Annotated in this window: 166 protein-coding genes and 7 pseudogenes; 104 read left to right on the top strand and 69 right to left on the bottom strand. The window is 65.2% G+C overall.

The window, feature by feature from the left end:
• A partial coding sequence (locus AC1DNE_RS17225) for an integrase core domain-containing protein (RefSeq protein WP_476841131.1) occupies positions 1–224 on the top strand: 224 nt, incomplete at its 5' end.
• 552 nt (positions 225–776) lie between these two features.
• Here AC1DNE_RS17225 and pdxR read toward each other — a convergent pair.
• Positions 777–2,264 (bottom strand): MocR-like pyridoxine biosynthesis transcription factor PdxR, encoded by a 1,488-nt coding sequence (gene pdxR / locus AC1DNE_RS17230; RefSeq protein ID WP_441471812.1) that lies wholly within the window; start codon positions 2,262–2,264, stop codon positions 777–779.
• 110 nt (positions 2,265–2,374) lie between these two features.
• On the opposite strand from pdxR, the gene AC1DNE_RS17235 reads away from it, so the two are divergent.
• The 6 genes and pseudogenes from AC1DNE_RS17235 to AC1DNE_RS17260 all read left to right on the top strand — a co-directional run.
• Complete coding sequence (locus AC1DNE_RS17235; RefSeq protein ID WP_441471813.1) at positions 2,375–3,166, top strand: creatininase family protein; 792 nt, start codon at positions 2,375–2,377, stop codon at positions 3,164–3,166.
• Entirely contained in the window at positions 3,166–3,630 is a 465-nt protein-coding gene (locus AC1DNE_RS17240; protein WP_441471814.1) for a GNAT family N-acetyltransferase, read from the top strand. Before AC1DNE_RS17235 ends, AC1DNE_RS17240 begins: the two co-directional genes overlap by 1 nt.
• Before the next feature lie 170 nt (positions 3,631–3,800).
• Complete coding sequence (folB, locus tag AC1DNE_RS17245) at positions 3,801–4,133, top strand: dihydroneopterin aldolase (protein WP_476767380.1); 333 nt, start codon at positions 3,801–3,803, stop codon at positions 4,131–4,133.
• 444 nt (positions 4,134–4,577) lie between these two features.
• A pseudogene (locus AC1DNE_RS17250) lies at positions 4,578–5,591 on the top strand (IS110 family RNA-guided transposase).
• Between the two features lie 375 nt (positions 5,592–5,966).
• The gene (locus AC1DNE_RS17255) at positions 5,967–7,181 is read left to right on the top strand and encodes an MFS transporter (protein ID WP_441471816.1); all 1,215 of its coding nucleotides are present in this window, start codon (positions 5,967–5,969) and stop codon (positions 7,179–7,181) included.
• Between the two features lie 74 nt (positions 7,182–7,255).
• A pseudogene (locus AC1DNE_RS17260) lies at positions 7,256–7,919 on the top strand (glycosyltransferase); the annotation flags it as partial.
• 97 nt (positions 7,920–8,016) lie between these two features.
• Here AC1DNE_RS17260 and AC1DNE_RS17265 read toward each other — a convergent pair.
• Together AC1DNE_RS17265 and AC1DNE_RS17270 are read right to left on the bottom strand one after the other, a co-directional pair.
• Positions 8,017–8,799 (bottom strand): SDR family oxidoreductase, encoded by a 783-nt coding sequence (locus AC1DNE_RS17265; protein ID WP_441471817.1) that lies wholly within the window; start codon positions 8,797–8,799, stop codon positions 8,017–8,019.
• Positions 8,796–9,128, bottom strand: coding sequence for a nuclear transport factor 2 family protein (locus tag AC1DNE_RS17270; protein ID WP_476804037.1), 333 nt, complete (start codon positions 9,126–9,128; stop codon positions 8,796–8,798). The genes AC1DNE_RS17265 and AC1DNE_RS17270 overlap by 4 nt, the downstream gene beginning before the upstream one ends.
• 45 nt (positions 9,129–9,173) lie before the next feature.
• Here AC1DNE_RS17270 and AC1DNE_RS17275 point away from each other — a divergent pair, with 45 nt between their 5' ends.
• Positions 9,174–9,593 (top strand): winged helix-turn-helix transcriptional regulator, encoded by a 420-nt coding sequence (locus tag AC1DNE_RS17275; protein WP_441471819.1) that lies wholly within the window; start codon positions 9,174–9,176, stop codon positions 9,591–9,593.
• A gap of 717 nt (positions 9,594–10,310) precedes the next feature.
• Positions 10,311–12,584 carry an FdhF/YdeP family oxidoreductase gene (locus tag AC1DNE_RS17280; protein WP_476765535.1) on the top strand — a complete coding sequence of 758 codons (2,274 nt, stop codon included), beginning with the start codon at positions 10,311–10,313 and terminating at the stop codon, positions 12,582–12,584.
• 256 nt (positions 12,585–12,840) lie between these two features.
• Here AC1DNE_RS17280 and AC1DNE_RS17285 read toward each other — a convergent pair whose 3' ends face one another.
• The 3 genes from AC1DNE_RS17285 to AC1DNE_RS17295 are packed head-to-tail and all read right to left on the bottom strand — an operon-like array spanning position 12,841 to position 16,882.
• Entirely contained in the window at positions 12,841–14,445 is a 1,605-nt protein-coding gene (locus AC1DNE_RS17285; protein WP_476841132.1) for an MFS transporter, read from the bottom strand.
• Entirely contained in the window at positions 14,442–15,611 is a 1,170-nt protein-coding gene (locus AC1DNE_RS17290) for an HlyD family secretion protein (RefSeq protein ID WP_476841133.1), read from the bottom strand. The genes AC1DNE_RS17285 and AC1DNE_RS17290 overlap by 4 nt, the downstream gene beginning before the upstream one ends.
• Positions 15,612–15,652: 41 nt before the next feature.
• On the bottom strand, positions 15,653–16,882 hold the full coding sequence (locus AC1DNE_RS17295) for an MFS transporter (protein WP_476765538.1): 1,230 nt from the start codon (positions 16,880–16,882) through the stop codon (positions 15,653–15,655).
• Between the two features lie 224 nt (positions 16,883–17,106).
• On the opposite strand from AC1DNE_RS17295, the gene AC1DNE_RS17300 reads away from it, so the two are divergent.
• From AC1DNE_RS17300 to cydB, 4 genes are all read left to right on the top strand, one after another.
• Positions 17,107–18,225, top strand: a complete 1,119-nt coding sequence (locus tag AC1DNE_RS17300) for an FAD binding domain-containing protein (protein WP_476841134.1) — start codon at positions 17,107–17,109, stop codon at positions 18,223–18,225.
• 66 nt (positions 18,226–18,291) lie between these two features.
• Positions 18,292–20,028 (top strand): ubiquinone-dependent pyruvate dehydrogenase, encoded by a 1,737-nt coding sequence (poxB, locus tag AC1DNE_RS17305; protein ID WP_476841135.1) that lies wholly within the window; start codon positions 18,292–18,294, stop codon positions 20,026–20,028.
• Positions 20,029–20,108: 80 nt separating this feature from the next.
• On the top strand, positions 20,109–21,536 hold the full coding sequence (locus AC1DNE_RS17310) for a cytochrome ubiquinol oxidase subunit I (protein WP_441471826.1): 1,428 nt from the start codon (positions 20,109–20,111) through the stop codon (positions 21,534–21,536).
• 2 nt (positions 21,537–21,538) lie between these two features.
• On the top strand, positions 21,539–22,525 hold the full coding sequence (gene cydB / locus AC1DNE_RS17315) for a cytochrome d ubiquinol oxidase subunit II (protein WP_476765540.1): 987 nt from the start codon (positions 21,539–21,541) through the stop codon (positions 22,523–22,525).
• Between the two features lie 546 nt (positions 22,526–23,071).
• On the opposite strand, the gene AC1DNE_RS17320 is transcribed toward cydB, so the two are convergent.
• The 4 genes from AC1DNE_RS17320 to AC1DNE_RS17335 all read right to left on the bottom strand — a co-directional run bounded on the left by AC1DNE_RS17320 (position 23,072) and on the right by AC1DNE_RS17335 (position 27,293).
• Positions 23,072–23,914 carry an alpha/beta fold hydrolase gene (locus AC1DNE_RS17320; RefSeq protein ID WP_441471828.1) on the bottom strand — a complete coding sequence of 281 codons (843 nt, stop codon included), beginning with the start codon at positions 23,912–23,914 and terminating at the stop codon, positions 23,072–23,074.
• 248 nt (positions 23,915–24,162) lie between these two features.
• On the bottom strand, positions 24,163–24,540 hold the full coding sequence (locus AC1DNE_RS17325; RefSeq protein ID WP_441471829.1) for a response regulator transcription factor: 378 nt from the start codon (positions 24,538–24,540) through the stop codon (positions 24,163–24,165).
• Positions 24,541–24,657: 117 nt separating this feature from the next.
• Positions 24,658–25,311, bottom strand: a complete 654-nt coding sequence (locus AC1DNE_RS17330; protein ID WP_441471830.1) for a response regulator transcription factor — start codon at positions 25,309–25,311, stop codon at positions 24,658–24,660.
• Entirely contained in the window at positions 25,308–27,293 is a 1,986-nt protein-coding gene (locus tag AC1DNE_RS17335) for a PAS domain-containing sensor histidine kinase (protein WP_441471831.1), read from the bottom strand. The genes AC1DNE_RS17330 and AC1DNE_RS17335 overlap by 4 nt, the downstream gene beginning before the upstream one ends.
• Positions 27,294–27,580: 287 nt before the next feature.
• On the opposite strand from AC1DNE_RS17335, the gene AC1DNE_RS17340 reads away from it, so the two are divergent.
• Genes AC1DNE_RS17340 through AC1DNE_RS17355 form a run of 4 tightly spaced genes read left to right on the top strand, consistent with a single transcriptional unit; the run spans position 27,581 to position 30,274 of the window.
• Positions 27,581–28,099: a Dps family protein gene (locus AC1DNE_RS17340; protein WP_441471832.1), complete on the top strand. Its 519-nt coding sequence runs from the start codon at positions 27,581–27,583 to the stop codon at positions 28,097–28,099.
• A gap of 31 nt (positions 28,100–28,130) precedes the next feature.
• Complete coding sequence (locus AC1DNE_RS17345) at positions 28,131–28,640, top strand: peroxiredoxin (RefSeq protein ID WP_441471833.1); 510 nt, start codon at positions 28,131–28,133, stop codon at positions 28,638–28,640.
• Complete coding sequence (locus tag AC1DNE_RS17350) at positions 28,637–29,191, top strand: DsbA family protein (protein WP_441471834.1); 555 nt, start codon at positions 28,637–28,639, stop codon at positions 29,189–29,191. The genes AC1DNE_RS17345 and AC1DNE_RS17350 overlap by 4 nt, the downstream gene beginning before the upstream one ends.
• 30 nt (positions 29,192–29,221) lie before the next feature.
• Positions 29,222–30,274: a cupin domain-containing protein gene (locus tag AC1DNE_RS17355; RefSeq protein WP_476841136.1), complete on the top strand. Its 1,053-nt coding sequence runs from the start codon at positions 29,222–29,224 to the stop codon at positions 30,272–30,274.
• A 360-nt stretch (positions 30,275–30,634) separates the two neighbouring features.
• Here AC1DNE_RS17355 and AC1DNE_RS17360 read toward each other — a convergent pair whose 3' ends face one another.
• From AC1DNE_RS17360 to AC1DNE_RS17375, 4 genes and pseudogenes are all read right to left on the bottom strand, one after another.
• The gene (locus AC1DNE_RS17360) at positions 30,635–31,243 is read right to left on the bottom strand and encodes a threonine/serine exporter family protein (protein ID WP_441471836.1); all 609 of its coding nucleotides are present in this window, start codon (positions 31,241–31,243) and stop codon (positions 30,635–30,637) included.
• Positions 31,243–32,636: pseudogene (gene fumC / locus AC1DNE_RS17365) on the bottom strand (class II fumarate hydratase). Before fumC ends, AC1DNE_RS17360 begins: the two are co-directional and overlap by 1 nt.
• A 145-nt stretch (positions 32,637–32,781) precedes the next feature.
• Positions 32,782–33,768, bottom strand: coding sequence for an NAD(P)H-quinone oxidoreductase (locus AC1DNE_RS17370; protein ID WP_441471837.1), 987 nt, complete (start codon positions 33,766–33,768; stop codon positions 32,782–32,784).
• A complete protein-coding gene (locus AC1DNE_RS17375; protein ID WP_441471838.1) occupies positions 33,765–34,313 on the bottom strand; it encodes a hypothetical protein in 549 nt (182 codons plus the stop codon). The genes AC1DNE_RS17370 and AC1DNE_RS17375 overlap by 4 nt, the downstream gene beginning before the upstream one ends.
• 395 nt (positions 34,314–34,708) lie before the next feature.
• Between AC1DNE_RS17375 and AC1DNE_RS17380 the strand changes: the two genes are divergently transcribed.
• The gene (locus AC1DNE_RS17380) at positions 34,709–35,623 is read left to right on the top strand and encodes a LysR family transcriptional regulator (protein ID WP_441471839.1); all 915 of its coding nucleotides are present in this window, start codon (positions 34,709–34,711) and stop codon (positions 35,621–35,623) included.
• 434 nt (positions 35,624–36,057) lie between these two features.
• Here AC1DNE_RS17380 and AC1DNE_RS17385 read toward each other — a convergent pair whose 3' ends face one another.
• The 6 genes from AC1DNE_RS17385 to AC1DNE_RS17410 are packed head-to-tail and all read right to left on the bottom strand — an operon-like array spanning position 36,058 to position 42,780.
• The gene (locus AC1DNE_RS17385) at positions 36,058–36,924 is read right to left on the bottom strand and encodes an ABC transporter permease (RefSeq protein WP_441471840.1); all 867 of its coding nucleotides are present in this window, start codon (positions 36,922–36,924) and stop codon (positions 36,058–36,060) included.
• Positions 36,921–37,862: an ABC transporter permease gene (locus AC1DNE_RS17390; RefSeq protein ID WP_441471841.1), complete on the bottom strand. Its 942-nt coding sequence runs from the start codon at positions 37,860–37,862 to the stop codon at positions 36,921–36,923. Before AC1DNE_RS17390 ends, AC1DNE_RS17385 begins: the two co-directional genes overlap by 4 nt.
• A 27-nt stretch (positions 37,863–37,889) precedes the next feature.
• Positions 37,890–38,570 carry a DUF1028 domain-containing protein gene (locus tag AC1DNE_RS17395; RefSeq protein WP_441471842.1) on the bottom strand — a complete coding sequence of 227 codons (681 nt, stop codon included), beginning with the start codon at positions 38,568–38,570 and terminating at the stop codon, positions 37,890–37,892.
• Between the two features lie 33 nt (positions 38,571–38,603).
• Positions 38,604–39,911: an NAD(P)/FAD-dependent oxidoreductase gene (locus AC1DNE_RS17400; RefSeq protein WP_441471843.1), complete on the bottom strand. Its 1,308-nt coding sequence runs from the start codon at positions 39,909–39,911 to the stop codon at positions 38,604–38,606.
• Positions 39,908–41,497 carry an ABC transporter substrate-binding protein gene (locus AC1DNE_RS17405; protein WP_441471844.1) on the bottom strand — a complete coding sequence of 530 codons (1,590 nt, stop codon included), beginning with the start codon at positions 41,495–41,497 and terminating at the stop codon, positions 39,908–39,910. Before AC1DNE_RS17405 ends, AC1DNE_RS17400 begins: the two co-directional genes overlap by 4 nt.
• Positions 41,497–42,780, bottom strand: a complete 1,284-nt coding sequence (locus AC1DNE_RS17410; protein ID WP_476765543.1) for a M20/M25/M40 family metallo-hydrolase — start codon at positions 42,778–42,780, stop codon at positions 41,497–41,499. Before AC1DNE_RS17410 ends, AC1DNE_RS17405 begins: the two co-directional genes overlap by 1 nt.
• A 126-nt stretch (positions 42,781–42,906) precedes the next feature.
• On the opposite strand from AC1DNE_RS17410, the gene AC1DNE_RS17415 reads away from it, so the two are divergent.
• Positions 42,907–43,947, top strand: coding sequence for a LacI family DNA-binding transcriptional regulator (locus AC1DNE_RS17415; protein ID WP_441471846.1), 1,041 nt, complete (start codon positions 42,907–42,909; stop codon positions 43,945–43,947).
• A gap of 441 nt (positions 43,948–44,388) precedes the next feature.
• Here AC1DNE_RS17415 and AC1DNE_RS17420 read toward each other — a convergent pair whose 3' ends face one another.
• The 5 genes from AC1DNE_RS17420 to AC1DNE_RS17440 form a co-directional block, all read right to left on the bottom strand.
• Entirely contained in the window at positions 44,389–45,528 is a 1,140-nt protein-coding gene (locus tag AC1DNE_RS17420; RefSeq protein ID WP_441471847.1) for an ABC transporter ATP-binding protein, read from the bottom strand.
• A 47-nt stretch (positions 45,529–45,575) separates the two neighbouring features.
• Entirely contained in the window at positions 45,576–45,911 is a 336-nt protein-coding gene (locus AC1DNE_RS17425) for an EthD family reductase (RefSeq protein ID WP_441471848.1), read from the bottom strand.
• Positions 45,912–46,021: 110 nt separating this feature from the next.
• The gene (locus AC1DNE_RS17430; RefSeq protein WP_441471849.1) at positions 46,022–47,134 is read right to left on the bottom strand and encodes an ABC transporter substrate-binding protein; all 1,113 of its coding nucleotides are present in this window, start codon (positions 47,132–47,134) and stop codon (positions 46,022–46,024) included.
• Between the two features lie 60 nt (positions 47,135–47,194).
• The gene (locus tag AC1DNE_RS17435; protein ID WP_441471850.1) at positions 47,195–48,031 is read right to left on the bottom strand and encodes an ABC transporter permease; all 837 of its coding nucleotides are present in this window, start codon (positions 48,029–48,031) and stop codon (positions 47,195–47,197) included.
• Positions 48,031–48,903, bottom strand: coding sequence for an ABC transporter permease (locus AC1DNE_RS17440; RefSeq protein ID WP_441471851.1), 873 nt, complete (start codon positions 48,901–48,903; stop codon positions 48,031–48,033). Before AC1DNE_RS17440 ends, AC1DNE_RS17435 begins: the two co-directional genes overlap by 1 nt.
• A 260-nt stretch (positions 48,904–49,163) precedes the next feature.
• Here AC1DNE_RS17440 and AC1DNE_RS17445 point away from each other — a divergent pair, with 260 nt between their 5' ends.
• The 4 genes from AC1DNE_RS17445 (at position 49,164) to AC1DNE_RS17460 (ending at position 54,358) form a co-directional block, all read left to right on the top strand.
• Positions 49,164–50,117, top strand: coding sequence for a LysR family transcriptional regulator (locus AC1DNE_RS17445; protein WP_441471852.1), 954 nt, complete (start codon positions 49,164–49,166; stop codon positions 50,115–50,117).
• Between the two features lie 104 nt (positions 50,118–50,221).
• Positions 50,222–51,076, top strand: coding sequence for a hypothetical protein (locus AC1DNE_RS17450; protein ID WP_476765546.1), 855 nt, complete (start codon positions 50,222–50,224; stop codon positions 51,074–51,076).
• A gap of 75 nt (positions 51,077–51,151) precedes the next feature.
• Positions 51,152–52,825 carry a thiamine pyrophosphate-binding protein gene (locus tag AC1DNE_RS17455; protein ID WP_441471854.1) on the top strand — a complete coding sequence of 558 codons (1,674 nt, stop codon included), beginning with the start codon at positions 51,152–51,154 and terminating at the stop codon, positions 52,823–52,825.
• 183 nt (positions 52,826–53,008) lie between these two features.
• Positions 53,009–54,358: an amidase gene (locus AC1DNE_RS17460; protein ID WP_441471855.1), complete on the top strand. Its 1,350-nt coding sequence runs from the start codon at positions 53,009–53,011 to the stop codon at positions 54,356–54,358.
• A gap of 398 nt (positions 54,359–54,756) precedes the next feature.
• On the opposite strand, the gene AC1DNE_RS17465 is transcribed toward AC1DNE_RS17460, so the two are convergent.
• The gene (locus AC1DNE_RS17465; protein ID WP_441471856.1) at positions 54,757–55,545 is read right to left on the bottom strand and encodes an IclR family transcriptional regulator; all 789 of its coding nucleotides are present in this window, start codon (positions 55,543–55,545) and stop codon (positions 54,757–54,759) included.
• Positions 55,546–55,640: 95 nt separating this feature from the next.
• On the opposite strand from AC1DNE_RS17465, the gene AC1DNE_RS17470 reads away from it, so the two are divergent.
• The 12 genes from AC1DNE_RS17470 (at position 55,641) to AC1DNE_RS17525 (ending at position 70,284) form a co-directional block, all read left to right on the top strand.
• Positions 55,641–56,402, top strand: coding sequence for an SDR family NAD(P)-dependent oxidoreductase (locus tag AC1DNE_RS17470; RefSeq protein ID WP_441471857.1), 762 nt, complete (start codon positions 55,641–55,643; stop codon positions 56,400–56,402).
• A 9-nt stretch (positions 56,403–56,411) separates the two neighbouring features.
• Positions 56,412–57,356 (top strand): polysaccharide deacetylase family protein, encoded by a 945-nt coding sequence (locus AC1DNE_RS17475; protein WP_441471858.1) that lies wholly within the window; start codon positions 56,412–56,414, stop codon positions 57,354–57,356.
• A gap of 3 nt (positions 57,357–57,359) precedes the next feature.
• Positions 57,360–59,405, top strand: coding sequence for a hydantoinase/oxoprolinase family protein (locus AC1DNE_RS17480; protein ID WP_476841137.1), 2,046 nt, complete (start codon positions 57,360–57,362; stop codon positions 59,403–59,405).
• Positions 59,405–61,393, top strand: coding sequence for a hydantoinase B/oxoprolinase family protein (locus AC1DNE_RS17485; protein ID WP_476765547.1), 1,989 nt, complete (start codon positions 59,405–59,407; stop codon positions 61,391–61,393). Before AC1DNE_RS17480 ends, AC1DNE_RS17485 begins: the two co-directional genes overlap by 1 nt.
• Positions 61,390–62,133, top strand: coding sequence for an SDR family NAD(P)-dependent oxidoreductase (locus AC1DNE_RS17490; protein WP_441471861.1), 744 nt, complete (start codon positions 61,390–61,392; stop codon positions 62,131–62,133). The genes AC1DNE_RS17485 and AC1DNE_RS17490 overlap by 4 nt, the downstream gene beginning before the upstream one ends.
• A 23-nt stretch (positions 62,134–62,156) precedes the next feature.
• Positions 62,157–63,725, top strand: coding sequence for an ABC transporter substrate-binding protein (locus AC1DNE_RS17495; protein ID WP_441471862.1), 1,569 nt, complete (start codon positions 62,157–62,159; stop codon positions 63,723–63,725).
• Positions 63,726–63,759: 34 nt separating this feature from the next.
• Complete coding sequence (locus AC1DNE_RS17500; protein ID WP_441471863.1) at positions 63,760–64,764, top strand: ABC transporter permease; 1,005 nt, start codon at positions 63,760–63,762, stop codon at positions 64,762–64,764.
• Complete coding sequence (locus AC1DNE_RS17505; RefSeq protein WP_441471864.1) at positions 64,764–65,603, top strand: ABC transporter permease; 840 nt, start codon at positions 64,764–64,766, stop codon at positions 65,601–65,603. The genes AC1DNE_RS17500 and AC1DNE_RS17505 overlap by 1 nt, the downstream gene beginning before the upstream one ends.
• Positions 65,604–65,605: 2 nt before the next feature.
• A complete protein-coding gene (locus AC1DNE_RS17510; RefSeq protein WP_441471865.1) occupies positions 65,606–66,610 on the top strand; it encodes an ABC transporter ATP-binding protein in 1,005 nt (334 codons plus the stop codon).
• The gene (locus tag AC1DNE_RS17515; RefSeq protein WP_441471866.1) at positions 66,603–67,589 is read left to right on the top strand and encodes an ABC transporter ATP-binding protein; all 987 of its coding nucleotides are present in this window, start codon (positions 66,603–66,605) and stop codon (positions 67,587–67,589) included. The genes AC1DNE_RS17510 and AC1DNE_RS17515 overlap by 8 nt, the downstream gene beginning before the upstream one ends.
• Before the next feature lie 71 nt (positions 67,590–67,660).
• Positions 67,661–68,803 carry an MFS transporter gene (locus tag AC1DNE_RS17520; protein ID WP_441471867.1) on the top strand — a complete coding sequence of 381 codons (1,143 nt, stop codon included), beginning with the start codon at positions 67,661–67,663 and terminating at the stop codon, positions 68,801–68,803.
• 266 nt (positions 68,804–69,069) lie between these two features.
• Entirely contained in the window at positions 69,070–70,284 is a 1,215-nt protein-coding gene (locus tag AC1DNE_RS17525) for a GGDEF domain-containing protein (protein ID WP_476765548.1), read from the top strand.
• A gap of 74 nt (positions 70,285–70,358) precedes the next feature.
• On the opposite strand, the gene AC1DNE_RS17530 is transcribed toward AC1DNE_RS17525, so the two are convergent.
• A complete protein-coding gene (locus tag AC1DNE_RS17530; protein WP_476765549.1) occupies positions 70,359–70,592 on the bottom strand; it encodes a glycine betaine ABC transporter substrate-binding protein in 234 nt (77 codons plus the stop codon).
• Between the two features lie 191 nt (positions 70,593–70,783).
• On the opposite strand from AC1DNE_RS17530, the gene AC1DNE_RS17535 reads away from it, so the two are divergent.
• Together AC1DNE_RS17535 and AC1DNE_RS17540 are read left to right on the top strand one after the other, a co-directional pair.
• A complete protein-coding gene (locus AC1DNE_RS17535) occupies positions 70,784–72,052 on the top strand; it encodes a metallophosphoesterase family protein (protein ID WP_476765550.1) in 1,269 nt (422 codons plus the stop codon).
• A 2-nt stretch (positions 72,053–72,054) separates the two neighbouring features.
• A complete protein-coding gene (locus tag AC1DNE_RS17540; RefSeq protein WP_476765551.1) occupies positions 72,055–75,555 on the top strand; it encodes an ATP-binding protein in 3,501 nt (1,166 codons plus the stop codon).
• Between the two features lie 755 nt (positions 75,556–76,310).
• Here the strand turns inward: AC1DNE_RS17540 and AC1DNE_RS17545 are convergent.
• Complete coding sequence (locus tag AC1DNE_RS17545; RefSeq protein WP_441471872.1) at positions 76,311–77,165, bottom strand: LysR family transcriptional regulator; 855 nt, start codon at positions 77,163–77,165, stop codon at positions 76,311–76,313.
• Positions 77,166–77,329: 164 nt separating this feature from the next.
• Here AC1DNE_RS17545 and AC1DNE_RS17550 point away from each other — a divergent pair, with 164 nt between their 5' ends.
• The gene (locus AC1DNE_RS17550) at positions 77,330–78,859 is read left to right on the top strand and encodes an MFS transporter (protein WP_441471873.1); all 1,530 of its coding nucleotides are present in this window, start codon (positions 77,330–77,332) and stop codon (positions 78,857–78,859) included.
• 165 nt (positions 78,860–79,024) lie between these two features.
• Here the strand turns inward: AC1DNE_RS17550 and AC1DNE_RS17555 are convergent, their stop codons facing one another.
• Positions 79,025–79,315 (bottom strand): ArsR/SmtB family transcription factor, encoded by a 291-nt coding sequence (locus tag AC1DNE_RS17555; RefSeq protein ID WP_441471874.1) that lies wholly within the window; start codon positions 79,313–79,315, stop codon positions 79,025–79,027.
• A gap of 111 nt (positions 79,316–79,426) precedes the next feature.
• Here AC1DNE_RS17555 and AC1DNE_RS17560 point away from each other — a divergent pair, with 111 nt between their 5' ends.
• The 6 genes from AC1DNE_RS17560 (at position 79,427) to AC1DNE_RS17585 (ending at position 83,929) form a co-directional block, all read left to right on the top strand.
• Positions 79,427–79,783 (top strand): putative quinol monooxygenase, encoded by a 357-nt coding sequence (locus tag AC1DNE_RS17560; RefSeq protein WP_441471875.1) that lies wholly within the window; start codon positions 79,427–79,429, stop codon positions 79,781–79,783.
• A 282-nt stretch (positions 79,784–80,065) separates the two neighbouring features.
• A complete protein-coding gene (locus tag AC1DNE_RS17565) occupies positions 80,066–80,386 on the top strand; it encodes a hypothetical protein (protein WP_441471876.1) in 321 nt (106 codons plus the stop codon).
• 60 nt (positions 80,387–80,446) lie between these two features.
• On the top strand, positions 80,447–81,163 hold the full coding sequence (locus tag AC1DNE_RS17570) for a response regulator (RefSeq protein ID WP_476765554.1): 717 nt from the start codon (positions 80,447–80,449) through the stop codon (positions 81,161–81,163).
• Entirely contained in the window at positions 81,160–82,503 is a 1,344-nt protein-coding gene (locus AC1DNE_RS17575) for an ATP-binding protein (RefSeq protein WP_476765555.1), read from the top strand. The genes AC1DNE_RS17570 and AC1DNE_RS17575 overlap by 4 nt, the downstream gene beginning before the upstream one ends.
• Before the next feature lie 101 nt (positions 82,504–82,604).
• Positions 82,605–83,165: a hypothetical protein gene (locus AC1DNE_RS17580; protein WP_476841138.1), complete on the top strand. Its 561-nt coding sequence runs from the start codon at positions 82,605–82,607 to the stop codon at positions 83,163–83,165.
• Positions 83,162–83,929 carry an SGNH/GDSL hydrolase family protein gene (locus AC1DNE_RS17585; protein ID WP_476765557.1) on the top strand — a complete coding sequence of 256 codons (768 nt, stop codon included), beginning with the start codon at positions 83,162–83,164 and terminating at the stop codon, positions 83,927–83,929. Before AC1DNE_RS17580 ends, AC1DNE_RS17585 begins: the two co-directional genes overlap by 4 nt.
• Positions 83,930–84,072: 143 nt before the next feature.
• Here the strand turns inward: AC1DNE_RS17585 and AC1DNE_RS17590 are convergent, their stop codons facing one another.
• Entirely contained in the window at positions 84,073–84,942 is an 870-nt protein-coding gene (locus tag AC1DNE_RS17590; RefSeq protein WP_476765558.1) for a helix-turn-helix domain-containing protein, read from the bottom strand.
• A 187-nt stretch (positions 84,943–85,129) separates the two neighbouring features.
• Here AC1DNE_RS17590 and AC1DNE_RS17595 point away from each other — a divergent pair, with 187 nt between their 5' ends.
• From AC1DNE_RS17595 to AC1DNE_RS17605, 3 genes are read left to right on the top strand one after another with little or no spacing between them, the layout of a single operon-like run.
• Positions 85,130–86,830: an FAD-dependent oxidoreductase gene (locus tag AC1DNE_RS17595; protein WP_441471882.1), complete on the top strand. Its 1,701-nt coding sequence runs from the start codon at positions 85,130–85,132 to the stop codon at positions 86,828–86,830.
• A complete protein-coding gene (locus AC1DNE_RS17600) occupies positions 86,827–87,672 on the top strand; it encodes an SDR family NAD(P)-dependent oxidoreductase (RefSeq protein WP_441471883.1) in 846 nt (281 codons plus the stop codon). The genes AC1DNE_RS17595 and AC1DNE_RS17600 overlap by 4 nt, the downstream gene beginning before the upstream one ends.
• Before the next feature lie 12 nt (positions 87,673–87,684).
• Positions 87,685–88,452 (top strand): SDR family oxidoreductase, encoded by a 768-nt coding sequence (locus AC1DNE_RS17605; RefSeq protein WP_441471884.1) that lies wholly within the window; start codon positions 87,685–87,687, stop codon positions 88,450–88,452.
• Positions 88,453–88,467: 15 nt separating this feature from the next.
• On the opposite strand, the gene AC1DNE_RS17610 is transcribed toward AC1DNE_RS17605, so the two are convergent.
• The 4 genes from AC1DNE_RS17610 to AC1DNE_RS17625 all read right to left on the bottom strand — a co-directional run bounded on the left by AC1DNE_RS17610 (position 88,468) and on the right by AC1DNE_RS17625 (position 92,172).
• Positions 88,468–89,298, bottom strand: a complete 831-nt coding sequence (locus tag AC1DNE_RS17610; protein WP_441471885.1) for a sugar phosphate isomerase/epimerase family protein — start codon at positions 89,296–89,298, stop codon at positions 88,468–88,470.
• A 3-nt stretch (positions 89,299–89,301) separates the two neighbouring features.
• The gene (locus AC1DNE_RS17615) at positions 89,302–90,201 is read right to left on the bottom strand and encodes an NAD-dependent epimerase/dehydratase family protein (RefSeq protein ID WP_441471886.1); all 900 of its coding nucleotides are present in this window, start codon (positions 90,199–90,201) and stop codon (positions 89,302–89,304) included.
• Positions 90,202–90,263: 62 nt separating this feature from the next.
• Complete coding sequence (locus AC1DNE_RS17620; protein WP_199087761.1) at positions 90,264–91,121, bottom strand: IclR family transcriptional regulator; 858 nt, start codon at positions 91,119–91,121, stop codon at positions 90,264–90,266.
• A gap of 4 nt (positions 91,122–91,125) precedes the next feature.
• Positions 91,126–92,172 (bottom strand): Gfo/Idh/MocA family protein, encoded by a 1,047-nt coding sequence (locus AC1DNE_RS17625; RefSeq protein ID WP_441471887.1) that lies wholly within the window; start codon positions 92,170–92,172, stop codon positions 91,126–91,128.
• Positions 92,173–92,368: 196 nt separating this feature from the next.
• Here AC1DNE_RS17625 and AC1DNE_RS17630 point away from each other — a divergent pair, with 196 nt between their 5' ends.
• From AC1DNE_RS17630 to AC1DNE_RS17675, 10 genes and pseudogenes are all read left to right on the top strand, one after another.
• Positions 92,369–93,640 (top strand): ABC transporter substrate-binding protein, encoded by a 1,272-nt coding sequence (locus tag AC1DNE_RS17630; RefSeq protein ID WP_441471888.1) that lies wholly within the window; start codon positions 92,369–92,371, stop codon positions 93,638–93,640.
• 93 nt (positions 93,641–93,733) lie between these two features.
• Positions 93,734–94,603 carry a branched-chain amino acid ABC transporter permease gene (locus AC1DNE_RS17635; protein WP_441471889.1) on the top strand — a complete coding sequence of 290 codons (870 nt, stop codon included), beginning with the start codon at positions 93,734–93,736 and terminating at the stop codon, positions 94,601–94,603.
• Entirely contained in the window at positions 94,600–97,122 is a 2,523-nt protein-coding gene (locus AC1DNE_RS17640) for a branched-chain amino acid ABC transporter ATP-binding protein/permease (RefSeq protein ID WP_441471890.1), read from the top strand. The genes AC1DNE_RS17635 and AC1DNE_RS17640 overlap by 4 nt, the downstream gene beginning before the upstream one ends.
• A gap of 23 nt (positions 97,123–97,145) precedes the next feature.
• Positions 97,146–97,952, top strand: a complete 807-nt coding sequence (locus AC1DNE_RS17645) for a shikimate dehydrogenase family protein (RefSeq protein ID WP_441471891.1) — start codon at positions 97,146–97,148, stop codon at positions 97,950–97,952.
• A 7-nt stretch (positions 97,953–97,959) separates the two neighbouring features.
• Complete coding sequence (locus tag AC1DNE_RS17650) at positions 97,960–99,711, top strand: FAD-dependent oxidoreductase (RefSeq protein WP_441471892.1); 1,752 nt, start codon at positions 97,960–97,962, stop codon at positions 99,709–99,711.
• Positions 99,711–101,429 carry an FAD-dependent oxidoreductase gene (locus tag AC1DNE_RS17655; protein WP_441471893.1) on the top strand — a complete coding sequence of 573 codons (1,719 nt, stop codon included), beginning with the start codon at positions 99,711–99,713 and terminating at the stop codon, positions 101,427–101,429. Before AC1DNE_RS17650 ends, AC1DNE_RS17655 begins: the two co-directional genes overlap by 1 nt.
• Before the next feature lie 14 nt (positions 101,430–101,443).
• Entirely contained in the window at positions 101,444–102,058 is a 615-nt protein-coding gene (locus tag AC1DNE_RS17660; RefSeq protein WP_441471894.1) for an NIPSNAP family protein, read from the top strand.
• Between the two features lie 15 nt (positions 102,059–102,073).
• The gene (locus tag AC1DNE_RS17665) at positions 102,074–102,928 is read left to right on the top strand and encodes a sugar phosphate isomerase/epimerase family protein (RefSeq protein ID WP_441471895.1); all 855 of its coding nucleotides are present in this window, start codon (positions 102,074–102,076) and stop codon (positions 102,926–102,928) included.
• The gene (locus AC1DNE_RS17670) at positions 102,925–103,632 is read left to right on the top strand and encodes an SDR family oxidoreductase (RefSeq protein WP_441471896.1); all 708 of its coding nucleotides are present in this window, start codon (positions 102,925–102,927) and stop codon (positions 103,630–103,632) included. The genes AC1DNE_RS17665 and AC1DNE_RS17670 overlap by 4 nt, the downstream gene beginning before the upstream one ends.
• A gap of 314 nt (positions 103,633–103,946) precedes the next feature.
• Positions 103,947–104,222 (top strand): annotated as a pseudogene (locus AC1DNE_RS17675) (3'-5' exonuclease); the annotation flags it as partial.
• A gap of 74 nt (positions 104,223–104,296) precedes the next feature.
• On the opposite strand, the gene AC1DNE_RS17680 reads toward AC1DNE_RS17675, so the two are convergent.
• Positions 104,297–104,995: a hypothetical protein gene (locus tag AC1DNE_RS17680; RefSeq protein WP_441471897.1), complete on the bottom strand. Its 699-nt coding sequence runs from the start codon at positions 104,993–104,995 to the stop codon at positions 104,297–104,299.
• A 320-nt stretch (positions 104,996–105,315) separates the two neighbouring features.
• Between AC1DNE_RS17680 and AC1DNE_RS17685 the strand changes: the two genes are divergently transcribed.
• Positions 105,316–105,552, top strand: coding sequence for a hypothetical protein (locus AC1DNE_RS17685; RefSeq protein WP_476804041.1), 237 nt, complete (start codon positions 105,316–105,318; stop codon positions 105,550–105,552).
• A gap of 101 nt (positions 105,553–105,653) precedes the next feature.
• Here AC1DNE_RS17685 and AC1DNE_RS17690 read toward each other — a convergent pair whose 3' ends face one another.
• The 3 genes from AC1DNE_RS17690 to AC1DNE_RS17700 form a co-directional block, all read right to left on the bottom strand.
• Entirely contained in the window at positions 105,654–105,926 is a 273-nt protein-coding gene (locus AC1DNE_RS17690) for an NrsF family protein (protein WP_441471898.1), read from the bottom strand.
• A complete protein-coding gene (locus AC1DNE_RS17695; RefSeq protein WP_441471899.1) occupies positions 105,902–106,123 on the bottom strand; it encodes a hypothetical protein in 222 nt (73 codons plus the stop codon). Before AC1DNE_RS17695 ends, AC1DNE_RS17690 begins: the two co-directional genes overlap by 25 nt.
• Positions 106,124–106,432: 309 nt before the next feature.
• Positions 106,433–107,491, bottom strand: a complete 1,059-nt coding sequence (locus tag AC1DNE_RS17700) for a GNAT family N-acetyltransferase (RefSeq protein WP_476765559.1) — start codon at positions 107,489–107,491, stop codon at positions 106,433–106,435.
• A 51-nt stretch (positions 107,492–107,542) separates the two neighbouring features.
• Here AC1DNE_RS17700 and argE point away from each other — a divergent pair, with 51 nt between their 5' ends.
• The 6 genes from argE to AC1DNE_RS17730 all read left to right on the top strand — a co-directional run bounded on the left by argE (position 107,543) and on the right by AC1DNE_RS17730 (position 114,133).
• On the top strand, positions 107,543–108,676 hold the full coding sequence (argE, locus tag AC1DNE_RS17705; protein WP_441471901.1) for an acetylornithine deacetylase: 1,134 nt from the start codon (positions 107,543–107,545) through the stop codon (positions 108,674–108,676).
• Positions 108,677–108,700: 24 nt separating this feature from the next.
• The gene (locus tag AC1DNE_RS17710) at positions 108,701–109,624 is read left to right on the top strand and encodes a 2-hydroxyacid dehydrogenase (RefSeq protein WP_441471902.1); all 924 of its coding nucleotides are present in this window, start codon (positions 108,701–108,703) and stop codon (positions 109,622–109,624) included.
• 31 nt (positions 109,625–109,655) lie between these two features.
• Positions 109,656–110,009 (top strand): cupin domain-containing protein, encoded by a 354-nt coding sequence (locus tag AC1DNE_RS17715; protein ID WP_441471903.1) that lies wholly within the window; start codon positions 109,656–109,658, stop codon positions 110,007–110,009.
• A 132-nt stretch (positions 110,010–110,141) separates the two neighbouring features.
• Complete coding sequence (locus tag AC1DNE_RS17720) at positions 110,142–111,605, top strand: aldehyde dehydrogenase family protein (protein ID WP_441471904.1); 1,464 nt, start codon at positions 110,142–110,144, stop codon at positions 111,603–111,605.
• 10 nt (positions 111,606–111,615) lie between these two features.
• A complete protein-coding gene (locus tag AC1DNE_RS17725; protein ID WP_441471905.1) occupies positions 111,616–112,659 on the top strand; it encodes a tartrate dehydrogenase in 1,044 nt (347 codons plus the stop codon).
• A 19-nt stretch (positions 112,660–112,678) separates the two neighbouring features.
• On the top strand, positions 112,679–114,133 hold the full coding sequence (locus tag AC1DNE_RS17730) for an NAD-dependent succinate-semialdehyde dehydrogenase (protein WP_441471970.1): 1,455 nt from the start codon (positions 112,679–112,681) through the stop codon (positions 114,131–114,133).
• Between the two features lie 64 nt (positions 114,134–114,197).
• Here the strand turns inward: AC1DNE_RS17730 and AC1DNE_RS17735 are convergent, their stop codons facing one another.
• Both AC1DNE_RS17735 and AC1DNE_RS17740 read right to left on the bottom strand, forming a co-directional pair.
• Positions 114,198–115,475: an NAD(P)/FAD-dependent oxidoreductase gene (locus AC1DNE_RS17735; protein ID WP_441471906.1), complete on the bottom strand. Its 1,278-nt coding sequence runs from the start codon at positions 115,473–115,475 to the stop codon at positions 114,198–114,200.
• Positions 115,476–115,486: 11 nt separating this feature from the next.
• On the bottom strand, positions 115,487–116,155 hold the full coding sequence (locus AC1DNE_RS17740) for a haloacid dehalogenase type II (RefSeq protein ID WP_441471907.1): 669 nt from the start codon (positions 116,153–116,155) through the stop codon (positions 115,487–115,489).
• Between the two features lie 321 nt (positions 116,156–116,476).
• On the opposite strand from AC1DNE_RS17740, the gene AC1DNE_RS17745 reads away from it, so the two are divergent.
• From AC1DNE_RS17745 to AC1DNE_RS17775, 7 genes are all read left to right on the top strand, one after another.
• Positions 116,477–117,328, top strand: a complete 852-nt coding sequence (locus AC1DNE_RS17745) for a GNAT family N-acetyltransferase (RefSeq protein ID WP_441471908.1) — start codon at positions 116,477–116,479, stop codon at positions 117,326–117,328.
• Positions 117,329–117,342: 14 nt separating this feature from the next.
• Positions 117,343–118,719 (top strand): aminotransferase class III-fold pyridoxal phosphate-dependent enzyme, encoded by a 1,377-nt coding sequence (locus AC1DNE_RS17750; RefSeq protein WP_476765560.1) that lies wholly within the window; start codon positions 117,343–117,345, stop codon positions 118,717–118,719.
• A gap of 287 nt (positions 118,720–119,006) precedes the next feature.
• The gene (locus tag AC1DNE_RS17755; RefSeq protein ID WP_441471910.1) at positions 119,007–119,723 is read left to right on the top strand and encodes an HAD-IA family hydrolase; all 717 of its coding nucleotides are present in this window, start codon (positions 119,007–119,009) and stop codon (positions 119,721–119,723) included.
• A gap of 64 nt (positions 119,724–119,787) precedes the next feature.
• The gene (locus tag AC1DNE_RS17760; RefSeq protein ID WP_441471911.1) at positions 119,788–121,401 is read left to right on the top strand and encodes an ABC transporter substrate-binding protein; all 1,614 of its coding nucleotides are present in this window, start codon (positions 119,788–119,790) and stop codon (positions 121,399–121,401) included.
• An 88-nt stretch (positions 121,402–121,489) separates the two neighbouring features.
• Complete coding sequence (locus tag AC1DNE_RS17765) at positions 121,490–122,440, top strand: ABC transporter permease (protein WP_441471912.1); 951 nt, start codon at positions 121,490–121,492, stop codon at positions 122,438–122,440.
• Between the two features lie 2 nt (positions 122,441–122,442).
• The gene (locus AC1DNE_RS17770) at positions 122,443–123,300 is read left to right on the top strand and encodes an ABC transporter permease (protein ID WP_199086288.1); all 858 of its coding nucleotides are present in this window, start codon (positions 122,443–122,445) and stop codon (positions 123,298–123,300) included.
• The gene (locus AC1DNE_RS17775) at positions 123,300–124,967 is read left to right on the top strand and encodes an ABC transporter ATP-binding protein (protein WP_441471913.1); all 1,668 of its coding nucleotides are present in this window, start codon (positions 123,300–123,302) and stop codon (positions 124,965–124,967) included. The genes AC1DNE_RS17770 and AC1DNE_RS17775 overlap by 1 nt, the downstream gene beginning before the upstream one ends.
• 140 nt (positions 124,968–125,107) lie before the next feature.
• Here the strand turns inward: AC1DNE_RS17775 and AC1DNE_RS17780 are convergent, their stop codons facing one another.
• Positions 125,108–125,596, bottom strand: coding sequence for an Lrp/AsnC family transcriptional regulator (locus tag AC1DNE_RS17780; protein ID WP_199086284.1), 489 nt, complete (start codon positions 125,594–125,596; stop codon positions 125,108–125,110).
• Between the two features lie 219 nt (positions 125,597–125,815).
• Here AC1DNE_RS17780 and AC1DNE_RS17785 point away from each other — a divergent pair, with 219 nt between their 5' ends.
• From AC1DNE_RS17785 to AC1DNE_RS17810, 6 genes are all read left to right on the top strand, one after another.
• On the top strand, positions 125,816–127,141 hold the full coding sequence (locus AC1DNE_RS17785) for an NAD(P)/FAD-dependent oxidoreductase (RefSeq protein WP_441471914.1): 1,326 nt from the start codon (positions 125,816–125,818) through the stop codon (positions 127,139–127,141).
• Between the two features lie 143 nt (positions 127,142–127,284).
• Positions 127,285–128,028 carry an ABC transporter substrate-binding protein gene (locus AC1DNE_RS17790; RefSeq protein WP_441471915.1) on the top strand — a complete coding sequence of 248 codons (744 nt, stop codon included), beginning with the start codon at positions 127,285–127,287 and terminating at the stop codon, positions 128,026–128,028.
• 22 nt (positions 128,029–128,050) lie between these two features.
• Positions 128,051–128,707 carry an amino acid ABC transporter permease gene (locus tag AC1DNE_RS17795; RefSeq protein ID WP_441471916.1) on the top strand — a complete coding sequence of 219 codons (657 nt, stop codon included), beginning with the start codon at positions 128,051–128,053 and terminating at the stop codon, positions 128,705–128,707.
• A 2-nt stretch (positions 128,708–128,709) separates the two neighbouring features.
• On the top strand, positions 128,710–129,438 hold the full coding sequence (locus tag AC1DNE_RS17800) for an amino acid ABC transporter ATP-binding protein (protein WP_441471971.1): 729 nt from the start codon (positions 128,710–128,712) through the stop codon (positions 129,436–129,438).
• Positions 129,439–129,449: 11 nt separating this feature from the next.
• Entirely contained in the window at positions 129,450–130,760 is a 1,311-nt protein-coding gene (locus tag AC1DNE_RS17805; protein ID WP_441471917.1) for an NAD(P)/FAD-dependent oxidoreductase, read from the top strand.
• Between the two features lie 87 nt (positions 130,761–130,847).
• Positions 130,848–131,747 carry a LysR family transcriptional regulator gene (locus AC1DNE_RS17810; RefSeq protein ID WP_441471918.1) on the top strand — a complete coding sequence of 300 codons (900 nt, stop codon included), beginning with the start codon at positions 130,848–130,850 and terminating at the stop codon, positions 131,745–131,747.
• Between the two features lie 10 nt (positions 131,748–131,757).
• On the opposite strand, the gene AC1DNE_RS17815 is transcribed toward AC1DNE_RS17810, so the two are convergent.
• From AC1DNE_RS17815 to AC1DNE_RS17830, 4 genes are read right to left on the bottom strand one after another with little or no spacing between them, the layout of a single operon-like run.
• Positions 131,758–133,140, bottom strand: coding sequence for an FAD/NAD(P)-dependent oxidoreductase (locus tag AC1DNE_RS17815; RefSeq protein WP_441471919.1), 1,383 nt, complete (start codon positions 133,138–133,140; stop codon positions 131,758–131,760).
• Positions 133,137–133,454: a (2Fe-2S)-binding protein gene (locus AC1DNE_RS17820; protein WP_441471920.1), complete on the bottom strand. Its 318-nt coding sequence runs from the start codon at positions 133,452–133,454 to the stop codon at positions 133,137–133,139. Before AC1DNE_RS17820 ends, AC1DNE_RS17815 begins: the two co-directional genes overlap by 4 nt.
• Positions 133,451–135,439 carry a hydantoinase B/oxoprolinase family protein gene (locus AC1DNE_RS17825; protein WP_476765562.1) on the bottom strand — a complete coding sequence of 663 codons (1,989 nt, stop codon included), beginning with the start codon at positions 135,437–135,439 and terminating at the stop codon, positions 133,451–133,453. Before AC1DNE_RS17825 ends, AC1DNE_RS17820 begins: the two co-directional genes overlap by 4 nt.
• 5 nt (positions 135,440–135,444) lie before the next feature.
• Positions 135,445–137,508: a hydantoinase/oxoprolinase family protein gene (locus AC1DNE_RS17830; protein WP_441471922.1), complete on the bottom strand. Its 2,064-nt coding sequence runs from the start codon at positions 137,506–137,508 to the stop codon at positions 135,445–135,447.
• A gap of 184 nt (positions 137,509–137,692) precedes the next feature.
• Here AC1DNE_RS17830 and AC1DNE_RS17835 point away from each other — a divergent pair, with 184 nt between their 5' ends.
• Entirely contained in the window at positions 137,693–138,835 is a 1,143-nt protein-coding gene (locus tag AC1DNE_RS17835) for an NAD(P)/FAD-dependent oxidoreductase (protein WP_476765563.1), read from the top strand.
• A gap of 13 nt (positions 138,836–138,848) precedes the next feature.
• Here the strand turns inward: AC1DNE_RS17835 and AC1DNE_RS17840 are convergent, their stop codons facing one another.
• The 4 genes and pseudogenes from AC1DNE_RS17840 to AC1DNE_RS17855 form a co-directional block, all read right to left on the bottom strand.
• A complete protein-coding gene (locus AC1DNE_RS17840; RefSeq protein ID WP_476765580.1) occupies positions 138,849–140,501 on the bottom strand; it encodes an oxidoreductase in 1,653 nt (550 codons plus the stop codon).
• Between the two features lie 567 nt (positions 140,502–141,068).
• Positions 141,069–142,301, bottom strand: a complete 1,233-nt coding sequence (locus AC1DNE_RS17845; RefSeq protein WP_441471926.1) for an anion transporter — start codon at positions 142,299–142,301, stop codon at positions 141,069–141,071.
• Between the two features lie 5 nt (positions 142,302–142,306).
• A pseudogene (locus AC1DNE_RS17850) lies at positions 142,307–142,741 on the bottom strand (MFS transporter); the annotation flags it as partial.
• Between the two features lie 246 nt (positions 142,742–142,987).
• Positions 142,988–144,115: a trans-sulfuration enzyme family protein gene (locus tag AC1DNE_RS17855; protein WP_441471927.1), complete on the bottom strand. Its 1,128-nt coding sequence runs from the start codon at positions 144,113–144,115 to the stop codon at positions 142,988–142,990.
• 127 nt (positions 144,116–144,242) lie between these two features.
• Between AC1DNE_RS17855 and AC1DNE_RS17860 the strand changes: the two genes are divergently transcribed.
• The 7 genes from AC1DNE_RS17860 to AC1DNE_RS17890 are packed head-to-tail and all read left to right on the top strand — an operon-like array spanning position 144,243 to position 150,193.
• Positions 144,243–145,433 (top strand): M20 metallopeptidase family protein, encoded by a 1,191-nt coding sequence (locus AC1DNE_RS17860; protein ID WP_441471928.1) that lies wholly within the window; start codon positions 144,243–144,245, stop codon positions 145,431–145,433.
• A gap of 36 nt (positions 145,434–145,469) precedes the next feature.
• Positions 145,470–146,333, top strand: a complete 864-nt coding sequence (locus AC1DNE_RS17865; RefSeq protein WP_441471929.1) for a transporter substrate-binding domain-containing protein — start codon at positions 145,470–145,472, stop codon at positions 146,331–146,333.
• 19 nt (positions 146,334–146,352) lie between these two features.
• Positions 146,353–147,078: an ABC transporter permease gene (locus AC1DNE_RS17870; RefSeq protein ID WP_441471930.1), complete on the top strand. Its 726-nt coding sequence runs from the start codon at positions 146,353–146,355 to the stop codon at positions 147,076–147,078.
• A 2-nt stretch (positions 147,079–147,080) separates the two neighbouring features.
• Positions 147,081–147,782, top strand: a complete 702-nt coding sequence (locus AC1DNE_RS17875; protein ID WP_441471931.1) for an ABC transporter permease — start codon at positions 147,081–147,083, stop codon at positions 147,780–147,782.
• Positions 147,779–148,552: an ABC transporter ATP-binding protein gene (locus tag AC1DNE_RS17880; protein WP_441471932.1), complete on the top strand. Its 774-nt coding sequence runs from the start codon at positions 147,779–147,781 to the stop codon at positions 148,550–148,552. The genes AC1DNE_RS17875 and AC1DNE_RS17880 overlap by 4 nt, the downstream gene beginning before the upstream one ends.
• 10 nt (positions 148,553–148,562) lie before the next feature.
• Positions 148,563–149,285, top strand: coding sequence for a GntR family transcriptional regulator (locus AC1DNE_RS17885; protein ID WP_441471933.1), 723 nt, complete (start codon positions 148,563–148,565; stop codon positions 149,283–149,285).
• Complete coding sequence (locus tag AC1DNE_RS17890; protein ID WP_476841139.1) at positions 149,282–150,193, top strand: homocysteine S-methyltransferase family protein; 912 nt, start codon at positions 149,282–149,284, stop codon at positions 150,191–150,193. The genes AC1DNE_RS17885 and AC1DNE_RS17890 overlap by 4 nt, the downstream gene beginning before the upstream one ends.
• Positions 150,194–150,824: 631 nt before the next feature.
• Here AC1DNE_RS17890 and AC1DNE_RS17895 read toward each other — a convergent pair.
• From AC1DNE_RS17895 to AC1DNE_RS17905, 3 genes are all read right to left on the bottom strand, one after another.
• The gene (locus tag AC1DNE_RS17895) at positions 150,825–151,079 is read right to left on the bottom strand and encodes a DUF2171 domain-containing protein (protein WP_441471972.1); all 255 of its coding nucleotides are present in this window, start codon (positions 151,077–151,079) and stop codon (positions 150,825–150,827) included.
• Positions 151,080–151,206: 127 nt separating this feature from the next.
• Positions 151,207–151,488: a chaperone modulator CbpM gene (locus tag AC1DNE_RS17900; protein WP_441471935.1), complete on the bottom strand. Its 282-nt coding sequence runs from the start codon at positions 151,486–151,488 to the stop codon at positions 151,207–151,209.
• Positions 151,485–152,387, bottom strand: coding sequence for a DnaJ C-terminal domain-containing protein (locus tag AC1DNE_RS17905; RefSeq protein ID WP_441471936.1), 903 nt, complete (start codon positions 152,385–152,387; stop codon positions 151,485–151,487). The genes AC1DNE_RS17900 and AC1DNE_RS17905 overlap by 4 nt, the downstream gene beginning before the upstream one ends.
• A 134-nt stretch (positions 152,388–152,521) precedes the next feature.
• On the opposite strand from AC1DNE_RS17905, the pseudogene AC1DNE_RS17910 reads away from it, so the two are divergent.
• A pseudogene (locus AC1DNE_RS17910) lies at positions 152,522–152,641 on the top strand (IS3-like element ISMxa1 family transposase); the annotation flags it as partial.
• A 13-nt stretch (positions 152,642–152,654) separates the two neighbouring features.
• Here the strand turns inward: AC1DNE_RS17910 and AC1DNE_RS17915 are convergent.
• The 14 genes from AC1DNE_RS17915 to AC1DNE_RS17980 all read right to left on the bottom strand — a co-directional run bounded on the left by AC1DNE_RS17915 (position 152,655) and on the right by AC1DNE_RS17980 (position 165,794).
• On the bottom strand, positions 152,655–152,804 hold the full coding sequence (locus AC1DNE_RS17915; protein ID WP_441471937.1) for an enoyl-CoA hydratase-related protein: 150 nt from the start codon (positions 152,802–152,804) through the stop codon (positions 152,655–152,657).
• A 75-nt stretch (positions 152,805–152,879) separates the two neighbouring features.
• On the bottom strand, positions 152,880–153,077 hold the full coding sequence (locus AC1DNE_RS17920; RefSeq protein ID WP_441471938.1) for a Clp protease/crotonase-like domain-containing protein: 198 nt from the start codon (positions 153,075–153,077) through the stop codon (positions 152,880–152,882).
• Between the two features lie 138 nt (positions 153,078–153,215).
• Positions 153,216–154,508, bottom strand: coding sequence for a TRAP transporter large permease (locus AC1DNE_RS17925; RefSeq protein ID WP_441471939.1), 1,293 nt, complete (start codon positions 154,506–154,508; stop codon positions 153,216–153,218).
• Complete coding sequence (locus AC1DNE_RS17930) at positions 154,505–155,050, bottom strand: TRAP transporter small permease (protein WP_476765565.1); 546 nt, start codon at positions 155,048–155,050, stop codon at positions 154,505–154,507. Before AC1DNE_RS17930 ends, AC1DNE_RS17925 begins: the two co-directional genes overlap by 4 nt.
• Before the next feature lie 61 nt (positions 155,051–155,111).
• Positions 155,112–156,143, bottom strand: coding sequence for a TRAP transporter substrate-binding protein (locus AC1DNE_RS17935; RefSeq protein WP_476841140.1), 1,032 nt, complete (start codon positions 156,141–156,143; stop codon positions 155,112–155,114).
• 59 nt (positions 156,144–156,202) lie between these two features.
• A complete protein-coding gene (locus AC1DNE_RS17940; RefSeq protein WP_441471942.1) occupies positions 156,203–157,729 on the bottom strand; it encodes an AMP-binding protein in 1,527 nt (508 codons plus the stop codon).
• 4 nt (positions 157,730–157,733) lie between these two features.
• Entirely contained in the window at positions 157,734–158,444 is a 711-nt protein-coding gene (locus tag AC1DNE_RS17945) for an ABC transporter ATP-binding protein (protein ID WP_476765567.1), read from the bottom strand.
• Complete coding sequence (locus AC1DNE_RS17950; protein WP_476765568.1) at positions 158,441–159,172, bottom strand: ABC transporter ATP-binding protein; 732 nt, start codon at positions 159,170–159,172, stop codon at positions 158,441–158,443. The genes AC1DNE_RS17945 and AC1DNE_RS17950 overlap by 4 nt, the downstream gene beginning before the upstream one ends.
• Entirely contained in the window at positions 159,169–160,179 is a 1,011-nt protein-coding gene (locus tag AC1DNE_RS17955) for a branched-chain amino acid ABC transporter permease (protein ID WP_476765569.1), read from the bottom strand. Before AC1DNE_RS17955 ends, AC1DNE_RS17950 begins: the two co-directional genes overlap by 4 nt.
• Entirely contained in the window at positions 160,179–161,054 is an 876-nt protein-coding gene (locus tag AC1DNE_RS17960) for a branched-chain amino acid ABC transporter permease (RefSeq protein ID WP_476765570.1), read from the bottom strand. The genes AC1DNE_RS17955 and AC1DNE_RS17960 overlap by 1 nt, the downstream gene beginning before the upstream one ends.
• A 67-nt stretch (positions 161,055–161,121) precedes the next feature.
• Complete coding sequence (locus AC1DNE_RS17965) at positions 161,122–162,342, bottom strand: ABC transporter substrate-binding protein (protein WP_441471947.1); 1,221 nt, start codon at positions 162,340–162,342, stop codon at positions 161,122–161,124.
• 67 nt (positions 162,343–162,409) lie between these two features.
• Positions 162,410–163,462, bottom strand: coding sequence for an alcohol dehydrogenase (locus AC1DNE_RS17970; protein WP_476765571.1), 1,053 nt, complete (start codon positions 163,460–163,462; stop codon positions 162,410–162,412).
• A gap of 17 nt (positions 163,463–163,479) precedes the next feature.
• The gene (locus tag AC1DNE_RS17975) at positions 163,480–164,250 is read right to left on the bottom strand and encodes an SDR family NAD(P)-dependent oxidoreductase (RefSeq protein WP_476765572.1); all 771 of its coding nucleotides are present in this window, start codon (positions 164,248–164,250) and stop codon (positions 163,480–163,482) included.
• A gap of 20 nt (positions 164,251–164,270) precedes the next feature.
• Positions 164,271–165,794: an aldehyde dehydrogenase gene (locus tag AC1DNE_RS17980; protein ID WP_476841141.1), complete on the bottom strand. Its 1,524-nt coding sequence runs from the start codon at positions 165,792–165,794 to the stop codon at positions 164,271–164,273.
• Between the two features lie 262 nt (positions 165,795–166,056).
• Between AC1DNE_RS17980 and AC1DNE_RS17985 the strand changes: the two genes are divergently transcribed.
• The 8 genes and pseudogenes from AC1DNE_RS17985 to AC1DNE_RS18020 form a co-directional block, all read left to right on the top strand.
• Complete coding sequence (locus AC1DNE_RS17985; protein WP_476765574.1) at positions 166,057–167,280, top strand: CaiB/BaiF CoA transferase family protein; 1,224 nt, start codon at positions 166,057–166,059, stop codon at positions 167,278–167,280.
• Positions 167,281–167,291: 11 nt separating this feature from the next.
• Positions 167,292–168,458, top strand: a complete 1,167-nt coding sequence (locus tag AC1DNE_RS17990; RefSeq protein WP_441471952.1) for an acyl-CoA dehydrogenase family protein — start codon at positions 167,292–167,294, stop codon at positions 168,456–168,458.
• Positions 168,459–168,463: 5 nt separating this feature from the next.
• The gene (locus AC1DNE_RS17995; RefSeq protein WP_441471953.1) at positions 168,464–169,717 is read left to right on the top strand and encodes an acetyl-CoA hydrolase/transferase family protein; all 1,254 of its coding nucleotides are present in this window, start codon (positions 168,464–168,466) and stop codon (positions 169,715–169,717) included.
• Complete coding sequence (locus AC1DNE_RS18000) at positions 169,714–170,916, top strand: CaiB/BaiF CoA transferase family protein (RefSeq protein WP_476841142.1); 1,203 nt, start codon at positions 169,714–169,716, stop codon at positions 170,914–170,916. Before AC1DNE_RS17995 ends, AC1DNE_RS18000 begins: the two co-directional genes overlap by 4 nt.
• On the top strand, positions 170,916–171,374 hold the full coding sequence (locus tag AC1DNE_RS18005) for a MaoC family dehydratase (RefSeq protein WP_441471955.1): 459 nt from the start codon (positions 170,916–170,918) through the stop codon (positions 171,372–171,374). Before AC1DNE_RS18000 ends, AC1DNE_RS18005 begins: the two co-directional genes overlap by 1 nt.
• On the top strand, positions 171,374–172,234 hold the full coding sequence (locus tag AC1DNE_RS18010) for an HpcH/HpaI aldolase/citrate lyase family protein (protein WP_441471956.1): 861 nt from the start codon (positions 171,374–171,376) through the stop codon (positions 172,232–172,234). Before AC1DNE_RS18005 ends, AC1DNE_RS18010 begins: the two co-directional genes overlap by 1 nt.
• A gap of 28 nt (positions 172,235–172,262) precedes the next feature.
• Positions 172,263–173,021 (top strand): IclR family transcriptional regulator, encoded by a 759-nt coding sequence (locus AC1DNE_RS18015; protein ID WP_476765576.1) that lies wholly within the window; start codon positions 172,263–172,265, stop codon positions 173,019–173,021.
• A 227-nt stretch (positions 173,022–173,248) separates the two neighbouring features.
• Positions 173,249–174,103, top strand: a pseudogene (locus AC1DNE_RS18020) (IS110 family RNA-guided transposase); the annotation flags it as partial.
• Positions 174,104–174,505: 402 nt separating this feature from the next.
• Here AC1DNE_RS18020 and AC1DNE_RS18025 read toward each other — a convergent pair.
• Entirely contained in the window at positions 174,506–175,279 is a 774-nt protein-coding gene (locus AC1DNE_RS18025; RefSeq protein WP_441471958.1) for an SDR family NAD(P)-dependent oxidoreductase, read from the bottom strand.
• The gene (locus AC1DNE_RS18030) at positions 175,279–175,977 is read right to left on the bottom strand and encodes a hypothetical protein (protein ID WP_441471959.1); all 699 of its coding nucleotides are present in this window, start codon (positions 175,975–175,977) and stop codon (positions 175,279–175,281) included. The genes AC1DNE_RS18025 and AC1DNE_RS18030 overlap by 1 nt, the downstream gene beginning before the upstream one ends.
• A gap of 116 nt (positions 175,978–176,093) precedes the next feature.
• Here AC1DNE_RS18030 and AC1DNE_RS18035 point away from each other — a divergent pair, with 116 nt between their 5' ends.
• The 4 genes from AC1DNE_RS18035 to AC1DNE_RS18050 all read left to right on the top strand — a co-directional run bounded on the left by AC1DNE_RS18035 (position 176,094) and on the right by AC1DNE_RS18050 (position 179,653).
• Positions 176,094–176,942 carry an IclR family transcriptional regulator gene (locus AC1DNE_RS18035; protein ID WP_441471960.1) on the top strand — a complete coding sequence of 283 codons (849 nt, stop codon included), beginning with the start codon at positions 176,094–176,096 and terminating at the stop codon, positions 176,940–176,942.
• Entirely contained in the window at positions 176,939–177,751 is an 813-nt protein-coding gene (locus AC1DNE_RS18040) for an ABC transporter permease (protein WP_441471961.1), read from the top strand. Before AC1DNE_RS18035 ends, AC1DNE_RS18040 begins: the two co-directional genes overlap by 4 nt.
• A 49-nt stretch (positions 177,752–177,800) precedes the next feature.
• Complete coding sequence (locus AC1DNE_RS18045) at positions 177,801–178,796, top strand: ABC transporter substrate-binding protein (protein ID WP_441471962.1); 996 nt, start codon at positions 177,801–177,803, stop codon at positions 178,794–178,796.
• 74 nt (positions 178,797–178,870) lie between these two features.
• Positions 178,871–179,653 (top strand): ABC transporter ATP-binding protein, encoded by a 783-nt coding sequence (locus tag AC1DNE_RS18050; RefSeq protein WP_441471963.1) that lies wholly within the window; start codon positions 178,871–178,873, stop codon positions 179,651–179,653.
• A gap of 260 nt (positions 179,654–179,913) precedes the next feature.
• On the opposite strand, the gene AC1DNE_RS18055 is transcribed toward AC1DNE_RS18050, so the two are convergent.
• Entirely contained in the window at positions 179,914–180,666 is a 753-nt protein-coding gene (locus tag AC1DNE_RS18055; protein ID WP_441471964.1) for a GntR family transcriptional regulator, read from the bottom strand.
• Between the two features lie 111 nt (positions 180,667–180,777).
• Between AC1DNE_RS18055 and AC1DNE_RS18060 the strand changes: the two genes are divergently transcribed.
• The 6 genes from AC1DNE_RS18060 to AC1DNE_RS18085 form a co-directional block, all read left to right on the top strand.
• Positions 180,778–182,124, top strand: coding sequence for an NAD(P)/FAD-dependent oxidoreductase (locus tag AC1DNE_RS18060; RefSeq protein ID WP_441471965.1), 1,347 nt, complete (start codon positions 180,778–180,780; stop codon positions 182,122–182,124).
• Between the two features lie 49 nt (positions 182,125–182,173).
• Positions 182,174–182,944, top strand: a complete 771-nt coding sequence (locus AC1DNE_RS18065; protein ID WP_441471966.1) for a transporter substrate-binding domain-containing protein — start codon at positions 182,174–182,176, stop codon at positions 182,942–182,944.
• 51 nt (positions 182,945–182,995) lie between these two features.
• Positions 182,996–183,715, top strand: coding sequence for an ABC transporter permease (locus AC1DNE_RS18070; protein WP_441471967.1), 720 nt, complete (start codon positions 182,996–182,998; stop codon positions 183,713–183,715).
• A gap of 1 nt (position 183,716) precedes the next feature.
• Positions 183,717–184,409: an ABC transporter permease gene (locus AC1DNE_RS18075; RefSeq protein WP_441471968.1), complete on the top strand. Its 693-nt coding sequence runs from the start codon at positions 183,717–183,719 to the stop codon at positions 184,407–184,409.
• Between the two features lie 107 nt (positions 184,410–184,516).
• On the top strand, positions 184,517–185,641 hold the full coding sequence (locus AC1DNE_RS18080) for an NAD(P)/FAD-dependent oxidoreductase (protein ID WP_441471969.1): 1,125 nt from the start codon (positions 184,517–184,519) through the stop codon (positions 185,639–185,641).
• Between the two features lie 71 nt (positions 185,642–185,712).
• Positions 185,713–185,996: ATP-binding cassette domain-containing protein (locus AC1DNE_RS18085; RefSeq protein WP_476841143.1), on the top strand; the 284-nt coding region annotated here is incomplete at its 3' end.

A 185,996-nucleotide genomic window follows, 5' to 3' on the forward strand; every position in this document is an offset into this window, starting at 1 on the left:
GCCGCCCGGGAAAGCCGACCGACAATGCCTTCATCGAAGCCTTCAACGGCCGTTTCCGCAGCGAGTGCCTGAACACGCACTGGTTCCTGACGCTTGCAGATGCGGCCGAAAAGATGGAGGCTTGGGTCAGATACTATAACGAGGATCGGCCGCACGGGGCCATCGGCAACAAGCCACTGATCCTGCTGCAAAATCCCGGCGGGACACCCAGCTCACCGCCGTGATCGAAGGCCGGAAACTCCAGCCTCCGGCGGTCCAGCAAACGGTCTCGGATCAACCGCCTTGAAGCATTCGATCATTCTCAAGTTGAGGTCCATGAGACGATGGCTCTCATATCCGGTGCGTATGGATTGCGGTCCGAATTTCATTCGTCGAGCACAGTCTTGCAATGTCAAATGCGGCGATTGCGTTCGCCATAGCGGCGCTCCGCGTCGCCTTCAGTTGCTCGACGGCCTACGGACAGTCGACAACCCTCGATCGGGTCAAGGCTTGCGGCAAACTGAGCTGTGGTGTCAGCCAGGTGGTGGGCGGCTTCTCGATGCCGGATGGAATCGGCGTCTGAAAGGGTTTCGACACGACGTTCGGAAATGCAGTCCGGCATGCACGCCGAGCGCGATGAGTTCAGCCTTGTTGCTCACCCTGCCCTCATCGTGGACCTCGCGTCCTCGCGATCGGCGACCGAATGCACGTCATAGCAATCGGGGCCATGAGCCGATTCCGGCCTCCACGAATCCGGATTCCCGTGGCTATAGGCCCCTGCGAATCCCTCCGGGACTTCAAACAGACAGCCGCAGGGCGTTCGCGAAGTGCATCATTGCATCTTCCATGTCCTGTGGGGGCCGGGAGGCGAAACCCATGAGCCAGCCTCCGGTCGGCGCGGAGCCGAGCGCCAGCCGACCGAGACCGCGCAGAGCAATGCCCGAGCGCTCCGCGACGGCGAGCGTCGCCGCCTCGTCCAGCGCGCTCTTCAGCATCGCGGTGACGTGGAGTCCCGCCCGCGGCACATTGCAAGCGGCAAAGGCGCCCAGATGCCGGTTGAATGCTGCGACGAACCGATCCCGGCGCGCCTGGTATATCTGCCGCATCCGTCGGGTATGCGCGGTGAAATGTCCTTCCCGCATGAAATCGGCCAGCACCACCTGATTGAGCTTGGCGGCGGAACCGTCGATCAGCGAGCGCCCGGTAACGAAGGCCGCAGCCAGGTGCTCCGGCACGACGAGGTACGCGATCCGAAGCCCCGGAAATAGCACCTTGGTCATGGTGCCGACGTAGAGGACATTGGCCCGCGCATTCAAACTCTGGAGCGCGGCGATAGGCCTACCATCGTAGCGGAATTCGCTGTCGTAGTCGTCTTCGACGATCCAGGAGCCGTTCCTCTCCGACCAATCGAGCAGCGCCAGCCTTCTGTCGAGCGACATGGTGACGCCGAGGGGATATTGGTTCGACGGCGTGACGTAGGCGGCGCGGACCCGTGCCTCCGCCTTCGCGAGTTGCTCGACCGAGAGTCCCTCCTGGTCGACAGATATCGGGAGCAGCATGGTGCCCGCGCCTCGGAACGCCATCTGCGCACCGTGGTAGCCGGGATCTTCGATGGCGATTAGGTCCCCGGCCGAGGCCACCAGCTTCGCGATCAGGCTGAGGGCCTGCTGCGAACTGCTGAGAACGAGAATCTGCCCGGGACTGGCGACGATTCCGCGGCAGGCCGCGAGGTAGTGCGCGATTTCTTCGCGCAGAGGCAAATAGCCCTGCGCCTCTGCGTAGAGCAGGTCCGTGCGTGATCGTGCGCGGACGGCGCGGGCAGCGATGCGCTGCCAGGTTTGCAGCGGGAAGATCTCGACATCTGGGAGCAAGGTGAAAGGCACCGGCCTGCCGTGGTCGATGATGCCGCCGCCGGCCGTCAGGAGCTGCCCGCGCTCGGATAATCCCGCGATCCCGCGGCCCTTCGCGCGCGCTCGGCCATTGGGCCCGGCGGGTGCGGCATCGCGCGGCGCGACAAAGGTGCCGCTTCCCTGCCGCCGCACGACAAACCCCTCGAGTTCGAGCTGATGATAGGCGGCATCAACGGTTTCACGGGCAAGGCGGGCCTGCTTTGCCAGCATCCGGCTCGACGGCAGGCGCGCTCCCCCAGGAGCGTGGCCTTCCAGCACGAGGCGCCGCACGGCTTGTTGCAACCGCGCTGCCAAAGACGCTGGCGGAGTGGCTGTCTCCAGCAGCGTCAGCAGGATCTCGGCCGTCGATCGTGTCCGTGAAAGTGGCCTGGTCATACTGTCCGAATTGGCTGAATTTGCCGGGTCAATTCGCCCGTATAAGGGCGCCTTTGGTGCACGGCAATGCCGGAGGGCGGCACGCCAACCACCCCTGCAACGAGGCTGCTATGCTATCCGACCTCCATTGGGCCGCGCGGACGGCCGAGGATCTCAACGATCTCGCGCAGAGCGATGCGATCGTGCTGCTGCCCGTGAGCTCCACCGAGCAGCACGGTCCGCATTTGCCGACGGGCTGCGATACAATCCTGACCGAAGCGGTCGCCGGGTGGGTGGCTCGTCTTGTCGCGCCTCATCGCCCGATCCTCATCGCTCCGACGGTCTGGATCGGGCTCGCTCAGCACCACATCGCATTTGGCGGGAGTTTCAGCGTTTCCATGGCGACCTATCACGCCTTGCTCCGCGACATCGTCACGTCGATCAAGGTCGCCGGTTTCCGCAAGGTTCTGCTCGTGAACGGACATGGCGGTAACATCTCGGCCCTGCATGTGCTGACTGATGTTCTCACGCAGGAAACAGGACTGGCCGTGGCGAGCACGACTTATACGCTCCTCCCCAATCAGCAGCGCGCACTGGAGGCGATCCTCGAAGACCAGTTGGTTCTGCAGCATGCCTGCGAGGCTGAAACCTCTATGATGATGGCCGTACAGCCCGATCTGGTCCGGACCGAGCGGCTTGGTGAGGCATTTCAGCCCGGATACCGCAAGGGCGACGCGTCGCCGCTGAGCGATCCATTGCTGCTCTGGACCTCTTTCAAGGACTTCTGCCCGAGCGGCGTTCGCGGCGACGCCCGGCGCGCTTCGACAGAAAAGGGCGAGCGTATCCTTGAGGTTGCGGCGGAACTTCTGGCCGCGAAGCTCATCGCCGGCGAACCGTGGAACAGGCAGGGAGGTTCTGCGTGATGGGGTGGGGCATCGCGGTCAGAGACGTCGAGCGATGCGATTTCGAGCAATGGCGGACGCTCTGGGACGGCTACCACAGCTTCTATGGGCGCACAGGCGAAGCGGCTTTCGCCGACGACGTCACATTGACCACCTGGGGGCGGTTCTTCGACTCCTACGAGCCGGTCCACGGCCTCGTCGCGGAGCATGCCGGCACGCTCCTCGGCCTCACGCACTACATCTTCCACCGCAACACCACCATGATCGGGCCGACCTGCTACCTGCAGGACCTGTTCACGAGCGAAGCCACGCGGGGCAAAGGCGTCGGCCGGAAGCTGATCACGGAGGTCTATGAGCGCGCGAGCCGAGCCGGGGCTAAACGCGTCTATTGGCAGACTCATGAAAGCAACGCACCAGCACGCAAGCTCTATGACAACGTTGCCCGTTGCTCAGGCTTCATTGTCTATCGCAAGGAGCTGGCCTGATCTCGAGCGACCTCACCGTCACCGTTCTTCCGAGGCGAATGTTCACCCGAGCAGTGCCTTCCCGATCGCATGACTTTTGACCACACGCCCTGGCAATCAAGCCTTTGGCGAACACCGGAGCTGAAAGATGAGTCGGACTGGGCAAATCCTGATCCAGGAACTCGATCTCTATGTCCTATCACGGGCAGTTTGCCGAGGAAGAGCGGCTGGGCCAGCGCTTCGTCATCGATCTCGTGCTCGATTGTGACCTGAGAGCGTCCTCTACTAGCGACAATCTGGCCGACACGGTGAATTATGGGGACGTGGTCGCATTGGTGACCAAGACCTTCTCCATCAGACGTTTCAAGTTGCTCGAAGCCGCCGCTCGCTCCTTAGCCGACGCCATTTTCGTCGCCTATCCACCGATCAATGCCATTGCTTTAACGTTGCGCAAGCCCTCTCCACCAATCCCGGGCAGAATGACTGCGGTGGGCATCAAACTGGATTTTGCCCGTGAAAGCTGACGCAGCGATCGCCAAATGCGGTCGCAACGCTCAAGTCCGCGTGCTCGCGATGCGTTCCGCGCCGAAGCCAACGGGCATTTGGCCAGCAAGATCAACGACACCGCATCCGAGGTCGGTCAGATTTGGCCCTCTTATGGTGCCTTGGACGATTGCCGAAAAGCAGACGTTTGCAACGCCAGAAAAGGTTCGATTGTGTTGAAAAAAGTCCGGCTAGCGCCAAATTCGTTCGAGGTCGGCGCTAGACGGAGAGGAATTTTCTTCACGATTCAGGAAAATGCCCTCGCGTCCGAACATCGCGTCAGCGTAGAGATGAAATTTCTACTCTTCGGCCGAGTAAACCGGCGCGAAGTATTGCAGCGAACTTTTTCAACATGGGGTAACGGTCTGGCTGCTCTTCTTTGGAGACCGATAGGGTTGTCTCCGCTGCAGAAGAGGAGATCGATCATGGAGTATTTTGCTGGACTGGACGTCTCGATGGAGGAGACGCACATCTGCGTCGTCGATCGCGACGGCGCGGTTATGCACGAGGTCAAAGCCATCTCGTCCTCGGTGGCGATAGCGGCAGCCCTGGAGCAAGCGCCCCGCTGCACGCGGGTGGTGTTCGAGACGGGCCGGATGGCGCCGATGCTCTATCACGGTTTGGCCGAACTTGGCGTTCCGGTCATCTGCATCGAGAGCCGACAGGCCTATCAGGCGCTCAAGATGCTGGCGACGCACAAGACCGACCGCAACGATGCGCGCGGGCTGGCGCAGCTGGCGAGGACCGGCTTCTACAAGGCCGTGCATGTGAAGTCGCTACCGGCCCATGCGATCCGCGCGCTGATCGCCGCCCGCAAGAAGCTCGTCGGGCAACGCGTCACGCTGGAGAACCAGATCCGGGGGCTGGCGGTGGTGTTCGGCGTCCGCTTGCCGCGCGGGCTCAGCCCGGCCTTCCGTCGACGAGGTCGTGCGGATGAGCGACGGAATCACCGGCTTGGCCGGCGCCATGCGCGGCCTCGTCGCGGCCCGGGACGCGGTTCTTGGCGCGGTCGCCGCCATCGACGCGGATATGAAGCGCCTCGTTCGCGCCTCCGACACCTGCCGTCGGTTGATGACCATCCCCGGCGTGGGCCAGCTCACCGCGCTGGCCTTCACCGCCGCCGTCGATGATCCGTCGCGCTTCCGGCGCTCGCGCGACCTTGGTGCCTATCTCGGTCTTGTTCCCGTCGCTATCAGTCCGGCGAGATCGACTATGTCGGCAGCATCTCCAAGGTGGGCGACCAACGCATGCGAATCCTGCTCTATGAAGCGGCCAACGTCACGCTCACCCGCTATAAGGGCAAACTGAAGCTGAAGGACTGGGCGCTCGCCATTGCCAGGCGCTCGACAATGCGTAAGGCGCGGATCGCGCTCGCCCGCCGTCTCGCGATCATCACGCACACCATGCTTCGGCATGCCACCGAGTTCCGGCCCGCCTGACAATCAGAGCCAGGCAGAGGCAGACGAGACAGGAGGCCGCAACGAGCTCCCGAGCGGGAGCGACGCCCAAGGGAGGGAGCAGATCATGGCGCCGATTCCGTAGCATGCTGCCGATCAGGTCGGCCGACTGCGCTTTCAACCAAGCCACCTTGCACCCAGCTGACCCCATCAAGTGCCAATGAGCACGCAGAGAACGCAGGCACCCAACGGCATCAACCGCTCAGGACCAAACTGCCAGACCTTGACCCGTTAGAGAACACAATCGGTCGGGAGCGGAAGTCGCTTGAACGGTATCCAACTTGTTGCGAACCTGTCGCTCGCGGCGAAAGAGGTTCATGTATCAGGCTTAAGATCAGCTTCTTCGAAGTAGAGCGAGTGTCGTATCGGTCAAGCCTAGATTGGCTGAACTTCCTGCTGGCGGATCTGCGCGGCGGGCTCGGCCCCTACGTCAATGTCTTCCTGCTCACGGAGGTCGGATGGGACCAGGCGAAGATCGGGGCGCTGCTCACCGTCAGCGGTCTGATCGGCATTGCCTTTCACGCGCCGATCGGCGCCCTGATCGACGCCACGCGCGCCAAGCGCGGCCTGATGGTGGGCGGGGCCTGGCTTCTCGCGCTCCTGGGGGCGGGCATCGCGACCTATCCGACGATTGCGGTCGTGTTCGTCGCGGATGTCAGCATGGCGCTCCTCGGCGCCGTCTTTGCACCCACGATCGCGGCGATCACGCTCGGGCTCTACGGCTCCCGCGACGTTGCCGCGCAGCTCGGGCGCAATGCCGCATTCGACCGGTTCGGCAACCTGTTCATAGCCGCGCTGGCTGCGGTGGTCGGCACAAATTTCGGGCAACGTGGTGTCTTCTATATGCTTCCGCTATTCGCCGGGCTGTCGATGATCGCGGTCCTTTCGATCCCGGCCGGTGCCATCGATCATGAGCGCGCTCGCGGCCTCGATGACGTCGCCCCCGAAGCCGGCTGGCCCTATCCCTGGCGGCAGTTGTTCGCCGAGCGCCCCTTTTCCGTGCTGGCGATCGGCACGGCGCTGTTCCACTTCGCCAATGCGCCGATGCTGGCCCTCGCAAGCCAGAAGCTGGCACTTGAGGCAAAGGGCTTCGAGTCCGCCGTGACGTCGGCGGCGATCATCATCGCCCAGCTCGCGACGATCCCGATGGCCTTCCTCGTGATGCGCGCCAACCGGATCGGCGGCAAGCCGCTGCTCATCCTGGCGTTCGCCGCTCTCCCGCTGCGCGGCATCCTCTTCGCCACGGTCGACGACCCCTACTGGATGATCGCCTTCCAACTTCTCGACGGGGTCGGGGCCGGGTTGTTCGACGTGTTGCTGCCGCTCGTTCTCTACGGCGCCGTCCTGGGCAGCGGTCGCTACAACATGGCGCGCGGAATGCTCGGTACCATTCAAGGTATAGGAGGCGCATCAAGCTACGCATTCGCTGGCAGCTTGGTCGTTTGGGGCGGATACAATGTCGCCTTTGCCGTGCTCGCCGGAGTGGGGGTAATCGCCCTTCTTCTTATTCTGACGGCTATGCCGGAGACTGTCTCGCAGGCCCGACCAAAAACCCGCATCGGCGAGCTCTGACCCTGAACTTCCGGCCGCGATCGGCGTTGAAAGCGCGCCCGCGTTCGCAGGGCAGGTTGGCCGGAGAGCAAGGGATGCGGATCGCGCAAGCTGCGGCGCTGGCGGAACCGGTTCCTCCACGGCTGTATGGGGGCACGGAACGGGTGGCGTCATGGCTGACCTAGGAGCTCGTGCGGCAGGGGCATCAGATCACCTTGTTCGCCTCGGGCGATTCCGAGACCTCGGCCGAGTTGGTCGCCTGCGCACCCGGAGGCTTGCGGCTGTCAGGAATTCGAGATCACACCGCCAGCCACCTCGCGATGCTCGCGTGAGTCCGGGAACGGCAGGCGTCATTCGACGTCATCCATTTCCATCTCGATCTGCTCCAGCACGCTATGTTCTCGGACCTGACCCATAAATGCGTGACGAGGCTGCATGGTCGCCTGGACCTGCCCGATTTCCTGCCGGTCTATCATGCATTCCCGCGGATGCCGCCGATCTCAATCTCCGACGGCCAGCGGAAGCCGATGCCCAGCACCCGTGAACTGGCTGGCGACCGTCCATCACGGACTGGGGCAGGGACTATGTCCGTTCAATGAGCGGGGAGGGGATTACCTCTGCTTCCTGGGTCGGATCGCTCCGGAGAAGCCACCCGACCGCGCGATCAAGATCGCCAAGCGTGCCGGGATGCGCATTCGGATCACTGTGAAGGTCGACCCCGTCGATGAGGATTATTTCCGAAACATGATCCAGCCGCTTGGCCTCCGTGCGACGCACTGTGGCCGGCGGGCGCATGAGGTTCATGCCGCTATCCGACACGCACTGAGCGGCTCCGTTGGCGGGCGATCTCTGCCAGTCAAGCCGTCGGGATCGTACCCCCATCGACGACGAACTCGGTCCCACTGATGGCGCCGGCGCGCGGCGAGACGAGGAACGCGATGAGGTCGGCGACCTCCGGCGGCTTCGCCGGCCGGCCCAGAGGTATGCCGCCCAGGCTGTTTATGATGATCTGCTTGCCACCCTCATAGTCGGTGCCGGCCTGCGCGGCCAGACGCTTGGCGAGAGCGATCGCGGCCTCCGTTTCGATCCAGCCGGGGGAGACGCGCACCACGCGGATTCCCTTCGGCGTCACCTCCTTGGACAGACTCTTGCTGTAGGTCGAAAGTGCTGCCTTCGCCGCCGCATAGGCGGTCGTCGACTCGGGCAGCGGCAGGACATGCTGGATCGATGTGACGTGAACGATAACACCCGCCCCTTGCTCGATCATCGCCGGCAGCAGCGCCCGGTCCAGCCGAACGGCGGGCATCAGATTGAGGTTCAGTTCCTGCTGCCATTGCTGATCGTCCAAAGCGGCGAAGCCGCCGGCCGGCGCGCTCGATCCGCCGACGACATGGACGATGATGTCGACGCCTCCGAGGCAGTCGAACACCGCTTTGACCACTGTCGCGCAACCTTCGGCCGTGGCGATGTCGGCCGCGACATAGTGTAGATGCCCCGAAGCCGATCCGGGCACGCTGCGCGCCGTCGCCACCACCCGCGCTTCTGCTTCCCGAAGGACCGAGACGACGGCGGCCCCGAGGCCTTTCGTGCTGCCTGTCACGAGGGCACGGCGTCCATTCAAATCAAGTTCGAAGCTCACGGTGCAATCTCCAGCGAGACGATCGCATCGCTTGCGAGAACGAAGACGAAACGCAGATCGACGGGGCTGCCAGGGAAGTTGCCGGTCAAATGGCTCGTCACGATCGTCCGGTCGCCTTCGGCGGCGATCGCGACAGGCTCAACTACATAGCTGTATTGCGACGAGGCTTGCGCCTTCCAACGACGGATCGCGTCACGCCCGGTGTAGGTCCGGCGTTCGTCGATGACAGTGGCGTTCTCGGCGAAACAGCGGGCGACCGCTTCGCATCCTTTCGATCGGCGGCGAAGTAATCCGCGATCGGCTTGGGGAGCGTGAAGTGCATAGGGCATCTCCGGCTTGTTGCTTACGCTTGGAGATCGACCTAAACTCACCGAATGACAAGTACGCATGAAAAAGTAAGGTACATACCTGATGGTGAGCCGCAGGGCCACACGCGGGAATCGGCGGCGGAAGGCGTCGAGAAGGTGCTGAAGCTTCTGGAGGGGCGCTGGAAGCTCGTGATCCTGTTCCATCTCTTCGGCGGACGGATCCTGCGCTTCTCCGATCTCGAACGGGCAATCCCCGCCGTCTCCCAAAAAATGCTGATCCAGCAGCTCCGACAGATGGAGCAAGACGGCATCGTCCGCCGCATTGTGCACCATCAGGTGCCGCCAAAGGTCGAGTACGGGCTGACCGAGTGGGGACAGGCCCTTTGCCCTGCGCTCGACGCCCTGCTGACATGGGCTGCTTTGCGCGAGGACATGCGGCCATCGGACGGTGCCGCCTCGCCTACGGCTGCGGAAGGGCAGGGCTAGGCGGGCGGTTCGGTATCGTTGCCTGTTCCGTTGGCCTGGCGAAGGCGCGTGGAGGACAGCCCATGCTCTTCCAGGCTCGCAGAAGCCGTGTTGAAACGGCCCAGATGTGCCTTGGCTTCGGTCGCGCTGGTTGCCTGAGCGCTCATTTCATCGCCCGCACGTTGCGCAGGCTCCGCAGCTCAGGCGATCCCTACGATCCAGACAAACCAACTTAGCTTTGAGCTTCGGCCATCGCCCAGGTTGAACCCGCGTCCTGCATTAGCCGTCGGCAGAACCTTCGTGTCGAAATGCGAGACCGAGGAACGACGGGCTCGATGCGGCCGAGTACACCGCCAGTGCGAAAGCGGTCAGGCTAGAGCCGCACAAGCTCAGGAGGAAGCAGCTTCACCTGCCAAATAGGGCCGTTAATGGCCCCTAGCTGACTTGTGGAACTTCCGCTCTCGGGCGGCCTAATTCGCGATTTTCAAATTAGCCCGCGGCTGGCACGGCACTACCGCACAGCTCACCGAGCTTTTTTCGGCGCAGCATCATGACGAGCTCAAAATCATACTTGCTGAAAAACCGGTCACGCTCGCTGGCAAGTCACGCGCGGGTGGCAAGATCTTCATCGCTTTTTTTAGGCTTCGGCGGGTGTAACCCCAAACCTAGGTATGATGGCCGTTGCCGCGATAACGGGAGATTGGACGCTGACAACATTCTCCATGCGGGAGCCTCATCATGGCGGACGACGCGACCGACGGCATCAAGCCATATTCAGGACCGGCGGGAGGCTGGGGAGCCCTGAAGGCAGTCGCTGAGGCGCTCCGCAACGAAATGGGCACCAGCAGCGGCACACGGGCTCTGCTGCGGATGAACCAGCCGACTGGCTTCGATTGTCCCGGCTGCGCCTGGCCGGACCCCAAGCACACCTCCTCCTTCGAGTTCTGCGAGAACGGCGCCAAGGCCGTTACCTGGGAGGCGACCGTCAAGCGTGCCGGACCGAGCTTCTTTGCGGAACACACGGTGTCCGAGCTTTGGACGTGGTCGGACCATGCACTGGAGGACGCCGGCCGGCTGACGCACCCCATGCGCCATAACAGGGAAACGGATCGGTTCGAGATCGTCGAATGGCAGGAAGCCTTCGCCGAGATCGGCGCGCGCCTGCGAGCGCTTGATCATCCTGACAAGGCCGAGTTCTACACTTCGGGCCGAGCCTCCAACGAGGCCGCCTTCCTCTACCAGCTCTTCGCCCGCGCCTTCGGGACCAACAACTTCCCCGACTGCTCGAACATGTGCCACGAGGCGACGAGCGTCGGACTTCCGCAGTCGATCGGCGTCGGCAAGGGGACGGTGACGCTGGAGGATTTCGACCTCGCCGACGCGATCTTCTGCATCGGCCACAATCCCGGCACCAACCATCCGCGGATGCTGACGACCCTGCGCGAGGCTTCCAAGCGCGGCGTGCCCATCGTCGTCGCAAATCCTTTGAAGGAACGCGGCCTCGAACGCTTCGCTGCTCCCCAAGACCCGGTCGAGATGACGACGTTCAGCTCGACGCCGCTTGCCTCCGCCTACTACCAGCCGAAGGTCGGCGGCGACGCGGCGATGCTGAAAGGGATGATGAAGGCTTTGCTGGCTGCCGATCGGGCGCAGATCGACGACGGCGGCGAAGGGCTGCTCGATCGCCCGTTCATCGCCGAACACACGACGGGGTTCGCAGCACTCGTCGGTGACATCAATGCGACCTCGTGGGCGCAGATCGAGGCCCGGTCGGGCTTGTCCCGCGCCGACATCGAGGCCATGGCGCAGGTTTACTGGAGCGCTGAGCGCGTGATCATCTGCTACGGCATGGGCCTGACGCAGCATCGCCACGGCACCGAAAACGTCCAGCAGCTCGCCAATCTCCTGCTGATGCGCGGCCAGATCGGCAAGCCCGGCGCAGGCATCTGCCCGCTGCGCGGCCACAGCAACGTGCAAGGCGACCGGACCGTCGGCATCACGGAAATTCCGACGGAAGCGTTTCTGGAGAAGCTGGACAAGGCCTTTGGACTGAGTGCGCCGCGCAAGCACGGCCACAATGCGGTCGAAGCCGTGGCTGCCATGAAGGAGGGGACCGCGCGAGCCTTCATCGGGCTGGGGGGCAATCTCGCCGTGGCGATGCCCGATCCGGAAGCTTGCTTCGCGGCCTTCCGCAAACTCGATCTGTCCGTGCAGATCATCACCAAGCTCAACCGGACAGCCCTGCTCACCACGCCACACAGCTACATCCTGCCCTGCCTCGGCCGGACGGAGCGGGACGAGCAGCACGGCGTGCCGCAGTCGATCACCGTCGAGGATTCGATGTCGATGGTGCATGCCTCGCGCGGCGGCTTGAAGCCCGCCTCGGACCTTCTGCTCTCGGAGCCCGCGATCATTGCCGGGCTGGCGCGCGCGACTTTGGCCGATAGCGCCATCGACTGGGAGGGAATGATCGCCAACTACGACCGCATCCGCGACAAGATCGAGGAGGTCTTCCCGGACTTCCATGATTTCAATACCCGTGTTCGCAAGCCCGGCGGCTTCCGGCTCACCGTTGCAGCGTCCGATCGCGTCTGGGCCACGCCGGATGGGAAGGCCCGCTTCCTGACTTTCGAGGGCGTCGACGAGGACGATCATCGCGACGATGACACCTTGGTGCTGACGACGATCCGCAGCCACGAACAGTACAACACCACGATCTACGGGATGAACGATCGCTATCGCGGTATCAGCGGGCGGCGCGACGTTGTCTTCGTGAACGAGGCGGATCTGAGCGATCTCGGCTTGTCTCATGGCGACCGGATCGACGTCGTCGCCGGCCCCGGGCGGGTACTTGCCGGCCAGACGGCCGTCGCTCATCCGATTTCGAAAGGATCGGTCGCGGCTTATTACCCCGAAGCCAATCTGCTGCTGGGTTTGCACGACTATGACCGGAGCAGCGGTACGCCCAGCTACAAGTCAATTCCGGTCATTCTGCGCGCTGCCGCTGGCTGAGCCGGCTCCTTAGCCGCCCGGCAGAATTTGGCGTGGCCGCGCGCACCTGAGGCGGTTTCGCGCGCAGAATGCGTGGCAGCGTGTCTGAGCCGCCGGCGATCCAGTCGGATCCGATCGTTCGTCGCATTGTCACGGGCCCTGCGGCGATTCCGGATGATCATGCGCGACAACGACGTCGCTTCGTAGCCCATCCATGCAGCTAACTCGTTTCGCCGGTGTGTTTCTGGCCGACTGAGAATTAGTCGGCCCGGAATCCTCACGCGGATGGGAGAAGAGATTCCGCTGGTATGACCCGAGCCGAACCGGTTTTCGGCGCCAACGCGGCCAGAATGCAGCAAAGAACGGCAACGCCCGCAGCGGCCGCGAAAGCGTCGATATAGGCCAGGACCGCCGCCTGCTGACCGACCGCTGTCGCCAGCACTTTCAGTTCCAGCGCCGCAGTTTGCGATGTCGTGGCGAGACGGTGCGCAATCGAATATCCGTAGTCCGCGAGCCGATGCGCCGTGTCCGCCGCCTGTCCCTGCACGTGAAGCCCCAGCAGATTGGAGTGGATCTGCTCGCGGACCCTGACGAAGGTCTGCATGAATGCGGTCCCCGCCTCCCCGCCGAGAAGCCGACTGGTCTGCATGAAGGCGCCAACCGTCACGGCTTGCTCGGGCTTCACTGCTCTCGATACGAGGGCTACGAGGCTGGTCAGGGCGAGGGACTGGCCGACGGCCTGCAGGATCTGCGAGGGCAGGAAATCGCCCGTCGCCCAGGATCCGGTCAGCTGGGTCAATAGGAGGCAAGCGATCGCGACCAGTCCCGCGCCCGCGATAAGCGTCCAGCGGGGATCGAGGCGCTTGATCAGAATGGCCAGCGGGACGACGAGAAAGACCTGCGGCGCGGCTATCCAGACGAGCACTGCGCCGATGTCCAGCGAGCGGTAGTTCTGCAGCGTCTGAAGGTAGGTCGGGATGACGTAGGCCGTCGAGAGAATGATGAATCGGAATCCGGCGAGCAGCACAAACAGCACCAGGAGGCCCGGAACGGCGAGCAGGCGCAGATTCAGCGCCGGGCGGCTGGCCGTCGTTTCTCTTGCGACGAAGGCGATGATTGCCAGGCCGCCGGCGACGAGCAGGCCGTTAATCAACCCGCTGCCGAGCCAGTCCAGCCGATTGCCCTGGTCGAGCGCGATGTAGAGCGCGCCGAGCCCTAGCCACGCATAGGCCAGCCCGCTGCCGTCGAGGTTCTTGAGCGGGTCGCGGATGGGCGTGTCCCTGGGCATCCCGAGCCAGACGCACAGACCCATCAGCGGCAGCACGAGGCAATATTGCCAGGATATCCAGCGCCAGGACCAATGGTCGAGATAGAATCCTTCGAGCGAGGCCGCCACATTCAGCGAGATCTCCAGATTCATCGCGTAGACCGCGATGCCGTAGGGCAGCAGCGGCTTGGGCAGATAGCGGATGATGAAGATGATCGTCAGCGGTATGAAGGTTCCCGTACCGAGCCCGGCGAAGAATTGCGCGGCGATATAGCCGTGGACAGTGTGAGATAGTGGCGCGAGCAAGAAGGCGACGAAGGAGACGACGATGCCGCCCAGCAAAAGCCTTCGTCCGCCGATGACGGAAGCTATGTAGGGACATGAGATCCCCGAGATGAGCTGGCCGAGGCCGAGCGCCGTCGTGATCCAGGCCCCTTCATCGAAGCCAGCGCTCAAGCTGCCGCGAAGGTCGGCGAGACCGAAGGTGGTCACTCGCGTCCCGAGAGTCGCGATCATGGAGCCCAGCATCACACCCAGAAGGCCAATGTAGGGCTGCCAGGCGATCCCGGGCGTGGCGCTAGGCACGAGGCTCTGGCTTTCGACGGAAACCGTCACGGCGCCCTCCCGGACGAAGCCCCTGCCGGGCCGGCTGCCTGGGGGCGGGCGGTGTCGATCGTGGCGACAACGGACATGCCCGGCCGGATCAAGGCTCCGAGATCGCGATTGGGATCGAGCGTGAGCTTGACCGGAATGCGCTGGACGACMTTGGTGAAGTTGCCGGTCGCATTGTCGGGAGGAAGCAAGGCGAAGACGCTGCCGGTGCCCGGAGACCAGCTCGCGACACGCGCCGTCAGCACGCTTCCCGGGAAGGCATCGACCGTGACCGTGGCCTTGTCGCCCACGCGGATATTGGTCATCTGCGTTTCCTTCAGATTGGCGACGACCCAGAGTTTTGTCATCGGCATGACGGTGATGATCTGGCTGCCGACGGAAACAAACTGTCCGGGATGGGCCTGCCTCGCACCGGTGAGGCCATCGACCGGAGCCAGGATGCGCGTGTAGCCGAGATTGTCATGAGCGAGCTTGAGCCGGGCTGCGGAGGCACTCACTTGCGCAGCGAGCTCGCGTTCGGTTGCATCGAGCGCGGTCAGTGCGGCGTCCTGCTGAAGCAATTGCGCACGCGACAGAGCCAGCGATCCAGCTGCCTTGGCTGCCGCGGCATCCGCCTGCTCGACCAGTTGTTCGGTTCCCGCGAGGCCTTTGCGCAGCAGCTCGCGTTGCCGGCTGGCCTCCGCATCGGCTCTCAGCACTTCGGCCTCGGCTATCGCGATCGTGGCCCTGGCCTGCTCGATCAATGTGCGCTGGATGGCGCGCTTGTCCGTGACCGAGGCGAGCGTCGCCCGGGCAGCGGCGAGATCGGCCTCGGCGAGGTCACGCTGCGCCAGATAGTCGGCGGGCTCGATCTCGGCGATCAGATCCCCCGCTCGCACGAGCTGATAATCATCGACCGCAACCGACCTGACCAATCCCGCGATCTGGGCCGCGAGAGGTGTGGTGTCGCCGGCGATGAAGGCGTCGTCGGTGGCCTGGTAACGCGCCGACCCGGTCCAGCGGTCCCAATGCGCCGCGATGGCCCAGCCCACGGCGACGATAGCGATCACAATTCCCGCATGGAACAGCGGATGGGCCAAGGCCGCGAGGCCGCGATAGCGCCAGGACGCCGGGCCGTCATACTGCTCAATGGGCGCGACGCTGTCGGTTTCGGTCACGGCAGATGTCATGGTCGTTCCTCCCGCTTTGAAGGACGAGGGCGCCAGTGGCTTCAGTGCGACGAGGCACTGCCGGAAGCGGCGCTCGCGCGCCGTCTCCGCCGCTCGCCGATATGGCTTGCCGCCTGCAGCGCGACAGCGGCGGCGCCGAAGGCGACCCCGAGCGCGACAACGCCAGGCCAGCCGGCAGCCTGCCAGGCATAGGTTCCGGTCGCCGAACCGACGGCGCCGCCGAGGAACATCGCACCCATCAGGATGGTGTTAAGGCGAGCCCGGGCTTCCGGCCGCAGCGCAAAGACGATGTGCTGGTTGGAGACCAGCGCCGACTGCATGCCGAAATCGAGCAGCACGACGCCAAGAACGAGCCCTGCGAGAGAGGTCCACAGCCCGAAGACCAGCCATGACGACAAGGTCACGACGGCGCCCAGCGCGACCACGGGAGCAGCTCCCTTGGAGTCCGCGATGCGGCCGGCGAGCGGCGCCGCGAGGATTCCGACCGCGCCGACGATGCCGAAAAGTCCTGCTACATCGGCGCCGAGGCCGAAGGGTGGCGCCTGCAGGCGGAACGCAAGGACGGTCCAGAAGGCCGTGAAGGCCGCAAAGAGCAGAGCCTGCGTCAGCGCCGCCAGTCGCAGGGCCGGGAACTCGCGCCACAGATGCAGCATCGAATGCAGCAGGCGGCCATAGCCGAGTTGGGAATCCGGCCTGCTGTGCGGGAGCTTCAGCATCATCAGGGCCCCGGCTCCCAGCGCCATCGGCACGCCGAGCCAGAACATCACGCGCCATCCGCCATGCGTCGCGACGAAGCCGGCCAGCGTGCGGCTGAGCAGGATGCCGGTCAGGATTCCCGCGAGGATCGTGCCGACCGTGGCGCCGCGCCGCTCCGGCGCCGAGAGATGGGCAGCCAGCGGCACGATCTGCTGGGCGACCGTCGCAGCGAGGCCGACGAGGAGCGAGGCGAGCACCAGCAGGGCCGCGCCCGGCGCTACAGCTGCCAGAATAAGCGCCACCGCCAACACCCCGAACTGGATAACGATGAGACGCCTGCGTTCGACGATGTCGCCGAGCGGCACCAACAGGAACAGCCCTGCGGCGTATCCGAGCTGCGTCGCGGTTGGAAACAGCCCGGACAGCGAGCCGGGCAGTTCCACCTCGATCAGGCCAAGCATCGGCTGGTTGTAGTAGATGTTGGCGACTGCGATGCCGGCTGCGGCTGACATCGCATAAATCACCATGCTGCCGATGCGCGGCGGGCTTGCATCCGGCTTGACGGGCTTGTGCATAGTATGTGCTCCGCTAGCGGGCCGGCGCGACCGGGTTGGCGGTCGATCCGGCTCTGATGGCTTCGAAGCTACGCGCTGGCGCTTGCGCATTCTGTAGCGCTTGCGGATGCCCGGCACACACCTGCGTATGATTGCCGGATCGACCCGCCGCGTTGTCTCAATGAAGGGAACAGGCCCGGTGGCGGAAACGCTCAGGGCCCTCCGGCATCCGCGAGAGGCGCGCCATGAAACCACTTCGCATCAGCATCATCGGCGGATCTCTCGCAGGCCTGTTCGCCGGCGTCCTGCTGAAGCGCGACGGTCATGATGTCAGGGTCCATGAGCGCTCCCGCCAAGGCCTCGCGGGTCGCGGCGCCGGCCTAGTCCCTCAACGAGAGGTTTTCCAGATCCTGCGGGCGATCGGCATCGAGCACCTCGCCGATATCGGCGTGATCGCGCAGGAGCGCATCTTCCTCGATCAGGCAGGAGAGATCGTGCAGACGATCAGGGAAGCGCAGACCCAGCTCTCGTGGGACGTGCTCTACGAGCAGGTCGCGGAACGCATCGCGCCGGCCGATTACCGGCTCGGCAGCCAGCTCGTGCGGGTCGAAGCTCAAGGCGATGGTCCCGCGACGCTCAGCTTCGCCGACGGCTCGCGCGAGGAGGTCGATCTGTTGATTGGCGCCGACGGCATCGGCTCGGTCGTGCGCCAGGCACTCTCTCCCGATCATGCGGCAAACCGCTATGCCGGCTATGTTGCCTGGCGCGGATTGATCCCCGAGATGGCGCTGCCTGCGAGGGCTTCGCTGCTGTTGGACCGCTTCGCCTTCTATCTCGCGCCGGGCGACCACGCGCTGGGCTACCTCGTACCTGGCCCGAACGGCGAGACCACGCCAGGCAAGCGGCGCTACAACTGGGTCTGGTACCGGCGGGTGGCGGAGCATGATCTACGTGCGCTCTTCACCGATCGCGACGGCCGTACCCATCCGGTCTCGCTGCCGCGCGGCGGGCTGTCAGCGGAGCGGCGCGACGCGCTGCGCCATGATGCCCGCATCCACCTGCCGCCGCCCTTCTCGCTTGCCGTCGCGGCGGAGGAGACGCCCTCGATCCAGGGGATCTACGACTACGAGACGCCCGCCATGGTGGGAGGGCGTATCGCTCTGATCGGCGATGCGGCCTTCGTGGTCAGGCCGCACACCGCCATGGGGGTCGGCAAGGCGGCCGGCGACGTGATGTCATTGCGCAAGCATCTGGCCGCGGCGGCCGATCTGGAAACGGCTCTCGCGCTTTACCAAAGCGAGCGCTTGCCGGTCGGTCGCGAGATCGCAGCCCTGGGCCGACGCCTTGGTGCGACCGCGCTGTAAGCTCCGGCGGACATGCCGGCCATGTGACACCGAAATCCTTCGAAGACAGCGAGAGAGGCCAAGCTCATGTCGAAACGCAATGTTGCCGATCTGATCGTCGAAACCCTGGATCGTGCGGGAGTCGAGCGCATCTACGGCGTCGTCGGCGATAGCCTGAACGGGCTGACCGAAGCGCTGCGCCAGACCGGCAAGATCGACTGGGTGCATGTCCGGCATGAGGAAGCCGCGGCTTTCGCGGCCGCCGGAGAGTCTCAGATCACAGGTAAGCTCGCTGTCTGCGCCGGCTCTTGCGGTCCCGGCAACCTGCACCTCATCAATGGCCTTTACGACGCCCAGCGCAGCCGCACGCCCGTGCTCGCCATCGCTGCGCAGATACCATCGGCGGAGATCGGCGGTGGCTATTTCCAGGAAACGCATCCGCAGAACCTGTTCCGCGAATGCAGCGTCTATTGCGAGATGGTCTCCGACCCCAGCCAGATGCCTTATGTGCTGGAGAATGCGATCCGCGCCGCCGTCGGAGAGCGCGGTGTCGCGGTCATCGTGATCCCCGGCGACGTGGCGCTGAAGCCGGCGCCGGCGCGTGATGTCGCGCCCGCCGCAGGGTTGTTGCCGCCGATGCCCGTAGTCACGCCTGCCGAGGCGCAAGTCGAGGCCCTCGCTGCCCTGCTCAACGGAGCACAACGCGTGACGCTGTTCTGCGGCCGTGGCAGTGCCGGTGCGCATCCCCAGCTGATGAAACTCGCCGAGATGCTGAAGAGCCCGATCGTCCACGCGCTCGGCGGCAAGGAGCATGTCGAATACGACAACCCCTACGATGTCGGCATGACCGGCTTCATCGGCTTCGCCTCAGGCTATGAGGCGATGCACGCATGCGATCTGCTGCTGATGCTGGGCACCGATTTTCCCTACAAGCAGTTCCTCCCGAGCGGCATCGCGATCGCGCAGGTCGATATCCGCGCATCGCAGCTCGGCCGCCGCTGCAAGCTCGATCTCGGCATCGTCGGCGATGTCGGCACGACGATCGAGGCCCTGCTGCCGCGTCTCGCGGTAAAGCAGGACCGGACGCATCTCGACGACAGCCTCGACCGCTACCGGCACTCCCGGGAAGGGCTCGACGCGCTGGCGCGCGGCACGCCAGGCCGCAAGCCGATCCATCCGCAATATCTGTCGAAGGTGGTCAGCGACGTTGCCGCGGAGGATGCGGCCTTCACCTTCGATGTCGGCACGCCGACGATCTGGGCTGCACGCTATCTCAAGATGAACGGCAAGCGCCGTCTGGTCGGCTCGCTGGTGCATGGCTCGATGGCCAATGCCATGCCGCAAGCCATCGGCATCCAGGCGGCGCAGCCCGGCCGGCAGGTGATCTCGCTTTCCGGCGATGGCGGCTTCACCATGCTGATGGGCGATCTGATCACGCTCAAGCAGCAGAAGCTTCCGGTGAAGATCGTCATTTTCAACAATGGCGTGCTCGGCTTTGTCGCACTTGAAATGAAGGCCGCCGGCTTCCTTGAAGTCGGAACCGATCTAGAAAATCCCGATTTCGCCGCGATGGCGCGTGCCATGGGCATTCATGGCGTCAGAGTGGAGGATCCCGGCGATCTGCCGGGCGCGGTTGCAGATGTGCTCGGCCATGACGGGCCGGCCGTGCTCGACGTGGTGACCGCGACGCAGGAACTCTCGATGCCACCGACCATCGGGCTAGAACAGGCCAAGGGCTTCGGCCTGTGGATGCTGCGTGCCGTGATGAGCGGGCGCGGCGACGAGGTGCTAGACCTCGCCAAGCAGAACCTGCTGCCGCGCTGAACTGACCGAACCAATCGAGATATCCGCCAGCTGGGGCCTCAACGGCCCCGGCGCCCGCTCCCTATTGCCGGAATCGCGCCATGGAACTGACGCCCCTGCTGCTGTCGCGGATACAATTCGCCTTCACGATCTCGTTTCACATCATCTTCCCGGCCTTCACCATCGGACTGGCGGCATGGCTGACCTTCCTCGAAGGCTGCTGCCTCGTCACGGGCGACCGGATCTATCGGCGGCTCTCGGATTTCTGGCTCAAGGTCTTCGCCGTCGCCTTCGGGCTGGGCGTTGTCTCGGGCATCGTCATGGCGTTCCAGTTCGGCACGAACTGGAGCGAGCTGTCGCGGCGGACCGGCCCGATCCAGGGCCCGTTGCTCGGCTATGAGAGCTTCACCGCCTTCGCCCTCGAGGCGTCGTTCTTCGGCGTGCTGATGTTCGGGCGTGGCCGGGTGCCGCGCTGGGTTTATTTCCTCGCCTGCCTGATGGTGGCCGCGGGCACCACGCTGTCGTCCTTCTGGATCATGGTGAACAACAGCTGGATGCAGTTCCCGACCGGCTTCGATCTGCGCCCGGACGGCGTCTTCGTGCCGACCAACTGGTCGGCGATCATCTTCAACCGGGCCGTCTGGACGCGCTTTCCGCACATGATGCTGGCGGCCTATGTCACCTCCGCCTTCTGCGTCGCGGCCACGGGCGCCTGGTACGTCCTGCGCGGCCGCGCCGTCCTGGAGGGCCGCGCCATGCTCGCAATGGGGCTGCGGCTCGCGGCGATCCTGGTCCCCCTCCAGATCGGCTTCGGCCATCTCGTCGGTGATTTCGTCCATGACGCGCAGCCGGCCAAGTTCGCGGCGATCGAGGGACGCTGGAACGACCAGCAACCCGCTTCGGAGATAATGATCGCCTGGCCCGACGAAAAGGCCGAGACAAATCGCTTCGAGCTCGCCATTCCCTATCTCGGCAGCCTGATCGGCTCGATGAGCCTGACCTCCAAGGAAATCGGCATCAAGAGCTTCCCGCCCGATCGGCGCCCTCCGGTCGCGATCCCCTTCTTCGCCTTCCGGATCATGGTCGGCTGCGGCCTCGTGATGCTGGCGCTGGCCTGGCTTGGTTCCTGGCTGAGCCTGAGCGACCGCATCCTGCGGGCGCGCTTGTTTCTCTGGGCGACGTTCCTGTCTTTCCCTCTCGGATTCATCGCGACGCTGACTGGCTGGTTCGCGGCCGAGGTCGGCCGGCAGCCTTGGGTCGTCTACGGCCTGCTACGAACGGCCGACGCGGCGACGCCACACCTGACCACGCCGCAGGTCGCCACGAGTCTGATCCTGTTCGCTCTCGTCTATTCGCTGATCTTCAGCTTCGGCTCCCTCTACATCTACCGGCTGCTGCGGGACGGGCCACGCCCGTCTGCCGGGCTACCGCCCGCCGACCGGACATCCGCCGGTACCAATCCCAAGCGGCCGCTTTCGATCCCCGGAGACAGCCCGGGCGTGGCGGCCGCCACCGCGAAGGGAGACTGACCATGGTCGAGTTCTGGGCCGCCGCACTAGCGCTTTCGATTCTGCTCTACGTGCTTCTGGACGGGTTCGACCTCGGCGTCGGCCTGTTGTTCCCCTTCGCACCCGATGAGACAGGGAGGCGCGCGATGCTGGTCGCGATCTCCCCGGTCTGGGACGGCAACGAAACCTGGCTCGTGATTTCGGCGGCCACGCTTTTCGGCGCCTTTCCGATGGTGTTTTCGATCCTGCTGCCAGCCTTCTACCTGCCCATGTTCCTCATGCTGGGCGGGTTGGTGCTGCGCGGCGTCGCCTTCGAGTTCCGGTACAAGACACAGCGTTTCCGCCGGCTGTGGGATAGCGGCTTCGTCGCCGGCTCCTATGTCGCCGCCTTCATCCAAGGAACGGCCGTCGGTGCGATCGTCCTGGGACTGCCGATCGAGAACGGCGTCTATGTCGGCGGCCCCTTGGGCTGGGCGTCTCCCTTCGCTCTGCTCTGCGGCGTGGGTCTCTGCATCGGCTATGCGATGATCGGCGCCTGCTGGATCGCGGGCAAGGATACCGGTTTGCTGCGCGAGTTCGGGTTCCGTGTCCTGCCGGGATTGATCGCAGCCCTGCTGGTCTTTCTGGTCGCGGTCTTCATCCACGCCCTGGTCATCGACCTTCCAGTCCTGCATCGCTGGATCGAGCGGCCGATCCTCCTGATCTTCCCGCTGATCGGGCTTGCAGCGTTCCACGCTTTGGTCCGCAGCGTGAGGAGGCGCGATGATCGCTACCTCTTCACCGCCGGAGCAACGATCTTCATTGCGGCCTTCGCCACGCTCGCGGGCTCGTTCCTGCCCTATATCCTGCCGTTCACGCTGACGATCGAGGAGGCAGCCGCGCCGCACGCCTCGCTCGCGTTCCTGTTCTGGGGAGCCGGCCTCTTCGTCCTGCCGCTCACCCTAGCCTATACGGTTGCCGTTTACTTCGTCTTCCGCGGCAAGCTCCGCCCGGATAGCGAGTATCACTAAAGTGTAGGGCGCCTTCAGCGGCATGGAGCCGCCTCCGGAGGCCTGAACGCCCACCACGAACTGCGAGTCGCTTCGCAGGAGATCGACCTCTTCGTTCCAAGAAGCCAGGCTCGGGTTCCCTTGGGATCCCGAGCTTTCGTGGTATCCGACGCTTTGGCCGCGTCCGTTGTGATACGTTCGTCGGCGGCGATGTCGTGGCTGCAGAGACGAGAGCTGCGGCCATGGCGAGCCCCGGCATCGCAAGGCGGCCGCGGCAGCAGGGCGGGAAGCCCGGTCCACACCCACCTTCAGCTTGCAAAGGAGTGAGCATTGCATGTGCCGGCGTGCTCCCTCGCCACGCCCTTTGGTCAGATCGAGGGTTTGCCCGGATACGCCGTGGTGGTGCGTCAACAGATGGGGGAGGAAGCGGCGGCCAAGCTGGGGCGACGCATCATGCAAAGATCACTTGGTTGCGTCGTCCAGCCAACACCACCGGCTGCGGCCAAACGAAAGGGAGGGCGGAGATGATCCGCCCTCCCTTGGTCATTGTTGCGCGTGGGTTGCGCGTCAGCCCTTCACGAAGGCCAGCAGGTCCGGATTGATCACCTCGGCGTGGGTGGTCAGCATGCCGTGCGGGAAGCTCTCGTAGATCTTCAGCGCGCCGTGCTTCAGGAGCTTGGCTTGGAGAAGCGCCGCGTCCTTGTAGGGCACGATCTGGTCGTCATCGCCCTGCATCGCCAACGTCGGCACGGTGATCGCCTTCAGGTCCTCGGTCTGGTCGGTCTCGGAGAAGGCCTTGATGCCCTCGTAATGGGCCAGCGCCCCGCCGATCATGCCCTGGCGCCACCAGTTCTGGATCACCCCTTGCGAAACCTTGGCACCCTCGCGGTTGAAGCCGTAGAAGGGGCCAGACGCGACGTCGAGATAGAACTGCGCGCGGTTGGCGGCGAGCGCCTTGCGGAAGCCGTCGAAGACCTCGATCGGCGTTCCGCCCGGATTGCTTGCGGTCTTCAGCATCAGCGGCGGCACGGCGCTGACCAGCACCGCCTTGGCGACGCGGCCATGGGGCTGGCCGAACTTCGCGACATAACGGGCGACCTCGCCCCCGCCGGTGGAGTGGCCGATATGGACGGCGTTCTTGAGGTCGAGATGCTCGACCACGGCGAAGGCGTCAGCGGCGTAGTGATCCATGTCGTTGCCGGTATCGGCCTGCGAAGAGCGGCCATGACCGCGACGGTCATGGGCCACGACGCGGTAGCCGTTCGCGAGGAAAAACAGCATCTGCGCGTCCCAGTCGTCCGAGGACAGCGGCCAGCCGTGATGGAACATGATCGGCTGGGCGCTTTTGGGCCCCCAGTCCTTGTAGAAGATCTCGACGCCGTCCTTGGTCTTGACGTAACCGCTGCTCATGGTCGTGGGTCCTGTCGTGTTCCGAATGGGTTGTGACGGTTGTGCAGATGCTGCCGCAGGGATCAGGCTCGCTGCAGAAGCGGCGGCCATGCCGGCCATTGCGACCCGCCGGGTGACGATGAAACTGACGTCGGACATGGCCTTGTCTCCGCATTGGGTAGCTGACGAAGACAGGTTAGGCGGGGGCAGCCGGGGCCGGAATCCTACGCTTGGATCAGCGCCTCATACGAAGGTGTGGGGTGTGCCGCTCAGCCGCGGCTATGCGCCAGCGCCGCGGCCAGGTGATGCGCAATCGTGTCGGGTTCGGCCGGCTTGTCGAGGAAGGCGCAAGCGCCGGCGGCCATGACGCGCTCGCGCGTGGCGGCTGTCGGAAAAGCCGTCATGAAGATCATGGGGAAGCTCCGTCCGGTCGCTAGCAGTTCGGCCTGGAGCTGGTCCCCGTTCATTTCGGGCATCTGTATATCGGAGATCATGCAGTCGGGATCGCCCGTCTCGCAATCTGCGAGGAATTCCGGCGCCGAGCCATAGCTGCGGGCTTCGTAGCCCAGCGAGCGGATCAGGCTGGCGAGAGAATTACGAACGCCGTCGTCGTCATCGACGATCGCGACTGTCGGTATGTGATGCATGTCCACGTTTCTTTGTGCCGATGGTCGCACGAAAGGGGACTCCGGTGCGCGGCCAGACCTTGTTATGAAGGATCATGCGTCGTGCGGCCATCATACGCAGGTTTGCACCCGGCACGCTCACGGCTTGTAAACCCCCAGGGCCTCGGCCGTGCGGACAAGGTCGGCCAGCGTGCGCACACCCATCTTTCGCATGACGTTGCCGCGATGGATCTTCACCGTGATCTCGCTGAGGCCGAGCACGCCGGCGACCTGCTTGTTCATCAGTCCGGCGACGACATGCGCCATCACCTCGCGCTCCCTGGCTGTCAGGGTCGCATAGGCTGAACGCTGATCGTCCAGCGCCGCCGTCGCGCTGCGCCGCTGCCGGTCGCGCTCGATCGCAGACGTCACCGCGTCGAGCATTTCCTGATCGCGGAAAGGCTTCGACAGGAAATCGACCGCACCTGCCTTCATCGCCCGCACGGTCATGGGTATGTCGCCATGTCCGGTCATGAAGACGATCGGCAGCGCGATCCCTTGCCGGGTGAGCTGGTCCTGGAAGTCGAGGCCGCTGATTCCGGGCAGGCGCACGTCGAGGATGATGCAGCCCGGCACGTCGGGCAAGCTGCCCTGCAACAGCTCCGCCGGCGCGCCGAAGAGCCGCGTCGCCAGTCCGACCGATCGGATCAGGCTGTCGAGGGATTCACGCACCGCCGGATCGTCGTCCACGATAACGACGAGTGGCGGGCTCGGTGAGGCCGGGGCCGGCTTGACGGAGGTCTGCCTGATCATACCGCGGTACCATGGTGGGAAATAGGAAGGGTCAGGCGGAATGTCGCTCCGCCGTCTGGAGGGTTCTCGACCGAAAGCTTTCCGCCGTGAGCTTCAGCGGTCGTGCGGCAGATCGCAAGACCCATGCCCATCCCCTCCGGCTTGGTTGTGAAGAAGGGATCGAACAGGCGCTCCAGGTGTTGGGGCGAGATGCCGGGACCGGTGTCGCGTAGAGCGATCTCGACACGACTGCCTTCCACTGGGCAGTGTGCCTGGCCGGCGGTGATCGTCAGCAGGCGCCGGCCATCATGTTCAGCCATCGCCTGGCCGGCATTGACCATGAGGTTGACCAGGACTTGCTGGAGCTGGATCCGGTCGCCGATGACAGGCGGCAGGTCCGCCGCGACCTCGACGCGCAACTCGACCTCGGCGCGCGCGAGCTCCCGCTGCACCAGCTGTGCCGCTTCCTCGACCAGGGTCGCGACGTCGAGCGCATTCGACCGGGTCGGCGTCTTGGTCAGGAAGGCGCGGATCCGCTTGACGATCTCGCTGGCGCGCCGCCCTTCGGAAACGACACGCCCGATGGCGCTGTCGACCTCCTGCAGGTCCGGCTGGTCGCGGCGCAGCCAGCGGAGCGCCGCCTCGCCGTTGGTCACGACCGCCATCAACGGCTGGTTGACCTCGTGGGCGATCGAGGCGGTGAGTTCCCCCAGGGTCGCCACGCGGGCGGCATGGGCGAGCTCCGCCTGCGCGTGCAGCACCGCGTCCTGCGCCTGCCGGCGTTCGGTGATGTCGACGACGAAGACCAACACGTTGCCGTCGCCGTCATCGACCGTCGGAAAGGTGATGGCGAAGATCACCGGCACGCGACTGCCATCTGCCCTGACGATTTCCGTCTCGCCTTCGTGGAAGCCGTCGCCACGAGCGAAAGCCGCCAGCGCCGGCCCGAAGGTCGGATCGCTCTCGCTCAGCACATCGTCGACCGTCTGATGGAGATGAGAAGTGCTCTCCGCTCCGATCATGGCAAGAAAGGCCGGGTTGACGTCGACAATCTTCGTCACCTTGCGCAGGCGCGCGATAAGGTCTGGCTGAGCGGCCAGATGAGCGGCCAGTGCCTCCCCATCCGCGAGATCGAGTGCGGCAAGTTCGCGGCGCGCCGCACTCCAGTCCTCCTGGACGACGCCGACCCGGGTCGCGTCGAACATGCGCCGGTAGCGTCTTTCGCTCTGAACCAGCGCCGCGTGGGCCGCCACGCGTTCGGTCACATCCGTATTCGTCTCGAACACGCCGACGATGCGTCCCTGGGCATCGTGCTGCAGGGCCCAGCGACTTTCCACGGTGATCCGCGCGCCGGCCTTGGTCCGGTGCTCCAGCGTGCCGTCCCATCGTCCCGTGTCGTAAAGCACGCGGTCGGCCGCGTCGCGCGGCAGCGCATACCGCGTCTCCAGCAACTCGTCGGCGATCCGGCCCGTCGCCTCGGCGGCAGACCAGCCATAGGTCTCTTCCGCGGCGCGATTCCAGAAGGTGATCTGTCCGAAAGTGTCTCGCACGAAGATCATGTCGTGCGACAGGTTGAGCAACCGGGCTTGCGCCGCGAGCGTCGCCGTGGCCGCCTGGTTCTTCAGGGAGAGCAGCGTCGCGATCATGGTCGCCGCCACGCTGACCAGCGCCCGCAAGGTCGGTGCGCCGGCCAGGCTCAGGCCATGTGTATCGACATAAGCCACGATGGTCAGGATCAGGCTTGTCGCCGCCGCCACGAGGATGTCGCCCCGCCGTCCGGTGCCCGCTGCCAGCAAGACCACCAGAACGTAGAGCACTGCGACCGCGCCCTCCAGCGGCGAGAGCGTATCGAACAGGAAGATGCAGAGCGCGAGCAGAGCCGCCGCGATGCGAAGCGCCGTCGTGTTCATGGCCGGAGAGAAGAAGGAGCGCTGGGGGAGACCGGTGTCCCGCGGGGCGGATCGAGAGGCGCCGTGCCGAGCGGCGGAGAAGCGGGAGGACATGAGAGGCAGCCGATTCCGGTCGCGAGAGCTGACAACGCGCTAGCATAGCTCATCTGCCTCGTCCCCCCGCGATCGGCGCGGATGCTTCGATCCGCGGCATCACTTTCGCGAAAGCGGCCGGCGATGAAATCATACAGGGGTTTAGGTCGGCCGGGAGCGCCCTTCGCTGGCGCACATAAACCTAGGTATGAGCTCGACATGCCTTCGTCCGATTCAGGCGGTGGCGGCCGCGGCCTAGGGTCAGGACATCGGGGAGACAGGCTCCTCGAAGCCAACGGAGAGCTGCCATGAACGACCTGTCCACCCATGCCAAGCGCGACGCCGCCTTGCGCACCCCGACCGATCTCGGCGCGAACGCCACGACCGACATCGCAGCCGCGCTGACCGGCGTCCTTGCCGACATGTTCGCGCTCTATCTCAAGACCAAGAACTTCCACTGGCACATGTCCGGCCCGCATTTCCGCGACTACCACCTGATGCTCGACGAGCAGGGCGATCAGATCTTCGCGACCACCGACGCGCTGGCCGAGCGCGTCCGCAAGGTCGGCGGCACGACACTGCGCTCGATCGGCCATATCGGCCGGATGCAGCGGCTGCTCGACAACGATGCGGACTACGTCACGCCGCAGGACATGCTGGCCGAGCTCGCCGACGACAATCGCAGCCTCACCGGTTTCCTCCGCGCCGCTCACGGCGTCTGCGAGACCCACAACGACGTCGCCTCGACCAGCCTGATCGAGGTCTGGATCGACGAGGCCGAACGCCGGAGCTGGTTCCTCTACGAGACGACGCGGGCGGCGCGCTGAGCGCCGCTGTCCTGAACGGAGGAAGACGACCATGCCCGAACAGCACTCGCAATCGGCCCTGCCTGCTGGCAGGGCCGCCCCGGCCTTCACGCTGCCGGCAACCCCTGACCAGATGGTCTCGCTCGAAGATCTCCGCGGCAAGCCGGTGATCCTCGCCTTCTATCCTGCGGACTGGAGCCCGGTCTGTGGCGACCAGATGGCGCTCTACAACGAGATCCTGCCCGAGTTCCACAAGGCCGGCGCGCAACTCGTCGGCATCTCGGTGGACGGCGTCTGGTGCCACGCGGCCTTCGCCGCCGAGCGCAAGCTGCATTTTCCGCTGCTGGCCGATTTCGAGCCCAAGGGCGCGGTCGCGCGCAGCTTCGGCGTCTACCGCGACAAGGAGGGCATCGCTGAGCGCGCCCTCTTCGTCATCGACGGGGCCGGCATCATCCGCTGGAGCTTCGTCTCGCCGCTCGGCATCAACCCCGGCGCCGACGGCATCCTTGAAGCACTCGACAATCTCGGCGCCGCGGCGCCCTCCGAAGGAACTGCGTCATGACCCGTCTCGCGATCCCCGTAGGCAGCCAGGACCATGTCCAGGGCCAGGCCCAGGCCACTGTGACCCTCGTCGAATATGGCGACTATGAATGCCCCTATTGCGGCGAGGCCTATCCGATCCTCAAGGCGGTGCAGCGCGCCATGGGGGACCAGCTGCGCTTCGTCTTCCGCAACTTTCCGCTCGCCGAAATGCATCCCCATGCGGTTCGTGCGGCAGAATTCGCGGAGACCGCCGGCGGGTTCGGCCAGTTCTGGCAGGCACATGACATGCTCTACGAGAACCAGACTGCGCTACGCGACGCCGACCTCTACGCCTACGGCCTGCGCCTCGGTCTCGATACGTACGTCGTCGCGGAAGGCTTCGACGGCCGCTTCGACCGCAAGATCAAGGAGGATTTCACGGGCGGCATCCGCAGCGGCGTGAACGGAACGCCGAGCCTGTTCATCAACGGGCTTAGGTACGATGGCGAGCGGGACGTCGACAGCCTCGTCGCCGCCCTGAGCCAGGCCGCTCGCGAGGCGATCCGCCCCCGCGCAGGCACGCATCGCTAGACCTCTTCACCCTGGCCAATGGATCAGACCATGCCCGAAACGACGACTTCCTTCCGCTATCGGCTCGAACAGGCCACGCCCCGCACCGGATCAGGCGGCATCACGCGCGGCGCCTCCGTGAAGCAGTTCCCGGCCAGCATCGGCATCGCCGGCGTCTCGATGCGGCTCGCGCCGGGATCGATGCGCGAACTGCACTGGCATGCCAATGCCGCGGAATGGGCCTATGTCGTTGCGGGCCAGTGCCGCACCACGGTGCTACATCCGAACGGCTCAGCGGCGACCGACACGTTCGGCCCCGGCGACGTCTGGTACTTTCCACGCGGCTGGGGTCACTCCATCCAGTGCCTCGGTCCCGGCGAGTGCCATTTCATCCTGATCTTCGACAATGGCGACTTCTCCGAGGATCATACGTTCAGCGTCACCGACTGGCTTTCCCGCACGTCGCCGGAGGTGCTGGCGCAGAATCTCGGCCTGAGCCGCGAGCAGATCGCACAGCTCCCGGCGGGCGAGGCCTATTTCGCCCAGGGCCCGGTGCCGGACGACCTCTCGCCCGATGCCGAGCCGCGCGCGACGCCTGCTTTGACGACGCCGCATCGCTACCCGCTCCTCGCCCAGCAGCCACGGCGCGTGCCGGGCGGCGGCACGCAGCGCACCGTCACCGTCGACGAGTTTCCGATCTCGAAGGGCATGGCCGGCTCCATCCTCGAGATCGAGCCGTGCGCGATGCGGGAGTTGCACTGGCATCCGAACGCCGACGAATGGCAGTACTATCTGGAGGGCAGCGCCGAGATGGCGGTCTTTCTGGCGGAGGGACAGATCGTTACCGAAACCTTCGAGGCTGGCGATATCGGCTATGCCCCGATGGGTGCGGGCCACTACATCCGCAACACCGGATCGACGGTGCTGCGCGTCCTTGTCGGCTTCAACAACGGCCACTACGAGGCCAACGACCTCTCGGCCTGGCTCTCCTCAAACCCGGTCGACGTGCTGGCTACGAATCTAGGTCTGAAGCGCGAGATCGCCGCTGGGCTGAGAAACCGCTCGCGCTTCATAGCGCCACCGCTGGCCCCGGCGACGCGATGACTGGCGTCATGCCGCCGCCCGCCGCGAAATTGGCGGGCGGCGGTTGACGTGGCGCTCGGAGGTCAGCGCATTCGGCATGTCTGTGTCCTTGCATCAGCGACATCGCATCGAGCTGGTCCGGACCACACCTCGGATATGGTTGGTAGCCTTCCGTAGCCCTTTTTCTTTCCAAGCGGCTAGGTCATGGACTGACGGCGGACGACATGCTCGGGCTTCGCGAGCGATAGACAATGTTGCTCGCACGACGACTCGTTGCGGCGGGAATGATCCTCGTACCGGGCGTGCCGCTGTTCAACGGCCTGCGCGATACGCGTGATAGCCAAGATCGTCACCGCTCTGAGCATCAGACGTCCGATCCCGTTACCCACATGGCCACCCAGCGGGCGACGTATCGGGAAAGGCCTTCATCGCCAATGTGCCGACCAGACCACCGCCAAAGGCGCAGAGGCCGGCAGCGGCAAGGGGATTCGTCGCCGCGGCGGCAAGGTGCTGCCGCAGCATCTGCGTTACGACACCGACAAGGAACGATACGCCGACGACCGTCCAGACGCCTCCGAAAAGCCGCGCGAGAGACGCGGCCGTAATGCCCATTCCGATGGCCACCAGCCAACGCGGATAGCGATTGCCGCCGCGCTCCACCTCGTCGAGCGCATTGTCCATGCTTGTGAGCTCGGTCGGCGCGGCAATGACGCGGCGGCGAATGGCGTTCAGCGCCGCGAGCGCGCCCATGTTGACCGATGTACCCGGAATGGCCGCGCCGAGCCGTGTGCGGAAGCCCTTGCCGTCATCGAGCGTCAGAAGAAGTCCTTCCAGACAAACCAACAGATGCACGCGGTAGCCGAGGCGTTCCGCGAAAGCCGTGACGGCTTGCTGCACATGCGCGGTGTCGGCCCCGTTCGCCAGCATGAGCCGGCCCAGCCGCAACACGAGGTGCGCCGCATCTGGGGCCGGAGGACGAGAGGCATCCATCACGCGCCCGCGAGGCCCGCGCCGACCATTTCGATCGGCTTCACGACCTCGTCGAACAGCACCTCGTCCACCTTGCCTGACATTAGCGCCGCCTGCCTGAGCGTGAGGCCATCGGCGATTGCTTTTTCTGCGATATGCGCGGCGTTCTGGTAACCAATGACCGGCGAGAGCGCCGTGACCAGCATGACGCTGCCCTCGACATAGTGCTCGATCCGCTCGCGGTTGAGTTCCGTGCCCTCAATGGAGAATTCGCGGAACCTTTCGCAGCCGTCCGCGAGGATGCGGGCCGAATGCAGGAAGTTGTTGATGATGACCGGCCGCATCGCGTTGAGTTCGAAATTGCCCTGACTGCCTGCGAACGCGACGGCGCCGTCATTGCCCATGACCTAGATGCAGATCATCACCATGGCCTCGCACTGGGTCGGATTGACCTTGCCGGGCATGATCGATGATCCCGGCTCGTTGCTCGGCAGAAGCAGTTCGCCGAAGCCGCAGCGCGGGCCGGACGCCAGCCAGCGCATGTCGTTGGCGATCTTCATCAGCGCCACGGCCAGCCCACGAAGGGCGGCATGCGCCCGCACCATCGCGTCCAGCGAGCCCTGCGCCGTGAACTTGTTCGACGCGGTGACGAATGGCTTGCCGGCCAATTCGGCGATCTTCGCCGCGACATCCACGGAGAAGCCCCTGGGTGCGTTCAGCCCGGTGCCGACCGCCGTGCCGCCGACCGCGAGCTCATAGAGGCCCTTTAGGCTCGCCTCGATGTCGGCCATGGCGCGCGGATCTGCCCCGCCCAGCCCTACCATTCCTGCCCGACCGTAAGCGGCACCGCGTCTTCGAGATGTGTACGGCCGATTTTGACCACCTTCATCCAGCCATCGGCCTTGCGCTCGATGGTTTGGACCAGCCTTTCCACCTGCGGCAGCAGCAACGTGTCGATTGCCTCGACGGAGGCGATGTGCATCGCAGTCGGGAACGTGTCGTTCGACGATTGTCCCATGTTGACGTCGTCGTTCGGTCCGATCGGGTGCTGCGAGCCTAGCGTCCCACCCAGCAGCTGTATCGCGCGGTTCGAGATCACCTCATTGACGTTCACGTTCGACTGGGTGCCGGAACCCGTCTGCCAGACGTAGAGCGGGAAATGATCATCAAGCTTGCCGGCGATAGCCTCGTCAGCGGCTTGGATGATGGCATCGCGTTTCCAGTTCGGAAGGCGGCCGCCGGCAGCGTTCACCAGCGCGCAGGCTTTCTTGACGATGCCATAGGCGTGGTAGACCGCTTTCGGCATGCGGTCGTCACCGATGTTGAAATGGTGCAGCGAGCGTTCGGTCTGCGCGCCCCAATAGCAGTCAGCCCGCACATCGACTTCGCCCAGCGAGTTGAACTCGCGGCGCATACCCGTGGCGTCAATGCCGATCGGGATGTCGCGCAGTTTTTCGGTAATCGGGACAGAGATGCCCGCCATGACTGAACTCCTGACTGTTAGCGATGGCTCGATCAACGCGATCAAGCGTTCAGCGACGCGCTCTCAAAGCTCGTCCTCACACAGCAACGGCCAGCACGATTTTCCCGAAGCCGCCGCCGGCTTCCATGCAGCGATGAGCCTCGGCGGCCTCCGAGAGCGGAAAGACCCTGCCGACGAGCGGCTTGAGCCGGCCGTCGCCGAACATCGGCAGCGCGCCCTCCGCGAAGCGCCGCACCATCTCGCGCTTCTCGTCCGGTGTGCGCGATTTCATGACCGTGCCGATGAGGCGCAGGTGATTGTGCAGAAGAACTGCGAGCGGGATCGTGGTGCTGTCTTGGCCACCGAGCAGGCCGACCTGCACCAGACGCCCGCCCGGTGCGAGGCTGCGCAGGTTGCGGGCCAGATCGTCGCCGCCGACGAAGTCGACGACCACATTGACCCCGCGCCCCCCGGTGGCTTCGCGCACGCCCTGCTCGAAGTCCTCGGATCGATAGTCGAACACGGCTTCCGCGCCGAGAAGCAGGACGTTGGCGCGCTGTTTTGTATTGGCCGTTGCGAAGACCCGAGCACCAAGCGCGTGAGCGATCTGCGCGGCGGCGGATCCCACACCGCCCGCCGCCACATGAACGAGCACCGCCGAACCCTGCGCGGCGGCGCCGAGGTGCACGACCGCCTCCCAGGCAGTGACGAAGGACTCCATCGTCGCTGCCGCCCCGATGTAATCGAGGTAATCCGGAATACGCACTGCCATGCCGCGATCGACACGAGCATATTCGGCGTAGGCGCCGCCTCCGACGATGGCCATCACACGCTCACCGGGGCGGGCGTCGGTAACATCGCTGCCGACGGCGACCACTTCGCCCGCGACCTCCAACCCGAGCAGGTCACTCTCGCCGTAGCTTTGGCGACCATAATAGCCCTGCCGTTGCAGCAGATCGGCACGATTGACGCCGGCAGCCATGACCTTGACCAGGAGGTCGCCGGCGCGAGGTTCCGGCGTCGGCGCCTCGGCAAGGCGGAGAACATCCGCCTTGCCGAAATTGTCGAATACGACCGCTTTCATTTCCCGGCGGCCTTGGCTGTCGCTCGGCGCCCGATGCTGGCAGCAAAGAGCGGCGTCTCGCGGCGATTATGGTCGCGCCCCGCTTCCTGCCGGGCCACCGCAGCTTGCTCGAAGGTCTGGCCGTGCGCGGCGATGAAGTCCATGAAAACGTCTGTCGGGTGCGAGGTGACCCGGTTGGTGTAGCGGGTCTTGCCGCCCTCGATCGCCTCGGCGATCAGTTCCCAGATCACGTTGACCTGCGTGCGTCCGACAGGGGTGAACACATCGGATATCGAGTTCATCCGGCAATAGGCCGCACTTGCCTGCTCGGCCACATAGTGCTGGATCACGAGCCCGGTGCCGATCATCTCGACATTGATCACCATGCGCTGTCCGTCGTCCGTGGTGGTGACGCCGGAGCCGATGTGGTCGGGCGGGCAGCAGCGCAGATACTCGGCCTCCGGCAGGGTGAAGAGCCAGTCGGCGATGTCGATTTTCTCGAACGGGACGTCGATCTCGGCGGTGCAGGCCGATTCCGAGAGGATCTTGTCGGTCAGAACTTTCATGGTCTTTCCCTTTCGAGGGTCCAGGTTGGGCGGGGCCAGCCTTCTACGGGCGGCAAGCGAGCCGCATCTCCGGTGCGTTTCGCCATGAAATCCGTGTCCAGCGGTCTGAGGCTTTAAAGCTGCCTCTATTTACTCATTGAAGTTGCCGCCCGCAGCGATTTGGAGAAATCATACGCAAGGGTTCGAACGATAAATCAGGGTATATCTCCACATACCAACGTATATATTTGAGTTCTCGCGCTTCCGTCGGATACGCGCAGCTTGATTGAATTTGCTCCTGCCGCCGCGGCCCGAAACGCAACTGCAATTTCAAAACGAGCGAAGGCGTTGTGCGTCTGATTCAGGAGGAGGATAAGCCGCACACGTCTGCAAACGGCTTTGCGCGGAGAGCAAAGATGAGCCCCCATTTCGCCGAGTTCCTCTCCATCTTCGTCGATGTCGTCCGGGCGGGGAGCTTTTCGGGCGCAGCCCGTAGGCGCGCACTCACGCCCTCGGCGGTCGTGCGTAAGATTGATGCGCTTGAAAAAGATTTGGGTGTCACCCTTCTGGTTCGCTCGACACGTGCGCTAACTCTCACTGACGCAGGCCAGAGGCTGCACGAGCGGGCCCTGCATCTTCTTGACGAACTGGCAGATACGCGCGCCGAAATCTCGGCTCTCGATGGTTGCGTTTCAGGCACGCTGCGGATCGCCTGCTTTCCAACCTTCGGCAAACGCTATGTCCTGCCGGTTATCGCGGCTCTGCAAACCGAACATCCTGCGCTCAATGTCGATCTCGATCTGACGGAGAGGCTGGCCGACCCGGTTGTCGAGCGTCTCGATGTGGTCATCCGCATGGGGGCGCTGGCTGACAGCACGCTGATCGCCACGAGGCTTGCGCCGCTGAACCGGCTGCTGGTGGCAAGCCCGACCTATCTGGCGCGTTCAGGTGCGCCGAGTTGCTTGGCGGATCTGTCGTCTCATCGTCTGCTCGATAAGCTGCATGGCCCTGATCTGCTCGGTTGGCGAGACCTGCTCGGCCGGCCGGCAGGGCATGGGCAAGATGTGGTAACGTTCCGCTCCGACGATTTTGAAGCCCTACGCGGAGCAGCCGAGGCCGGCTTAGGAATTGCGTTCTTATCGAGCTGGGTGGTTGGGCCAGACGTCCGGGCGGGAAAGTTGGCGAGGCTGCTGGTGGGTGACGAAACTTGGAATAAGACAACGGACGGGATTTACCTCCTCCGGTCCTTGCGGCATCCGAGTGCCAAGGTGAGAGCGTTCACCCTGGCACTGCAGAGCTCAATTGGAACGCCGCCAGTCTGGGAACCCTGATTCGCGTGCGTTTGCTCTCAGCGTTGCGCCAAGAAACTTTGCGGCGGCACCGCCGAGGTCATTTAGTAGCGAAGCCGGAATGCTTGCTGCTCGACACACGGCCAGCGTCGATTCCTGACGCTCGACTGGCCCCACCGCCTCGGGCCATAAAGTGACCGGTTCGGCAGGGAGCGGCCTCCTGCCAGTCAGCAAGGCATGTCTGCTCGCTGGTTAGGACCCGGATTTCCGCTTATGTCGCAACCTGGGCGGATGGTTAATGCTAATGAACGGACCTATTAATCCTTAGACAGTGTGAGGCCGCCAGTCACTGTTTTCGTTGGGACGGTATCCGCGCAGAAGGAATGGGGCGCCGTATCGCATCATGGCGGCGCTGGGAGCGCGAACCGGAGCTATTGGAGCCAGCCTGCCGTCTGTCCGCTCGGCTCGAAGCGTCTTTACCCGCGAAGTCTTGGATCAAGCATGTCGCGCAGGAAGTCACCCAGCACATTGGTCGCCAGGACGAGAGCGAAGATCACAAGGCTCGGGATGATCGCAACATGCGGCGCGAAGAAGAAGAAATTGATGCCTTGAGCCGCCATTGTTCCAAGCTCAGGCGCCGGCGGCTGCGTGCCGAGGCCGAGAAAGCCGAGCGAGGCTCCTAGGAGGATGGCCTGACCGAGCCGAAGCGTCAGGAAGACGACGATGGTCGAGAGGCAATTCGGCAGGATGTAGCGAACCAGCAGGCCTCTATCCGTCAGGCCGATGACCCGTCCGGCGGCGATATAGTCCTGTGCGATCACCGTCAGCGCCGCGCCGCGAGCGATCCGCGCCGTGAGCGGGATGGTGGAGATCGCCAGTGCGATGATCACCGACAGCGTGCCCGCGCCGATGATCGCGGCGATCGCGAGCCCGAACAGAATGGCCGGGAACGAGAGCAGCACGTCCATCAGGCGCATGAGCAGCCCGTCCAGCCGCGGATAGAACGCCGCCAGCATTCCCGCCGCGGTGCCCAGTGCGCCGCCGATGGCGATCGCGCAGAAGCCCATCAGGCCGGTGAGCCGAAGGCCGAACAGAACGCGGCTGAAGATGTCTCGCCCCTGGCCGTCGGTGCCGAACCAATGGGCCGCGCTCGGGGGCTGCATCACCTGCGTCATCTCGATCCGAAGCGGATCGTAGGGAGCGAGAACGGGCGCGAACAACGCCCCCGCTGCCAGCACGAGGAGCATGCCGAGGGCGGCGGTGGCGATCGGATCGGCTGCGAGACGTCGCAGCAGCCGCGCGCTGTTGCTCTGCGGAAGGGCGGAGCCTGGTACCAGCGTCATCGGGCCTGGATCCTCGGATCGAGCACGGCATAGAGCAGATCGACAATGATGTTGATCGCGATGAACCCGAGCGCCAGGGCGATGATCGCGCCCTGCGCCACGGGGAGGTCATTGGCGACGATCGCGCCCACGGCAAGGCGGCCGACGCCCGGCCATGAGAAGATCGTCTCTGTGACGATGGCGCCGCCCATCAAATAGCCGATCTGGAGGCCGATCAGCGTCGTCACTGGGATCATCGCGTTGCGCAGCGCATGGCGCCCGACGATCAGGCGCTCCTCCAATCCCTTGGCGCGCGCCGTCCGGATATGATCCGCACCCAGCACCTCGAGCATGGATGTGCGCGTGATCCGCGCGACCGGGCCGACGAAGATCAGGCCCAGGCACAGCGATGGCAGAACCGCATGGCGAAAGCCGTCGAGGGTCCAGAGCGGGCCGCCGCGCCCGGTGAAGGGCAGCCACTGCAGCTGAAAACCGAAAATCCACAGCAGGATCATGCCGATCAGGAAGACCGGCAGGGAAATGCCAGCGACGGCCCCGCTGATGATCAGCCGATCGAGAAAGCCGCCTCGCGAGACGGCGGCAGCGACGCCGAGCAGGATCGCCAGCGGCACGGCCCAGACCAAGCAGAGAACGATCAGCTCCAGCGTCGCCGTGAACGAACGCGACAGCTCTTCCGCGACCGACATGTTGTTGACCAGCGATGTGCCGAGATCGCCTTGCAGAATGCTGCCGACATAGAGCAGGAATTGCTCCCAGAGCGGGCGGTCCAGCCCCATTTCGCTTCGGATCTGGGCGATGACGGCGCCGGTGGCCGTCGGCCCGGCGCGCACGGTCGCCGGATCCGAAGGAACGAGGTTCAGCAGGGTGAACCCGATCAGCAGGACGCCGAAAACCACCGGGATCGCAAGCAGCAGGCGCTGCGCCGTGTATCTCAGCATGGGGCTGCCTTTCGGGCTCGCTTACGATCAGGCCTGAACCGGCTCGGGAGCCTTGCGAGGCTTCACCTCGTTCGGGCGCAGGACCTGCACGATGAAGTGTTCGAGCTGCGGCTCATAGGCCTCCCAGAGCTGGCGCAGCTTAACCTGCGGCTCCGGCTCGAGGTCGACGCGCAGATCGACCAACGGCCAGTCCTGCTCGTCGACCACGAGGAGAGCCGCCGACATGATCGGCTGCGTCTCGCCACCCGCGGCCAGGCCGGCATCGATCGCGCCCAGCAGCTTCTCGACGAACGGCACACCGGCGGAGCCCTCGAAATATTCGACCATCGCCTTGGGCACGTCGAGGTTCGCGATCACATTGCCGGTCGAGACGCAATTGACGCCCTGGTAGCCCGAATTGATCGAGGGGATCTTCGGCCCGGTGTAGAACGCCGTGCCTCCATCGCGGTCGATGGCTGCGACCTGACGCTGATCAGGGAATTCGCTCTCCGCGATGAGGCGACGCACGGTCTCCTCGGCGCTCAGCCCGGCTGACAGGAAATCGAGCCCCTTCGGACCGAGGCGGATGTCGCTGCGGTGCTGCGAAGTCACGGCGCCGACCTTGGCGCGGGCCCAGGGGCAGCGGTTGCCGACGGCAATGCTCGACGTGGCGATACCGATGCCGAACATGCCCGTCTTTTCGTCACGGGCGATCAAAGAAAATGTCATCTCGTTCTCCTGAAATTGAACAATCTGGCGCGATCAGCGGAACCAGGACCGCGCCCTGTCCTGCAGCGACAGGGCCATGGTCATCGGCGCCATGAACCAGGGGATGCCGTTGTAGTAGGGACGGCTCGGCAGCTCCTGCTGAGCGAAATGGCTCGTCGAGCGGCCGGACAGGACCAGTTCGGCCGTGCAGCGGCCGAGATAGCTGCCCATCACGATCCCCGAGCCGTTGCAGCCGAGCACATGATGGATGTTGCCCCGCCGGCCGATGTGCGGGATGCGGTCGAAAGTGAAGCCGACACGGCCTTCCCAGGCATTGCTGACACGCGTCTCGGCGAGCGAGGGAAAGGACTGCACCATCACCTGCTTAAGGCGACGCGCGATCGCGACCGGGTCGACGCGGTCTACCTGCAACGCCCTTCCTCCGACGAGCAGGCGCCGTCGATCGGGGCTGGCGCGAAATGCGAAGGCGAGCTTGCGCGTGTCGTTGACCAGTTGGCCTCCGGGCAGAAGGCGCTCGACCGCGCTCGCCGCCAGCGGTTCGGTCGCGATCATGTGGCTGCCGACGGCGATGACGCGGCGGCGATACCAGGGCAGCTCGCGCCCGGTATAGGCGTTGGTCGCCAGAATGACGTCGCGAGCGCGGATATCGCCGGCCGCCGTCGTGACCGAGGTGGCCTTGCCGTTCTCGGTCACCCCCGTCACCGGGGTCTGTTCGATGACCTGGACGCCATGTGCACGCGCGAGGCGCAACAAGCCGAGATGATACTTTGCGGGATCGATGCCGCCATCCTCGGGCAGCACCATCGCGCCGTGATAGAGATCGGTCGCCACATGCGCGGGCAACCCGCCCTTGTCGACGGTATGGGCCGGAATGCCGAAGGTCGTGGTCAGGAATGCCGCCTGGCGCTTGAGCATCTCCATGTCCCTGGCGGTCCAGGCGCAGATCAGCCGGCCGGACAGCGCCAGGTCGCAATCGATGTTCTCGTCGCGGACGAACCCGCGGAACCAGCCATAGGCGTTCCAGGTCTCGCTGAGCAGTGCATGCGCCTTCTTCGCCCCGAAATCCTTGGCCAGCGCGGCGTAGCCCTGCCGCAGCCGGCCGCCGATCATTCCGACGCTGCGGGTGCTGGCTCCATGGCCTGCGCTGTGAGCTTCGATGACGACGACCTCGCGACCGGCGCGAGCGAGCGTGATGGCCGCAGAAAGGCCTGCATAGCCGGAGCCGACGATGACGACATCAGCCTCGGCGGGGAGCGACTGGCGAGCGGCGGTGCCCTGGGGCACGGCCTCCCACCAGTAAGGCTCGGCCTTGAAGCCGTCAGCCAATAGGGTCTCGCTCACTTGGCGATCTCGATGTCGAGGCCCTTGTAGACGGCGCTGTTGTAGATGCCGTGCACATCGACGCCCTTGACCCGCTTGGTCGAGAACAGGAACAGGCGCTCGTGAACCAGCGGGATCAGCAGGGCCTGGTCCGCCACGATCTTCTGGACGGCGGCATAGGCTTCGGCCTTCTTGGTCGCGTCGAGGCTGGTCTGGCCGGCTGCGAGCAGATCATCCGTGGCCTTGTCCTTCCAGTTGAAGCGGTTCGGCGCCGGAACGTTGGCGGAGTGGAACATCATCAGCACCTCGCCCGCCGTGGCATAGGGCGAGAACAGGGCGTAGCCGTCGAACTCCGGCGAGGTGTTGATCTGCGCCATCGCGGCCGCGGGCTCGACCAGCAGGAGCTTCAGGTCGATGCCGACCTGTTTCATGTAGCCCTGGATGGCCTCCAGGCGGGAGCGCCACCCGGCCGTGCCGGCGGCCAGGATCGAAGGCGCGAGACGCTCGCCGTCCTTGTAGCGAAAGCCGTCATTGCCGAGCTTCCAGCCGGCCTCGTCGAGCAGAGCCTTTGCCTTGGCCGGATCGTAGACTGCCTCGGCCGCGCCCGAGTAGTCGATGGTGCCGGGGCTGACGAGCGTCTTGGCGGGTCGGGCCTGGCCGAACCACATGCTCTTGGCGAGCGCCTCGCGGTCGACGGCCAGGATCATCGCCTGGCGGACGCGCAAGTCGCTGGTCATCTTGCGGTTAGGGCGCAGGCCCAGATAGGCGGAATAGTTCGAGATGCGCGGCTCGGCCTTGTTCAGCATCGGCATCTTGCTGAGCTGATCGATCGACCATTCCGGCAGCACATAGGAGATGTCTCCCGCGCCCGTCTGCATCGCCGCCAGGATCGCGCTTTCCTCGGGGATGACGCGCCAGACGACGGCTTCGACCTTGGCCGGCCCCTTGTTGTCGTAGATCGCCGGGCCCCATTTGTAGGCATCGTGGCGGGTCAGCACGAACTGGTCGCGCGGACGCCACTCGCCCCAGCAGAATGGGCCGGTGCCGTTGAGGCCCTTGACGCCGAAATCGGCGCCCAGCTTCTCGACATTGGCGCGGTCGATGATAGAGCCGAAGCTCTGCGCGAGGTGCAGCAGGAGCTCGTTGTGCGGCTCCTTCAGCGTGTAGATGACGGTTGTGTCGTCCTTCGCGGTGACGTCGGCGACCTTGCCCAGGCGCCAGGCAGCCGGGGACCGTGTCTCCGGCGCGATCAGGCGCTTCAGCGAATAGACGACGTCAGCGGCTGTGAGCGGCTTGCCGTCGCAGAACTTCACGTCGTCGCGAAGGTTGAAGGTATAGGTTAAGCCGTCATCGGACAGGGTCCACGACTTCGCCAGCAGGGGATGCAGCGTCTTCTGGTCGTCCTCGACCGAGACCAGCGTATCTGCCATCATGAACAGGATTTCGGCCGCGCCACGGCCGGTCGACTTGTGCGGGTCGAAGCCGACGGAATCGTTCCTGACCAGGATGGTCGCCGTCCGTTCCTTCGCCGGCGGATTTGCTGCCGATGCCGGTAGGGCGCCGGAAAGAAGCGCTGCTGCGATAAGACAAGCCCGAGCTATAGCCATCATTCCCCTCCATTATTGGTCGCGAGATAGTCGATTGCCGACAGCGCATGGACGCGCAGAACGGCGAACAGCTCGTCGATCGTGACGTGCTCTTCGCGGTGGCCCATCGTCTTGGGAGAGGGGCCGTAGAGATAGGCAGGAACCCCGCGCCACCGCCAATAGCGCGCGTCCGAGCCGCCGAGGCTGACGATCGGCACGGCCTCCCGCCCCGTCACCTGCCGCGTATTGGCGCGCAGGATGCCGGCCATGTCCCCCTCGGGATCACACCAGCTCGAGGGATAGCTGTGGTCCGGCCGCGTCTCGCGCGTCACCATCGGATAGCGGGCGAGAATGCCGGCGAGCTCGCTCTCGACCCGCTCGATGCTCAGGCCGGGCGGCATCCGGACCTCGACTTCGAGCAGGCACTCGTCCGGCAGCATGTTGACCTTGAGCCCGCCGCGGATCACCCCGATGTTCACCGTCGCACGGTCGGCGATGTCGGCGGCGCCGTCGCCGAGGCTGATGTTCATCGCCTCACGCGCCGGCGCGGAGCCGATCACGGCACTGACCGCTTCCGGCAGTTCGGGCCGGAGCTCCGCCAGCGCTTCCAGATCCGTAGCCAGGCGACAGGCGATCTTGATCGCACTCTCGCTGAGATGCGGGTAGGCGCCATGGGCTCCACGGGTGCGAACCGTCAGCGCCATCCGCAGCGCGCCCTTTTCGCCGAAGCGCAGGGTGGCCAGGCCGCTTGGCTCGCCGTTGAGGCAGCAATCGCCGATTACTTCCTCGGGAATGGTCTCCATGAGGTGCCGGGTACCGTAGCGGCCGCCGGTCTCCTCGTCGGACACCACCGTCAGCGTCAGGCGCCCGCGCAGCTCCGGCATCAGCTCCGCGAGGTAGCGGTAGGTGTAGATCGAGGCCGTCGTGCCGCATTTCATGTCCGCGGCGCCGCGCCCATAGATGCGGCCGTCGACGACTTCGCCGCTCCACTGGCTGCGCTGGCCCGGCAGTTCCTCGATCGCCGGGAATACGTCCATGTGGCCGTTGAGGATGAGGTGCCGCCCCGGCTGCGCCGCCGAGACCGAGCCGACAATGTTGGGCAGATGCTCTTCGGCGCTCAGTACGCGGAAGGGCAGCCCGCGCTCGGCGAGGAAGCGCTCGACATGGGCGCTCGCGAGGCGGGTATCGCCGGGAGGGTTCGGGGACTTTGCCTGCAGGAATGCCGAGAGGAAGGCGATGATCTCCTCGCGATCACGCTCGATCCAGCCAAGCACGCGCTGCTTCAAAGAATCTGCTTCGGTCACGATAAATCCGCTTGTTAGCGCTAACGTTATCGCTAACATCCAGGTTTATGTTTTGCCCGCTGTCAAGTAGGGTACGACTCAAACCAGCCGCGACGATGCTCAAAAGGCGTGCAGCAGAGCCGATCTATGAACCATGATCCCGTGAAGCGATTGCCGGGCTGGGCCACCATGTCCGATGTCGCGCATGCCGCCGGCGTCTCGCTTATGACGGTCTCGCGCGTCTACAAGAACCCGTCCGCCGTGAGCGCCGGGACACGCGCGCGCGTGCTGAACGAAGGCGAGCGCCTGGGCTTCGTTCCGAACATGCTCGCCGGCAATCTCGCCTCGGGCCGCAGCGCCATGATCGGGATCGTCGTGCCATCCCTCCGCAACTCCAACAACGCCAACAGCATTCAGGGCATGGCCGATCGCCTCAGGCAGGCCTCCTATCAGTTCATGATCACGAATACCGGCTATTCGCCGGATGCGGAGGCCTCAGCGGTGGAGGCTTTCATCCGCCGGCGGCCGGACGGCCTCGTGCTAACGGGCACCCGCCACAGCGATGAGACCTACGCGCTGCTGCGCGGCTCCGGCCTGCCCGTCGTCGAGGTCTGGGAGACGGAAGGGCCGATCATCGACATGGCGACAGGGTTCCGAAACCGCGAGGCGGGAACCGAGATCGCGAACTACCTGATCGCCAGGGGTTACGATCGGATCGGATATGTCGACTACCCGGTATCCGGCCTGCGACGCTACGAGGCTCGCCGGGACGGAGCGCTGGAGGCGCTGCGTCAGGCGGGCCTGCCGGCCGATATCGTGGTTTCACCCCTGTCTTCGGATGGGGCGGAGGATGCATCTAGCTTTCGTGGAGGAGCGAGCGGGCTGCAGCAGTTGCTCGATGCAGGCGGCGTGCGGGCCATACTCTGCGCATCGGATCTCCTGGCCGTCGGTGTCATCTTCGAAGCGCAACGCCGCGGCATGCGGATCCCGGAGGATCTCGCCGTTGCAGGGTTCGGCGACTTCGAGATCGCGGCCGAGATCCCTCCCGGTCTGACGACCATCAGGACCCAAGGCTATCAGATGGGTTGGGCGGCCGCTGATATGCTGATCTCCCGCATCGAGGGTTCGCCGATCGATGCGGCGATCAAGAATGTAGATTATGCTCTTGTACAGAGAGGCAGCGCCTGAGCGAGCTGGGTTGGGCGTAATTTAGGCGGCCCGGCACTACGCCCGACGGCCGCTGGTATTTTGGCTGCCGCCGTCGTGTTTGTGGGCGCGAATTCGGCCTCCGTAACTGCGCGCGATGCACATCGCGTCCTGCACCGCGAAGGTCCGGTTTCGGACGAGGAGCTAGAGTCCGCTTCTGGCGCGATGAAGCCTGAAGGCTCCCACGGAAAGCTCCCGATTGGATCAGGACGCCGAGCCGAGAGGTGTTAAACTCCGACCTCCCCTCCTCCTCACCGTCCTAGTGGCACACCCGCGACGCGTGAACCTGCGGCAGGACAATGCCAGGGGTCTCGATGCCTTAGGAACCAGCGCTCCATGTCGTCGATCAATACTCTTCGCGGGCTAAGTTACCCGCGCAGCACCTGAGCCGAGCTGGACGCTGTCGGAGCTGATTCCGACACGCTAGTCAGCCAATATCGATGCAGCGTCGACCGACCAGCTAATCGCGACGCGATCTCCCTCTTTCGGCGCGAAATGCTGTGCTGCGTGGCCGGTGTCCGCAAGGAAAACCGTCCCGTCATCCGTCCTCATTTCATAGCGAACGGTAGCGCCCATATAGCTGCGCGAGACGACCGTCCCGACAAGTTCGTCGCGGCCGCCTCTGGGAAGGGTCACGTCGAGCTTCTCGTATCTCAAGGCGAACAGAACCTTCTGTCCCGGCTGAATCGATGGGGGTATCCGGCATGTCAGGGATGCCGCCCCGGTGGTCACCATGCCGACTCGATCGGGCCCGACTGAGTGGACGCTGCCTTCGAGGAAGTTGGAATGGCCCATGAATTGCGCGACAAATCTCGAATTGGGGCGCTCGTAAACCTCTTCCGGCGTGCCGACCTGAATAATCCGTCCATTGCCCATCACTGCAATCCGGTCGGACATGGTCATTGCTTCAGTCTGGTCGTGCGTCACGAATATGAAGGTTCGCCCGGTTTCCCTGTGAAGCCGCTTGAGCTCGTCCTGCATCTGCAGACGCAACTGCAGATCCAAAGCTCCCAGCGGTTCATCGAGAAGCAGGACGTCGGGTTCGTTGACGAGTGCGCGTGCCATCGCAATGCGCTGCTTCTGACCGCCTGACAGGGCGTCGATTTTGCGCCCTCCCATTTCAGAAAGACGGACCAACGCCAGTGCCTCGTCGACCTTTCTCGCTATCGTCCTGGCATCGAGCTTCTTCATCTCCAGGCCAAAGCCGATGTTTTCGGCCACGGTCATGTGCGGGAAGAGGGCGAGATGCTGGAAGATCATGTTTGTGCGCCGGCGATACGGCGGGTCTTCGATCACACTGCGGCCACTGATCGAAATATCGCCCGAGGTGGGCGTCTCAAATCCTCCGATCATCCTCAACAGGGTGGTCTTGCCGCAACCGGACGAACCCAGCAGGGAGAAAAACTCTCCCTGCCTGATATCGAGATCGGTCTCTCGCAGGACCTTTACCTGACCGAAGGACTTGGAGACTGCGCGGATTGAAACTGCGCTGGGAGGCGCCGCCCTATCGGCCTGGCTCAAGTTTGCATCCATCAGGTCCACCTGCTTAGCCACAGCCACCATGGTGCCATCCCTTCAATTGATGTCGAAAGCCTGCGAGGCTTTATCGGTTAGAAGAGGATGTGCTTCTTGAAGGCCTGATGCGTGACTTTCCCTTCGAAATGAGGAAACCGACCCGCGTCCTCACGCGCACGGATGCGTGCTTCCGAAGCGAGGGCAGCGTTGAGAGCGTCGACCGAGTCGAACGTGAATTCACCCAGCATGAAAGACGTGCCCGGGTTGATCTTCAGAGGATCGTGCCAGCCCTCGACCGGCAAGTGAACGATTGCCGACCGGATGCCGGGGTAGCCCTTCATGAACGAGCCGTGAGTGTTCATGTAATAGTCGACAAACCGCTCTGGCTCACTGGACTGCCCCTCATAGCGAACGAAATAACCGATCGACATGCCATTCTCCCTTGGTCGGCGACCGGCCAAGCCGGCCGAAAATAAGCTGAGGGCTCCGGCCTCGGCCGGCCGGAGCAGTTGTCGGTGCGGACGTTGTCAGGGGCCGCGACTTACGCGCTCTTCACCCGGTTCCAACCTTCGATCCATTTCGCGATGGCCGGCGGGAACCCGAGTCCGTGATGCTTGGTCGAACCATCGAGAACGCCGTAGCCGAAGCGCTTCCGCTCCTCGGCTGTGAAATCCTGGCTGCCGAGATTCGAGGTCGAGAGGTAGCCGGAGACCTTCGTCACCTGCGAAGCGTAATCCTTGCCCAGCATCGCATTGATCACGGCCTGAGAGGCTTCCAGGTTCTTGGAGTCGCGTGGCACGAATGCCGAATGCGCGAAGGAGAGCACCCCCTCCTTTGGCCATGCATTGGTGACCTTGAAGCCCTTGCGCTGCAGTTCGGCGCGAACCGGGATCGGTCCGTACAGACAAGCGACCTCGCCCGTCGCGAGCAAGTTCGTGCCTTGAGCAAACGTCGACCAGATGGTGCGGATGTTCTTCTTGCGGGAGATCAGGAATTTGACGACCTCGTCGAGGTCCTTCCCTTCCAGCTCCTCGGGCTTCTTGTTCCCAAGGTGAAGGCCGGCCGCCATGATCATCTGGTGCGCGGCGTCGTACCACGCAATCCGCCCGGCATATTTGTCCTCGAACAGGGGTGCCCAGGACTGCGTGAAGGGATCATTCTCCGGCATCTGCTCCGTGTTGTAGATCACCGAGTCGAAGCCCCAGAACACCGGCACCATAAAGATTTTGCCGTCGCGGTCGGCGACATCCTTTTTGAAGGCGTCTGCGACCTGGCTGAAGTTCGACATCTTCGCGGTATCGATGGGCAGGACGAGCTCGCTCCCGGGCTTCGGTCCCATGATCGGCTTGCGAACGAAATCGGAGCCCGCGATGAGCAGGTCGTAACGACCTGTGCCGCCGGGTGCCGTAAGGCGGGAGACGACGTCGGTCGTCGACTGCCAAGGCGCATCGTTGATCTTGCCGCCGGAGGCACCTTCGAGAACTGCGCGGAGAGGGCCGCCGATCGCCGCATTGACCATGACGATATCGATGGAGGCGGCTGCCTTCGCAGCGCCGCCCCAAAGCCCGAGGCTCGCAGCGGCGCCAATGCCCGCGCCGCCTTTCAGCAGAAGCCGGCGGTTCAGGCCCGATGATGTGGAATTCAGTTTCGACATGCTGTTCCCCTCGTTCCGTTCTTGTTGGACTTTCGAAAGCGGTGTCTTGCCGGTGCGGCTTCACTTCTCCTTCGGCGTAAGAGCGAAGCCGACGAGCGAAACGCTGACCGAAACAGCCATGATCACGACGCCGACGGCGGGCAGAAACGGCGCCATTTGATCGACGATCAAAGTCCAGAGATGAACGGGGATCGTGCGCTGCGTGCCGATGACGAGGAACGTGCGCACGAACTCGTCGAACGACAGTGTGAAGGCGAAGAGGAAGGTCGCGACGATGCCTGGCCGGACGATCGGCAGGAGTATTCGCCGGAAGACGACGATCGGCGTGGCGCCCAGATCCATCGCCGCTTCCTCGAGGCCGCGATCGAAACCGTGCAGTCGCGGAAAGATCGTCAGGAAGGCGAAGGGTAGAGCCCAGGTGATATGGACCATCAACGCCGTGGTCCACAGTCCGAACGGGATTTCCAGATAACCGAAGAAAACCAGGAACACGGCGCTCCCGACAATGCCCGGAATCAGGATCGGCAGGAGCACGATCTTCATCAGAAGGCCCTTGAGCGGGAACTCCCGTCGGAAGCCCATGGCCATCATCAGCGCGATTGCAGTCGCGATGCCCGCGCTGACAAAGCCGAGCGCGAAGCTGTTCGCCAGCGCGCGCATGAGCTCGGGCGTCGTCAGGACGTATTGGTACCAGCGTAAGGTGGTGCCCTTGAAGGGCAGTCCGATCACCTCGGAATCATTGACCGACAGAACGAGAAGGAGCCCAATCGGCGCATACAGGAAAAGGAAGAACAGGGCGGCATAGGCGTAAAGCATGCTTTTGCGCAGGTTTTCGGCGCGTGGCCAGATGAACGACGTGGCTGGCCGAGCTTCGGCCTGGAGAGCGGCGTTTCTCATCAGTGCTGCCCTCCAACGAAGATCTCTTCCATCTTGGCCTTGCGGCCGACCAGGAACATCCCGGCCAGGACCACGAGCACCAGGACGACGGACAACGCGGCGCCGAGCGGCCAGTTGTTCGTGTTCAAGTACTGGGCGGCGATGATGTTGCCGAACATGACGCCGGCGGTGCCGCCGAGAAGCTGCGGCGTCACATAGGCGCCGCAGGCGAGCAGGAAGACCATGACGCTGCCCGACAGGACACCGGGCATGCTCAGTGGCAGGACGATGCGCCTGAATGTGTTGACTGGACCGGCTCCGAGATCGGCCGCAGCTTCGATCAGGCGTTTGTCGAGGCGATCGAGCGACAGGTAGATCGGCAGGATCATGAACAGCGAGTAGACGTAAATCAGCCCGAGATGGACGGTGCCCTCCGAGAAAAGCAGGACATTGATCGGCTCGTTGATGATGCCGATCTTCATCAGCAGCGTGTTGACGAGGCCGTTCCGCCCCAGCATCGGCAGCCACAGGAATGTGCGCACGACGTAGCTCGACCAGAACGGCATGAAGAGCAGGAGAAGGCAGATCGCCTTGCCGCGGCCGGTCAGGCCGGCGAGGAAATAGGCGACCGGATAGGAGAACAACAACGTCAGCGCTGTCGTGATCAGCGCCATCCGGATCGTTTTGGCGAGGATAGTGAGATAGACGCTATCGGAGAAAATGGTGGCGTAATTGTCGAGCGTGAATTCGGTCGAAAGGCCGAAGATGGTGGTCGACCAGAACGACATGACGACCAGAAAGCCCAAAGGCAGCACGGCAAACGTCAGCAGCCAGATCGCACCGGGAAGAGCGAGAAGCGCCTGCCGCGATCCTGGAGTGGCTGAAGACCTCATCGGCATGTCCCTCGGACGTCTGACGATTTTTCGATGAGCCCAACAGGCCGCTCACCGCCGTCGATGCGAGCAGGATTCAGGCCATTCAGAGCAGCAACGTCGAACATGTCCCGCCACGATCTCTAGTGCGCGGCGTGGTGCGAAACGTGCCGCCGTCTACTAGAAAGAAAGGATAGGCGGAGATATTTTGATAATTCAATGATGATGTTTTTTCATCAGACGATAACGGAACGATATCGAAAATTCGGAGGCTCCGACGTATGTTCACCGCCGACCTGCAATCCCGACTGAAGGTCCAGCACCTGATGGTGCTCGCAAACGTCGGGCGCTTTCGCAACGCTCATCGAACTGCCCAGGAGATGGGCCTGAGCCAGCCGGCGATCAGCAAAATCATCCGCGAGGTCGAGGAGATCTTCGAGGTTCAGCTTTTCGACCGCGGCCGCAGCGGAATGCATCCGAACGGGATCGGAGAGGCATTGATTGCGCGTGCGGTCGCTCTCCTCAATGAGCTGGCGCATACCCGGTCCGAGATCGAAGCCATCACCGCGGGTGAAATCGGGCATCTGCGACTTGGGGCAATCGCGTTTCTATCGCCCGCGCTGATACCGCGTACTCTGAAGCGGTTCACGAGCGAGAAGGTCTCCTTGACCCTCGACATCCACGAAGGAACGACACAGGCGCTCGTCAACCAGCTTCTGCAGCGCGAGCTGGACTGCGTGATCGGGCGATATGTCTCCGAGCATGAACACGCTCTGGACCAGCAGATCCTCTACTATCAGCGCTTCGCGGCGGTGGTGAACGGGAAGCATCCCACGCTGGGCCGCCGCGATCAGGTCGCGCTCTCGGAGACAGCGGGCTTCGGCTGGATCGTGCCTCCATCTCGGACAGCTGCAAGGCAGGCGCTGAGCGCCCTGTTTATGCAATCAGGGCTGACGCCGCCTCGGGTTCAGGTCGAGAGTTCATCCCTGGAAATCATCAAGGCCTTTCTCCTGGACAGCGACCTGATTGGCATTCTGCCGACGGAAATCGCCCGCCATTTCACTGCCGAGGCAGAGCTTCGCGTGTTGCCATTTCCGATCGAATATCAGCCAGCGCCCGTGACTCTGATCCGTCGGCGCGGCGAACAGAGCGCGCCGTCGATAGAACGCTTCAGCCGCACGGTGACTGACGTCGCGGCTCAGCTGGCCAGCGAAACGGAAGATCAGGCGATTTGAAATCGATCCCATTTTGTTATCGATAGATGAGAAAACATCATCGTTGAATTATCATAATCACTGACTCATCCTCGCGGCCGTTGGCACTGGCCGGAGGGAAGCAGTTGTCGAACGTCGCATCAGACGACGCCGCCAGGGAAGAAATCGAGACTGCGCCTTGGCTCTGTCGAGTTGATTCAATCAATTATCTAACAGAGGCGGCCAGGGGCCTCGTTGTTCTGTCCGGGTCTCATGGCGGCCTCTACTCTGCGTTCAAGGGACTGAGTGTTCAGCCTCGAGGCCTGGTGTTGAACGACGCTGGCCGAGGTCTCAACGACGCTGGCATCGCCGCCCTCGCCGAGGGCGATCGGTCCGGGGTCGGAGTCGCGACGGTCAGCCATTCGAGCGCCCGCATCGGCGACGCCAGCGATATGGCGAGAAGGGGCATTATCAGCCATGCCAACCGCATTGCCCGGCGAGCCGGGGTGGTTCCCGATATGGTCAGTATGGAGGCACTGAAGCGACTGGCTCAACTCGGCCAGGGCCAGATGCCGGTCGACGTCGTCAATGAGCATCGCAGCGAGGTCGTTCTTGCCTCAGGTCTGGAAAGCGTCGTCTGTATCGACTCCGCGTCCTTGATTGAGGCGAGGGATCAGGGACGTGTCGTTATCACCGGATCGCATGGTGGTCTGATAGGTGGCGACCGTTCGAAAGCGATCAATGTTGCAGCCCGCTTTGTCGCGTTCAATGACGCGGGCAACGGATGCGACGATGCTGGGACCGGCCGTCTTGATCCCCTCGGCGGCCGAGGCATTGCTGCCGTCACGGTCGACCACGAGAGCGCAGAGATCGGGAATGCCGCGTCCACGCTGACAGCCGGCATCATCTCTCGTGCGAACACTGCTGCGCTCGATCTCGGCTCAGCCATCGGAATGCCGCTCCGGATATTCCTGGAGCGATGGCTCGGTGCATCCCCGTAGCCGACGGGCCGTGTCGGCAACCGGGCCTGATTTTCCAATCCGGCGATCAACTCCTCACACTTCGCGAGCTCTACGATGACCCAGACCGTTGCGACCAATATTGCGCGCACTCTGAAAGAGTGCGGTGTCGAGCACTTCTTCATGCTGACGGGCGGCGATCAGCCGCTCTGGATCGCCCTGCGCGATGCCGGGATCAAGATGATCGTGGCCCGCAGCGAACCTGGCGCAGTCTATATGGCGGATGGGTTCGCGCGTGCGACTGACAAGGTCGCCGTGACGTACGGACAAGCGGGGCCAGGGGCCGTCAATGTCGCGGCGGCACTGGCCGACTCCTTTTGGGCTCAGTCTCCGGTTTTTGCGCTGACGGGCGCCACCGCGACCGGCGCTGTACATGTGAACGAGTATCAGGCGATCGATCAGAACACGATGTTCGGCCCGGTCACGAAGTGGAACGGTGCCGCCGAAGAGCCGGGGCAGGTCGCCTCATTGATGAGGCAGGCGCTGACCGCTGCCGTCTCCCCGACGCGGGGGCCGACGCACCTCGATGTTCCCAAGAACTATTTCGGAATGCCCGGGGCGAGCGAGGGCGTCGAAGGCAAGGGACCCCTGCCGACATTCAACAGGCTGCAGGCCGCCAGCGAGGAAACGGCCAGCGCCCTTGAGGCTCTCAGATCGGCGAAGCGGCCGATGATCCTCGTCGGCGAAGGAGTTCGCCTCGGCGACGCGGGACAAGCCGTCGCGCGCCTCGCGGAAGCGCTAGCCATCCCCGTGGTCGCAACGATGGGGGGCAAGCCCGCCGTCCTGTCCTCATGCAAGCAGTTCTGCGGAATCGTCGGTCGCTACTCGTCGGTCACGGCGAACCGCCTTATGGCGCAGGCCGATTGCGTGCTGGCGCTTGGGACGCGGCTAGGGGGGCTGTCGACCAACGGCTACAGCCTGCCTTCGCGAAAGGCGAATGTGCTCCAGGTCGATCAGGATCTCACGGCGTTTGCCAACCCTTATGCGCCGGCGTTCTGCATTCGCTCTGATATCCGGGCGTTCGTCGACGGACTGCTGAGCGAAGCCCTGAAGAATGCGCCCACCGATGCGAGCGATTGGCTCGCCGATTGCCAGAAGGAGAGCGCGGCCTGGCTGGAGCGATTTACGCGTCACACCGCCCGTGTCGCTTCGCATGAGGTACTCTCGCCAGTGTCTGTCCTCGAGGAACTGTCTCGCTACGGATCCGAGATCACCGTCGTGGCCGATACGGGCTATATGGCCGCCTGGACCGGCGTTCTGTTTCCGACGCTGCGCTACAACGCGTTCTTCCGGGCTGTGGGGTCTCTCGGCTGGGCGCTGCCCGCTGCCTTGGGCGTGCAGATGGCACGCAAGGAGAAGGTCGTCTGCATCACTGGAGATGGTGGAGCCGGCTACCATCTCGCGGATATCGAAACGGCCGTCCGCTACAAGATTCCCGCTCTCATCCTGGTGTTCAACAACAACGGTCTGGCGTTCGAATATCACGAGCAAAAATACCGCTGGAACGGGAATGTCGTGGCCGAAGCAAACGACTTCACTGCCTCCGATTTCGCTTTGGCTGCCAAGGCGCTCGGCGCCACAGGGCTGCGGGCGACGAACAGGGACGAACTCAACCGAGCACTTGCTCGCGGCATTGCTGCCGACCATCCTTGCGTGATCGACATTGTCGTTGATCGCGAGGCCTTTCCGCCAGTGACCAATTTCGATGCCGTCCTTGAGAGGGAATTATGAGCGAACGGGCTGGTCGGCCGCGGGACGTCCTCGCGTTGCACTACGGAATTGTTCTTCCCGAGGAGGATGCGGGCCGGCTTGATGAGGCGGTGACCCGCATTGCTCAAAAGCTGCCAGTCCTGTTGCTGCAAAGCGCGCCCAGACAGCCCGGCTTTGATGAGTCGCATGTGAGAGCGCCCAAGAATGGCTGATCTTCTTGACGTCGATCTGTGCACCGCCTCGGAGCTTGTTTCTTCCGGACAGATCCTGCCATCGGAGCTCGTATCGGCGTCGATCGAGAGGATCGAATCCAGTCCGGCCGCTCGGGCTTGCTTCATACGGTTTGACAAGGAAGGGGCAATATCGCGGTCGCGCCTTCTGGACGGCACGCGCGATCGGAAGGGAAGCCTCTACGGAGTGCCATTGGCGCATAAGGATCTCTTCTCGATCCGGTCAGAAAAGGCGTCATTCGCCACCCATTCCCATTTCCATCTGGAGGGTTCGAGCACGGCCGCCGCTCTGGCCGCTCTGGATTCGGCTGGTTCCGTGAATATGGGCTGCCTCCACCTGTCGGAATTTGCCATGGGCCCCGCCGGCTGGAGCGAGCACTACGGTTTCCTGGAGAACCCGCGAGACCCGGACCGGGTGACCGGTGGTTCTTCGAGCGGAAGCGCTGCGGCTGTTGCTCGCGGGTTGGTGTATGGCGCGCTGGGAACGGACACAGGAGGGTCGATTCGGATCCCGGCCGCATTTTGCGGCATCGTCGGGATGAAGCCGTCGGTGGGTCTGGTCCCGTCCCATGGCTGCTTTCCAGTCTCGGGCAGCCTCGACACCATCGGTCCTCTAGCTCGCACCGTGCGCGACTGTGCCCGCATTCTCGATGCAATTGTTCCGGAACGATCGCAGCTGAGCTTCGAGAGGCGGATCGGGGAGGAGAGGGCTATCCGCTTTGGCGTCCTCGATTCGAAATCGTTGACCGTGTCGCCGGACGGGGAAGTCGCGGACGCCTTTGAAAGCGTGATGGCCGCCGCGGGTCGGGTGGGCCTAGACCTTAGGTCGGTGCAGATCGAGGACCTCGCCGACCTCTCTGCTCTCTCCGCCGTCGTTTTCCTTACGGAGGCGGGGGCCGAGCATGCCGCCCGGTTGCACTCCGACCGAGAGAAGATTGGTCCGCAGGTTCGGGATCGATTGCTCCAGGGGCTCACATATCCCGGGAGCCTTTATCTCCTGGCCCGGAAAGCGCGCGAAGAACATCTGGCGAAGTTGAGGCAGGCGGTCTTTTCCGAGGTGGATGTCATTCTTATGCCGACATCGCCATCTCTTCCGCCTCGACGCGACGAGTATGAGAGGTTGTCGGGCACAGGCGCGATCCTCGATTTCAATGCGAGGCTCGGAGCCTATACCCCAGCGTTCAGCTATCTGGGGGTTCCGGCACTCTCGCTGCCGCTTCCCATCGGAGGCCCCGGGTTCGGCCTCCAGATGGTCGCGGATTTCAATCACGACGACATGTTGTTGAAAGCAGCTTCCGCGCTGGAAGCGGTGCTGGCTAGATAAGGCAAATCTCCTTGAGTAACCGGCCGACTAGCGCTTCAGATCTGACAAGGAGCGCGCTGAAGTCTGTGGCGCGTAAGGGCTATTGATCAGCATTTTTCTGATTTTAATTTCTCTTCCTGTTGTGGATCGGATCGTCTTAAGAGAAATTCATCTTGGTATTCCGAATTCGAACGCGACGATTTAGATGTATACGCGGCCGAAGTTCGAAGAATTGGCGATTACTGTCCAGCGGACGATAAATGCTGATCTTATAGGCACTATTGTTTTACGAGCGGTCTGGCGCTTGAAATCTTAAATTATTCTATTAGCTCAACGAGTTAATTGGGTCGCGACTAGAGTGATTTAAAGCGCCTGGGCGGCGATGATCAAGGGCCATTGTCGAAGGCTGATAGATGCGTTCATACCGGGGATGAAACTTCATGATCTGGGGATGCTCTATGGCCCAAACGTCCGCTGATCCGACGCGCGGCATCCTTAAGCAGATCAGCAAGCTCTCGCGCGCGAGCGTGGTATCTTAGTGCTACGACGCCAAGGTTGAGCGCGGCTATGACCTTGCCCTCTCTCCCCCAGATCGGCGCGGCAAGCCCCGTCGATCCCGTTACGTGCTCTTCGTCGCTGACGGCTAAGCCTTCGGCGCGGATCGTGTCGAACATTCCCCTTATCGCGTCGGGATCTGTGACGGTCTTAGGAGTCCTCTGTACGAGATGCGCCCTCGCAAAGTAACCGTCGGTAAGAACGGGATCCCAGTGAGCGAGTAGGAGACGGCCGGTGGCTGAGCAGTAAGAGTCGGAAAGGCCATCCAGTTCGATATCGTAGCGGACGGCCTGCCGGCTCACGCATTTGGCAATGCGTCGGCAATCGCCTCGCTGAGTTAGAACCGCCAGCATGACTGTCTCGCCGCTCTCGTCCCGAAGCTGTTCCATGATCGGGTGCGCCGCAGAAAGGAGGCGGGCTTCGAGCGCGCGAGAAGCCGATTGATGGCGACTAGCATGGACAAGCACGTATCGCTCAGTCGCGTCCTGAATTGCGTAACCGCGTGAAACCAGGGTCTGAGCCAGCGCATGAGCGCTGCTCTTCGGAAATCCCAGAGCCGCGACGATTTCCTTCAGCTTCACGGGCTCAGAGCAGCCTGCAAGATACTCCAGCAGGTCCAACACGCGCGCCGCAGACTTGACCTCGGTGTTCATGGACGTGAACCGAATCTCTCTTGGCGAACCAATTTGCCGGCGATAGGCTCTCCCTTAATCAAGAGGAAATCAACCCTCTTGAAAGAGGGTGAGTCATGAATTCGAGCAACGCTGCGCCCGTGGCGATTGTCACGGGTGGCGCGCGAGGTATAGGCCGCGCTTGCGCGCTGTCTCTTGCGAAGTCTGGACTGGACGTTGCGCTCGTCGATCTGTTGCCGGATGAGCTCAAGCGCACGGCTGACGAAATAATATCGCTAGGCCGGCGCGTGTTGACTTTCCAGTCGGACGTCATCTTCAAAGAAGAGGCGAGCCGTATTGTTGCGGAAGTCGTCGCGCAGTGGGGCCGCGTAGACGTCCTCGTGAACAATGCTGGCAAAGGGATGCCGAAGGGTATCTTCGAGATCACTGAAGCCGAGTTCGACCACACTATCGCTCTCAATCTGAAGAGCTGCTTCAACTACATCCAGGCTGTCGCACCGATAATGCAGCGCCAGGGTCGTGGGCGCATCGTGTCGATGTCGTCGCTGAATGCGCATTCTGGCGGTGTGACTGCTGCCGTCAGCCGGTTCGCCTATGCGGCTGCCAAGGCCGGAATCATCGGGATGACCCGCGCTCTCGCCAAAGAGCTCGGCCCGGAGATCCTCATAAATGCCGTCTGCCCCGGCATCATCGAGACCGAAGTCGGCAACACACTGACCCGAGCCCGCGGCCCCGCGATTGCCGATGCCGGCATCGCGCTGAAGCGAATGGGCAAGCCCGATGACGTGGCAGAGCTCGTCACGTTCCTAGCAACCTCGAACCCCTGCTTCATCACGGGCCAAGACATCGTGGTGGATGGGTTCCAGTTCAATCGCTGAGTGCTTCCGATGAACGTCACACTGCCCCCCGACACCAAGCCCTGGACGTGGAGTGAGGAGACTTGGCGGCAGGTGGTGAACCACGTCCGGGCAGGGCGGTCGCTCAAGCCTGGAGTTTGGAAGAATGGCGCCAAGTTCGCCGTCGCCCTGTCCTTCGACTCCGATCACGAGACGAACGAGCTCCGGGAGGGTGGGCGCTCTTACTCCAAGCTGAGCCAGGGGCAATACGGCAATCGCTCCGGCATTCCGCGTATCCTTGCAACTCTTGCCCGCCACTCGGTTCCGGCCAGCTTCTTCATGCCAGCCGTTGCCGCGCTTTTGCATGACCAGGAAGCCCGTTCAGTTGGAGATGCCGGGCATGAGGTGGCGATCCATAGCTGGATCCACGAGCTCAACTCGGTGCTCGACTACAACACGGAACGTGATCTGGCGCTCCGTGCCCGCGACACGTTGACGAAGCTGACCGGCCGGGAGCCGAAGGGCATGCGGACCGCGTCATGGGATTTCAGTCCATGGACGCTGAAGATCGTTCGCGAAATGGGGTTGCTCTACGATTCCTCATTGATGGCAGACGACGAGCCCTACGAGCTTCTCGACGAGGGGCAGCCGACCGGAATCGTGGAGTTGCCGGTGGAGTGGATCCGGGACGATGCCGTCTATTTCGGCATGGATCGCTTCAAGGGGCTGCGGCCTCACAGCGGGCCGCCCATGGTGCTCGATCTCTTCCTGCGAGAACTCGACGTCGCTGCGGAGGAGGGCGGGTTATTCCAGCTGACGATGCACCCGCACATCATCGGTCACCGCTCACGGATTTTCATTCTCGACGAAGTGATCAGGGCGGCGAAAGCAAAAGGCTCCGTCTGGTTCGCGACGCACGAAGAGATTTGCCGCTATTGCGCAGATGAAGCCGGTCTTAGCGCTCCTGTTCCGTCAGCCACCAACGGCCGGAGCTGACAGATGGCCTATCGCATTGGCGTCGACATCGGCGGCACCTTCACCGATTTCAGCGTGCTCGACGAAGCGACGCTGAATCTGCGGACGCTCAAGGTTCTGTCGCGCCCGGACGCTCCTGGAGCTGAGGTCCTTCAGGGGCTGGATGAGATCGAAAAGCGCTTCGGCATCGCGCCTTCGCAGGTCAGCTACTTCACCCATGGCTCTACAGTCGGCGTGAACAGCATCATTCAGGGCAAGGGCGCGAAGCTTGGACTGATCGTCACCGAAGGTTTTCGCGACGTCCTGGAGCTCGCGCGCCTGAAGATCCCGGATCCTTATGATCTGTTCTCGCGCCGACCGGTTCCTTTGGTGCCGAGAAAACGCGTGTTGCCGTTGCCGGAGCGCATCAATGCGGATGGCGTTGCAGAGGTCATTCCGGATCCGGCCGCGATCGCCACCGTTCTAGGTCGACTGGAGGCAAGCGGGGCCGAGGCGATCGTGATCGCCTTGCTGCACAGCTACAAGAACCCTGCACATGAAAGGCTGGTCAAAGCCGAAATCGAACGCCTGCGACCTGACTTGCCGGTTTTCTGCTCCGCCGACATCTGGCCAATTGTCCGAGAGTACGAGCGCACCATCACGGCCTGCATCCATGGCTCGGTGCAGCCTCGGGTGTCCCATTACATCGGCCGCCTCGAGGATGCTCTGATCGAGAGGGGGGTCGTTCCCGCCCCGATGATTACCAAGTCGAACGGCGGCGTCATGACCGCCGCGGCTGGCAAGGTGCGCAGCATCGAGATGCTGCTGTCCGGCACGGCTGCCGGTGTGATCGGTGCAGGCTTCACGGCCAAGCTGGCTGGCTTCTCCAGAGTCATGAGTCTCGACATCGGCGGCACAAGCGCCGATGTCGCGCTGCTCAAGGACGGGATGCCTGACTTCCGCTCCGGCGAACTCGTCGGGGAGTATCCGATCTATCTTCCGACAGTGTCGGTGTCCTCGATTGGAGCCGGGGGAGGCTCGATTGCCTCCGTGGACACGTTGGGTGTTTTGCGCGTCGGGCCTGAAAGCGCGGGATCGACACCTGGACCGGCCTGCTACGGCCGTGGTGGCGAGCGGGCAACGATCACCGATGCCTTCGCGACCATCGGCGTTCTGGGCGCTGGCGAGCTCGGATATGGCGCCGTCAACGTTGACCGATCCCGAGCGCTTGCGGCGCTTGAACCAATTGCCAGAGGCCTCGACCGCTCGTCGGAACGCGCGGCTGAAGCCATCATCCAGCTTGCTGTCGCCAACATGTACCGGGAAACCAGCCGGCTGTTCTCGCAGGTTGGCGAAGAGCCGAGCGGCTATGCGCTTCTGGCATTCGGTGGCGCTGGTCCCATGCTCGGCTGCCTACTGGCCGATGCCATGGGCATGCGGTCCGTCATCATCCCTCAAACACCAGGTGTGCTGGCCGCCCTTGGAGGCCTGCTTGCAGATCTGCGTTCGGATTTCGTGCGTGTGGTCTTCCTCGATGTCGGACCGCGCTCGTTCGACAGCTTGCGCCAGGCGATGGATGAGCTCGCCAGTGAAGCCCGCGCCTGGCTCTTCGAAGGGCAGGGCTATGCCGGCGAGGCCGCGCTGTCGATCACGGCCGACATGCGTTACCGCGGCCAATCCTATGAGATCGAGACGCCCTTGGAGGAGGCCTGGGTCGTCGACGGCGACCATGCCGCGATTGCTGCGGCGTTCCATAAGCGTCACGCCGAAATCTATGATCACTCGGACGATGCGGCAGATGTTCAGATCGTTGCGCTCCGTGTGGTCATTGCAGGGGGCACACCAAAGCCCGAGTTCGCAGAACAGGGGCTGAAGCTGCAGCAGGTGCAGCCCAGGACGCGGGTTCCGATCGTCCATCAAGGATCGACGATCGAGGCCGGTCTCTTTGATCGAAACGACCTGTCCCCGGGCGCGTCCTTCGCCGGCCCGGCCGTGATTTTGCAAGACGACACGACGACCTGGGCCCCGCCCGGTTTCGAGGGCCATGTCGATGGCTTCGGCAATCTGATCTTGAAGCGGAGTGCGATCTGATGGCGGCGCTAGATCCTGTCACGCTGCAGGTCCTGAAGAGCCATTTCGAGGCTGCGGCCGAAAGCATGGCATTCACGCTTCTGCGGACGGCGCATTCCGCCTTCGTCAAGGAGACGGAAGATTTTACCAGCGGACTGACGACGCCTTGTGGGCAAACCTTCGCCAGCCCGAAAGACCTCGGCGCGACCTGGTTCATCGGCCTCGACTACAAGGGCGCGATCGACGCTATCACGGATTACAAGCCTGGTGACATCTGCATCACCAACGACCCGTATTCCGGCTATGTCTGCACCCACGCTCCCGATATCCATCTCTGGATGCCGGTGTTCCATGAAGATCGGCTCGTCTGCTTCGCAGTGGGCCATATCCACAATACCGATATGGGCGGTGCGGTGCCGGCTTCGCTATCTCGCGCGCTGACGGAGGTGCAGCAGGAGGGAATTCGGATCCCGCCCATGAAGCTAGTCGAAGCTGGGGCGATGAACGAGAGCGTGCTGCGCATCATGCTGCGCAATGTCCGCATGCCCGATCAGAACTGGGGCGACCTCAAAGCCCAGATCGCCTCGCTGAAGACCGGCGAGCGCAAGATCCGCGATGCGATCGCCCGCTTCGGCGTCGAGACTGTCTGTGCCGCGACCTATGGCGTACTGGATCTGGCTGAGAGACAGGCGCGCCAGCTCTTCGCCTCGATTCAGGATGGGGATTACGAATTCACCGATTACATCGACGAGGATAGCCCCGGCGGCGTTCCATGTCGGCTGAAGCTGTCGGTCAGGGTTCGGGGCGACGAAGCGACCTTCGACTTCACAGGCAGCGACCCGCAGCTTCAGTCGGCGCTGAATATGCCGACTGGCGGCCTGCCGCGCCATATCCTGCCGCTCGTCGGCTACAACTATGTTGTCTACTCGCTCGATCGAACGGTCGCGCTCAACATGGGGCTTCTGCGTCCGGTTCAGTGCATTCTGCCGGAGGGCTCGGTCGTCAATCCGGTCTACCCGGCGGCCACGGGCATGCGCAGCCTGACGTGCGCACGCATTCAAGGCATGGTCATCGGTGCCTTCTCGCGTGCGATGCCCGATCGCCTGCCCGCTGGCCCGTCGGGCGGCGGCGGTATCCTGAACGTACGCACCACTGACAGTCGCACAGGTCGGCTGGCCATGGCCTCGATCAACCCCATCACCGGCGGCGGTGGGGGAAGCTCGTTCGAGGATGGGCAGGATGGTTCGAACTCGTTCCTGAAGAATACGCCTGTCGAGATCACCGAGGCGGAGGTGCCGATACGCGTCAGAAGCTACGAGCTGGTGCCCGATTCAGGCGGCCCAGGTCGCTATCGTGGCGGCCTCGCGGCTCAGATGACCTTTCAGATGTTCACGCCGAACTCGGTCGTGACAGCTCGAAACCGCGACCGCGTTCGCTTCTCCTGCTGGGGCCTCGAAGGCGGATTGCCAGGCTCGACCTGCAGCTTCCATCGCGCCAACGGCAACATGAAGCCGGAACACCTGGGGAACACTGACGTGGTTCGCTGCGGTCCGGGTGACGTGCTGACGATTTCAGCTGCAGGCGCAGGTGGCTGGGGCGACCCGTTCGAACGTCCGGATCACGAGGTCTTGCAGGACGTCCTTGGGGGCAAGGTCACCGAAAGCGGCGCCAGGGCCTATGGCGTGGTCGTCAAGGATGGTGTTGTCGATGAGGCCGCCACCAAGGCTCTGCGATCGGCGCCACGGGAACGCATGGGAGGCATGACCTTCGATCCCGAGAGGCTGAGCTTCGAGCGCATTTGGTCGGACGCCGTTTGGGACCGCCTGTCGCAGCACTTGTTTGCCCTTCCCGTCGAGTGGCGCTTCTTCGTCAAGCATGAGCTCTTCGCTGCGGTAAATGCCGATGCGGCCGCCAAGGATGATCCGGTTGCGGCACTGGAGCGGGCCTATGCCCGTGTTCTGGAACAGTACCCGCAGATCGTGCCTCGTCATCTGGAGGACGCGGCATGAATATCGAGTTCGTCAACCAGACCGTGCTGGTGGCTGGAGCGGCCCGTGGCATCGGCCGAGGCATCGTCGAGGAATTTGCGGCGAGGGGCGCCAATGTTTTCGCGGCAGACCGGCTCAAAGAGGAGATGGCCGGCCTGCCGGCGCATGCGACGCAGCTCGATCTGCTCGACAAGGCGGCCGTCAACCGGTGGGTTGTGGAGGTCGAGAGGATTGGCGGGCGAGCGCCTGACGTCCTGGTCTATGTGGCGGGCGGGGTGCTGGGGCAAAGCGCGAAGCCCCTGGAGGATGTCGAGGAGGCCGACTGGCGCGCTTTGCTCGACGTCAATTTGACGGGCGCCTTCTTGTCGTCCCAGGCGGTTTGCACCGGCATGAAGGCGCGCGGCAAGGGGCGGATCGTTCTGATCGCCAGCGGTGCCGGGCTGCGCACCTCGCTGACAGGGATTCAGGCTTATGCCTCCGCCAAGGCCGGTGAGATAGGGCTGGCGCGCCAGCTCGGCCAGGAGCTTGGACCGTTCGGGATCACGGTCAATGCGGTTGCTCCAGGGTTCCAGCGAACGAGCCCGGACTATGAGCGGCAGTGGCAGTCATATTCGGCCGAGCGGCAGGAAAACATGATTGCCAACACGGCGCGGCGTCGTCCGGGGACGCCGCAGGACATCGCCTACACGGTCATGTTCCTCGCCTCCGACTATGCGGACTTCATCACAGGCCAGGTCATTTCGGTGACCGGCAACCCTTGAAACGATAACAATGGAGGGACGGCATGACGACGACACGGAGAGACGCACTTAAAGCGGTTGCGGGATCGGTCGCCCTGGCATCGCTCTCGATCGAGGGAGTTTTGGCTCAGGCTGGCGGCAAGTTCGTCTACGCGAACAACAGCCCGTACGATAACCTCGACCCGCATACCATTTTTGATACAGCCCGTGCCGCGTCGCGTTTCAATCTCTACGACGGGCTCTACCGCTGGGTCGACAATCCCCCCAAGATGATCCCATGGCTGGCGGAGAGCCATACGGTCTCGGATGACGGCAAGGTCTACACGTTCAAGCTGCGGCAGAACGCCAAGTTCCACGATGGCAAGCCGCTGACATCTGCCGATGTCGTCTACTCGATCGAGCGCATCCTCGCCCTCAAAAAGGGGCCGGCCAGCCTGTACCTCGACAGCATCAAACCAGGATCGACACAGGCGCCCGATGCTCACACCGTCGTCTTCAACCTGAATGGCCCATCCGCGATTTTCCTGACCACCGTGCCCGACATCCTCGTGGTCAACAGCGCGCTGGTGAAGGCCAATGAGAAGGATGGGGACTGGGGCGAGGCCTGGCTCACGCGCAACGAGGCGGGCTCGGGATCCTATGCTCTTCGTCGGCATGACCCGGCCGTGGGCTTTACCGCACGCCGCTTCACCGACCATTTTGCGGGGTGGACCGGCCAGCCCTTCGACGACCTTGAATTCCGTACGGTCCTTGAGACGAACACCCGCGTGCTCGGCTTGATCCGCGGCGATTTCCAGGGCGCCGACGGCTATCTTCCCTATGATCAGATCCAGCGGCTCCGGCAGTCGAGCAACGTTCAGATCATCGAGCAGGAATCGATGAGGGTGTTCATCCTGGCGTTGAACTGCACCAAACCGCCGATGAACAATCCGAATTTCCGCCGCGCGCTGGCCTACGCCTTCGACTACGACGGTTTCATCAAGAGCATCATGAAGGACTCGGTCTCGCGGAATCCGGGACCCAACCCCAACAACATATGGGGCACGCCGGCCGGCCTGAAGGGCTACAGTTACAATCTCGAAAAGGCCCGCGAGGAGCTGAAGAAGGTGACGGAGCCGCTGCGCCCGATCACCATCAACGCCCTTGCCGGCTTCAGCGAATCCGAACAGGCGGCGACGCTGTTTCAGAGCACATTGCGCCAGATCGGGGTCGAGGTCGTGGTCGAGGTTTCGCCCTGGTCGCTCGTCTCCACCCGTATGCGCAAGGCCGACACCCAGGCCGATATCGTGCCGCTATGGAAGAGCACCTACTACGTCGATCCGAATAACTGGGTCGGCGAGCTCTATGGCACGCGTTATCACGGCACGCGCACCTTCTCGTACTACAGCAATCCCGAATTCGATAAGCGGCTCGACCGTGCCCTTGTCTCAAGTAGCCAGGAAGAACGCCGCAAGCTCTACGAGGAAATGACCGAGATGGTGAACGACGATGCCGCCGGCATCTTCGTTTACAACACGCGTTGGTACGGACCCTATTCGAGCAAGGTCGAGGGCATCCGCTTCTCCCCGGTCAGCAACGGCCAGGATATTCGCTGGGCATCTCTCAAGCGCTGAGCGGTCCTGACTTCTTCCAACCGGAGGCGTTGCCATGAACTGGCTGTCAATGGTGGCGAACCGATTGCTCTGGTTCGTACCGACACTCGTGGGGCTACTCGCGATCGTATTCGTGCTGTCGCGCGTCATTCCCGTCGACCCCGCGGTTTTGGCCGCGGGAGAGAACGCTTCCGTTGCGCAGGTCCAGCAGGTTCGGGAGCGCTTCGGGTTTGACAAGCCATTGCCGGTTCAGTTCGTGAACTACCTGCGCGACATCGCGCAGGGCAATCTCGGCACTAGTCTCTTTACCCAGCAGCCCATCGTCGACGACCTCGCTTCTCGTCTTCCCGCGACGCTGGAGCTGACGATCTTTGCCGTCCTGATCGCAGGCCTCATCGGCATCCCCTTGGGCGTGTTCTGCGGCCTGCACCGGAATTCATGGATAGACCACGTGCTTCGGGTCGTGACGGTTTCAGGCCTTGCTGTGGCATCCTTCTGGTTGGCGATGCAGTTTCAGTTCCTCTTCTCGATGAAACTCGGATGGCTGCCGCTTTCCGGGCGCATTGAGGGATTTCCGCCTGAGCCGGTAACGGGTCTCATGCTGGTTGACGCGATGATCGAAGGCGATCGCGAGATGATCGGCTCCGCACTCAGGCACATTGTCTTGCCGACACTGACCCTGGCTTTGCCCGCTGCGGCCACCGTCGTCCGCTTTACTAGAAACGGCGTTATCGGCGTGATCAACTCGCCGTCTGTGGCCTACCAGACCGCGATGGGGCTGCCTCGTCGCCTGATTGTCTGGAAATACGTGCTTCGCATGGCATTGACCGCAACCGTCACGCAGCTCGGACTGATTTTTGGTATCCTCCTCGCTGGCGCGGTTGTCGTCGAGACCGTCTTTGATTGGCCCGGCTTGGGCGCCTATGCCGTGCGCTCGATCCTGCAGTCCGACTACAACGCTGTGATGGGCTTTACCCTCTGCACGGGCGCACTCTTCGTCCTGATCAATCTGCTGGTCGACATGCTGCAGGCTGCGATCGACCCGCGAGGTGCGGCCTGATGGATCTCCTGAAACGCTTTGCCAAAGATAAAGCCGCATTCATCGGATTGAGTCTGCTGGGCCTTCTCGTGCTGACTGCGGTGTTTGCGCCGCTGCTGGCCCCATTTCCGAACGATGTCTTCGATTTCCACATCGGGAACCGGCTTCAACCGCCATCGGCCACCGCGCTTTTCGGCACAGACCGGATGGGCAGCGACATCTTCAGCCGAATGCTGTTCGGCGCCCGGATCACGCTGATGCTGGCGGGGATTGCCGTCGGCTCGGCGCTCGTCATCGGCGTACCGATCGGTCTTATCGCCGGCTATTATCAGAACTGGGTCAGCGATGCGCTGATGCGGATCGCCGAGATCTTCCTTGCGGTGCCCCAGATCGTTCTGGCCATCGCGATCGCGCAGACGCTCGGACCATCGATCGAGAACGTCATTCTGGCGCTATCTTTGACATATTGGCCGTTCTGGGCGCGGCTGGTCTATGCCGAGACGCGATCCATGCGGAATGAGGTCTTCGTGGAGTCTGCGGTCGCGCTCGGTGCATCGCCTTGGCGCGTCATCGTCCTACACATCCTGCCGAACATCGCTTCGCCCATCATCGTCCGGACGTCGATTGGCATGGGCGCGACGATTCTGACCGCGGCAACGCTTGGCTTCCTGGGGCTTGGCGCGCCGCCGCCCACCCCCGAATGGGGGCGGATGATTGCGGAAAGTCGTGAGTTTCTTCCCGAAGCCTGGTGGTACGCTCTCGCTCCGGGCATCGCGATCTTCCTGACGGTGCTGGGCTTCAATCTCTTTGGCGACGGCCTGCGCGACATTCTGGACCCGCGTACGCGGCGCAGTGTCTGATCATGAGCAATCTCCTCGACATTCAGGCCCTGTCCCTGGGCTTTCGAACGGAAAAAGGTCTCGCCAAGGTCCTCGATCGGATCGATCTCAGCGTGAAGCCTGGTGAAATCGTCGGACTGGTCGGCGAATCCGGCTGTGGCAAGTCAACGCTCGCCCGTGCGATCCTGGGAACGCTTCCCGAAGGCCAGACGGAGATCAACAGCGGGCACATCCGGCTGGACGGTGTCGATATGCTCTCGGGAGGAAAGGCGGCCGAGCATCTGCGGGGCCGTGTCGTTACCTTTGTCCCGCAGGACCCCTTTGCGAGCTTCAATCCTCTGTTTCGGATCGGCACCCAGATCCACGACCTGATGCGCTTCAAAGCCCCTCGGGACGAAAAGGGGAGCTTCGGCCGTTCGCGCAAGGCAGATGAAGCTAGCGCCATCGCCATGCTCGATGCGGTGCAGTTGCCGCAGCCGAAGGCGATTCTGGACAAGTATCCTCACCAGCTATCGGGCGGCCAGCGCCAGCGGGTGATGATTGCCATGGCGCTTCTTCCTCAACCTCGGATGATCATCGCCGACGAGCCTACAACTGCTTTGGATGTGACGGTCCAGGCGCAGATCCTGGGGTTGCTGCGGCGGCTGGCGGTCGAACGAGGCGTTTCAGTCCTGTTCACGACCCATGATCTCGGCGCGGCCTGGGAAATCTGCGACCGCGTGGTGGTAATGTATGCTGGGCAGACTGCAGAAATAGCGCCGCGCGAGCAATTCTTCGGCGATCCCCGCCATCCTTATACGCGCATGTTGCTCGATAGTTTGCCCGCGCCCGGGCGTGATCCTGTCGGAATTCCCGGCGGTGTTCCCAGTCCGCTCAACGCCCCAAACGGTTGCCGCTTCAATCCACGCTGCCCCCGCGCAACGGACGTTTGTCACGATAGCAGGCCGACGCTGATTGCCGAGCCCAATGGCCACGCCGTTGCGTGTCATCATCCCTGGTCGGCCGAGGCGGAGGCTGCGCATGTCTGACGCCAACAATCCCCCCATCCTCGAAGTCGACCACCTGGCCCGGCACTTCCCTGTCCGAGGGTTCCTGAATCGGAAGGTTGGCAGCCTACGCGCGCTGGACGATGTTTCCTTCGCCGTCGAGCCTGGCGAAATTCTGGGAATTGTCGGCGAATCCGGCTGCGGCAAGTCCACGCTCGGCAAGACGCTCATGGGCATCCACGAGCCAAGTGAGGGCGAAGTCCGGATGCTGGGCGAGAGGATTGCCTCGCCGGGCCAGAAGCGTGCTTCCAAAATCCGTGCGCGTCTTCAGTATGTCTATCAGGATCCGGGCGCTTCCCTCGACCCCCGCTGGACACTGCGCCGCTCGCTCCACGAGCCACTGATTATTCACACCGACTGGTCGAGGGAAAAGCGGGAGGAAAAGGTCAAGGAGATCGTCAAGGCGGTTGGACTGCCCGTTGAGCACCTGGATCTCTATCCGCATGAAATCAGCGGCGGCCAACAGCGGCGGGTTGGTCTGGCTCGGATCCTGGTTCTCGGGCCGGAACTGGTCATCTTCGACGAGCCCACGTCGGGACTGGACGTTTCGGTGCAGGCGACCGTGCTGCGGCTGTTCCGCGACCTCAAGTCAGAATTCGATCTGACCTACCTCTTCATCAGCCATGACCTAGCTGTCGTGGAGTCGATCTGCGACCGCGTCATCGTCATGTATCTCGGGAGGATCGTTGAGATCGGGCGGACCGCCGAGGTTTTCGCCGCACCGCGCCATCCCTACACACAGGCGCTACTGTCGGCTGCACCTCGGATCGGCGGGCCTCGCATTACTGAGAATTTCTCGCTGCAAGGTGAGCCGCCTGATCCGTCCAATGTTCCGAGTGGGTGTCGCTTCCGTACGCGTTGCCAGTACGCGACATCGGAGTGTGCCGACACTCAACCGGAACTTGATGACAAAGATGGTCACGGCGTTGCATGCTTGCGCTGGCGCGAGTTGAACGTGTGAGGCCCGGTCTCTTCAAAGCTGTAGCCGCTCCTTCATGGCAGCTTGCTCTCGCGACCATGGTTGCGGTTCAAATGGCCACCGCGTTCCTCAGCCGGATTCCCCCGACCATTGCACCCATTCTCGCCGAGGAGCGAGGCTGGTCGGCTTCGGTGGTGGGGTATCTTGCCAGCCTCAACACGCTCGGTTCGATCCTCTTTCTTGCCTTGGGTGCGCCCTATCTGAGAGCTCTCGGTTCAGTGCGAGCCCTCCAAGTCGGGCTGATGATCGGAATCCTGGGTCTGGCGCTCTTTCTGCCGAGCTGGACGGTGACGGCCTGCATTGCCGCGCTGCTCATCGGTGTGGGGTACGGACCATCGTCGCCCGCGGGCAACGATGTCCTGCATCGCACAGCACCTCATGGCCGTCGCAGCATGATTTTCTCGATCAAGCAGGCTGGAGTGCCGCTCGGAGGAGTCATTGCGGGGCTCGCACTACCTCCTCTCGCAGCAGCCTATGGTTGGCGCATCGCCCTCCTTGCTTCTGCGGTCTTTGTGCTTGCCATCATCGCCAGTGTCCAGCCGATGCGAGAGGCGCTTGATCGAGATCGGGAGAGGGGACTGAAGTTTGGATTGGGGGTGATCCTCTCCGTCTCCAATCTGGTGACACCGATCAGAACGCTGACAGCTTCGTCGACCTTGTTTCGTCTGGCGGCAGCGGGCGCTTGCCTGGCGATCGGGCAGGGGATCTGGTTCGCCTATCTCATGACGTATGCGGTCTCGCAGCTCGGCTACAGCCTCGAGACCGCCGGAGCGCTGTACGCATTGATGCAAGCAACCAGCATCGCCGGTCGTGTTTTTCTCGGTTGGCTCTCCGATCGGCTTGGAGTTCCACGATTGCTGTTGCGCTTGATCGGGTTGGCGTCAGGTGTGACCTCCCTGACATTGGCCCTGGCGACGCCCGAATGGCCTTTCCCGGTCTATTGCATCATCGCTGCGGTCGCGGGCATCACTGTATCTAGCTGGAACGGTGTCCAGTTGTCCGAAATCGCCCGGGCTTGTCCTCCTACACTCGTTCGGGAGGCTTCTTCCGCTGCCACCCTCGTCATTTTCCTCGGTTACGTCGTCGCGCCATCAGCATTTGCGATGACACTAAGCTTTACGTCCCGTTTCGACCTTGGCTTCTTCGCCTGTGCGCTTTCCGGAGTGGCGTGCTTGATCCTCGTGCCTGAGGAATGAAGCTCGCGCTTCAGAGGCTGCCTGTGGTGTGTCTGCTTTCAGCGAGAATCCCTGGGAGATATCGATCTCGCCATTTCCGCCGGACCCGGGCAACGTTGGTCCATCATGGGGCAACCGAAGGTCTGGCACCTTGCTGGCGGAATCGAGCGGCGAGAGGGGGCGATAAAGGACCTCTGAAACCGCACATGTGCGCGCGCCATTTTAACGCTTCCTAATCGCCGGCTCTCGCAGACTGACGTCCCAAGCTCTCGGACCGCGGACGCGCTGTGCTTCTCGATCAAGGTTCACTTTTCACGGCATTTTCGCTGTCGGCGCTCGGCCTCGCGGCGGCATTCTTCGTGAATTGGCTGGTCACTCGCAGTGAGCGTTTCCTCATCGTCTGGACGATCGGCGTCTCGCTCATGGCGTTGGGCGTATTTGGCTACAGCTCGTATACTCGCTCGCTTTCACCCGTTGTGGGCACAATGGGCTACACCGCCCTGCTGGTCGGTCTGGCATGTGTCTATGGGGCTGGACGAGAGTTTCGCTCGAAGCGCCTGCCTTGGAAGGTGATGAGCCTCATGGCTATCGGCTCCTCGACTGCGATGGCCGTTCCCATGCTATCCGGCTACAACGGCGCATCGATCATCATCTTGAATCTGGCTGCGGCAACAATCCTTCTGATCACCGCTCGGGATTACTGGCGTGGACGCGCGGAGGATCGCTTCGCGATAACGGCGCTGAGCGGCCTTTACCTCCTGACTGCCACCTCCTTCGTGCCCTGCGCGGCGCTTCTGCTTCTCGGCGGGCACTGGATCTTGGCGTCCGCGCCCGACAACTGGGCCGAGGATCTGAACATCGTCATTTGCCTGACGACACTCGCGGGCATCGGCGCGTTGTCTCTTGCTCTCAATCAGTCGCGGCTCGCCCGAGGGCACAAGCAGGATGCGGAAACGGATGCGCTGACGGGGCTGCTGAATCGGCGGGCGCTCCTCCAGCGCATGGCTGGCGAGATCAAAGGGCCCGCGACAATCGTCTTATTCGACGTCGATCGGTTCAAGGGCATTAACGACAGCCATGGCCATGCGGCTGGAGATGAAGTCCTGCGCTTTTTCGGGAGCACCCTCGCGACCAATACACCAAGAAGTGGCCTCTCCGCCCGTATGGGGGGTGAGGAGTTTGCATTGCTGCTGCCTGATACGTCGCTCGTCATGGCTGCGATGTTGGCCGACGAAATCCGCCTGGGCCTTGGGAGCAAAATCTTTCACACAAGCCGCGGGGCCTTTGGGTGCACTGTGAGCGCGGGTGTCGCATATTCAGAGGGCATCGAAGCCTTCGAAGCGCTTTTGCATTCTGCCGATGAGGCCCTCTATGCAGCCAAGGGCAATGGCCGCAATCAGGTTGCGATCAGCTCCGGGGATGGGATTTTCCGGGCGCAGATGCATGGGCAAGCGGCCGGCCATCGCGGGCCAGTCGACCTTATTAAGTTGAAGGCGAGTTAGCCAAAATGATGAGCTGGGATCCTGTCCGCCGACGCAGCCCTTGACGCCTGGCACCAGGGCACTCGCTGAAACCTTCATGTTCGGGGGCACCGCGAGTCGAAGGGCGTCGGCAGCCAGACGACGTCCTTGCCGGGCACCAGCTTGCCCATCACCCAGGACGGGCCCCAGTCGTAGTAGAGCGTCGGCTCGCCGCGCATCACCCGCGCGATCACCTCGGCCATCAGCGCCTCGTATGCGCCGCGCGCTGACTTGACGGTGCCCTTCAGGCCGAATTTGTCGAGCTGGTGTTCGATGACGTAAAGGCTCACGCTTTCCCAGATCAGGAGACCGCTCCACCCAATCGAGCAACTTTCGCTTCCAAGCGCAGCGGAAGCGCCCAGGTTCTGGCGCCTCGTGGGTAAGGCCATTCCAATCGAGACGTACCGGCTGCTTTGCATTGAAGAGCAAGCACCGGCCGAGATAATGAGAGTTGGCTAGAGCGCTGCAACATGGAGATCCGGTGACTTTTCGTTTCGTCCACGCCGCCGATATCCACCTCGATTCCCCGCTGCGTTCACTTGCGCTCAGGGATCCAGATTTGGCGGAGCTGGTCGGCAATGCGACGCGACATGCCTTCGTGCGGATCATCGATCTCTGCCTCGCAGAGCAGGTCGACGCGCTGTTGATCGCTGGCGACCTTTATGATGGCGATCAGAGCTCGATGAAGACGGCGCGCTTTCTGGCCGAGCAACTCCGGCGGCTCGATCAAGCCGGCATCGACACCTTCATCATCCGCGGCAACCATGACGCGATGTCGCGGATCACGAAGGAGTTGGTGCTTCCGGACTCGGTCAAGGTCTTCGGCGGTCGCGCCGAGGCGCTGGAGCTTCCCGGCCCGGCGGGGCGGGTTCCGATTGTGGTCCATGGGCTGAGCTTTGCGCAGCCGCATGCTCCGGACAGCCTGCTCGGCAAGTACCGGCCGCCGGTGGAGGGCGCGGTCAATATCGGCATGTTGCACACCAGCCTGGCCGGCACCCCGGGCCACGACCTCTATGCGCCCTGCAGCCTGGCCGACCTCCGGGCGACGGGCTTTCGCTACTGGGCGCTCGGCCATATCCACAAGCGCGCCATTGTCGACGATGCCTGCATGATCGCGGTGCCGGGCATGCCGCAGGGGCGCGATATCAACGAGGCCGGATCGAAATCCGTCTCGCTGGTCGCTGTCGGCGACGACCGTTCCATCAGCATCGAGGAACGCGTGACCAGCGTCGCGCAGTTCGAGCGGGTCACGGTCGACGCGACCGGGATGGAGGATTGGCGGGAGCTGGTGTCGGGCGTCGCGCGAGCTCTGGAGGCGACACGCAGCGCGATCGATTCCGCGCACCTGGTCGCGCGACTGCAGGTCGTGGGAGCGACGCCGCTGGCCTGGCGCATCCGCCGCGACATGGACCTGTTGAAGACCGAGGCCGACGACCGGGCTGCCGCCATCGGCTCATGCTGGGTGGAGAAGCTGGAGATCTCCTGCCAGCCGCCCGCGCTGCCGGGTGAGACGCGGGGCGACCCGCTCACCGATCTCCATCGCCTGATCGAGGAGCAGATCCTCGGCTCCGATGCCTTCACAGCCACGCTGGCCGGCATGGCTGAGGAAATCCGGGGCCAGCTTCCACAGGAATGCCGCGACGTGCTGGGCGCCGACGAGGACGCCTTCCGGGAGCGTGTCGCACGCCTCGCCCGCGACGGCGCGGAAACGGTGGTCGCGCGGCTGCAGGCGGCGGGCGAGGGGGGCTGAGCATGCGCCTTTGCCGCCTCGACCTGACGCGCTACGGCAAGTTCACCGATCACAGCATCGATTTCGGCGCGCGGCGCGACGGCGAGCCGGATCTGCATGTGATCTACGGGCCGAACGAGGCCGGCAAGTCGACGACCTTTTCGGCTTTTCTCGATCTCCTGTTCGGCATGGGACCGCAAAGCGCCTTCGGCTTCCTGCATCCCTATTCCACGATGCGGATCGGCGCGGCGCTGGAGTTAGATGGTGAGACGCGGGAATTCGCGCGCATCAAGCGACCGCAGAACAGCCTGCTCGATGCCGAGGATCGTCCGCTGCCCGAAAGCGCCATCCGCGCGGAGATTGGCGGGATCGAGCGCGACGCTTATCGCACCATGTTCTCGCTCGATGACGAGACCCTAGAGAAGGGCGGCGAGAGCATCCTGGCGAGCAAGGGCGATCTCGGGCAATTGCTGTTCTCGGCCAGCGCCGGCCTCGCCCATCTCAGCCACAAGCTTTTCGATCTGCGGGCCGAGACGGAGAGGTTCTACAAGTTCCGGGCTCGCAGCGGCTTGCTCGCGGAGCTCAAGGCCCGGCTCGCGGGGCTGAAGGCCGAGCGCGAGCAGTTCGACACGCTGGCGTCGGACTATGCGCGCCTGATCGAGACGCGGGACCGTGCCACCGGCCAATATGACGAAGCGGTCGGAGAGCGCGCGCGCCTCCAGGCCCGCATGGACGAGATTCAGCGTCATCTTGCGGCATTGCCCCGGCTCGTCGCGCTGCGGGCCGATCGCGAGCGCCTCGCGCCCCTCGCCGGTTTGCCGGAAGTCCCGCCCGGCTGGGCGGCCGAACTGCCGGCGCTGCAGAAGGAAGAGATCGCGCTCGGCGTCCAGAGCCAAGCTAGCCGCGAAGAGATCGAGCGGTTGCGCCACGAGATCCGGGCGATCGTCGTCGACGAGGCCGCTCTTCGGCAAGCGGAGGGGCTGGAGCGATTGACCGAGCTGCGGGCACGCTACATCACGGCGGAGAGGGACCTCCCCGAACGCAGATTGCAATTGCGCCAGCTCGATCTGCAGGTTTCCGGCATCCTGCAGCGGATCGAACGCGACGGGGAGGCCGAGCCGCAGCGTCTCGTCTTGACCGCCGCTACGACCGGCCGGCTGCGCGAGCTGATCGAAGCGAGGTCGGGCCTCGATGCCGCCCTGCGCAATGCCGGGGAAGAACTCGCCGAGACCCGACGACGCCTCGCGGAGACCGCGGCCAAGCTGCCGAAGGCGGATCGGGCCGAGCCCGCTTCCCAGGATCGAGCGCGCGCAATCGCGGCGCTGGCGGCAACGGTCGAGGCCTTGCGGTCGGCCGATCATCAGGTGCGCTCGCGCCTCGCCGAGCGGGCGCGGGCGGCGGCGCAGGAGATCCTCGACGAGCGCGTACCGGCGCTCCACCCCTGGCAGGGCACGGTCGATCAGCTCGCCGGCATGACAATCCCCAGACCGGACATGCTGCGGCGCTGGAAAGCGTCCCGGGGCGAGAGCGAAACCCTGCTGACCCAGCACCGGCGGGAGATCGAGCGGCTGACGACCCAGATGCGGCATGTCGAGGCTGAGCGTGCGGGCCTTGCCGCGACGACCGGCATCGTGACCGACCGGGAGGCGGCCGAGATCCGGGCCCGGCGCGAACAGGCCTGGGCGGTGCATCGGCGCGTGCTCGATACAACCTCGGCAGACATCTTCGAGGCGGCCCTGCGCCATGACGACCTCGTCGGCGGCGGGCGTCTCTCGCATATGTCCGAGCTGGCGAGGCTGCATCAGAGCGGGCAGGCCTTGGCCGTCGCGCAGGCCGATCTCGCCCGCGCGGAGGAGCTGGCCGCGAACGCCGCGGCCGCTCTCGACGGCATCGACGCTGAGGTCGCGCAAGCTGTGCGTGTCATGGCGCCGTCCTGGTCCCCGGTGCCGCCCTTGCCGGAACTTGAGGATTGGCTGTCGCGTCGAGACCGGGCCCTGGAGGCGCGGGAGGCAGTGCGGGCCGCCGAACGGGATCTGAATGCAGCGCAGGCGGACATCCGCGAGGCGCGGGCTCAACTTTCGGCCGCGCTGGCGCGAGCAGGACTCTCCGCTGTGGAGGACGCCGATGTCGGCACCCTGCTCGCGGAAGCCCAGGCCGGCCTGGAGAACGAGTCGCAGTTGCGGCGGCTCTACGCAGAGCTGACGGACCGGCAGCGCGATGTGGCGATGCGCGAGCGCACGGCGGAACAGGCAGCGACGAAGGAGCGGGAGTGGGTCGAGGCCTGGTCCGCGACCTGCCGCAGTTGCTGGCTGGCGGAAGCGGGTTCGGTCCCCGCCCTCGGCGTCGTGCGCGAGATCCTGACCGCGATGGCCGATCTCGCGCCGACGCTGGAGAAGCGCGCGGGCCTCGTCGACCGCATCGACAAGATGGAGAAGGACCAGGCGGCGTTTCGAGAAGAGGTCGCGGTTCTCGCGCAGGCTCTGGGCATTCCGCGCGAGATGCCGGTGCTCGACAGCATCCGGGAGATCGTCGACAGGGTCCGGCAGGCCGGCGCCAGCGAGGACCGTCGCACGCAACTATCCGCCCAACTGGGGACCGCGGCGGATCGGCAGCGCAAGCTGGTCGAGAAGCATAGGATCCATGCCGGCCAAACGCAGCGGATGATCGCCTTTTTCGACGCGAGCTCGCTGGCCAATGTCGCCGAAGCGCTAGATCGGATCGCGCAGCGCCGGGCGCTGCTGGAGCGGGCGGGCGAAGCCGAGCGCGACATCTGCGAGGCGCTGCGCAGCGACGACCTCGCCAGTGCCGAGGCGGCGCTCGACAGCGTGGTCCGGCCGGCGCTGGAGGCCGAATGGAACGAGCTGAAGGTGCGGTTCGAGGATCAGGACCAGCGCTGCCACGAACTCTTCGCAGCCCGCGCGACGGCGATCGATCAGGTCGAGGCCATCGGCGGCGATGCCAGGGTCGCCGAGATCGAAGAACGTCGCCGCACGACCTTGCTGGAGATCGAGGACGGAGCGCTGCGCTATCTGCAATTGCGCGCCGGCATCGCCGCGGCGGAACAGGCGCTTTCGATCTATCGGGAGCGCCATCGCAGCTCGATGATGGAGCAGGCCTCGGCCGCGTTCAGGACAATCAGTCGGGGCGCCTATTCCGGCCTTGCGGCGCAGCCCGGGAAGGATGGCGAGACGCTGATCGCCCTTGCTGCCGGCGGCGGCTCGAAAGCCGCGGACGAGCTGTCGAAGGGCACGCGCTTCCAGCTCTATCTCGCGCTGCGCGTCGCCGGATACCATGAATTCGCAAAGGCACGCCGCACCGTGCCGTTCGTGGCCGACGACATCATGGAGACGTTCGACGATTTTCGCGCCGAGGAAGCGTTCCGGCTGTTCGCGGATATGGCGCGGAATGGTCAGGTCATCTACCTGACACACCATCAGCACCTTTGCGAGATTGCTCAGCGGGTCTGCCCAACAGTCCGTTTGCACAGGCTGGACGCGCCAGAAGCAGCGCGTTTGATAGCCTGACGCCCCTCGACAACGTCTGCTTTCAGGCAAAACGTCAAGGTCGGCTTCTGGCGCATCGAGGGCGTGTCGCGCCCCGCCGCTTAGACCCTACCTAAGCCCCAGATCGCTCGTTCGATCGAGGGCCGACTAGGCGCCTCGAAAATCGGCTCCTTCTACGGAGAAGCGAGCAGATCGTCACCCTCCAGATTTTAGCGATCGACCATCGCTTCGCCTGGGCCCGTGATCGTCGCGGATTCTACCGGCTGGCCGACTGCCAACTGCCGCGCCGGGCTCTTCTCAGCCCCTCAAATGTCGACGCATTGTAATCTAGCGGCAGACCGGGACACCACGAGCGAGCTTCTGGACATCGTTGGGCTGACCCAGGAGACTGCTGGAAAAAGCCGGGTGCATCTCGCGGCCGCAATGGCTTAGGTCTGTGTATGAAGCACAACCGCGAGACCGCTTTTCCGGCTTTGGAAGATATGAAAACCAAAGCGGAGAAGATCCACGCGCTCGCGCTGGCAGGCTATTTCAGGACCGAGATCGCCGAGATGCCCGGCATTTGCCTTTGTTCCATAATGTAAATTATCGGAATCGCTGGTGTCGCCAGGTGGGTTCAAGTTTGAAGCACGACTTGCGAACGACCCCAATGGGTTACCAGTCGCAGGAACGCAGCGAGGCAACCTCCGGCAGTTCTCGTCCCCTGGTGGAAAATTCCACCAGCTAGCATGCCTGGCATCGTGGAAGAGGACGAAGGTCCTCTTTGGCTTCCTCTCTCACGCGCCCGGACGGTGCTCCCGGAACCCGGCAGCCAGCGCACGGAGGGCCTCACGGGATTTCGCATCGGTAAGCGTGGAGAACATCACGATCTCGGTCGAGGGAAGTGGAGGCAGGCCAAAGCGCTGGCTGACCTCGATCGTGCCGGGAGGGACGAGACGACAGGAAAAGGCCGCGATGGCAAGGCCGGCGGAGACGGCTGCCGTCACCATGGATGACGTGCCGCCAAGGAAGACCTCCGTCCAGGGTATGGAAGCGGTGTCCAGCGCGCGGGCGGCGATGTCGCGCACGCCGCAGGCGGGCGAGAGCGCGGCCAGCCGCAAAGGCTCGCCCTGACGATGTTCGAATCCTGGGGCCGCGAACCAGCCGAAATGCTCCAGCCCCAGCACCTCGCCGTCGCGCCGGTCTTCCTCGCGCCGAATGATGGCGGCGTCCAGTTCGCCGCGATCGAAAGCGTCCAGCAGCACGCGCGAATTGTCCATCCGCACTTCAATGGTCAGGCCGGGATCATGGGCGTTGAGCCGGGCCAGAAGGGTCGGAACCTCCGGCCCGGCCACATGGGCGGCGATGCCGAGACCGAAGCGGCGGCGCCCCGCAACAAGACCCGCCATGGCACGGTCGTGAGCCGCGAGGAAGTCGCGCGCGCCCACGAGGAACACCGCCCCTTGCGCGGACAGGCGCACCGAGCGGGGCGTGCGTTCGATGAGGCGTTGGCCGAGCCGGTCTTCCAGTCGCTTGAGCTTCACGCTGATGGCGCCCTGCGTCGTCCCGAGCGCCTCGGCGGCCCGGGTGAAGCTCTGGAGATCGGCGATGGTGACGAACGCCTGGACGGCGTCCACGTCGAGCGCGGCCATTTAATGATCCGGATATGTTGTCTCTGAAATATACAACCATCCAGTTTTGGCATGGTCAAGGTTTCGCTAGCTTGCCTCGACTCCGCAACGCGCGAACCGAAGCACATGCGCCTTATGTCATGACCGGCTTCGCCGTTGCGCCCCCGACATCGAAAGACTGAACCATGACTATCGCCGTATCCGCACCAACCGGTAGCCGAAGTGCTGTCGCGCTCGCCGCCGTTTGCCTGTCTGCCCTGATGTTCGGACTGGAGATCTCCAGCGTCCCGGCGATCCTGCCGACGCTGGAGCAGGTGCTCCACGCGGATTTCCGGCAGCTTCAGTGGATCATGAACGCCTATACGATCGGCGTGACGATGGTGCTGATGGCTGCGGGCGCGCTCGCCGACCGCTTCGGGCGCAAACGCGTGTTCATCGCCAGCATCGTCGCCTTTGGCATGGCATCGCTCGCCTGCGGGGTCACGACGAGCGTCGCGGTGCTGATCGGCGCCCGTTTCCTTCAGGGCTTGAGCGGCGGGGCGATGCTGGTGTGCCAGATCGCCATCCTGTCGCACCAGTTCCGCACGCCCACCGAGCGTGGCATGGCCTTCGGCTGGTGGGGCATCGTCTCCGGTGTGGGGCTGGGGTTCGGTCCGATCATCGGCGGCGTCATCGTCGCGCTCTGGAGCTGGGAATGGGTGTTCCTCGTCCATGCAGTCCTCTGCATCATGACGGTTTTGCTGGCAGCCAGCGGCGTACGGGAATCGCGCGACCCGGACGCGATCCGTCTCGACTTCGTCGGCATCGTCACATTGTCGGCCGCCGTATATTGCCTCGCATTCTTTATCACTCAGGGACCGGTACTCGGCTTTGCCAGCCTGACAGCGCTTTCAATTCTCGGCGTGTCCTTCGCGAGCTTCATCGCCTTCGTCATCGCGGAAAAGCTTAGCCCGAGGCCGATGGTTGACTTCTCGGTGTTCCGCATCCGGCCGTTTTCCGGTGCGATCGTCGGCTCGGCCGCGATGAACATGAGCTTCTGGCCGTTCATGATCTATTTGCCGATTTGGTTCCAGGCGGGCCTTGGCTATGACAGCGTCGCCGCCGGTCTCGGGCTGCTCGCCTATACGCTGCCGGCCCTGGTCGTGCCGCCGCTGGCCGAGCGCTTGTCGCTGCGCTACCAGCCCCGCCTCGTGATTCCGGCCGGCCTGTTCACCATCGGGCTCGGCTTCATTATGATGAAGTTCGGCAGCGCGGCCGCGAGCGCGAACTGGTTGACGATGCTGCCGGGCTGCATCCTGGCCGGTGTCGGCCTTGGCCTGACCAATACGCCGGTCACCAACACGACAACGGGATCGGTTCCCCCTGCGCGCTCCGGCATGGCCTCCGGCATCGACATGAGCGCACGGATGATCTCGCTCGCCATCAACATTCCCATCATGGGCTTTATTCTGGTCGAAGGTGTGCTGTCTTCGCTCAGAACGAACCTGCCGCTGGACGCGGACCCGTCTGCTCTGCGCTCGCTCGCCGAAAGAATTGCTGCCGGGACCGCAGGCTCACCGGGACAGGGCATATCCGACACCATCGTCCGCCAGGCCCTAGCCGACGGCTTCGGACGGGTCATGCTCTATGGCGGCTTGAGCGCGTGGCTGCTCGCAGCAGTGAGCTTGATGGTGTTTGGCCAAGCCAGAAAGCTCTCCCGAGATTGTACGGCCTGACATCCGGAAATTCTGGCACACGCTCGTGGACGATGCGGCATACCGCTGGACAGCGTTATGCCGTGCTGTTCGGCGCGCTCAAGCCGCGTCCGCACAGAGGGCCCGGCGAAGAGAAGCGAGCCTGCGAAGGCCACGAGGCGGGCCGCGATAAAGAGCCGCGCGATTTCATGAGGCCTGCTCGGCCGCGACCAGATCGAGAAGATGAGGGAAAAGCCTGTCCAGTTCGGCCCGGCGCAATGTGGCCGCGCGGCTATTGCCCCGATTTACCTGCCGGATCAGGCCCGCTTCACGCAAGACGCGAAAATGGTGTGTCAGTGAAGCCTTGCTGACCGCAAAGCCGAACGACGCGCAGGTTCTCTGCGTGCCTTCGGGAGCGCGCGCGAGCTCCGCCACCACGCGACGGCGCAGCGGATCGGCGAGTGCCGCCAGGACCGGACCAAATGAGATCTCGGCCACTTCCGGATGTCCTTCTCCGTCCGGCAATCTTGCCCTCCATCCCCAGGTAAGGCTTGAGCCTTACCATAAATTCGATAAGGTACGATCAAAGACTTACCATAAGGAGAGGCGATGTCTCAATCCGCTGTTGATCTACCGCTGCCCGATGCGGATGAAACCGGACCTTACGCCCTGATGGGGACTGCGAGGGCGAAGCCCGGAGAAGCGGATGCCCTCGAAACGCATCTGCTGTCGCTGGTTGCGCCAACCCGCCTTGAGACGGGAGCGCTGGCCTATCATGTGCACCGCGATCGTAACGACCCCGACCTTTTTGCCTTCTACGAGGTCTGGAGCAGCCGCGAAGCGCTGGCGGCCCATCTGAAGCAGCCCTACATCGCCGCCTTCCTGGCCGATCGCACGCGCTATCTCGAGGGAGACTTGCAAATTCGCTGGCTTCGTATGGCGAGTCGTTATCCGACGCGTCTGTAGTCTCGCGTCCCGGCGAGGGCAACGAAACCGAATTGCGACAGGAAGGCGAGTATCGTCACATAGGTGCAGGGCGCACCGGGCTGCGGGGTGCGCGGTCCGGCGCGATGAACCCGAGGTCGCGCGGCTAGCCAATCGTGACCGGCTGATTTCCTTTCCGAAAGCCGCACCAGGTTCAGCCCGGGTGAACGCGGGAAATACCCGACACACCGCAGCTCACCGGAGTGTCGGGTTCCAAGATGCATTTGGATACAAGCGGAAACGTCCCAGCAACATCTGTCCGGCATGGCCGAAACAAAGACGGTCTATCCGACGATCATAGATATCGTCGGAACATCCATGTCGGGTACCAATTCATCATCAAAGCCGGGCTCTGCTGTGATGCGCGCCCAGCGGATCGCCGCGTCGGCGATCGGTGCTGTATGGATTATCGCCCTGCTGCTGCGCGTCCTCGATCCAGGCATCGTCGACAGCGCTTCGGCCTGCCGTCGCATGGTCTATCGCGACCCGGTGACGGGGCGAGAGCGAGGCATCGGAGCAGTTCGGATCACCGCGAACGGCACGATCAGATGTCGTGACGTCACCTATCAGCCCGGAACACGATGACGGCTGCGCGGGAACCGCGGGTCCGATATCCTCGCGCCGGTTGAAGCATGGGATGATGAAGTGAGCGTAACGGCGCATATCCTGATCGTCGAAGACGACCGCGAGATCAGCGCCCTCGTGGCACGCTACCTGTCGCAGAACGGCATGCGGACTTCAGCGGCGCGCGACGGGCGAGAAATGGACCGGATCTTGCGGGAGGGCAGGTTCGACCTGATTGTGCTCGATCTCAATCTGCCCGGCGAAGACGGACTGTCGATCTGCCGACGGCTGCGCCTGACGACGCAGATTCCGATCATCATGCTGACCGCCCGCAGCGAGGATGTGGACAGGATCATCGGTCTCGAAATGGGGGCAGACGACTACCTCGGCAAGCCCTTTAACCCGCGGGAGTTGCTGGCGCGCATCAGGGCGGTGATGCGACGACAAGGCGGCGGACAGGCCGATCCGAACGAGCCTCCCGGCGCCTTTGCCTTTGTGGGTTGGACGCTGAATGCGAACAACCGCGAGCTGACGAACCCGGACAATGTCCGGGTCGCCGTGACCGGCGCTGAGTTCGATTTGCTGCGGGCATTCTGCGAGCGACCCGGGCGCGTGCTCTCGCGCGATGTCCTGCTCGATCTGACGCAGGGCCGGACGGCTGCCCCGTTCGAGCGCAGCATCGATATCCTGATCAGCCGCCTTCGTCAGAAGATCGAACGTGAGCCGCGCGAGCCCGAACTGATCAAGACGATCCGCTCGGGCGGATATCTCTTCACTCCGTCCGTCGAGCGGCAATGACCCACCCGTTCCGCCTGCCTGCCCGGATCGGAAGCCAGATCGCGCTGCTTGTCGTTGGCGTGATCGGCTTGATCTATCTCATTCTCGCGGGCGTGCTGGTGTGGCAGGCACCGCGCGACAGACCGGGCCCGCCTGCATTCGAGGGTATTGCGGCCATCGCGAAACTCGTGGCGGCGGCGCCGCCGCAACAACGGCAGCTGATCGTGGAGGCGGCGAACAAGGCCGACGAGCGCTTCCGTTTTGCGTTGTCCGACAAAGGATTTGATCCGTCGCGATCGGCACCGCGCCCTATGGACGCCGACGGAATGGCGCCGCGCCTGGGAAGCGGCTTCACCGCATGGCCGAACGCGGCGACGGAACAAGACAGGCTACCGCGAGGCTTTTCGATCCAGCTTCCCGACCGCACAGGGCTCGATGTCGAGATCGTCGCCGGTGCCATGGGAGCGCCGCCACCGCGCCCCTTCTCCATGCTGGTACTCGTCACGATCATCCTTGTCGGGCTCAATATCGGCGCACTGACCCTCTGGGCCTCCCGGGGCATCACTGCGCCGCTCGCGCGATTTGCCTCGGCTGCGGAAGAATTCTCGATCGACCGTGATCCGTCGCCGCTGCGTGAGGAGGGGCCGATCGAGGTTCGCACGGCCGCTCGCGCCCTCAACAGATTGAGAGATCGTATCCATGCGTTGTTCGCGGACCGCACGCGCATGCTGGCGGCGATCAGCCACGATCTGAGGACGCCGATCACACGCATGCGTTTGCGCGTGGAGTTCATCGAGGATGATGTCCTGCGCGGCCAGTTCACGCGCGATCTGGAGCACATGGACACCATGGTGCAGGGCGCGCTTTCCTATCTGCGCGGTGCCAGCCGCCGCGAAAAGCGTGGCGCTTTCGACCTTTCAAGCTTGCTCCAGACCGTCGCGGACGAGTTCAGCGATATGGGCAAGGCAACACGCTATGAGGGGCCGCGGCGGGCGGTCACAATCGGAGACGCACAGCAACTGGAGCGCGCCGTCACCAATCTCGTCGAAAACGCGGTGCGCTATGGCAACGACGTGATCGTCCGCCTCCGCGAGGAAGCCGGGCTCCTCCTGATCGAGGTGGCCGACGACGGCCCGGGTATTCCGGAAGTCGATCGATCGCGGCTTCTGGAGCCCTTCATGCGCGGCGACGAAGCGCGGGGGCGGATCGATTCGGAGGGGTTCGGCCTCGGCCTCGCCATCGCCCAGTCGATCGCGGCCGGGCATGACGGCAAGCTGACCTTACACGACAATCACCCGCGTGGCCTGCTGGTGCGCATCAGCTTGCCGAGGCAGTCGCCCCCTGCTTCCGCGAACGCCTGAGCGCTTACAACTTTCAACGCCCGCGAAACATTCGGCAACATTGGCGCCGGCATTTCGCCCGAACGCCCCGCGATAGTCCCGAGGAACCGAACGGGACACATATGGTCGCACTTGCCAGCTATCCTCACAGACTGACCGCGCTGATATTGTCAGCCGTCGCTTTGACATCCCTGATCGGCTTCGCCGCCTCCTTTGGCCCCGAAGCGCCGGCATCGCCGCAGCCCAGTCCTGCAACCCTGCAATTGAGCCCGTCCGGAAAGATCATCGACAGGCTCCCGAACAGCGCGCCGGCGACCGTCCATTTCGCCGATCCGCTCGCTGGTCCTGAGCGAGCGGAACTGGCTGCGCTCGACATGCATGCCGGGCTGGATTCGTCGATCGCAGGCGAGTTCATTATCGCGAAGGCACCGGCCATCGACGACCACCCTCTCATCGCCAAAGCGAAGGCCCAAGAAGCACGCGCGCAGAAGCCGCCCCGCGCAGCCGCTCGCCCTCGCAGACCGCCTGTCGCCTTCGCCGCGTTGCCGCCGATGAGGCCCGCTTCCCTGCACGAGCCTCAGAACGTTAGCGAAGGCGCGACCGTCAAAGAGAGGCACGTTTCCGTTGCGGGACGGATGATCGCTTTCGTTGGCTCGCTCGCCTCCCTGGCACGCGTCCTATGAGCGCCATCGTTGCCTTTGTTCGCCGGCCGCGATCGACCGGCCGCGCGATAAGCCTGCCGGCGCTGATCGGGACCGCCGTTCCCGCGCTTCTGCTTGCGCTCGCTGCTGGCTGGATTGGCCATGGCTGGCTTGCGGACAACCGCGCCCCACGCGCCTTCGAAGGCTTCCAGCAGGTCCGCCTGAAGACCATCCAGACCCAGCTCGACCAGGTCGAGGGACCCTATATCATGGTGCTGGGCGACTCCCATGCCGAAAGGCTCTATCTGCCCAGCCTTTGCGGTTTGCCCGTCGTCAATGCCGGTGTTTCCGGCGCAACCGTGAGCGATGTCCTCGATCTGGCGCGCAAGATTACGCCGCCGCGCAAAGCACAGGCCGTGCTGCTTTCCGTCGGTACGAACGATATCGGGGCGAAGCGGAATCCGCAGTCCGCTGAAGCGGAAAGCGGCTTCCGAACAACGCTCGTCGCCCTCAAACAGAGACTGGCAAGCTGGAGCGGCCGCCGTGCCCTGATCGCGATCCCCCCGGTCGCGAGCAAGGAGGAAGCGTTGTTCCCGCGGGCGGCAGCGACCCGCTATTCCGCCATGCTGGCTCAGTCCTGCGAACCGAAAGGTTGCCTGTATCTCGACTTGTTTGCCGGGGTGGCGCAGATCCCGGAGCCGCGCGCGGCATTCAGCGACGGCGTCCATCTGCGAAACTATGCTCGTTTCGTGCGGGACCGGGAGACGGAGATATGCAGCGGCCTCGGTATTCCGGCTCTTCCCTGAGCTGGCGCCGCGGCGATGCAGTCGCCGGTCCTCGCCGTCCAAGTGATCGGGGCCCTGGCCGAGCAACGCGCATGGAGGGTCCGACGATCAGTGCTGGTGGATGCGGATGAGTCGCCTTGACCTGACGCGCTCTGGGCGCTTGCTCAATCGCCGCGTAGCCCGCGCGGGCTGATACCCAATCGCTTTGTGAAAAACCGCGAGAAATAGCCGGCGTCTCGAAAGCCGAGCGCCTCGGCGATTTGTCCGACTGGCGTCGAGCTGTACAGCAACCAGCGCTGGGCTTCGACCATGATGCGCCGATGGATGATCTGAAGTGGTGGAGCATCGAAGCGCTTTCGACAGACCATCAGCAGACGGTCTTCGGAGACCCCCAGCTTGCGCGCGTAAGCGGCGACAGGGAGATGGTCGGCAAAGTGCGCTTCCACGAGCGCGCGAAAGCGGCTCAGCAAGCTGGATTCTGCGTCGGACAGCGACGCGGCCGCCACGTCGGTCGCCAGGGCTGCACGGGTGAACGAGACCAGCAGCCTGAGAATCTCCCCTTCGATCGCAAGGTTGCGCGCGGCCCCGCCCCAGGTGAGCTCGTTGGATAGCGATTGGAAGCACTGGCCTATCTCCCGAGTGGCCTCGCCATCGATGGGGCCGACGCAGCGCGACTGATCCAAGAGCGTCGAGATCAAGCGATCGGAGCTCGCGGATGCGGGAAGAGCCGTCAGCGCGATCGAGATAACCCAGCCATCCGTGCCGGGAGCAAAATCGAAGCCATGCACGGTCTCGGCCGGAATAACGAGGACTGCCGGCATCTTAACCGCGAAGCACTGGCCTTCGCTTATCATCGTGCCCCCACCCGCGGAGACGAGCAGGAGTTGATGCAGCTCGCGATGAGCGTGGGGCGCAATCTTCCATTGATGGTAGCCGCTGCGCTCGCGGATGGGCTCCACATGGATGAAGCGCGGCTCGACGTGCCTGACCGGCTCGCCATACAGCCTGTAGCGCTCGATCAGTTCGGCGGTCACAGCGTCTCGCGGCTCGGGATCAGTCGCGGGAAAAGTACAAATAGTTTCGTTCTGCGTCCATTGCTCTTCCTCGCCGACGATCTAGCCTTTCGCAGCAAGCTCCCGCAGCTCGTCGGGAGGAGGAAGCGCTATCTGACCGGACCAAAAGCCCCAATTGGCTGCTTGTCCGCGCCGGAAGGAGATCGGCATGACTGCTCAAGACGAGGAATGCGACGTGCTGGTGATTGGAGCCGGCGCGGGCGGATTATCAACTGCGGTGACCGCCCGCATTCACGGCCTGGACGTCATCGTCGCGGAAAAAGATCGGTACTTCGGCGGCACTATGGCCTATTCCGGCGGCGTGCTCTGGATCCCCGGCAACGCTCACGCGGCGAAGGCGGGCCTGTCCGACTCCCGCGAGGCGGCCCGCACCTATCTGCGGCAGGAGGCCGGGAACTCTTACGCCGAGGACGTCGTCGAGGCCTTCCTCGACACGGGTCCGCGCATGATCGACTTCTTCGAGCGCGAGACCGAGGTCCGCTTCCTGCTGTCGAACTACCCGGACTATCACCCGGATGCGCCGGGCGGCGTGCCGAAGGGACGGTCGCTGACGGCCATGCCCTATGATGCACGCGGCCTCGGTAAGGAGCTTGGGCGGCTGCGCCCGCCGCTTGAGACGATCACGTTCATCGGCATGATGTTCAACTCCTCCAACGAGGATTTGAAGCACTTCTTCCGGGCGACGCGCTCTCTGACCTCGGCCCTCTATGTCGCGCGCCGCCTCGCCTCCCATATCAAGGATCTCGCGCAGTACCGGCGCGGCGTGCAGGTGACCAGCGGCAACGCGCTGGCGGCGCGCCTGGCCAGAACGGCCTTCGATCTCGGTATCCCGATCCTGACCGAGATGCCGGCGGAAGGGCTCATCGTCGAGGGCGGACGAGTCGTTGGCGCTCGCTTTTCTTCGGGAGGGGAGAGGAAGCGCATCCGCGCGCGCCGTGCGGTGGTGCTCGCCTGCGGCGGCTTTCCGCACGATGCGGCGCGGCTGGCCGTGGCCTATCCCCATGTCGCCCGCGGCGGCCGCCATGTCTCGCCCACCCCGGCCGGCAACACCGGGGACGGCATCCGGTTGGCGGAGACCGCGGGCGGGCGTTGCGAGATCCGCTATCCCAACGCTGCCGCCTGGATGCCCGTTTCGGAAGTACCGCTGGCCAAGGGGCGCATCGGCGTCTTTCCGCACCTCGTGGATCGCTACAAGCCGGGCGTGATCGCGGTGAACCGCGCCGGGCGGCGCTTCACCAACGAGTCGGAGTCCTATCATGACGTCGGCGCCGCCATGATCGCCGACAATGCGCAGGGTGGGGCGACGGAGGCCTGGCTGATCTGCGATCATGTCGCGATCCGCAAATACGGCCTCGGCTTCGCCAAGCCCGCGCCGGTCCCGACCGGCCGCTATGTTCGCAGCGGCTATCTCAAGCGCGGCGGTACGCTGGCGGAACTCGCAAAGGCTGCCGGCATCGACGCGGTGGGGCTAGAGGCGACCGTCGAGCGCTTCAACCGCCATGCCGAACGCGGCGAGGACCCCGCTTTCGGTCGCGGGCGCAGCGCGTTCAACCGTTTCCTCGGCGACCTCGAGCACAAGCCGAATCCGACCGTCGCGCCGATCCGGAAAGCTCCATTCTACGCGTTGAAGCTGGTGATGGGCGACCTCGGCACCTTCGACGGGCTCTCGACCGATGTCATCGGGCGCGTGCTCACGGCCGGCGGCGAGCCTATCGAGGGCCTTTACGCCGTCGGCAATGACAGGGCGAGCATGATGGGCGGCAGCTATCCCGGCGCGGGGATCACGCTGGGCCCGATCATGACCTTCGGCTATCTGGCCGGCTGTCACCTTGCCGGCCGCGAACCATGAGCGGGGTGAAGACGATGGGCAACGACGCCATGGCCATGCCGGGCTTGAAGGATTCCGTCTGCGTCGTCACCGGCGCCGGCGGCGGGCTCGGCCGTGCGATCGCCCTCGCCCTCGCCGGGGCGGGCGCGCGGATCGCGATGCTGGATCGTTCACCGGCTGCGGCCGAAGCGACGCTTGCCGCCATCCGGCAGATCGGAGCGGGAGGCGCCGTCTTCGCCTGCGACGTCTCGGACCCTGCGAGCATCGAGTCCGCGGCCGAGGCCTGCCGGACGCAATTCGGGCCTTGCCGGGTGCTGGTCAACAATGCCGCATTGCTGCGGCCCGGCGCATTGGAAACCCTGAGCCTGGCGGAATGGAATGCTGTGCTCGCGGTCAACCTGACCGGCTACTTTCTCTGCGCCCAGGCCTTCGCACGCCAGATGCGTCCGAACGGTGGCGGCTCCGTGGTCCACATCGCCTCGGTCGCGGGGACGCATGCGCAAGGCTTTAGCGGCGCCTACAGCGTCAGCAAGGCCGGCATCGTCATGCTGTCGCGGCAGATCGCGCTCGAATGGGGGCCTCAGGGCATCCGCAGCAACGTCGTCAGCCCGGGCCTCGTGCTGACGCCGATGAGCCAGAACTTCTACGCCGACCCGGCCTTGAAGCGCCGACGTGAGGCGGCCGTGCCGCAGGGACGGATCGGGCAGCCCGAGGACATCGCCGATGCCGTGCTGTTCCTGGCGAGCGACCAGGCAGCTTACGTCAATGGCGAGGAGATCACGGTCGATGGCGGCTTCACGCGCGGATTGATGAGCCTGATCCCGCGGCCGGGCCATACGCCCGGCGGCGCGACGGCAGGCTGACGGAGACCGATCATGGCCAAGGAACCCGCCGCGATCATCACGGGCGCCGCCGACGGCATCGGCTGGGCGCTGGCCCGCCGCTTCGCCTCTGCCGGCTGCCGCGTCGCGCTCGTCGATATCGCGGGCGAACGAGCCGCGGCCCGCGCGGCGGAGCTCGGAGCCGGGCACATCGCGCTTGCCTGCGACGTCTCCGACGAGGCTTCCGTCCGCGCCACTGTGACGGCAGCAGCCTCCGCGCTGGGCGGCATCGACATTCTCGTCAACAACGCCGGCATCGGGGACACGCATCTGCCGACGCTCGAACAGGATATCGGCCATTTCGAGCGGGTGCTAAGAGTCCATCTCAACGGCACCTTCCTGATGTCGCGGGAAGTCTCGCGCGTGATGGCGGATCGCGGCGGCGCGATCCTGAACATCAGCTCGATCGCCGGGCTCGGCGGCCTGCCGCGCCGCAATGCCTACGGCGCCGCCAAGGCAGGCATTGCCCAGATCACGAAGAACCTCGCCTGCGAATGGGCCGGCCTTGGCATCCGGGTCAACGCGCTCGCGCCCGGTTATGTCGGAACGGCGCTGGTCAGGACGCTGGAGGCCGCCGGCCGCATCGACCGGGCAAAGCTGGAGCGCCGCATCCCGATGGGCCGCCTCGCAGAGCCCGAGGAGATCGCCGAGGCCGGCTGGTTCCTGTGCTCGCCGGCGGCCTCCTATGTCACCGGCGCGATCCTCAGCGTCGATGGCGGCTGGCAGGCCTTTTCCGATGCCGGCGACGCATCGTCCGGCTGAGCCGCTTTGGGGTTTTCACAACCGGGGCAGCGGCTCTTCGAAACGCCATCCATCCGCAACGAGCTTGCGCGCGCCGTCGAGGAGGCCCTTCAGCGGCTTCTCCGAGAGGATTTCGAGCGCAACCGCCCCCTTATAGCCGTGCCGTCGCAGCTCCCGCCCGATCGCGCCGAAATCGATGATCCCGCTGCCGATCGGGTCGTGCCGCCACTGCCCGGCCTGGCTGTCGGAAAGATGCACGATGCTGAGATGGGGAGCGAGCGTCGCCAGCCCTTCGATCGGGTCCTCGCCGATCGCGACAGCATTTGCGACATCGTAGATCGCCGTGACGTCCCCATAGCCCTCCTCCTCGATGAACCGGCGGATGGTGCCGGCACCGGCGAGCAGACCCTGCGGATGGTTTTCGAGCCCGACGGACAAACCATGGCGCCGGGCCTCGGCGACGATCTCGCGGAAGGCCGGGCGGAAGCTTTCCATCACCCGGTCGTTCGCCTTGGCAAGCAGGGCATGCCGTCGCCCGGAGCCGACGCAGACCGCAGCAGCCCCAAGCTCGGCGCAGCGCGCGATCAGCCGCTTATAGGCATCGACCGAGAAACTCACTACGTCCGTGGAAGCGCTCGCCAGATTGATGTCGCTGCTCGCGAGATCGCCGGCCAGCAGCTCGAGGCCGTATCGCGCGATCAATTCCCGCAAGCGCGCCGTGCGTGCGGCATCGTCGCGCCAGGGATCGAAATGCGGCGGCGCGGCCATGAGCTGGACATGACGGAAGCCGGCCGAGGCGATGGCCTCCAGCGCGGCCTCGGCGCTCTCCTGCCAGACGAAGCCGAAGGTATGGGCAGCAAGCCGCATCTGCTACAGGCTCCCGTCGCGATAGAAGGCGAAGGTTCGGGCGATGCCTTCCCGAAGCGATGTGAAGGGCACGTCGGCGAGGACCTCCCGCAACGGACCTTCCGCGATCTCCGGCGCCGAGGGCATCGGCGCGCCACCACGGCGGATGTCGCAATCCGGGGCCAGCTTGAGCAGTTCGGCGATCACGTCTTCCGGCGCGGCCTGTTCGCCGATCATGTTGAAGACATGCGCTCCCGCGACCTGGTGGCGCAGCGCGCTGTCATAGGCCGCAGCGACATCGCCGGCATAGACGAGCCCCGCCATTCCTTCATAGGGAAAGACATAGGGTTCGCCACGCGCCGCGGCCCGGCAGGCAAGGGAAGGCCCGGCGCTGAGGCCGCTGTCCCTGCCCGGCCCGTAGACGACATAAGGCCGGAAGCCGATGCTGGAGAGGCCGTGATCGGCGAAATAGGCCCGCGCACTGCCCTCGCAGGCGAGCTTGAACGCCCCGTAATGCGAGGTGGGTACCGGAAGCTCACCGCTCTGCGGCCCATAGGCACCGGCGCTGCTGGTGTAGACGACCTTGCCGATGCCGTGGCGCAGCGCTGCCTCGAAGACGTTGAGCGTTCCGATCAGGTTGATCTCAGCGCCACGAACCGGATTCTCCTTGCAGGCCAGCGTCAGCACGCCGGCAAGGTGGATGATCGCGTCGCAGCCACGCGCAGCAGCCGCAACAGCCTCGCCGTCGACGATATCGCCCGTTACCCATTCGCAGGCCGCGGCGGCCTCGCTACCTGCGATCGCCGCGGTGGTCGCCCGGTTCTCGGCCCGGTCGAAGATTCGGATGGCGTCGCCGCGACACGACAGGCGCCGGCAGATCCAGGCGCCGAGGAAGCCGGCGCCGCCGGTGATGAGAACCTTCAATCGAACCTCCCGTCGTGTCGCCGGCCTGCCGGGCGGTTCCTCCTCGACGGAGCGAAGCCGGCTCAGCCGAAGAACGGCCCTCGCGATTGCCGGGAGGCGAGGCTGGGGCTCGCTCCCATCGCCAGCGACAATTCCCGCGCGGCGCTGAGCAGCATCGGCGATAGCGCCAGCATCTTCTCTTCCGTCAATCGGATATGCGGCCCCGCGATCACCACGGCGCCGACCACGTCCTTCGTCTGCGGATTGCGGATCGGAGCGGCGGTCGCGTTCATCCAGGGCGAATAGGTCTGGACGACGATGCTGAAGCCGCGCTTGCGCGCCTGGCGCAGATATTTCAGCACCGCCGCTTGCGTCTGCGGCGCGCGCGGGCCGAACTCCTCGCGCGAGCCATAGCCCTGCCGCTCGATGAGCGCGATCGCCTCCTCCTCCGGCAGGCAGGACAGCCAGGCATGCCCGCTGGCCGAGCAGGACAGCCGGCCCGCCTGCCCCATATCGGGATCGTAGCGCAGCCCGAAGGGCGAGCCCTGCGATTTCGCCACCCAGACGAGCTCACGTCCGTCGATCAGGGCGAGGCGCACCAGCTCCGCCGATTCCCGCGCGAGATGATCGAGGATCGGCTGGGCGAGATCGGTGATGCCCGTCCCCGCCAGGAAGCTGAAGGCGAGCGATGCGATCTTGGCGGTCAGCTCATAGGTGCCGTGATGGCGCTCCTGCCTGACATAGCCATGATCGGCGAGGCTGGAGAGCACACGATGGGTGGCGCTGCGCGGAATCTTCAGCCGCTCGGCGATCTCGAAGAGCGGCAGCCCCCGCGCATTCTGCGCGAGCAGTTCGAGAACGCCGAGAGTGCGCTCGAGGAGGCCGCTCGGGGCCTGCTCGGTATCGTCCAGCCCTGCCTCGTCCTCGATCCGCTTTGCCATCGCCCTATCCAAACTGCATCTCCAGACGCTGTCTCTGGCGCGCCGCGTCCTGGACGGCAAGGGTCACTTTCAGCGTACGCGTCGCATCGGCGGCATCGATCAGCGGCCGGGCACCGTGGCGCACGACGTCGAAGAGGTGACGGAGCTGGCGTATGTAGGGGCTTTCGCGCTCGATCGGGATCGCCTCCTGCGTGATCGGGGCGAACCAGCTCTTTTCGCCGTCATAGCGCCAATGGTCGAGGCTGGGCAGCGCCAGCGAACCTTCCGTGCCCGAGATGAAGTGCGAGTTCACCGGCTTCTCCTGCCGGGGATAGTTCGGCAATTCGCCCGAAACCAAATCCCAGCTCCAGGGCGTGACCGCGGTGTCGGACAGGCTGACCGTGACGAGCGCGCCGTTCTCGAGTTCCAGCAGCACCGCCGCCGTATCCTCGACCGGCAGGCCCCGGACGCGGCCCGACGTCACCGCCTGCACGGCCGCAACCTCGCCGCAGACGAAGCGGATCAGGTCGATCTCGTGGATCAGGTTGATGAGGATTGGCCCGCCGCCCGGCTCCCGCCGCCAGGCCAGATCGAAATAGGCGTCGTGCTTGAAGAACGTGTAGAGCACCGTCGCGTTCGTCAGCCGCCCGAGCGCGCCCTGCCCCACCAGTTCGCGCGCCTTGGCGATGATCGGATTGTGCCGGCGGTGATGCCCGACGAGGATCGGCACGCCGGCCTTGGCCGATGCCGCCGACAGCTCCTCCCCTTCCGCCACAGTGACCGCGACCGGCTTTTCGATCAGCGCGGGGACGCCATGGGCGATCGCCGCCAGACCGATCTCCAGATGGCTCTGGTTAGGCGTGGCGATGATGAGCGCTTCGACGCCGCCCGCTTCGAGCAGCGCGTGGTGGCTTGAGCACCAGGGCAGCCCACGCTCCAGGCAGTAGAGGCGGCCGGCCTCGGTCGGATCGGCGACGGCAACGATCTCCGCGAAGCCGCTGCCTGCAATCACATCGGCATGCATGCGGCCAATGGCACCGGCTCCGACGAGCCCGATCGATAGCGGTTTCATGCGTTTCTCTCCCACCCCCGTTTATGTCGGCCGCACCGGGGAGCGTCAACACAAATCAGAATAGAATTCCAATTCTGAAATTAATAGTGGAATTAGATTCCAGTTATGTTACAGCCTTCGCCGCCGCACGCCGCCGAAACGGACGGACCGACAAGAAGATCGACGCGGCAAGGGAACGCCAGACAGGGAGGACGTCGTGACAGACGCTCGCAAACCATCATTCACCAGCGCCATCGGGCGCCGCAGCCTGCTCCTCGGCGCCGGGTCACTAGGCGCCAGCGGCATCGTCTCGGCCAAGCTCGGGATGCCCTATATCGGCAATGCCGCTGCGGCCGAGCCGATCAAGATCGGCATGATCTGGGCCAAGACCGGCACCATCGTCGATCAATCGGAGTATCTCGCCCAGGGCGGCATGCTGGCGCTGGAACAGCGCAACAACATGCTGCTCGGCCGCCCCGCCGAGATCGTCTGGCTCGACGAGCCCAACCCGCAAGGCGCCCAGCAGAATGCCGAGCGTCTCGTCGGCGAGCACAAGGTCGTCGGCATGGTCGGCGGCGCGCTCAGCTCCTTCGCTCTCGCAATCTCGGCGGTCGCCAAAAAGGCCAAGGTGCCCTACATCGCCGCCAACGCCGCGACCGGCGAGCTGACCGGCAAGTCCTGCAACAAATACACCTTCCGCCTGCAGCCGCCGGTCGACGTGCATGTGCGGGTGCTGGCGCCCTACTGCGCCGATGTCGGCAAGAAATGGTATCTGCTGACCGCGGCCTATGCCTTCGGCCAGGACATCAAGCGCTCCTTCGAGGAATACGCGAAGGCCAACGGCATCACCATCGTCGGCGCCGATGAGGTGCCGGTCGGCACGCCCGACTATTCCTCCTTCATCCTCAAGATCCGGCAGGCCAAGCCCGACGTCGTCATCGGCGGCATCGCCGCCAGCGACCTCACCACCTTCCTGAAACAGTGGAACGAGCTCGGCATGAAGGGCCGCATACCCTTCGCCGAGATCTCGGTCGGCAACACCGATCTCTGGGGCGTCGGCCCCGACGCGGCCGACGGCCTCTACACCATCACCTGGTACTACAAGAACCCCAACAACCCGCCCGAAGAACAGGCGATGGCCGCCGCCTACGAGAAGAAATACGGGCGCCCCGCCGCCGACAAGGCCTGGATGGGCTGGATGGGCATGAAGACCCTGCTCGACTCGATCGAGGCGGCGAAGTCGACGGATTCGGCTGCAATCGTCGCGGCACTCGAAAAGTGGTCGACCAAGCGCGACGGACTCGACGTGCACTATCGCGACTTCGATCACCAGATGATCAGTCGCCTTCTGGTCGCCGGCATCAAGCCGAAGATAACCGACAAGTGGGACTATTTCGACATCAAGGCCGAACTGCCAAAAACCACGGCCGATATCGAGAAAGCCTTCGGCAGCCAGGCCGACAGCGCCTGCAAGATGGACGCCGTCTGAGGCAGCCATCCCCGACGTCGATGCGGCCGCGCAGTATCGTGCGGCCTGCCCGTCCCGCGCGTCCCTCGCGTCCTTTGCAGGAGCGGCCAATCCATGTTGGACATGATACTGTCCCAGACCGTCAACGGTCTGATCCTCGGTTTTCTCTACGTCCTGATCGCGATCGGGCTGTCGATCATCTTCGGCCTGCTCGGCATCGTGAACTTTGCCCACGGCGCCTTCTTCGCGCTCGGCGCCTATCTCGCGCTGGTCCTCGCCCGTGAATTCGGCTGGTGGGCCGCGCTGCTTGCGCCGCTGTTGACGGGCGGCATCGGAATGGTGGTCGAGGTCGTCCTGATCCGCCATCTCTACGGCAAGGAACCTCTTCTCGGCCTGATCCTGACCTTCGCGCTGGCGCTTCTCATCGAAGCCATTCTGCGGATGATCTTCGGCGGCGCGCCCCTGCCGTTCAGCGCACCGCGCTTCCTCGCAGGCTTCGTCGAATACGGCCCGATCCTGCTGACCAAGTACCGGCTCTTCGTCCTCATGGTGACGATCGCAGCCCTCGTCGCCTTCTGGGCCTTCCTCACCTACACGCCCTTCGGCCGCATCATCCGGGCGGGCTCCCGCGACGCCGAGATGGTCGGCCTCCTCGGCATCAACCTGCCCGTCGTCTTCAGCTTCGTCTTCGGCATCGGCTGCCTGCTCGCCGGCCTCGCCGGGCTGTTGGCGGCACCGCTCTGGACGGTGACGCCCTCGATGGCGGCGAGCGCCATCATGCCGGCCTTCGTCATCGTCACCATCGGCGGGCTCGGCTCCTATGCAGGCGCCATCATCGCCGGGCTGCTCGTCGGCATCACCATCGCCATGACCATCCAGTTCCAGCCGGAATGGTCGGGCGCGGCCATGTACGTGCTGATGGCGGCCATCCTGCTCGTGCGCCCTCGCGGCCTCTTCGGCGAAAAATGGGAGCGCTTCGAATGAGCCTTCGCACCCTCTTCACGCATCCCGCCCTCTGGGTCGGCCTCGTCCTCTGCGCCCTGACCGGACTGTGGCTGATGCTCGGCGCACCCGTGGGGCTGATCACCCAGATCGCCATCTACACGCTCTACGGCATGGGGGTGAACCTGCTGGTCGGCTATACCGGGCTCGTCCCCTTCGGCGCCTCCGTCTTCTTCGGCTGCGCCAGCTATGCCGCCGCCTTCTTCATGCTCGGCCGGATGTCGAACGACATTGGCGGCATCCTGCTCTCCGTGCTGTTCTCGCTGGCGCTCGGCCTCGTGCTCGGCGCACTGGTCCTGCGCCGCAAGGGCCTCTATTTCTCGCTGCTGACCCTGGCCTGCTCCCAGATCGCCTTCGAGGTCGCCTTCAAATGGACGGCCGTCACCGGCGGCGAGAACGGGCTGCAGGGCGTCGCGCGCCCGACCTTCCCAAACGATCTCGCCTTCCATGGCTTCGTCATCGCCTGCGTCGTGGCGGGCGTCTGGCTGCTCTGGCGCATCGTGCATTCGCCCTTCGGGCGGGCCTTGCAGGCGGTGCGCGACAATGAGCAGCGGGCGCGCAGCCTCGGCTTCAACGTCTATCTTCTGCGGCTCGGCTCCTTCGTGCTGATGGCGGGCTTCGTCGGCTTCGCCGGCTCGCTGCTGACCTTCCTGCTGCAGGGTGTCTACGCCAATAATCTGAGTTGGCAGCATGCGGGCGACGCCCTGCTCATGACGGTACTCGGGGGCGTCCATCACTTCCTCGGCCCGCTCTGGGGCGCGATCAGCTTCATCATCTTGGAGAACCGGCTTTCGGCCGTCACCGAGAACTGGTGGCTGATCTTCGCGCCGATCCTGATCCTGTTCGCGCTGCTCTCGCCCGAAGGCATCACCGGGCTCGTGCAGCGCCTCAGTGGGCGCCAGCGCTGGACGCTGACGCGCAACACGATTCCGCCGCGCCCGGCCGTGATCGAGCCCTATGTCAGCGCCGCACAGGCCATGGACCCGGACAAGCCGGTCCTGGAGACACGCAAGCTCTCCAAGCAGTTCGGCAGCCTGGTCACCGCCAGGGAGATCGATCTTCAGATCAGGCCCTTCGTCCTGCACTCGATCATCGGCCCGAATGGCGCCGGCAAGACGACCTTCTACAACATGCTCACCGGCGTGCTGCCGCCGAGCGCCGGCCAGGTCTTCTTCGAAGGCCGCGACATCACTAGGCTGCCGATGCATGCCCGCGCCCGGCTCGGCATCGCCCGCTCCTTCCAGATCCTCTCGATCTTCCCGAACCTGACCGTGTTCGAGAATGTCCGCATCGCCGTGCAGGCGCAGCGCCTCGGCGCCCGCGGCCTGCTGCGCGACGCCCATGACATCGAGGACATCAATGCGCGCAGCTGGTCGCTGCTCGATGCGGTCGGCCTCGTCGAGCAGGCTGCCGAGACCAGCCAGGACCTGCCGCACGGCGCCAAACGCCTGCTCGAGATCGCGGTGACGCTGGCGATCGAATCCAAGCTGCTGCTGCTAGACGAGCCGCTGGCCGGCCTCGCCGAGGCCGACCGGATCGTCGTCGCGGACCTGATCCGTCGGCTCGCCCAGCGTCATGCCGTCCTGCTGATCGAGCACGATATCGACCGCGTGCTTGCCATCTCCGACCGCATTTCGGTGCTGCATCAGGGCCGCATGATCGCCGACGGCAAGCCGGCCGACGTCGCGCGCAACCCGGAGGTGATCGCCGCCTATCTCGGCGCCGCCAAGGATGGCGAGCGCGCCACGGCGCCGGCCGTGAACCGCAGCAAGGGCGCGGCAAGCCCCGTGCTGCTCGATGCCTCGGACATCGCCGCCGGCTATAGCGGCAGCACGGTCCTCTCGGGCATCGACCTGACGATCCGTGAAGGCGAGGCGGTGGCGCTGCTCGGCCGCAACGGCGTCGGCAAGACGACGCTGCTGCGGGCGCTGACGGGCAGCCTGCCACTCGACCGGGGCAGCATCCGCTTCGCCGGCACGGATCTGCGCAAGCTTCGCCCCTTCGAGATCAACCGGCTCGGCGTCTCGCTGGTGCCGGAGGGCCGGCGCCTCTTCCCGAACCTGACCGTGACCGAGAATCTGCTGCTCGCCCAGCGCCCGGGCGGCATCAGCCTGGAGGAGGCCTTCACCCTGTTCCCGCGCCTCAAGACGCGGCAGGCGGCCAAGGCAGAGAACCTCTCCGGTGGCGAGCGCCAGATGGTGGCGATCGCCCGCGCCCTAATGGTCCCGAGCAAGCTCATCCTGCTCGACGAGCCCTTCGAGGGGCTGGCGCCGGCCGTCGTCAACGAGGTCATGGAGGCCTTGGTGAAGCTGCGCGGGCGCGTCGCGATGGTGATCGTCGAGCATCATGCCGAGCTGGTGCTGCCGATCGTCGACCGGGCCTATGTGCTGGTCAACGGGCAGGTCGCCTTCGCAGGCGATGCCGCAGAGCTCGAACATGACGAGGCGATGCAGGCCCGCCTGCTCGGCGTCGTCGAAACCCAGGGACAATGCGCGGCCTGAGGGGCCGCGAGAGGAGAAAGACCGTGGATTTCCAGATCACCGGGGCCACCCGCCTCAACGTCATCGTCGGCGAGCCGATCGCGCAGGTGAAATCGCCGGGCGGCATGACCGCCGCTTTCGCCGAGCGTGGCCATGACGGCATCGTCGCTCCCGTCCGCGTCGCGCCCGAGCATCTCGAAGCCTTCCTCAAAGCCGCCGACCACCTGCCGAATCTCGACGGCATCATCGTCACCGTCCCGCACAAATTCACCTGCCACCGCCACTGCGCCAGCGCGACCGAGCGCGGCGATTTCCTCGGCGCGGTCAACATCATGCGCCGCCGCAAGGACGGCGCCTGGCATGGCGAGATGGTCGACGGGCTCGGCTTCGTCGGGGCGGTCAAGGCCAATGGCGGGGAGCCCGCGGGCAAGCGCGCCTTGCTGATCGGCGCGGGCGGCGCCGGCTCGGCCATCGCGCTCGCACTCGTCGATGCCGGCGTCAGTGAGCTCGCGATTCATGACGCCGATACGGCCCGGCGCGACGAACTGATCGCGCGGCTGAACCGCAAGGGCAAGGCCAGGGTCTTCGCCGGCTCGCCGGATCCGACCGGCTTCGGCCTCGTCGCCAACGCCACCCCGGCCGGCATGAAGGCGGGCGACGCACTGCCGGTCGAGGTCGAAAAGCTCTCACCGGACACCTTCGTCGGCTGCGTCATCACCGTTCCCGCCATCTCGCCGCTGATCGAAGCGGCGCGCGCTCGGGGATGCCGGACTTCTACGGGCACGCAGATGTACCAGGCGCTGCAGAGCGCGATGGTGGACTTCCTGCTCGCCGGCGAGCGCATCGGCTGAGGTCGCCATGTTCACGACGCTGAAGGCCCTGCCCGAGCAGGGGGAATACGATCTCATCGTCGTCGGCTCGGGCGCCGCCGGCCTGTCGGCCGCGGTCTTTGCCGCGATCGAGGGCCGCTCCGTCCTCGTGATCGAGCGGACCGAGCATGTCGGCGGTACGAGCGCGCTCTCGGCCGCCACGACCTGGATCCCCAATTCGATGCACGCGGCGAAGGTCGCGACCGGGGACAGCCTCGAAAAGGTCTCCCGCTTCCTCGACGGCGTCGTCGGCAACCGCTCCTCCGCGCGCCTGCGCGACGCCTTCCTGCGCGCCGGGCCCCAGGCCATCGCGACGCTGGAGAGCCGCACCGACGTCCATTTCCGGCCCTATGCGACCCATCCGGACTATGAATCGGATGTCGAGGGCTCGACGCTGCGCGGCCGCGCCCTGGAACCGGCGCCCTTCGACGGACGCCGGCTCGGCGCCGACATGACCCGCATTCGTCCGCCGATCCCGGAATTCACGCTGTTCGGCGGCATGATGATCGACCGCACCGATATCGGCCACCTGCTCAACCTGCGCAAATCCTGGAAATCGTTCCGGCATGCGGCCGGTATCCTCGGCCGTTACGGGCTGGACCGCCTGCACGGGCATCGCGGCACGCGGCTGGTCATGGGCAACGCCTTGATCGGCAGCCTGCTCCTGACCCTGAAGAAGCACGGCGGCACGGTGCTGACGGACGCCTCGGTGACGGAACTTCTAACGGGGTCGGCCGGCGTCAACGGCGTCGTCGTCGCGCAGGACGGCGCCCACCGTTCCATCGCGACGCAGCTCGGCGTCGTGCTCGCCTCCGGCGGCTATAACCGCCATCCCCAGCGGCGCGGCGAGATGCTCAATGCGCCCACGCCTGCCGTCAGCCCGGCCGCCCCCGGACATACCGGCGCGATGCAGGATCTCGCGCTGAAGCTCGGCGCGCGCTTCGGCGAAGGCAATCTCGACAACGCCTTCTGGGCTCCGGTCTCGACCCGCAAGCGGCCGGACGGGACGACCGCGGTCTTCCCGCATTTCGTGCTCGACCGCAGCAAGCCCGGCACCGTCTGCGTCGACCAGACCGGCCGCCGCTTCGTCAATGAATCGACCTCCTACCATCTGTTCAGCCGGGCGATGTTCGAGGCCAATCGCAACCGCCCGACGATCCCCTGCTGGATCGTCACCGATGCCGAGGGCCTGCGGCGCTACGGCCTCGGCATGGTCCGCATGGGCACGAAGAACCTGCAGCCCTTCCTGGCCGACGGCTATCTGATCGAAGGTGCGACGATCCCCGATCTCGCGACCAAGCTCGCGATCGACCCGGCAAAGCTGTCGGAAACCGTCGCCCGGATGAACGAATACGCCCGCAGCGGCGTCGACCCCGAATTCGGCCGCGGCACGACCGACTACCACCGCATCAATGGCGATGCCTCGCGCGGCTTCCCGAACCCGACGCTCGGCCCGATCGCGACCGCACCCTTCTACGCGGTCAAGCTGACGCCCGGCGATATCGGCGCCGCGACCGGGCTCGTCATCGACGAGGATGCGCAGGTGCTGGGCGAAGGCGACCGGCCGATCGGCCATCTCTATGCCTGCGGCAACGAGGCGAATTCGATCATGGGCGGCACCTATCCGGGGCCGGGCATCACGATCGGCCCGGCGATCACCTTCGCCTTCCGCGCCGTCCGCCATGCGCTCGGCCAGGGCGCGGACCGGCAAGCCACTCCGGCGCCGGAACGGGCTGCGTGATGAGCGAGGCGCTGCCGCAATCCTGCGACCTGCTGGTGATCGGCTCGGGCGCCGGCGGCCTCGCCGCCGCCGTCACCGCCGCCGCGCTCGGCCTCGACGTCGTCGTGGTCGAGAAGGATAGCCATTTCGGCGGCACCACGGCCTGGTCCGGCGGATGGATGTGGATTCCGCGCAACCCGCTCGCCCGGGCGGCCGGGATCGACGAGGACGAGGAGATCATCCGCACCTATCTGCGCCATGAGCTCGGTGCGGATTACGACGAGACCTTCGTCACCACCCTGCTGGAGCAGGGGCCGCGCATGGTCTCCTTCTTCCAGCGCGAGACGGCGGTCGATTTCGTCGACGGCAATCTCATCCCGGATTTCCATGGCAAGTCTCCGGGCGCCGGCACCGGCGGGCGTTCGCTCTGCGCCAAGCCCTTCGACGGGCGCGCGCTCGGCGCCCGCCTCAAGGATTTGCGCCCGCCCCTGGAGGAGGTGGCGCCCTTCGGCATGAATATTGGCTCCGGCGCCGATCTGCGCCATTTCCTCAATGCCACGCGCAAACTCCCCTCCTTCCTGCATGTGCTGCAGCGCCTCGCACGGCATTTCGCCGATCGCGCAGGCCACGGCCGCGGCCTGCATCTGGTCAACGGCAATGCGCTGGCGGCGCGTCTCCTGAAATCGGCCGATGATCTCGGCGTGACGCTACGGAGCAACACGGCCGCGATCGAGATGCTGCGGGAGGGCGACCAGATCGCCGGAGCCGTGGTCGAGGCCGGCGGACGGCGGCAGAGCATCCGGGCGGCGCGCGGCGTGGTGCTCGCGACAGGCGGCTTTCCCCACGATACCAAGCGCAAGGCCGAACTGTTTCCGCATGCGCCGACCGGCCGGGAGCATTGGTCGGCAGCGCCCTCCGCCAATACGGGCGACGGCATCAGGCTCGGCGAGGCGGTCGGCGGACATGTGGAGCCCGGCCTGCCCAATGCCGGCGCCTGGGCGCCGGTCTCGCTCGTGCCGAAGCCGGACGGTTCCGTCGGCCGCTTTCCGCATCTGATCGAGCGCGCCAAGCCGGGCGCGATCATGATCCGCCGCGACGGCCAGCGCTTCTGCAACGAGGCCGATTCCTATCACGACGTGATGCAGGCGCTGTTCGCTGCCACGCCGCCCGGCGAGCCCGCCGAATGCTGGCTGATCTGCGACCACGCCTTCTTGCGGCGCTATGGACTCGGCCGCGCAAGGCCCCGCCCCTTCCCGATCGGCTCTTGGCTCCAGAACGGCTATCTGCGCCGCGGCGACACGATCGAGGCGCTCGCCGCCGCCTGCGGCATTGATGGCGCCGGCTTGTCCGAGACGGTCACACAGTACAATCGCGAGGCAGAACAAGGCCGCGATCCCGCCTTCGGCCGCGGGGACACGCCCTATAACCGCATGCAGGGCGACCCCGAGCATCGACCCAACCCTTGCGTCGGCCCGATCGGACCCGGCCCCTTCTTTGCCGTGAAAATCGCCCCCGGCAGCCTCGGCACCTTCGCCGGGCTGAAGACGGATGCCTCGGCGCGCGTGCTCGACGGCGAGGGAGCGCCGATTCCGGGCCTCTATGCCGTAGGCAACGACATGTCGAGCATGATGGCCGGGCGCTATCCGGCCGGCGGCATCACGCTCGGGCCGGCCATGACCTTCGGCTACGTCGCCGCCCATCATGCCAGCGGCGTGCCGCTCGCCAACAACCGTTTCTGATGCCGGAGAGAGCCATGCGCTACGAAATCGCCACCTTGACCATCCGCCTCGGCAAGGCCGCCGCCGTCACCGCCGCGATCGACGCCGCCTTCAAGGCCGGTGAGGCGAAGGGAGAGCTCCATGGCTGCTGGGCGAGTGAGATCGGCACGCTGAACCAGATCATCCTCCTGCGCGGCTTCACGGACGAGGCGGAGCTGCGCCGGGAGCGCGAGCGCATCCTCGCCAGCGGCAACCCCTTCGGCTGCGGCGAGGATATCGTGACGCTCGCATTCGACAGCTACGCGCCCTTCCCTTTCCTGCCGCCGATCAAGCCCGGCCGTTACGGGAGCGTCTACGAGATCCGCACCTATATGCTGAAGCATGGCGGCGTGCCTCCCACGATCACCGCCTGGGAGGCGGCAGTGCCGGCTCGCGTCGAACTCTCGCCGCTCGTCATCGCGATGTATGCTCTCGATGGCCCGGCACGCTTCACCCATATCTGGCCCTTCGCCAGCCTCGACCAGCGCGCCGCCATCCGCGCCGATGCCGTGGCGAAGGGGCTCTGGCCGCCGAAGGGCGGCCCGCAATGGCTGACCGGCGAGATGTATTCGACGATCGCGCTCCCCACCGCGATCTCCCCGCTCGCCTGATCGGGAGCACAGGCCATGCCAACGATCTCGCTCGCCTATCTCACCAGCGTCCCGCTCAGCCCGCCCGACGCCATTCGTCTCGCCACCGACCTCGGCTACGACGCCGTCGGCCTGCGCGCGCTTCCCGCGGCTCCGGGAGGCGACGCCAGCCCGCTCATCGAAGATGCCCCATTGAGCGCAGAAACGCGCCGGGCGCTCGCCTCGGGCGTGCCGATCTTCGACGTCGAGATCGTCCGGCTGGGCGCGGATTTTTCGGTTGAGACCTTCCGGCCCTTCCTCGATCTCTGCGGCGAGCTCGGTGCGCGTGCGATCCTCGTCGCGGGCGACGACCCCGACGAAGCACGGCTGACCGCATCCTTCTCGGCCTTCTGCGAGGCCGCCGCCCCTTTCGGCTTGACCGGCGATCTCGAATTCATGCCCTGGACGAAGGTGCCCGATGCTCGCTCCGCGCTGCGGATCGTCACCGCCGCGGCCCAGCCGAACGGCCGCGTGTTGGTCGATGCCCTCCATGCTGGTCGTTCTCAAACCACCCTCGCCGATATCGCCGCGATTCCCGCAGCGCGGCTGAGCTACGCCCAGATCTGCGACGCGCCGGGCGAGATTCCGGCGACCGACGAGGGGCTGATCCACACCGCTCGCCAGGCGCGGCTCCTGCCCGGCGAGGGCGGCATCGATCTCACCGGCATCTTCAGCCAATTGCCAGCCGAGCTACCGATCAGCGTTGAAATCCCCCACCTCGAACGCTCCGCGCAGCTCGGCGTCCGCGAATGGGCGAAGCAGGCCCTGGCCGCGACACGCATGGCGCTGGCCGCCCGCGACGTTGCGATGGCCAACGGAGCGTCACTGCGCCGGCCGGAGGCTGCGCTGTGAACGCGATCGACCTGCAGGGGCGCATAGCCCTGCTCAGCGGTGGTTGCGGCGGCATCGGCCGCGCCGTGGCCGAACGGTTTTCCGCCTCGGGGGCGACCGTCGTGACCTGGGACCTGGCGGAGGAGGCGGGCGATCACGTCGACGTCACCGACGAGGGCGCAGTGTCGCGGGCGACAGCACGCTTGCTCGACCGGCATGGCCGTGTCGATATCCTCGTCAATTGCGCCGGTATCACCGGCCCCAATAGGCTGATCGAGGACTATTCCTTCGCAGATTGGCAGCGCACCGTCGACATCAGCCTGACCAGCACCTTCCTGTGCTGCCGGGCCATCGTGCCTACCATGCGGGCGCAGAACAGCGGCCGCATCATCAATCTCGCCTCTATCGCCGGCAAGGAGGGCAACGCGACGATGACGGCCTATTCGGCTGCGAAAGGCGCCGTCATCGCCCTGACCAAGTCACTCGGCAAGGAACTCGCGGATACGGACGTCCGTGTGAACTGCGTTGCGCCCGCGGTCATCGCCACGCCGATGAACCAGCAGATGACACCGGATGCCTATGCAGCGGTCGTTGCCAAGATCCCGCTGGGACGCCCCGGACGACCGGAGGAAGTCGCCGCGATGATCGCCTGGCTGGCGTCCGACGAATGCTCGTTTTCGACCGGTGCCTGCTTCGATCTCTCCGGCGGTCGCGCGACTTACTAAAAGTGCTTGATCCACGCATAGAACCGACCTTGTGGCCAGCTCTCGTCGCGATGTTCAGGATGGCTAGGTCAATGCGGAGACTGAAGATGCGACACATCCTCGGTCCGCTGCCTCCATAGGCTGAAGAGTCCCATTCAGGGCATCCCAACGCTCGCCCCTTTGTTCGGCGCTCTCCGGGTCAGCCTCTGCAGCAGATCCAGACCCGGGACCGTCGTGCCGCCCTGGCGCAGTGTCAGTCCGCCCCCTGAGAGAAAACGTCCCTTTGGGAAAACCTCGCGTAGGCGGGCATTGGCAGCCTCCGCGCGGGGCCGAGCGGGGCGCGACCGTTCTCGGAGCTATTGCTATCGAGCGTTCGGAGCAGAGCTCGCGTCTACGCTGAGAACGCGCCTTTCGATATGAAGGATCACCTCAAGGCGAGAGGCTACCGATGGTCGGAGGGGAGTGACGGAAGGCCGCGCGCCTGGTGGATAGAAATCGACGAAGAGCTCTAAGACGACGAGCTCCGTTACCTCTGTTCTGACAGTTACTGCTGGGAGGACGCCGAGCCACTGACGCGACGACTGACGGCTGTTGATCGGTTTCGGGCGTGATCTGTTGCGCCTCGAGGAGGCCGTCGTCCAAGGCCGCAGTCGGCAGCACCCAACAGGTATCCCGCGAAAGCGCGCTAAAGGGCTCGGACCTCAACGAGGTCGGGCGTAGGTCGAAATCTCTGCAGTTTGAACCAGGCCTCCGGCAGCCCGGCTTGCTCGATCATCAGCCGTCCGAGGCCTACCTTGTCGTCTGGTGCCTGCTTGTGCCAAGCCTCCAGCCGGTCAACATTCGCCGTGATACCGATCGCCCCGGCCATTTGTTCGGCATCGCGCCTGACTGCCGAGTTGGGCAGAACGGCACGAAGAAAGAGCAAATGCCTCGATAGATCAGAAGTTACATGGTCTGAGTTCGGCACGCCTTTGAGAACTTCGGAGTAAAGCGCTTCCCAAAACTCACCGGCGCCCGGGAGCACGAGTTCGAACGGCACAATCGTCAAATGCTCCAAGTCGTTATCGAGTGCCGCGACTTGACGCCGTTGCGGTACCGGCAATGCTTCGGCGGGAGCGAACTGCCAAACCCGATCAACCAGATAGCGCTCCAGGTGACGCAACTCGTGAGCTTCAATTCGATGGTCGAGCTCGCCACTGACTACGACATGAGCGGCTCGCGAATTGGGATCGACCTTGGCAAATGAGCGGTTCCAAACGTCGAGGAACCCCGCTTCACTGGGAACCGGCCGACGCATTCTGACAAGGTAGCCTGATTGCCCCTCGATATATTTAGCAAGAGTCCGGGCCTCTTGGCTGACTCTAAGACTGGAATCGATCCGCACCCGTCATCCCCTACCGCGCGCGACCGCCGCGCTCGGAGGCATTGATAGGGCCGAAGCAATAGATGGTCGAGCCGGCCACCGTCTGCGCTCTATCGCCTCGATCCGCGTCAGCATCCCGCCACTTGTAGAAGCCGATCTCGTTCGCAAATTCACGGCCGGCCGCCAACTCGACGTCCTCGAGCGACGATAGCTTGAAGTTTAGGCCGATAGGTGTCGCGGCCGATGCACTTGGACACTGACTGTGCCAGGCCGTGCGAAACTTGAGAGGGCTGCGCGATAGGCCCCCTGGCTCAACAGCCGTCACAGAGGCATCACCCAATGTGCGCCCGCAGATCGAGATCCTGCCTTTGGCGAATGCGGCGGAGGTCTATCAGCGAACGCAATCGAGCGACGCCAAATTTCGCATGGTTCCGATGATGGTGGTCCTCAGCGCTGATCCGTTGGCGCCCCAAATCCTGACATTGGATGCTTGCCCGAAAGCGGACGCCTGCCGAGCACCCACCTGGAACGCTCCAAGGCTGGTGCCAGAAGAGATGCCGGAAGCTGAATCATCGTGACTGGCTGCTTCCGTGCGTTGGAAAGCTTCATCTCACCAGTGCAGAAGGCGTGGAAAGATAAGCGCGCCGAGCGCTGCAACGATCACGGTCGCTATAGTGTATCAGGTTGCTAGAAAGGCCGCCGTATCATCCGGGCAATGCAGGCCGTAGGCGACAGTAGCAAGGCCAGCCGAGGCGAGGCCGGCAAAGGCCCCTGTCAGGACTCGATCTACAGGCGCGCCGCGGCGCGCCAGCAGCAGCAGCAGGATGAGCGGAAGCAGCGCGTAAAGCGGCACCGCGATCAGGCAGGCTCGCCAGTAGCGGCCGAAGATCAAGGCATGCCATTGTTCGGCCGGCGCCTGCATCAGCGTCAGCAGCGCCCAGCCAGCCGCCACGAGGAGCGGAGCCGCGATAACGCGGCCTTGGCGATGACCGACAGCGTCGTCCAGGCGCTGGTGAAATCTGGCCTGGCGCCGAGCGTGAGCAGCACGAGCCCAACCGTGATCGCGAGTGCTGCGAGGGCACAGAGCCGCGTCGTGCGGCGCAGCCAGCCGCCATCTCGGAAGATGGCAGCGGCAGCGGTGCAGGGCAAGGGACGCAGGCCGAGTTGGCCCAGCTATGTCGAGCCCGCCGGTCTGTCTCGGATGTCGGTTCGTCGCTGAAATCATCGCTTTTGCAGAATGTAGTGAACTGCCCAGCATTGGCGTCTCACGCCGCACATGGCAATCTTGCCCTAGCGAGGCGCGTGCATTTCTCCGATGGGATTTACCTCGATCGAAAGATCAATCTCGGTTCCTCCCCTTCAGACGCCATCGCAATGGGCCGCCTATGCGGAGGATTGCTTATTGCGAATTCAGCACGCCACCGACTTTGCCAAAGTACTGGACCTTTGACTGTAGCTCTAGCCGATTGCTTGGCTGGCAAGTGCGATACGGCGCGGACCGAGAGCCGATAGCGGCGCGAACGGCGTCCGTCCCAGCCCCATCGACGTGGCGCTGTCGTGGATTTGCATTCCGCTTGCAACCAGAAAGTTCGTAAAGGCGGCATTGCATGCTGGCGTGTCGGCACGCAGGAATCGCCCGGCATGCGCCTCGACATGCGGGCGCGAGACGACGATCGCATCATCCTCGCTCGCAGCGACGACAGGGCCGATGACATGCCCTCGGCCGAAAGGCCGGCACAGGGCAAAGGCGACGATATCGTCATTGCGAACGAGGACGTACCCTCGCGACACCGGCAGCAAGGCCTGGAAGGCGACGGAGCGATCATGGCCGGTCGCGGCATGGTCGAGCCGCAGAAGACTGTCGTGATCGCTCTCGGCGAGAGGGCGAACCAAGCCTTCCACCTTTGCCGAAGGCGCAACCATCCCGGGAGTCGGCGCTTCCAGCGTCGCCTCTCCCTGGCACCGCAGAATCTTCTGTTCGTAACCATATCCGAGCGAACGATAGAGCCGCTTTGCCTCTCGTGTCGCGTTGAGGCCGAAGACGGCCCCCTTGTTCAGCTCATGCGCCTTTTCCATGAGCCAGCGGCCCGCGCCCTGTTCCTGCAGCCGAGGCAGGGTGATGAGCATGCAGACCATGGCGAAATCCGCGTCGTAGCGCAGCCACATCACAGTTCCGACCACCCGCCCGATCTCGTCAACGGCGGCGAGCCCCTGCCCCAGTTCGAGCAGCATTTGCCAGTCGCTGTCCCGGTGCGGCCATCCCACCGAAACGGAAAGCGCATGCAGCAGCTTGGGATCGACCTGCTTGATGTCGCGCAAGGTGAGCTCGAACGTGTCGATATGCAGTCGAGCAATCGTCTCCAAAGCGCGGCCTCCGCCGTGTCCACGGCTCTGTCCGGCCTGGGATCCGGCCGGTTTACCGATCGGTTGTAAACCAATCTTGCAACAGGAAGCACCGTTCTTCCGGGGCATTTCGGCAGGGAAGTCCGTCAGACCGCGATGAAACGATTCGACCACCGGCGCACCGCCCCTATCCTGTCGCGAGCGCAGCTGGAACCGGAGCCGTCCGTGACGCCGGAAGAGATCCTGAAGGCATTGATCCGATTCCCCTCCGTGGTGGGGCAGTCCAACGCCGCCATCGCGGGCTGGGTCGTGCAGTATCTCGGCGACTTCGGCATCGAAGCACAGCTACTCCCCGGCCCGGAAGGCGACCGGGCAAACCTGTTCGCCACGATCGGCCCGCGCGATGTCGCCGGCCTCGTCCTGTCCGGCCATATGGACGTCGTCCCGGCGCAGGAGCCGCAATGGAGCGCCGATCCGTTTCAGCTGCGCGCGGAGGGCGACAAGCTGTTCGGGCGCGGCACGAGCGACATGAAGGGGTTTCTCGCCGCGGTGCTCGCGATCGTCCCGGCTCTGGTTGCCCTGAAGTCCGCCCGGCCAATCCACCTCGCCTTCTCCTATGACGAGGAGGCCGGCTGTCGTGGCGTTCCCCATCTCATCGCCCGGTTGCCCTCGCTCTGCGCCATGCCAGCGGCAGCCGTCATCGGAGAGCCGAGCGGGCTCCGGCCGATCCTCGCCCATAAGGGCAAGGCCGCCGCGCGCGCCGAGATTCACGGCCGGTCCGGCCATTCCTCCCGCCCCGATCTCGGTCTCAATGCCATCCATGCAATGGGGCGGGTGATCGCGGCAGCGGACAAGGCTGCCTCGAAGCTGAGCGACGGCCCGCTCGATCCCGTCTTCGAACCGCCCTACTCCACCATCCAGATCGGCACGATCCGTGGCGGCGACGCGCTGAACATCATCCCGGAAAGCTGCATCGTCGAGATCGAGGCGCGCGCCATCGCCGGCGCTTCGCCGGCGGCCTTGCTCGAACCGGTTCGCCAGGCGCTCGAGGCCCTGAGGGCCGAGGGCTTCGGAACCAGCTGGCAGCCGATCGCCGGCTACCCTGCCCTGTCCCTCCCCTCCGATGCGCCGATCGCCCGCCTCATGACCCGGATCACGGGCGAAGCGCCTCTCGCGGCAGTGAGCTATGGCACGGAGGCCGGCCTCTACCAGGCTGCCGGAATCGACGCGATCATCTGCGGGCCTGGCGACATCGCCCGCGCCCACAAGCCCGACGAATACATCACGCGCCGCGAGCTTGCGGCCTGCGTCGGCATGCTCGAACGGCTCTGCGCGCAATTCGCGCAGGAAACACTCTGATCTCCCGATCTCAAGGAGCTCGCCTTGACCTTCCTTTTCAATTCGACTGACGAGCGGGCACGGGTGTTCGCAGCGCGGTTTGCCGAAGAGCTGCCCGATATCCGCTTCATCAGAACCAGCGATCCCTACGACCCCGCCGAAATCCGCTACCTGATCACCTGGACGGCGCCGGAGAATCTCGAGCGCTTCTCCAATCTGGAGATCCTGTTCTCGATCGGGGCCGGCATCGACCAGATGAACACGGATGGCTTGCCGGCCGAGGTCCTGGTCGTGCGGATGGTCGACGAGGGCATCACCCGGATGATGCAGGAATACGTCACGCTCGGCGTTCTCGCCCTGCACCGGCAATGGCCGCTCTACATCGCCCAGCAGAGAGCTGCACACTGGGAACCCTACGATCTCGTATCCGCCCCGGACAGGCAGATCGGCGTGCTGGGGCTGGGCATGATGGGGTCGGCGGTCATCGAGCGCCTGAAGCCCTTCGGCTTCCCGATTTCCGGTTGGAGTCGCTCGCCGCGGACGATCGACGGGATTCGCTGCCTTCACGGATCGGCGGGCCTTGCGACCCTGCTCGCCGAAACCGACATCCTGATCTGCCTGCTGCCGCTCACGCCGGAGACCGTCGGCATCCTGAACGCGGAACTCTTCGCGCAGCTGCCTGCCGGCGCCGGCCTCGTGCATGTCGGCCGCGGACAGCATCTCGACCACGCCGCCCTTCTTGATGCCCTCGACAGCAGCCATCTCTCGGCTGCCGTCCTCGATGTCACCGAGCCGGAGCCGCTGCCGGTCGATCATCGCCTGTGGAGCCATCCCAAGGTGATCCTGACACCGCATATCGCCAGCAAGGTCGAGGCAGCGCCTGCGGCCAAGGCCGTCATTGAGAACCTCCGCCGTCATCGCTCCGGCATGCCGCCGATCGGCCTCGTCGATCGCAGGCGTGGCTACTGAATCTCCCTAGTACCGAACGAAAGGCTCTCCCATGTCCCTCCTCATCAAGCTCGACCTTGCCCCGACCAGCGAGCCCAAGCACTCGAAGGCGGCCGCCGACCGCCTGATCTCCGGCGATCCCTCGTTCAAGACCTGGGCCCAGGACCAGTCCCGCAACGAGCCCGTGCGCACCGGCGTGTGGGAAGCGACACCCGGCGAAACCCGCTCGATCAAGGGCGAGACCGTAGAGTTCTGTTACATCCTCTCGGGCGTCGTCGAACTGACCGAGCAAGGCCAGCCGCCGCGCACCTTCAGCGCCGGCGACAGCTTCGTGATGAAGCCCGGCTTCGTCGGCGTCTGGAAGACGATCGAGACCGTCCGCAAGATCTACGTGATCGTCGGCTGACGTAAGCGTACCGAAGAATCGGCCGCCCGGGACCTCGCAAACAGGATTTCCGGTCGGCGGGGCGGCCCTCACAGGCGCAAACTTCGGGCCGGGCGGAACTAGGCTCGGTCGACCACCATCCGGAGATACGCCGTGCCGCTGAGTTTCGATCCCGCTTCGGTCACGCTCCCGCGCGGCCATTTCATCGCCGGCGAATGGGTCGACGCCAGGGATGGCATTGATCTGCATCGCCCCTCCGACGCGATTGCCTTTGCCGCCTGCCCCGTTGCCGATGCCGATATCGTCGACCGCGCCGTGGCCGCCGCCAAGGCAGCCCTCGCGCAAAGCGGCTGGGGACGGCTGGCGCCGCGCGAGCGTGCCCGCGCGCTCCACCGCTGGGCCGATCTCATCGAGGCGGAAGCGGAAACCCTGGCGCGGCTGGAGTGCATCGCCTCGACCCGGCCGATCTCCGAGCTGATGGCGGGCGACGTCCCCGTGACGGCCGAGCAAATCCGCTTCTTCGCCGAATTCGCCGATAAGGAAGGCGGCGATCTTGTCCCGACGGGCTCCGACAACTTCGGCATGATCGCGACCGAGCCCTATGGCGTCGTCGGCGCCATCACGCCCTGGAACTTCCCGATCAACATGGCCGGCTGGAAGCTCGGTCCCGCGCTCGCGGCCGGCAATGCCGTCGTACTGAAACCATCCGAGATGACGCCGTTCGCGACGATCTACCTGGCGGAGTTGTCGGTTCGGGCCGGATTGCCGGCCGGCTTGATCAACATCGTGCTCGGCGACGGTCGGACGACCGGCACCGCGATCACCGGCCATCCCGATATCGCCAAGGTCAGCTTCACCGGCTCGACCGCCGCCGGCGCCGCGATCATGGAGAACATCGCCCGCACCGGCATCAAGCCGATGACGCTGGAGCTCGGCGGCAAGAGCCCGCAGCTCGTCTTCGCCGATGCCGATCTGCCGCAGGCAGCCGCCGCCATCGCCCGCAGCATCCTCGGCAATGCCGGGCAGGCCTGCGTCGCAGGCTCGCGCCTGATCGTGGCGGAAAGCGTCGCGGAGGAGCTGGTCGACCTCATCGTCGAACGTATGCGCGCGGTCCGGCCCGGCCCGACCTGGGATGCGACGAGCGCCTATTCGCCGATCATCTCGGAGCGGCAGATCGCTCGCATGGAAAGCATCGTGGATGCGGCGGTCGCGCGCGGCGCCAAGTGCCGGCTCGGCGGTGAACGCCTCGACCGCGCGGGCTATTTCTATGCGCCGACCGTGCTGGAGGGCGTCGACGCCATCTCGCCTGCCGTGACCGAGGAAATCTTCGGGCCGGTCCTGACCGTCCAGACCTTCCGGGAGGAAGAGGAAGGGCTTGGGCTCGCCGATCATCCGACCTACGGGCTTTGCGCCGGCCTCTACACGCGCGACCTGTCGCGGGCGCTGCGCGCGATCAACCGCCTGCAGGCCGGCACCGTTTGGGTCAATCGCTACGGGCGCTCGCGCGACCACATCCTGCCGACCGGCGGCTACAAGCAGTCCGGCCTCGGCAAAGACCTCGGGCGCGAGGCCTATCTTGCGAACCGGAAATCGAAAAGCGTCCTGATCGCGCTGTGAGGAGCAAACCGTGACATCCTACAAGATCGCCCTGATCCCAGGTGACGGCATCGGCAGCGCCGTCATCGACGCGACCTGGGAGGTGCTGACCAAGGCGGCTTCCGGCGCGGGCTTCGCGCTCGACGGCACCAGCTTCCCCTGGTCCTGCGACTTCTACGAGGAGACCGGCGCGATGATGCCGGCCGACGGCATCGAGACCCTGCGCGGCTTCGACGCGATCCTGCTCGGCGCGGTCGGCTGGCCCAAGCGCGTGCCGGATTCGGTCTCGCTGCACGGGCTGCTGCTGCCGATCCGCAAGGCCTTCGTGCAATACGCCAATATCCGGCCGCATCGCCTGCTGCCGGGCGTCGAGGGACCGCTGCGCGCGGGCGCCTTCGACATCCTGTGCATTCGCGAGAACACGGAGGGCGAGTACGCAGGAGCCGGTGGACGCGTCCATAACGGCACGGCCGATGAGGTCGCCGTCGAGACATCGATCTTCACGCGCAAAGGCGTCGAGCGCATTCTGCGCTTCGGCTTCGAGCAGGCTCGCAAGCGCCGCGGCAAGCTCGCCTCGGTGACGAAGTCCAACGCCCAGAAATATTCGATGGTGTTCTGGGACGAGATCACCGCCAAACTCGCGGCGGATTATCCCGATGTCGAAGTCGCGAACTACCACATCGACGCCATGGCGGCCCGCATGGTGATGGCGCCCGAGAGCCTCGACGTCGTGGTCGCCTCCAACCTCTTCGGCGACATCCTCACCGATCTCGGCGCCGCCATCCAGGGCGGCCTGGGCTATGCCGCCTCGGCCAACATCAATCCGGAGCGCGACGCGCCTTCGATGTTCGAGCCCGTGCATGGCTCGGCGCCGGATATCGCGCATCTCGGCATCGCCAACCCGATCGCCGCGATCTGGTCGGGCGCGATGATGCTGGAGCATCTCGGGCAGGCACAAGCCGCCGCAGCCGTGATGGGCGCCATCGAGACCGCCACCGGCCGCGGCATCGGCACGAAGCCGGGCGAGCACAAGACCACCGAGATCACGGCCGCCATCCTCGCGGCGCTGAACTGACAGGAGAGCCCACATGACCATCGATGGCCTTCGCGATCCCGGCCTCGTCCGGGAGGCCTGCCTGATCGGCGGCGCGTGGGGCGCCGGCGCCTCCGGCCGCACGCTCGACGTGATCGATCCGGCGACCCAAAGCGCGCTGGGCACGGTGCCGGATGCCGGCACAGCCGAGACGCGCGCGGCGATCGAGGCCGCAACCGCCGCCTTCGACAACTGGCGCGCGAAGACGTCGGCCGAGCGCGCCGCGCTGCTGGAAGCCTGGCATGCGCTGATGATCGAGCATATCGAGGATCTGGCGCTGATCCTGACGCGCGAGCAGGGCAAGCCGCTGGCCGAGGCGCGCGGCGAGATCCGCTACGGCGCCTCCTTCGTGAAATGGTTCGCCGAAGAAGCCCGCCGGATCTACGGCTCGACGATTCCCGCGCCGACGGCCGACCGCCGCATCCTCGTGCTGAAGCAGCCGGTCGGCGTCTGCGGCATCGTCACGCCGTGGAACTTCCCAAACGCGATGATCACCCGCAAGGTCGCGCCGGCACTCGCCGCCGGCTGCACCGTGGTGATCAAGCCCTCCGAGCTGACGCCCTACTCGGCGATCGCGCTCGGCGTGTTGGCCGAGCGGGCCGGCATCCCGGCCGGCGTGATCAACATCATCACCGGCATGCCGAGCGAGATCGGCGCCGAGCTCACCGGCAATCTCGCCGTGCGCAAGATCTCCTTCACCGGCTCGACGCGCATCGGCGCGCTGCTGATGAAACAGGCCTCCGACAGCATCAAGCGGCTGAGCCTCGAACTCGGCGGCAACGCGCCTTTCATCGTCTTCGACGATGCCGATCTCGACATCGCGATCGAGGGCGTCCTGGTTTCCAAGTTCCGCAATGGCGGCCAGACCTGCGTCTGTGCCAACCGCATCTTGGTGCAGGACGGCATCTACGACCGCTTCGCCGAGAAGCTTTCGGCCCGCGTCAACGCGATGAAGGTCGGCCCCGGCACCAATGCGGGCATCGACATCGGCCCGATGATCAACGCCGCCGCACTCCAGAAGATCGAGCGCCATGTCGAGGACGCGCTGTCGAAGGGCGCCACGCGCCTCGCCAGTGCCGCCGACATGCCAAACGGCAAGCAGTATGCGACGCCGACCGTGCTGGGCGAAGCGACCACCGAGATGCTGCTGGCGAGCGAGGAGACCTTCGGGCCGGTCGCGCCGCTCTTCCGCTTCCGCAGCGAGGAGGAGGCGCTGGCCATCGCCAACGGCACGCCGTTCGGCCTCGCCGCCTATTTCTTCACGCAGGACATCCGCCGGTCCTGGCGCGTCGGCGAAGCGCTGGAGTTCGGCATGGTCGGCCTCAACACCGGCGCGATCTCGATGGAGGTAGCTCCCTTCGGCGGCGTCAAGCAATCGGGCCTCGGCCGCGAGGGCTCGCAGCTCGGCATCGAGGAATATCTCGAGGTCAAGGCCTTCCATATCGGCGGTCTCTGAAACGCCAAGGGCGCCGGGAGAAACCTCCCGGCGCCCCTTTTCCGTCCACCGTCGGCGATGCGATTCACTGAATCCGGTCGAGCAGCTTGTAGTAAAGGCCGACCAGCGGCAGGAACCAGGGTTTGCCGAAATGGCCCGGCACCGCTGGCCAGGCGAGTCCCTCGAGCGGGTTGCGATTGGGGCGGCCGAGGATGGCGTCGGCCATGATCATGCCGAGATGCGTCGACATCTGCGCGCCGTGGCCGGAATAGCCCATCGCATACCAGACGCCGTCCTCATAGCCGGCGCGCGGATAGCGATCCTTGGTCATGTCGACCAGCCCGCCCCAGCAATAGTCGATCCCGACATCCTTCAATTGCGGGAAGATGCCGGCGAGGCTCGCGCGCAGGATGGCGCCGCTCTTGGCATCCGAGGTCTGGTCGGAGCTTGCCGAAAAGCGCGCCCGCCCGCCGAAGATCAGCCGATTGTCCGGCGCGAGGCGGAAGTAGTTGCCGATGTTGAGCGAGGTCACGGCGGTGCGGTTGCCCGGCATCGTCATGGCAACCTCGGCATCGCTCAACGGCCGCGTCGCGATCAGGAAGCTGCCGACGGCGACGATCCGGCGCCGGAACCAGGAGAAGGGTCCGGCCGTATAGGCGCCCGTGGCCACCAGCACATCCTTCGCCGAAACGCTTCCGCGCGGCGTCTGGAGGACATGCCGCCGGCCCTCCTGCCGCCGCTCGGTGACGGGCGCGTGCTCATGGATCACCGCGCCGTGCCGGACGGCCGCCGCGGCCAAGCCTGTCACGAAGCGGCCCATATGCATCATGGCGCTCTTCTTCGAGAGCATCGCACCATGGAAGCTATCGGAGCCGATCTCGCCCGCAAGCTCGGCCCGGCTCAGCATGGCTGTATCGGGATCGGCCTCGCGATGCAGCACCTCGAAATTGCGGGTGAGCGAGGCGACATGTTCCGGCTTCGAGGCGAGCTTGAGCTTGCCGGCGCGCCGAAAGGAGCAGTCGATGCCCTCCTCGGCGACGATCCGCTCGATCGTATCGACGGAATCGTCGAAGGCCTTGTAGAGGGCGACGGCACGCTCAGTGCCCATCGCCGCCTTGGCGGCGATAAAGCTGTGGGCGAGGCCATTGTTGAGATGGCCGCCATTGCGGCCCGAGGCTCCGTATCCGACGCTTTCCGCCTCCAGCACCACGACCCTGGCGCCGGCCATGGCAAGTTGGCGCGCAGCGGCGAGGCCGGTGAAGCCGCCGCCGACGACGGCCACGTCATAGATGCCTTCGACCGGCCCTTCGGCGGCGCCGGAGAAGCTGTTGGCCGTATCATGCCAATAGGATTTGAACTGCATCGGCCGCGGCCTCAGAGCCCGAACACGCCGGGCAGCCCGCCGATGTCCTTGATCTCGGTGTAGCCGTAATAGGGGTTCGCCGGCTCGTGCCCGCGATTGACCCAGACCTTGTTCTTGATCCCGAGGTCATGCGCCGTCATCAGGTCGTAGCGGAACGAGGAGGAGACGTGGCAGACGTCCTCCGGGCCGCAGCCGAGCATATCGAACATGTATTCGAAGCCCTTCATACGCGGCTTGTAGGACCGGGCCTGCTCGGCCGTGTAGACGGCATGGAAGGGCGCGCCGAGCCGAGCGACGTTATGCGGGATCTGGTCGTTCTGGGCATTTGACAGGATGACGAGCGGGATTTCCTTCGCCACCTTGGCGAGGCCAGCCGGCACGTCCGCATGCGGCCCCCAGGTCGGCACCTGCTCATAGATCCAGCGCGCATCCTCGGGGCGGAAGGCGACGCCGTTACGGCGACAGGTGCGCTCCAGCGAATTGTAGACGACCTCTTCATAGGGCTTCCAGTCGCCGAGGATCTCGTCGAGCCGGTAGGCCGAGAAATTCGTGATGAAGGTCCGCATCGCCGGCTCGTCCAGCTTGTCGCCGTAAAGCGCGCGCGCGGCCTTATCCATCGCGAAATAGATCAGCGTGCCGTGGCAGTCGAAGGTGACGAATTTGGGCTTGAAGACAGTCATCCGCTGAAATCCCCTATGGCGAAACGGTTGTGTCCGTTAGCGGGGATCATAGACGGGGGCAGAACGGCGCGAGCACCGCATTGCCCGCGGCAGGAAGCACAAACTGCCGTCCGTCCATAAGGCTGTGGCAGAGAGTTGCGCCCGCATCGCCGCCCGGCCCCGCTCTGCCCTGTGACTACCGACTCCGTCTGGGGGTTCGTGGCATTCCATGCGGTCGCCCCGCATTCCTACGGTCGAAGATATCGCCCGGCACCGTTCCTTAGGAGCAACTGCGCCGGCGCACGGCCTATCCATGATGCAACGGATACGAAGTGAAGCATCATGAACCCGGAAACGATCGATCTCGTCGCATTCGACGAACACCATCTCGATGGCGCAGTTCTGCTTTCACGCGAGGCTGGCTGGCCCCACCGGCGCGAGGACTGGGCGATGCTCCTGACCCTCAGCCACGGCTTCGTCGCGCTTCAGGGCGATGTCGTGGTCGGCACCGCCATGTTGACGCCGTTCGGGGACAATTGCGCGACCGTGAACATGGTGATCGTCGCAGCCAGCATGCGCGGACGGGGCCTTGGCCGGAAGCTCATGGATGCCGCCCTGCATGCCTGCGGCGCGCGCGAATGCCGGCTCACCGCGACCGCGGACGGCCTGCCCCTCTATGAAAAGCTCGGATTCAACGCGACTCACGAGATCCGTCAGCACCAAGGCATTCCCGCGCCGCTGCCGGCGGATGCGGCGAACGACGCCATCGAACTGGATTGGGTCGGTTCGGAAAACTTCCCTGCGGTCGCCGCGCTCGATCTGGAGGCGCAGGGGATGGATCGCCGCCCTCTGCTCAGGCTCCTGGCCGAAGCCGGGCGAATGGTCATCCTCCGTGAAGCCGGCCGGGTCGTCGGCTATGCCGCGCTGCGCCCTTTCGGCCGCGGCGAGGTGATCGGCCCCGTCGTCGCGAATACGCTGGAACAGGCGCAGAGCCTCATGAGCTTTCTGATCGCCAGCCGCCCGGGCGCCTTCCTGCGCGTCGACACCGCCGAGTGGCCCGAGCTTTCGCCATGGCTTTCCGCGCGCGGCCTGGTGGGCGTCGGCGGCGGCATCGTCATGGACCGCAACGCGACCGGCCGGCAGCCGCCCGGCCCCGCCAAACCCTTCGCTCTCGCCAGTCAAGCGCTCGGATAGTCTGGAGAACCGCCATGTTGAGCAATTCCCTGATCGAACTCGATCGCGAACATTGGATTCACCCGGTCGCCTCCTATCGCGGCCATGAAAAGGCCGGTGTGCGCGTGCTGCGCTCGGCGAAGGGCGCGACCATTACCGACGCGTCCGGCAAGCAGCTCATCGACGGCTTTGCCGGGCTATGGTGCGTGAATGCCGGCTACGGGCAGGACAGCATCGTCGAGGCCGCGGCGAACCAGATGCGCGAGCTGGCCTATGCGACGGGCTATTTCGGCCTAGGCTCCGAGCCCGCGATCCGGCTGGCGGCCGAACTCGCCGAGCGTTCGCCCGGGGATCTCAACCGCGTCTATTTCACACTCGGCGGTTCCGACGCGGTCGACAGCACGGTCCGCTTCATCCGCTATTACCAGCAGGCCCGCGGCAAGCCGCAGAAGGACCAGTTCATCTCGATCGAGCAGGGCTATCACGGCTCCTCGACCGTCGGCGCCGGCCTCACCGCCCTGCCCGCCTTCCATGCTGGCTTCGGCGTGCCCTATGATTGGCAGCACAAGATTCCGTCGCATTACACCTACCGCAACCCGGTGGGCTCCGCGCCGGAAGCCGTCATCGCCGCCTCGCTGGCGGCACTGCGGGCCAAGGTCGAGGCCGTCGGCGGCACCGATCGTGTCGCAGCCTTCTATTGCGAGCCGATCCAGGGTTCCGGCGGCGTGCTCGTTCCGCCACCAGGCTGGGTCAAGGCGATGCGCGAGCTCTGCCGCGAGCTCGACATCCTCTTCGTCGCCGACGAGGTCATCACCGGCTTCGGGCGCACCGGCCCGCTCTTCGCATGCGAGGACGAGGACATCGTCCCCGACCTCATGACGGTCGCGAAGGGGCTGACCTCGGGCTACGTGCCGATGGGCGCCGTGCTGATGTCGCAGAAGGTCTACGACGTCATCGCGGACGGCTCGGGCGCGGCGGCGGTCGGCCACGGCTATACCTATTCCGCCCATCCGGTCAGCGCGGCCGTGGGCCTCGAAGTGCTGCGTCTCTATGAGAACGGCCTCCTCGACAATGGCCGCAAGGCCGGGGCGCGCTTGATGGCAGGCCTCGAAAGCCTACGCGACCACCCGCTGGTCGGCGAAGTGCGCGGCCGCGGCATGCTGGCTGCCGTCGAGCTCGTGACCGACAAGGCGAAGAAGACGCCGCTGCCGGCCGCTGCCCTCCCGGCCCAGCGCGTCTTCGACCGCGCCTGGGACAAGGGCCTCGTCATCCGCGCCTTCGGCAACGGCGTGCTGGGCTATGCGCCGCCCTTGTGCTGCACCGATTCCGAGATCGACGCGATCGTCGAGCGGACCCGCGCGACGCTCGACGAGACGCTGGCCGATCCGGATGTGCGCGCTGCGATGGCCTGACATTCGCAGGATCTGCGGGGATCGAGCGGAGGTAAGGGTGGCCCCCGCCTCCACTCTTCACCTCCGAGATTCCGCGAAGGCTGCGAATACGGAATTTTGTGCCGCCGGGTTTTGGACATTCAGCGTATCCGGCGACCATGGCGTGGGAAACTCCCATACGGCCGACGGAGATCGGCCGGGGAACACAAGCGCGACCGTCGCGACCAGCGACCGAATGATCCGAAAGCGACGCGACCGCGCTCGGTGACGATTGCCCGCACGCAACAGGCGGGAGAAGCGGAGAGGCGATGGCTAAGAGTTTCGGCGACTTCCGCTATATGACGTTCGACGTCGTGGGCACCCTGATCGATTTCGAGGGCGGCCTCGTCGATAGCCTGGCGGCCATCGCTCGCGAGGCCGGGGTGCCGTTCGATGGCGAGGAAGCCCTCAGTCTCTACCGGGCGGCCCGGTATATGCCCGATGTCCAGCATTTCCCTGATGATCTCGTCCGCGTCTACGGCGTCATCGCGCCGAAGCTCGGCCTGCCGTCCGGCGAGAGCCATGGGCAGCGCCTGCGGGACGCCGTCAAGGACTGGCGCCCCTTCCCGGACAGCATCGATGCCCTGGCCCGGCTGTCGAAGCGCTACAAGCTGATCGCGATGACCAATGCCCAGCGCTGGGCCTTCGAGCATTTCTCCCGCGCCCTCGGCAACCCGTTCTATGCCAGCTTCACCGTCGACGACACCGGCACGGAGAAGCCGGACCCCGCCTTCTTCGAGCAGGTCTTCTCCTTCGTCGAGAAGGATGGCGGCTCGCGCGCGCAGATCCTGCATGTCGCGCAGAGCCAGTATCACGACATCGGAATCTCGCGGAAGCTCGGCCTGACCAATTGCTGGATCCAGCGGCGCCACGCCCAGCCCGGGTATGGCGGCACGATCGAGCCGGAACGCTTCACCGAACCCGACTTCCACTTCACCTCGATGGGCGCGCTCGCCGACGCCGTCGAGGCCAGTCTGGTGGCCTGAAGGAACCCGTAACGAAGAAGACCAACGCCGGAACAACGGCGCAAATCAGAACAGGGGAATGAGCATGACCGACAAGATTTCTTCCAGCTGGACGAGCGCCGACGACGCCATCGTCGAGAATGCGATCCGCCGCGGCGCCAGCCGCCGCGACCTCCTGCAGATGCTCATGGCCGGCGGCCTGGCAGCCTCCGCCAGCAGCCTCGTGCTGGCGCGCGCCACCTCCGCGCTCGCGGCGACACCGGTCAAGGGCGGCAACCTGAAGGCGGCCGGCTGGTCCTCCTCGACCGCCGACACGCTCGATCCGGCCAAGGCTTCGCTGTCGACGGACTATGTCCGCTGCTGCGCCTTCTACAACCGCCTGACCTTCCTGGACGGGGACGGCAAGCTGCAGATGGAGCTCGCTGACAAGTTCGAGACCAAGGATGCCAAGGTCTGGACCGTCACGATCAAGAAGGGCGTCACCTTCCATGACGGCAAGCCGCTGACCTCCGCCGACGTCATCTACTCGCTGAAGCGCCATCTCGACCCGGCCGTCGGCTCGAAGTCGAACTCGCTCGCCAAGCAGATGACCGAATTCAAGGCCGTCGATCCGCTGACGGTCGAGATCACGCTGGCGGCGCCGAACGGCGACCTGCCGACCATCCTGTCGACGCACCATTTCATGATCATCGCCGACGGCACCACGAACTTCGCCAAGGCGAACGGCACCGGCGCCTTCACCTGCGAAAGCTTCGAGCCCGGCGTGCGCTCGATCGCGGTCAGGAACAAGAACTACTTCAAGTCCGGCGGCGCGAACCTCGACTCCTTCGAGTTCTTCGCGATCACCGACGACACCGCGCGCGTCAATGCGCTGCTCTCGGGCGACATCCAGCTCGCCGCCGCCATCAATCCGCGCTCGATGCGCCTGGTCGAGAGCCAGCCCGGCGTCGTGCTGTCGAAGACCACGACCGGTAACTACACGAACCTCAACATGCGCCTGGACATGGCACCGGGCAACAAGATGGATTTCGTGACGGGCATGAAATACCTGCTCAACCGCGAGCAGATCCAGAAATCGGCGTTGCGCGGCCTCGCCGAGATCGCCAACGACCAGCCCGTTCCGCCGATGAACGTCTATCACAACAAGGATCTGAAGCCGAAGGCGTTCGATCCGGAGCGGGCGAAATCCCTCTTCCAGAAGGCAGGCGTCCTCGGCCAGTCGATCCCGATCGTGGCCTCGGATGCCGCCGGTTCCTCGGTCGACATGGCCGTACTCGTCCAGCAGGCCGGCAACGCGATCGGCATGAAGTTCGACATCCAGCGCGTTCCCTCGGACGGCTATTGGTCGAACTACTGGCTGAAGGCCCCGGTCCATTTCGGCAACATCAACCCGCGGCCGACGCCGGATATCCTGTTCTCGCTTCTCTACGCCTCCACGGCGCCGTGGAACGAGAGCCAGTACAAGTCCGAGAAATTCGACAGGATGCTGCTCGAGGCGCGCGGCTCGCTCGACGAGGCCAAGCGCAAGCAGATCTACGGCGAGATGCAGGTGATGGTCGCCGACGAGGCCGGCACCGCGATCCCGGTCTACATCTCGAACGTCGACGCGATCTCGAACAAGCTCAAGGGCCTGCTCCCGAACCCGCTCGGCGGGATGATGGGCTACGCCTTCGCCGAGTACGTCTGGCTCGAAGGCTAAAGCCTTTTTCTCCTGCGGGCCGGGCGCGTGCGTCCGGCCCTCATTTCGTGTCACACTCCGATCGGAGGTGTCAGCTGCGGGAGCGTCGATGAACCTTCACCTGTTGTCCCTGCTTGGCGGACGGCTGCTCGTCGCACTGCTGACGCTGCTGATCGTCTCCTTCGTGGTGTTCTGCGCCACCCAGATCCTGCCCGGCGACGTGGCGGAGGTGCTGCTCGGCCAGGCGGCGACGCCGGAAGCCGTGGCGGGCCTGCGCGCAGCGATGCACCTCAACGACCCGGCGATCCTGCGCTTCTTCCGCTGGCTCGGCGGAATGCTGACCGGCGATCTCGGCATTTCCTACGCCAATAACCGGCCGATTGCGGAACTCATCGCCGGGCGCCTGGGCAATTCGCTCCAGCTCGCGGCGGCAACCGCGCTCTTCTCGGTTCCGATCGCGCTCGCGCTCGGGATCAGCTCCGCCATGCTGCGCGGTTCGCTTTACGACCGCTCGATCACGATGGCGACGATCACGGTGATCTCGGTGCCGGAATTCATGATCGCGACAGCAGGCGTGCTGATTTTCGCGGTCTGGCTGAAATGGCTGCCGGCGCTCTCCTTTGCGCGAGACATCCACTCCTTCGGCGAGATGCTGCGGATCTACGCGATGCCGGTCTTCACGCTGAGCTTCGTCATTTCCGCCCAGATGATCCGCATGTCGCGCGCCGCCGTCGTCGAGGCGCTCAACACGCCCTATGTGGAGATGGCGCAGCTGAAGGGCGCATCGCGCCCGCGAGTCGTGTTGCGCCATGCGCTGCCCAACGCGCTCGGTCCTATCGTCAACGCCGTTGCGCTGTCGCTCTCCTACCTGCTGGGCGGCGTCATCATCGTCGAGACGATCTTCAACTATCCCGGCATCGCCAAGCTGATGGTCGACGCGGTAGCGACGCGGGACCTGCCGCTCATCCAGAGCTGCGCGATGATCTTCTGCGTCGTCTACCTGCTCCTTATCACGACGGCGGACGTCATCGCCATCCTGTCGAACCCGAAATTGCGCTGACCATGGCCATCGACGCAGCCAATACGACAACCGCCAGCCAGCGCCGCGCCGGGTATCGGTTCAACCTCACCGGCTGGATCAGCCTGATCGTCATCCTCGCCTGGGCGCTGATCGCGATCCTCGCGCCCTATGTCACGCCCCACGGCATCAGCGACATCGTCGACACCGACTATTTCGGCCCGATGAGCCTGCAGTTTCCGCTCGGCACCGACTATCTCGGGCGCGACATGCTCTCGCGCATCCTGTTCGGCGCGCGCTACACGGTCGGCATATCGCTGGCCGCCACCTTGATCGCCTGCAGCATCGGCGTCACGCTCGGCATGGCTGCGGCCGTGACCGGCGGCTGGTTCGATACGGCGCTGAGCCGCTTCATCGATGCGTTGAGCTCGATCCCCAGCAAGCTGTTCGCTCTCGTCGCCGTTGCCGGCGTCGGCTCCTCGATCCCCGTGCTGATGCTGATCCTCGGCATCATCTACACGCCCGGCTCCTATCGCTTCGCCAGGGCGCTCGCGGTCAACGTCAACACTGCGGATTTCGTCACGGTGGCACGCATTCGCGGCGAGAAACTGAGCTACCTGATCCGCGCGGAAATCCTGCCGAACATCATCGGCCCGGTGCTGGCCGATGTCGGCCTGCGTTTCGTCTTCATCGTGCTGCTCCTGTCCGGCCTGTCCTTCCTCGGGCTCGGCGTGCAGCCGCCGGAGGCCGATTGGGGTTCGCTGGTGCGCGAGAATATCGGCGGCCTGCCCTTCGGCTCGCCGGCCGTGATGGCGCCCTCCTTCGCTATCGCGAGCCTGACGATCGCGGTGAACATGCTGATCGACAACCTGCCGCAGAAAATCCGCGACCGGAGCGAATGATGAGTCCTCTCGTCGAAATCCGGGACCTGAAGGTCGAAGCGACCACCGATGCCGGCCGCCGCGTCGAGATCATCAAGGGGGTAAGCTTCGAGATCGCGCCCGGCGAGATCGTCGCGCTGATCGGCGAGAGCGGCTCGGGCAAGACCACGATCGCGCTGACCCTGCTCGGCTACACCCGCGCGGGCTGCCGCATCACCGGTGGCAGCGTCCGCGTCAACGGCCGCGACATGGCCGGCTTGCCCGAGAAGGAGCGAGCGAAGGTCCGTGGCGTCACGGTCTCCTATGTGCCGCAGAGCGCGGCCGCCGCCTTCAATCCGGCGCAGCGGATCATGGACCAGGTGATCGAGATCACCCGCATCCATGAACTGATGCCGCGTGCCGAGGCCGAGGCCAAGGCGGTGGACCTGTTCCGAGCACTGTCCCTGCCCTCGCCGGAGACGATCGGCGGGCGCTATCCGCACCAGGTTTCCGGCGGCCAGTTGCAGCGTTTGTCAGCGGCCATGGCTCTCATTGGCGATCCGAAGGTCGTGATCTTCGACGAGCCGACGACGGCGCTGGACGTCACCACGCAGATCGAAGTCCTGCGCGCCTTCAAATCCGTGATGCGCCAGAGCCGGATGGCCGGCGTCTATGTCTCGCACGATCTGGCCGTCGTCGCGCAGATCGCCGACCGCATCGTCGTCCTGAAAGGCGGCGTCATCCAGGAGATCGGTGCCACTGCACAGATATTGTCGGCGCCGAAACACCCCTACACCCAGGAATTACTCGCAGCCTTCGCGCCGCCCGGCCGCGTCCCTGCACAGGTGGCGAGCCCGGAAGGCGCGGCTCCCCGCCCCGTGCTCGAACTTGCATCCATCAGCGCCGGTTACGGCAAGCTGCAGGCGGATGGAACGCCGCTGATCCTGGCCGTCGACAAGGTCAGCTTCAAGCTGGAGCGCGGGCGCAATCTCGGCATCATCGGCGAGTCCGGCTGCGGAAAATCGACGCTCGCCCGCTCCATCGCCGGCATCATCCCGCCCTCCTCAGGCACGATCGCCTTCAACGGCAAGCCGATGGCGCCGCGGGCGCAGGACCGCAGCGCCGATGAATTGCGCAAGCTCCAGATCGTGTTCCAGTCGGCCGATACCGCGCTCAACCCGGCCAAGTCGATCGAGGACATCCTGGGCCGGCCGCTCACCTTCTACCATGGCCTGCGCGGCGCCGCCCGCGATGCGCGCATCGACCGCCTGCTCGAACTGGTGCATCTGCCGCGTGCGCTTAAGCATCGGCTGCCAAGCGAATTGTCGGGCGGGCAGAAGCAGCGCGTGAACCTGGCACGCGCGCTCGCCGCCGATCCCGAACTGATCCTCTGCGACGAGATCACCTCCGCGCTCGACACCGTGGTGGCCGCGGCCATCATCGAATTGCTGAAAGACCTGCAGCGCGAACTCGGCCTGTCCTACCTCTTCATCAGCCATGACCTGACGACGGTGCAGGCGATCTGCGACGAGGTCGCGGTGATGTATCGCGGCGTAAAGGTCGAGCAGTTGCCGGCCGACCAGGTCGGCAAGGCCGGCGGCCACCCCTATGCGCGGCTGCTGATGTCCTCGGTGCCCAAGCTCGACCCATCCTGGCTCGACAAGCTCGAACGCGATCCGGAACTCGTAGCCGCCTTCGCAAAACGCTGAGCTTTCCCAAGGAAGCACGCCGCCATTCCGGACAAGCCACGAAGCGGCGCAGATCCGGAATCCATCATAAGATCTGCACTCCACGATGGATCCCGGGTCAAGCCCGGGATGACGGCCTGTCCGCGCGAGATCAGCAGGGCCTAGCTCGTCGCCGTAACCGGGAACAGGCTGGTCAGTGGCATATGCGGCTTCACGATCGGCGATTTCAGCACGACGAAGCTGAAATACTTGTCGATGCCGATGTCGAGGTCGATCAGCCGCTCCATCAGCGTCTGGTATTCGATGATGCCGCTGGTGACGAACTTGACGAGATAGTCGTAGCCGCCCGAGACCAGATGGCATTCGATCACCTGGTCGAGCTTCTCGATGGCGGCAAGGAAGCGCGCGAAATCGATCTGCCGGTGGTTCTTGAGCGTCACCTCGGTGAAGACCGTCAGCGTCTGGCCGAGCTTGCCGATATTGATGCGGGCGGAATAGCCGGTGATGTAGCCGTCCTGCTGCAGCTTCTTGACGCGCATCAGGCAGGGGCTCGGCGACAGGTTCACCAGCTCGGCCAGCTCGACATTGGTGATCCGGCCGTTCTTCTGCAGCTCGTAGAGGATCTTGATGTCGATCTGGTCAAGCTTCATGGGGGTCCCCTTCGATCGACAGATGGCCACGCCGCGCCTTCCGGCCCGGCGCTCCGGCAGCAGATCATGCCGCGAACCATGCGCAGTGTCTAACAGGTGCCAGGCGCAAGCGATGGCAGAATTGGGCTGTCGAAACGGAAGGAAATGCTGCGGCGATCCGATCTGCGGTGCACATGCCCGGTGGCCGGCGGATAGTCTCCTCTCCGCAAGGAGACCGCGATGCCAGCGCCACTGTCCGAGATCGAGACCAGCCCTGCCCTGCCCGAGCGTGCCGATGTCGTCATCATCGGCGGCGGCATCGTCGGCGTCTCCGCGGGCTACTATCTCGCGCGCCGCGGCTTGAAGGTCGCGCTCGTCGAGAAGGGCCGCATTGGCGCCGAGCAGTCGAGCCGCAACTGGGGCTGGTGCCGGCAGCAGAATCGCGATGCCCGCGAGCTGCCGATGGCGACGGAAAGCCTCACGCTCTGGGATCGCTTCGCCGAAGAGATCGGAGAGGATCTCGGCTTCCGGCGCTGCGGCCTGCTTTATCTGAGCGATGACGACGCGCAACTGGCTGCCTGGGCGAAATGGCGCGATTTCGCGGTCGGCGAGGGTGTCGTCACCCATATGCTCTCCGCTGACGAAGCCTCGGCCCGCGGCAGCGCGACCGGCAAGCGCTGGAAGGGCGGCGTGTTCTCGCCGACGGACGGCACCGCTGACCCCGCCCGCGCGGCGCCAGTGATCGCGCGCGGCATCCTCAAGGCTGGCGGCAGCGTACATCAGTTCTGCGCCGCGCGCGGTCTTGAGACGGAGGGCGGGCGCGTCTCGGCCGTCGTGACCGAGAAGGGCACGATCCGCACGGCGACGGTCATCCATGCGGGTGGCGCCTGGGCCTCGTCCTTCCTCAACCAGTACGGCATTCGCTTCCCGCAATCTTCTGTCCGCTCGTCGATTCTGTCCGTCGCGCCAGGCGCAATCGGCCTGCCCGACGCGCTGCATACGGCCGCAGTCTCGGTGACGCGGCGCAGCGATGGCGGCTACACGCTGGCCATCAGCGGCGGTGCCCGCGTTGACCCCACGCCGCAGCAACTGCGCTTCGCCCGACAGTTCGTGCCGATGTTCCTGCGGCGCTGGCGCAGCCTCGCCATCGGCGGGTTCGAAGGCTGGAAGGCCGGCCACGAGACGCTTGGTCGCTGGAAGCTCGACGCACCCACCCCCATGGAGGCCAACCGCATCCTCGACCCGACGCCCGATCCGCGCCAGATCGCCGAGACCCACGCGCGCGCCCAGCGCCTGCTGCCGGGCCTCAAATCCGTGCCGGTCGCGGCACGCTGGGCCGGCTACATCGACAGTACGCCGGATGGCGTGCCGGCCATCGGCGAACTCGCGGGCCTGCCGGGGTTCATTCTCGCGGCCGGGTTCAGCGGCCATGGCTTCGGGATCGGCCCGGGCGCAGGTCACATGATCGCGGATATCGTGACCGGCGCGAAGCCGATCGTCGATCCGCGACCCTACCGGCCCGAGCGGCTGGAGGGCTCAGCCTTCGGCAAGGTGGCGGAGTTCTAGGTGGCGGTGCTGCTCGCAGCAAACCGCATAAGTCCGTCTTATGGTTCCGAAACAAATCCGTCTTGTCGTTCGCTCCGGCAGGTACGGATGCTGCATGGCCCGGCTCCGATTCTGGGTAACTTCAACGCAAAAAGGGGAATGGGATGATCGGGTTCAGAACGGTTGCAGCGCTCGGCATGATGATTGCCGCGGCGACCGCCCAGGCACAGACAGTCTACAAGGTCGGCTCAACGCCGACGGGGACGCCCTTCACCTTCCTCGACGCCAAGACCAATACCATCCAGGGGATGATGGTCGACGTGATCGAGGAAATCGGCAAGGACGCCGGCTTCAAGGTCGAAATCCAGCCGATGCAGTTCTCGACGCTGATCGCCTCTCTTACCTCGGGCAAGATCGATATCATTTCCGCCGCCATGTACGGCTCTCCGGAGCGCGCCAAGGTCGTCGACTTCAGCCAGGACGTCTACGCCTATGGCGAGGGTCTGGTGGTTCAGTCGGGCGATGCCAAGGACTATGTCGGCTTCGAGGATCTCAAGGGAAAGAAGGTCGGCGGCCAGATCGGCACCCGCTATATCGACGCCCTCAAGGCATCGGGCGCGCCGGCCGAGGTGAACGCCTATGACAGCCTGCCCGACATCCTGCGCGACGTCTCCAACGGCCGCCTCGACGCCGGCATCGGCGACTATCCGATCCTGGCCTACAATCTCGCGCAGGGGCGCTTCCCGCAGCTGCGGCTGGTCAAGTCCTACAAACCTTCGGTGCCGGGGCCGATCAACATCGCCGTCAAGCAGGGCAATGCCGAGCTGCTGGCGAAGATAAACACCAGCCTCGCGAACATGAAGAAGGATGGCCGCTTCGAGACGATCCTGAAGAAGTGGGGTCTCTAAGCGCTAGGCGTCCCATCCGGCCATGACGCATTTTCTCACCCAGGTTCCGACGTATCTGCCGATCCTGATGCAGGGCGTCTACCTCACTCTGCTGGTCACGCTCGGCGCCTTCGTCCTCGCGACGGTGCTCGGCCTGGCCTGGGCCTTCATGCGGGTGAGCGGCATCGCGCCGCTCGCCTGGACGGCGCGCACGATCATCGTGATCGTGCGCGGCATCCCCGGCATCGTCACCCTGTTCTACATCTATTTCGTGCTGCCGGATCTCGGCCTGTCGCTGAGCGCCGTGCAGGCGGCCGTCATCGGCCTCGGCATCGCCTATTCGCCCTACATGGCCGAAGTCTTCCGCGCCGGCATCGAGGCGATCGACCGCGGGCAGACGGAAGCCGCGCTCTCGATCGGCATGGGCTGGGGGCTGCTGATGCGGCGCGTCGTGCTGCCCCAGGCGATCCGCGTGGCGCTGCCGCCCTATGGCAGCACGATGGTCATGCTGCTCAAGGATTCCTCGCTGGCCTCGACGATCACGGTCGCGGAGCTGTCGCTTCAGGGCAAGCTCCTGGCATCCTCGACCTTCGAGAACACCACGATCTTCACGCTGGTGGCGCTGATCTACCTTGCCATGAGCTTGCCGCTCACGGCCTTCAACAGCTGGCTCGAACGCCGCATGAGGCAGGCCCGATGAGCATCATCGAACTGCGCAACATCCGAAAATCCTTCGGCACGCTCGAGGTCATCCACGACGTCTCCTTCGCGGTCGAGAAGGGTGAGGTGGTCTGCATCATCGGGCCGTCCGGTTCCGGCAAGTCGACGCTCCTGCGCTGCATCAACGGCCTGGAGACCTATCAGGGCGGCGAGATCACCGTGCATGGCGAGCGCGTCGACACCGGCTCGTCGAGTATTCGCCAGGTGCGGACCCGCGTCGCGATGGTCTTCCAGCGCTTCAACCTGTTTCCACATCGGACAGCGCTCGAAAACGTCGCGGAAGGCCCGGTCTTCGTGAAGAAGGAGCCGCGCGACAAGGTTCTCGCCCGCTCGCGTGAGCTGCTGACGCGAGTCGGGCTCGGCACCAAGATCGACGCCTATCCCGCCCAGCTCTCCGGCGGCCAGCAGCAACGTGTCGCGATCGCCCGCGCGCTCGGCATGAAGCCCGACGCCATCCTGTTCGACGAGCCGACGTCGGCGCTTGACCCGGAGCTGGTCGGAGAGGTCCTCGCCGTCATGCGCTCGCTTGCCGACGAGGGCATGACGATGGTCGTCGTCACCCACGAGATGGGGTTCGCCCGCGAGGTCGCGGACCGCGTGCTGTTCCTCGATGGCGGCGTCCTCGTCGAACAGGGCTCGCCCGAAGCCGTGCTGAGCCGGCCGCAGCATCCGCGTACGCAGGATTTCCTGCGGCGCATCCTGCCATCCTGAGGGTTACGCGCATGGCACGCCTGTCCGGTCCGTTCTTCAGCGACGACGCGGTCGACACGCCCTATTGGTGGGACGCCGCGAGGCCCGCGGCGCAGGCCCCGGTAGAACTTCCCGCACAGAGCGACGTCACCGTCGTCGGCGCCGGTTTCACCGGCCTCAATGCCGCGCTGACCCTGGCGCGTGCCGGCAAGCAGGTGACCGTGCTGGACGCGGAAGCGCCCGGCTGGGGCGCCTCCTCCCGCAATGGCGGGATGCTCGGCCCCGGCTGGGCGACCTTCGACACCGCGATGGCCTATGGCCCGGACAAGGCGCGCGCCATCGTCGAGGAGAGTTTTCTCGCATTGCAGCACGTCAAGGATGTGGTGGCGCGGGAGGCCATTGACTGCGATCTGGCGGTGGTCGGCTATTTCCGGGGAGCGATGACGCCGCGTCTCTACGAGGCGATGGGGCGCAATCTCGACCGCATCCGGCAGGTCATGCCCTGCGATGCCTACCTGGTGCCGCGGGCCGAGCAGCAGGGCGAGATCGGCACCGAACTCTACCATGGTGGCCTCGCCATGCCCGGCTATGCCGGCCTACATCCTGCCCGCTATGTCGCGGGTCTCGCCGAAGCCGCGCGGCGGCTCGGCGTGCATATCGTCAGCGGCGCCCGGGTCACGGCGATCTCGCCCCAGGCCGGCGGGTTCAGCCTTTCCGTCGGGCGACAGAAGACGGCGACGAAGCAGCTGCTCGTCGCGACCAACGGTTACACCGGGGCGCTCCTGCCCTTCCTGCAGCGGCGGATCATTCCCATCCGCAGTGCGCTGATCGCGACCGGCCAGCTCCCGGCCGAGGTGATGGATCGCCTCATGCCGAAGCGGCGCATGCTGGCGGGCAGCCAGCGTGTCGTGACCTATTACCGCCCCTCGCCCGACGGGACCCGGATTCTTTTCGGCGGACGCGTGCTCAAGGTGACCGGGGAGAATGTCGCCCACGCCAATGCCGGGCACCTGCGCAAGCAGATGCTGCAGGTCTTCCCCCAGCTGGAACGGACGCCGATCACCCATTACTGGCACGGCCAGACCGGCTTCACCTTCGACAAGCTGCCCCATCTCGGCGAGCAGGAGGGTGTCTTCTATGCCTGCGGCTACAACGGCACCGGCATCGCTCGGGCGAGCTGGTTCGGCCACAAGATCGCGCAGCGCATGCTCGGCAACACGGATGCGCCGAGCGCCTATTCCGATCTACCCTTCCGCAGCCGCCCGCTCTATTTCGGCAAGCTCTGGTTCCTGCCGCTCGCCGTGCTCTTCTACGAAATGCGGGATCGCTGGGACCAGCGATAGACCGGGAGCAAACCCGAGGGCGGTTGAGGCTGGACATCCGCGCCGGCGGCGGCGATGTCTGCGCTATCGCCGTTGATGGGAGGACAGATGCGGGCGCGCCAACTCGAAGTCTTCTGCACGCTGATGCGCTGCGGCACGGTCACCGGCGCGGCCGCGATGCTGAACATCTCGCAGCCTGCCCTGAGCCAGATCCTGCTTCATGCCGAGGACCAGCTCGGCTTCAAGCTGTTCAACCGCGTGCGCGGCCGGCTTGTGCCAACGCAGGAGGCGGAGGAGCTGTACTCCCAGGCCGAGCACATCTTCGGCGAGCTCGATGCGCTCAGGCGACGGACGGTCGACATGCGGCACGGGCGCACCGGCCTCGTCCGGCTCGCCGCGTCGGCTCCGCCTTCCATGTCGATCGTGCCGCGCGCCCTGACCGCTTTCCGGGAGGAGCATCCCGAGATCGTGGTGCGCTCGCTCATCGCCTCGCAGACATCCATCGTCGAGATGCTGCGCAATGGCGAAGTCTCCCTCGGCATCGCCATGAACAACCTGCCGCATGCGGGCATCCATGCCGAGACGGTCGGGCGCGCCACGCTGGTCTGCGTCGTGTCGGCCGGGCATCGGCTGGCCGGGCTCGACCGCGTCTGCTTCGCCGACATCTGCGACGAGACGCTGATTTCCTACCGCGCCGACACGTTGCCGGGACGGTTGCTGGCAGCATCGGCTGAGGCCGAAGATTTTGCTTACGCCCCGGCGATCGAGATCGACCTATCGATCACGGCCCTGCCCTATGTGCGGGACGGGCTCGGCATCGCCATCGTCGACAGTCTCCTGCCCTGGGAGCAGTTCAACGGCGTCGTGACCCGGCCGTTCGAACCCCGGATCGAAGTGCCCGTCGCCATCCTGACCAGCAAAGACCGGCCACTCTCGGCCAGCCATGAGCTGATGCGCAATTGCCTGCGTGCCGCCTGCCGGGACCTCAATCACCCGCCCGGCGCCTGAGCTCTCGATCCTATCCGTCGGCAGGCGCATCCTGAATCAGGGCAGCGATCGGCGCTGGCCTCACCGGCGCTTGTCCGCGCAGCCGGCCCGCCGCAGCCGCGCAAGCATGCCCCGCGCTGCCGGCGACGATTTCCGCGGCGGCCAGTTCGCAATAGCGGCCCTGGCAGCGCCCCATGCCGGCGCGCCCGAGCGATTTGACGCGATTGACCTCGCCACCACCAAAATCGACGGTCCGGCGCAACTCGCCGGCCGTAACACCTTCGCAACGACAGACCACCGTCTCATCCGGCAATTCGGCCGCCGTCTCGGCCGGCCAGGGAAAAGCCTCCGCGACGCCGCGCGCGAAGCGGCCGAACCGGGCCAACCGGCGCTTATCCGCCGCCATGTCCGGTGCCGGCAGACCGAGATCCTTCAGACAGGCCGCCGCGGCGAGCCGCCCTGCGACCTCGGCCCCATCGGCGCCGAGTATCCTGAGCCCGTCCCCGGCGAGATAGACGCCGCGTCCGGCCCGCCCCATGGCGTCGGCCTGCGGCAGCCATTGCCGCCAGGTCTCGTCATAGGCGAAGTCGCAGCCGGCCAGGTCCGCAAGACGGGTCTCTGCCCGCAGGTGCCAACCCATGCCGACCGCATCACAGGCCGTACGCTGGCTCCGGCCCGCTTCATCGCGCCAGAACAGGGCGACCGGGCCGCGCTCATCCACCTCGATGCGATCCAACTGGACGCCGGCATGGTAGAGCCCGGCCAGGCGCCGGCGCATCATCAACCCGCGCAAGGCAAAGAGCGGCCTTGCCGAGAGGCCTGAGAAGCCGCGAAATTGCTGGCGCATGGACGCGGTATCGAGGACCGCCGCGATCTGCCCTCCGGCCTTGAGCAATTGCACCGCGAGCAGTGTGAGCAGCGGGCCGGAGCCGGCCAGCACGATGCGCCGTCCCAACGCGGCCCCCTGCGCCTTCAGCGCGATCTGCATCGCGCCGAGCCCGTAGACGCCGGCATTCTCCCAGCCCGGCACGGGCATGATGCGATCCATGGCTCCCGCAGCGAGGATCAGCCGGTCATAGGAAACCCAGCGCGCCCCTGCGTCGCCAATGACCTGCAATCGCCCGTCCGCAATGGCGATGACGGAACTGCGTGAATGATGAAGGAGGCTGCCGGCCGCCGCCAGGGAATCGAAGGTCTGGTGCAGCGCGATCGCCTTGGCAGCCTCGGAGCCATAGAGGGCCTCTGGCGGGCGCGTGAAACCCTGCGGCGGCCGGCGATAAATCTGGCCTCCGGCGCGCTCGCCCTCGTCGATGACGATGGGCATCAGCCCGCCGACAACGAGTGCCTCGGCAGCCCGGATGCCAGCCGGCCCGGCCCCGACGACAACGACCCGCGGTCCTGCCGCGTCGCTCATGGCCATTCGCCCGGCGCGTCGGACAGGAGGCGCATGCCTTCGGCCAGCGGCGTCGAGCACGCCCGCAGCCTTGGTCCATCCTCCTGCCAGATCCAGCAGTCCTGGCAGGCTCCCATGAGACAGAAGCCTGCACGGGCCTCCGGGCCGAATTCCGAGCGGCGCAGTGCCGACGCGACCGACAGCACCGCGCTGAGCACGGTGTCGCCCGTCAAAGCCCGGTGCTCGCTGCCATCGAGGAAGAAGCACAACGGGGCGCGATCGACCTCGGCCAATCGAACCAGCCTGCCCGCCCCTTCGCTCGCGGCTGTGCTCATTCGGCCGCCTCGGCATGGACCAGCCGTGGCTCCGGCATCTCGGGAAACCGCAGCTTGGCCGCGGCAAAAGCCTCGTCGACACCATCAGCGCCGGCCCTGCGCTTCATGCGGCGGAAGATCTCGGTCTTCGCGAAGAAGCGCCAGTGGATCGGCAGGCCGGCGAGGATCGCCGTCAGCCTGTCATAGGCGTCCCGCGTCCATTGCGCCTCGTAGCCCTCGCGCTCCGGGCCGAAATGGAAGTGGCCGGCGATGGGCGCTCGGTCGGCGCGCCGCGCCTTCGTCGCTTCCTCGTCCAGGACTCCGTCCTGCGTGACGACGCCATAATCCCGCTCCGCCGCTTCCGGCGAAACATAGCCGCGCACGACATCCTGCACCACGCGCCAGGCCTCCCGGTCGAAGGGATGGCCGCGGCCGCCACCGCCGGCCGAGCGGATCTCCAGCACATCGCCGGGCTGCAGGACGGCGGTGTCGATATTGCCGAGCCGCCGCTCCTCCGGCTGACCCGGATTGACCACCATGTCCGACAATCCTGCCGCCCGGCCGCCCAGCACGCCCCAGGGCCGGAAGAAGCTGCGGTCGCGATTGCGGGCGGTGATGCGGCTGTCCGGCGCGAAGACGCGGAAGGCCATGTCGGTGGCAAGCCCGCCGCGCCAGCGCCCGGCGCCGCCGCTATCCTTGGCCAGCCCGTATTTGACGAATTCCACCGGCGTCTCGGTCTCGGTGATCTCGATGGGCGTGTTCTTGAGATAGGCCGCGTCGGCACCGGAGCCGTTGGTGCCGTCGCGATGCGGCATGCCGCCGCCGCCGCCCACCACCGGGTTCACAGCGGCGATGACGGTCCGGCTCGTGCGCTCGTCCGTCGTCATCACGTTGACGATGCAGTTGTTGCCGGCGGGCGCCGCGGGCAAACGCTCCGGCACGGCCTGCGAGAACGCACCGAAGATCACGGAACGGAGCCTGGCACAGGTCAGCGAGCGCATGCCGACCGCGGCCGGGAAGACCGGGTTGAGCACCGTTCCCTCCGGCGCGATGCAGGTGAAGGGGCGCGTCAGGCCGGTATTGAGCAGGATCTTCGGGTTCAGCGTGTAGAGGACGTAATAGACCCCGACGAGCAGGATCGTGTGCCGCGGATTGCCGCCGCTCGGCACGTTGAGCGAGGAAGCGAGCTGCGGGTCGGAGCCGGTGAAATCCAGCACCGCCTCGTCGCCGCGGATGGTGAGCTTGAGCTTCAGGCGGCAGGGATTGGCCTCGACCGAATCCTCGTCGGCATAATCCGCGAATTCCCAGGTGCCGTCCGGCATGCCGCACAGCACCTCGCGCGCCTGCGCCTCGGCATGGTCGAGCAGCGCCTCGACGCCGCCGAGGAAGGCCTCGCGGCCGAACTTCTCGATCATGGCCAGCACCTTGCGCTCGCCGGTGTTGAGCGCGCCGACCAGGGCCTTGATGTCGCCGATGTTCAGGTCCGGCTTGCGGACATTGGTCGTCATGATCCTGAGGATCTGCTCGTCGAAGACACCTTCGTTGACGAGCTTCATCGGCGGAAAGCGGATGCCCTCCTGATGGATTTCGGTCAGTGCCCGCGAGAGCGAGGCCGGCACTGCGCCGCCCATGTCGGTGTTGTGGATATGGCCGCCGGTCCAGGCCACGATCTCGCCCTCGTGGAAGACCGGCTTCCAGAGATGGGTATCGGGCGCGTGGGTGGCGACGAAGCAGGAATAGGGGTCGTTGGTGAAGGCGACGTCGCCGGGCTTATAGTCGTCGACCATCGCCAGCGCCGGCGCCCAGGACAGGCCGGGATACCAGGTCGCGCCCAGCTCCATCGGCACGGCGAAGGTGTCGCCGCTGCGGCTGATCAGCATCACCGTGAAATCCTCCGTCTCCTTGACGAAGGCGGAATGCGCCGTGCGGTGCAGCGTATGCGCCATGTTCTCAGCGGCGGCGCGCGCATGGTTCGCGAGCACCTGAAGCTTCATCCGGTCGAACATCGATATCACCCAGCGAAAGTCAGATGAAGGTTGAGATGGCCGTCGATCCGCGCCATCGCGCCGGCAGGTATGGCCACCGTGGTGTCCTCCTGGGCAACGACAGCCGGGCCGGCGAAGCGGCTGCCGGGCGGCAGGTCGGCGCGGCGGTACAGTCCGACCGCCCTTCGCGCACCGCCGGTATGGATATCGAGCGCGCATTCCGGCGTCGCGACCGCATCGGTTTCGCTGGCCTCCGGGAAGGAGAGGACCGGCCCCGCACCGATGGCAGAGAGGCGCAGGTTGACGATCTCGATCCGGCCGTCCGTATCATCGAAATCATAGATTCGGGCATGCGTCCGATGGAACTCGCGGGCGATCGCCGTCGGGTCGCCGGCCTCGAGCCAGGCCGGCTGCAGGGGAACCTCGATCTCGTAGCTCTGGCCGACATAGCGCATATCCGCCGAGAACCGGAGATCGGCAGGGCCGGCATGTCCCTGGGCCGCAAGCCAGCTGCGCCCCTCCTGAACCATGGCGGCGGCCGCCGCGTTCAGCTGCGGCAGGACCGCGGCGGAGAGTTCGGCGAAGAGCGTGCGGACGAAGTCGCCGCGCAAATCGGCGACGAGGCCGCCGAGCGCCGACACGACGCCCGGTCGGCGCGGGGCCAGCAACCTGGTCATGCCGAGTTCGCGGGCGAGGAAGGCGCCGAGCATCGGCCCCCCGCCGCCGAACGGCATCAGGGTGAACTCCTTCAGGTCGACACCCGCCCGCGACGACAGCTTCTCGACCTCGACGAACATCTCTGAGACAGCGATATCGAGGATCGCCTGCGCCGTGTCGTCGAGGGGCCGTCCGAGCGTCTCGGCCAGTCGCCCTACGGCGGCGCGGGCAAGGCCTGCATCCATCCTGAGCTGGCCATAGGCCATCTCACTATGGCCGAGCCAGCCGCAGACCACCATGGCGTCGGTGACGGTCGCCTGCTCGCCACCGCGCCCATAGCAGGCCGGCCCCGGTGTCGAGCCGGCCGATTCCGGCCCGACCCGGAGCACGCCCTGCCCGTCGACCGTGGCGATCGAGCCGCCGCCGATGCCGATCGAGCTGACCGAGACGGACGGAATATAGAGGGGGAACTCGCCGATCATCTCGCCGGTGCCGTATTGCGGCTCGCCGTCGATGATCAGGGCGAAGTCGGCGGATGTGCCGCCGATATCGAGCGTCAGCACGCGCTTCTCGCCGGCTTGGCGGGCGAACCAGGTCGCGCCGATCACGCCCGAAGCCGTGCCGGAGAGCAGCATGGAGACGCAGGCGCGCTTGCCCTCGGCAGCGTTCATCACGCCGCCATTCGACTTGGTCAGGAGCGCCCGCGCCGGCACGCCGCGATCCGCCAGCCGCTGCTCCAGCGCCGTCAGATAGCCCGCGATGCGGGGATGGACGTAGGCGTTGAGGATCGCCGTCGTCGTCCGCTCGTATTCGCGGATCACCGGCCAGACCTCGGCGGAGGTGAAGACGAAGAGCTCCGGAGCCAGCCGGGCGATCTCGGCCTTCACCGCCTCCTCCTGCGCGCCGTCGCGCCAGGCGTGGAGGAAGGCGATGACGATGCCGACAGCTCCCCGCGCCTTTGCCGAAGCGATGGCGGCAGCGACGGCTTCGAGATCGGGCTTCACCGTCTCGCGCCCGTCCGAACGCATGCGGACCGGAATGCCGAACACCCGATCGCGGGTGATGAGCTGCTCCGGGCGGCAGCAGAACAGCGAATACGTCTCGGGCATGCGCAGGCGGGCGAGCTCGATTACGTCCTCGAAGCCGGCATTGGTGAAGAGAGCGAGCTGCGCTCCCTTGCGCTGGATGATGGTGTTGACGCCGACCGTCGTGCCGTGGACGAAACGGGTGACGGCCTCGGGATCGAGCCCCTCACGCTCGGCGAGCAGCGAGAGGCCCGTCATCAGCTCGGCGCCCGGATCGTCGGGCGTCGTCAAGACCTTCAGCGACGCGACCTGGCCGGAGCGCGTCTCGAGCGCGCAGAAATCGATGAAGGTGCCGCCGATATCGACGCCGACCTTCCAGTCCGCACTCGGCACAGTGCCATCGTCCATGTCCGCTCCTCTTGCTGGCGGCCGGAAGCTGACACGGATGCCGCGAGATGGTCCAAGAGACATGCGGGGCAGGACCATAGGCTCGACTTATGGCCTGCCGGCCATCGCGTCTTTGACGGCTCCGCGCGCCCGCGTCAGGTTCGGCCGCGTGTAAAATTGCCGCCGCAGTGGCAAGAGGCTGGACATGGATGTGATCGTGCTCGGCGGCGGCCTGATGGGAACCGCCGCAACCTTCTTCCTGAAGCGGCGCGGCCTGAAGGTCACGCTGATCGAACGTCACCGGGTCGGAACGGGCGCCACCGTCGCATCCTTCGGCAATATCCGCCGGACCGGGCGGCATCTCACGCAATTGCCGCTCGCGCATCGCTCCCGCACGCTATGGGGCGATGCGGAACGGTTGCTCGGCCGCGATGTGGAATTCCGCGCGACCGGCCATCTCCGGCTCATCTTCGAAGAGGATGCGCTGGCCGATATGCGCGCCTATGCCGAGGCGGCGCGGCCCTGGGGGCTCGAGCTCGAAGAACTGGGCGCCAACGAGATCCGCGCGCGCTTTCCCGGCCTCGGCCCCGGCGCGATCGCAGCCTCCTATTCGCCTCAGGATGGCTCGGGCAATCCACGCCTTATCGCGCCCGCATTCGCCGACGCCGCGCGGCGGCTCGGCGCGGAGATCGTCGAGGATTGCGAGGTCGGCAGCATCGAGAAGACCGAGGCAGGCTTCCGCGTCACGACATCGAAGGGCGTGTTCGAGGCCGGCAGGCTCCTCAACACCGCCGGCGCCTGGGGTATGCGGATCGCCGCGCAATTCGGCGAGCCGGTGCCCCTCACCCCGCGCGGTCCGCAGATGGGCGTCACCGAGCCCTTGCCCCATCGCATCCTGCCGGTCGTCGGCATCTGGACACGCCGGCACGGAACCGACGCCTATTTCCGTCAGGTCGAGCGCGGCAACATCGTCTTCGGCGGCGCAGCCGAGCGTGTCGACGTCGCCTTGGACCCCGGCCATGCAAAGGCCGATCCGACGCGGCTGCCTGCCCAGCTCCGTGCCTTGCGGCAGCTCTTACCGGCTCTGGAGAAAGTCTCGGTAATCCGCACCTGGTCGGGCTGCGAGGGCTATCTGGCCGACATGCTGCCGGTCATGGGCCCGTCCGGCACGACGCTGGGGCTGTTCCACGCCTTTGGCTTCAGCGGGCACGGCTTCCAGCTGGGCCCGGGCGTCGGCGACACGATGGCCGAGCTGATCGCGACGGGCACGACCGAAATCCCGCTCCACGACTTCCGGATCGAGCGCTTCGCCGACGCGGCGAGCGGCCGAAGCCCTGCCGCGGCTTGATTGGACCGATCGCTCAAAGCTTGGAGCAAAGCCGGTAGGCCTCGTAGATCGCGGAATAGAGGTCGCGGCTCGAAACGGCGTCGCCGATACGGTGCAGGAGGAAGTGCCCCGGCGCCGGCGCGGCCGCCTCCTCGCTCCCCAGCATGAACGCGATATCGGTCACCCCGTCATTGGCCGAGAGATGTCGCAACTCGTGATAGATTTCGGCGGCCGGCAGCGTGCCGTATTCGACGACGATCTGGCTGGCCTCGACTTGGCTTTCCGCGCCGGTCAGCTCGTTGCGGAACGTGGCCTGCAAGGCGTTGCCCCGGCGCTCGACCTTCTCCAGCCTGACATCGACGAGCGAGCGGATGCCGAGCTCGGCGAAGCGCTTCCTGAAGCTCGACTTGTCGATATAGGACATCTCGACGGCAAGCGCGTCATCGGGCGTGGCGATGCAAACCGACCGGCCCTGCCGAGCAAGCTGCAACGCGCAGGATGCCGCGGCCTGACGCCCCGTCCCATCATAGACGAGCACGTCGCTCTTGCCGGGCACCGTGCCGGTCAGCACGTCCCAGGCGCTGTCGCAGAGCTCCGAACCTTCGAACCAGTCGGTATCCGGAATGCCGCCTGTGGCGACGATCACGAGGCCCGGCGCCTCGGCGCGAACCGTGTCGGCCTCCGCATAGCAGTTCACCCGCATATCGACGCCGAGCCGATCGAGTTCCGCGATGCGCCAATCGACGATGCCGATCAGGTCGCGACGCTCGTGGGCAGCGCTGGCCACGAGCAACTGCCCGCCCAGCTTGGCGGCAGCCTCGAATAGCACGACCGAATGCCCTCGCTCGGCACAGACGCGGGCGGCTTCCAACCCGGCCGGCCCGCCGCCGACCACCACGGCCTTCAGGCTTCGCGAGGCCGGCGCGACTTCATGGCCGAGCACGGTTTCGCGCCCGCTGGCGGCGTTATGGATGCAGTTGACCTTCTTGTAGAGGCAGTAGGAGGCGCCGACGCAGGGGCGGATCTGCTCCTCCTCCCCGCGCCTGATCTTGTTGACCAGATGCGGGTCGGCAATATGAGCACGGGTCATGCCGATCAGATCGACGACGCCCTCGCGGATGGTGTGGCGAGCGGTCGCGACGTCGCGAATGCCGCCGGCATGGATCAGCGGCAGCTTTGTCTCGCGGCGAAACTGCGCCACCGAAGCGAGATAGGGCGCGTTGCGCTGGAACATACCGGGCATGTTGTCCTCGGCCAGCGCGAGATCCGTGTCCATGCGGCCGTAGATGCAGTTGAAATAGTCGATATAGCCTTCGCGTTCGAAGATCCGGGCGAGTTGCAGGCAATCCTCGAAATCCGACCCATCGGCTACGCCCTCGTCGATCACGAAGCGGATGCCGACGACGGCGTCGTTGCCGACGCGCTTGCGGATCGCCTCGTGGACCATGAGCCCGAAGCGCGCCCGGTTCTCGTGCGAGCCGCCGAAACCGTCGGTGCGCTTGTTGGTGCGCGGCGACAGGAACTGGCCGATGAGGTGGCCGCCGGTCACCGTCTCGATGCCGTCAAGCCCACCCTCCATGCAGCGCAACGCCGCATCGGCATAATCCCGGATGATGCGCGCGATGTCCGCATCGTCCATCTCCTTGGGAAAATTGCGGTTGCGCGTCTCCCTGACGCGCCTCTCAATGCGATGGTCGAAGGGGTGGCGCTATGGCTTCGGACCCAGATCGCGACGGAATTGGATGCACTCGACGAGGCGCTCCGGCCACGCCCGAAATGCTCGCCCGACATCTCGGATGGTCAGAGCCAAGACCATGAGCGCCGATAGCTGGCTCGCGCTAAAGTAACCCGGCACAACAACTTAGAACATTTATAATGTTTCCGGCTCGACTAGCCCTTTTCGCGCAGGGGCGTAAAGAGCTCGCCGCACAGACTACATTTCCTGGACATAGCGCGTTGGCCGACTCAGGGGTGGGAGAGCATCATTGCGGCGAAGCCGGACGTCGTCACAATACTATGAGCGAGATCGGCTTCCACGAGCGTAGAGATTTCATCCAATTGTAGATCGCGTTAACGACCTTGTTGGAGCGATATCGTGAAGCGCGAAGAACGTTATCCTCTGCAAAGCGCGCGAACCGCTTGAGCTTCACGCCGGCCGGATTTTTCCAACACAATCGGGGCGAGCCGGCCTCCAGGCACCGCCAGCGGCTGTGATTTAGGTGGACTGCCAAGCCTCCCAGACAGTTTTTTGAATTCAGGGCAGCATGATGATACCGATCGCCAACGTCGCGAGCGTCAGCGGCGCGCCGACCTTGAAATAGGTCCAGAAGTCGATGGTGATGCCGTCCTTGGCGGCGCGCTCGGCGACGATCAGGTTGGCGACGGAGCCCAGGAGCGTGAAGTTGCCGGCGAGAGTCGAGGCCATCGCCACGACGAGCCAGGCGCGCTGGGGATCGTGCAGCTGCTCGACGAAGGGCTTCAGCACGAGAACCGCTGGGACGTTGCTGACGAGGTTGGACAGCACCGCGGTGACGCCGGTCAGGGTCGCCGCGTTGCCGAGGTCGAGGCGGGCGGCCTGCGCCAGCAGGTCAGGCGTCAACACCGCTTGTTCAAGCCCCCGCACCACGACGAAGAGCCCGGCGAACATCAGCAGGAGCGGCCCGTCGATCTCGGCGTAGACCTTGCGCGGCTCGATCCTGCGGGTGAGCAGCAGCAGCGCTGCCGCGCAGATCGCCACCTTCGCCACCGGCTGGCCGAGGAAGAACAGGGCGATCATCGCCACCGAAACCAGCGCTGCCTTCGTCGCGAGCCAGCCGTGATAGTGAGCGGGAACGGTCACGCTGCGCAGCGCCTGCCGCGTCATGTATTCGCGCGGATTGAGCAGGAGCACGAGCAGGATCGTCACCAGCAGCCCCAGCACCGCGATCGGCAGCAGCGCGCCGGTGAAGGCGCCATAGGAGATGCCCGAGAGATTGCCGATGATCATGTTCTGGGGGTTGCCGGTGATCGTCGCCGTCGAGCCGACATTGGAGGCGAGCGCCACCGCGATGAGATAGGGCACCGGGTTGCGGTCGAGCGCGCGGGTCAGCGTGATCACGATCGGCGCCATCACCAGGCAGATCGCGTCGTTGACGAGGAAGGCGGAGAGCACGCCGGTCGTCATCACTACGACCGACAGTAGCAGCACCGGATGCCGCGCCCGGCCTGCGGCCCAGCCGGTCACCATGCGGAAGAAGCCCGAGAGCCGCAGATTGGCGACCACGATCATCATGCCGAGCAGCAGCGTGATGGTGTCGAGATCGATCGCCCGATAGGCATCCTCGAGGGAAAGCACCCCGCAGCCGACCATGAGCGCAGCCCCGATCAGCGCCGCTCCCGCACGGTCGACGCGCAGGCCGGGCATACGGCCGATCGCGATGGCGACATAGGTCGCGAGGAAGATCGCGATCGCGAGGATCTGCGTCGCGTTGAGGCCCCAGCCGGTCATGCAGATCAGGCCATTCTCTCGCTCGCCGCCGGCACCGGGCGGGCGCCGTGGTCGGTCGGCGGCTCATAGCCGTGCGTTTCCGGCATGGCAACGACATAGAGAACGAGGCCGCAAGCCGCGATTGCCGCAAGCGTGACGAAGCCGGCGGAATAGCCGGCGGTGACGATGATCACGCCCGCCGGCAAGGCGGAGATCGAAGCCCCCACGCCCTGGACCGTCGCGACGGCACCTTGCGCGGCGTTGAAGCGGCCGGTGCCTCGGGTCAGGTCCGCCACCACGATGGGGAACAGCGCACCGAAGATGCCGGCGCCGACGCCGCTGAGCGCCTGCACGGCCACCAGCCAGAACGGGTTGTCCGAGACGACATAGGGCGCGCCGCTCAGCGCCCGCACGCCTAAGGTGACCAGGAAGATCGGCTTTCGGCCCCGGGCATTGACCTTGAGCGGGCTCGTCCGGTCCCAATGTAGAAATTTCGTTCCTATGCGGGCGAAGAGGGCGCCTCGCTTGGGGCGCTTCACTAGCAACCGAAGAGCGTTTTCTCCGCCGCGCGCCGACCCAGCTTGAACTTCAAGCCCCCCGGATTTTTTAACACAATCGGCGCGAAGCCGCTTGATGCTTCTAATGGATAAGAAGCCAACTGCGAAGGCTAGCTGAGAGCCAGTTTCGCCATTCGCCGCTCCCAAGAATCAGCGAGGCGCTATACTGCGGAACATCTCCATTAAATCTGCCAGGAGATCGTCCGGATGCTCCAGTCCGATCGCCAGCCGGATCAGTCCCGGCGGGCAATCGGATTCCTCGCCTTCGGTGCTCAACCTGTGTTCGATCAGGCTCTCGGGCGACCCGAGCGAGGTCGAGGGGCGGAAGACCCGCGTCCGGGCGCAGAGATCTACGGCCTCGGCCGCGTCGGCGAGTTCGAAGGAGAGCATGCCGCCGAAGCCCTCCCGGAATTGCCGGCAGGCCAGTCCGTGCTGCGGGTGCTGTGGCAACCCCGGATAATGCACCTTGCAGACGCGCGGATGACGGTCGAGCCAGCCCGCGAGCGTCAGAGCCGTCGTGGAGACACGCTCCATCCTAAGTGCCAGTGACCGCATGCCGCGCAGCAGCAGCCAGGCCTCGAAGGGCGGCAGGATGCTGCCATGCGCCTCGCGGGCGGCTAGCATCTCATGCCACCACCCATCGTCCTCTGCCGCAACGAGCACGCCGGCGACCAGATCGCCATGGCCGTTGAGGTATTTCGTCGCCGAATGCAGCACGAGATCGGCGCCCAGCGTCAGCGGCCGGCAGAGCACCGGGGTCGCCACCGTCGCATCGACCAGCAGCCTTGCGCCGTGCCGATGCGCCAGCGCTGCCAGCGCAGCGAGATCCGGCACGCGCCAGAGCGGGTTGCTCGGGCATTCGGCCCAGACGAGCCGCGTCGGCGCGGCACCGAGGCTCAGGGCGACCGCATCGAGATCGCAGAGATCGGCCCGCGCCAATCCCAGACCGAAGCGTTCCGCGAAGGCGCCAATCATGCGTCCGAACTCGTAGTAGAGGCCGGTGTCGATCAGCACCCGGTCACCGGGTCGCAAGGTCGCGAGCACGGCCTGGGCCGCTGCCGCTCCGGCCCCGAACGCCGCGGCCACGGCGCCACCTTCGAGCTGACAGAGGATGGTCTCGACAAGCGCCGCGCCGCTGTTTCCCGAGCGGGCATAGCCCAGGGCGATGTCGCTTCCGGGCCGGACATAGGTCACGCCGGGATGGATCGACGGCACCAGCCCGCCCGTCGACGGATCCGTGACGTGGTCGAGCTGGGCCAGGATGGTCGCGGCGTGCATCGGAATATCATGCTCCGGGGAGCGCGCATTTTAGAAGTCTATTGTCGATTGTCGATCCTCGGTCCAATTGCGGCGGCTAATGATCTGTGCGAAGTTCAGGTCTCCTTACCGTCCGTCAGAGCCTCTGATGTCTGCCGACCGCCAGAACGACCTCTCACTCGCGATCGAACGCCATGTCGCCGAGATCGAGCCGCAGCTGATCGCCATCCGCCGCGACATCCACGCCCACCCCGAAATCGGGTTCGAGACCGCCCGGACCGCCGAGATCGTCGCGCAGGAGCTGGAGCGCATCGGACTCGTGCCGCAGCGCGGCGTCGGGCGCAGCGGTGTGGTGGCCGAGATCACCGGCGGCGCTCCCGGGCCCTGCCTGCTGATCCGCGCCGACATGGATGCCCTGCCGATGGAGGAGCTGACGGGGCTGCCCTTCGCCAGCACCGTGCCCGGAAAGATGCATGCCTGCGGCCATGACATTCACACCGCCACGCTGCTCGGCGTCGGCTCGGTGCTGCAGGCGATGGCGCCCCGGCTGCGCGGCAGCGTCAGGCTCGTGTTCCAGCCGGCGGAGGAGACGGTCGAGAGCGGAGCCGCCGCCATGGTCGCGGATGGCGCGGCCGACGGCGCCGCCATCGCGCTCGCCTTCCACAACCGGCCGGAGATGCCGGTCGGTCGCTTCGGCTATGTCCGGGGGGCGTCCACGGCGTCCAGCGACGAATTCGACGTGGTCGTGCACGGCAAGTCGGGCCATGCGGCGCGCCCGCATTCGGCGCTCGATCCGATCGTCGCCGCCTCCGCGATGATCATGCAGCTGCAGACTGCGATTTCGCGCGTGATGGACCCGACCCGCTCGGCGGTGCTCACCATCGGCCACATCCAGGGCGGCTCGACGCACAACATCATCCCCGACAGTTGTCTGTTCCAGGGCACGGTCCGCTGCCGCTCGCCCGAGAGCCGCGACACGATGGAAGCCACCTTCCGGCGCATCTGCGACGGCGTCGCTGCAGCGATGGGCGTAACCTGCGAGATCGACTACAAGCGCGGGGCCCCCGCGCTCATCAACGATGACGGCGTCGTCGATGCGGTGATCCGCTCGGTGTCCGAGCAATTCGGCGGGGACAAGATCGACCAGCTCGAGGGACGCTTCGGCGCCGAGGATTTCTCCTATTTCTCGGAGCGGATCCCGTCCTGCCAGTTGCTGGTCGGCTCGTCGCAGCCCGGCCGCGACGACCGCGTGCACAATTCCGACTATCAGCCGGACGAGCGCTGCATCGGACTGGGCGCCGCAGCCCTCGCCCGCACCGCCTTCGACATCCTGTCCTGATCCCGCCCGCATTCTCTAAGGCCCTGGAGACCCGACATGACGATCACCCGCTCCGACTTCCTCAAGCTGGGCCTCGGCGCGGCCGCCGGCCTCGCTCTGGGCGTGGCTCCCCGTGCCGCCGCCGCCAAGGAGTGGAAGGTCATCCGCGTCGCCACGGAAGGCGCCTTCCCTCCCTACAACATGCACGCGCCTGACGGCCGCCTGATCGGCTTCGAGCCTGACCTGCTGCAGGAGCTGTCCACCCGCATGAACGTCAAATGCGAGATGATCGCACAGGCCTGGGACGGCATGATCGCCGGGCTGACCGACGGCAAATACGACGCGATCATGGACGCGCTCTCGATCACGCCCAAGCGCGAGGAGGTGATCGCCTTTTCCCGTCCCTACGCCTCCGCCGGCTCGGGCTTCGCGATCATGAAGGAAGGCAGCATCAAGGCCATGCCCGGCACCGGCACGCGGGTACCGCTGACCGACGAGGCCGCCGCCAAGAAGGCGATCGATGAACTCGCCAAGTCGCTCGCTGGCAAGACCGTCGCGGTTCAGGTCGCGACAATCCAGAACGACGTGCTCAACCGCTACTTCAAGGACGTCCTGACCATCCGCACCTATCCCTCGGGGCCGGACACCTTCCTGGACCTGAAGAGCGGCCGCGTCGACGCCGTGATGGCCTCCCAGATCAACATCCAGGCGACGGCGAAGAAGTCGAACGGCGAGATGATCCAGTCCGGCTATCTCTTCGCCGGCGGTCTGCTCGGGCTGGGTTCGGCGGTCGGCCTGCGCAAGGGCGATCCCGAGCTCAAGGAGATGTTCGACAAGGCGCTGAAGTCCGTCATCGACGACGGCACGCTGAAGAAGCTGGCGCTGAAGTGGTTCGAGATGGACATCACGCCCGCGAGCTGACGCAGGCGGGCAGGACGAGATGGATGACAGCCTGACATTGCTCGGCTTCGGCCCGGAGGGCTGGGGCCATGCTCTGCTGAACGGCGGGCTGATGACGCTCGCCGTCTCGGCCAGCGCCTTCGCGCTCGGGCTCGGGCTCGGCACGCTCTGCGCCTGGGCGCGGATCGCCGGCTCCGCGCCGGTGCAACGCCTCGCGCAGGGCTATGGCGTGGTCATGCGCGGCATCCCGGATCTGCTGGTCATCTATCTCTTTTATTTCGGCGGCCGGCAGATCGCGTCCACCGTCGCCAAGCAGTTCGGTCATGTCGGTCCGGTCGAGATCAGCGGCTTTGCCGCCGGCTGCCTCGCGATCGGCCTGCTTTCAGGCGCCACGCAGGCGGAAGTGCTGCGCGGCGCCTTCCATGCCATCGCGCCCGGAACGCTAGAGGCGGCGCGCGTCACCGGCATGGGCCGCTGGACGATGTTCCGGCGCATCATCGCCCCGCTGGCCCTGCGCACCGCGCTGCCGGGCCTCGGCAACCAGTGGCAGTCGGTCATCAAGGAATCGGCGCTGGTCTCGGTCACCGGGCTCGTCGAGACGCTGCGCGCGGTGACGGTGGCCGCGAACTCGACCGAGCTGCCCTTCCTGTTCTTCCTCGCCGGCGGCGGGATCTATCTCGCCATCACCACGGTCTCCGGCTTCCTCTTCCGCATCGCCGAATGGCGCTCGATGCGGGGGCAGGCAGCAACGACCGGCAGGGGGTAGCGATGGATATCGCATTCATCGCCCAGATCTTTCCCAAGCTGCTCGCCGGGCTGCCGCTGACGCTGCTCCTGGCAGTGCTGGCGCTTCTCGGCGGCGGCTTCATCGCGCTGGGGCTGTCGGGCTTGCGCGCCTCCTCCTGGATCGGCGCGCGGATCGCCGACTTCTACGTCTACATCTTCCGCGGCACGCCGCTGCTGATCCAGATCTTCCTGATCTATTACGGTCTCGCCCAGTTTCCGGCGGTGCGTCACTCGCCGCTCTGGCCGCTGCTGCGCGAGCCGTATGTCTGCGCCGTCCTCGCGCTGATGCTGAACGACGCCGCCTATACCTCCGAGATCCTGCGCGGCGGCCTTCGCGCCGTTTCCACGGGTGCGATCGAGGCCGCGCGCGTCTCCGGCATGACGCGCCTGACCATGCTGCGCCGGATTGTGCTCCCCCTCGCTTTCCGCCAGGCGCTGCCGGCCTATGGCGCGGAGATCACCAGCATGGTCAAGGCGACCTCGCTCGCCAGCGTCGTGACGCTGATGGAGATCACCGGCATCGCGCGCGCGGAAGTCTCCGAAACCTACCGCGCCATCGAGATCTTCCTGTGCGCGGCGGTGATCTATCTCGTCTTGGTGACGGTGATCGCCCGGGCGGTCGATTGGCTCGAGCAGCACCTCTCCCCCTATCGCCGGCCGACCGGCGCCCGGAGCGTGGCATGAAGCCGATCACGGTCAGGCTGACCGACATCCGAAAGAGCTTTGGCGGGCAGGAGGTGCTGCGCGGGGTCGACCTCGCCGCCCGCGACGGCGACGTGATCGCCATCATCGGCGCGAGCGGCTCGGGCAAGAGCACGCTGCTGCGCTGCATCCCGCTGCTCGAAATCCCGGATCGGGGCGAGGTCAGCGTCGGCGATGCGCAGATCCGCATGAGGAATGCCGGCCATCGCTTCTCGCGGGCCGAGCGGCAGACCGTGCGCCGGCTGCGCGGCCAGCTCGGCTTCGTCTTCCAGAGCTTCAATCTCTGGCCGCATATGACGGCGCTGCAGAACGTCATGGAGGTCCCGCTCCACGTCCAGGGGCGGCCGCGCGCCGAATGCCGCGAGGAGGCTGAGGCGATGCTCGCCAAGGTCGGGCTCTCCGACAAGTTCGACGCCTGGCCGGCCCATCTCTCCGGCGGCCAGCAGCAACGCGTCGCCATCGCCCGCGCTTTGGCGATGCGGCCCCGCGCGCTGCTCTTCGACGAGCCGACCTCGGCCCTCGACCCGGAACTGGTCGGCGAAGTGCTGCGCGTCATCCGGGCCTTGGCGGAAGAGGGCCGCACGATGCTGATCGTGACCCATGAGATGACCTTTGCGCGCGAGGTCTCCAACCACGCCATCTACCTTCAGGACGGGCGCGTCGAGGAACAGGGCCCGCCCGAGCAGGTCTTCCTCGATCCGCAGTCGGAGCGCTGCCGCCGCTTCGTCGGCATGCATCGCAGCGGCGTGTGAGGAGCGGCCAGTGCCCCTGACCGACGACCAGCAGCCGATCGAGCGGCTCAGCCTCGCCGATATGGCGATGCGCCGCCTGCGCGATGACATCGTCCACGGCCGGCTGCTGCCGGACGAGGTGCTGACCGAGATCGCGCTGGCAGGCCGCCTCGGGGTCGGGCGCGGCACGGTGCGGACCGCCCTGTTTGCGCTGGAGGCCGACGAACTCGTGGTCCGCGCGCCCTATTCGAACTGGCGCGTCGCCAGCCTCAACGACCAGGTGATCTGGGAAATCTACACCCTGCGGGAAGCGATGGAGGGGCTGGCGGCGCGCATCCTGGCCGACCGGGGCGAGACGCGGCCCAAAGAGCTGCTGGCCGCCGCCTTCGCGAAGCTGGCGCCGGCGGAAGCGAGTTCGATCGACGACCGCGTCGCGGCCGATCTCGGCTTTCACCGAGCGATCGTTGAGGCGACCGGCCACCGCCATCTGATCAAGCGATACGCTGCCCTCTCCACTAAGATGGAATGGCTCTACCGCTGGTCGGAGATGCATTGGCCCGCGCGTTTTCCGCTGGAAGCCGATCATCGCGCCCTGTTCGAGGGCGTGATGCGCGGCACGCCCGACGAGGCGGAGCGCGCCGTGCGCGCCCATATCGATCCCAGTCTCGCCGCCGATCTCGAAGGATACCGCAGTCTGGTCTCAGTGGACGACTTAGGTTCAGAAGCCGCAAAGAGGACACGCGATCCGGCATGAACGAGAGAATGATCCTCCTCGATGGCGGCATGGGCCGCGAGCTGAAGCGCATGGGCGCCCCGTTCCGGCAGCCGGAATGGTCAGCGCTGGCGCTCATGGAAGCGCCGGAAACGGTCGTCGCGGCGCATCGCGCCTTCATCGAGGCAGGCGCCACGGTCATTACCACCAACAGCTACGCGGTCGTGCCCTTCCATATCGGCGAGGAGCGCTTCCCTCAGGACGGCGCGCGTCTCGCCGCGCTGTCCGGCGAACTGGCCCGTCGCGCTGCCGATGAGGAGAGGCTGCGCAGTGGCCGCGGCATCGCTGTCGCCGGCTCGCTGCCGCCGCTGTTCGGCTCCTACCGCCCCGATCTGTTCGATCCGGCGCGGGCGCCCTCCCTGCTGGCGGTGCTGATCGAGGCGCTTCTCCCCTCCGTCGATCACTTCCTCGCCGAGACGCAAAGCTGCATCGCCGAGGCGCTGGCGGCCTGCGCCGCCGTGCGCCCCACCGGCAAGCCGATCTGGGCGTCCTTTACGCTGCAGGACGAGGGCGCGGCCGGCGGCCTGCCCATGCTGCGCTCCGGCGAATTCGTCGCGGAAGCCGTCGCCGCCGTCCGAGACGCTGGTGCCGCCGCCGTGCTCTTCAACTGCAGCCTGCCGGAGGTCATGGGCCCGGCCGTCGACGTCGCCCGCTCCGTGCTCGGCGACGCCGAGCTTCCGATCGGCGTCTATGCCAATGCCTTCCCCGAAAAGACCGGAGATGCCGCGGCCAACGAGGGCCTGAGCGATCTGCGCGACGATGTCGGGCCGCTGCGCTATCGCGACTTCGGGCGGGACTGGCGGCGCCGCGGCGCCGGTATCATTGGCGGATGCTGCGGCATCGGCCCCGACGCGATCTGCGCGCTGCACACCGAATTAAGAGCTGATTGAACGCGCGCTTACCGGCAGTGTGCCAAGTTCCGCATCTGGCGCACGGCCGACTGGTTACCAGAGAGGGGCCGCAAAAGCCGCCTCGGGCCGGAAGCGGACCTGTTTGCTATCAACTCGATTAGCCAATCCAGCGGATGGGCTGCACGGCGGCGGCCATAAGGGAAGCCGCCGACTCGACGACAACTTGGCTCGTCGGCCCCGCTCCATGAATGTGAAATACCGAGCCGATCTTTCGTCGCCCGCCCGTCCGCGACAGGGGATAGCTGGCTGCACCCTGGTTCATCCACCATCCATTTCCCGGCTTGCCCGGAGAGAGCCGCCGATCCGCGGGAGCCATCATCAACGGCCACCACAAAGCGCTGTCGAAGATCTCACGCCATGGCGCGTCCGGAAAACCTCGACCCCAAATCCGTAAGCCACTGGCGCGGCGGTTACGTCAGCAACGCCACGACGGGCTGCGAAATTATGGAAAGAACGCCTGATTTAGTCGACGACCAACTCGATAACCTTCATTCAAATCAAGCCGGTCGCCCGGACTTGATGCTGCTGATGATGCGATACGGCGGCCACAAAAATAACCCGAAGGAATTGGTGGCCCGGCGTCATGCAGGATGTGAAGTCGCTGGTTTCTTCACAGATCGACCGGCTTTCCCGATCCCTCCTCCTCAAGCTTCACGGCGATATCCGCATTGGCGGAAAGGCGCACCTTGTTGCCTTGGACACCGGCGACGAAGCCGAGCTCAATATAGTGATGGTGGCCCTCATGACGGCCGTAAGCATCGCTTTTCTTGAGCTTGATGCGCCCTCCCTCGACACGATCGACCGTTCCGACATGGACGCCGTCGGCGCCGATGAGTTCCATGTTCTCCCTGATCTCGTCCGTCATCCTGAACTCCTCCTGGTTTGAAGCGTGGCCACGCTCGAACGCCGTGCCGGCGGTCATGCCGCCCGCGGCTCCAGCCGTAACCACCGGCGGCTCGGACGGGTTCCATGCGTTTCGCCAGTGGCGTGCTTCAACCCTGGCGCTCCTTCATTCCCTCCCGTAGTTCGGCGAGGACGCGCCGCAGCCCGTGGACCTGGTCCATGAGATTCAAGATCACATCGATGCCCTCGTCGTTGGCGCCGATATCGTCCTTGAGCTGCCGAATGAGACGGGCGCGCGCGATGTCGATATCGTGGAAATGCATCTCGCCGTCCGCCTCCTCCGGGACCAGCCAGCGCTGCTCCAGCCAGAACTCCAGCACCTGCGCCTGCAGCCCCGACGAGATCAGGAACTCCTGCTTGGTCATCCTCATGACACGCCGCCCTCGCGCGGATCGTAGTCCTTGCCCTTCCAGCTCGACACGAAGGCTTCGAGCTCCGGATCCACAGTCTTCGGCAGCACCACCTTCAGCTTGACGAACTGATCGCCCTGGCCACCACCGCGCTTCGGGGCTCCCCTGCCGCGCAATCGCAGCCTGGTCCCAGCATTCGATCCCTTCGGCACAGACATCGTGACGTCGCCCGTCGGCGTTGGCACCCTGACCTGTCCGCCGAGAACCGCCTCCGTGAGCGAGACTGGCAGCTCGAATGTGATGTCGTCACCCTCGCGGGTGAAGCGGCGATCCGGCCGGACCTCGACCTCGATCAGCGCATCCCCTGCCCCGCCCTTGCCTGCGCCGGGTGCGCCCTTGCCCTTCAGCCGGAGCGTCTGGCCATCGACGAGGCCCGGCGGGATTTTCACGTCAATCGTGCTGCCATCCGGCAGATCGAGTCGCTTGGTTCCGCCGGTGATCGAATCGGCAAAGTCGATCACCAGATGGTAGTGCAGATCCTGCCCACGCCGGTTCGCCCGCGCCCTCTGGCTGCGCCGGAGAAGCTCGGCGAAGGCATCGTCCTGATCCATGAAGTCCGCAAAGCCGGAGGCATCGGCATAGGGGTCTCCCTGAGACGAGGTCGCAAAATCCCGATAGTAGTGGTGCTGCGGCCGTTCGGCGCCAGAGGCGTCGATATCGCCTGCGTCGAAACGCCGGCGCTTGTCGGCATCGCTCAGCAGATCATAGGCGACCGCCACCTCCTTGAATTTGTCCTCGGCGGTCTTGTCGCCGGGGTTGAGGTCAGGGTGCAGCTTTTTCGCCAGCTTGCGATAGGCGCTTTGGATCTCGGCGGGTGAAGCCGTCGAGGCAACACCGAGAACCTCGTAGGGATTTTTCACGGGTTACTCCGAAGGCCTATTCGGTGGCGAAGGTGCGAGGCGAATTGTGTCACTTCGCGTGAAATTTGATAGCGGCATGCGTCCCATCTCAGAATGACTTGTGCCCCGACCTGCCGCAACGGCACAGCGTCACCCGCTGCAAGGACGCCGGCGTGAGGCCATCGACCGGCTCCGTCGGCCACGCCTATGACAACGCCATGTGCGAGGGCTTCTTCGCGACATTGGAATGCGAACTGCTCGATCGGCATCGCTTCCGAAAGTGGCCTTTTAAAAACCCTGTCGGCAGCATCGGAGCCTCGGCCTTCTGCCCACAACACGCGGCAGAAACCAGGCTCCGCCATCTCCCGGAATCAGGCCAAGCTTGACGAAATTCTCACCGAAGCTCGCATTCTCGGAGGCGATGCGAAGGTCGCACATCAATGTCAGGTCGCAGCCCGCCGATCGCCGCCCCGTTGACCGCCGCGATGATCGGGATTTCGAGCGCTTCGAGCGTCAGGGCAGGTTCTGGATTCCGCTGCGATAATTGCCCCGCGTTCGCACCAGCAGCCGATCGTTGAGGCCGCTGCCGCTGCCCATCTTCTTCAGATTGCTGCCGCAGGAGGATGCCGTGCCGGCTCCGGTCAGGATCGCGACGCGGGCAGCCGCATCGGCTTGGAGCCTATCCCACGCGGCAAGCAGCGCTGCGACCATATCCTCATCCGAGATCGGATTACGGAGCTTGGCCTGTTCAGAGGCAGGGTGACGATCCCCTGAGGGTCGTCCCGGGAGCGAACCGCTTCGGTCATTTTGCGCCACGTTGAACTGCTGAAATGCGTGAGAGAAGGGCCGTCAGCCGGCCATCATCTTGCGCGGCAGCCAGAGGATGATCTCCGGCCACGCGACCAGAACCGCGATGACGACGATGTGGGCGATGAAGTGCGGCAGCGAACCGCGGAAGATCTCCTGCACCGGCCGCCCCGAATAGCGCGCAACGACGAAACAGTTGAGCCCGATCGGTGGCGTGATCATCCCGACTTCCGCGGTGACGATCTTGATGATGCCGAACCAGAGGGGGTCGAAGCCGAGCACCTTGATCAGCGGCAGGACGATCGGCACGGTCAGGACCAGGATCGCGATCTGGTCCATGAACATGCCGAGGATGATGTAGCCGCACAGGATGAGCGCGATGATCAGCCAGCGCGAGACCTCGAGCGCGCCCACCCAGCCGACGAGCGTCTGTGTGACCTGGGTCAGCGTGAAGAAATAGCCGAAGATCTGGGCGCCGAGCAGGATCATCACGATCATGCAGGTGCCGTTGGCGGAGCGGCGCAAGACGCGCACCAGCGCCGGTAGCGTGACCTTGCCGTACCAGGCCGCAATGGCGAGCGCGCCGGCGGCGCCGAGCGCCGAAGCCTCTGTTGGCGTGGCGATACCGGTATAGATGACGCCGGTCACTGCTCCGAACAGGACGACCATAGGGCCGACAACCCTGAGCCAGGCGATCTTCTCGCGCCACGGGACGGGTTTTGCCGGCGGGGCGCGGGAGGGGTCGAGCAGCACCAGTACGTAGACCGTCGCCATGATCGTGAGCATGACGAGAATGCCGGGAATGATGCCGCCGATCAGCAGCGCGCCGATATTAACCTCGGCAAGCAGGCCGAAGATGACGAGCGCGACACTGGGCGGGATCAGCATTGCGAGGGTGCCGGAGATCGCGACGACGCCGCCGGCCATCGCCGGCTCGTAGCCCTGCTTGAGCATGGCCGGCAGGCTCGTCGCCGAAAGCGTCGCAGCCGAGGCGGTGCTCGTGCCGCAGATGGCGCCGAAGCCGGCGCCGGCCAGCGCCGTCGCCATGGCCAAACCACCCCGCACCCGCCCCATCCACGCTGCCGTCGCGCGGAAGAGATCGTCGGCGACGCCGCTGAGGAGCACGAGCTCGGCCATCAGCAAGAACATCGGGATGGTGATGAGCTCATAGGCTCCGACGGTCGAGAGCGGCGCCGTCTCGAGGATGCCCGAGAGCATCGACATGCCGCCCACCAGCCACAGGCCAAGGACGCCCGATGCGATCATGGCAAAGCCAACAGGTGTGCCGATGGCGAGCAAGAAGAACAGCACGCCCAGTCCGATGGCGACGATCATTCGAAATGTTCTCCCTCGCCATGCCCGATCCTGACCGGCACGAAATCCCGGCCCGTGGCGAGACTGAGCAACTGGGCGATGAACTGGACTGCGAGCCGCACCGTCATGAGCCCGCAACCGAGCGGCACCAGCGCGAGCGACGGCCATGTCGGCCAGGGAATGGCACCTGACAGCACGTCGCGGGAGGCATAGGCATCGATCGTCCTCAGCGCACTGAAATAGGTGATGAGCGCGAAGACGAGTGCGCCGATCGCCGCGGTGACGAGTTCCGTCAGCCGGATCGTGCTGGGCGGAAAGCTCTGCTGCAGGATGTCGACATTGACGTGCGCTCCCTCGGTATAGGCGGCCGACAGCGAGAGGAAGAAGACCGCGGCGACGAGATAGAGCGAGATCAGATCATAGGCCCAGGACAGCGGGCTGTGGAAGAAGTAGCGCATGATGACGTCGCAGAAGACGATCAACATGATCACGAACATCGCGGCAGCCGACAGCCAGCCGAGAGCATTCTCGACCACGGACAACGCACGCAGGACCGACTTCATCTGAGTTCCTTTCGGCAGAGGCAGGCGACGCGGGCTGAGCTCCCGCGCCATTTGCGGCAGCTCAGCCGCCGGCCTGCTTCTTCAGCAGAGCCCGGAACTCCTTCAGCACCTCGCTGCCCTTCTTGCCGCGCCCGTCGAGGCCCTTGGCCCATTCGTCACCGACCGCGCTGAGCTTGCCTGCGATGCTGGCATGCATCGCTGCCGGCAGAGGAGCGAAAGTGACGCCGGATGTCTTCAGCTTCTGCCGAGTCTCGTCGTCCTGGCGATCGACCTCGGCGCAGGCGCTCTTGTTAACGACCTCAGCCGCCTCGGCCATGGCCTTCTGCGTCTCGGGGGCAAGCTTGCTCCAGGCGGCGTCGCTGATCGAATAAGCGACGATGAAGCTGCCGAAATTCTCGCCTTCGGTGGAGTGCTTCACCAGCTTGTCGACATTGTAGGAGATCACGCTGTCGAGCGGGAACAGCACGCCGTCGAGCGTGCCGCGCGAGAGCGACTCGTAGGTGTCGGGCGCGGCCATACGCACCGGCGTCGCACCGATGCTGCGCAGGGTCAGGTCCTGCGCGCCGCCTGTCGTGCGTAGCTTCAGTCCCTTCAGGTCCGCATCGGATGCCACAGGCGCCTTCACCGTCAGAATCTGATAAGGCGGCAGCGCGACGGCGAGCAGCAGCTTGATCTTGTTGGGTGCGTAGTCCTCGGCCGCCACGAGCCCGTTGCGCGCCGTTTCCAGATAGGCCTTCGTGCCCTCGCAAGCCGTGGTGAAGCCGCCCGGCAGCATCGCGACCTCGGAAGCCACCATCTTGTCCGACACATAGGCCGGCGCGACATAGCCGATATCGACCACGCCCGATTGCGTCAGCTTCAACATGTCAGCCGCCTTGCCGATCTGCTGGCTCGGGAAATAGTCGAAAGTGACGCCGCCGTTCGTGCGCTTGGTGACCTCCGCCATCCAGGGCTGGATGATCAGCTTCACAAGGTAATGACCCGCAGGGAAGGAATCCGCCACGCGCAGCTTGCGGGTCTCCGCCTGGACGGAGGCGCTCAGCACGCCGAGCGCCGTCACGGCAAGGCATGCCGCCATCAGGGTCCTGTTCATGTGTTGTCCTCCGTCTCGAATGGGGGCGCGTTGCGGCCGCGCTCTTGAGGTGGGTGGCTTCAACCGGCCTGTCGGCGCAGCTCCGTCTTCAGGATCTTGCCGTAGGAGTTCTTCGGCAGGGCCTCGAAGAACCGGTATTGCTTGGGCTTCTTGAAGCGAGCGATGTGAGCCTCGCACAGGGCGTCCAGCTCTGCGGTGACGACGGAAGCGCCTTCATGCAGGCTGAGCGCCGCGACGACTTCCTCGCCCCAATCCGGGTGTCTGCGCCCGAAGACCGCGACTTCCGCGACGGCCGGGTGCAGGAGCAGCACCTCCTCGACCTCGCGCGGATAGATGTTCACGCCGCCGGAGATGATCACATCCTTGGAACGGTCCTTCAGCGTCAGCAGGCCATGCTCGTCGAGCGAACCGAGATCTCCGGTATGAAGCCAGCCGTCGTGCAGCGCCGCCGCGGTCGCCTCCGGATTGTTCCAGTATCCGCTCATGACGCTGTCGCCGCGGACCAGAACTTCCCCGACCTCGCCGGCGGGCAAGGACGCGCCGTCACTGCCGGCGACCCGCAGGGAGACGATGGCCTGCGCATAGCCGACGGACCCGAGCCGGTGATCGAGCAGACCGTCGCCCGTATCCTTGTGAAGGCCGCGCGGCAGCACCGTGATCGTCATCGGGCTTTCGCCCTGACCGTAGATCTGGACGAGGCGTTGGCCGAATACCTCGAGCGCACGCCGGCTGTCCTCCACATACATCGGACCTCCGCCATAGATGATCGTCTTCAGGCCTGCGCGTTCGGCATCGCCAATCACGCCGGCATTCATCAGGCGGGTAACGATCGTCGGCGCGGCGAAGAAGGCGCAGCCTCGATGGCTGCGCAGCAGCGAGGCGAGCTCGGCCGGGTCGAACCGGCCGCTCTCGGGCACGACCTGGGCAGCCATGCCGGCGACATGCGGCAAGGCATAGAGACCCGAGCCATGCGAGAGCGGCGCCGGGTGCAGGATGCAATCCCCGGGCGAAACCGTGTCGACCTCTGCCAGGTAGCCCAGCGTCATCGCTAACAGGTTGCGGTGGGAGAGCACCGCCCCCTTCGAACGGCCCGTCGTGCCGCTGGTGTAGAACAGCCAGGCTGGATCGCCGGCGATGACATCGCGTTCAGCAGCTTCCTCCGATTGAGCGAGAGTGCGATGATCCCGGCTGCCAATGGCGACGACCGGGGGCAGGCGCTCCCGCATGAAGCCCAGCGCCTCCGAGACCGTGCCGGCCAGATCCGCGGTGGAGAAGACGAGGGCCGCGCCGGAGTCGTCGAGGATATGAGCGACCTCCCTGGCGTGGAGCTTCGCGTTCACCGGCACGCAGATCAGCCCGGCGCGCCAGCAGGCGAAGAGCAGCGCGAGATAGTCGGGGCAGTTGCGCATCACCAGCGCGACGCGGTCACCGGGCCGGAGGCCGTGGCTTTCGACGAGCCCCCCTGCGAGCCGCGCCGCCAGCGCAGCCCATTCCGCATAGCTCCAGACCGGCGCCGTGCCCTCGTAGACGGCGATGCGGCCGGGGGTCAATTTGGCGGCGCGGCGGAGGAGGGCTGCGATGTTCATGGCGTCATTGTCCCAGATAGGCCGCGCGAACCTGGGGGTCGGCCAGCAGCTGAGCCGCTTCTCCGCGCAAGACGATCTCGCCCTGGCGCAGGACATAGCCTTCGTCGACAGAGCGCAAGCTGAGCTGGACGTTCTGCTCGACCAGAAGCAGGCTGAGCCCCTCCCGGGTGAGCGTGCTCAGGACCTCGAAGATTTCAGCGACGACCTTGGGGGCGAGGCCGATCGAGGGTTCGTCGAGGACGAGCAGGCGCGGGCGCGTCATAAGCGCCCGGCCGATCGCGACCATCTGCTGCTCTCCGCCGGAGAGTGTGCCGGTGCGCTGGCCGGCGCGCTCACGCAGGCGCGGGAACAGCCCGTAGACCCGCTCAAGCCCCTGCTCGCGATGCTCCTTCGCGCTTCCGAAGGTGCTGGCTGCGACGAGGTTCTCCTTCACCGTGCATTCGGGGAAGAGCATCCGCCCCTCCGGCACCGTGCCGATCCCGGCGCGCGTCCTGTCGGAGGCCTTCATCGCGCCGAGCGTGGTTCCGTCCCAGGCGATTGTGCCGATGCGCGTGGGCAGCAGACCGTTGATCGCCTTGACGATCGTGCTTTTACCCGCGCCGTTGGAGCCGATCAGCGCGACGCGCCGGCCGCTTTCGATGGTCAGGTCGATGCCGCGGATGACATTGGCCTTGCCGTATCCGGTGGCAACGCCTTGCAGGACGAGGCGGCTCACGAGACGGCACTCCCGAGATAGGCTTCCTGCACCTGGGCATCGGCCAGCACCGCGCGGGTTGCGCCTATTGCCAGCATCTCGCCGAAATTGAGCACGATGGCGTTTCCGCAGAGTTCACTGATGATCGGCACGGAATGCTCGACCATCATGATGGTGACCCCTTCCGCGTTGATCCGCCGGATCTGTTCGCAGAGTGAGGCTGCCTCCGTCGCGGTCAGGCCGGCCAGCATCTCGTCGAGCAGCAGCAGGCGCGGCTCCGTCGCGATGGCGCGCGCGATCTCGAGGCGGCGCATCTCCGCGACGCTGAGCCGCTCGGCGTCGAGATCGGCGAGATGCGACATGCCGACCCGCCCCAATGCCAGCCGGGCATGCTGCTCGGCGGCGGCGGACGCATGGTGACGGGCGAAGGCCGCGACCTTGACGTTCTCCAGCACGCTCATGCCGTGGAAGGGGCGCACGATCTGGAACGTCCGGGCCAGGCCGAGCCGGCAGATCTCGTGCGGGCGCAGGCCGTCGATGCGGCGCCCGTCGAGATGCACCGTGCCGGCAGACAGTGGCAGCAGCCCCGACAGGCAATTGAACAGGGTCGTCTTGCCGGCGCCGTTCGGCCCGATGATGCCGAAGATCTCGCCGGGCATCACCGTGAAGCCGACATCGGAGACGGCCTTCAGCCCACCGAACGACTTGCCGAGCCCTGCGACGGCGAGCAGTGGCTGCTGCTGGCTCACGGTGCCGCCTCCATGGCGAGGGCGCTCCCGGCCGCGTTCCGCTTCCCCGGAAGGATCCGCCGGAGGCGCGCGCTCAGCACGCCGCCGAGCCCTTGCGGCAGCACCAGCGCCAGCACGATCATCAGCAGCGCATAGGCGACGATGTTGACCCCGTGGAAGCTGGAGCCGAGATAGGTCCGCAGCAGCTCGCCGGCCGGGATCAGCAGCGCGGCGCCGAGCAGAGGCCCCCAGAGCAGGCCGAGGCCGCCGATGATGCCGAAGACCAGCAGCTGGATCGAGAGCTCGACGCCGAGCGTCGAGCGCGGATCGACGAAGGCGAAGGTGTTGGCGAAGATCGCGCCGCCGAGCGCGGTCAGCGCGGCACTGAGCGCGAAGACCACCAGCTTGTAGCGCATCGCCGGCACACCGAGCGCTTCAGCCGCCCCCTCATTGTCGCGCAGGGCGCGCCAGTAATAGCCTGGCCGGGCCGTCAGGAACGCCTGGGAGAGGATAAGCGTCAGGGCGAGGAAGGTGACGATGATCAGGCCATAGGGCCATTTCTGGTCGAACTGCAGGTAGCGCAGCGTCTCGGAGGAGGAAGGCAGCATCATGCCGTCGGACCGGCCAAGCCAGAGCGCGGACGAGACGAGCAGGAATGCCACCTCGCTGAAGGCAAGCGTGGCGATCGAGAAGAAATAGCCCCGCAGCCCATAGCGGAAGCAGAGCAGCCCGATGAAGAGCGCGCTCGCGACAGCCAGCAGGACCGCGATCGGCCAGGTCGCGAGTGGGCCGAGCCCGAAGCCGACCTGGCCGTAGGCGACGGTGTAGGCGCCGATGCCGAAGAACAGCGAATGGCCGAGCGAGACCAGGCCAGTGAAACCCGCCATCAGGTTCCAGGCGACGGCCACGGTGCCGATCAACCCGACCATGATGAAGATTTCCATGAAGTACGGGTCGGTGAGGCTGAAGCCGAAGCCGGCGATCGCGAGCAGCGTCGGTATCAGCGCGGGAAGGAAACGGCGGAGCATCAGCGCGATCCTCCGGCCGGGACGAGGCCTTCCGGCCGCAGCAGCATGACCAGGATCAGCAGCGCAAAGGGCACGGCAGCGGCGACCGAGGCGGTCAGCCAGGACGCAGCGATGCTCTCGGCGATGCCGACCAGCAGCGCCCCGATCAGCACGCCGCCGAAGGAGCCCATGCCGCCGACAATGACGATGACGAAGGCCTTCAGGGTGAAGAGCTGGCCTACATGCGGGTTGACGTAGAGCGCCGAGACCATCAGCGGCCCTGCGATTCCGAGCGTGCCGAGGCCGATCGCCATCGCCCAGCGATAGGTGCCGCCGATATCGATGCCGGAGAGCGCCGCGCCGTCGCGCGACTGCGAGACGACGCGCATGATCAGGCCGAGATCGGTCTTGCGCAGGACAACGTAGAACAGCCCGAGCAGGATGATCGAGGCGAGAGCGGCGATCGCCTGCGGCATCTGGATCAGCACCGGACCGAGCCAGATGCTCGCGGTGGAACGCTCTTGCGTCACCAGCAGGTTGTCGGCCTTGAAGACGACGAGCGCGAGATACTGCAATAACAGCGACAGGCCGAGCGTGACCGCCATCTGGTTGATGTCCGGAACCTTCAGCGCCGGGCGGATCAGGCCGCCGAAGAGCAGATAGCCCATCAGCATCAGCACGGGTGCGACCAGGAAGACGGCCAGGATCGGGTCGACTCCCAGGAAGGTGAAGGCGAGGTAGCCGCCATACATCGCGAGCATCAGGAACTCGCCATGGGCGAAGTTGACGATGCGCATGACGCCGAAGACCAGCGTCAATCCCACGGCGACGAGCGCGTAGATCGCTCCGTTGGTGAGCCCGCTGAGCATGGCCTGGAGAAAGATGGTCGTCGACATGCGGCTCCTCGCGCACCGCGCCTCTGCCTCGCGGCGAAGGCACGGCGGATCGTGACGGGGCGGCCGGTCAGCCCTGGACGGGCGCCGGCGGGCGGACGGCGACGGCTTCCGGCCAGACGGTGACGAACTTGCCGTCGATGGCCTGAACGATGACGCAGGTCGCGGGCGATTGCCCTTGCTCGTCGAAGGAGAGCACGGGGGCGGGCAGCACCGCGGCGGGCCCGTCCGTGATCTTCAACGTGGTCAAAGCCTCGCGGATCGCGTTGCGATCGGTCGATTTGGCGGCGTCGGCGGCGAGCGCCAGCGCATAGGTCGCGACGAAGGCCTGGGCCTGGTTGCTGAGCGGGGTTTCGCCCGGATGGGCTTCCGCGAAGGCCTTCACGAAGGCCAGGCTCGCCGGCCTGTTCAGGTCGGGGGACCATTCGACGACGCCGAAGCTCCGGTCGCTCGGCTTGCCGGCGGCGAGCACCGTCTGGTTCACATGCGCGCCGCCGAAGCCGACATAGAGCGGCCGGAAGCTCTGGGCGGCCAGGGCGCGCAGCAGCACCGTCGAATCCTCGGCATAGGCGCAGGTCAGGAGCCCTTCGGCTCCGCTGGTGCGCAGCTTGGTGGCGATGGTGCTGAAATCGGGCGTGCCGGTGCGGAAGGTCTCGTCCGTCAGGATCGGATAGCCGCGCCCAGGCATGACCGAGGTGTAGTTGCTGCGCACCGCCTGGCCGGCCGGACCGTCCTCGGTGGCGAGCGCGATCTTGCCGACCGAGATCCCCTTCGACTTCTGATAGTCGAGGAAATCGGCGATATACCCGCCGAACCACTTCGCCTTCACCGCCGTCCGGAAGACATATTTCATGCCCTGCTCGGTCAAGGCGTCGTTGACCGCGCTGGTGATCATGAAGGGGGTGCGGTTGCGGTCGGCGATCTGTGCCGCAGGAATGGTCGTGGCCGAGGCCCAGGCGCCGGTCAGCGCGCTCACCCGTTCGCGGCTGATCAATCTCTCCGCCTCGGCGCGCGAGACCTCAGGCTTCGACTGGATGTCGGTGACCAGCAGCTCGACCTTGGCGCCTCCGAGCGATTTGAGGCCGCCCGCGTCGTTGATCATCTTGGCGGCGAGTTGATGCGCCTTGAGCATGCGGATGCCGTCCGAGGCGTGGACGCCGGTGGTGGGCACCAGGACGCCGATCTTCAGCGCTTCCGTCGCGGCGCTGCCGCGGGAGGGGATGATGGCCGGCATGGCTATCGCCGCCCCCATTAGCAGCGTCTGCCTGCGGTCGATTCCGGATTTCGTCATGGTTGCCTTCCCTCCCTCATGAATGCGGCGACGGGTTTCTTCGCCCGTTGCCGTTCTGGTTGTCAGCTCATGGGCACAGCACCGCGCGGCCGACAAAGCGGCCCTCGCGAAGACCGACCAGGGCATCGTTGGCGCTTTCGAGCGGCAGCCGCGTCACCGGGATCGGCGCGATCTTGCCGGCGCGGGCCAGCGCGAGGAGCTCCCGCAACTCGGCGAGATTGCCGACCAGGCTGCCCTGGATGCGGGCCGCCTTCATCGGAATGAGCGGCAGCGACCATGGCGCCGTGCCTCCGAACAGCCCGACGATCACCAACGTCCCGCCCTTGGCGAGAGCGTCGAAGCCCAGGGCTGCCGATTTTTCGTTTCCGACGAGGTCGACCACCGACTGGGCGGGACCCCCGACGGCCTCGGCGATCTGCGCCAGCGCATCGGGAGCCGCGCCGTCGATCGCCGCGATGGCGCCCGCTTCCAGGGCCGATCGGCGCTTGGCCGGGTCGAGGTCGACGAGAACGGCGCCGACGCCGCCGAGGGCGCGCAGGATCTGGATGCACATCAGCCCGAGGCCGCCGGCGCCGATCACCAGGACGGGCTGACGCTCGATCTGGTCGCCGAGCTTCCTGAGGGCGCTGTATGTGGTGACGCCGGAGCAAGCGAGGGGAGCCACCTGCGCCGGGTCGAGATCACCGATCGGCAGGAGGTAACGGGCATCGGGCACGCGCAGGTACTCGGCATAACCGCCGTCGCGGTGGACACCGAGATAGCCGGCCTTGGCGCAGTAGTTCTCGAAACCGTCCCGGCAGGTCTGGCACTGGCCGCAGCCGATCCAGGGATAGGCGAGGCATCGTTCGCCCAGGGCGACGCCTTCGGCCTCCGGCCCGAGCGCAACGACCTCGCCGACCGTCTCATGCCCCATGGTGATCGGCAGCGCCACACCGCGGTCCCGGAGCGAGAGCTTGCGTCCGGCTCCGAGATCGTAGCCGCCTTCCCAGAGATGGATATCGCTGTGGCAGACGCCCGCAGCCTTGACTCGCATCACGACCTCGCGGCCGGTCGGAACCGGCTGCGGCTTCTCGGCGGCGGCGAGCGGAGCGCCGAACTCCTCGATGCAGAAGAAGCGCATGCTTTCCCCTTTGACGTTCAGCGGGCCGTGAAGCCGCCGTCGACCGGCAGGGCGACGCCGGTGACGAAGGACGCGTCGTCGGATGCCAGCCAGAGCGCGGCATGGGCGATTTCGTCCGGGCGGCAGAGCCGGCCGAGCGGCACGGCTGCGAGCAGCTTCTTCTCGTTCGCGGCGGCTTCGGCCGGATCGCCCGAACGGCTGGTGAAATTGAACGCCATCGGCGTGTCGGTGAGGCCCGGGCAGATCACGTTCACGCGCACCTTGTCGGGCGCGAATGTCTGTGACAACGACTTGGTCAATCCGACGACGGCGAACTTGGCAGCCGAATAGACCGGGCTGAACATCGAGCCGACGAGCCCCGAGACCGACGCTGTGAAGATCAGCGAACCGCCCCCGCGCTTGCGCATGTGCTTGATGACCTCGCCGGCTGCGAGCGCCGCCGAATCGACGTTCAGCGCCATCGCTCGGTCATAGGCCCCGAGATCGAGATCCTCGATGCCGGCGGGACCGGGAATGCCGGCATGCGCCCACATGACGTCGATACCGCCGAGGCGTGCCGCCGCCTCATGGACGGAGGAGCGCATCACCTCCTGCCGGGAGAGGTCCGCCTGCAGCGTCTCGACATTCTGCCCTCTTGCCTTCGCTTCGGCGGCGAGTTGCGCGAGCGCCTCGGCGTTGACGTCGATCGCGACGACCTTCGCACCTTCGCGCAGGAAAAGCTCGACTCCGGCCTTTCCCATTCCCGACGCCGCCGCGGTGATGACGGCAAGCTTGTCCGCAAGACGCATGGTCGTTTTCTCCGGCTGTTCTATTGTGCGTAGGCGTCCGGGAACTGGCCGGTCGTGCTGACGACCGTGGTCCGCGTTTCCAGGAAGTTGTCGAGCGCTTCGAGCCCGTTCTCGCGTCCCCAGCCACTGCTCTTGAAGCCGCCGTAAGGCGTCGACCAGCGGATGTAGCGGTAGGTGTTCACCCAGACGATGCCGGCCTGAACGCGCGCGGAGACGCGATGCGCCCTCCCGACATCGCGGGTCCAGAGGCCGGCGGTCAGCCCGTAGGCCGTGTCGTTGGCGATCGCGACCGCCTCCTCCTCACCGGAGAACGGGATCAGCGCGGCGACCGGGCCGAAGATCTCCTCGCGGGCGATACGCATGTTGTTGGCGACATTGGCGAAGACCGTCGGGGCGACGAAGAAGCCCTTGGCGAGCGGGCCGTCCGACAGACGGTTGCCGCCGGCGATCAGTTCCGCGCCCTCGGACTTGCCGATGTCGATATAGGAGAGCGTCTTGTCGAGCTGTTCGGCATGGGCCTGCGGCCCCATATGCGTGGCTTCCTCGAGCGGCATGCCGACGCGGACCTTCGTGGCACGCTCGGCGAAGGCCGCGACGACGCGGTCGTAGATCGGCCGCTCCACCAGGACGCGCGAGCCCAGGGCGCAGCTCTGGCCGCAGACGGCCCAGGCCGACGAGGTCGCGGCATTGACGGCCTGGTCGACATCGGCGTCGGCGAAGATGATGTGCGGTGCCTTCCCGCCGAGCTCGAAGGAGAAGCGCTTCAGATTCTCGGCACCATTGCGCAGGATCGTCTTGGCCGTGCGCCCCTCGCCGGTGAAGGCGATCTTGTCGACGCCCGGATGGGCGACGAGATGGGCGCCGGCATCATGGCCGTTGCCCGGAACGACGTTGAAAACGCCGGGCGGGAAGCCGGCCTTCTCGATCAGCCTGGCGAGCTCCAGTGCCGTGACTGGCGTTTGCTCGGCCGGCTTCAGCACGACGGCGCAACCGGCCGCGAGTGCCGGCGCGACCTTCCAGGTCGTCGTCAGCATCGGCGCGTTCCAGGGCGTGATCGCGCCGACCACGCCGACCGGCACGCGTGTGGTGAAACAATGCACCGAATCGTCGATCGGGATGGTCCGGCCGGAAATCTTGTCGGCCAGCGACGCGAACCACTGATACCAGTGGTGATGCGCGCCGACGTCGCTGCGCGCCTCGCGGATGGCGCGGCCGGAATCCCGTGATTCCAGCACGGCCATCTCGCCGGCGAACTCGCGGTAGAGATCGGCCAGGCGCCGCAGCAGCGCCGCCCGCTCCCAGCCCGGCATGCGGCGCCACGGTCCCTCGAAGGCTTCGCGGGCCGCGGCGACCGCGCGATCGATGTCGCGCGGCCCGCCGAATGCGACCTCCGCCCAGGGCAACCCCGTCGCCGGGTCGATGCTTTCGACGAGGCCGCCGTCCAGTGGCGCGACCCATTCGCCGCCGATGAAGAGGCGATCGTAGCGGCGGAGCGAACCCGCGGGCTTCTGCGACTGCAATTCGGAGTTCAACGCAACGGCCACGGGCGCCTCCCGTTCATGGGCTGGGCAAATGTGTACACAGTCATGAATTCGAGTGTCAACCAGCGAAACCGGGCAAGGCAAAATTCAAATTTGAATTTATCGCATTGATTCCACTCAGATAATTTTTCCTGCGGATCACAGTCGAGGGTCTTGCATCGCAGCAAATCGTCGCCGCGGCGCAGCATGTATTTCATCTTTTCTGAACAATAAATCTCTGTATATGAATTACGAGCAGGCCGCCGAGGCTTGGAAAGGACGAGGCATGGGTCCACTCGAAGGCATCAAGATCATCGACATGACGTCGGTCCTGATGGGGCCCTATGCGACCCAGATGCTGGGCGACATGGGGGCGGACGTCATCAAGGTTGAAGCGCCCGACGGGGACGTCACACGGCAGATCGCTCCCTCGCGCAACCCGGGCATGGGCGCGATCTATCTCAACGCCAACCGGAACAAGCGCAGCATCTGCCTCGATCTCAAGCAGAACGCGGGACGGGAAGCCCTTCTCCGACTTGCAGCCGATGCCGACGTGCTGGTCTACAACATTCGTCCGCAGGCGATGCGGCGGCTGGGGCTGGGCTACGAGACGCTGGCAGGCACCAATCCCCGCCTCGTCTATGCCGGGCTCTTCGGTTTCGGGCAGGGCGGCCCCTATGCCGCGAAGCCGGCCTATGACGACCTGATCCAGGGCGCCTCGGTGATGTCGTCGCTCATCGCGAAGGCGGGTGACGGCACGCCGCGCTATGTCCCTTCCGCCATCGCTGATCGCGTGGTCGGCCTCGCCGCGGTCGGCGCGATCTGCGCCACGCTAGTCAATCGCGACCGGACCGGCCTCGGCCAGCAGGTCGATATCCCGATGTTCGAGACGATGGTCGGCTTCGTGCTCGGCGACCATCTCGGCGGCCTGACTTTCGAGCCGCCCATCGGCGGCGGCGGCTATGGCCGCCAGCTCTCGCCCGAGCGCCGCCCGTATCGGACCAGCGACGGCTATGTCTGCGCGCTGATCTACACCGACAAGCAATGGGCGAGCTTCCTGGAGGCGATCGGCCAGGCGGACCTGCCGCAGCGCGATCCGCGCTTCGCGAATTTCGCCAACCGGATTGCCAATATCGACCATGTCTATGGCGAATTGGGACGCATCTTCGCGCAGCGCAGCACGGCCGAATGGCTGGAGCTGCTGGAGCGCGCCGACATTCCGTCGATGCCGATGCATGATTTCGACAGCGTGCTGAGTGATCCGCATCTCGCGCAGACCGGCTTCTTCCAGCCTGTCGACCACCCGACCGAAGGGCGCCTGCGCATGATGCGCCTCGCCACGACATGGTCCCGGACCCCGTCGGAAATCATGCGCCTGCCGCCCCACAAGGGCGCGGACGGCATCGCGATCCTGCGCGATGCGGGCTTTTCGGATGACGAGATCGACGAACTCGCGGCGCAGCGGGCTCTGCTCGCCACGGAACGCACGCCGGACATGGCGGATAGTTGAGGGACGACCCGATGGATTTCAGGCTGAGTGACGACCAGGAAGCGATTCGCGACGCGATCTCCGCGATCTGCAAGCGCTTCGGCGACGACTACTGGTTGAAGCGCGATCGCGAGGGCGGCTTCCCGCAGGACTTCTATGCGGCCTTCGCAGAGGCCGGCTGGCTCGGCATCTGCATCCCCGAGGAGTATGGCGGTTCGGGGCTCGGCATCACCGAAGCCGCGATCATGATGCGCGCCATCGCCGAATCCGGCGCCGGCATGTCGGGCGCCTCCTGCCTGCACATCAACATCTTCGGCCTCAATCCAGTGCTCGTGAACGGCACCGAGGAGCAGAAGCGGCGCATGCTGCCGCCGATGGTGCAAGGCAAGGAGAAGGCCTGCTTCGCCGTGACCGAGCCCAATACCGGCCTCAACACGACGCAGCTCAAGACGCGCGCCGTTCGCAAGGGTGACCGCTATGTCGTGGACGGCCAGAAGGTCTGGATCTCGACCGCGCAGGTCGCCGACAAGATCCTGCTATTGGCTCGCACCACCCCTCTGGAGGAGGTGAAGAAGCCGACCCATGGCTTGAGCCTGTTCTACACCGATTTCGACCGCAACCGGATCAAGGTGCACGAGATCGAGAAGATGGGCCGCAAGGTCGTCGACTCGAACGAGCTCTTCATCGAGGGCTTCGAGATTCCAGTTGAGGACCGCATCGGAGAGGAAGGTCGGGGCTTCGAATATATCCTGCACGGCATGAATCCCGAGCGGGTGCTGATCGCGGCCGAAGCAATCGGCCTCGGCCAGCTCGCGCTCTCGCGGGCGACGGCCTATGCGAAGGAGCGCGTCGTCTTCAACCGCCCGATCGGCCAGAATCAGGCGATCCAGCATCCGCTCGCCCGCAACTGGATGCAGCTTGAGGCGGCCTGGCTGATGGTGATGCGCGCGGCCTGGGAATATGATTCCAGCCTGCCCTGCGGCGCCAGTGCCAATGCCGCGAAGTATCTCGCCGGCGAGGCCGGCTTCGATGCCTGCCAGCAGGCCGTCATGACCCATGGCGGCTTCGGCTATGCCAAGGAATTCCATGTCGAGCGCTATCTGCGAGAGGTGATGATTCCGCGCATCGCGCCGATCAGCCCGCAGCTCGTGCTCTGCTTCATTGCCGAGAAGGTGCTCGGCCTGCCCAAATCCTACTGAGCGGCATGCGCAGTATCGGAACAGACGCACTGGATCTGGCCGCGTTCATCAGACCCGGTGACCGGGTACTGTGCGGCCAGGTCTCGGCCGAGCCGCAGACATTGGCTGCGGCGCTGCCGGCCGCCTTCGGGACCGTCGGGCCGTTCGAGACCTTTCTCGGAACGGTGGTGTCGAACAGTTTCGATACCGTTCCGGCGGATATGCCTTTCGCGGGCTACGGCGCCATGGGCCGGGCGAGCCGCATCGCCCGGCGCGGGCGGCTGGATGTCTGGCCTCTGCACTACAGCGCGCTCGAGGCCGGCTTCGCATCGGGCGCCATTCGTGCCGATGTCGTGTTGATCCAGATCGCAGAGGGGCCCGGCGGCCGATGCGCGACATTGGCCAACGACTATGTCCTGGCCGCCGCCCGTCAGGCGCGTTGCGTGATCGCGGAGGTGAACGCGCGGGCGCCCTGGTGCGCTGGGGCGGAAGTCCCGTCGGACCTCCGCATCGACGCGGTCGTCGAGACGGACCGGGAACCGGTCTCGTCGTCGGCCGCCGCGGCAGGAGGGGTCGAGCGCGCGATCGCGAAGCATGTGGCGGCACTGGTCCCGGATGGAGCGACCATCCAGATCGGCATCGGCGCCATTCCGGATGCCGTCCTCGACGGCCTTGCCGATCACCGCGAGCTCGGCATCCATTCCGGCGTCTTCGGCGACCGGATGGCGGCTCTCGTTGCGCGCGGCGTCTTCACCAATGCCCGCAAGACCGTCGATCCGGGGCTGGGCATCGCCAATGTCGTCGTCGGCTCCGGCCGGGCCTTCGGCGTGCTCGATTGCAATGAGGCGATCCGATTGCGCCCCGCCGCCCATACACATGCCTTTGCCGTTCTGGCGCGGCAGAAGCGGATGATCGCCGTCAATGCGGCGATCGAAGTGGACCTGTCCGGCCAGATCAATGCGGAGGCGGTCGATGGCGCTCCGGTCGGCGGGACAGGTGGGCTCTGCGACTTCTCGCGCGGGGCCAGCGCTTCACAAGGTGGGCGCGCGATCGTCGCCCTGCGCGCGACCGACCGGACGGGCGCGATCTCGCGAATCGTGCCGCGCGTCGGAGCCGTCACGCTCGCCCGCACCGATGCCGATACGATCGTGACCGAATACGGCGTAGCGGAACTCGCCCATCGCGGTGCGGCCGAGCGCGCCCGCGCCCTGATCGCGATCGCGGCGCCGCAGCATCGCGAGATGCTGGAGCGCAGCCTCGTCGAGGGAGCCGCGAAATGACGCAAACCCGCAAGGGCCCGCTCGCCGGCCTGAAGATCGTCGAGTTCGCGGGCATCGGCCCCGCTCCGATGGCCGCGATGCTGTTGTCCGATCTCGGCGCCGATATCATCGTCATAGACCGTCCGGAGCCGAGCGGCCTCGGCATCGCGAAGCCGATCCGCTTCGATGTCACGCGCCGTGGGCGCCGTTCGATCGCGCTCGACCTGAAGCGGCCGGAGGGGATCGCCTGCGCGGTCACGCTCGTCGCGAAAGCCGATGCGCTGATCGAAGGGTTCCGGCCTGGCACGATGGAGCGCCTGGGCCTCGGTCCCGGGATTTGCCTCGAACGCAACCCGCGCCTCGTCTACGGTCGCGTGACCGGCTGGGGCCAGAGCGGGCCGCTCGCCCAGGCCGCGGGTCATGATCTCAACTACATCGCGCTTTCGGGCGCGCTGTCCGCGATCGGGCGGGCGGGCCAGGCGCCGACCGTGCCGCTCAATCTGATCGGCGATTATGGCGGCGGCGCCATGCTGCTCGCCTTCGGCATCGTTTGCGCACTGCTCGCGGCCCGGCAGTCCGGGACGGGCCAGGTCGTCGATGCCGCCATGGTCGAGGGCAGCACGACATTGATGGCGAGCCTCTTCGGCCTCGCCGCAGCCGGCCTCCACGGACCGGAGCGCGGAACCAATCTCCTCGATTCCGGCGCTCCGCACTACGAGACCTACGCTTGCGCCGATGGCGCATGGATCGCCGTGGCGCCGATCGAGACGAAATTCAGGGACGAGCTGTTGCGCCGGATCGGTTTCGATCCTGCGCGCTTTCCCGATGTCGACGACCGTGCGTCATGGCCGGAGGCCCGCGAACTGCTGAGCCGGCGCTTCGCGGAGCGCAGCCGCGCCGAATGGTGCGCCCTGCTGGAGGGGACGGATGCCTGCTTCGCGCCGGTGCTCAGCCTCGCCGAGGCTCCGGAGCACGATCACGCGAAGGCGCGCGGGAGTTTCGTCGCGATCGACGGCGTCCTCCAGCCAGCCCCCCACCCGCGCTTCAGCCGGACACCGGCGGCGACGCCGACCGCGGCGCGGGCGCCGGGCGAAGGCGGGCGGGCGGCCCTGGGCGAATGGGGCTTGCCCACGGCCGAGATCGACAGGCTGGAAAAGGCAGGAGTCCTCCGCGCCACAGCCGATATTCCCGAAGCGAACGGTAATGCAGGAGCACGATGATGGCCGGACTCTACTACGAGGAATTCGAGATCGGGCAGGTCTTCGAACATGCCTATTCGCGAACGGTCACTGAGCAGGACAATATCAGTTTCAGTCTGATGACCTTGAACCCGCAACCGCTCCATATCGACGCCGATTTCTCCAGCCGCACGGAATGGGGAAAGCCGCTGTTCAACAGCCTCTACACGCTCGGGATCATGATCGGCATGAGCGTGTCCGACACAACGCTCGGCACGACGATAGGCAATCTCGGCATGAGCGACGTGCGCTTTCCGAAGCCGGTGTTCCAGGGCGATACGCTGCGCTCCCGGACCAAGGTTCTGGGCAAGCGCGAGAGCCGGTCGCGGCCTACGGCGGGGCTGGTCGAGTTCGAGCACGAATGCCTCAACCAGCGCGGCGAGGTGGTGGCGGTGTGCCGGCGCATGGCAATGATGCACCGGCAGCAGGCGGTGGCGTGATGCGCAGCCTCCTCTTCGTTCCCGGCGACAGTGCCCGCAAATTCGCGCGCGCCCGTGATTGCGGCGCCGATGCGCTGATCCTCGATCTGGAGGATTCAGTCGCCGCCGACGCCAAGGAGGCCGCGCGGCGCGAGACCGCCGCCATGCTGCAGGCGCCGCGTGGCCAGCAGAAGCTGTTCGTGCGCATCAATGCCTTCGAGACCGGGCTCAGCGCCACCGACCTCGCGGCGGTGATGCCGTATCGCCCGAACGGGATCGCCTTGCCGAAATGCGACGGGCCGGACCAGGTTCGGCGCCTTGCGTATATGCTCGACGCCCTGGAGGCCGCCAACGGCATCGCCGCCGGGAGCACGCTCGTCCTGGCGATCGTCACCGAGACGGCCGCTTCCCTCTTCGGGCTCGGCAGCTATCGCGGCTGCAGCGAGCGCCTATGGGGAATGATGTGGGGTGCGGAAGACCTCGCCGCCTCCTTCGGCGCGACGGCCAATCGCGATGCCGGCGGCATGCTGCCGCCCTACCAGCTCGCGCGCAACCTCTGCCTTGCCGGTGCCGCCGCCGCCGGGGTCGTCGCCGTGGACACGGTCGCCGTGACGATCGATGACCTCGCTGCGGTGGAACGGGAAGCACGCGAAGCGCGACGCGACGGCTTCATGGCCAAGGGCGTGATCCATCCCAGACATGTCGAGCCGGTCAATGCCGCCTTCAGACCGAGCGAGCAGGAGATCGCCTGGGCGCGTCGCATCACCGATGCATTTGGCAATCAGGCCGATCTCGGCGTAGTGAAAATCGACGGTCAAATGATCGACAAGCCGCATTTGCGCGCCGCCGAGCGCATTTTGGCGTCGCTCTCTCCGTCATAGTCACGATCGAAGCGCAACAGGAAGACGCATGCAGGTCAAGCAGGCTGCCAATGTTCTGGAGCTTCTCGAGTTCTTCGCCCGCCGGCAGCGCCCGGCGACCCTGGCCGAGCTCTCGGACGAGCTTGGCTGGCCGCGATCCAGTACGTTCAACCTGATCGGCACTCTCGCGGAGAAGGGCTATCTCTACGAGCCGCGGACCCGAGGGGGCTACTATCCCAGCCCGCGATGGCTGGCCATGGCGCAAGCCGTCTCGAAGGCTGAACCCCTGCCGGAGGCCGCTCTCCAGCTCGTGGCAGAGATCGCCGAGGAGACGGGGGAGACCACGGCGATCGGCGCGCCCGCGAGCACACACGCGCTGTTCATCCATGTCGTCGAGTCGAAGGCGCCCATCCGGTATTTCGCTCGCGTGGGGCATCGCCTACCGATCCATGCTAGTTCGACCGGCCGCGCCATCCTCGCCCAGTACTCCCCGGCGGAGCGTCAGGCGCTTTACCGCAAGCTCAGCTTCGAGCGCTATTCGGCAACGACGCCAATGAGTATCGAGGCCGTCGAGGCTGAGATTCGGCGCTCGGCGGCGCGCGGCTATCATTTCAGCAACGGCGACTTCAGCGCCGATCTGGTTGGCGTCGCCTTTCCGCTGCCTGTCCGCCATCGCCGGCTCTCGATCGTCGTCGCGGGCCCTCAATTCCGCTGTCTCGACAGAACCGCCGAGATCGCTGAGACAATAAGGCTCGCGATTGCGCGCTTTGCCGGCGACCTGTCGGCCGATGAGGGGGCGACCTTCTAAGGCATCGAGTTGATTATCCCGCCAGGTCTCTGGCTTCTTTCCCAAGTCGGCGCGTTGGCCGCTTCATGGTTGGGTCCGACGAGAGGTGGATTACGCTTTTCGCGGAGGGACCTTGCGGTCCCCAACCCGCCCTTGGTCTCACCACCCTTCGGGCCCTAGGGGAGATCGCTCCGCCTTGCAGCCGATCTCGGAAAGGGTGCTGTTGAGGCTAGGCTTGGGTCGGCTCGGCCATCCTGAGCGCTGATTTCGTAGTCCGTACACTGCGCAGGCTTGGCGACGAGCCCCGCATCATTCCGGCGAAGTACGCCAAGCCTTTCGCGAAGGGCCAGAAGAACGACTACAACGACGCCGAGGCCATCGCGGAGGCCATGCTGCGACCGAACCTACGGGTGGCACGGGAGAAGACGCAGGACGAACTCGACCTGCAGGCCTATCACCGTATCCGGTCGCGGCTGGTCTCGCGCCGGACCGCGACGGTCAATCAGATCCGGGCGTTCCTGATCGAACAGGGTATCGCCATTCGCCCCGGGCTGCGGGCCCTGCGAAGCTCGCTCTTCGACATCCTGAAGAACCGGGCCGATAAGATCTCGCCTCGCATGAGCGATCTGATCGTCGGCCTCTATGAGGACTGGCTATGACTCGACGAGCGGATCGAGACGATCACAGCCGAAATCGAGAAGATCGCAGCAGTGCAGGCTGCCTGCACACGGCTTATGAGCGTGCCGGACGTTGTGCCGATCATCTCAACCACGATGGTCGCCGCGATGGGCGACGGTGAAGCCTTCGACCGAGGCCGTGATTTCGGCGCGTGGCTCGGTCTCGTCCCACGACAATACTGCACCGGCGGTAGAACCGTGCTCGGGCGCATCTCGAAACAGGGCAACACCTATCTGAGAATGCTGTTCACCCAGACCGCGAAGGTCATCATCCTGAGACCGCACAACTGGGAGAAGTTCAGCTTCGGAACCTGGTTGAAGGAAGCGGCTCCGCGCCTTCACCGCAACAAGCTCGCTCGCATCAGCTGGAGCGCGCTGCGCAACGGACGGTCCTTCGACACGCACGGGGAGGCGCTCGCAATCTAGCAGCCCCCCAATGAGTTCGCGAGGGAGCAGGCATGCAACGGATTCAATATGCGCACCCTGAGCCTGGTGGCCCTTTTGGCCGCTGAACGGCCGATCTGCTAATGAGCTCAAAGGTGCGCGCGTACTCCCATCAAGGCCACGGCCCGCGGGCCGATCAGTAGCCGGACACATACGAGCGACTTCCGTTACCGCGCCCAACCGTTATGAAACGCAGCCGGTCCATACAAAAGGGCCAATCTCGCTCGTCAGACGCCTCGTCGGGAATGTCGCGCTTGAGTCACCAGCCGATGCTGCCCACCCGTGGGTGAATGTCCGGTCTCGGGTAAGGTGCCAACTTCCGCTCCTGGCACGACGCAGCCTTGAGGATTTGCTTCCTCCCCTTGATGCGACCGAATCTGCCGATCAATAGGTCGCCCGGCCGCCCGACAGGTCGAAGACGCCGCCGGTCGAGAACGAACACTCGTCCGAGGCCAGCCACAGCACCATCCGCGCCACCTCCTCGATCTCGACGAAGCGGCCCATGGGGATGCGCGACAGAATGTCGGCGCGGCGCTCGGCGGAAATCTCCTTCGCCATTGCGGTCTCGGCGGCGGCAGGAGTGATGGCGGTGACGACGATGCCGTCTCGCGCTGTTTCCTTGGCAGCGCTCTTGGTCAGCGCGATCACGCCGGCCTTGCTGGCCGAGTAGGCGGCGGCCAGCGCCATGCCTTCCTTGCCCTGGATCGAGGCGATGTTGACGACATGGCCGCGCAGCGCATGGCCGCCGACACCGCTACGCGGAGCCTGCATCCGCATGCGGCCGAGCAGCGCGCGGCTGACGAGATAGGTGCCGAACAGGTTGACCCGCAGCACCGCCTCGAAATTGCGGGGATCGGTCTCCCAGATCGGCTTCACCTCGCCGAGAATGCCGGCATTGTTGATCAGGATGTCGATGCGCCCACGCGCGGCGAAGGCGGCCGAGGCCGCCGCATCGACGGCGGCAGCATCGGTGATGTCGACCTGCCGGGCGGCGACGCCCAGTTCGGCGGCAGCCGCCTCCAGCTTGTTGGGGTCGGCATCCCATAATTCCACCGTCGCGCCGGCATCGCTCAGCGCTTGCGCGATGCCGCGTCCCAGCCCGCCGGCGCCGCCGGTGACGATGGCCGCGCGGCCGGCAAGGTCGTAGCGCGCATCCATCAGCCGGCGCTCCAGGCGGTCTTGGTCCGGGTGATCTGGTGACGATAGAGGCCAAGCGAATAGGACCCTTCGCCGCCGATGGAGCCGAGGGAAGCGGGTGAGAGCTCCTGCTTCGCCAGCGTGACGAAATCGGCCTCGTCGCCCCAGCCTTCGAGCAGCAGCACCCAGCGCGGCACGGCATTGGCGACACCACGCGCCTTCTGTTCGGCGGTGGCGACGCCGCTCGCCTCGGCATCGGCGACGAGCAGATGCACGCCGGCCACGCCCGGCTTGTCCAGCAGATCCGGGATGAACCGCCGCAGCAGCGCATCGCGGTGAGCCTGCTCGCCTCCCTCGGGCACGTCGTAGCGCAGCGTCGCGATCAACCCGCCCTGGGCCGGGCCGGCACTATGGGCGACACGGCAGATCGAGCGGGCGACCGAGCGGAAGTGCTTGACGGCACTCAGCGTCCAGGGCGTCGGCGCATTGACGCGGGCCGTGTAGTCCTGGCTCTTCAGCGTCTCGACGGTGAGCGCCTCGTAAAGGTTGAAGAACTCCAGATCGGCCTCAATCGCGACATAGCGGCGCCCGCGCAGGAAACCGGGAATGCCCACACGCTCGGGCATGTGCTCCTGACCGTGCCAGGCATAGAACTCGGCGCGCCCCTCCGGCGCGATGTCGTGCCAGATCGCGACCGCCCCCTCACCCGCCAGACTCATGCGCCCTCCCATATTCCGCCGCGAGGCGCGTTGACTTGGCCTCGTCGCGCTCTTATACGGAAAGCAATTCTGAATTGGAAATAATTTCCAAAAATAATCCGAGGGATGAAACGCAGGTGACGATTGCGGCCGTGGAGCGGGCGTTGAAGCTGATGGAGGCGCTGGCCGGCGCGCCGGATGGCGTCGATCTCAGCCTGCTTGCCGAACGGCTCGACCTGCCCTTCAGTGCGACGCATCGCCTGCTCGCCACGCTGGCCGAGCGCGGCTTCGTCCGGCAGGACGCACATTCCGGCGCCTATGGGCTGACGCTGAAGCTGGCCCAGCTCGCCTTTCGCGATCTCGACAGCCGCGGCCTACCCGATGCCGGCCAGATCGTGCTGGACCGGCTGGCGGCGGCGACGCGGGAATATTGCCGGCTCGCCGTGGTCGAGGGCGGCGATCTGATCTGGATCGCCCGCTCGCAAGGCGCGACGGCAGGGTTGCGCTACGAGCCGCCGATGGGTTCCGGGCCCGTGTTGCATGCGACCGCCACCGGCAAGGCGTGGCTCGCCTCGCTGCCGGAAACGGAGGCGCTGCGTATCGTCTTCGCGCGCGGCTTCGACGGCGACGACCGCACCGGGCCGAACGCGCTCAAGGATGTCGATGCGCTGCGCGCCCATCTCGACGAGACGCGGCGGCGCGGTTTTGCGATTGCAGTCGAGGAAGGCGAAATCGGCATCGTCGCGATGGCGACGACCTTTCGCGCCGGGCCAGATCCCGCCGCACCGGTGGCCGGGACGCTTAGCGTCGCCGGCCCCTTGCCGCGCATGCCCGAGGATCGACGCCTCGCCATCACCGAGGCACTCGGGCGCGCGGCGGCGGAGATGGCCGATATCTGGCCGCTGCGCCGACGCCAGATCCCGCAGTCCCACGCCCATCCGCTCGTCTCGGCCAACCAGAACCATCCCGCAGGAACACCGGCATGAGCGATAGTGCCGCCAACGCCTCCCCCGCCGCAGCAGATAGCGGGCGCAGCAGGCTCCCGGAGTGGGGCTCCGCCATCGCCTGGCCGCTGATGAGCTTCGCCGTGCTGCTCGCCGCCTGGGAGTGGCTGGTGCCGCTCGCGCGCATTCCGGAATACATCCTGCCGGTGCCGAGCGCCTTCTTCGAGCGGCTCTGGACCGACCGGGGCGAGATCTTCCGGCACACGCTGGTGACGGGCAACGAGATCGTCCTAGGATTCCTGATGGCGGCTGTGATCTCGATCCCGCTCGGCTATGTCATCGTCTCGGTGCGGATCCTGGAGAAGGCGATCTATCCGGTTATCGTCTTCTTCCAGCTCGTGCCGAAGATCGCGATCGCGCCGCTCTTCGTCGTCTGGTTCGGTTTCGGCCTGTTCCCGAAGGTGCTGCTGACCTTCCTGCTCTGCTTCTTCCCGACTTTGGTGGCGAGCATGACCGGCTTCCGCGCGCTGGACGAGCGCGTGCTCTATCTCACCCGTTCGATGGGCGCTTCCGCCTGGCAGACCTTCCGCTATGTCCGCGTGCCGGCAGCACTGACCTATATCTTCTCGGGGCTGAAGGTATCGGCCGTCTTCGCCGCGACCGGCGCCATCGTCGGCGAGTTCGTCGGCGCCAATGCGGGGCTCGGCTATCTCCTGCTACGCGGCACGAGCTTTCTCGACATGCCGCTGATCTTCGCCTGCCTGGTGGCGCTGAGCGTCGTCGGCATCCTGTTCAGCTACATCGTCGACGGCCTCGAAATCCTGCTGATGCCCTGGCAACGCAAGGGCTGAATCCAGACCACACCAATAAGCCGGACGAACCGGCTCAAGGGAGGACACCATGATGAACAGACGCATGCTGATCGGCGCCGTCGCGGCCATCGCGCTCAGCGCTTCCGGCGCCCTAGCACAAGGCGCCGGCAAGCCGATGAAGATCACGCTCAACTTCCTCGCCGCCGCTCCCAATGCCGGCTTCATGATGGCCAAGCAGATGGGCCTCTACCAGAAGGCCGGCATCGACCTGACCATCGAAGAAGGCAAGGGCTCCGGCACCACGGCCCAGATGGTCGCGACCGGCCAGACCGATATCGGCTTCGCCGACGCACCCGCCGCCATGCAATTGCGCACCAAGGGCGCGCCGGTGAAGATCATCGCGCCGGTGCTGCAGACCAACGGCTTCGCCATCATCGCGCTGGAGGAGAGCGGCATCGCCTCGCCGAAGGACCTCGTCGGCAAGAAGGTCGCTGTGCAGCCCGGCACGGCGCAGACCACCCTGCTCGACGCCATCCTCGCCAGCAACCAGATCGACAAGAGCAAGCTCGACATCATCAACATCGATCCCGGCGCCTTCGTCGGGGCGCTGCTGGAGAAGAAGGTCGACGCCATCCTGGGCGGTGCCGATTTCCACTCCGTCCAGATCCGCGAGCGCGGCTTCAAGGTGCGCGACATCTTCTATCGCGACGTCGGCGTGCCGACAGTGGGGCTCTCGATCATCGCCCGCGACGACAAGATCAAGGCCGATGCCGAACTCTACAAGAAGTTCGTCGACGCGAGCCTGCAGGGCTGGGACGCCGCCCGCAAGAACCCGGATGCCGCCGCCGACGCGGTCGTCGCGCAATTTCCCTCGGTGAAGAAGGCGCAGGTGCTCGCCCAGTTCGACGTGGTCAACAAGCTGCTCTGCGCGCCGGGCGCGACCGCGCTCGGCAAGGTGCCCGACGCAAACTGGACCAAGAGCTTCGAACTGCTGACCCAGTATCTCGGCCTGCCCAAGGACAAGCTGATCACCGATTATTACACGACGGAACTGCTGCCCGCCTCGGCCCCGTCCTGCCCCTGACAACCCAACCCTCGTCATCCCGGACGAAGCGAAACGGAGATCCGGGACGACCTTGGATTGATCGAGATACGAGCATGAACGCCGCAGCCGCCCACGCCGCCGCCTCGATCGAAGGGCGCGGCATCATCAAGACCTTCGGCAGCTTCACCGCCGTCGACGGACTGACGCTCAACATCCGCAGCGGCGAGTTCGTCAGCCTGATCGGCCCGTCCGGCTGCGGCAAGAGCACGTTCATGCTGATGGCGGCCGGGCTGATCCCGGTGAGCCGGGGCGAGCTTCTGGTCAATGGCAAGGCGCTGACCTCGCCGCTCACCGATATCGGTATCGTCTTCCAGGATCACCTCCTGCTCGAATTCCGCACGGCGATGGAGAACGTGCTGCTGCAGGCGGAGATCCGCGGCCTGCCGCTGGAGCCGGCGCGCGAGCGGGCGCTCGACCTATTCGCCAAGCTCGGCATCTCGCATGCGGTCGACCGCTACCCGAAGCAGCTCTCCGGCGGCATGCGCCAGCGCGTCTCGATCGCCCGCGCGCTGATCCACAATCCCGCCGTGCTGATGATGGACGAGCCCTTCGGCGCGCTCGACGCCATCACCCGCACCCAGATCCGCCACGACCTCGAACTGCTCTGGATGGAGCAGGCCAAGACGGTGGTGTTCATCACCCACTCGATCGAGGAGGCGATCGGGCTCTCCGATCGTGTGCTGGTGATGTCGCCGACGCCCGGCAGGATCGTCGACGAGATCGCGATCGAACTGCCGCGCCCCCGCCCGGCCCATCTCGGCGACTATCCGAGCTTCAACCACTACGCCGACCGGATTCACGATGCATTCCGACGCTTCGGGGTAATCAAGTACTGAGGCGGCGCGCGACCGGCACACCCCGGCGGGCGCCGAACTGATCGACCGAGCTTGGCGTATCGCTTCCGTTAGATGTTAATTCCACTGCTCCGCCGACCTCCACAACACATAAGGCCAGATTTGGTCTCGCGGAATTTTCAACGACGGATAGACAAAGCTTTAAATCTCAGGCGCACGATCGATCCGAAGCAATTTATCAAAATAAAAATCACATAACGAGGCGTAAATACTAATCTTACCACTCATAACTGGAAGGTAAATCAGCCTTCAGCCTCTTTATCAAGATCAATAGGCTCGAACATCTCGGCATGCTGCTCAAGGAGGATAGGCAGGGCGTCCAGGAGCTTGGTTGTGTGGCGACGCGTCAAGGCTTCGGCTCTGTCGGCGTCACCGGACGCCACGGCATCGAGGATTGCCTCATGCTCACCGATATTGACGTTGTAGAGGTTCGCGTAGCTCGGATCTCTAGCTTCGGCCCTTCGCAGCTTCAAATATCGGATGCGGTCGATTTGGATCCTGTGATCGTCGACGATCTTCCACGCCAGTTCGAAGCCGGCGGCGGTGATGACGAGCCGGTGGAACTCGTCGTCCAGTCGCATGAAACGCTGGATCTCGTTGCTCTCCGCCGCAGTCTTCTGAAGTGCCACGCAATAGCGCAATTCCTTGAGAACGGCAGCCGTCGCCTGCATGCTGGCGCGTCGAGCAGCAGCACATTCAAGGGCTTCTCTGACGAAGCAGGCGGCCTCGACTGCAGGGATCGAGATCTTCTGCACCTGTGTGGCTTTCTGCGGTAAAGACCGGATCAGCCCTGTGTCCCGTAGTTGCAGCAGCGCATTGCGGACGGGGTGCCGGCTCAGGCCGAAAGCATCGGCAATGTCCTGCTCCGAAAGCCGTTCTCCCGGCGCGATATCTAGGCGCACAACGGCGTCCCTGATGACGCGTAGGAGCTGGGCGGCCGCCGATTCTCCGGACGCGAGCGGATGTCGCGAGGCAAGCCGCTTCAACACCGTCATGCATTTCCTCCGTGGTCGCCTGCTTTTGGTTGCTGGCCGCCTTGTTGACATAAAAACGACACCATGCGCAACTGGGCCACTAGTAGCCTAGTGACTCAGAAGCTGGATCCGATGTCGCCTCCCGTTCAGAAAGTCATTTCCAGCCCGCAGCTCCCGCAGAAGGTCGATGTTGTCGTCATCGGCGGCGGTATCGCCGGCGTGAGCACTGCCTTCTTCTTGGCTCGCAAAGGAATTTCAGTCGCGCTCTGCGAGAAGGGGGAGATCGGCGCCGAGCAGTCGAGCCGGAACTGGGGCTGGTGCCGGACCCTGAGCCGCGACCCGCGGGAGCTTCCTCTGGCGATGGAAAGCCTCCGGCTCTGGCGGCGAATGAACGAAATGACCGGGCGCGAGACCGGCTTCCGCCAGTGCGGCATTCTCTCGCTCTGCGCGACAGAGGCGGAGATCGCGGACGCGCAACGGGCTGATGACGAGGCCAGACTCTACCAATCCGACGCGAGGATGATCGGGCCCGAAGAGATCCGTGGGCTGGTGCCGGGCACGGGCAAACCCTGGATCGGGGCTCATTTCGCGCCGAGTGACGGGCGGGCCGAACCTGCCCTAGCAGCTCCCGCGATCGCCGAAAGTGCACGCGACGCGGGCGCCTACATCCTGACTGGCTGCGCGGTTCGCGGCATTGAGACTGCGGCCGGTGCGGTTTCAAGCGTAGTTACGGAAAAGGGCGAAATCGCTTGTCAGTCTGTCGTCCTCGCAGGAGGCGTCTGGTCGCGCCTCATGTGCCGCAGCCTTGGCATCCGGCTGCCGCAGCTCAACGTGCAGGGCAATGTCATGCGGACCGCTCCACTTGACGGCGGGCCGGAGGTCTCGGTGCGGGGCCGTGGCTTCGGCCTGCGCAAGCGCCTCGACGGCGGCTACAACATCGCCTACGGACTTTCGAACGAGGCGCAGATAGTTCCGGACAGCTTCCGTTATCTGTTCGATTTTCTGCCGCGTCTTATGATCGAACGTAAGTCGATCCGGCTCCGCTTGGGCAAACGCTTCCTTGAAGAGGCTCGTGATGCACGCGGCTGGTCGACAGACGGCATTTCCCCGTTCGAGCGAACCCGGATTTTGGATCCGCAGGTCATCCAATCGGACATGGATGCCGCATTGCGCAACCTCCGCGCGGCGTTCCCCGTTTTCGACAACGCAAAGATCGTCGAATCCTGGGGCGGGTTAATCGACGCTACCCCTGACGCCGTGCCTGTGATCTCGGCTGTCGATGAGCTGCCGGGCTTCTTCCTCAGCACTGGCTATTCCGGGCATGGCTTCGGCATCGGACCGGGGGCGGGACGGCTGACCGCCGAGATCGTGATGGGAGATGCTCCCGTCGTCGACCCGACGCCCTTCTCATTCAATCGATTGCGGAAGGGTTCGAAGCCCTTGCTCAAGCAAGATCTGCGACGGCTTCCGCTGCAATAGCGAACGCCGGCAGAAGGACCACCGTCACAGTAAGAGGGGAAAAGACGTGGTGAAAGCACTGACGAGATTGTTCGCGGCCATCGTGCTGCTGGCAACAGCGCCGATGGCCTTCGCTCAGGATACCTTGCGCTGGGGTTATAATTCCGCGCCATTTCCGCCGTGGACCAACAAGAGTCCGGCAGGCGAATGGTACGGCTTCGATATCGACATCATGAACGCCCTATGCCGTGAGATGAAGGCTACATGCGAGATCGTTCCCGTCGCCTGGGATGGAATCATCCCAGCTCTCCAGGCCAACAAGATCGACATCATCTGGTCCGGCATGTCGATGACGGCAGAGCGCGAGAAGGTAGTCGACTTCACTGATCGCTATCGTCGCGGACCGGCAGCTTTCATCGCCCCCAAGGCGCTGAAGGTAGAGGTCAGCGCCGCGGGCCTCAAGGACAAGATCGTCGCGGTGACGAAGGCGACGAATTTTCAGCGCTACCTGGAATCGTATTACGGCAATACGGCCAAGATCAAACTGTACGATACACTGGACGACGCCACCGCAGACCTCGTGGCTGGCCGCAACGATGTCGTCATGGGCGATATCCTGCAGTTGACGATCTTCATGAAGAACGTTCCTGGCCAGCCATACGAGATCAAGGGCATCACGCCTGTCGATCCGATCCTGGGGCGCGGCGCAGGCGCCGGCGTGCGCAAGGGCGACACCGTCTTGCGCGACCGCATGAACGTCGCGCTGGCAGCGATCCGCAAGAGCGGGGAGTACCAGGCGATCGCCAAGAAGTATTTCGAGCACGACCCTTACGGCGAGTGATCCGAAGCGGCGAGCCGGTCTGGCCGGCTCGCCCGCAAGATGGCGGTTGGTATGCAGTTCGACCTTTCAACATTCATGACACTGATTGGCTTCGGGCCAACCGGGTGGGGCGGGCAGCTCCTTCGAGGCGCCCTGACGACGATCGAGATCTCCATCGCTTCCTATGTTCTCGGAATGGCGCTCGGCCTTGTCGGGTGCTGGGCCAAGCTCTCAGGCAGCCCGCTCGCCGAAAAGGTGGCAGAGCTCTATACAACGCTCGTGCGGGCCATTCCCGCGCTGCTCCTGATCATCCTGCTCTATTATACTGGAACGGCACTGTTCGACGCGGCTATGGGGCTGATCGGCCTCAAGGGGCGCATTACGCTCAGCGGCTTCGCCACCGTTGTGTTTGCGCTCGGCTTCATAAAGGGCGCGTACATGACGGAGGTGTTCCGGGGCGCCATGGTCTCTGTCCCGCGGGGGATTCACGAGGCCGGTCGGGCGCTGGCTCTACCACCACTGACGCGTTTCCGCTTGGTCACCCTTCCGCTCATGTTGCGCATCGCATTGCCGGGGCTAGGAAACCTCTGGCAATCGGCGCTGAAGGACTCGGCGTTGGTCAGTGTTGTCGGGTTCGAAGAGCTATTGAATGTCGGGAAGATCGCTGCCAGCCAGACGAAGTTCTATCTCAGCTTCTTCCTGCTCGTCGCGGCGATGTTCCTTGCGATCTCGCTGATCTCCAACCTCTTCATCGCGCGGCTTGAGCGGCGCCTGAACCGGGGCTTCGCCTGAAATGGAACTCGCGTTCTTCGTCGAGATGGTGCCGCAACTCGTCGATGGGTTCTGGATCACGCTCAGCCTGTGGCTGTTCTCGCTACTTGCGGGGCTCGCAGGTGCGACCCTCGTGGCAACGATGCGGATGTCGCCGTCTATCTTGCTGAGCGCACCGGCAAGATCATTCCTGACCGTGATCAGGGGCACGCCGCTACTGATACAGGTTTATATCCTCTACTACGGCTTCGGAAACCTCTTCGCGCAGATGCCGTCGATCCGCTACAGCGCGTTCTGGCCCGTCCTTCGAGAGGGGTACTGGTATGCCTGGGCGGCTTTGACGATCAGCTTTGCTGCCTATGGCGGCGAGATTCTGCGGGGCGGCATCGCCGGCGTGCCCAAGGGCGAGATCGAGGCGGCGCGCTCGCTGGGCCTTCGTAGTTGGATGACTTGGCTGCTGATCGTTCTGCCCCGCGCCTTTCGCATCAGTCTACCGGCGTTGGGCGGCCAGAACATCATCCTGCTGAAATCGACAGTCCTGGCGTCGACTATCACGGTGATGGATCTGCTCGGGATGGCCAACTACATCAGAATGCAGACATTCAAGGTTTACGAGCCGCTTCTGGCCGTAACTTTCGTTTTCGTCATCCTGACATGGATTTCGGCACGCGCCGTGACGTGGCTTGAACGCCGGTACAGCTATGGCGCGGGGTAGAAGCTACCTCGTCCCCGCTTCAAGCGCTCAAACGCATCCAACGATCTGTGCTGCTCGGGAACAGCGTCTGCTGTCGGCAGCCATCACTCACCAAGAGGTCACAGCGCATGGAAATCGGGTCGTCACAGCCCAAGGTTGTCGTCATCGGCGCCGGCATTTTCGGTAGCTCAGCCGCACTCCATCTCGCTCGCCTCGGCGCGCGTGTGACGCTCGTCACCGAAGCCGGGTCGGCGAGCGGCGCTTCAGGACGTTCCCTGTCTTGGCTGAACTCGGCTCGCTTGCGGTCGACTGAATATCACGAACTGCGCATGCTCGGGCTGGAACGGTATCGCACTCTCTTGAAACAGCATCCCGGCGCGCCGTGGCTGCGGTTCGACGGCGGTTTGACCTGGGATGCAGATAGCGAGACCAATGGAATAGCCAGCGTATTCGCGCACGAGCAGAGCATTGGCTATCCTGCACGGCTACTTTCGGCGGACCAGATTGCGAGTGCGACCCCAGGCGTTCGCGCGCAGGCTGTGCCGCCGCAAGGCGCGATCTTTAATCCGGATGAGGGCTGGGTCGATCTGCCGTCTTTGATCGATGTGTTGCTGATCGAATTTCAGGGGCTTGGCGGGCAGCTCGTCCAGAACGCAGGGAAAGCATCGGTTGCCGTGTCCGGCTCGCGCGTGAAGGGCGTGAATACCGCTCAAGGCCATTCTTTCGATGCCGATGCGGTGCTGCTCGCGACGGGGCCTGCTGTGCCGAAGATCGTTGCCGAGGTCGGAGCGTGCATCCCGGATGCTACGCCTATCGGTCTGCTCGTGCGGACCAAGCCGGTCGAAGTCTCCTTGCGTGCGGTTTTGAACACGCCCCGCGCGGCCGTCCGTCCCACGCCTGACGGAGCGCTAGTTGTGGACTCGGGTTGGTCAGAGCGGGAAGTCGTAATCCATCCTGATGGCAGCTACGAGGCCAAGGATTCGACCATTCAGGGCCTGCTGCGAGAAGCTTCCGCGGTTTTGGAGGGCAACCCCAAGCTCGTGTTGGATTCATACGGATTGGGCCCCAAGCCGATCCCCGAGGGCGGAGAGCCAGTGTTCGGCCAACTGGACGAGGTCGCCGGCTATCATGTCGCCTTCAGCCATAGCGGGGCCACACTCGGATTGATCGCTGGTGAGTTGCTGGCAGCTGAGATCGTTACCAGTGAACAGAGTCCGCTTCTCGCGAAATTTCGACCAAACCGTTTCGGATAGGCCGGCACCGTTTGCGAGCCGATCGTAAGCGATTGGCTGTCGGATTTCAGCGAACTTAGGAGACTTGGACGATGAGTGTGATCGAGCCTGCCGGCTCCCGGCCTGCGGCGCTGAAGCAGACCTCGTTGAACACGGCCACGGCGGTCGAGATGATCGGCGTGAACAAGTGGTACGGCGAGTTCCACGTGTTGCGGGACATCAACCTCAAGGTTCAGCGCGGCGAGAAGCTGGTCATCTGCGGCCCGTCCGGTTCGGGCAAGTCGACGATGATCCGCTGCATCAACCGGCTCGAGGAGCACCAGAAGGGCCAGATCATCGTCGATGGCACGGAGCTCACCAACGATCTCAAGAAGAT

Source organism: Allobosea sp. 05L423, from assembly GCF_056397745.1.

What these genes read in the sequence shown, in the direction of transcription:
- AC1DNE_RS17540 (WP_476765551.1), top strand. Translation starts at nt 72,055, where the DNA reads ATGCGCCTTTGCCGCCTCGACCTGACGCGCTACGGCAAGTTCACCGAT.
- AC1DNE_RS17310 (WP_441471826.1), top strand. Translation starts at nt 20,109, where the DNA reads ATGGAACTGACGCCCCTGCTGCTGTCGCGGATACAATTCGCCTTCACG.
- AC1DNE_RS17355 (WP_476841136.1), top strand. Translation starts at nt 29,222, where the DNA reads ATGCCCGAAACGACGACTTCCTTCCGCTATCGGCTCGAACAGGCCACG.
- AC1DNE_RS17990 (WP_441471952.1), top strand. Translation starts at nt 167,292, where the DNA reads ATGGATTTCAGGCTGAGTGACGACCAGGAAGCGATTCGCGACGCGATC.
- AC1DNE_RS17785 (WP_441471914.1), top strand. Translation starts at nt 125,816, where the DNA reads ATGCCAGCGCCACTGTCCGAGATCGAGACCAGCCCTGCCCTGCCCGAG.
- AC1DNE_RS17435 (WP_441471850.1), bottom strand. Translation starts at nt 48,031, where the DNA reads ATGAGAAACGCCGCTCTCCAGGCCGAAGCTCGGCCAGCCACGTCGTTC.
- AC1DNE_RS17575 (WP_476765555.1), top strand. Translation starts at nt 81,160, where the DNA reads ATGACCCACCCGTTCCGCCTGCCTGCCCGGATCGGAAGCCAGATCGCG.
- AC1DNE_RS17565 (WP_441471876.1), top strand. Translation starts at nt 80,066, where the DNA reads ATGGCCGAAACAAAGACGGTCTATCCGACGATCATAGATATCGTCGGA.
- AC1DNE_RS18060 (WP_441471965.1), top strand. Translation starts at nt 180,778, where the DNA reads ATGTCGCCTCCCGTTCAGAAAGTCATTTCCAGCCCGCAGCTCCCGCAG.
- AC1DNE_RS17520 (WP_441471867.1), top strand. Translation starts at nt 67,661, where the DNA reads ATGGCCACCGCGTTCCTCAGCCGGATTCCCCCGACCATTGCACCCATT.
- AC1DNE_RS17465 (WP_441471856.1), bottom strand. Translation starts at nt 55,545, where the DNA reads ATGAACACCGAGGTCAAGTCTGCGGCGCGCGTGTTGGACCTGCTGGAG.
- AC1DNE_RS17995 (WP_441471953.1), top strand. Translation starts at nt 168,464, where the DNA reads ATGCGCAGTATCGGAACAGACGCACTGGATCTGGCCGCGTTCATCAGA.
- AC1DNE_RS17430 (WP_441471849.1), bottom strand. Translation starts at nt 47,134, where the DNA reads ATGTCGAAACTGAATTCCACATCATCGGGCCTGAACCGCCGGCTTCTG.
- AC1DNE_RS17380 (WP_441471839.1), top strand. Translation starts at nt 34,709, where the DNA reads ATGAGCCCCCATTTCGCCGAGTTCCTCTCCATCTTCGTCGATGTCGTC.
- AC1DNE_RS18025 (WP_441471958.1), bottom strand. Translation starts at nt 175,279, where the DNA reads ATGGATGCGCGCTACGACCTTGCCGGCCGCGCGGCCATCGTCACCGGC.
- AC1DNE_RS17970 (WP_476765571.1), bottom strand. Translation starts at nt 163,462, where the DNA reads ATGCGCTTCTTCTGCATCGAGGAGTTCGGCGCTCCGCTCGCCGCCGCC.
- AC1DNE_RS17660 (WP_441471894.1), top strand. Translation starts at nt 101,444, where the DNA reads ATGCGCTACGAAATCGCCACCTTGACCATCCGCCTCGGCAAGGCCGCC.
- AC1DNE_RS17350 (WP_441471834.1), top strand. Translation starts at nt 28,637, where the DNA reads ATGACCCGTCTCGCGATCCCCGTAGGCAGCCAGGACCATGTCCAGGGC.
- poxB (WP_476841135.1), top strand. Translation starts at nt 18,292, where the DNA reads ATGTCGAAACGCAATGTTGCCGATCTGATCGTCGAAACCCTGGATCGT.
- AC1DNE_RS17940 (WP_441471942.1), bottom strand. Translation starts at nt 157,729, where the DNA reads ATGAACATCGCAGCCCTCCTCCGCCGCGCCGCCAAATTGACCCCCGGC.
- AC1DNE_RS17975 (WP_476765572.1), bottom strand. Translation starts at nt 164,250, where the DNA reads ATGCGTCTTGCGGACAAGCTTGCCGTCATCACCGCGGCGGCGTCGGGA.
- AC1DNE_RS18080 (WP_441471969.1), top strand. Translation starts at nt 184,517, where the DNA reads ATGGAAATCGGGTCGTCACAGCCCAAGGTTGTCGTCATCGGCGCCGGC.
- AC1DNE_RS17360 (WP_441471836.1), bottom strand. Translation starts at nt 31,243, where the DNA reads ATGGATGCCTCTCGTCCTCCGGCCCCAGATGCGGCGCACCTCGTGTTG.
- AC1DNE_RS17505 (WP_441471864.1), top strand. Translation starts at nt 64,764, where the DNA reads ATGGATCTCCTGAAACGCTTTGCCAAAGATAAAGCCGCATTCATCGGA.
- AC1DNE_RS17345 (WP_441471833.1), top strand. Translation starts at nt 28,131, where the DNA reads ATGCCCGAACAGCACTCGCAATCGGCCCTGCCTGCTGGCAGGGCCGCC.
- AC1DNE_RS17495 (WP_441471862.1), top strand. Translation starts at nt 62,157, where the DNA reads ATGACGACGACACGGAGAGACGCACTTAAAGCGGTTGCGGGATCGGTC.
- AC1DNE_RS17760 (WP_441471911.1), top strand. Translation starts at nt 119,788, where the DNA reads ATGACCGACAAGATTTCTTCCAGCTGGACGAGCGCCGACGACGCCATC.
- AC1DNE_RS17780 (WP_199086284.1), bottom strand. Translation starts at nt 125,596, where the DNA reads ATGAAGCTTGACCAGATCGACATCAAGATCCTCTACGAGCTGCAGAAG.
- AC1DNE_RS17770 (WP_199086288.1), top strand. Translation starts at nt 122,443, where the DNA reads ATGGCCATCGACGCAGCCAATACGACAACCGCCAGCCAGCGCCGCGCC.
- AC1DNE_RS17650 (WP_441471892.1), top strand. Translation starts at nt 97,960, where the DNA reads ATGTTCACGACGCTGAAGGCCCTGCCCGAGCAGGGGGAATACGATCTC.
- AC1DNE_RS18010 (WP_441471956.1), top strand. Translation starts at nt 171,374, where the DNA reads ATGCGCAGCCTCCTCTTCGTTCCCGGCGACAGTGCCCGCAAATTCGCG.
- AC1DNE_RS17240 (WP_441471814.1), top strand. Translation starts at nt 3,166, where the DNA reads ATGGGGTGGGGCATCGCGGTCAGAGACGTCGAGCGATGCGATTTCGAG.
- AC1DNE_RS17835 (WP_476765563.1), top strand. Translation starts at nt 137,693, where the DNA reads ATGGATGTGATCGTGCTCGGCGGCGGCCTGATGGGAACCGCCGCAACC.
- AC1DNE_RS17370 (WP_441471837.1), bottom strand. Translation starts at nt 33,768, where the DNA reads ATGAAAGCGGTCGTATTCGACAATTTCGGCAAGGCGGATGTTCTCCGC.
- AC1DNE_RS17865 (WP_441471929.1), top strand. Translation starts at nt 145,470, where the DNA reads ATGACGATCACCCGCTCCGACTTCCTCAAGCTGGGCCTCGGCGCGGCC.
- AC1DNE_RS17485 (WP_476765547.1), top strand. Translation starts at nt 59,405, where the DNA reads ATGGCGGCGCTAGATCCTGTCACGCTGCAGGTCCTGAAGAGCCATTTC.
- AC1DNE_RS17820 (WP_441471920.1), bottom strand. Translation starts at nt 133,454, where the DNA reads ATGAGCACAGCCGCGAGCGAAGGGGCGGGCAGGCTGGTTCGATTGGCC.
- AC1DNE_RS17960 (WP_476765570.1), bottom strand. Translation starts at nt 161,054, where the DNA reads ATGTCGACGACCATCTTTCTCCAGGCCATGCTCAGCGGGCTCACCAAC.
- AC1DNE_RS17745 (WP_441471908.1), top strand. Translation starts at nt 116,477, where the DNA reads ATGAACCCGGAAACGATCGATCTCGTCGCATTCGACGAACACCATCTC.
- AC1DNE_RS17815 (WP_441471919.1), bottom strand. Translation starts at nt 133,140, where the DNA reads ATGAGCGACGCGGCAGGACCGCGGGTCGTTGTCGTCGGGGCCGGGCCG.
- AC1DNE_RS17395 (WP_441471842.1), bottom strand. Translation starts at nt 38,570, where the DNA reads ATGACATTTTCTTTGATCGCCCGTGACGAAAAGACGGGCATGTTCGGC.
- AC1DNE_RS17625 (WP_441471887.1), bottom strand. Translation starts at nt 92,172, where the DNA reads ATGAAACCGCTATCGATCGGGCTCGTCGGAGCCGGTGCCATTGGCCGC.
- AC1DNE_RS17810 (WP_441471918.1), top strand. Translation starts at nt 130,848, where the DNA reads ATGCGGGCGCGCCAACTCGAAGTCTTCTGCACGCTGATGCGCTGCGGC.
- AC1DNE_RS17775 (WP_441471913.1), top strand. Translation starts at nt 123,300, where the DNA reads ATGAGTCCTCTCGTCGAAATCCGGGACCTGAAGGTCGAAGCGACCACC.
- AC1DNE_RS17585 (WP_476765557.1), top strand. Translation starts at nt 83,162, where the DNA reads ATGAGCGCCATCGTTGCCTTTGTTCGCCGGCCGCGATCGACCGGCCGC.
- AC1DNE_RS18070 (WP_441471967.1), top strand. Translation starts at nt 182,996, where the DNA reads ATGCAGTTCGACCTTTCAACATTCATGACACTGATTGGCTTCGGGCCA.
- AC1DNE_RS18075 (WP_441471968.1), top strand. Translation starts at nt 183,717, where the DNA reads ATGGAACTCGCGTTCTTCGTCGAGATGGTGCCGCAACTCGTCGATGGG.
- AC1DNE_RS17580 (WP_476841138.1), top strand. Translation starts at nt 82,605, where the DNA reads ATGGTCGCACTTGCCAGCTATCCTCACAGACTGACCGCGCTGATATTG.
- AC1DNE_RS17665 (WP_441471895.1), top strand. Translation starts at nt 102,074, where the DNA reads ATGCCAACGATCTCGCTCGCCTATCTCACCAGCGTCCCGCTCAGCCCG.
- AC1DNE_RS17405 (WP_441471844.1), bottom strand. Translation starts at nt 41,497, where the DNA reads ATGGCTATAGCTCGGGCTTGTCTTATCGCAGCAGCGCTTCTTTCCGGC.
- AC1DNE_RS17930 (WP_476765565.1), bottom strand. Translation starts at nt 155,050, where the DNA reads ATGAAGTCGGTCCTGCGTGCGTTGTCCGTGGTCGAGAATGCTCTCGGC.
- AC1DNE_RS17825 (WP_476765562.1), bottom strand. Translation starts at nt 135,439, where the DNA reads ATGTTCGACCGGATGAAGCTTCAGGTGCTCGCGAACCATGCGCGCGCC.
- AC1DNE_RS17715 (WP_441471903.1), top strand. Translation starts at nt 109,656, where the DNA reads ATGTCCCTCCTCATCAAGCTCGACCTTGCCCCGACCAGCGAGCCCAAG.
- AC1DNE_RS17500 (WP_441471863.1), top strand. Translation starts at nt 63,760, where the DNA reads ATGAACTGGCTGTCAATGGTGGCGAACCGATTGCTCTGGTTCGTACCG.
- AC1DNE_RS17340 (WP_441471832.1), top strand. Translation starts at nt 27,581, where the DNA reads ATGAACGACCTGTCCACCCATGCCAAGCGCGACGCCGCCTTGCGCACC.
- AC1DNE_RS17270 (WP_476804037.1), bottom strand. Translation starts at nt 9,128, where the DNA reads ATGCCCTATGCACTTCACGCTCCCCAAGCCGATCGCGGATTACTTCGC.
- AC1DNE_RS17795 (WP_441471916.1), top strand. Translation starts at nt 128,051, where the DNA reads ATGACGCATTTTCTCACCCAGGTTCCGACGTATCTGCCGATCCTGATG.
- AC1DNE_RS17765 (WP_441471912.1), top strand. Translation starts at nt 121,490, where the DNA reads ATGAACCTTCACCTGTTGTCCCTGCTTGGCGGACGGCTGCTCGTCGCA.
- AC1DNE_RS17965 (WP_441471947.1), bottom strand. Translation starts at nt 162,342, where the DNA reads ATGACGAAATCCGGAATCGACCGCAGGCAGACGCTGCTAATGGGGGCG.
- folB (WP_476767380.1), top strand. Translation starts at nt 3,801, where the DNA reads ATGTCCTATCACGGGCAGTTTGCCGAGGAAGAGCGGCTGGGCCAGCGC.
- AC1DNE_RS17460 (WP_441471855.1), top strand. Translation starts at nt 53,009, where the DNA reads ATGGCTGATCTTCTTGACGTCGATCTGTGCACCGCCTCGGAGCTTGTT.
- AC1DNE_RS17320 (WP_441471828.1), bottom strand. Translation starts at nt 23,914, where the DNA reads ATGAGCAGCGGTTACGTCAAGACCAAGGACGGCGTCGAGATCTTCTAC.
- AC1DNE_RS17275 (WP_441471819.1), top strand. Translation starts at nt 9,174, where the DNA reads ATGACAAGTACGCATGAAAAAGTAAGGTACATACCTGATGGTGAGCCG.
- AC1DNE_RS17790 (WP_441471915.1), top strand. Translation starts at nt 127,285, where the DNA reads ATGATCGGGTTCAGAACGGTTGCAGCGCTCGGCATGATGATTGCCGCG.
- AC1DNE_RS17280 (WP_476765535.1), top strand. Translation starts at nt 10,311, where the DNA reads ATGGCGGACGACGCGACCGACGGCATCAAGCCATATTCAGGACCGGCG.
- AC1DNE_RS17620 (WP_199087761.1), bottom strand. Translation starts at nt 91,121, where the DNA reads ATGGCAAAGCGGATCGAGGACGAGGCAGGGCTGGACGATACCGAGCAG.
- AC1DNE_RS17610 (WP_441471885.1), bottom strand. Translation starts at nt 89,298, where the DNA reads ATGCGGCTTGCTGCCCATACCTTCGGCTTCGTCTGGCAGGAGAGCGCC.
- AC1DNE_RS17900 (WP_441471935.1), bottom strand. Translation starts at nt 151,488, where the DNA reads ATGAGGATGACCAAGCAGGAGTTCCTGATCTCGTCGGGGCTGCAGGCG.
- AC1DNE_RS17605 (WP_441471884.1), top strand. Translation starts at nt 87,685, where the DNA reads ATGGCCAAGGAACCCGCCGCGATCATCACGGGCGCCGCCGACGGCATC.
- AC1DNE_RS17235 (WP_441471813.1), top strand. Translation starts at nt 2,375, where the DNA reads ATGCTATCCGACCTCCATTGGGCCGCGCGGACGGCCGAGGATCTCAAC.
- AC1DNE_RS17920 (WP_441471938.1), bottom strand. Translation starts at nt 153,077, where the DNA reads ATGGTCGCAGCGCTGCTTGCCGCGTGGGATAGGCTCCAAGCCGATGCG.
- AC1DNE_RS17420 (WP_441471847.1), bottom strand. Translation starts at nt 45,528, where the DNA reads ATGGTGGCTGTGGCTAAGCAGGTGGACCTGATGGATGCAAACTTGAGC.
- AC1DNE_RS17755 (WP_441471910.1), top strand. Translation starts at nt 119,007, where the DNA reads ATGGCTAAGAGTTTCGGCGACTTCCGCTATATGACGTTCGACGTCGTG.
- pdxR (WP_441471812.1), bottom strand. Translation starts at nt 2,264, where the DNA reads ATGACCAGGCCACTTTCACGGACACGATCGACGGCCGAGATCCTGCTG.
- AC1DNE_RS17415 (WP_441471846.1), top strand. Translation starts at nt 42,907, where the DNA reads ATGAACCATGATCCCGTGAAGCGATTGCCGGGCTGGGCCACCATGTCC.
- AC1DNE_RS17830 (WP_441471922.1), bottom strand. Translation starts at nt 137,508, where the DNA reads ATGGACGATGGCACTGTGCCGAGTGCGGACTGGAAGGTCGGCGTCGAT.
- AC1DNE_RS17325 (WP_441471829.1), bottom strand. Translation starts at nt 24,540, where the DNA reads ATGCATCACATACCGACAGTCGCGATCGTCGATGACGACGACGGCGTT.
- AC1DNE_RS17935 (WP_476841140.1), bottom strand. Translation starts at nt 156,143, where the DNA reads ATGAACAGGACCCTGATGGCGGCATGCCTTGCCGTGACGGCGCTCGGC.
- AC1DNE_RS17895 (WP_441471972.1), bottom strand. Translation starts at nt 151,079, where the DNA reads ATGACGGACGAGATCAGGGAGAACATGGAACTCATCGGCGCCGACGGC.
- AC1DNE_RS17985 (WP_476765574.1), top strand. Translation starts at nt 166,057, where the DNA reads ATGGGTCCACTCGAAGGCATCAAGATCATCGACATGACGTCGGTCCTG.
- AC1DNE_RS17600 (WP_441471883.1), top strand. Translation starts at nt 86,827, where the DNA reads ATGAGCGGGGTGAAGACGATGGGCAACGACGCCATGGCCATGCCGGGC.
- AC1DNE_RS17955 (WP_476765569.1), bottom strand. Translation starts at nt 160,179, where the DNA reads ATGCTCCGCCGTTTCCTTCCCGCGCTGATACCGACGCTGCTCGCGATC.
- AC1DNE_RS17445 (WP_441471852.1), top strand. Translation starts at nt 49,164, where the DNA reads ATGTTCACCGCCGACCTGCAATCCCGACTGAAGGTCCAGCACCTGATG.
- AC1DNE_RS17335 (WP_441471831.1), bottom strand. Translation starts at nt 27,293, where the DNA reads ATGTCCTCCCGCTTCTCCGCCGCTCGGCACGGCGCCTCTCGATCCGCC.
- AC1DNE_RS18045 (WP_441471962.1), top strand. Translation starts at nt 177,801, where the DNA reads ATGATGAACAGACGCATGCTGATCGGCGCCGTCGCGGCCATCGCGCTC.
- AC1DNE_RS17875 (WP_441471931.1), top strand. Translation starts at nt 147,081, where the DNA reads ATGGATATCGCATTCATCGCCCAGATCTTTCCCAAGCTGCTCGCCGGG.
- AC1DNE_RS18055 (WP_441471964.1), bottom strand. Translation starts at nt 180,666, where the DNA reads ATGACGGTGTTGAAGCGGCTTGCCTCGCGACATCCGCTCGCGTCCGGA.
- AC1DNE_RS17655 (WP_441471893.1), top strand. Translation starts at nt 99,711, where the DNA reads ATGAGCGAGGCGCTGCCGCAATCCTGCGACCTGCTGGTGATCGGCTCG.
- AC1DNE_RS17860 (WP_441471928.1), top strand. Translation starts at nt 144,243, where the DNA reads ATGTCTGCCGACCGCCAGAACGACCTCTCACTCGCGATCGAACGCCAT.
- AC1DNE_RS17595 (WP_441471882.1), top strand. Translation starts at nt 85,130, where the DNA reads ATGACTGCTCAAGACGAGGAATGCGACGTGCTGGTGATTGGAGCCGGC.
- AC1DNE_RS17635 (WP_441471889.1), top strand. Translation starts at nt 93,734, where the DNA reads ATGTTGGACATGATACTGTCCCAGACCGTCAACGGTCTGATCCTCGGT.
- AC1DNE_RS17475 (WP_441471858.1), top strand. Translation starts at nt 56,412, where the DNA reads ATGAACGTCACACTGCCCCCCGACACCAAGCCCTGGACGTGGAGTGAG.
- AC1DNE_RS17880 (WP_441471932.1), top strand. Translation starts at nt 147,779, where the DNA reads ATGAAGCCGATCACGGTCAGGCTGACCGACATCCGAAAGAGCTTTGGC.
- AC1DNE_RS17300 (WP_476841134.1), top strand. Translation starts at nt 17,107, where the DNA reads ATGAAACCACTTCGCATCAGCATCATCGGCGGATCTCTCGCAGGCCTG.
- AC1DNE_RS17490 (WP_441471861.1), top strand. Translation starts at nt 61,390, where the DNA reads ATGAATATCGAGTTCGTCAACCAGACCGTGCTGGTGGCTGGAGCGGCC.
- AC1DNE_RS17425 (WP_441471848.1), bottom strand. Translation starts at nt 45,911, where the DNA reads ATGTCGATCGGTTATTTCGTTCGCTATGAGGGGCAGTCCAGTGAGCCA.
- AC1DNE_RS17480 (WP_476841137.1), top strand. Translation starts at nt 57,360, where the DNA reads ATGGCCTATCGCATTGGCGTCGACATCGGCGGCACCTTCACCGATTTC.
- AC1DNE_RS17385 (WP_441471840.1), bottom strand. Translation starts at nt 36,924, where the DNA reads ATGACGCTGGTACCAGGCTCCGCCCTTCCGCAGAGCAACAGCGCGCGG.
- AC1DNE_RS17640 (WP_441471890.1), top strand. Translation starts at nt 94,600, where the DNA reads ATGAGCCTTCGCACCCTCTTCACGCATCCCGCCCTCTGGGTCGGCCTC.
- AC1DNE_RS17915 (WP_441471937.1), bottom strand. Translation starts at nt 152,804, where the DNA reads ATGTGCGACCTTCGCATCGCCTCCGAGAATGCGAGCTTCGGTGAGAAT.
- cydB (WP_476765540.1), top strand. Translation starts at nt 21,539, where the DNA reads ATGGTCGAGTTCTGGGCCGCCGCACTAGCGCTTTCGATTCTGCTCTAC.
- AC1DNE_RS18015 (WP_476765576.1), top strand. Translation starts at nt 172,263, where the DNA reads ATGCAGGTCAAGCAGGCTGCCAATGTTCTGGAGCTTCTCGAGTTCTTC.
- AC1DNE_RS17390 (WP_441471841.1), bottom strand. Translation starts at nt 37,862, where the DNA reads ATGCTGAGATACACGGCGCAGCGCCTGCTGCTTGCGATCCCGGTGGTT.
- AC1DNE_RS17470 (WP_441471857.1), top strand. Translation starts at nt 55,641, where the DNA reads ATGAATTCGAGCAACGCTGCGCCCGTGGCGATTGTCACGGGTGGCGCG.
- AC1DNE_RS17455 (WP_441471854.1), top strand. Translation starts at nt 51,152, where the DNA reads ATGACCCAGACCGTTGCGACCAATATTGCGCGCACTCTGAAAGAGTGC.
- AC1DNE_RS17330 (WP_441471830.1), bottom strand. Translation starts at nt 25,311, where the DNA reads ATGATCAGGCAGACCTCCGTCAAGCCGGCCCCGGCCTCACCGAGCCCG.
- AC1DNE_RS18050 (WP_441471963.1), top strand. Translation starts at nt 178,871, where the DNA reads ATGAACGCCGCAGCCGCCCACGCCGCCGCCTCGATCGAAGGGCGCGGC.
- AC1DNE_RS17440 (WP_441471851.1), bottom strand. Translation starts at nt 48,903, where the DNA reads ATGAGGTCTTCAGCCACTCCAGGATCGCGGCAGGCGCTTCTCGCTCTT.
- AC1DNE_RS17550 (WP_441471873.1), top strand. Translation starts at nt 77,330, where the DNA reads ATGACTATCGCCGTATCCGCACCAACCGGTAGCCGAAGTGCTGTCGCG.
- AC1DNE_RS17890 (WP_476841139.1), top strand. Translation starts at nt 149,282, where the DNA reads ATGAACGAGAGAATGATCCTCCTCGATGGCGGCATGGGCCGCGAGCTG.
- AC1DNE_RS17855 (WP_441471927.1), bottom strand. Translation starts at nt 144,115, where the DNA reads ATGCACGCCGCGACCATCCTGGCCCAGCTCGACCACGTCACGGATCCG.
- AC1DNE_RS17805 (WP_441471917.1), top strand. Translation starts at nt 129,450, where the DNA reads ATGGCACGCCTGTCCGGTCCGTTCTTCAGCGACGACGCGGTCGACACG.
- AC1DNE_RS18030 (WP_441471959.1), bottom strand. Translation starts at nt 175,977, where the DNA reads ATGAGTCTGGCGGGTGAGGGGGCGGTCGCGATCTGGCACGACATCGCG.
- AC1DNE_RS17845 (WP_441471926.1), bottom strand. Translation starts at nt 142,301, where the DNA reads ATGACCGGCTGGGGCCTCAACGCGACGCAGATCCTCGCGATCGCGATC.
- AC1DNE_RS17375 (WP_441471838.1), bottom strand. Translation starts at nt 34,313, where the DNA reads ATGAAAGTTCTGACCGACAAGATCCTCTCGGAATCGGCCTGCACCGCC.
- AC1DNE_RS17870 (WP_441471930.1), top strand. Translation starts at nt 146,353, where the DNA reads ATGGATGACAGCCTGACATTGCTCGGCTTCGGCCCGGAGGGCTGGGGC.
- AC1DNE_RS17515 (WP_441471866.1), top strand. Translation starts at nt 66,603, where the DNA reads ATGTCTGACGCCAACAATCCCCCCATCCTCGAAGTCGACCACCTGGCC.
- AC1DNE_RS17750 (WP_476765560.1), top strand. Translation starts at nt 117,343, where the DNA reads ATGTTGAGCAATTCCCTGATCGAACTCGATCGCGAACATTGGATTCAC.
- AC1DNE_RS17735 (WP_441471906.1), bottom strand. Translation starts at nt 115,475, where the DNA reads ATGCAGTTCAAATCCTATTGGCATGATACGGCCAACAGCTTCTCCGGC.
- AC1DNE_RS17925 (WP_441471939.1), bottom strand. Translation starts at nt 154,508, where the DNA reads ATGATCGTCGCCATCGGACTGGGCGTGCTGTTCTTCTTGCTCGCCATC.
- AC1DNE_RS17560 (WP_441471875.1), top strand. Translation starts at nt 79,427, where the DNA reads ATGTCTCAATCCGCTGTTGATCTACCGCTGCCCGATGCGGATGAAACC.
- AC1DNE_RS18040 (WP_441471961.1), top strand. Translation starts at nt 176,939, where the DNA reads ATGAGCGATAGTGCCGCCAACGCCTCCCCCGCCGCAGCAGATAGCGGG.
- AC1DNE_RS18000 (WP_476841142.1), top strand. Translation starts at nt 169,714, where the DNA reads ATGACGCAAACCCGCAAGGGCCCGCTCGCCGGCCTGAAGATCGTCGAG.
- AC1DNE_RS17545 (WP_441471872.1), bottom strand. Translation starts at nt 77,165, where the DNA reads ATGGCCGCGCTCGACGTGGACGCCGTCCAGGCGTTCGTCACCATCGCC.
- AC1DNE_RS18005 (WP_441471955.1), top strand. Translation starts at nt 170,916, where the DNA reads ATGGCCGGACTCTACTACGAGGAATTCGAGATCGGGCAGGTCTTCGAA.
- AC1DNE_RS17295 (WP_476765538.1), bottom strand. Translation starts at nt 16,882, where the DNA reads ATGCACAAGCCCGTCAAGCCGGATGCAAGCCCGCCGCGCATCGGCAGC.
- AC1DNE_RS17740 (WP_441471907.1), bottom strand. Translation starts at nt 116,155, where the DNA reads ATGACTGTCTTCAAGCCCAAATTCGTCACCTTCGACTGCCACGGCACG.
- AC1DNE_RS17510 (WP_441471865.1), top strand. Translation starts at nt 65,606, where the DNA reads ATGAGCAATCTCCTCGACATTCAGGCCCTGTCCCTGGGCTTTCGAACG.